The sequence below is a fragment of the Croceibacterium salegens genome (assembly GCF_009827435.1).
In the GTDB taxonomy this organism is placed as follows: Bacteria; Pseudomonadota; Alphaproteobacteria; order Sphingomonadales; family Sphingomonadaceae; genus Croceibacterium_B; species Croceibacterium_B salegens.
On sequence record NZ_WTYM01000036.1, the window covers coordinates 1 to 192,854 of the forward strand.

The following is a 192,854-nucleotide window of genomic DNA, read 5'->3' on the forward strand; positions in this document are numbered from 1 at the left end:
AGAGCCCGACTTCTTAGTTCCCGAAAGTGGACATTCTTCGCGGACAAGTTGGCTGGTCGGGGGTTTGGCGCCTTTCTCCGCTACTATTCCCATGCAGTGAGGCTGTCAGTGGCGTCAGGAGCAGGATCAGGATCGGGGATCTTGTCGCCAGCCAGGAGATACGAAGCCGGTCGACGGTTATCCAGCAGAAGACCGGGCGCCCTGTTCAGTTCGAACTGACAGGCGATGTTCGTGCCAGCCTTTTGGCGTGGCTCGAGCGGCGTGGAGGATCGACCGAAGACTACGCCTTCCCAAGCCGCATCGATCGAACAAAGCACCTGAGCACGAGACAATACGCGCGCCTGGTCGATGAATGGGTGACTGCCATTGGGCTGCGACGTGAGGAATACGGTACGCACTCGATGCGGCGCACCAAGGCTTCGATGATTTACAAGGCGACGGGCAATCTCCGTGCCGTGCAAATCCTGCTTGGCCATTCCAAGATCGAGAACACCGTCAGGTACCTGGGCGTGGACATCGAGGACGCGCTATTGCTCGCCGAGCGCACGGAAATCTGAGGTCGAGGCGGTCCTTTCCCAAAACGGAAGCGGAAGGGCCGCTTCTCAAACTCGGACATCGGACCTTTTGTCTGAAACTGGGCGGGAAGCGGACATTGATTTTCTATGCTCGTCGGTTCGAAACGATAAGGCGACAATTCCACATAGCACCCACTGTCGCGACGACAAATAAGTTCAACCTTGGACAAGTCGCGCTGATTTCGAGTTTTCGGCAATTGTGCTAGGGAAATGCCCAGTTCGACGCCGGACTGGGAAACGGGCGTGCCAACTATCTCGGAAATATCAGTAGGAAACCTTGCTTGGCGCCATCTCGTAGCGAGATAGTCGCGCGCGCTCTGGTCGCAAACCGATTGAGGAGCGTATCATCAAACGATACTCTCTATTGGAGCGATGGCCGCCTTGATGGTGGCAACCGGTGCACAGGCGCAAACCTTCACGATCTCGGGAACCTGGGGCGAGGTCAAATTCACTGGAGGTGTCGGCGAGCAGGGAATGGCGGCGAGGTCCGGCAACGCACCAGGCAAAGTCGATGTGGCCCTTGACGATGGCGCCAAGGTGATCGCTACCGCGCATTGTGTCGGCATGAACCAGCATCCTTCGCAGATATTTTCACTGGTCCCGTCTTGTGACTTCAGCCGACGATTACGCGGAGGGCGGAGTGGTTTCGTTGCTGCTCGGCTGCAATCCGATTGACCCCAATAACACTGGGCCAAATGCCGCGTTCGGGTGCGTCGGACGTATCTAGGGCAAGTCAGGCGAGGTTGCCGACCGAAGTGGTGCAATGGTCATGCACTTTAGCGGCGATGGAAAATCGTCCGGAGCTGGCCAGTGATATAACTGACGCCAGGAATGCTGACTGAGTCAATGTCTCAGCCTGATAACAGGTTGTATTCAATCGAGCTGGCTAAATAGCCTTTCAGGTCGTTGGGACATTTGGGCAGAGCGGACAAAGTTGCAGTAACGGACTTCTTTCGGGCGCTGGCAGGCAGCGACGGGGGGTGACATACCCTGTCGAAGAATAGGGGGAGGGGGAGCGGATGTCGAAGGAGTCCCTTATCGCGCGTTCGGTTCTTGCGATGCTCCTTGCAGCGTCGAGTGCGGCGAGTGCGGGCCAGCTCGGCAAACCGGTGATCGGACCTCAACTGGTCTGTTTCAAATACAACACCTTCAGCCTGAACAACGGAGAGCGCCTGACCGAGGTCCCCGGAAGTTCCGAGGAAATCTCGGTTCTTGTCGCGAGCAGCAAGAGTGAGCTTCGCATCGCGGAAGGCGAAGTCTGGGCCGATACCAAGAAGGATAAACAGCGTATCCTCCAGCGCGGCAAGACCTCGGTCTACCGGATCGTGAGTGAGCCCCGATACGCGATCTATGACCCTCTGGACTATGAAACGAACAAGCTACTCATCTGGTTGAGCGGGTCGGCATTGAAGGGCAACGACGAGGACAACGCCATCGTGTCCCGCTTCAAGATCGAGGACGCCGAGCGGGTAGAGTGCCAGCATCAGTTCACTTATTCATCGTGACCGCCCACAGTTGAGCCGCCGGCCGAATGGCGGCTCAAACCTCCCGCAGCCGTGGCATCAGCTCGACGAAGTTGCAGGGTCGATTCCGGCTGTCGAGCTGTTCCGCCAGGATCCGGTCCCAGCCGTCCTTCACTGCGCCGTTCGAGCCGGGCAGGGCGAAGATGTAGGTTCCGCGCGCCAGCACGGCGAGGGCGCGGCTCTGGACGGTGCTGGTGCCGATGGTCTGGTAGCTGACCCAACGGAACAGTTCGCCGAAGCCTTCGATCACCTTGTCGGCGACGCGGTGCAGCGCCTCGGGGGTCACGTCGCGGCCGGTCAGGCCGGTGCCGCCGGTCGAGACGATCGCATCGATCGCCGGGTCGTCGATCCAGCCGTTGAGGCGGCGGACGATGGCGTCGGCGTCGTCCTTCTCGATCGCCCGCACCGCCAGCCGGTGCCCGGCCCCGGTGATGCGCTGGGCGAGGATGTCGCCCGAGGTGTCCTCGGCCAGACCGCGTGTGTCGCTGACGGTCAGCAGGGCGATGGAGATGGGCTTGAACGGCCGGCTCTCGTCGATCGCCACCCTAGTTCTCCGATGCGGTCATGTAGACCCGCCCGTCGGTCCTGCCGCCTTCGCTCGGGAATGCCGGCCACTGGTTCTCGGCCAGCGCGAGACGGCTGGCCGACTGGGCGCGGGCCTGCCGCTCGTACATCCAGTAGTTGCGCATCACGATGGCGACGTAGCTGCGCGTCTCCCAGTAGGGAATGCTCTCCATGTAGAGCAGCGGATCGCCCTGGTCGTGAATCTCGTAGGCCCAGCGCGTCACCGGGGTCAGGCCGGCGTTGTAGGCGGCCATAACCTGCGGCAGCCGCCCACGCGTGGCGGGTGAATCGCGCAGCATCTGCAGGTTCTGCTGCCCGAAGGCGAGGTTGGTCGCCGGGTCGAAGATGTTGACCGCGCTGGCGCTCATGCCGAGCCGCGGGGCGTGTTCGCGCACGGTGATCGGGGTGATCTGCATCAGCCCCTTGGCCTGCGCCGGGCTCACCGCGTTCGAGCGGAAGGCCGATTCCTGCAGGGCGTGGGCATAGGCCAGCGCCGGGTCGACCTGCCATCCGGTGGTCGGCATCCACTTCGGCGTCGGATAGCGCGAGGCCGGGTCCGGATTGGCGCCGGAGGGCGAGTTGTAGGCGAAGTAAAGCTGGGTCTGCGGAAGGCCGAGATCGCGGGCAAGGCGGGTCAGCGCGCCGAAGTCCTTCGGGTTGCCGATCTTGGCTTCGTGGATCAGCACCTCGCTGGCGAGCACGTCGCGACCGATTTCGGCCAGCGCGACCGCGGTGCGCACGTTCTCGTTGTCCTTGAGGCTGCGCCAGTCGTCCTTGCTGAAGTCGGCCGTCTCGACGCTGACCGGAAGGTCCTTGCCGAGCTGCTGGCTCGCCAGCATTCCGTAGAGCGTCTGGTCGTCGTAGGCCGCGCCGCGCAGAAGCTCGGCGCTCTTTTCCGGCTTGCGGCAGCGCAGGGCCGCGCGGCTCGCCCAGTAGTAGGCGGCGGCGCGAAGCTCGGTGTTCTGCGCCCCGCGGGCGGAGCGTTCGAAGTAGTCTCCGGCGAGAATGCAATCGCCCAGCCGCCACGCCGCAAGCGCAGCGGTCCAGTCGCCCTCGGCCACCCATGGACCGCTGCCCGCGGCAACCGTCTGCGCCAGGGCGAGAGCTTGCGGATCGCGGTTCTCTATGTAATAGCTCCAGGCGATGCGCTGGCGCCATTCGGCGCGGGCATCGGGCGTCAGTGTCGCATCGATCCCGTCGAGCAGCTGGCGGGCGCCGTCGGGGTCGTCCTCGGTGATCCGCTGCAGGATCTGTTCGCGGATCGCCGTCGGCATCGACCCATCTTCGATCGAGCGGGGCCGGACCCGGCGCGGAATGCTGCTGAGCGGATAGAAGCTCGCTTCCTGCGGCACATAGGGCATTTCGGTCGCGCCGCGGGTCATCGCGAGGCGGGCGAGCTGCGCGGCTTCGGGCAGGCGGCTGCCCCGTTCCATCCACGCCTGGATCTGCGGCAGTTCGACCTTGGGCGAACCGGCGGCGAGGTAGAGTTCGGCGCGCGCCACCGGATGCAGAAGGCCGTCGCGCTGGTCGAGCATGGTGCTCGCCGTCGTCCAGTCGCTCCGGTCGATCGCGCTGAAGACGGCGCTGTAGTACTCGCGCGTCTCGCGGTCGAGCTGCTGCGGCGCACCGTTCTGGGTGGCGTGCGCGGTGAAGTACTCGCGCGTCGTCTCCGCCGCGGCGGGGGCGGCCAATTGCATCAGGAGCACGGCCGCCGTGGCGGCTGCGAATTTCCTCACTTATTCCCTCCAGTCGAGCCAGGCACGCCATAGCGCGGCCCGGAAGCGGTGTCCCTGCAGCAGCGTTTCCGGGCCGACTGCGGCAAGTACGGCCGGGTCGACCGCATCAAGCGCGATTTGCCGTGGATTTACACTGCGCTGCGCCGGATCGTGCTGAAAAAGAGTCAAAATATCGCGACCGAGCAGCAGAATGCGCTGAGGGGCGGCGAGTGCGATGTGGTGGCGGACGATATCGCCGAAGCCTCGCGCGGCAAGTCCCGTCCAGTCGGCATGGCTCGCATGGCAGGGCAGGGCGGTGGCGAGGTATATCTCGCTCTCGTCGAGGCCCATGGCTTCATGCATGGCCGTGAGGAGCTGGCCGTGCGGGCCCGAGAGCAGCGTATCGGTGTCGCCGGCCTCGGGCATGGCGACGAGGATCATCAACTTGGCGTCGGCGAATCCGCGCGGGGCCAGGCGCGGCCCGTTGCCGGCGGCCGAGAGCGAGGGTTCGGCCCGCCACCAGTGCGCGAAATCGACGAGCGTCTTCGGCCAGGTATCGCGCTCCCCGCCGAGCGGCGGTTGCTTCGGCTTTACTGGCGCAGCGACGACCGCTGCCATCGCCGGAGCAGGCGTCTCCGAGGGAGCTTCCGGTACCTCCAGCCAGTTGTGCGGCTCGTCGGCGAAATCGCAGTCGACGCCCGCTTCGCGCCACCAGTCCTGCGCGCCGGCAAGCGCTTCGCCGAGGGGAATGTCGCGTCTCGTATCCATGTGCATGTCCGACGCAGGTCTTGACCTGCCGCCGCCCAGCTATCAAGCCCCGTCCATGCTATTCACGCGAATGAAGGTAGTCCGGTGAGCGCAGAAGAATCCCAGCGCGAATCCATGCCGGTCGACGTCGTGATCGTCGGCGCCGGGCCTGCGGGCCTCGCCGCCGCGATCCGCCTCAAGCAGGTCGATGAAGCGCTCGAAGTCGTGGTGCTCGAGAAGGGGTCCGAGGTCGGGGCGCATATCCTCTCGGGCGCGGTTATCGATCCGCGCGCGCTCGACGAACTGCTGCCCGACTGGCGCGAATCCTGCCCGCTGGCCGCGGTGCCGGTGACCGAGAACCATCACTGGGTGCTGACCGAGCGGGGCAAGTGGGAGCTGCCGCACCTCGCCATGCCGCCGCTGATGTCGAACAACGGCAACTACACCGGCTCGCTCGGCAACCTGTGCCGCTGGCTGGCCGAACGGGCCGAGGCGCTGGGCGTTCAGGTTTTCCCCGGATTCCCGGCCTCCGAAGTCCTCTTCGACGAAAGCGGCGCGGTGATGGGCGTCGCCACGCAGGACATGGGTGTCGCCGCCGACGGCAGCCACAAGCCCGACTACCAGCCGGGCATGGAACTGCACGCGAAGTGCACCCTCTTCGCCGAGGGCGCTCGCGGGCACCTGACCAAGCGGATGAAGGCGCACTTCGCGCTCGATGCCGAGAGCGAGCCGCAAGTTTATGGCCTTGGTATCAAGGAATTGTGGGACATTCCTGCCGAAATGCATGAACCGGGCCGGGTGATCCACACGCAGGGCTGGCCGCTGTCGGAGAGCGATACCTGGGGCGGCGGGTTCCTCTACCACCAGGCCGGCGGGCAGGTCGCGCTCGGCTTCGTCACCGCGCTCGATTACGCTAATCCTTACGTGTACCCGTTCGAGGAATTTCAGCGCTGGAAGCAGCACCCGGCGATCCGCGCGGTGCTCGAAGGCGGCAAGCGCGTCTCCTACGGCGCGCGGGCGATCAACGAGGGCGGCTGGCAGAGCGTGCCCAAGCTCGCTTTCCCGGGCGGGGCGCTGGTCGGCTGCTCGGCCGGCTTCGTCAACGTGCCGCGCATCAAGGGCACCCACACCGCGATGAAGAGCGGCATGCTGGCGGCCGAGGCCGTTGCTGCGGCGATTGCCGGGGGACGCGAGAAAGACACGCTTTCCGAATACGATAGCGAGGTTTTTTCAAGCTGGATTGCAACCGAATTGCAGCTTGTGAAGAACGCCCAGCCGCTGGTCGCCAAGTTCGGCGGTGCTCTCGGTTCGGCCTTCGCCGGGATCGACATGTGGCTGCGCACGCTGAAGATCCGTCTGCCGTTCACGATGAAGCACCACACCGACGCCGAGGAAACGCGCCGCGCCGACCTCTACAGGCCGATTGCCTATCCCAAGCCGGACGGGAAGATCAGCTTCGACCGCCTCTCCTCGGTGTTCCTCTCGGGTACCAACCACGTCGAAGACCAGCCCTGCCATCTGGTGCTAAAGGACCCCACGGTGCCGACGCGCATCAACCTGTCGGTCTACGCCGGGCCCGAGGCGCGCTACTGCCCTGCCGGGGTCTACGAGTTCGTCGGCGTCGAGGAGGGCGAGCCCAGGCTGGTGATCAACGCCCAGAACTGCGTGCACTGCAAGACCTGCGACATCAAGGACCCGACCCAGAACATCGAATGGGTCACGCCCGAAGGTGGCGGCGGTCCGAACTATCCGAATATGTGATGCGGGTCCCCTCGACAGAAGCCTTTGAGGCGATATTCGAAGGCGCGGAGGGCCGCTATCGCATCGACTACGCACCGACCGACGAGTGGGATGGCGTCATCAGCGTATCCATTGCCGGTCATGACATGCGATGGAATGTCGACCTGGTTGAGCAGGAAGACGGCACCCTTCAGATGGGCGGAATCACGTCAGGCACCAAGGAAGTATGGGATGACGAATTCTGGTTTCAGATCATCTGTGATGGCGGCCCAAAGTCCATCCAGCATTGGGGCGATCGCGTGATCTGGCGTGAAGACCCAGCAGTTGCGGACTGATCGCCGCTTTGCGCCTCACCGAAACCGCCTACGCCAAGATCAACCTCGCGCTGCACGTGCGGCGGCGGCGGGAGGATGGGTATCACGAGCTCGAGACCCTGTTCGCCTTCGTCGATGCGGGGGATACGCTTTCGGCACGGACGAGCGAAAAGGACGAGTTGAAAGTCGTTGGCGAGTTTGCCACGGAAATAGCTGATCCCTTTGGCAATCTCGTTTCGAAGGCGCTCGGCAAGTTGCCGCGTCCGGACGGCCTGTCGATCACCCTCGAAAAAGTCCTTCCGGTCGCCGCCGGGCTGGGTGGCGGGTCGGCCGATGCGGGCGCGGTGTTTCGGATGGTGCGCGATGCGTATGGCTTGCCCGACGACTGGCGCGAGCGGGCGGCGGCGCTGGGGGCGGACGTCCCGGCCTGCGTCGAGAGCGTGACCTGCATCGGACGCGGCACCGGGACCGAGCTGGAGCCGATGGAGAGCGACTTGGCCGGAACGCCGGTGCTGCTGGTCAATCCGCGCGTGGCGCTGCCGACCGGGCCGGTGTTCAAGGCATGGGACGGCGTCGATCGCGGACCGCTGCCCGAAGGCTCGCCCTCGCTGATCGCCCGCGAGGGACGCAACGACCTCGAAGCGCCGGCCATCTCGCTGTGCCCGGCCATCGCCGAAGTCCTTGCCGCCCTGCGTGAAACGGAGGCCGATCTCGTGCGGATGAGCGGTTCGGGGGCGACGTGCTTCGCACTCTACCGAAGCGCGGACGCCATGCGGGCGGCGGCGGAAAAGCTGGCTTCTGGGCATCCGGACTGGTGGCAGTTGCAGGGCAAGCTCAGGTGATCTGCAAAGAAGCCTTCTGCATCGCCGGAGAGTCTCAGGCGGGGGGTGTGCTGATCGTCTCCGATCACGCCTCCGACCGCGTTCCCGACGACATCGACCTCGGCATCGATCCCGAGCTGCTGAACGAGCACGTCGCGATCGACATCGGCGTCGCCGGGGTGGCCCTGCAATTGGTCGAACATCGGGGCTACGCGGCCTTCCTCGCCAACGTCAGCCGCCTCGTCTGCGATTGCAACCGGGCGGAGGACTCGCCGGGCGTGATCCCGCATGCCAGCGACGGGCACGCGATCCCCGGCAACCTGTTCGACATTGCCGGACGGGAGGAGCGGCTCGAGCGGTTCTATCGTCCCTACCATGAAGCGCTGGCGGCCCTGCTCGATCGCGCACCGCCCCGGTTGATCGTCTCGCTGCACAGCTTCACCCCACGCCTTGCCAGCGCGCCGAACGAGCAGCGCCCATGGCAATGCGGGATCCTCTACAATGAGGACGACCGCGCCGCGCGCCTCGTCATCCCCCTGCTCGAAGCCGAGGGGCTCAAAGTCGGCGACCAGCAGCCCTACTCCGGCAAGTTGCTCAACGAGACGATGAACCGCCACGCCGAAGCCCACCGCCGGCCCTACTTCGGCATCGAAATTAGGCAGGACCAGATCCGCGACGCCGCCGGGCAGGCCGACTGGGCTGAAAGGCTGCTTCGCGTGATACCGCAGGTGGCCGCCGCCTTGACCTAGGGCGTGTCGTTGCCTTCCGGCTCTGTCGGGGTGGCCTCGGGCTTGCGCCGGATGCCCAGCAGGTCGAGCAGCCCGTCGCGCACCGACTTTATCGCGGCGATGAGCGCGGCGAGGGCGACGAATATCGCGGTCACCGCCTTGATCCACGTCGGCGCCCCCTTAACGCCTTCCTCGATCTTCTGCAGCGGCGTGACCTGCACCTGGAACGACAGCGATTCCGATGTCGGGGTGAGGTCGTGATAATTGCCCTCGCGATCAATCGCCTGCGCGACCGTAGTGATGGTCATGGTGTGGTCGCCTCCGCGCAGCGCGGTGACCTCCCATCTCCACATCGTCGAGGGGTAGGGCGAGCCTAGATGGACGCGCTGGACCGGTTCCGACTTCGCCTCGATCTGGAACGCTTCGTCGCCCTGGAGGACGGCCTTGACGCGCTCGCCTACGGTGACGGTGAACTCCTTGGGCCTGCCCGGCATCTTGGCGATGATTTCGCCGGGGCGGGGCGCGACGGCCAGTGCAGGTTCGGGGTCCGCGATAGGTTGCGGATCCCCGCGCGGGGACTCTGCTTCGTCCGTGGCCGCGTCTCTGGGGTCGGGCGTGGGCTCCTTCGTATCCGTCGCTTCTGTTCCGCGTGAAGCCGGGGGCGGATTGGCGGCGACGGCGAGCCACACGGTAAAACTGTCGTTCCGCTTGATCGGGTTGGGCGCGTTGAACGATGCTGTACCTTCGGTCTGGCGGTCGGCCTGCTTCTGGAAATCGGCGCAATCTTCCGCCGTCGCGTAATCCGAAATGGCATCGCAATAATCGCCCTCGACTTCAGCGACGGCGTCTTCCGCCGCTTGTTCGCTGCACGATGCAATCGTTCCGGCAATGCCCGCGCCTATCGAAAGTCGAAGGATTATGCCCCAAGCAATTCGAGACATGGACGATGTCTCCCTGTTAACCCTGATCGAAGGTCTCACACCGGGCAGACCAGGTCAACGACGGCAGGATTACTGAAGGCCGGCGGACTTTTATTTCGTGTCATCGACAGGGAGGCGCGCCTTCTGCGATAGCCCCGCTTTACCGCGGCCTTGCGGTTTTGTTCTCCGCCTGCGACCCCTTCTGGTATAACCAACCCCTGAATTCAGCAGCCTGAAAGCCGATCATGCCCGCATACCGCTCCCGTACCTCGACCCACGGCCGCAACATGGCCGGCGCGCGCGGATTGTGGCGCGCGACGGGCATGAAGGACGAGGATTTCGGCAAGCCGATTATCGCCATCGCCAACAGCTTCACCCAGTTCGTGCCCGGCCACGTCCACCTCAAGGACCTCGGCCAGCTGGTCGCGCGCGAGGTCGAGAAGGCCGGCGGCGTGGCCAAGGAATTCAACACCATCGCGGTCGATGACGGGATCGCCATGGGTCACGATGGCATGCTCTACAGCCTGCCGAGCCGCGATCTTATCGCCGACAGCGTCGAGTACATGGTCAACGCCCATTGCGCCGACGCGCTGGTGTGCATCTCCAACTGCGACAAGATCACCCCCGGCATGCTGATGGCTGCAATGCGGCTCAACGTGCCCGCCGTCTTCGTCTCGGGCGGGCCGATGGAAGCGGGCAAGGTCGTGCTCAAGGGCAAGGAGGTCGCGCTCGACCTCGTCGATGCCATGGTCGCCGCCGCCGACGAGAAGTACACCGACGAGGAAGTGACCGAGATCGAGCGCTCGGCGTGTCCGACCTGCGGTTCGTGCTCGGGGATGTTCACCGCCAACTCGATGAACTGCCTGACCGAGGCGCTCGGACTTTCGTTGCCCGGCAACGGTTCGCAACTCGCCACCCACGCCGACCGCCAGAGCCTGTTCGAGCGCGCCGGGCGCCTCTCGGTGGCGCTGGCCAAGCGCTACTACGAGGAGGGCGACGAGAGCGTCCTGCCACGCGCCATCGCCAGTTTCGAGGCGTTCGAGAACGCGATGAGCCTCGACATCGCCATGGGCGGGTCGACCAACACCGTGCTCCACCTGCTTGCCGCCGCGCACGAGGCGGGCGTCGATTTCACCATGAAGGACATCGACCGGCTGAGCCGGCAGGTGCCGTGCCTGTGCAAGGTCGCCCCGGCCAAGTCCGACGTGCACATGGAAGACGTCCACCGCGCCGGCGGGATCATGGCGATCCTCGGCGAGCTCGACCGCGCCGGGCTGCTGCACACCGCGTTGCCGACGGTGCACAGCCCGACGATGGGCGATGCGCTGGCCGACTGGGACATCCGCCTGACCAACAACCCGATGGTGCAGGAATTCTACAAGGCCGCGCCGGGCGGCGTGCCGACGCAGACCGCGTTCAGCCAGGCGCGCCGCTGGGACGAACTCGACGCCGACCGGGTCAACGGCGTCATCCGCAGCAAGGAAAACGCCTTCAGCCAGGACGGCGGGCTCGCCGTGCTCTACGGAAACATCGCCCGCGACGGCTGCATCGTGAAGACCGCCGGGGTCGACGAGAAGATCCTCAGGTTCTCGGGCCCGGCCAAGGTGTTCGAGAGCCAGGACGCGGCGGTCGCCGGGATCCTCGGCGGCGAAGTGGGCGAGGGCGACGTGGTCGTCATACGCTACGAAGGGCCGCGCGGCGGGCCGGGGATGCAGGAAATGCTCTACCCGACCAGCTATCTCAAATCGAAGGGCCTCGGTGCGGCCTGCGCGCTGATTACCGACGGGCGCTTTTCAGGAGGCACCTCGGGCCTGTCGATCGGCCACGTTTCGCCGGAAGCGGCCGAAGGCGGGGCGATCGCGCTGGTCGAGACCGGCGACACGATCGAGATCGACATCCCGGCGCGGACCATCGAGCTCGCGGTCTCCGACGAGGAACTGGCGGCGCGCCGCGAACGCATGGAAGCGAAGGGCGAGGCCGCCTGGCATCCCGCCCGCCCGCGCGAACGCCGCGTGTCCGATGCGCTCAAGGCCTATGCCGCGATGACCACCAGCGCCGCGCGCGGCGCCGTGCGCGACGTGTCGCAGCTCAAGCGCGGGTAATGCGCCTCAGCGCCCTGCTCACCGCGATTGCGGCGCTGGCTGCGTGCACCGGCGGGACGGGCGAGGCGCCGCAGGCGGCCGAGGCGTCGGACCGCATCGACTGCGCCCCTGCGGGAGCCGAAGTTTTCGGGGCAGACTGCACCTTCGAACTGGCTGAGCGCGACGGCGAAAACCTTATCGTCGTCCATAATCCAGACGGAAGCTTCCACCGCTTCCGCATCGTCGACGACGGGCGCGGGCTGGAGGTGGCCGACGGAGCTCAGCCGATCGCCCTCGCATATGCCGACGGCAAGATGACCGTGGCGATCGGCGGCGACCGATATGTCCTGCCTGCGATAGAGCGCGAGATACATGCCGCCGAGTGACCAGGTTCTCACCGTCGCCCAGATGCAGGCGGCGGAGCAGGCGCTGATCGACGGCGGCGAGAGCGTCGACAGCCTGATGCTGAAAGCCGGACGCGGTGCTGCGGAGTGGATCTTCCGGCTCGCAGTGGACCGACCGGTAACCGTCCTGTGCGGGCCGGGCAACAACGGCGGCGACGGCTACGTCATCGCCGAGACCTTGCGGGCGTGGGACCTGCCGGTGACCGTCGTCGCGCCACTCGAACCGGCGACCGATGCGGCGCGCAACGCCCGCACCGCCTATTGGGGTGGCTTTTCCGCTGTCGGGCATGGCGGCGTGTTCGTCGATTGCCTGTTCGGCAGCGGCTTGAGCCGGCCGCTGGGCGACGAACTTGCCGGGCTGGTCCGGACACTCGCCGGGACGCATGCCTCGTGCGTGGCGGTCGACTTGCCGAGCGGGATTTCGAGCGACGACGGGGTGTTGCTGAATGAAGACCTGCCCCGATACGACCTGACCGTTGCCCTCGGGGCGTGGAAGTTTGCACACCGGCTGCTCCCCGCGCGCAAGGCGATGGGCGAATTGCGGCTGGTCGATATCGGCGTGGCCCGGGTCGATGAAGCTGCCCGGGTGATTTCTCGTCCGGCTCTGGCCGCGCCTACTCAGGATGCGCACAAGTATACGCGCGGGCTTCTGGCCATCGTCGAAGGGCCGATGCCGGGCGCCGCCGCGTTGGCCGCCAGCGGCGCGGTCCATGCCGGCGCGGGCTACATCAAGGTGCTGGGCGAAGCATCCGGGCTGCCGGTCTGGGCAGTGGCCGATCCTCGCCCGCTGGACGAGGCGCTGGAGGATCGGCGGATCGCGGCCCTGCTGGTCGGTCCCGGCCTCGGGCGCGACGGGGCGGCGGAGGCGAAACTGGAAGCCGCCCTGGCGTTCGACCTGCCGACGCTGGTCGATGCCGATGCCCTGCACCTGCTCAATCCCGCGATGGTGGCGGGCCGCTCGGCACCGCTCGTCATCACGCCGCACGCCGGGGAGTTCGCCGCACTGGCCCAGGCCTTCGGCGTCGAGGCGGAAGGACGGATCGACGCAGTGCGTGCATTGGCGTCGGCTGTCGGCGGAGTCGTTGGCGCCAAAGGGCCGGATACCCTTGTCGCCGGGTCCAACGGACGACTTGCCATAGCGCCGCCGGCCTCGAGCTGGCTTTCGACTGCCGGAACCGGCGACGTGCTCGCCGGAATCATCGCCAGCCGCCTCGCCTCCGGTGACGACGCCTTTGCGGCAGCCTGCCACGGCGTCTGGCTCCACGGCGAGGCGGCGCGGCGGGCGGGCCCGGCCTTTTCCGCGAGCGAGCTTGCGGCGCATGTTTCAGGAGCCTACGCGGCCTGCCTGTGAGCCAGGCTGAAGAGATCGTCCGCGTTGCCGCCAAGGGCGACGGTGTCACCGCGTCGGGGCGGCATGTCGCACTGGCTGCGCCGGGCGACACGATCCTGCCCGATGGCAGCGTGCAGGCAGGGCCGCACCACGCCACGCCGCCGTGCCGGCACTTCCCGCGCTGCGGCGGCTGCCAGTTGCAGCACTGTGACGATGTCTCGCTTGCCGACTTCGTCCGCGACCGGGTGACCAATGCCGCCGAGGGGCAGGGCTTGGCACCCGGTGTCGTGGCCGCGGTGCACCTCTCCCCGCCGCGTTCGCGCCGCCGCGCTTCGCTCAAGGCGATCAACGGCGGCGGCCGTCCGCTGATCGGCTTCAACGAGGGCGGGTCGCACAAGGTCGTTGACCTCGCCGAATGCCACGTCCTCGACCCGGCACTGTTCGACACGGTCGGCAAGCTGCGCCGCCTGCTTGCGCCCCGTCGCGGCAAGTACGCGCTCTCGATCGACCTCGCGCTGACCGATTCCGGCGTCGATTGCGCGATCAAGGGGCTGGAAGTCGACGGGCTCGAGGAAACCGAGGCGCTGCTCGAATTCTGCCGCGCCAATGGCCTTGCCCGTCTCTCGCTCGACCAGGGCTACGGCATGGAAAGTTACTGGGCGCCCGAGCCGGTCACCGTCACCCTGTCGGGCGTGGCGGTCGAATATCCCTCGGGCTCCTTCCTGCAGGCTACGCGCGACGGAGAGGAGGCCCTGTCCGGAGCAGCGCGCCAGTGGCTGGCGGGCGGCAAGCGGGTGGCGGACCTCTTTGCCGGGCTTGGCACCTTCGCCTTCGCGCTGTCCGATACGGCGCAAGTCGTCGCGGCCGAAGCGGCGCGCGATGCGCATCTCGCCTGCCGGACGGCCGCCAACCGCGCCCGGCTGCCGGTCGAGGCCGTCCACCGCGACCTGTTCCGCAACCCGCTGCGCTCCGAGGAGCTAGCGGGGTTCGACGGCGTGGTGCTCGATCCTCCCCGCGCCGGTGCGCGCGAGCAGGTGGTGCAGGTTGCGGCGAGCAAGATCGGCAGGATCGTCTACGTCAGTTGCAATCCGTCAAGCTGGGCGCGCGATGCAAAGGTGCTCGCGGATGCCGGATACATCCTCGCCGAAATCCGCCCGGTCGGCCAGTTCCGCTGGTCGACCCACGTCGAACTGGCGAGCCTATTTGTCCGCGAGAACGGCTAGGATCCGCTGGAGCAGCCACTCCTGTCCGGTCGCGCCCGAATAGGCGTGGTCGGCGCCTTCGCAGATCGCCAGCCGCTTGTCGCCGCGATCCCACCCGGACAGGAACGCCTGCCCGGTGCGGTCGGCCCCGGCGATGAGGATCTTTACCGGTCCGCGATAGCCTTCCAGCCCCTGCGCCATCGCCCCGGCAAGGTCGCTTGGCGGCGGCGCGGCGCTGGCGGCCTTGCGCAGCCCGCCGGCCAGCTTGCGCAGGTTCACGCCGCCGGTCAGCAGCCGCCACAGTTCGCGCGGGTCCTTCAGCTTCTGCGCATAGCGGGCGCGGATCGCTTCGGGTGGCGGCGCGGCGTCGGCATCACCGTCCTCGTAGGTCCACGGATTGCTGAGAACGAGGGCGTCGGCTCCAGCACCACCGGCCAGCATCAGGGCGCTGGCGGCATCGCAGTTGCCCAGCGCCACCACGCGCGACAGGCCGGGGCAGGCATCCCTGAAGGCCTTGAGCGCGGCGGCGATGTCTTCCTGCGAGTGGCGGAAGCCCATGTTGTAGCCTTCGCTGTCGCCGACTCCGCGGCGATCGAAGCGGAACACCGGGTGGCCGGCGCGGGCGATCCTATCGGCGAGCGCGGCCTGGCCCGAGAAGGCCCCGGCGCGGGTTTCGTTTCCGCCGGTGACGAGCAGCAGGCCAGTCGTGCCCTCGGCATCGTCGAGCGTCCCGGCAAGCTGCGCGCCGCCGCAATCGAAGGCGATGTGCTTGCGGTTCATGCCAGCAGCTCCATCGACAGGATCGCCGCCAGCGCATCGGCCTGGGCCGCGTCATGGTCCGGCTCGGCCCGCAGCCACAGGGCAGCGCCGCCGATGTCGGCGTGGGCGATCTTGCGTTGCTGCGGAAGGTCGGTCGGCTCGGCGGTTTCGAGCTCGCCGATCATTTCGGCACCCAGCCGGTATCCGGCCAGTTCCAGCCCCTCGCGCCGACCCGTTTCCAGAAGGCCATCGCGCGTTTCCTCGCGGCCCGCCTCGCGCGCGGCTATCGTGCGGGCGCGGAGCATCGCGCGCAGGACCTGGCTGCCGTTCACCGTTGCATAGCGCCAGCCCGGCAGGTCGGGGGCGAGGATCGCGCCGGCCCGGATTGCTAGCACGTGGGTCGCGGAAAATTCGTCTGCGGCGGCCTGCGCAGCCGCGCGCCATGAAGCGATTGTCTGCGTTTCGAGCGGAATTTCGCTTTCGTTGCATCCGGGCAGGTCGGGGAGGATCGTGTCGACCCCTGCGCCGTCCAGCCGCCGCATCACTTCGACCGTCAGCCGACGCACCTTGTTGCTCTCGTCGAACCAGGCCGGAAGCACGAGAACGCGCTTTGTCCGGTCGCGGTCAAACGTGAGCGCGAATTCCTCACCGGAAGGGGACGTCCAGCCGGCGATCACTGCGCCGCGTCAGCCTGCGTCACACTTGGCGCGAACGAACTCGAGCAGGCCGCCGTAGGTTTCGAGCATCTCGCCATCGACCTCGTCATCCTCGATGACGATGGCGAGCCGGTCCTCGATTTCGGTCAGCAGGCCGGCGACGGCCATCGAATCGAGTTCGGGCAGGTGGCCGAACAGGCCGGTGTCGGCGCCGACGGAGGCGGCGCGTTCGGCCGAGATGCCGAGCACGTCCTGCAGGATCTGGCGCAGTGCCGCGTCGGTCGCGTCGGCAGAATCGTCGAGAGCGGTTTCGCGGCTCATCGGGGTCCTCAATTGCATTGCGGGAGCCCGGTTAGCCGCGAGAATCGCGTGAAACAAGCGTGCGCAGCTTCGCCTTGCCTATCGCCGGCCAGTTGCGCGGGTCGTTCGCGCGCCAGCATTGCAGGCGGTAGCGGGGACGCGCGTCCTCCATCCAGTCCTGCTTGTATGGGTCGTCGCCGGTGCCGAAATCGACCCACTGCACGCCGTCGCCGTCGATCACGCGCTCCATCAGTGCGGCCGTAAGGGTGGTTCCGGGGGACAGCGGCTTGGCGCTCTCGCGGTGGGCGAGCTTGTGGATGTAGGCCACGCCGTCCTCGACCGTCCAGAACTGCGCCGCGACGGCCACGCCGTCCTGCTTCGCCACCGCGAGCCGGATCCGCCCCGCGGCGCCCTCGGCCTCTGCGAAGCGGCGGAGCAGGGCGGGGTCGCCTTCCTCCGGCTTCCAGCTTTCGGAATAGATCGCCTCGTAGTCTTCCCAGGCGGCGGTGTCGAAGCGGTCGAGGATCGTCACATCGACCTTCATTGCCTTGCGCTTCAGTGTCGTGCGCACCTGGCCGGGGCGGCCTTCGAGATACTCGGCAAAGCTGCGGCCGCCGACTTCGAGCACGCGGTTGGTGTCGCACGCCTCGCGCACGACCAGCCAGCCGGAGCGTTCGAAGGCGCGCTGCAATTGGCGGGCAGTGCCGTCCTCGTCGGGAATGCGGTCGAGAACGACATGTGAAGTCTGTCGGGCAAGGTCGCCGGCGAGCGCGATCGAAAGGCTGTCGATCGAGGCATAGGCCGTGCCAAGCGGGCGCCAGGTAAAGGCGTACCAGTTGAGCAGCGCTTCGAGCCTGCGTCCGGTGCGGCGCAACGGAAAGACCACGCCGCCCGAGGCGTCCGCGGCCACAGCATAGAACGGCCTTCCGGCGCTGCTTTCGAGCGCGGCGAACCAGTCGCGCCGCCCGAACGGGCCGCGCGAGGCCAAGTCTATGGCTTGCACATCGTTAACCGTGTCGTGATAGCTGATGGCCGTCACTGTTCTTCGCGTCCCCCGTTCGGAGCTTCCATGCCGCGTCCCGATCCTGTGCCCCGGCCGCTCGACCACCTTGCCGAACGAGGGGCAGGCGGCGACCCGGCGCTCGTCCTTCGTGGCGAGACGCTTAGCTTCGATGAGTTAAAGACCCGTGTCGCAAAATTGGCCGGCTGGCTGCGCGACCAGGTGCCAATCGACGGCGCGCGCGTGGCGAGCTGGGCGGCCAAGGGCGAACTGACCTGCCTGCTGCCGCTGGCCGCGGCCCGTGCGGGGCTGGTCCACGTGCCGGTCAACCCGCTGCTCAAGCGGGCGCAGGTGGCGCATATCATTGCCGACAGCGGATCGAAGCTGCTCATCGGGACACCTGCCCGTTTGGCGACGCTCGAAGATGGAGATGTGCCGGATGAATGCCGCGCCATGGCCGAGCAGGACGCGCTCGACGCCTCGCGTGACGCCACGCCGCTTGCGCCGTCGCAGCGCGATCCCGAAGAACTGGCGGCAATCCTCTACACCAGCGGTTCGACCGGGCGGCCCAAGGGCGTCATGCTGAGCCATGCCAACATGTGGCTGGGTGCCGTCAGTGTGGCGAGCTACCTCGGTCTGGCGCGCGACGACGTCACTCTGGCCGTGCTGCCGCTGTCGTTCGACTACGGGCAGAACCAGCTTCTTTCGACCTGGTATGCCGGTGGCAGCGTGGCGCCGCTCGACTACCTGACCCCGCGCGACGTCACCAAGGCCTGCGCCAAGTACGGCGTCACCACGCTGGCGGCGGTTCCGCCGCTGTGGGTGCAGCTGACCGAGCTCGACTGGCCCGAGGAAGCCGTGGCGTCGATGCGGCGGCTGACCAACAGCGGAGGCGCGCTGACCGAGGACCTCGTCCGCAAGCTGAGGGCGCAGTTCCCGCAGGCGCGGTTGTTCCCGATGTACGGGCTGACCGAGGCGTTCCGCTCGACCTATCTCGATCCCTCGCTGGTCGACACGCACCCGACCTCGATGGGCAAGGCGATACCGTTCGCCGAAATCCTCGTCATCGGCGACGATGGCCGCGTGACGTCGGCGGGCGAGGAAGGGGAACTGGTCCACTGCGGCCCGCTCGTGGCGCACGGCTACTGGCAGGACGCGGAGCGGACGGCAGAGCGGTTCAAGCCGGCCCCGGAGCAGTCCGAATATGGCGGCACGGCGGTATGGTCGGGAGACCGGGTCAAGCGCGCCGAGGACGGACTGCTCTATTTCGTCGGGCGGCGTGACGCCATGATCAAGAGCGCGGGAAACCGCATAAGTCCTCAGGAGATCGAGGAGGCGGTGCTCGCCAGCGGCTTCGCCAGCGAGGTGGCGGCGGTCGGCGTGCCCGATCCGCGGCTCGGACAGGCGGTGGTGCTGGTGGTGCGCGGCGCGGGCGACGAGGAAGGGCTGCGCGCCGCGCTGAAGCGCGACTTGCCGAATTTCATGCAGCCGCGTGACGTCGTCTGGGTCGATGCGATGCCGCTCAACCCCAATGGCAAGATCGACCGCAACGCGCTGCAGGCCGAGATGGCACGGAAGGAAGCCGCATGAAGCCGCTCGGCCCGATCCCTGCCGGATACGACAGCATCGGCGGCGAACTCGCTGTCGGTGGCAAGCCCGCGAGCGCGCTGGTCGAGCAGGCCGGCGGCACGCCGTTGTTCGTCTATTCGGCCGATCTCATGCGCCGCCGTATGGCCGCGTTGCGCGAGGCGATGCCGTCGCAGCTTCGCATTCATTATGCAATAAAAGCAAATTCCTACCAGCCTATCCTCGAATTGATGGAAGGTCTGGTGGATGGCTTCGACATCGCCTCGGGCGGCGAACTGGCGATGGTCCTCGCAGCCGGGCAGGATCCCTCGAAGGTCAGCTTCGCCGGACCGGGCAAGCGCGACGAGGAACTGCAGGCGGCGATTGGGCATGGCGTGACTCTCAACCTCGAATCCGAGAACGAGGCGCGGCGCTCGCTGCGAATTGCCGGGGAACTGGGCACGACCCCCAGGCTGGCGATCCGCGTCAATCCGGACTTCGAGCTTCGGGGCTCTGGCATGAAGATGGGCGGCGGGGCCAAGCCGTTCGGCGTCGACGCCGAGCGCTTGCCGGCGCTGGCGAGGGAAATCATCGCCGCAGGGGCCGAGTGGCGCGGGCTGCACATCTACACCGGGAGCCAGGCGCTCGACGCCGGGGCGGTGGCCGAAACGCAGGGCAATGTGCTCGACCTGGCGGCGCGGATTGCCGGGGAGAGCGGCGCACCGCTGCCGCATCTCAACATGGGCGGCGGGTTCGGGATCCCGTATTTCCATGGCGATGAAGCGCTTGATATCGGTGCAGTGGGTTCTGAATTGGCCAAGCGTTTCGCCGAACTTCCCGCCGAACTGGCCGAAACGGAGTTCGCCATCGAGCTCGGCCGCTACCTCGTCGGCGAGGCGGGCGTGTACCTGACGCGTATCCTCGACCGGAAGGTCAGCCACGGCACCACCTACCTCGTGACCGACGGCGGGCTGCACCACCAGCTCGCTGCCTCGGGCAACTTCGGCACCGTGGTTCGCCGCAACTATCCCGTTGCGATCGCCAGCAAGTTCACCGCCGAGCCGGCCGAGGAGGCTAACGTCGTCGGGTGCCTTTGCACTCCGCTCGACCGTCTCGCCGACCAGGCACTGCTGCCGCACGCCGAGGTCGGGGACATCGTCGCGGTGTTCTGCGCCGGGGCCTACGGGGCCAGCGCCAGCCCCTCGGCCTTCCTCGGCCAGGGACCGGCCCGCGAGATGCTGGTTTAGGATTGGCTCCCGGCTTGTCCCGCGATGGGACAGGCGCTCAGAAACCCCCGGAATCGGGCGGTTTTGGGCCTCAAGGCTAACGCAATGTTCACCCTTTTCCGGGACAAGCCGGAGCGGATCCACGGGCCGTGGACCGGGTGCGTTTTGCTGTCCCCGGGTGCGGCCTGCCCAAAACTCGAGGACGGACCATGCGATTTTCCGCCGTTTCCCGCCTGTTGGCCGCCAGCGTTGCGGTGGCTGCCATGGCCGGCTGCGCCAGCTCTCCCGACGCCCAGCTCGCCCCCGCGAGCTTCGTCGCGATGCAGGAAGGGCCGGGCGAGGAATATATCATCGGCCCGCTCGACCAGCTGACGATCCACGTCTGGCGCAACGACGAGCTCGGCGCGCAGGTCCAGGTTCGCCCCGACGGTCGCATCACCACCCCGCTGGTCGCCGACATGCCCGCCGTGGGCAAGACCCCGACCATGCTGGCCGAGGACATTCGCCTGCAGCTTTCGCAGTACATCGCCGAGCCGCTGGTGACGGTGATCGTCAACCAGTTCGCCGGCACCTTCAGCCAGCAGATCCGCGTCGTCGGCGCGACCGAGAAGCCCGCTTCGATCCCCTACCGCGCCAACATGACCGTGCTCGACGCAATGATCGCGGTCGGCGGGCTTTCCGAGTTCGCCGCGGGCAACCGCGCCAAGCTGATCCGCTTCGACAAGCAGGTCGGCCGCCAGCGCGAATACCAGCTCCACCTCGGCGACCTGCTCAAGAAGGGCGACAGCCGGGCCAACGTGATGCTCCAGCCCGGCGATGTGATCATCATCCCCGAGAGCATGTTCTGAGCAGGGGGCCCGGAGCTTGAACGGCATCATCGAGGAAGTGCGCTCGGCACTCTGGACGGTCTGGAACCGCCGCTGGCACGCGCTCGCCGTGGCCTGGGGCCTGTGCATCCTCGGCTTGCTGGTCGTGGCGCTGATCCCCAACGCCTACGATTCCAAGACCCGCATCTTCGTCCAGCTCGACGACGCGCTGGCACAGCAGATCGGCATCGGCTCGGCCACCCGCGAGAAGGACATCCTGCGCGTCCAGCAGACGCTGACCAGCGCGGTGAACCTCGAAAAGGTCATCCGCTCCACGCGCATCGGTGACGACATCACCACGCCGGGCCAGATGGAACGCGCGGTGCAGGCGCTGGCCAAGAAGATCGTCGTCGTGGCGCAGGGCGAAAACCTGTTCGAGATCACTGCCACGAGCGGCCGCAGCGACCTGTCCGACGCCGAGAACGCGCAGCTGGCGCAGGACATCGCCAACCGCATGATAGACATCTTTCGCGAATCCAACCTCGGTGAATCGCGCGGCGAGATGCGCGACACCATTTCCTTCCTCGACCAGCAGCTCGAGGAACGCAGCCACCAGCTCGAGGAAGCCGAGCAGAAGCGGCTCGCGTTCGAAGCCGAGCACCCCGACCTTGCCGGCGGGACCGAGGCGATTTCCGCCAAGATAAACAACAACCGCGACGACTTGCGCGCGGTCCAGGCCGACCTCGCCGCCGCCAGGAGCGCGCTCGCGGCGATCGACGGCCAGATCGCCAGCACGCCGCGCACGCTCGTTACGGCAGACGGCGGCGGCCCGAAGGCCGCGCTGGCGCAGGCGCAGTCCAACCTCGCCAGCTTGCAGGCGCGCGGGCTGACCGACAGCCACCCCGACGTCGTCGCGGTGAAGAAGCAGATTGCCGCGCTGCGCATCCAGGCGCAGGGCGCGGGCGGCGACTACGGCACGCCGAACCCCGCCTACACCTCGCTGCAGGGCCTGCGGATCGAGCGCCAGGCGACCGTCGAGGCCTTGTCCTCGCGCGCCGCGGCGATCCAGTCCGAACTGGCCGATTTCGCCGCCAGCCAGGCCAAGGAACCGGGCGTTGCCGCCGAGGCGCAGCGCATCAGCCGCGATTACGACGTCCTGCGCCAGCAGTACGACAAGCTCCTGCAGGATCGCGAGGAACTGCGCCTGCGCGGCCAGGTCGAGACCGAGCGCAGCGCGATCAAGTTCGAGGTCATCGACCCGCCGAGCACGCCACGCGCGCCGAGCTGGCCGAACCGACCGATCCTGCTGTTCGCGGTGCTGTTCCTCGGCGTCGGCGCGGGTTCGGGCACCGCCTACATGCTCGGCCGCATGCGCTCCTCGTTCGCCACGGCGGGCAAGCTGGAGGAGACTTTCGGGCTGCCCGTGATCGGCACCATTTCGCTCGCCATGACCGACGCCGCGCGCGCGCTGCACAAGCACCGCTTGCGCCGCTTCGCCGCCGCTTCGGCGGGTCTCGGCGCCCTGTTCATCGTCCTGCTCGCCGCTGAGTTCATCCAGCGCGGCATGGTGGCGTGAGGGGGCTGCGATGACCGAGCACAGCAAGATCCCACTGCCGGGTAGTGGCGAAGGCGAGGGCGGGTGCAAGAAGTCGCTGTTCGAGCGCGCCGACGACCTGTTCGGCTTTGGCGGCGCTCCGGTCCCGGCGGACCTCGCCAAGCCGCAGGCAAAACGCGGCAGCAAGGCGTCTTCGGCCAAGCCCATTCCCGAACCGGCTCCGGCACCGGCACCGGCGCCGGTTGTCGAGCGCGCGTTTGTCGAGCCTGCGCCGGAGCCTAAGCCGGAGCCCGCGCCAGTGGCCAGCCAGTCGGCGCCGGTCGAGACCCAGCCGGCCCCGGCCGCTCATGTCGTCACGACCGACGAGCAGGCCGTGTCCTTTCCGACCAAGCGCCACACTCTCGATCGCAAGCATCTTCGCCAGCAGGGCCTGATCCAGCCCGATGGCAAGGTCACCGCGCTCCTCGAGGAGTTCCGCATCGTCAAGCGGCAGGTGCTGCTCGCGGCGCGCAACGCCCAGGCCAACGGCGGCGGGGCCAAGGCGCAGCGCGTGCTAATCTGCTCGCCGCTGCCGGGCGAGGGCAAGACCTTCTGCGCCGCCAACCTCGCGCTGGCGATGGCGGCGGAAAAGGACAGCGAGGTCGTGCTGGTCGACGCCGATTTCGCCAAGCCGTCGATTCTCTCAACGCTCGGCCTGACCGGCGGGCGCGGGCTGATGGACGCGCTGGCCGACCCCTCCCTGCGGGTCGAGGATTGCGTCATGGCGACAGACGTCGCCGGTCTCTACGTCCTGCCGGCCGGCAACCAGACCAATTCGGACAGCGAATTCCTTTCGAGCAAGCGCACCGCCGCGGTGCTCGACCGACTGACGCAGGGTGCGCCCAACCGCCTGATCATCTTCGATTCGCCCCCGGCGCTGGCCGCATCTCCCGCTGCGGAACTGGCCAAGTACGTCGGCCAGGCGCTTGTCGTCGCCCGCGCCGACACCACCGGGCAGAGCGCGCTCGAGGATGCCCTGTCGCTGCTGTCGCACTGCCCGGACATCAAGCTGCTGCTCAACGGCGCGCAGTACAGCCCGAGCGGCCGCCGCTTCGGCACCTACTACGGATACGGGGAGTGATCGAATGACCGGTCATATCCGCATCATCGCTCTCGCGCTCGCCGCGCTCGCCGTTCCGGCGGGCGCGCAGGCGCAGGACCAGGACGGCGCGCAGAAGGCGACGCCATCGGTGCGCGGCCCGCACATCGAGGTCGCGCCCTACATCGAGGCGGCGGAGGTCCTGTCCGCGCAGCTCGACCCGTACAGCGACACCGTGACCTACACGACGCTCGCGGCGGGTGTCGATGTCTCGGCCACCGGGCGCTACTCGTCGGCTTCGGCCTCGTTGCGTTACGAGCGGCACTTCGCCAACGACAGTTCGACCCGCGACAGCGACGCGGTCAGCGGTATCGCCCGCGCCTCGGTCGCGCTCGGCTCGCCGAACATCACCATGGAAGCCGGCGGCCTCGCCTCGCAGTCGTGGGTCAACGGCGACGGAACGGCGTTCGGGAATTCGCTGCCGGGCGACGATTCGAGCACCAGCCGGATCTATTCGGTCTATGCCGGTCCTTCGATCCAGTCGCGCGAGGGCGCGATCGAGGTCGAGGGCCATTACCGTTTCGGTTACACCAAGGTCGAAACGCCTGACGCGCTCGTCGTCGGTGCCAGCGGGCCGCAGGTGGTCGACCTCGCCGACGAGAGCACGACGCATTCGGCACAGGCCCGCGTCGGCTTTGCCCCGGGCCGGGTCCTGCCGGTCGTCGGCGTGGGTGTCGGCGGCGGCTGGAACGAGCAGAACACCTCGAACCTCGACCAGCGCGTGCGCGACCGCCACCTGCGCGCCGACATGACCGTTCCGGTCAGCCCCACGATGGCCCTCGTGGGCGGCGTCGGATACGAAGACGTCGAGATTTCGAGCCGGGACGCCGTGCGCGACCCGGTCACCAACGATCCGGTGATCGGCCCCAACGGCCGCTACGTCACCGACAAGAGCGCACCGCGCGTCATCGCCTACGAATCCGACGGCCTAATCTGGGATGCCGGGGTCATGTGGCGCCCGAGTCGACGGACCTCGCTCGAGGCCTTCGTCGGCAAGCGCTACGATTCGACGACCTATTACGGCAGCTTTGCCTACGCGCCGAACGGCCGCGAGAGCTTCAACGTCTCGGTCTACGACGGCATTCAGACTTTCGGCGGCCTGATCACCGACCGCCTCGCCGGGCTTCCCTCGCAATTCCAGGCCATCCGCAGCCCGTTCTCGGGCGATGTCGGCACCTGCGTGAACAGCACCGAAGGCGGCAACTGCATCGGCGACGCCTTCGGCTCGCTCAATTCGGTCGTCTACCGCAACCGCGGCGTGTCGCTGAGCTACGGCATCAACATGGGCCGCACCCAGGCCGGCCTCGGCATCGGTTACGACCGGCGCAAGTACATCGCCGCAGCCGGCACCGTCCTCGCCGCCTTCAATGGCGTGGAAGACGAACAGTACTGGGCGACGATCTACGCCACCACGCAGATCGACCGCCGTTCGAGCCTGAGCGCCAACGCCTATGGCAGCCGCTTTTCGAACGGCCTGACCGGCGAGACCTCGTTCGCCTACAGCGCTTCGCTCGCATACTATCGCCAGCTGATCGCCGGCCTCAGCGGCACCGCCGCTGTCGGTCTCGACGGCATCACCCGGGATTCCCTGCCCGACCTGCAGGCCGCCTCGGCCCTGCTCGGCCTGCGGTACACCTTCTGACGCTTGGAGCAGTTTCGATGTTCGACAACTTCTATGGCCTGACCGGAAAGCCCTTCCAGCTCACGCCCGACCCTGCGTTCTACTTCCGCAGCGTGACGCACAAGAAGGCGCTGTCCTACCTCGGCTACGGCCTCGCCCAGGGCGAAGGCTTCATCGTCATCACCGGCGAGGTCGGCGCGGGCAAGTCGACCCTCGTCGCGCACCTGATGAGCACGATCGATCCCGAGCGCCTGACGGTCGGCCAAATTGTTACCAGCAAGCTCGACGAGGAGGAGATCATCCACGTCGTCGCGCAGAGCTTCGGGCTCGACATCGAAGAGCACGACAAGGCCAGCGCGCTCGGCTCGATCGAGGGCTTCCTGCACGAGGAAGCGCGTGCCGGTCGGCGCTGCCTGCTGGTGGTCGACGAGTCGCAGAACCTCGAAATTCCCGCGCTCGAAGAGCTGCGGATGCTGTCGAACTTCCAGCTCGGCAACCACCCGCTGCTGCAGACGCTGCTGCTCGGCCAGCCTGAGTTCCGCGCCACGCTGCAGACAAGCCCGGACCTCGAGCAACTGCGCCAGCGCGTCATCGCCGCGCACCATCTTGAGCCGATGGAGAAGGGCGAGATCGAGCCCTACATCGTCCACCGCCTCGAAAAGGTCGGCTACAGCGGCAACCCGTCGTTCGACCAGCGCGTGTTCATGGAACTCTACGAGGCGAGCGGCGGAATCCCGCGGCGCGTCAACCAGACCGCCAACCGCCTGCTCCTGCTCGGCGCGGTCGAAGAGCGCACGCGGATCGATTCCGCCATGCTCAAGGCCGTGCTCGACGAGATGGCCGGCGAGAAGGCCTTCCCCGAGGCTGCGCCCCGGCCGATGCCCAAGGTCGAGCCTGCGCCCATTCCGCCGGCCCCGCTCAACCACGAACCGCGCCTCGACAAGGCGACCGTGGAAGCGATGCTGGCCGAACGCGACCACCAGATTTCCGAGCTTCAGCAGGCGATCGTCGATATGGCCAACGGTAGCGCGGACGAAGCAGCCGCCGCACTGATGCCCGAAATCGCCGCGCTGCAGGAAAAGATGGCCCAGCTCGCCGCCCGCAGCTTCGAGCAGGAACGCTCGATCCGCCACACGCTGACCATGCTCATCGAGTGGGTCGAAAGCGAAATGGACGAGGCCCAAGCCGCCTGAGGGCGGGAGGAGAATCCCCGTGAATGCCATTACGCCCCTTGAAGACGCCGCAGCCGCAGGCGCCACGGGTGCGTCGATCGTCAACGGCCTGTCGGTCGATGTCGAGGACTGGTTCCAGGTCGGCGCCTTCGAGAGCGTGATCGAACGCGACGACTGGCCCTCGCTGGTCGACCGGGTCGAGCGCAACATGCACGCGATCCTCGACATGTTCGACGAAGCCGGGGTCAGCGCGACGTTCTTCGCGCTAGGCTGGGTGGCCGAACGGCACGGCGGGATGATGCGCGAGATCGTCAACCGCGGGCACGAACTGGCGAGCCACGGCTGGGACCATGGCCGAGTTTTCCGCATGGACCGGGCCAGTTTCGGGGCCGACATCGAACGCGCGCGCAAGGTCCTCGAAGATACTTCGGGCAGCCGAGTCCGTGGCTATCGCGCGCCGAGCTTCTCGATCGACGTGCGCACGCCCTGGGCCTTCCAGGAGCTGGCCGAGCAGGGCTACACCTATTCGTCGAGCGTCGCCCCTGTGGCGCACGACCACTACGGCTGGGCCGAAGCCCCGCGCTTCGCTTTCCGCCCGCTGCCTTGGTCCGACCTCATCGAGATCCCTGTCACCACCGCGATGTTCGCTGGCCGGCGCCTCGCTGCGGGCGGTGGCGGTTTCTTCCGCGTCATTCCCTACGCCTTCTCGCGCTGGGCGATCCGGCAGGTGAACAGGCATGAAGGCCGCCCGGCGGTGTTCTACTTCCACCCTTGGGAGATCGACCCGGGCCAGCCGCGTGTGGCCGGTGCGCCGCTCAAGTCGCGCCTCCGCCACTACACCAACCTTGATCGCATGTCGGGCAAGCTACGCCAGCTGGTCGGCGAATTCGCCTGGGGGCGGATGGACTTGCTGGCGCATCGCGAGGCGGCTCGCCTCGATGCCGAGACGGTGGCGTGAATGCGCCGTTTGCCCTGACCAGCGAGGTCGTCCGCCTCGCCGACCTGCGCCAGCCCGACGAGGTGGCGCGGATCGAAGGATTCGTGGCCGAGCAACGCGCCAGCCTGTTCCACCGTCCCGCCTGGCTGCGGGCCGTCGAACGCGGCACCGGGCAAGCGGCTCTCGGGCTGGTCGCCGAGAAGGGCGCCACGCTGACGGGCTGGCTGCCGCTCAACGAAATCCATTCGCCGATCTTTGGCCGCATGCTCGCTTCGAGCGGCTTTGCTGTCGGCGGCGGCGTTCTCGCTACGCGTGAGTCGGCTGCCGTGAGCCTGTGCCGCGCCGCCGAGGAACTGGCGCTACGCCGCTCCTGCCCAACGATCGAACTGCGCGGCGGTCCGTCGCCCGAGGACTGGCAAGTGCGCACCAACAGCCACTTGACGTTCGAAAAGCCTCTCGAAGCCGACGACGAGGCGGAACTGCTCGCCATTCCCCGCAAGCAACGCGCCGAAGTGCGCAAGGGACTGGACTGCGATCTGGAAACCACCGTCGGGCGCGGGCAGCGAGATCGCGATGCCCATTACGCGGTCTATTCCGAATGCGTCCGCAATCTCGGCACGCCGGTATTTCCGCGCAAGCTGTTCGACGAGACGATGGACGCGCTCGATAGCGACGTCCAGGTCGTCTGGCATCACGGCAAGCCGGTCGCCTCGGTGCTGTCGTTCTACCACGACGGCGCTGTCATGCCTTACTGGGGCGGCGGCGTCTGGGAAGCCCGCGCGCTCCGCGCCAACGACCGCAACTACTATGAACTGATGCTCCACGCCCGCCGTCGCGGTTGCGATCGGTTCGATTTCGGCCGCTCCAAGGCGGATAGCGGGCATGCCGCATTCAAGCACAACTGGGGCTTCGAGGGCGTGCCGCTGTCCTATGCCAGCTGGACCGCGCCGGGCCATGAAGCGCGCGATGCCGATCCCAACAGCGGCAAGCACGCCGCCCAGGTCTCCGTCTGGAAGCGCCTGCCGCTCGGCGTAGCCAACCGCCTCGGGCCGCACATCGCTCGGGGTCTCGGGTGAACGGCGAAATCCTCTTCCTGGCGCACCGCCTGCCGTTTCCACCCGATCGCGGCGACAAGATCCGCTCGCACCACCTCCTCAAGGCGCTGGCGGACCTGGCGCCGGTGCATGTCGCCTGCTTTGCCGAGACCACGGCCGATCGCGCCAACGAGCACCTGCTGGCGGAATGTGCCGCAAGCTACTGCATGCCGACCCGCAGCAAGCCCGTGCCGTTCGCCGGTGTCGAGGCGATCGCGCGCGGCCTGCCAGTGCTGTTGACCGCGTTCCACCATCCCGACATCGCCGCCTTCGTCCAGCGCACGCAACGCGAGCGGCCGGTCCGCACGATCTACGTCTTTTCCGGCCAGATGGGGCAGTATGTCCCGCGCGACTGGGACGGGCGTTTGGTCGTCGACATGGTCGATGTCGATTCGGCCAAGTTCGAACAGTATGCGCAATCCGGCGGCCTGATGGCCGGGGTCTACGCCCGCGAGGCGCGGATGCTGCGCGACTTCGAAGCGCGGCTCGCCCGGATTGCCGATCGTACCCTGCTGGTGAGCGAGGCCGAGGCGGAGCTGATGCGCTCGCGCATCCCGGCGGCGAGTTCGGCGCATATCGAGGTTCTTGGCAACGGCATCGATGCCGATGCCTTCGATCCGGCCAATTGGCAGCCGCACGAGGCACTGGCGCCGGGGGCGGGACCGCATTTCGTGTTTACCGGGCAGATGGATTACGTGCCCAACATGACTGCCGTGCAGCGCATGGCGCGCCACATCCTGCCGGAAATCCGCAAGGTCCACACACAGGCGCAGTTTCACGTCGTCGGCCGCAAGCCGGGTTCCGAGGTGACCGCTCTGGATGGAAAGGGCGGAGTGCGCGTCTGGGGCGAAGTGCCTGCGGTGCAGCCGTTCCTCGCCGGTGCAGACGTTGTGGTCGTGCCGCTCGACCTCGCGCGCGGGGTGCAGAACAAGGTCCTCGAAGCGATGGCCATGGCGCGTCCGGTGCTCTTGACGCCCCAGGCCGCTAACGGGATCGCGGCGCGCGATGGCGAGCACTTCGTCACCGCCGGGAGCGACGCCGAACTGGCGGAGCGGGCGCTGGCGCTGCTGGCGGACAAGCCGGGAGCCGAAACCATCGGCGCAGCCGCGCGTCGCATCGTGGTCGACACCATGAGCTGGCCCGCCATGCTGGCCGGGCTTCCCGAAATCGTGGCTCAGACGCGCGGGCAATTGCGCCGCAATGCCGCGTGAGCTCGCCCTTCCGCGCCTGACGGCGCTGCACCCGGCATCGCTGCCGCAGGCCTGGCGCCGCCCATTGACCTGGCTCGCGCTTGCCTGGTTGGCCTTGTTCGCGCTCGCCTCGGCCGACTGGGCGGCGATGGCGCATCAGTGGTGGGACGTATCGACCTACAACCACGTACTGCTGGTCCCGCCCATCATCGGCTGGCTGGTCTACCTGCGCAGGCCGTTGCTGGCTGGGCTTGCGCCTGCGGCATGGTGGCCCGGTCTCCTGCCGGTCTCCGGGGCGCTGTTCCTGTGGCTGCTCGGCTCAGTGTCGGGCCTCAATTCGGCGAGCCAGTTCGGCGCGGTGCTGGCGCTGCAGGCGGCGCTGCTGACACTGCTCGGGCCGCGCGTGGCTGCTGCCCTGCTGTTCCCGCTCGCCTACATGCTTTTCCTCGTCCCGTTTGGTGACGAACTGGTCCCGGCGCTGCAACTCGTCACCGCCAAGCTGACCATCGCCCTCACGCACCTGAGCGGGGTCCCGGCGCGCATCGAAGGGGTGTTCATCGACACGCCCGTGGGCCTGTTCGAGGTCGCCGAGGCGTGTTCGGGGGTGAAGTTCCTCATAGCCATGGTCGCGCTCGGCACACTGGTCGCGCACGCCTGCTTCCGCAGCTGGAAGCGGCGCGCGCTGTTCATGGCGGCGGCGGTGGTGGTGCCGATCCTCGCCAACGGCGTGCGCGCCTGGGGGACGATCTATATCGCCCAATCGCAGGGCCTCGAATTCGCTGCCGGGTTCGACCACATCTTTTACGGCTGGATCTTCTTCGCGCTGGTGATGACCGTTCTGTTCGCCGCAAGCTGGCGCTTCTTCGACCGCGCTCCCGACGACACCGCACCCGATCCAGCCGCAATCGCGAATTCGCCGCTGCTGGCCCGGCTCGACGGTTTCCGTATCGACGGGCGTGCGGCGCTGCTGGCGATTGGTGGGATGGTACTGGCCGTCTCGCTGTGGTCGGCCACGACCCGCTCGCTCGAAGCGCCGCTCCCCGCCGCGATCTCGCTGCCCCAAGTGCCAGGATGGGAGCGCGTCGACTACGCCCCGCACGAATGGTGGGAGCCGCGCGCCGCCGGTGCCGATCACCGCCTGCTCGGCCGCTATCGCGATGCGGCGGGACATGAGGTCGATATCTTCTACGCACTCTACGCCCGGCAGGACGAGGGACGCGAGGCCGGGGCCTACGGCGAAGGCGCGTTGATGCCCGAGACCGCATGGCGCTGGCTCGAACCTGCCGCTGCGATTGCCGGAGGGCAGGGCGAATGGCTTCAGGCGCGTGGCAAGGTTCGCAGGCTCGCCATGACCTGGTACCACAGCGGCGCGCTGACCACCGGCGACCGCTCGCGGCTCAAACTCTCCACGATGGGCGACAAGCTGGCGATGCGCGCGCAGCCGGTCTCGACGCTGATCCTCTCCGCCGAAGCGGGGCCGAAAAGCGACCCGCAGGCTGCCATCCGCGCCTTCCTGTCCGCCGCCGGGCAACCCGGCGCGTGGATGGACGGCATCGCACAAGTCCCCTAAGCGCCGCGCCATGTGCGGGATCGCCGGGATCTTTCATTGCGGCACGATCAAGCCGGTCGATCCTGCGCGGGTCGAGCGGATGACCGATGCGCTGGCCCATCGCGGGCCTGACGGTTCGGGCGTGTGGACCGCGCCGGGCGTCGGCCTCGGCCACCGCCGCCTGTCGATCATCGACATCGCCGGATCGCCGCAGCCGATGCAGAGCGCGCACAGCCCGGCGACCATCGTCTTCAACGGCGAGATCTACAATTACCGCGAGCTGCGCAAGGAACTGGGCGCGGGCGGGGCGACGTTCCGCACCGATGGCGACACCGAGGTCATCCTCGCCGCCTACGCGCGCTGGGGCGTGGACTGCCTGCCGCGCCTGCACGGCATGTTCGCCTTCGCGCTCTACGACAGCGACAAGCGCCAGCTGCTGCTGGCGCGCGACCGCCTCGGCGTGAAGCCGCTGTTCATGGCGCCGCTGTCTGACGGAAGCCTCGCCTTCGCCTCCGAGCTCAAGGGCCTGCTGGCGCATCCGCTGCTGCGCCGCGAGGTCGATCCGCTGGCGGTCGAGGATTACCTCGCCTGGGGCTACGTGCCCGATCACCGCTCGATCCTTAGCGGCGTCGAGAAGCTGCCCGCCGGGCACTACCGCTTGCTTCGGCACGACAGTCCTCCCGCCGCGCCGATCCGCTGGTGGGACATTTCCTTCGCCGAACGGCGCAAGGGCAGCGTCGCAGACCTCGAGGCCGAGCTGCTGCACCACTTGCGCGAGGCGGTGACGAGCCGGCTCGTATCCGACGTTCCGCTCGGAGCCTTCCTGTCGGGCGGTGTCGATTCGTCGAGTGTTGTTGCGCTGATGGCCGAAGCAAGCCGAGAACCGGTGCGAACCTGCTCGATCGGCTTCGACGTCGCCGCACACGACGAAACCGCCTACGCCGACGAAATCGCGCGGCTGTTCGATACCAACCACCGCAAGCGCACCGTCAGCGCCGACCAGTTCGACGCCATCGACGATCTTGCCGCGATGTTCGATGAACCCTTTGCCGATGCCTCGGCATTGCCAACGTGGCGGGTCTGCCAGTTGGCGCGGGAGACGGTGACCGTCGCGTTGTCCGGTGACGGGGCGGACGAGGCTTTCGCCGGTTATCGCCGCCAGGTGTTCCACGCCCATGAGGAACAAGCGCGTCGCTGGATTCCCGGCAGTGTGCGCCGCTCGTTGCTCGGTCCGCTCGGCGCGGCCTATCCCAAGGCCGACTGGGCGCCGCGGCCCTTGCGGCTCAAGACGACGCTGCTCTCGCTCGCGGGCAGTGGGGCGGAAGGATACGCCAGCGCCCTATCGACCACGCCGCAGGACCTGCGCCAGTCGCTCTACTCGGCGGACTTCGCCCGCGGCATTGCGGGCTATCGGGCCGAGGACCGGCTTGTCGAAGTCATGCAGCGCGCGCCCGCGCGCAGCGGGCTCGACCGCGCGCAGTATGCCGACCTGATGTTCTGGCTCCCCGGCGATATCCTGACCAAGGTCGACCGCACGAGCATGGCCGTCAGCCTCGAAGCGCGCGAGCCGCTGCTCGACCACCGGCTGCTCGAATTCGCTGCAACATTGCCGGAATCGGTGCGGATCAGAGGCCGGCAGGGCAAGTGGCTGCTCAAGAAGGCGATGCGTCGCTACCTGCCCGAAGATATCCTCTATCGTCCCAAGCAGGGTTTCGTCACGCCGATCGCCGAGTGGCTGTGCGGACCGCTCGCCGGGGAGGCGCAGGCCATCGCCAGCAGCGCCGCGCTGGCCCGAACCGGGTGGCTCGACAGCCGAAAGGTGGCAGGCATCGCGGAGGCGCATATCGCCGGCAAATCCGACCATTCGCGGCTATTGTGGCAACTGATCATGCTCGACCGGTCCTTGCGAAAGTTAGGTGTCGCCACCTGATTTTTGTCTGTGTGACTGCAAAACCACGACCTTTGTTTCAAAGTGAAACAACGCCGGCTGAGCGGGTGATTAGGGTAAATAATTCATTGCCAAATTGACTCCGCCAAGCCTAGATTCCTGAAAGACCAGCAAACTGGATGCGAATTCAGGGTCGAAACGGGGGCGCAATGGACCGTTTGTCGGGTCATATCGAAGATGACGATACGGTATCCTCTGATACTGAATCCTCGGTAATTTCCTTCGGTAGTGGCGATGAACACCTTGTTACATCGCACACTTATCCATCGGAAATCGATGCGCAGCTATTCCGCCTGAACGAGCTGGAATGTCATTACGAAACTGAGACCGCGAGTCTTTGGACTTATATGCGTCCCAGAGGTCGCCCGAGTTTTACTCCGCCGATGCTTCGCGATTTCGACAACTGGCAAAGACTGATTACGAGCAACTTCGGATCGGACCAGACCGAACTGCGTTACCTGATACTCGGTAGCCGTTCGCCAGGCGTATTCTGCTTCGGCGGTGACCTGGCGCTTTTCCAGGACCTCATCCGGTCGGGAGACCGGCAGGCGCTGGCGCAGTACGGCTTCCGCTGCGTGGAAATCCTTCACCGCAACATGCGTTCGCTCGACCTGCCGATGTTGACAATCGGCCTCGTCGAAGGCGCAGCGCTCGGCGGTGGGTTCGAAGCGCTCTTGTCGTTCGACTTCATTATCGCCGAGCGGGGCGCGACCTTCGGGCTGCCCGAGACCCTGTTCGGCCTTTTCCCCGGCATGGGGGCGCACGCCATCCTGTCGCGCAAGCTCGGCACGGCGATGGCCGACCGGCTGATTCTGTCGAACGAGACTTATACTGCCGAACAGATGCACGATCTCGGCATCGTCCACTACCTCGCCGAGCCGGGCGAAGGAGCGAAAGCCTGCCGCGAATTCATCAAGCGCAGCGAGAGGCGGCATCCCGGCCTCGTCAGCGCGCGCAAAGCGATGAAGTACACCCGGCCTATCGAGCTGCGCGAGCTCAAGGACATCGTCGAGATGTGGGCCGATGCGGCAATCCAGCTCACCGAGCAGGACCTCAAGGTGATGAGCCGCCTGACCCGCGCGCAGGAACGGGTCGCGGCGGCTTGATCGCGGTGCCCTAGCGGGCGTCCACCATCACGAGTTCGCAGTCTTCGATCGCCTCGACGATCAGCGCTTCCTCGCCGGTAATGGCGATGCCGTCTCGCGGGTTGGCCTCGGCGCCGTTGATGCGGATGCGCCCGCCGACCGCGACGAGGTACTGGTGGCGCCACGGCGCTGCCTCGTAGGTCACGGTTTCGCCTGCCTTGACGGTCGCTGCGAGGATCTTCGCGTCGGCGCGAATGGGCAGGGCGCTATCGCCTTCGGGATCGCCGCTGGCGAGCACTTCCCAGCGGCCGGCACGGTCGCCATGCGGGAATTCGCGCATGCCCCAGTCCGGCTCGCCGCCAGCGCTGTCGGGCATGATCCAGATCTGGAATAGCGTCGTGTCTTCGTCCTCGAGATTGTACTCGGCATGGGCGACGCCCCGGCCGGCGCTCATCACCTGCACGTCGCCGGCCGCTGTGCGGCCTTCGTTGCCCATCGAATCCTTGTGGCTGATAGCCCCCTTCCGGACGAACGTGATGATTTCCATGTCCGAGTGCGAGTGCGGCGGGAATCCGGTCTGTGGGGCAATGGTATCGTCGTTCCACACGCGAATGCGGCCCCAGCCCATGCGCTGCGGGTCATGGTAGTCGGAGAAGCTGAAGTGATAACGGGTATCGAGCCAGCCATGGTCGCGATGCGCCAGGCCGGCGAACGGGCGAATGTCGATCATCTGGGTAGTCCACCTCGGCGGGGTGTTTCCGCCGGAATAGCAGTCAGATAGGGGCGAACCCGCACCCTTCAAGCCCCCAGGCCATGGCCGCGCGCCATGTAATCGTCGCTCTGCATTTCCTTGAGGCGGCTGACCGTGCGGGCGAATTCGAAGCTTCCTTCTCCCGATGGGTAGAGGCTCTCGGGCTCGGCGGCGGAAGTGGCGAAGAGCTTGACGTTGTTCTCGTAGAGCGTGTCGATCAGCGTAACGAAACGCGCGGCCTCGTCCTTGTTGTCCGGTCCCAGGACCGGAATGCCAACCACGATGACGGTGTGATACGCTTGGGCGATGGCGAGATAGTCCGCCGCGCCTCGGGGCTGGCCGCAGAGCCGCTTGAAACTGAACACCGCCACGCCCTTGAGGCTCTTGGGCACGTGTAGCGTCCGTCCGCCTCCGAGGTCGAGGTCGGCCGAGGGGACGTGCGCGGCGTCCTCGGGCGGATAATCGGTCAGGCGAAAGAAGGCCTCGCGAACCTGTGCCGTCGAGGCGTCGCCAAGCGGAGTGTGCCAGGTGTCGAGCCCGGCGATCCGGTCGAGGCGGTAGTCGGTCGGCCCGTCGAGTTCGACCACGTCGAGTTCCTTTTCGACCAGCGCGATGAAGGGCAGGAACAGGCTGCGGTTGATGCCGTCCTTGTAGAGGTCGGCGGGCGGGCGGTTCGAGGTCGTGACGACGGTGACCCCACCCTGGATCAACGAGGTGAACAACCTGCCCATTATCGCGGCGTCAGCGGTGTTCTTCACGACCATTTCGTCGAATGCGAGGCAGCGAACCTGTTCCGCAATCTTCAGCGAGGTGGCGATGATCGGGTTCTGGCTCTGTTTTTTCCTTGCCTCGGCCATCATGCGATCGACTTCGAGCATGAAGGCGTGGAAGTGCACCCGCCGCTTGTGCTTGATGTCGAGCGTTTCGAAAAACAGGTCCATCAGCATCGATTTACCGCGACCAACGCCTCCCCAGAGATAGACGCCGCGCGGGTCGGGTCGACCCGCAGGGGTACCGATCCGATAGGTGTACCATCGCCGCTTGGGGGGCGGAGCCTCCAGTTCATCCTGCAATCGCTGCAGCCGCTCGGCCGCAGCGCGCTGGTCGGGGTCAGGCCGCAGTTCACCGGCGGCGACAAGCGCGTCGTAGCGCGCGAGCAGCCCGCTCATGCCGACAGCTTGCGGACGATGCCGGAGAAGCCGGCGACAGGGCTGTCACCCTGCACGATGCGGCCTTGGATAAAGATCATGCGGCCGGTTTCGCGCAAGACGGATACGATCGCCTCAAGCGGCTGGTCCATGCTCCCCGCTCCGACGAACTGGACCGAGAGTTCGATCGTCGTGGCCGCGGCGAAATCCTTGCCGAGCAGGATCCCCGGGCCGGCAAAGAGCGAGACGTCAGCAAAGGCGGAAATTATGCCGCCGTGCACGTAGCCGGCGACGTTGCCCATGTGCGGTAGCGGATCGATGCGGGTCCGCGCGGTGCCGTCACCCGCGTCGCGGACCAGCAACCGGCCGAGGATATCCCGGTTGAATGGCCCGGGAACGTGCCACTCCTGCCAACCGGGCTGGTCCGGGCAGGGGAGCAGAGTTCCGTCGCGCGTGGACAAAGCTCAGAGCTGGCGTTCGACCAGCAGCTTCTTGGTCTCGGCGATCGCCTTGGCGGGCGAGAGGCCCTTGGGGCAGACGTTCGCGCAGTTCATGATCGTGTGGCAGCGATAGAGCCGGAACGGATCCTCGAGGTCATCGAGCCGCTCGCCGGTCATCTCGTCGCGGCTGTCGGCCAGCCAGCGGTAGGCCTGCAGCAGGATTGCCGGGCCGAGGAACTTGTCCGAATTCCACCAGTAGCTCGGGCACGAGGTCGAGCAGCAGGCGCACAGGATGCATTCATAGAGGCCGTCGAGCTTCTCGCGCTCCTCGGGGCTTTGCAGGCGTTCCTTGGTCGGGTTCGGCGTGACCGTCTGCAGCCACGGGCGGATCGAGGCGTACTGGGCGTAGAAATGGGTGAAGTCGGGCACCAGGTCCTTCACCACTTCCATGTGCGGCAGTGGGGTGATGCGAATCTCACCCGACAGGTCCTCCATCGAAGTGGTGCAGGCGAGGCCGTTCTTGCCGTTCATGTTCATCGCGCAGGAGCCGCAGATGCCCTCGCGGCAGGAGCGGCGGAAGGTCAGCGTCGGGTCGACCTCGTTCTTGATCTTGATGAGCGCGTCGAGGACCATCGGGCCGCAGGCTTCGAGGTCGATCTCGAACGTGTCGTAGCGCGGGTTCTCGCCGCTTTCCGGGTCCCAGCGGTAGATCCTGAACTTCTGCACCTTGCTCGCGCCCTCGGCTTTGTGGGTGCGGCCCTTGCCGGTGATCCTGGAGTTCTTGGGAAGCGTGAATTCGGCCATCGGTACCTCGTTTCGCCGCCTATCTAACGATCCCAGCCGCGGGAGCAAGGCCATGCTTGCCCCGGGCAATGGTCTGTACGAAAGTGCCCCTCGGGTCCGATGGGAGGGAATGAATGGGCTTTCGAAACTGGTACGAGGAAACGATCCTCCCGAAGATGATCGGCTGCGCCTGCGCCGATCCCAAGATCGCCGCGCTGCGCGGGCACGTGGTGCCGCTGGCCGAGGGGCGGGTGTTCGAGATAGGCTGCGGCGGCGGGCTCAACCATCCGCTCTACGATCGCGACAAGGTGACGAGCTTCGCCGGTATCGATCCCAACGGCGCGCTGCTCCAACAGGCGCGCAAGGCGGCGCTCGATAAGGGCTGGGAGGCCGACATTCGCGAGGGGAAGGGCGAGGCGATACCGTTCCCCGACGCCAGCTTCGACAGCGCGGTTTGTACCTATACGCTGTGTTCGGTCGACGACCAGCACCAGGTCTTGAGCGAACTGCGGCGCGTGCTCAGGCCCGGCGGTAAGCTGTTGTTCCTCGAACACGGCCGCTCGCCCGACGCCGGCCCGCAGAAATGGCAGCGCCGTATCGAACCTGTATGGAAACGCGCGATGGGCAATTGCCACCTCACCCGCGAGGTCTCCGGTGCGGTGAGCAATGGCGGATTCGACCTGGCGAGCATCGGCAGCATCTACATGGAAAAGATGCCACGCTGGGCAGGGTGGATGGAATGGGGCGTCGGCGTCAGGACGGGGGGCTGAGCCTACCCCAAAGTGCGTATTGCTCGCGCCGCGCCGGGGTGGGAAACCGTTGAAAGCGCGCGTTTCGCCGGAGGTTTCCCGGGAGCCAAGGTCTCCCTCCCTTTTTCCTCCGGGACACTTTTCGGCGGAACGCACGTTTCCGGCTTGACGATCGCATCGGATCGTCGCCAGGCCACGGGTCGCCGCATTTCCCGAAATGGAAGACGGGAACGTGTCGGCGATAGTGAGGGAGTTGAATATGCGAACTGCATCGATTGCTGCGCTGGCGACTGCACTTGCCCTCGTGGCTTGCAACTCCGGTGGAGGCGACGAGGAAACCGCAACGGCCGCGGCGGCAACCGTTGCCATTCCAGATATTATTGCCCCGTTCGGTGACGGCTATCCCAATGTCGGCGACCCGTGCCGCCGCCTCGGCGAGTCGGAAGCGACCGCCAAATACCTCGACGACAGCGCGATCCTCGTCGGTTGCCCGAGCGAAGCGTCCGCCAAGGCCGCAGGCGGCAAGGCCGTCGGCAATGTCGATGGCGTGCAGTTGATCTCGATTCCGCAGGGCGACGCCAACGAAGGCATGCCGGGCACGGCGGAAGCGCCGATTGCCTCGAACGACGCGCTCGTTGCCGGCACCAAGTTCAACGCGACCAGCGTGATCAAATGCGGCTTCGGCGGCGCGGCGCCGACCGGCACCTGCGATGCAGGGGTGATCCGCGACTGGGGCAGCGACGGAATGAACATGGTCGAAGTAACGAAGGTCGATGGTTCGAAGCGGGCGATCTACTTCAACGGTACTACTCCAACCGGTGCGGACAGTGCTCAGGCCGATGGCTCTGCCGGCTGGAAATTCAGCTCGACGCGCAACGGCGACACGGTGACGATCAAGTACGGTCCCGAGACCTACGTCGTGGTCGATGCGCTGGTAGAAGGCGGCTGACCAAGGCTCAACGCTTCCACAACCAGTATAGAATCCCGGCGTTGATCGCCGGGGCAGCGATGGCGGAAATAGGCCCGGCCAGGCCGATGCGGTCGGCGACGAGGTTCCATGGCAGGCCAAGCGGAATGAGGAACACACCCGAAAGCGGGTCCTGCTCCTGCCCGAACCAGCCGAATGTCCCGATAGCGAGCAGGGCAAGGGCGATGCCGTAGAGCAAGACGTATATGAAAAACGCGATCTTCATCGGTGTATTCCCTCCTTGGCCCCGCCTGTTTCTTTCACTGGCTACACTGTGTTGTGCTGCAGGCAGCCTGTCCAGTGCGACGGCGCAGATGGCCCCGCCGAGCCCGCCACCGCCACCCGACTGGGACAGCGTTTCGTTCGAAGTGAAGAGCTGGGGCGCACCGGTGACCTCGTGGAGTTTATCCTCTCATGGGTCCGGAAGTTGGATAGAAGCGGTCCACGAGGATGGTGCGGCTTTGGCCGATTATTCGGTAGACTGACATGAAACCCCAGCTATTCGCGGGCCCCACGGGCCTTGCTTGCATCTCGTGAAACGGTATCTCAATGGCAAGAGGGAGAAACCGATGCACAAGACCGCCAGCCTTATTGTCGCCGCCATGCTCGCCGCGGGGACCGCGACCAGCGGTGGGGCGCAGTCGTCGACCGGAGCGTCGCAGAGCTGTGCCTCGCTGGTCGGACGCGATTTTGGCGGTGGGATAGAGATTACCTCGGCCGCCCAGGTCGCCGCGGCGGCGAAGGGCACTCTCGGGCAGGGGCCGTTCTCCAACCAGTCCGACTTGCCGGCGCATTGCCTGGTAAAGGGGATCATCGACAAGCGCACGGGAGCTGGCGGAAAGACCTACGGCATCCAGTTCGCTCTGGCCCTGCCCACGGACTGGAGCGGACGTTTCCTCGTGATGGGCGGTGGCGGGCTCAACGGGACCGTCGGCCAGCCGTGGGGCCCGGTTGCGGCAGGGATGACCCCGGCGCTGGCGCGCGGTTTCGCGGTGGTGGCGCACGACAGCGGCCACGCCGGCACGGTGTGGGACAGCAGCTTCAACGTTGATCAGCGCGCCGCGCTCGATTTCGCCGAGACCAGCGTGCTGACCGTGACAAAGGCGGCGCGGGCAATCACCGAATCTTTCTACGCCAAGCCGATCGCCCACAGTTACATGACCGGCTGCTCGACCGGCGGGCGCGAGGGGATGCTGGCGATCGAGCGCTATCCGGAGCTGTTCGACGGCGTGGTGATCGGAGCCCCGGCGATGATGACCGGGGATTCGAATGCCGCCATCGACCGCATGCGCGTCGCCTTCAACCAGGCCGCTTCGCTCGATGCGGAAGGCAAGCCGATAATCTCCGAGATATTCACGCCTGCGGTGCGCGCTCTGCTGAGCAAGGGCATCCTCGACCAGTGCGACGCGCTCGACGGGCTCAAGGACGGGGTGGTCGAAAACGTTTCGCAGTGCCGCTTCGACCCCAAGAAACTGGTCTGCAAGCCCGGCCAGACCGAGGGCTGCTTTAGCCCCAAGCTGGCCAGCGCCATCGACCAGGGCTTTCAGCCGGCGATCGATTCTCTCGGGCGGCAGGTTTACCCGCGCTTCCCCTACGATCCGGGTGTCACCAACCTGCAGGGCGGCATCCTGCCAAGCGGCGCGCCCGGTCCGTTCGGCCCGACGACACAAGCTCTGTCCTATGACCTCGATGCAGCGGCATTGGCCGCTCATAACGACCCGATGCAGCGCCTGATCGACACCAATTACTGGACGAACCTCAACACCTTCCTCGACCGCGGCGGCAAGACGATCTTCTTCCACGGCACCGCCGACCTGTTCTTCAGCCCCTGGGCAACGTGGGACTGGTGGGCCCGCGCTTTGCAGACCAACGGCCCCCGTTTCGCCGAGGCAAGCCGCTTCTACATGGTGCCCGGCATGCTCCACTGCGCCGGTGGCGACAGCTTCGACAGGTTCGACCTGCTCGGCGAAGTCGTGAACTGGGTCGAACAGGGCAAGGCGCCGAACAACCCCGTCGCCAGCCGCTCCGACGGCAGCGCAAGCCGCCCGCTGTGCCAATTTCCGGCGCACGCGCAGTACATCGGCGGCGACGCGACGAAGCCCGAGAGCTACCAGTGCAAGATGCCAAGCGAAAGCTAGCAGGTCTGTTCAAGGGGAAAGGTCATGACATCGCGCAAGGGGGTTCTGGTTGCCGCACTGCTTGCCGCATCTGCACCTGCTCATGCCGAGTTCTCGCAGCTCAGTGACGCCGAGATCGCCGCCAGGGTGCAGACGGTGGTCGAGCAGGTCATGGCCCGGCCCGAGGCGGTCGGGCTGTCGATTGCGGTGGCGAAGGACGATCATGTCATAATCGACGAAGGCGTCGGCAAGGCTGATCTCGAGTGGAACGTGCCGGCCGACGAAACTTCGGTGTTCCGCATCGGATCGGTGACCAAGCAGTTCACCGCTGCGGCGATCATGCAGCTTGTCGAGGCGGGCAAGCTCGCGCTTGACGACCCGCTGTCCAAGTACGTGCCAGAGTTCGACAGCGGTGGGCGCACTATCACCATCCGCCAGTTGCTCAACCACGCCTCGGGCATTCCCAACTACACCGTGCAGCCAGGCTTCTTTGCCAAATCGGCGCCGCTCGACCTGACCGACGAGCAGCTTCTCGAATCCGTCAAGGGCGTCGATTTCGACTTCGAGCCGGGCAGTAACTGGAACTATTCCAACACCGGGTACTACCTGCTCGGCATGGTCGTGGCGAAGGCGAGCGGGGAGCCGTACCCGGACTATGTTCGCACCCACCTGTTCCAGCCGCTGGGGCTGACTCACACGTACTACGGAGGGGAACGGCCAATCATCCCGCATCGCGCGCAAGGCTATTCCTACGACCCCTCGACCGAGACATTCAGCAACGATCCGAACATCAGCATGAACGTGCCCGGCGCCGCCGGGGCGCTATCCTCGACCGCAGGAGACCTAGTGCGCTGGCAGATTGCGCTGACCGGCGGGAAAGCCGTCAGTCCGGCCTCCTACCAGCAGATGATTACCTCGACGGTGCCGACCGGGCAGGGGGATTCGAGGTACGGGTTCGGGCTTATTATGGCCGGACAAGGCGACGAGACGCGGATCACGCACACCGGCGGGATCAACGGCTTCAATTCGATTCTGACTTATATCCCGGCCAAGCACATGCGCGTTTCTGTGATTTCCAACAGCGAGGGCCTGCCGTCTGGCGCGGTTGAGAACCTGATCATGGGCGCGTTGACCGGCGACGGCACTATCCCCGATGTACGCACCTCGGCAGCGCTGGCTAGCGAACCTGCCTTGCGCAAGCTCATCGCGGGGACTGCCGCGGGCGAGCCCGATTACGAGGCGCTGACGCCGCCGATGCAGAACCTTACGCGCCAACAACTACCGCAGCTCAAGGGAATCTTCGATGAGCTGGGAGCCGTAAAGGACGTCGCCTTCAAGTCGGTCGATCTCGGCGGGGCAGACACGTTCCGGGTGACATTCGAACGCGGTGCGGCGGATTTCTCCATCATAGTCGATGAAGAGGGCAAGGTCGCCTCGGTCAATTTCCGCCCCGTGGGTCCGCCCCCGGCTCCCTAGGCCAGAAGGAACAGTCGCCTGTGATACGCGCCATTACGGCCAACTTTGCGCTGATGACGCTCGCCGGCGTGGCGCTGGCGTGGCTCCAGCCGTCGCTGTTCACCTGGCTGACCAACGGGTCGATCACCGTCGCGGGGCAGCCGCTGCTGTCGGTTGCGCTCGGGCTGATCATGCTGGCGATGGGGCTGACGCTGACCTTCGCCGACTACAGCGCACTGGCGCATATGCCGAAGGCCCTGGCGATCGGCGTTTGTGCGCAGTTCGTGATCATGCCGCTGACCGGCTTCGCCGTCGCCAAGGCGCTTGGGCTGGAGCAGGGGCTGGCGGTGGGGCTGATCCTCGTCGCCTGTTGCCCCGGCGGCACCGCCTCGAACATCGTCACCTACCTAGCGCGCGGCAACCTCGCGCTGTCGGTGGCGATGACCATGTGCTCGACGCTGATCGCGGTCGTCGCGACGCCGCTGCTGACGGGCGCGCTTGCCGGGGCCTATGTCGAAATCGACCGCTGGGCGCTGTTCCGCGATATGCTGGCGGTGGTACTTGTGCCGGTTGTGCTCGGAACGCTGGTCAGCGAATTCCTGCCCGGCTTCACAAGACGCATTGGCGACTGGCTGCCTCTCCTCGCGGCTGTGCTGGTGGTGCTGATCGTGGGGGGGATCGTGGGCGGGGCCAAGGACCTAATCCTGGCAAACGCCCGGCAACTGCTGCTGGCGACGTTCCTGCTGCACGCCTTTGGCTTTGCGCTCGGCCATGCAGCGGCGCGGGCGTTCGGGCTCGGCCCGATTGAGCAGCGCACGATCTCGATCGAGGTCGGGATGCAGAACTCCGGCCTCGGATCGGGCCTCACCAAAGCGCCCAGCTTCGCGGCGCAGTTCCCCGACGCGATGCAGGCCGCGCTCGCACCGGTTCCTGCGGCACTTTCGGCAGTCTGGCACGTGGTGATCGGCAGCCTCCTCGCCGGCTGGTGGAACAGTCGCGCCGAGCCTTAGGCGGCAACCCGTCCGAAGCGGCGGCGGTATTCGCTCGGCGTGATGCCAGCCTTGCGCTGGAACAGCTGGCGGAAGAAGGCCGGGTCGACATAGCCTACGGTCTGGCCGATCTCCGCGACCGCCGTCGGTGAGGTTTCGAGCAGTTGCTTGGCCACCGCGATGCGCAGCCCGTGAAGGTAAGCGAGGGGCGTGTCGCCGGTCGCGTCCTTGAATCGGCGCGCGAAGTTGCGCGGGCTCATCCCGACGTGTTTCGCTACAGCGTCGAACTTGAGATCCTTCGCGAAGTTGTTGCGGATGAAGTGCTCGGCGGCGAGCACCGGCTCGTCTTCATGCGCCGCGCGCAGTTCGAAATGGGTGAAGCTGTTCTGCCAGGTGCGCGGCATCTCGATGCACAGGCTGCGCGCAGTCTTGAGCGCGATCTCGCGCCCGCAGAACTTCTCTACGAGGTAAAGCGAGACGTCGGCCGCGGCGTTGACCCCGCCGCCGCAGACTACGTCGCCGCAATCAGTGACGAGGTATTCCTCGCGCCAGTCCACATCGGGGAAATGTTCCGAATAGAGCTGCGTCAGGCCCCAGTGCGCGGTCGCGCGTTTCCCGTCGAGCAGGCCGGCGGCTGCCGCCAGCAGCGCGCCCGAGCAGGCCGTGACGATGGTTGCGCCGCCTTCGTGCCACGTCTTCAGCCAGGGAAGAATGCCCTCGTTATGAGCGATCGTTTCAATCGGGTCGTAGGCGTGGCTTACCATAGCGTCGAACTCGAGCCCGCCCGCGGCGACGAAGGCGAGGTCAGGCTGGCCGACCTCGGCGCAGGACATCTCGGGCGTCAGCGTGACGTGGCGGCTGCCGACCACGGGCTTGCCGTCGGCGCTGGCGGTGACGACGTCGAAGTGCGCATTGAGCTCCACGCCGTTGAGCGCGTTCCACAACGTGCCCGCACTCTTGAAGATGTCGAGCGGCAGGATCGCGGTCGACGGAAGTCCTCCATTGACGAACAGGATGACGATTCTCTGCATCGAACCCTCGTTTGGCAGGATTGCCCCGCAACTATTGCATTTTTGCCATCTCGTCCACTGCCCGTGTGCCGGGTATCCCTTGCCTCACCAACAGAGGAAGGAAGCAATCATGTTGAAGCGTTATGTGATCGAGCGTGACCTGCCGGGCGTCGGCGGGATGAGCAACACCGACCTGGGAGGCGCGGCGAAGACGTCGAACGCGGCCCTGGATGAAATTCCTGGCGTGCAGTGGGAGCATTCCTACGTCGCCGGCGACAAGACCTTCTGCATCTACCTCGCCGAAAGCGAGGAGCGGATCCAGGAGCATGCCGCCAAATCGGGTTTCCCGGCGAACGTCGTGACAGAGGTCCTCACGATTATCGACCCGACCACCGAACTATATTGCAGCGCCTGAGCCACCTGCAGGCGAACCGGGCCCCTGCCGCAGTCGCGGTGGGGGCTCTTGGCAGTGCGGCATTGCGACAAACTAACACGCAGCGCTGGTTGCCAGCCCGGCACGATAGGGTATGCCCACAGCGCGATGAGCAACGCCGCCAGCTCCCTGCTCGCCGCATCGCGCGACGGCTTTGCCAACATCGTGCGCAACCTCGGCTGGCTGCTCGGTGGCAAGGGCTTCGCCGCCATCGTCAGCCTCGTCTACATCGTCATCCTGTCACGCTCGCTCGGGGTGAAGGGGTTCGGGCACTTCTCGCTGATCTTCGGCACCGCGCAGGCGCTGGTCGCGGTCGCCAGCTTCCAGACCTGGCAGACGATGGTGCGGTTCGGCGCGCGTTATGCGGTGGAGAAGGACTGGCAGCGGTTCGGCCGTCTCATCTGGCTCTGCGGCACGCTCGATATCGGCGGCGCCATTCTCGGCACGGCTTTGGCCGCGGCGATCTTTTATGGCTTCAGCGGCGTGCTCGACCTCAATCCCGATTTCGTCGACCTCGGCTTTTGGTTCAGCGTCGCGCTGCTGTGGGCCCGGATGACGACGCCGAACGGAATCGTCCGCGTGCTCAATCGCTTCGACATCGGCAGCTATGTCGAGGCGATCGTGCCGGCTGGCCGGCTGATCGCGGCGCTTGTCATTGCCTTCGCCGGGGCCAGCGTGGAGCGGTTCCTGCTCGCCTGGGCCCTGCTCGACCTGCTTGCCGCGGCGGTCTACTGGTTCGCCTGCTGGAGGCTGGCACCGGAAGCGCTCAATCGCAGCAACTGGGGCGACTGGCGCGCGTCCGTGACCGAGAACCCGGGCATAGCGGCCTTCTTCGGCATTACCTATGTCACGGCCACGCTCGATGCCCTGACCAAGCAAGGGCCGCTGCTCGCCGTCGGCTACTTCCTCGGCACCAGTTCAGCGGGAATCTACCGACTCGCCGACCAATTGGCGCAGAGCATCGGCAAGTTCGCCCAGATCGTGGCGCGAGCTATCTTTCCCGAATTCGTGCATTCGCACATCGGTCTCGATGCCACCGAATTCCGCCGCCTGTTCGCCCGGGTTACGCTGATTGCCGCTTCTGCCGGGTTCGCCGTTACCGTCGTCATGATCCTCTTCGGTGCCGACCTGCTCGACCTGGTGGGAGGCGAGGCCTACGCGCGCGGGGCGGCGGTGATGGTGCCTTTAGCGATAGGTGCCTCGTTCCAGCTCGCCAGCGTCGCCTACGAGCCGATGTTCTACGCCACCGCGCACCCGCGTTACCCGCTGATCGTCCGCGCCATCGGAATAGCGGTCACCGTTGCCGCGATCCTGTTGTTCGTGAGCGCCGGACCTGTCGGCGTCGGCTGGGCGGTGTGCCTCGGCATGGCGCTGGCCTGGGCGCTCCTGAGCCTGTTCGCATTAGTCGTGCTGCGCGAGGCGGCACGGCGCGAGGTTGAAGCACCTGGCGCAGCGCAGCGCTAGTTGATTAGTCCCCGCCGCCGCCAGCATTCGGCGAGCAGTGTCTCGAGCAGGTCGGCATGGCTGAACCCTGCCTCCGCCGCGGCCGTGGCCATGACCTTCTCCGACCACAGGTTTCAGTTGAGGTTGATCTCTATGAAATTGATTTCGCCGGTGTCGAGGTCGACGCGGAATTCGATCCGCCCGTAATCGAACGGCACCAGTTCGCGAGCGTAATCTCGTGCCAGCAGCATGATCTTCTGGGCGAATTCGGGGTGATCGAAGCGCTTCAACGCGGCCTTCTCGGTGTTCTGCACGAGGTCGCGCTTCTCGTAGTAGGTCCACAGTTTCTGCGTGTTCTCGCGCTCGTACCACAGTATCGGTAGCGGGATGGGGCGCCCATCGAGGGTGATGAAAGCGCACTGCACGTCGTAACCGTCGAGATAGGGCTCAACGATGGCGTCGTGGCCCTGGCCGTGGATGTCGGCGATGGCGTTAGCGACGCCCTGCCAGTCATAGGCGTCGGACACTTCCCAGCTCGCCGAAGAGGCGTTGGGCTTGATGACCCAGCGACCGGTTGGCGCGGGCGGCAGGTTCCTTTGCTCGACCGGGCCGCCGCGACGATAGCAGAACCACGGTGCGGTGGGGACGCCGGCGTGGAGCGCGACTAGCTTGGCGACCGACTTGTCGTCTCCCAGTCCGCGCAGGAAGGGCATGGCCCCAAGGTATGAAATGCCGTGCTTGTTGCACAGGATCGGGATCAACATTTCGCTGTTTACGAACCCGCCGCGGTTGAGCAGAGGGAAGACGAAGTCGGCGTCAGGCTTCCGGTAAAGCACGTCGCGCTTGTCGGCGAGCTGCAGGTTGAGCCCGAGCCCATCCAGCGTGCAGCGCACTTCGTGGTGGTAGATTGCGTGGTTGCCGTCTTCGGGATGCATGCCGCCGCCGAACAAGGCGTGCTTGGCCATGAAAAGAGTGCGCACCCGCGTTCTATCCGCCTGCGTCAAGCGCAGTGGCTCGATAGCGCTAATCATTCGACTTGGCCCCCTTCGCCCTGTCTGAATCGATTCGCTGCGACCCGCTAGGCCTACGAACATACGCCCGTGACACTGGTTCTCAATATGCAGGATTTTGTGACAGCCTGAAGTGACGGTGTGGTCTGCGCCGGGGGCTACATGCGCGAGTACTGTAAAGCTCTCAAACACAAGCGATCCCTGGGAGATATTCGGGAATATCCTATCGCCCAGCTTTGCCGGGAAGAAGAATCTTTATCCCCCCGGCAACCGCCTCGCGCTGCTTCAGGATCGCCTCGCAGCAGGCGTAGGTCCGCTCGTTGTCGACGTCGATCGCCAGAGATCCATCGGCAAAGGTGACGACCCTGGCCTTGACGCCGAAGCGCGCGCCAATGCGCTGGAAGGCCTCTTCCATGGTCGCGCGACGCAATAGGTAGAGCACGATGTTCCAGGGGCCGATTGCGCGCATGAGACGGCCCGGCTTGGCCTGGAACTGGCCGCCTTTGCGGAATAGCTCAGTAGCGGCGAAGGCGTCGTGTCCACTGAGAGCATAGATGTTGCAGTTGGCGTACTCGCCGTCGCGCAGCTTGTAAGAATTGCGCTGTCCTTCGGGATGGGCGGCGAGCACACTCTTGCGCCTCGCCACACCGATCACGGCATCGGCACCGTCGAGCGCGGCGACCATTTGGGCAAAGCCGTCGGCCGTGAGCAGCACGTTGTCGGCCGTAGTAATGACGAAGGGGCCTGCGCGCGCCTTGGCTGCGGCAAGCACGCTGGCGATGATGTTGCGGTCGTTTGGGACGAGATCGAAGCGTGGGCCGCGCTCGCGATAGGCGTCGAAGATCCGTTCGACCGCCTCATGCGCCTCAGGCTCCAGAGAGACGTGGATCTCGCCGACTTCCGGAATGGTCGACAGCGTGTCGAGGACATGGTCGATCAGCGGTCGGCCACAGATCGGGACAAGGCACTTGTGCGACACCCCGGCGCGTGCCGCGAGCGGATTTACGACGCCGGCGCGTTGGGCCGCGAGGAGTATGACGGTGACGGGTTTTCCGGTCATGCTTCCCCCTGATGAGCAGACCCGGTTGCACTACTGTGACGGGCCCGCACCGAAACGGAGCGGGCCCGTCAAGATTTCATTCGCCGAAAGTTCGCTGCCACCAGCCGCGGCGCGGCGTGCCGTCGTCTTCGAGCCCCTCCTCGGCGCCGCCATTGGCGTCATTGGCGGCTTCGGGCGCCGGTGAATGCTCTTCGTCGACCTGAGCGGTTTCAGCTTCGGCCTTGGGTTCGACCTTTTTCTTGCGCGCGCGCTTGGGCTTCGGTGCTTCCTCAGCCACAGGCTCGGCTTCCGGTTCGACAGCAGCTTCGGCTTCGACTTCCGCCTTCTTCCTGCGCGTACGCTTGGGCTTGGGCGCGTCCGCAGCAACGTCTTCCGGCGGCTCGGCTACGGCTTCCGCCGCGGGCTCAGCTGCATCGGCCTCGCTTTCGGCCGGCTTCTTGCGGCGCGAGCGACGCTTCGGTTTTTCCTCGACAGCAGCCTCTTCGGCCACCGGCTCGGAGGTTTCGACCGGCTCGGAAGCCTCGACCTGTTCGCCTTCGCCGGAGGTGTCGTCGACAACTTCGCCGTTCTCCTCGCCGGTGCCCTCCTCGCGGCGGCGGTTGCGGCCCCGACCGCCACGGCGGCGGCGACGCTTCTTGGGTCGTTCCTCGCCGGAATCGTCGTCGCCAGTGGGACGCTCGTCGGCAGGCTCTTCACCGCCTTCTTCGTCGCCGCGGGCCTCGTCGTCCTGCTGGCGATTGCGGCCACGTCCGCCACGGCGGCGGCGGCGGCGCTTCTGCGGCCGCTCACTGTCGCGTTCTTCCTCGACATCCTCTTCGTCGTCGAACTCTTCGACTTCGGGCTCGTCGCCGTCGTCTTCGTCAATGATCGCTTCGAATTTGGGTGCTGCGGTCGGGCGTGGTCCGGCGCTGGTAACGCGCATCTTGGCGCCTTCGTCCTCGCCCTCGGGCACGACTTCCACGGCCACGCCGTAGCGGTCCTCGATCTCGGCGAGATCGGCGCGCTTGGCATTGAGCATGTATATCGCGGCCTCGGTCGAAGCATAGAGTGTGATCAAAGAGCCGCGGCCCTTGGCTGCTTCGTCTTCGATCAGGCGCAGCGCGCTGAGGCCGGCCGACGAAGCAGTGCGGACGAGGCCCGTACCGTCGCAGTGCGGGCACGAACGGGTGGTTGCCTCGAGCACGCCGGTGCGCAGGCGCTGGCGGCTCATTTCCATCAGCCCGAAGCCGGAAATGCGGCCAACCTGGATGCGCGCGCGGTCGTTCTTGAGCGCGTCCTTCATCGCCTTCTCGACCTTACGGACGTTCGATCCGTATTCCATGTCGATGAAGTCGATCACGACGAGGCCGGCCATGTCGCGCAGGCGCAACTGGCGGGCAATTTCGCGCGCCGCTTCGAGGTTGGTGTTGAGCGCGGTCGCCTCGATGCCGTGCTCCTTGGTCGAACGGCCCGAGTTGATGTCGATCGAGACCAGCGCCTCGGTCGGGTTGATCACCAGATAGCCGCCCGACTTGAGTTGCACGACCGGGTCGTACATCGCCGAGAGCTGGTCTTCCGCGCCGTAGCGCTGGAACAGCGGCACGGGGTCGGAATAGGCCTTCACGCGCCGCGCATGGCTGGGCATCAGCAGCTTCATGAATTCCTTGGCCGAGCGATAGCCTTCCTCGCCCTCGACCACGACTTCCTCGATGTCGCGATTGTAGATGTCGCGGATCGCGCGCTTGATCAGGTCGCTGTCGGAATGGATCAGCGCCGGGGCCGTCGACTTCAGCGTGCTCTCGCGGATTTCGTCCCACAGCCGGGCGAGATAGTCGAAGTCGCGCTTGATCTCGGTCTTGGTGCGCTGGAGGCCCGCGGTGCGGACGATCATGCCCATCGCCTTGGGCAGCCTGAGCTCGCCGACGATCGACTTCAGCCGCTTGCGGTCCGCAGCGCTTGAAATCTTGCGCGAAATGCCGCCGCCGTGGCTCGAATTGGGCATCAGCACGCAATAGCGGCCGGCAAGGCTGAGGTAGGTAGTCAGCGCGGCGCCTTTGTTGCCACGCTCTTCCTTCACGACCTGGACGAGCAGCACCTGGCGGCGCTGGATGACGTCCTGGATCTTGTAGCGGCGGCGCAGCGCGAGGCGCTTGGCGCGCAACTCGTCCATTTCCTTGGCCCGGCTGCGGCCATCGCCGCGGCCCTGCCGGCGACCACGCCCGCGTCCGCGGCCGCGCGAACGGCCGGAGTCGTCCTCATCGCCTTCCGCGCTCTCTGCGTCGTCTTCGTCCTCATCGGACGAATCCTCGTCACCGTCATCGCCGTTTTCGACCTGGCCGTCCTCGATGGTCGAGACGTGATCCTTTTCGTTGGTGTCGATTTCCTCGACGCCATCGTCGTCATGGTCTTCGTCGTCGCGATCGAGCGCTTCATCGTCGTCTTCGTCGTCGAAGTCTTCGGAGGCGCGCAGCGCAGCCTCTTCCTCAGCGTGCGCCTGTTCTTCGGCGATCAGCGCCTCGCGATCCTGCTTGGGGATCTGGTAGTAGTCGGGATGGATTTCGTTGAAGGCGAGGAAGCCATGCCGGTTGCCGCCGAAATCGACGAACGCCGCCTGGAGCGACGGTTCGACCCGCGTGACCTTGGCTAGATAAATATTCCCCTTGATCTGCTTGTGATCGGCAGATTCAAAATCGAATTCCTCAATCCGGTTGCCCTTGAGCACCGCCACCCGGGTTTCTTCCTGGTGGCGCGCATCGATAAGCATGCGCGTTGCCATTGAATTGTCTCCATGCGCGCCACGCCCTTGCCTTGCGCCGGGTTGCTACCCGGGCAATCGCGTGGCCACGCATCTCTGTGAATGTACCGGCGCACCCGCGAGCGCGGCCGGAGGATAAATAGGCGCTGGTGCGATGGATCGCGCCGGCGCGGCTTGACGTGTCTGTCATGGCGATAAGGCGCAGGGTTTCGATCTGCGCGCATGTACCGGCCACTGCGCTGCCAGCCGAGGGCTGCAACGGAGTAGGAGGGCACAATCTTGTCACTATGGCATCAACCTTGGAGTGATTACCGGGAGCCGAAACTGGGCCTGCCGGGCTGCCCGCAAGAACTCTATCGGGCTGGCGCTAGCTAGCACCGGGTCCGGTGCAGGGCAACTATATTGCGCTGCACTCGCGGCGCTTTCGCGATTGGCAATCGGATGATAGCGCCAGTCCAGCTTCGTCTCCGGCAGGCTCACAGGCGGCCGATCTGGCCCATTGATTTGGCAGCTATCCCCAGCGCTTTGCAATTTTTACTTGTTCATTGCGCGATGCGCCCGATATCGAAGCGCTTGGGATGTGGCATCGCCTGCAAATTGCGTTCGTCTTCCTTTTGCCTGTGGCGCTCGTCGGGGGACTGAACCTGCTGGGGCTGGCGATCCCGGTGCCGGTCCTGGGGCGCGACTACGTGATCCGCATCCCGCTGCCAGAGCCGGGCGCGCACGTCGGCCTTCCGAAGATCGAGGGGCCTCAGGACGCCAGCCGCCCGCTGGTCGTTATCGACGCCGGTCACGGCGGGCACGATCCCGGCGCCGTCGGTGAAGGTTTCAAGGAGAAGACCCTTGCACTGGGCCTTGCCAAGGCGCTTCGCGACGAACTCGTCAGGGAAGGCGGCATCCGCGTGGCCCTGACCCGCTCGGACGATACCTTCCTCGTTCTCGACGAACGCGCCGAAATTGCCCGCCAGCTCGGTGCCGACCTGTTCCTCTCGATCCATGCCGATTCCGCCGGCGAGAAGGACCAGGTTACCGGGGCCAGCGTCTATACCCTTTCCGACAAAGCATCGAGTGAAGCGGCGGAGCGTTTTGCCGCGCGGGAGAACAGCGCCGACACGATCAACGGCGTTGCGCTCACGGGGCGCAGCGACGCGGTCAACTCGATCCTCGTCGACCTGGCGCAACGGCGCACATCTGGGGCTTCTGCCATGTTCGCCGGGCTGATCGTGCGAGAGGGGGATGGCGTACTGCAATTCCACCCGCAGCCGCGACGCTCCGCTTCACTCGTCGTGCTGCGCGCGCCCGACGTGCCGTCGGTGCTCTACGAAAGCGGTTTCGTGACCAACAAGAAAGACGCGGAACGCCTGTCCTCTCCTGAAGGTCGCGAACGCTTCGCGAAAGTCATGTCGCAGGCGATCCGCATCTATTTTGCTCGCGAGTCCGGTGCATAGCAGCTCGGCCTGCCGCAAACGAACTTCCCTCATTCAGAATCCGCGTGCTAGGGGCGGCTCGATATGGCCGAGACCGACCAGTCCGCGAGGGAATACTTCCACTACCGCATCCGCCGCGACGCGAGCGGGGTGGTCACGTGGTTCAAGCAGCAGTGGCACGCGAAGTGGTGGTTCAAGTGGATCTCGGGCGCGCTCGGGCTGGGCCTCGCGATATGGATCATCGGCTGGACCGTGCTCGCTGCCGGGCTGCCCGACGCGGGCAAGCTGGTCGACTATGAACCACCGCTACCCAGCGTGGTGCGTGGCGATGACGGCGAGATCGTCCATTCCTATGCCCGCGAACGGCGCGTCCAGCTCGAATTCCAGGATTTCCCGACCCAGCTGATCAACGCTTACACTTCGGCCGAGGACAAGACCTTCTGGACCCACGGCGGCATCGACTTCGGTGGCTTCGTCGGCGCGGTGATCGATTACGTTAGCAAGATCGGTTCGGGCGAACGCGCGGTCGGCGGTTCGACCATCACCCAGCAGGTAGCCAAGAATATCCTGGTCGGTGACGAATACTCGGTCACCCGCAAGCTCAAGGAGATGATCCTCGCGCGGCGCATTGAAGGTGTGCTGACCAAGCAGGAAATCATTACCCTCTATCTCAACGAAATCCCGCTCGGCCGCCGCAGCTTCGGCGTGCAGGCGGCTAGCCGCGCCTATTTCGACAAGGACGTCGACGAACTCACCCTGCCGGAAATGGCTTTCATGGCGATCCTGCCCAAGGCGCCGGAGCGTTATGGCCGCAGCAAGTACCAGGATCTCGCCATCGAGCGCCGCAACTGGGTGATCGACGAGATGGTCGACAACGGCCACATCACCCAGGCCCAGGCAAACGAGGCCAAGGCAGCGCCGCTCGGCCTGAAGACCCAACGACCCGATCCGCGTTCGGTCGATGCCGGCTATTTCCTCGAGGAAGTGCGTCGGCAACTGATCGACAAGTACGGCGAGCAGGCTGAGGACGGGCCGCACAGCGTCTATGCCGGGGGCCTGTGGATCCGCACCTCGCTCGACCCGAAGATGCAGATCGCAGCGCGCGACGCCTTGCGGGACGGCCTGCTGCGCTATTCGGCGGGCAAGGCCTGGCACGGTCCGGTTGCGACGATCGATCCGAAGAATGGCGACCTCAAGAAGCAACTCGCCAGCAGCTATCTCGGCATAAACTACAAGGATTGGCGCATCGGCGTCGTCACCGAGCGCAGTGGCCCGAGCGCGCGCATCGGCTTCGCCAGCGGGGAGGAAGGTCCTCTGACCGGACTGCCCGACGCACTTCGGGTTGGCGACGTAATCGCCGCCGCTCCGAATGGAAATGTATGGGCCGTCAGGACCGTGCCCGAAGTTTCAGGCGGGTTCGTGGCTATGGACCCTCACACCGGCCGTGTGGTCGCCATGCAGGGCGGGTTCGACAGCCGCCTGTCGGACTTCAACCGGGCGACGCAGGCGCTGCGCCAGCCGGGTTCGACCATCAAGCCGTTTGTCTACGCTACCGGGCTCGATCAGGGCATGACTCCGGCGACGATGGTCCCCGACGCGACCTATTGTTATTATCAGGGCGCCAACCTCGGTGAGAAGTGCTTCCGTAACTTCGGCGGCGGCGGCGGCGGCGAGCACACCATGCGCTGGGGCCTCGAACAGTCGCGCAACCTGATGACCGTGCACATCGCGATGGATGCGGGCATGGACAACGTCACCAAGACGTTCAGCCGCGTCGGAATCGGCGACTACCAGAACTACCCGTCATTTGCGCTCGGCGCCGGGGACACCACGGTGATGCGTATGGTCAACGCCTATTCGGCGCTGTTCAACCACGGACTGCAGCACAAGGGCACGCTGATCGACTACGTGCAGGATCGCCGTGGCAAGGTCATTTGGCGCTCCGACAATCGCGCCTGCAATGGCTGCAATATGCCCGAGTGGGACGGCAAGCCGATGCCGCGCCTTGGCGACGCCGGAAAGCAGGTGCTCGATCCGCGCACCGCATTCCAGGTGCTGCACATGATGGAAGGCGTCGTGCAGCGCGGCACCGCTGTACGGCTGCGCGCTCTGGGCATGCCGCTGGCCGGCAAGACCGGTACCACCAGCGGCCCGACCAACGCCTGGTTTGTCGGCGGTGGTCCCGACATGATCGCCGGGATGTACGTCGGTTTCGACCAGCCCCGCAATCTCGGCGGCTGGGTCCAGGGCGGCAACACTGCCGCGCCGATCTTCAAGCAGTTCGTCGAGACGACGCGCGAGCGCTGGAACGGACGCCCGTTCCTTGCACCTCGCGGTATCCGCATGGTCCGAATCGACCGGCGCACCGGCACCCGCGTGTTCGACGGCGAGCCGACCAGCGACCCGCTCTCTTCGGTAATCTGGGAAGCATTCAAACCCGATTCCGAACCGCGCCGCACCCAGCGCCAGGACGAGATCGACGCGATGCGTGACACGATCCTCGCCGAACTGCGCCGCATCGAGGCCGGGCCTTCGCGGAATGCTTCGACGAACGGAGAGGCGCAGGAAAACTTCGCCGCCGAGCAGGGCGGAATCTACTAGCGCCGAAGCCGTCGCTGTTTGCATTGGACAATGTCAATGCGACGAGGCAAAATGCGCAGCATGAACAAGCTCGCCCCGCTCACCGCACTCGCCGCGATCGCGCTTGTCGCATCGCCTTCCTACGCTGCGCTCAAGGAAGGCGCCAAGGCGCCCGAAATCGTCGCCAAGGGCGCGATGGCGGGCAAGCCGATCACCTTTGACCTGAACAAGGAGCTGAAGAAGGGGCCGGTCGTGCTTTACTTCTTCCCCGCCGCCTTCACGCCGGGCTGCAACATCGAGGCGGCCGCCTTTGCCGAGGCGATCCCCGATTTCGAGAAGGCGGGCGCGACCGTGGTCGGCATGACCGCGGGCAACACCGACCAGCTTGCCGATTTCTCGGGCAAGCACTGCGCGGGCAAGTTCCCCGTCGCGGCCACCACCCCGGCGATGGTCAAGGCTTACGACGTGGCGTTGCCCAACAACGCCAACGGCTGGACCAACCGCACGACCTTCGTGATCGCACAGGACGGCAAGATCGTGCTGAGCTATTCGGACCTCAAGCCGAACGATCACATCACCGAAAGCCTCGCGGCAGTTCGCGCCCTCAAGAAGGGCTGATTACGCATAGGCGAGGGGAGGAATTGCCTCCCCTACTTCCCCCGCAGCCCGCCTTCCGCTAGGCGGGCCGCTCTTTTTTTTGACCGAAGGATTTTCTCATGCGTGCCGAAGGGCAGGCCCATATCGACCGTATCGAGGCGGCACTGGCGCTCGTGCGCAAGTCGCTCGACTGGGAGCGTGCGGTGCGTCGCCTCGACGAGCTCAACGCCCGGGTCGAGGATCCGACGCTGTGGAACGATCCCAAGCAGGCCGAGGAAGTCATGCGCGAGCGACGCCGGCTCGAAAGCGCGATCGGCACGGTCAACGAGATTACCGGCGAGATGGCCGACGCTGTCGAGTTCGTCGAACTGGGCGAAGCTGAGAGTGACGACGCTGTGGTCGCCGAGGGGCTTGCTTCGCTAGCCGGTCTCGCCGACCGCGCCGATGCCGACAAGGTCCAGGCGCTGCTCGGCGGCGAGGTCGACGGTAACGACACCTATCTCGAAATCCACGCCGGGGCTGGGGGCACCGAAAGCCAGGACTGGGCCGAGATGCTGTTGCGCATGTACGCCCGCTGGGCCGAACGGCGCGGCTTCAAGGTCGAGACGGTCGAATACCAGGCCGGCGAACAGGCCGGTATCAAAAGCGCCACGCTGCTGCTCAAGGGCGACAACGCTTACGGCTACGCCAAGACCGAGAGTGGTGTGCACCGCCTTGTCCGTATCAGCCCCTACGATTCGAGCGCCCGGCGCCACACCAGCTTCAGTTCGGTCTGGGTTTATCCCGTGATCGACGACGACATCGACATCGAGGTCAATCCGGCAGACCTCAGGGTCGACACCTATCGCGCCAGCGGCGCCGGCGGCCAGCACATCAACACCACCGACTCGGCGGTGCGCATCACCCACATCCCCACCGGTATCGTCGTTGCCAGCCAGCACGACCGCAGCCAGCACAAGAACCGCGCCACGGCAATGAACATGCTCAAGGCCCGGCTCTACGAGCGCGAGATGGCCGAGCGCGAGGCCGTGGCGGCAGGCGAGTACCAGGAAAAGACCGACATCGGCTGGGGCCACCAGATCCGCAGCTACGTCCTGCAGCCCTACCAGATGGTCAAGGATCTGCGCACTGGCGTGACCAGCCCGACGCCCGACGACGTGCTCGATGGAGAGATTGACGAGTTCATCGCCGCAGCGCTGGCGCAGAAGGTAACCGGCGAAACGGTCGAGGTCGAGGACGTCGAGTAGGGTCTACTCGTCGGCAGATTCCGAATCGTCGCCCGGTTCGGCATCCCAGCTCTCCCCGTTGTCACTCGAGCCATCCTCCTTGCGCAGGATGCCAAGCGGCTGGAGATCGACGATGTGTGGCACGGAAATGAACTTTTCCGCCGCCAGAGCAGCCTTTTGCAGAGCTTCTTTGGTCGTGAAAGTACAGCTCGACAGGGAGGCGTCGTTCTTCGGGCCGATCGGGATTCCGAAATCCGGTTTCTCGCGCACCATCCCGTCGATATCCGGTGTACCGGCGCACTGGGGCCAGTACATTTCGATGTCGCCGTCCGTGCCGACGTGGCCGAGAAGGTAGAGCTCGCCGTCGGAATCCTCCTTGGAGCGGTCGACGAGGATGAAGTATTCGCCCGAGCCGCCCTTGATGGGGACGAAACCCATGATCGAGGTCTCGGAGCCGCTCTCACCCTTCTTGATCGCAACGCCCTCGACCAGCCCGTCGGGGCGTACAGTGAGGTCGACATGCCCCTCGACATCGCCGTCCTTGTTTTCGCTATTGTAGCTGCCGGCGATATCGAGATGGGCGTAGTCGCCCGGACCGAACAGCGGCTTCTCCGATATCCAGCAGCCAGTCAGTGCCAGGCCCAGCGCGAGTACAAGCAGCGTCCGTCCCATGATCACCCCCAAATTGCAGCCGCGAGACTAACCCCCATGTTATGTCACGCAAGCTTTGCCTTGCAGAACCGGCGTAGCTAAGGGGGCGCGCTAATGCATCGTTTTCTCATCCGGTGCGGCCTTGCCGCGGCGTGTCTTGCGTTGTCAGCCTGCCAACAGGCGGAGGATACCACGCGCCCGCCGACCGCGCGGGATTTTCCGCGCGCTTATCGCCCGGTTTCGGCGGTCAGCGGCAATGCGTTCTCCAACGAGCAGTCGCGCGACGACCGGCGCGAGGCGCAGACCGTGATGGACTTGGCGGAAATCCGCAGCGGCATGACCGTCGCGGATATCGGCGCGGGCGAAGGCTACTATACGGTCCGGCTCGCCGAACGGGTCGGCAAGAGCGGACGCGTTCTGGCCGAGGACATCGACGGCGACGCGCTGGCCCGGCTCGGCAACCGCGTCGAGGCCGAGCGGCTCGACAACGTGTCGATCAAGCGCGGCACCGAAGACGACCCTAGGCTGCCGCGGGGCAGCTTCGACCGCATATTCATGGTACACATGTACCACGAAGTCAGCGAACCCTACGCGTTCCTGTGGCGACTGCGCCCCGCGCTGCGCGAAGGTGGGCAAGTGATCGTTGTCGACGTCGACCGGCCGACCGACCGACACGGCATTCCGCCCAAGCTGCTGTTCTGCGAATTCGAACGCGTGGGCTTCCGACTCGCCGAATTTGTTCGTAAGCCGGAGATAGCGGGCTATTTCGCACGCTTTGAAGCGGTGGGTGAAAGGCCCGATCCGCATGATATCGAGCCCTGTAGCCAGCCCGGCGGAACATCCGCCGACGGTCTAGAGAGCTAGGGCGAGGACAAGGGACCAAAATGGCATTCAAGGGGCTGCAACCGATTTCCTATGGCGGCCGAGAGGTCTGGCCGCTGATCGAAGGCGGCAAGGGCGTTTCGGCGACCAATCACATGAGTTCGGGCGCATGGGCGGCCGCGGGCGGAATCGGCACGGTCAGCGCGGTCAATGCCGACAGCTACGACGCCGAAGGCAAGATCATCCCGCAGATCTACGACCAGCTGACCCGCAAGGAGCGGCACGAACAGCTCGTCCGCTATGCCATCGACGGCGCCACCGAGCAGGTCCGCCGGGCCTACGAGATCGCCAGCGGCAAGGGCGCGATCAACATCAATGTGCTGTGGGAAATGGGCGGGGCACAGCAGGTCCTGGAGGGGGTGCTGGAGAACTGCAAGGGCCTGATCACCGGCGTCACCTGCGGTGCGGGCATGCCCTACAAGCTGGCCGAGATCGCCGCGCGCTTCAACGTCAACTACCTGCCGATCATCAGCTCGGCCCGCGCCTTCCGCGCGCTGTGGAAGCGCAGCTATCACAAGGTCAGCGAGCTGATGGCAGCGGTGGTCTACGAAGACCCTTGGCTGGCCGGGGGGCACAACGGCCTGTCGAACGCCGAAGATCCGGAAAAGCCCGAGGATCCGTATCCCCGCGTAAAGGCGCTGCGCGAGACGATGCGGAGCGAAGGCGTTGCGGAAAACGTCCCGATCATCATGGCAGGCGGCGTCTGGTTCCTGCGCGAATGGGACCACTGGATCGACAACCCCGAACTCGGGCAGATCGCCTTCCAGTTCGGCACTCGTCCGCTGCTGACCGAGGAAAGCCCGATCCCGACCGGCTGGAAGGAAGCACTCCGTTACCTCGAGGAAGGTGACGTCCTGCTGCACCGCTTCAGCCCGACCGGCTTCTACAGCTCGGCGGTGCGCAACCCGTTCCTCCGCAACCTCGAAGCGCGCAGCCACCGGCAGATTCCCTACTCCAAGGTCGAAGCCGGGGAGCACACCGTGCAGCTCGATGTCGGGGTAAAGGGCAAAAACTTCTGGGTCGCGCCGAAGGACCTCCAGCGCGCTCGCGACTGGGTAGGCGAAGGCCACACCGAGGCGCTCAAGACGCCCGATGACACCGTCGTCTTCGTCAGCCCCGAAGAACGCGCCGTCATCCGCGAAGACCAGGCCGCCTGCATGGGATGCCTGAGCCATTGCGGCTTCTCTTCGTGGAAGGACCACGACGATTTCACCACCGGGCGCCTCGCCGATCCGCGCAGCTTCTGCATTCAGAAGACCCTGCAGGACATCGCCCACGGCGCCCCGGTGGAAGAGAACCTGATGTTCGCCGGCCACGCCGCGTTCCGATTCAAGCAGGACCCGTTCTATTCGAACAACTTCACGCCAACCGTGAAGCAGCTGGTCGATCGCATCCTGACCGGCGACTGAGCTTTCAGGTACCGGACAAGCAAGAGGCCGCGGCGCTGGTGCGCTGCGGCCTCTATTCTTTGCGCGGGGGGTGCGCGGGGGTCAGGCAGGCTCGGGCTGCTTGTTCTTGAGCTGCTGAACATCGCCGGCGCCGAGGCGGTGACCGCCGATGGCCCAGTCGCCCTGTTCGACCTCCATGATCCGCACCCAGGTGACCTGGCGCATGCCTTCGCCTTCGACGGCGAGCATGGCGTCGGTAACGCCCTGGATCAGTTCGGCCTTTTCTTCGGCGGTGAAAACGTCCTTGATGACGTCGATGGTAACGAGCGGCATATTCTTTCTCCTCGGATTTGCATTCGGGCCGGTGTGACCCGATAACCCGGCTTCTAGGTTCGATGCCGCGGGCATGCTTGAAGACCGCCTGAAGATTTCTTGGAGATTTACCGAAAAATGGGGAATCCGGCGGCTGTCACCTACAAATTCGGCGATTTCGCGCTCGACGAAGCGCGCTTCGAGCTTTGTCATAACGGTGAGCCGGTGCCGTGCGAACCGCAGGTTCTTTCGCTTCTGCTGTTGCTGTGCGCCAATTCCGACCGGCTGGTCGACAAGGACGAGATCGTCGAAAAGGTCTGGGACGGGCGAATCGTATCCGAAGCGGCGATTTCCGCGCGGATTAAGTCGGCGCGCAAGGCGATCGGCGACGATGGCGCCGCGCAGCGCCTTATCAAGACCATCCACGGCCGGGGCTTCCGCTTCATTGGCGATCTCGAATTCGTTTCGCGAGCCGAAGCAGAACCTGCTCAGTTCGCATCGGGAGCAGGGCAGGGCGTTGAAGCGGCGGGTTCGCAGCGGCCGTCGATCGCCGTCCTGCCGCTGCGGCGCATCGGCGAGCCCGGGCCCTACGACTTCATTGCCGACGCCATGCCCGACGAGCTGATCATGGACCTATCGCGGCTTCGCTCGCTGTTCGTGATCGCCCGCGGCTCGAGCTTCCGTTTCCGAGATCGCGAGGTCGGCGATGCCCTCGGGGTGCGCTACCTGCTTGGAGGATCGGTCGAGAAAGCCGGAAACGAGATCGTCATCCGGCTCGAGTTGAGCGACACCGTAAGTGGCAGCGTACTCTGGGCCGAGGCCTATCGCAGCGGCGCAGACGAGCTACAGCAATTGCGCAGCGAAATCCTCCGCCAGGTGGTCATGCACGTGGAGATTCGCATCGCCCAGAACGAGGCGCAGCTTGCCCGTGCCCAGCAGGCGAATTCGCTCGGTTCGTGGTCGGCATATCATCTCGGCCTCGACCATATGTTCCGGTTCAACCGCGCCGATACCGACCTTGCGGCGGACTATTTCCGGCGCGCCCTGGAAACCGACCCGCACTTTGCCCGCGCTTATGGCGGGCTGTCGTTTACCAGCTTCCAGCGTGCGTTCATGCGCTTCGACGCCGATCGTGATGCGCTTGTTTCGCAGGCCCGCGACTTCGCCCAGCAGGCGATCGACAACGATCGACTCGATCCGTTCTCCCATTTCAACATGGGGCGCAGCTTCTGGCTCGAGGGCGATCTCGACCGCAGCCGGTCGTCGCTCTCGCACGCGGTCGAACTCTGTCCGAACTTTGCCCAGGGCGTCTACGTGCACGGGCTGGCTTCGACGCTGGCGGGGGATACCGACACTGCCGACGACGATCTCAGGCACGCCATCGCCCTGAGCCCGCTCGATCCGTTGCGCTACGCGATGATCGGCAGCCGCTCCTTCGTCTACACATTGCGCGGCGACTACGAGAAGGCCGCGGAACTGGGAATACAGGCTGCGCTGACCCCCGGAGCGCACAAGCATATCGACGTCATCGCTGCGATCGGTACAGCGCTGGCAGGGCGGCGCTCGGAGGCCGAAGCTTGGGTGGCAAGGGCCCACAGCCGCGACACCGGGGTCAGCGCCGCCGACTTCCTCAAGTCCTTCCCCTTCGCACAAGGCGAGGGGCGCGAACTCATCGAACGGACGCTGGCCGATCTCGGGCTGTAGACGAGAGGTCTAGCGCCACAGCTGCAGTTCGCGAATCTCGGCGGGAATCGTTTCGTCGGCGTCAGGGCGCGAAAGGACACGTTCGATTAGCTTCCAGCCGCGCCGCACCTTGCCGCGTTGCCACAGGTCGGTGACCCAGACCTGGCCCGACAGTTCGTGGCGGCCGATCTTCGCTTCAATCGTCAACTGGCAGGCAAAGACGGCGGTGGCGCCGTGGCGGCGGACATAGACTTCACCGAACCGGTAGGATTCACAGCGGAAGCGGTCGATTCCGTCGAGCCAGCTCGGCCGGTCGAGGATCGCCGCGCGCGTGCCGCCCATCAGGAAGATGAAATCGCGCGAAGCGAGCGCCTTCATCGCCTTGCGGTCGCGCTGGATCCAGGCGCGCATCCACTGGTGTTCGAGCGTTTCGATCTTTGTGGCAAAGCTATCCATGACTACAGCGGCCTAGCGAATGTTTGGCGCGACACAAGCCGAGCGCTTTCGTGCCTTTGCGAATCTTGCCACCGTTGCCGACGGCCGCGCTGGTGGTGCTCGTGACATAGGCTATTCAGCGGTCTATGCTCTCCCTGACCATTCAAGAACGGGGGGCAGGTTGCGCAAACTTGTTCCAGTCTTCTGGGTACTACTGGCTTGCACCGGAGCAATTCCTGGCATTGTTTGGGCGCAGGCATCAGTTCCGCAGTGTTCGCGAGAGGTCGTTTCGATCTCTTGCAATCCTCTGCCGGATTTCAGGGGATGCATGCCGCCGCAAGCGGAAAGGTGGGCGCGGGAATGTGGGCTGACTGTCGATTTTCCTACCGAGGAGGAATACGGCACGCTCCCCGAAGACATGATTACGGCCCAGACCGTGCCTGCCGGAACGCGCGTGACGGGGCCGATGTTCATCGGACTTTGGCGATCGATGGGGCCTCGTCCACAGGTTGTTGTCCCCGTCTCGGTCCCGACTGCCACCGAGACGGGGACAACCGAATTCGAAACACCAGAGGCTGACCTTTCGCCCACACCGACGGCAACACCAACGTCAACTCCGGAAATCCAGTGGCCGCCACCACTACCGCCGCCACCTTCATCTCCACCTCCACCTCCACCGTCCGAGCCACAATGGTGGGAGCAGGTGCCATGGCTGGTCGTCGTGCTAGTCGGCGCGGGGATTGCGGCGGTCGGATATGCGGCGCGCCGCCTTTTCGCTGCTCCAGCCTTACCTGAGGTCATTTGCAGGATCACGCCAGGCCGGCTGCGCGATTCCGGGCACGAAGGTCCCGCCGTTTCGCTGCCGGAGGTTGAGATCATTGTCCTGATAGATTCGGGGAGGCTTGTGGCGACGCCTTGCGACATTCAACTGCGGGAGGATAGGGATGATTGAAGTCGATCGCTTCGACCTCGAAGTCATGCTCAGCGAGGAGGCCGTCGAGGCAGCCGGTGTAAAGGCCGCAGAGGTTCTCGCCGAAGAGAATGGGAGAAAGTGGGCCAAGGTTGCCATTCCCTTGCTCGGCGATCGCATCCGCTGTGCAATCGACGACGAGTTGGCGGCGTTCGATCCTCTGTCGGTGTTCGCACAATGCTGGTCGAAATGGAGCGAACTGGCTGCCATTCCCGCAGGCAAGCGCACACATGTGCGGTTAGGCAAGCACGTGATCGAGCACGACTTCCTTCCGGCCCTCTCCTTCCGCCTTGGTCCGATGGTCAGCGATCCCATTGAGTTCACATTGACCGTGCAGGCAGAAATCGAGTCCGTGGAACTGAAGGTCGTCGATCGCCACATCACGCGGGTCGGCGGTGGCAAGTGCAACATGGGCGCAACGCTGAAGTATGCCGACCAGAAAATATGCGGGAGCGGTGCGCTGTGCAGCTACCGAATACCCGGTGACTATCGATTCAAGAATCCGATCAGGATCGCGGGCCCACGGGGAGGAGCCGACACCTGCTGAAGCTCGTGGCTATTCGGCATCTTCGTAGTGCCGCGAGTAGCTGCAGGCGCGGATGCGGTTGAAGCGGCCGTCGGAATCGAGGTCGTAGATCGCGAAAGTGTTGACTTTCAACACCTTGCCGTGCGGCAGCTCGATCACCGACTGGTTCTTGCCCGGCCGCGGTTTGAAGGTGGCGTTGACCTCGGCGAAGATACAGTCCCCGCCATCGGCGAACTTGACGATGTCGACCCGCTCTTCGACCGCCTGATGGAACGGGATGTAGAGGTCGAGGATCGCCTGCCGCCCGTGAAAGACGAGACCCGCCGCCGGGTTGAGGATGAACTCGACGTCGTCCGCGTAGTACGACCCGAGGCGGTCGTAATCGCGGCCGTTGAACGCGGCGACGTAGTCTTCGTAGGCTGCCCGGTCCATCAATCCAGCTCCCATGTCCGTTCGCCCACCCGCGAACGGTCCCTCCTTGCGGCGACTCCGTGCGCCTGTCTAGGTAAGGCCGATGCGTTCTTACTTGTCCGGCCTGATCCTCTTGACCTTGGCTGCCCCGGCGGCCGCGCAAGACCGTGAGACGCCCTACTGGGCCTCGATCCGTGCCGACGTGGCGAACATGCGCGTCGGGCCGAGCGAAAACTTCCCGATCGACTGGGTCTACAAGCGCAAGGGCCTGCCGGTGAAGGTAGTGCGGGTGATGGAAGGCTGGCGCCTTGTGGTCGACCAGGACGGCGCGCAGGGCTGGTTTTATGCCCCGCTGCTGAGCCCCGACCGTGCTGCTGTGATCGTCGGCAAGGGCCTCGCCGCGATCCGTGCAGAACCTGATTCGAACTCTGCGCTTCGCTGGAACGCCGAACCCGGCGTCATCGGCAAGCTCGGCGACTGCCAGCAGGGCTGGTGTGAGTTCGACGCTGGCGGCCGCAAGGGCTGGGTCGATGCCGAGCGCCTGTGGGGTGACGGCGACCCCTGACAGGTGAGGGCGGCCCACCGGGCCGCCCTTCCAGTTGTCATGCCAAGTCGATCAATCGACGTCGTCGGCAGACGATTCCTCCGGAGCCAGAGCGTCGGGCCTTTTGGTCACTTCGATCGACCTGCCGTCGCCGCCGACTTCGGTGGCGGTGAACTTGCCGCTCTCATCGGGCTTGGTGACACTATAGCAGCGCTTCTGTTGGTCGGCACCATCACCGTCCGGGTCAAAGCAGACGTTTTCGCCGTCCATCGACCACTTGCCGGCTTCGTTCATTTCGGCGCCGTCGCCTTCGGTATAGCTGCCGTCGGCGCTGATCACGGTGGTGACCGTTGCACCGTTGTCTCCGGCCTCGGTGTATGTCCCGACCCATTCGGCGCCCGGCATCGGCGCTTTGGCGGTTTCGGTCGGTTCGGGTGCCGGTTCGGATTGGCTGCACGCAGCCAGCAGGCCGAGCCCGGCGATCATGGCAATCTTCTTCATCGAATTACCCCCGTGTTTGGTCCCTCCGCGCATGGAGGGCCTGTAAAGCGAAAGGGCGACCCCTGGGCCGCCCTTCCTGTTCCCTTGCGGGATTTCCTTATTCCGCTGCCGGAGCCGCTGCCGGCTTGACGGTCACCGGATCACCCTTGTCTGGCGTGGCGGTGAACGTGCCGTCCGCTCCCGCCGGGCTTTCGGTGTAACACATCGCCTCGACGCCCTCAGTGGTGGGCGTGAAGCAGGTCTTTCCGTCGGTCACTGCCCAGGTGCCCTCGGCAGTGACTTTGCCGTCGGCGTCGGTGTCGGTGTAGGTGCCGTCGGCTTTGAGTGTCGAAGTGGTGACAGTGCCTTCCGGTGTGGTCGCGGTGTAGGCGCCGGGTGCCGATCCGTTGGCCGTCAGCATGACAGGTGCCGGAGCCGTCGTTGCGGTTTCGGTCGGCTCAGGTGCGGGTTCGGACTGGTTGCACCCCGCAACAGCAACGAGTCCCGCGAGCAAGATAAGTCTTTTCATGGCCTTCTCTCCCCAAAGAAAACGCGTCCCTTGCGCCGCTTAGCACATAGACGGCGCGATGGGGAGGAATCTAGCCGGCCGGCGCAGCTGCCTTCGGACGCACGACGCCGACCGAGCCGTCGTCAGCGGTCACCCGCATCGTTCCGTCGGGCTCGGGCGGGCCGTCGGTGAAGCAGCGGTGGCCTTCGACGCCTTCGGTCACGAAGCAGGTCTTGCCGTCCTGCATGAAGATCGTACCGCCCGCCGCCGAACCATCGGAGTTGACGCGCGACCAGGTCATCCCGGGGTGGACGGTGAGCTGGTCGACCGTGCCGTCGGAGCGGGTGACTTCGTAATCGCCGGGCGCAACGGCTTCGAAACCCGCCTTGCTCGGGTCGACCACGCCGGACTCTTCCATCGCCGTTGGAGCGACGGTGGCTTCGGTTGCCGGGGCCGCTTCTTCACTGGCTTGATTGCAGGCGGCGAGCGCCAGCGGTGCGGCAAGCAGAATTGCTTTTATCATGGCACGTTCTCCCAGTGCGGACCGCGCGGGCGGTCCGTTCCTCATCACCGCAAGAACGCAATGCGTGGATTCAGGTTCCGCGCAGACGGAAGCTCAGCACATCTCCACGGCAACCGCGGTGGCTTCGCCGCCGCCGATGCACAGCGAGGCAATGCCGCGCTTCTTGCCCTGCTTCTTGAGTGCGTTGAGCAGGGTGACGATGATGCGGGTGCCGCTGGCTCCGATCGGGTGGCCGAGCGCGGTGCCGCCGCCGTTGATGTTGATCTTTTCGTGCGGGATGCCAATGTCGCGCATCGCGAACATGGCGACGCAGGCAAAGGCCTCGTTCACTTCCCAAAGGTCGACGTCGTTGACGCCCCAGCCGGTCTTTTCGAGCAGTTTCATGATCGCGCCTACGGGGGCGGTGGTGAAGTCCTTGGGCTCCTGTGCATGGGCGCTCATGCCCATTATCGTGGCGACGGGTTCGAGGCCCTTTGCTTCGGCGACGCTCTTGCGGGTGATGATGACCGCCGCCGCACCGTCAGAGATCGAGGACGAGGTCGCCGCGGTGATTGTGCCGTCCTTGGCGAAGGCGGGGCGCAAAGTCGGGATCTTGTCGGGACGACCGTTGCCCGGACCTTCGTCGGTATCGACCGTCACATCGCCCTTGCGGGTGGCAAAGGTGACAGGGACGATCTCGCCTTCGAACGCGCCGCTGGCGATCGCCGCGTTGGCGCGCTCGAGCGAGGCGATCGAGTATTCATCCATGTCCTGGCGGGTGAGCTGGTATTCGTCGGCCTTGTCCTGCGCGAAGGTGCCCATCGCGCGGCCCGCTTCGTAGGCATCTTCGAGCCCGTCGAGGAACATGTGATCGTAGGCGGTGTCGTGCCCGATGCGCGCGCCCGAACGGTGCTTCTTGAGCAGGTAAGGGGCGTTGGTCATGCTCTCCATGCCGCCGGCGACGACGATGTCGGCACCGCCCGAGGCGAGCGCTTCGGAGCCCATGATTACCGTTTGCATTCCGCTGCCGCAGACCTTGTTGACGGTGGTCGCCTCGGCGCTCTTGGGCAGGCCGGACTTGATCGCCACCTGGCGGGCAGGGGCCTGGCCGAGCCCGGCGGGAAGCACGCAGCCCATGTAGATCCGATCGATGTCTTCACCCGCAACGCCCGAGCGTTCGACCGCCGCTTTGACCGCAGTGGCGCCGAGATCGGTCGCCGCCACGTCGGACAACGCCCCCTGCATCGCGCCCATCGGCGTGCGCGCGTAGCTGAGGATGACGATCGGATCGGATTCGGAAAACTGGGCCATGGGGGCTAGGACCTCGTACGAATGGAATCTGGATGGGTGGCACCTAGTGATGCGGGGAGGGCAATGCAATCGTGCCCGGATACTGATGGTTTCGCTGGCGGCGGCTTTAGCGTCGCTTGCCGTTGGGAAGGCCAGTGCCGAAGACTGGGCCGGGGCCGATGCCGAAACCGGGCAGATCGCCGACATTGCTGGTCTCGTTCGGCTCGCAGCGAGGTTTCCTGACAGCGGTTCGGTGGCCCTGCGGCTGCTCAACGCCCAGTTGGCGGCAGGAGAGATGACTGCCGCCCTGCAGAAGATCGTCGTTCTCTACTCGCGCGGCTATCGATTGAGCGCAGCAAGCGAGGAGCGTTTGCTCGACATGGCCGATGCCGACCAGGCCGCCTGGCTCGGAAGCCTGTTTGGACGCGAGCGGCAGTCGATCGAGGCCAGTACGGTTTTCGCGACGATCCCGGCGAATGCGCTGCTGGTAGAGAGCCTTGCTCAGGACCCGCAATCCGGGGCACTCTATGCGACGAGCGTGGTCTCGCATGACCTTTTCGTCTCGGTCGGCGGAGGCGAATGGCGCGCACTCGGACTGCGCGATGCGGCTGCTCTAACCGGTATCGTGCGCGACCCCAGGAACGGCATGATCTGGGTTTCCTCAGGCGACCCGGGTCTGGGAAGCGAGCCATTGCCCGGCTTTCGGGGTCTCATCGGTTACAATCCCGCGAAGGGCGCAATTGTCCGTCGGATCGCCGCGCCTGAAGGTTCGAACCCTTCCGATCTCGCCATTGCGCCCGACGGTACGTTATATGTCAGCGACGGTCTGGCAGGCGTGATCTATCGAGCGGCGCCCGGCGCAGAATCGCTTGAGGTTGCGGTACCGGTCGGCACGTTCCGTTCACCGCAAGGGCTGGCGGTGGTGCGCGGCGGAAAGCGACTCTACGTCTGCGATTACCGTTACGGCCTCGCCTGGGTCGACGTGCCGAGCGGCAAGGTGAACCGGCTCAGCGGTCCCGGTCTGCAGTACCTCGACGGAATCGACGGCCTCTGGCTGCATGGCGATGCACTCATTGCGGTGCAGAACGGGAATCGGCCCATGCGGATCGTGCGGCTGGTCTTGTCGTCCGATGGCAAATCGATCGAGTCCGCGCGCGTGCTCGAACAGGCCAACCCCGCGTGGACCGAGCCGCTCGGCGGCACCTTGGTGGGCGACCAGCTCCTCTATATCGGCAACGGCCAGTGGAATCGTTTTGGCGAGGGCGGGGCGCCCGATCCCGACAACCCTCCGGGGCCGACGCAGATCCGCGCCCTTCCGCTCGGGAAATAGGCCCAAAAACCCGCCTTCGCGCCCTTGCGCCGCGCATTGCCACGGACTAGGGCGCGCATCGAACCGCTAGCAATCGAGTCAGGCGCTTGGTCGACCTTTCACAATACCTGCCGATCCTGATCTTCCTCGGCATCGCCGTCGCGCTTTCCGCGCTGTTCGTGTTCCTGCCGATGGGCGTTTCCCGCCTGACGGGCACGCACCAGCCCAACGCGCAGAAGAACAGCGAATACGAGTGCGGCTTCCCCGCATTCGAGGACCCGCGCAGCCAGTTCGACGTGCGCTTCTACCTCGTCGCCATCCTGTTCATCATCTTCGACCTCGAGGCGGCGTTCCTGTTTCCCTGGGCGGTCAGCCTCGACCTGACCGGCTGGCCCGGCTGGATCACCATGATGGGGTTCCTGTTCGAACTGGCGGTCGGCCTGGCCTATGCCTGGAAGAAGGGAGCTCTCGAATGGGAGTGAATGAAACGCTTCATTCGGCGCCGAACAGCGATGTTCGGATGCCGGATGCCGACTTTTACAACGCTTTGTCGACCGAAGTGAACGACAAGGGCTTCCTCGTCACCAGCACCGAGGAATTGTTCCAGTGGGCCCGCACCGGCTCGTTGTGGTGGATGACCTTCGGCCTCGCCTGCTGCGCGGTCGAGATGATCCACGTCAACATGCCGCGCTATGACATGGAGCGCTTCGGCGTCGCCCCGCGCGCCAGCCCGCGCCAGTCGGACGTGATGATCGTCGCCGGCACGCTGTGCAACAAGATGGCCCCGGCGCTGCGCAAGGTTTACGACCAGATGTCGGACCCCAAGTACGTCATCTCGATGGGCTCGTGCGCCAACGGCGGTGGTTACTACCACTACAGCTACAGCGTCGTTCGCGGCTGCGACCGAATCGTGCCGGTCGACATCTATGTCCCCGGCTGCCCGCCGACTGCGGAAGCGCTGCTCTACGGCGTGATGCAGCTCCAGCGGAAGATCCGCCGCGAAGGGACCATTGAGCGCTAATATGGCAACCGTCCTGCATCCCGCCCCGAAGATTTCTTCGAACGAAGGGGTTCGCGAAGCGCTCGTGAAGTCGCTCGGCAAGCTCGTGCTGGCCAGCAAGGAAGAGCATGGCGAGATCGTCATCGGCGTAGAGCGCGAAGGCATCGAGGATGCCCTGCGCAAGCTGCGTGACGAGCACGGTTACCAGCAGCTGATGGAAATGGCCGGGGTCGACTATCCGGAGCGCGAGGAGCGCTTCGAGGTCGTCTACATGCTGCTCAGCCTGACGAAGAACCACCGCATCATGGTCAAGGTCCGCGCCGCCGAGGATACCCCGGTGCCGACCGTCACCACGCTGTGGCCCAACGCCGGCTGGCTCGAGCGCGAAGTCTTCGACATGTACGGCGTGCTGTTCGACGGCAACACCGACCTGCGCCGCATCCTCACCGACTACGGTTTCGAGGGGCACCCGCAGCGCAAGGACTTCCCGCTCACCGGCTACCAGGAACTGCGCTACTCCGAAGAGGAGAAGCGCGTTGTCTATGAACCGGTCGAACTGGCGCAGGATTTCCGCAGCTTCGATTTCATGAGCCCGTGGGAAGGCGCCGATTACGTCCTTCCGGGCGACGAGAAGGCCGAAGGGGACAAGAAGTGATGGCGCGCAAGCTGATCCTCCTTGCGGCCCTCCCGCTCGCGCTGGCCGCCTGCTCCTCGCAGGACGACGGCGAGTCGGCGGACGATTTCGCCGCGCGTGTGGGCAACGGGCAGGCAGCCGGTTCGACCGATGGCAATTCGACCACCCTGGCCGATGCCACCCCGGTCGAAGCCGACCCCCCGGCAGGCGTCGACGTGACCCAGCTCGAAAAGCTCGGCGACATTTCCGGCGCCGACCTTGGTCCGCGCGACGGCGGCTGTTCGTTCCAGTCGGGCGAGACGGAGATGATGCTCGCGGGCGCCAAGTCCGATCCTTCCGCGCCCGGCAAGGCGGTCGTGCGGCTTGGCGGCAAGCTCTACCTGCTCTCGCTCGCCAGCGGCGGACTGTCGGCAGTGCAGAGCGGTGCGACTTACGTTGGTGAGGGCGTGCTGGTGACCGTTACGCCCAGGGCGCAGACCGGTGCGTTCCGCGATGCCGTGCTGACGGCACAGAGCGCCACTGGAGCTTCGAACGCCGTGAACGGCAAGTGGGTGTGCAGCTGATGAGTGGCCTCATGATCGACCAGGCGCCGACAACCGGCGACGAGGTCATCACCAACTACACGATCAACTTCGGCCCGCAGCACCCCGCGGCGCACGGCGTGCTGCGCATGGTGATGGAGCTCGACGGCGAGATCATCGAGCGGATCGACCCGCATGTCGGCCTGCTCCACCGCGGCACCGAGAAGCTGATCGAGTACAAGACCTACCTGCAGGCGCTGCCGTACTTCGACCGGCTCGACTACTGCAGCCCACTGGGGATGGAGTACTCCTACGTCCTCGCGATCGAGAAGCTGCTCAATCTCGAAGTGCCCGAGCGCGCCCAGTACCTGCGCGTGCTGTTCGCCGAGCTGACCCGCATCTGCAACCACATGCTCAATCTCGGCAGCCACGTGATGGACGTCGGCGCGATGACGCCGAACCTGTGGATGTTCGAGATCCGCGAGGACTGCCTCAACTTCTTCGAACGCGCCGCCGGAGCGCGCATGCACATGGCCTGGTACCGCCCGGGCGGCGTGCACCAGGACGTGCCGCTCAAGCTGCTGGCCGACATCGCCGACTGGCTCGACAACCGGCTGTTCCAACTCTTCGACGATGCCATCAGCCTCGTCGCCGACAACCGCATCTTCAAGCAGCGCAACGTCGATATCGCGCAAGTGAGCCGCGACGATGCGGTCCGCTGGGGCTTCTCCGGCCCGATGATCCGCGCCGCCGGCCTGCCGTGGGACCTGCGCAAGTCGCAGCCCTACGACGTCTACGACCGGATGGAGTTCGACGTGCCCGTCGGCACCAACTCGGACTGCTACGACCGCTTCATGGTCCGCGTCGAGGAAGTGAAGCAGTCGGCGCGCATCATGAAGCAGTGCCTCGCCGAAATGCCCGACGGCCCGATCGCTTCCGATGACCGCAAGGTCGTCCCGCCAAAGCGCGGCGAGATGAAGCAGTCGATGGAAGCGCTGATCCACCACTTCAAGCTCTACACCGAGGGCTTCCACGTGCCCGCGGGCGAAGTCTACGTCGCCACCGAGAGCCCCAAGGGCGAGTTCGGCGTCTACCTCGTCAGCGACGGGTCGAACAAACCCTACCGCTGCAAGATCCGCCCGACCGCTTTCAGCCACCTGCAGGCGATGGACTTCATGAGCCGCGGCCACATGCTGCCCGACGCGACCGCGATTTTGGGAGCGATCGATGTGGTCTTCGGGGAGTGTGACCGGTGAGTCGACTTGCCATCGCCGAAGAGATGATCGCGCACTACAACGCGCAAGATGCCGACGCCTACGTTGCGCTGATGACCGACGATTCCTGCGAAGCGGGCTATCGCGGTAGTGTGCTGCGTGAGGGGCGCGAAGGCGTCCGCTCCGGGCTCAACAAGATGTTCGCCGAGTTTCCCGAAAACCGCGCAGAGATCGTCAAGGGATACGAACTGGGCGAATACGCAGTGCTGCACGAGAAGGTCTGGCGCTCGGCCGATGCCGAGCCGTTTGAGGTGATGAGTGTCTATTCGTTCGAAGGCGACAAGTGCTCGCGAGTGGAGTTCATTCGCTAATGGCTGAGCGCGCACCCCATCCCGATACCCCCGAACTGCGCGAGCGCTGGGGCAACTTCGCCTGGACCGCCGAGAACGCGGCCAAGGCGGACGAGATCATCAAGCGCTATCCCGAAGGGCGGCAGAAGTCGGCGGTCATGCCGCTGCTCGACCTCGCCCAGCGGCAGATCGGCGCGGAAACCAACACGCAGGGCTGGCTGCCGCTGCCGGTGATGGAATTCATTGCCAAACAGCTCGACATGCCGGTGATCCGCGTGCTCGAGGTCGCGACGTTCTACACCATGTACAACCTCGCTCCGGTCGGGCGTTTCCACGTGCAGGTCTGCGGCACTACGCCGTGCATGCTGCGCGGTTCGGACGACATCATCGCCACCTGCTTCAAGCGCGGCATGAAGCCCGGCCACACGACCGAAGACGGCCTTTGGACCTTCACCGAGGTCGAATGCATGGGCAACTGCGCCACCGCGCCGATGGTCCAGATCAACGACGCCAACTACGAGGACCTGACGTCCGAGCGGATGGACGCGATCCTCGACGCGCTCGCCCGTGGCGAGACGCCGAAGGAAGGCACGCAGGAACCCGGCCGCCACTCCTGCGAGCCGAGCGGCGGGCCGACCACGCTCAAGGACATGGTCACCGAAAACCACGATTACCGGAGTGAGTGGTGATGGCTGGCAGCGATCACCTCGAAGGGACCGAGCGAGACGCTGAGCAGAATCAGCCACCGGCCATGTTTGTCGCAATATGGATTGCGCTCGCGGCAATCTCAATTGTGTACGCGGTCGTAATGGGGGCGCGTGCCCATTGGCCGTCATCCGTGGTTGGACTACTGATATTCGCCATGATGACTATCCGTATTTGGCAGTGGAGGCAGCGCAATGCTCGCTGACAAGGACCGCATCTTCACCAACCTCTACGGCTTCCAGGAATGGGGCCTGAAGGCGGCGCAGGCGCGTGGCGATTGGGATGCGACGAAGAAGCTGATGGCCGTCGGCCAGGACGCGATCATCGAGGAAATCAAGGCCTCGGGCTTGCGCGGCCGTGGCGGTGCGGGTTTCCCGACCGGCCTGAAGTGGTCGTTCATGCCCAAGGAGAGTAAGGACGGCCGTCCGAGCTTCCTCGTCATCAACGCCGACGAGTCCGAGCCCGGTTCGTGCAAGGACCGCGAGATCATCCGCCACGATCCGCACAAGCTGGTCGAAGGCGCGCTGATCGCCGGGTACGCGATGCGCGCGCGGGCCGCCTACATCTACATCCGCGGCGAGTTCATCCGCGAGGCCGAGACGCTCTTCAAGGCGGTCGCCGAAGCCTATGACGCGGGCCTGCTGGGCAAGAACGCTGCCGGTTCGGGCTACGACTTCGACGTGTTCGTCCACCGCGGGGCAGGGGCCTACATCTGCGGCGAAGAGACCGCGATGATCGAAAGCCTCGAAGGCAAGAAGGGCCAGCCGCGCCTCAAGCCGCCGTTCCCGGCGGGTGCCGGCCTCTACGGCTGCCCGACCACGGTCAACAACGTCGAATCGATCGCCGTCGTCCCGACCATCCTGCGCCGCGGCGCGTCGTGGTTCAGTTCGTTCGGCCGCGAGAACAACAAGGGCACCAAGCTCTTCCAGATCTCCGGCCACGTGAACACGCCCTGCGTCGTCGAAGAGGCGATGAGCATCCCGTTCAGCGAGCTGATCGAGAAGCACTGCGGCGGCATTCGCGGCGGCAAGGACAACCTGCTGGCGGTGATCCCCGGCGGTTCGTCGGTCCCGCTGGTCCCGGCCGAGCAGATCTGGGACGCGCCGATGGACTTCGACGGGCTCAAAGAACTTGGCTCCGGCCTCGGCACCGCGGGCGTCATCGTCATGGACAAGTCGACCGACGTGGTCCGCGCGATCAGCCGCATCAGCGCCTTCTACAAGCACGAGTCCTGCGGCCAGTGCACCCCGTGCCGCGAGGGCACCGGGTGGATGTGGCGCGTGATGGAACGCCTGCGCACCGGCGACAGCTCGCCCGAAGAGATCGACATGCTCTTCCAGGTGACCAAGCAGGTCGAAGGCCACACCATATGCGCCCTTGGCGACGCAGCGGCCTGGCCGATCCAGGGCCTGATCCGGCACTACAGGCCCGAACTCGAGCGGCGTATTGCAGAACGCCAGGGCGAACTGGCGCAGGCGGCGGAATAGGCGGTTGCCGCCACCGGACCGGCGGCGACGCCTCCTTGAAAGCCCCACCTGCTTCAAAGGCTTGACCGCCCACGGCAGTCGGGTTCAATCTGGCGCCATCAATCATCGGCGCAGGCCCTGCAGGCCCTTTTGTGGGCCGCAATGCCCCATCGCATGGGGACCCGACGCCGCTCGCAAGGAGGGGGCAACCCTATGAACATCAGTTACAGGTCGCTGGTCAGCGGTTTGTGTGCAATCGCGCCGGCAATCCTGCTCGCCTTTTCGAGCGGGGCTTCCGCGCAGAGTTCTTCAGGCCCGACCAACTCGCCGAATCCGCAGCGTGGCGGAAATTCGGCGAACGACGCCGGAGGCTTTGCGCAGGTCTACAATTCGCAGCGCGACTACACGGCGCGCGCGGCGTTCCTCGAAGACAGCCAGCGGCAAAAGGAATCCTGGGACGGCGCGCAGCACTTTGCGGATTGCGCCGTGGGCTTCAATGAACAGCGGGTGCGCGACCTGCTCGACCAGGCTGTTCCGAGCCGCAAGGCGCCCAAGCTGGAACTCGACCAGTTCATCAAGCGAAACCAGGGCTGTGTGCAGGTGGCATCCGGTCTCGATCGCGACTTCCTGCGCGGCGCAATGGCGGAAGCCATCATCGTCGCTTCGAGCAACCGCGTTACGATTCCCGCTTCGGGCAATGTCGAATCGGTGAAGGCTTTCCTTGCCGCTGTGAAGGCCGGCAGCGCCAAGACCGACGATCCCTTCGTAATGGGGCAGCTTGAAGCGGAATGCCGCACAGGTTTCGCTCCGATTCCCGTTCGCAGCGTGCTGGCCATGGAGGCAGGATCCCCTGCCGAGAAGGATGCGCTCGATGCGCTGAAGTCGGTCACGCCGCAGTGCGATTCCTTCAAGGTGGCGGACAAGCCGCTCAGCCAGTGGTTCGAGCGGGCCTTTTACGCTCAGGCGCTGTACCACTGGGTCAATTTCGCGCCGACACTGGCCAAGAACTGATGTCAACTTTCGCTTACTGCCGCCGTGTCAGCCGAAAGGCCGGCGCGGCGGCGGTTGGGCTCTTGCTCGTATTGGCGGCGCCATTCGGCATCGCGCAGGCGCAGGTTGCCGGCCAGACGCCTCCACCCGACCAGCCCTCCAGGCCTGAACCACCGCCCCTGATTTTTGTCCCCGACTATACCCGGGCGGAAACGCTGCGGCGCCAGGAGTTCGATTTTCACAACAAGTTGATGCAGCAGGAAACGCGACTGTCCAACTACCGGATGGCGCGAGAATTCGCCGATTGTGCGGAGCGAATTTCACCGGGCAGGGTGGCCGCACTGCTCAACAAGCCGCTCGCGAGTTCGGCGGAGCGCCGCGCGGCCTATTCCCTGATGCGATTTGCACCCGGGTGCCTCGGCCAGTCGGTGTACGTCAGCATCCCGCTCCTTCGCGGCGCGGTCGCGGAAGCGGCTTTGCACGATGTCCAGATCGCCGACCCCAAGGTGGCCACGCAGATCGATTCCGAGCGGGTTCGGCAATTTTCCGGCGCGACGCCCGGCAATGAAGAGGGGCAAGAGGAAATCGCGGCCTTTTCCCGCTTTACGCAATGCCAGGTCCTGCTCGCGCCCGGTCTCGTCCGGGATCTCCTTGGGGAGGATCCGGCGTCGACGGGGGAAAAGTCGCTTCGTGGCAAGCTGGCCGATGCTACCAAGGCTTGCGGCAACCCGATCGGCAGCGACGAGGAAGCTGCCGTAGTGCATCGCAGCTACCTCGCGGAAGCGCTCTACCACTGGACCCGCAGCGGTGAGAACAAGGGCGCATCCTGAAGCCCAATTCCCCGGTAATCTGCCGTCTTCGGCTACGGTTTGGACCAGCCAACCGGATGGGCCGGGCAAATTTGCCAAAATTATCCAATTTTGGTGGCCTGCAGGCATGGACGCATAAGCTTCTGCGTTCTAAGGGCACCCCCGCAGCCCCGCGGAATCAATCGGATCGAGCATGCCCAAAGTCACGGTCGACGGCCAGGAAATCGAGGTACCAAACGGCGCCACGGTGCTCCAGGCTTGCGAGCTCGCCGGTAAGGAAATTCCCCGCTTCTGCTACCACGAACGCCTGAGCATTGCCGGCAACTGCCGCATGTGCCTGGTCGAGGTGAGGCCGGGGCCGCCCAAGCCGCAGGCGAGCTGTGCGCTGCCTGCCGCCGAAGGCCAGGAAATCCGTACCGACACGCCGATGGTCAAGACCGCGCGCGAGGGGGTGATGGAGTTCCTGCTCATCAACCACCCGCTCGATTGCCCGATCTGCGACCAGGGCGGCGAATGCGACCTGCAGGACCAGTCGATCGCCTACGGGCGCGGCGCGACGCGCTATCACGAGAACAAGCGCGCGGTGACCGAGAAGTACATGGGTCCGCTGATCAAGACGGTGATGACCCGTTGCATCCACTGCACCCGCTGCGTGCGCTTCTCGGAAGAGATCGCCGGCATGGACGAGATCGGCGCGCTCTATCGCGGCGAGAACATGCAGATCACGACCTACCTCGAGCAGGCGGCCGAGCACGAGCTTTCGGCCAACGTGATCGACCTGTGCCCGGTCGGCGCGCTGACCAGCCGGCCCTACGCCTTCGAGGCGCGGCCGTGGGAGCTCAAGAAGACGCTCGGCATCGACGTTTCGGACGCGATGGGCTCGAATATCCGCATCGACAGCCGCGGCCGCGAGGTCATGCGCGTGCTTCCGCGCATCAACGACGACGTGAACGAGGAGTGGATCAGCGACAAGGCGCGCTACCAGGTCGACGGGCTCACCCGCCGCCGCCTCGACACGGTGTGGATCCGCAACAAGAAGGGCAAGCTCGACAAGGCGAGCTGGAACGAGGCGTTCGCCAAGATCGCCGCCGCCAAACCGGGCAAGGCGATCGCCGCCATTGCCGGCGACATGCAAGACTGCGAGACGATGTTCGCCGCCAAGGCGCTGCTCAAGGCCTGCGGTTCGACGCTGGTCGAGAGTCGCCAAACCGGGATGGACTACCCGACCGACAACCTTGCGGCGATGAACTTCAACTCGACCTTCGCGGGTATCGAGGAAGCCGATGCCGTACTGATCGTCGGAAGCCACGTCCGCTGGGAAGCGCCGCTGGTCAACGTGCGGCTGCGCAAGGCGGTCAAGCGCGGGGCCAAGGTCTTCGTGGTCGGCCCGCATTGGGAAACGACCTACCCGGCTGAGTTCCTCGGTGACGATGTTTCGGTGCTCGGCAAGCTGCCGGGGCATGTCGCCGACGGCATGTCGAAGGCGGAAAAGCCGGCGATCATTCTCGGCGGTGGTGGCGTGGTCGCGGGCGGTCTCGACCCGGCGCTGGCGCTTGCGGCCGAGTGGAAACTCGTTCGTGACGGCTGGAACGGCTTCAACGTCATGCACTTCTCCGCCGCGCGGATGGGCGCGCTGATGCTCGGCTTCGTGCAGAAGGGCGGATTCAAGGACCTAGTGGCGGCCAAGCCCAAGGTCCTGCTCGCGCTCGGCGCGGACGAGGCCGATTACAGCCAGTTCGGCGATGCGCTGAAGGTCTACATCGGCCACCACGGCGATAAGGGCGCGCATGCGGCAGACATCATCCTCCCGGCCTCGGCCTACACCGAGAAGGCCGGAACCTACGTTTCGACCGAGGGCAGGGTGCAGTTCGCCGACAAGGCGGTCTTCGCCCCCGGGGATGCCCGTGAAGACTGGACGATCCTGCGCGCGCTGGCCGATGCGCTCGGCGTCTCGGTCGGCTTCGACAGCTTCGCCGAACTGCGTGCTGCCATGGTCGGCGAAGTACCGGCGCTCGGCGTCGAGGGGCTGGCCGACTACGGCTCGAAGCTGCCCAAGGGCGGCAAGGCGAAGTCCGGCAAGATCGGCTATCCGATCAAGGACTTCTACCTGACCAACCCGATCGCCCGCGCCAGCGAGACGATGCAGCGCTGCTCGGCCGAACTCCTCCACGGCGAGACCTTCGCGGAGGCGGCGGAATGACCGAGTTCTTCGCTCAGTGGCTGCCCTACGAATGGGCTTGGACCGTCGCTACGATCTGCGGCGTGCTGCTGATCGCGTTGCCGCTTATGCTGGCCGTCGCGATGATCATCTACATGGACCGCAAGGTCTGGGCGGCGATCAACCTGCGGCGCGGGCCCAACGTGGTCGGGCCGTTCGGGCTGCTGCAATCGTTCGCCGACGGGCTCAAGGTCTTCCTGCAGGAAACCATCGTCCCGAGCGCGGCGAACAAGGGCATCTTCATCCTCGCGCCGATCGTCACCTTCACCGTGGCGCTGGCCGCCTGGGCGGTGATCCCGTTCGATGCCGGAGTGGTGCTGGCGGACATCAACGTCGGCCTGCTCTACATCCTCGCGATCAGCTCGCTGTCGGTCTACGGGATCGTGATGAGCGGGTGGGCGTCGAACTCGAAATACCCGTTTTTCAGCGCCATGCGCGCCGCTGCGCAGATGATTTCCTATGAAGTCTCGATCGGCTTCATCCTCATCTGCGTGGTGCTGTGGGCTGGCACGTTCAACCTCAGCGACATCGTCGAGGCGCAGCGTGGTCACGGCTTCGGGATCGTCAACGGATACTTCTTCAACCTGCTGCTGTTCCCGATGTGGGTGGTGTTCTTCATCTCCTGCCTCGCCGAAACGCAGCGCGTGCCGTTCGACCTGACCGAGGCGGAGAGCGAGCTCGTCGCCGGGTACCAGACCGAATACTCCTCGATGAGCTTCGCGCTGTTCTGGCTCGGCGAGTACGCCAACATCCTGCTGATGTGCACGCTCAACGCGATCCTGTTCTTCGGCGGCTGGCTTCCCCCGATCGACTGGGCGCCACTGTACTACGTGCCGGGCATCGTGTGGCTGTTCGGCAAGATCCTGTTCTTTTTCTTCATGTTCAGCTGGGTGATGGCGACCGTGCCGCGCTACCGCTACGACCAGCTCATGCGCCTCGGTTGGAAGATATTCCTGCCGATGAGCCTGATCTTCGTGGTGCTCGTATCCGGCTATCTGATGTTCACGAGGTACGGCGCATGAGTATCGCCCAGACCATCAAGGCGTTCACGCTGTGGGAATTCGTGAAGGCGCACGCTCTCACGCTGAAGTACTTCTTCAAGCCCAAGGCGACGATCAACTACCCGTTCGAGAAGAACCCGCTGAGCCCGCGCTTCCGCGGCGAGCATGCGCTGCGCCGCTATCCCAACGGCGAGGAGCGCTGCATCGCCTGCAAGCTGTGCGAGGCCGTGTGCCCGGCGCAAGCGATCACCATCGAAGCCGAACCGCGCGACGACGGCAGCCGTCGCACCACGCGCTACGACATCGACATGACCAAGTGCATCTACTGCGGCTTCTGCCAGGAAGCCTGCCCGGTGGATGCGATCGTCGAGGGGCCGAACTTCGAATACGCGACCGAAACGCGCGAGGAACTGCTCTACGACAAGACGAAACTTCTGGCCAACGGGGACAAGTGGGAGCGGGCGATCGCCGCGAACCTTGAAGCCGATGCGCCCTATCGCTAGGCGGCGCGCGTGACAGGGTTCCCTTCGATTTCAACCACCGTCGCCCCTGCGAAGGCAGGGGCCCAGATAACGCACTGGGCTTGCATGACGACAGCTCATCTGGACCCCCGCCTGCGCGGGGGTGACGATCTGGGGGGATTGGCATGATCCACGCCATCGCCTTCTACCTGTTCGCCTTCATGGTCATCGCCAGCGCGGTGCTGGTCATTACCTCGCGCAACCCGGTGCACTCGGTGCTCTGGCTGATCCTCGCGTTCTTCAACGCGGCCGGCCTGATGGTGCTGGTCGGGGCCGAGTTCATCGCCATGCTGCTGGTCATCGTCTACGTCGGCGCGGTCGCGGTGCTGTTCCTGTTCGTCGTCATGATGCTCGACATCGATTTCGCCGAACTGCGATCCGGCTTCGTGAAGAACTTCCCGCTCGGCATCGCCATCGCCATCGTCCTGCTGGCCGAGCTCGTGCTCGGCGCTGGCGCGTACAAGGCGGGGGCGCTCAAGCTCGGCACGCCCGACGGCACCGCCACGCCGCTGCCGGGTGAAAGCAACATCGAGAGCATCGGTGCGCTCCTATACGGGCAGTACCTGTTCCTGTTCGAAACCGCGGGCATCATCCTGCTGGTCGCGATGGTGGGCGCGATCGCGCTGACCTATCGCGGACGCAAGATGCAGCGGCCGCAGAACGTGACGAAGCAGGTCCGCCGCCGGCCGGAAGAGGCCGTGGTCAACACCAATCCCGGGGTCGGACAGGGGATCGAACTGTGATCGGCATCGAACACTATGTCGTCGTGAGCTCGATCCTGTTCGTGCTCGGCGTGCTCGGTATCTTCATCAACCGCAAGAACGTGATCGTCGTGCTGATGGCGATCGAGCTGATCCTGCTGGCGGTGAACATCAACCTCGTGGCCTTCAGCGCCTTCCTGCAGGACCTGACTGGGCAGATCTTCGCGATGTTCGTGCTGACCGTGGCCGCCGGCGAGGCTGCCATCGGGCTGGCGATCCTCGTCATCTACTTCCGTGACCGCGGCACCATCGCCGTCGACGACGTCAACCGGATGAAGGGATAACCCGGTGTCATCCTCCATCCTGATCATCGTTTTCGCGCCGCTGCTGGCTGCCATCGTGGCCGGCTTGGGCAACCGCGCGCTCGGCAACTTCCCGTCCAAGCTCATCACCACCGGCGGCCTGTTCCTGTCGGCGGCGCTGTCGTGGCCGATCTTCATCGAGCACCTCGGCGGCGACGTCCCGGCGACGGTCACCCCCGTCCTGCAGTGGGTCCATTCGGGCACGCTCACCTTCGACTGGGCGCTGCGCGTCGACACGCTGACTGCGGTCATGCTGGTGGTCATCACCACCGTCTCTGCGCTCGTCCACCTCTATAGCTGGGGCTACATGGAGGAGGACCCGGACCAGCCGCGGTTCTTCGCCTATCTCAGCCTGTTCACCTTCGCGATGCTGATGCTCGTGACGGCGGACAACCTGGTACAGATGTTCTTCGGCTGGGAAGGCGTCGGTCTCGCCAGCTACCTGCTGATCGGCTTCTGGTTCCGCAAGCCGAGCGCCAACGCAGCAGCGATCAAGGCCTTCGTGGTCAACCGCGTCGGCGACCTCGGCTTCATGCTCGGCATCTTCGGCACCTACCTCGTCTTCCAGACGACCTCAATCCCCGAGATTCTCGCCGCTGCCCCGGCGATGAAGGGCGCGAGCACGATCGGCTTCCTCGGCCACCGCTTCGACACGATGACGATCCTGTGCCTGCTGCTGTTCATCGGCGCGATGGGCAAGTCGGCGCAGCTCGGGCTCCACACCTGGCTTCCCGACGCGATGGAAGGTCCGACCCCGGTTTCCGCTCTGATCCACGCCGCGACGATGGTCACCGCGGGCGTGTTCATGGTCTGCCGCCTGTCGCCGATGTTCGAGGCCGCGCCGGTGGCGCTGACCTTCGTCACCTTCATCGGCGCCGCGACCTGTTTCTTCGCCGCGACGATCGGCACGACGCAGTGGGACATCAAGCGGGTCATCGCCTATTCGACCTGTTCGCAGCTCGGCTACATGTTCTTCGCTGCGGGCGTCGGCGCTTATGGCGCGGCGATGTTCCACCTGTTCACGCACGCCTTCTTCAAGGCGCTGCTGTTCCTCGGGGCCGGCTCGGTCATCCATGCCATGCACCACGAGCAAGACATGCGGTATTACGGCGGTCTTCGCAGGGAGATCCCGCTCACCTTCTACGCCATGCTGGCAGGCACGCTGGCGATCACCGGCGTCGGCATCTACTGGCTTCACGCGGGCTTTGCCGGCTTCCACTCGAAGGACGCGATACTGGAAGCAGCCTTCGCCAGCGGCTCCGAGATGGGGCGGTCGGCCTTCTTCATTGGCGCGTTCGCCGCGTTGCTGACCAGCTTCTATTCCTGGCGCCTGATGTTCCTCACGTTCTGGGGCAAGGCGCGTTGGGCCGACAGCGAGCACATCCAGCATGCCGTCCACGGCCATCACGAAAGTCCTGACGAGGAACATGGCGACACCGCCCATGCCGAGGTGCGTCCGCACGAAGGCACTGCCGGATATCATCCGCATGAGAGCCCGTTGACCATGACGGTTCCGCTGGTGGCGCTCTCGATCGGAGCGATCTTTGCCGGCTGGGTCTTCAGCCCCTATTTCCTTGAGAGCGAGGCCTTCTGGAACGGCGCGATCGCCTACAACGAACACCTTATGCACGCGATGCACGAGGTGCCGCTGTGGGTGAAGCTGTCGGCGACCATCGTCATGCTGCTCGGCCTGTTCGGTGCGTGGCTGGCCTACATCAAGGACACCTCGATCCCGCACAAGGTCGCGACCCAGCTCGGCCCGGTCTACAGGTTCCTCTACAACAAGTGGTACTTCGACGAGATCTACGACTTCATCTTCGTGAAGCCGGCGTTCTGGCTCGGTCGCCTGTTCTGGCAGAAGGGTGACGTCGGCATCATCGACCGCTTCGGCCCCAACGGCGCGGCCTGGGTGGTCGAGAAGGGCTCGGTCGTCGCCAGGCGCTTCCAGTCCGGATATCTCACCAGCTACGCGCTGATCATGCTTGTCGGCCTTGTCGCCGCAGTAACCTGGGTGATGGCGCAGTGAGCGGCTTTCCGATCCTTTCCGTAATGCTCCTCGTGCCGCTCGTCGGCGCGCTGGCCTGCCTGTTTTCCGAGGCGAAGGCCGCGCGCATGATCGCGCTCGTCGCGACGCTGGCCGACCTCGCTCTCGGCATCGTGCTGTGGGCGAACTACGACATCGGCGGGGCGCAGTGGCAGTTCACCGAACGGGCCCCGATCTTCGCCAGTTTCCAGTACGCGCTGGGCATCGACGGCATCGCGCTGATGCTGATTATCCTGTCGGTCTTCCTCATGCCGATCTGCATCGGCGCGAGCTGGGATTCGATCACCAAGCGCGTGGGCGAATACATGGCGGCGTTCCTGTTCATGGAAACGCTGATGATCGGCGTGTTCTGCGCGCAGGACCTGTACCTGTTCTACATCTTCTTCGAAGCCGGCCTGATCCCGATGTACCTGATCATCGGCATCTGGGGCGGGGACAACCGGATATACGCCAGCTACAAGTTCTTCCTCTACACGCTGCTCGGCTCGGTCCTGATGCTGATCGCCATGCTATGGATGGTGAACGAGGCCAGCACGACCGACATCCCGACGCTGATGGCCTACGACTTCCCGCCGGAAGCGCAGACCTGGCTGTTCCTCGCCTTCTTCGCCAGCTTTGCGGTGAAGATGCCGATGTGGCCGGTGCACACCTGGCTGCCCGACGCGCACGTCCAGGCGCCGACCGCAGGCTCGGTCATCCTGGCCGGCGTGTTGCTGAAGATGGGCGGGTACGGCTTCATCCGCTTCAGCCTGCCGATGTTCCCCGAGGCTTCGCTGCAGTTCGTGTGGCTGATCTGGGGCCTCTCGATGGTCGCGGTGGTGCTCACAAGCCTGATCGCGCTGGTCCAGCACGACATGAAGAAGCTGATCGCCTATTCCTCGGTCGCGCACATGGCGATCGTCACCGTGGGCCTGTTCGCCTTCAACGTGCAGGGCCTCGAAGGCGCAATGATGGTCATGCTGAGCCACGGCCTCGTCTCGGGCGCGCTGTTCCTCTGCGTCGGCGTGATCTACGACCGCCTGCATACCCGCGAGATTTCGCGCTACGGCGGCCTGTCGATCAACATGCCCAAGTACGCGCTGTTCTTCATGCTGTTCACGATGGCCAGCGTCGGCCTGCCGGGGACCAGCGGCTTCGTCGCCGAGTTTCTCAGCCTCGCGGGCATCTACCAGGCCAACACCGTGGTGACCGCGGTCTGCGCGACCGGCATCATTCTCGGCGCGGCCTACATGCTCTACCTCTACCGCCGCGTGGCCTTTGGCGAACAGAAGAACGCCGATGCCGCCGCCATGCCCGACCTCAACCTGCGCGAATGGCTGATGCTCGGCCCGATCGCCGCCGGCGTCCTGTGGATGGGCGTCTATCCGGAAAGTTTCCTCGCCCCGATGCGCCAGGACATCGCCGCGCTCGACGCGCGCCTCGCCCGTGTGAAGCCGGCGGGGGATTCGCTGCTCAAGATCGGTAAACCGGCCCCGGCTGCAGAAGCCGCCGCGCACGAGGGAGCCCACTGATGGACTTCCAGGCATCGCTCGCGTTGATCGCGCCCGAAATCCTGCTCTCGCTGAGCGGGCTGGCGTTGCTGCTGGTCGCCGCATGGGTTGGCGACAAGGCCAGCCGGCTGATCTCGATCCTGTCGTGCGTCGCGCTCGGCGGGGCGTTCTTCCTTGTCGCGCCTGCCGTGTGCGGCGGCGCGCTCGGCCCGGACACGATGGCGTTCGGTGGACAGTTCACCGCCGACGCCTTTGCCGGTCTCGCCAAGCTGATGATCTACGCCGCCGCGGGCGCCGCACTGGTGATCGCCCCGGCGTTCTTCGAGCGCTTCAACATGATGCGCGCCGAATATCCGATCCTCGTGCTCTTCGCCGCGCTCGGCATGGGCATCATGGTCTCGGCGACGAACCTGCTGACGCTCTACGTCGGCCTCGAGCTCAACAGCCTCGCCGCCTATGTGCTGGCGTCGTTCCTGCGGACCGACGGACGATCGGCGGAAGCGGGCCTCAAGTACTTCGTGCTCGGCGCGCTCGCCTCGGGCATCCTGCTGTTCGGCATGAGCCTGACATACGGCTTCACCGGCACCACCAGCTTCGACGGCATCCGCGCCGCGTTGTCGGGAGGCATGACCACCGGCGCGCTGTTCGGCGTGACGTTCATGCTCGCCGGCCTCGCTTTCAAGATCAGCGCCGTGCCGTTCCACATGTGGACCCCCGACGTCTACGAAGGCGCGCCGACGCCGGTCACCGCGTTCTTCGCAAGCGCGCCCAAGGTTGCGGCGATCGCGCTTTCGGCACGCGTCGCGCTCGACGCTTTCGGGCCGCAGTGGCTGGCCTGGCAGCAGATCGTCGTCTTCGCCGCGATTGCATCGATCGTGGTCGGCGCATTGGGCGCGATCGGACAGGCCAACATCAAGCGGCTGCTCGCCTATTCCTCGATCAACAACGTCGGCTTCATCCTCATCGGCCTTGCCGCCGCGACGCAGGCGGGTGCCAGCGCGATGCTGGTCTACCTCGCGATCTACGTCGCCATGACCGTCGGCAGCTTTGTCGCCGTGCTGATGCTCAAGGACGCCGAGGGCAACTACGTCGAAGGCATCGCCGACCTCGCGGGCCTTTCACGCACCCAGCCGTTGCTGGCGCTGTGCCTTGCCATGATGATGTTCAGCCTCGCCGGCATCCCGCCCTTGTTCGGCTTCTGGGGCAAATTCGTGGTCTTTCAGGCAGCGGTGCAGGCCGACCTCGTGCCGCTCGCCGCGCTCGGTATCGCGGCCAGCGTGATCGGCGCGTTCTACTACATCAAGATCGTCAAGGTAATGTACTTCGACGAACCCGCAGGGACGGTCACCGGCAAGAGCGACTGGGCGCACTGGGCGCTTTTGGCGATCAGCGCCGTCGCGGTCTCGCCGCTCGGCTACCTGCTGACCAAGTGGTTGGGCGCTCTTGCGGATGGCGCGGCCGCCGCGCTGTTCCACGCCGCTTGATCCGCACGGTCCCCGAAACAGGCTCCACCAACGCCGACCTGCTTGCCCGGATCGCGGCAGGCGAGCGCATTCCCGAGGGCGATTGGCTGGTCGCCGACCGCCAGACCAGTGGACGCGGGCGGCAGGGACACGTGTGGTTCGACGGGGCGGGCAACTTCATGGGTTCGACCGTGGTCCATCTCGGCGCGCACGATCCCGCGGCGCCGGGGCTCTCGTTCGTAGCGGCCCTGGCGGTCTACGAGACAGTCCTGCCGCATATCGCCCAGCCGCACGACCTGATGCTCAAGTGGCCCAACGACGTGCTTGCGCGAGGCGCGAAGCTGTGTGGGCTGCTGCTCGAACGGGAGGGTGACAGCGCGGTGGTCGGTATCGGCGTAAACCTCGTTTCGGCCCCGCAAATCGAGGGCGTGAGGACATGCTCGCTGGCGGACTTCGGGCCCGCTCCCTCGCGCGATGCCTTTGCGGCAGATCTCGCCGTGAGTTTCGACCGAGAACTTGGCCGCTGGCGGCAGTTCGGGCTCGAGCCGCTGCTGAACCGCTGGCGTGCCGCCGCTCACCCGCCGGGTACGTCGCTGAGGGTGCGCGGGGCAGACGGAACAGCCGTTTCTGGCACCTTCGACGGCCTCGAACCCGATGGCGCGCTGCGGCTACGCTTGGAAGACGGCACCATCCGGCCTATCCACGCCGGCGACGTCTTGCTGGAAGGATAGGCAATGCTGCTCGCGGTCGATGTCGGCAACACCAACGTGGTCTTCGCCCTGATGGAGGGGCGCCGCATCCGCACGCGCTGGCGCATCGCCACCGACCCGCGCCGCACGGGCGACGAATACGCCGTCTGGCTGGCGCAGCTGATGGCCATGGAGGGGATCGAACGGGCCGAGGTCAAGGCGATGATCGTCTCGACCGTCGTCCCGCGCGCACGCCACAACCTTGAGGTGCTGGGCGAGAAGTATTTCGGTGTCACACCGAGCTTCGCGGGCGAGGGCGGTTGGTCCATCGCCATCGACGTCGACGAGCCGCACACCTTGGGCGCCGACCGCGCCGTCAACGCCATCGCCGCGCACGCCAGGCATCCGGGCGACCTCATCGTCATCGACTTCGGCACCGCGACAACCTTCGACGTGGTCGACTTCAACGGCACGTACAAGGGCGGGATCATCGCACCGGGCATCAACCTCTCGCTCGATGCGCTGGTCAACAACACCGCCAAGCTGCCGCGCATTGCGATCGAGGACCCGCATTCCGACAGCGTGATCGGCCGCAACACCGAGGAGCAGATGCTGATCGGGGTGTTCTGGGGCTATGTGGCGATGATGGAGGGCTTGATTGCCCGCCTGCGTGTGGAGATCGGCCGCCCGGCAATGGTCGTCGCCACCGGCGGCCTCTCGATCCTCTTCGACAAGCACACCGAGATCTTCGACTACGTCGATGCCGACCTGACACTGGAAGGCCTCGCCATCATCGCGGAGCAGGCAGGCACCGCGTGAAGAAGGATTTCACTCCCGAAGACGAATTGCTGTTCCTGGCGCTCGGCGGATCGGGCGAGATCGGCATGAACGTCAACCTCTACGGCTGTCGAGGCAAGTGGCTGATGGTCGACCTCGGCATGACCTTCAGCGGTGAGGAATATCCGGGCATCGACCTCGTCTTTGCCGACCTGGAATTCATCGAAGACCGCCGTGAAGACCTGCTCGGCGTAGTCCTGACCCACGCCCATGAGGACCACATCGGCGCGGTCCCCTACTTCGCCGAGGAACTGGGCGTACCGCTCTACGCCACCCCGTTCACCGCCGACCTCGTGCGCCGCAAGCTCGAGGAAGCGGGCATCGCCGGCAAGGTCGAACTCAACGTGATCGAGGAAGACCACGGCTCGTTCGAGATCGGCCCGTTCGCAGTCACCTACATCCCGCTCGCCCACTCGATCGCCGAGGGCAACGCGCTGCTGATCGACACCCCGCTGGGCCGGGTGTTCCACACCGGCGACTGGAAGCTCGACGACGAACCGCTGATCGGCGAACCGGCGACCGACGAGGAACTGGCCGAGATCGGCGATGAGGGCGTCCTCGCGCTGGTCTGCGATTCGACTAACGTCTTCAACCCGGTCCCTTCGGGCAGCGAGGGTGCGGTCTATCGCGGCCTGCTTGAGGAAGTGCAGAAGCATTCCGGCAAACGCGTGCTGGTCACAACCTTCGCCTCCAACGTGGCGCGGCTGCAGACGCTTGGCCACGTGGCGGAGGAGACAGGGCGCAGGCTTTGCGTTGCCGGGCGATCGCTCGACCGGATAATCGAGGTGGCCCAGGACAACGGCTACCTGCAGCACTTCCCGCCGCTGGTCGATTTCGACACCGCGATGGGGCTGCCGCGCGGGCAGGTCCTGATCCTCGCCACCGGCGGGCAGGGCGAACCGCGTGCGGCGCTGGCCCGCATTGCCGAGGACAGCCACCCCATCAGCCTCACCGAAGGCGACGTGGTGCTTTTTTCCAGCCGCCAGATCCCCGGCAATGAACTCTCCATCGGGCGGGTGCAGAATCGGCTCGCCGAGCGCGGCATCGTGATGGTCACCGACCGGCAGAGCGAGATCCACGTTTCCGGCCACCCCGGTCGGCCCGAACTCGAAGCGCTCTATGGCTGGCTGCGGCCCGATATCCTGGTGCCGGTTCATGGCGAAATCCGGCATATGCAGGAGCAGGTCCGGCTCGGCGAGGGCAACGGGATCGAGCACTGCGTGTTCCAGCAGAACGGCGACATCGTGCGACTAGCGCCGGGCGTGCCATCGCGGCTCGCGCAGGTCAGGGCAGGGCGGCTCGTGCTCGATGGCGAGATCATCGTCCCGGCCGACGGCGAGGCGGTTGTAATGCGGCGGCGTCTGGCGCGCGACGGGATGTTGCTCGTGGTGCTCGATGCGGCGGGACGTCCACAGGTCGAGGGCTACGGCCTTCCGCTCGACGAGGACTACGACGCCTTCATCGAGGAAGCGCGGGACGATATCGTCGACGCCCTCAAGCGGCTCAAGGGCGCGCAGGTGCGCGACCGCGAGCTGGTGATGGAAACGGCCCGGCTCGCTGCCCGCCGCGCGGCGCAGCGCTGGTCGGGCAAGAAGCCGCAGACGCGGGTCATACTTGTAGGCGACGACTGATGCAGTGGACCTCGATTCTCGCGATCTACTGTCTCGTCTGGGTGATGAGCGCGTTCATCATGCTGCCGCTCGGCATACGGACGCATGATGAACTGGGCGAGGAGAAGACCGCGGGGCAGGCCGACAGTGCGCCGGCCAACTTCCGCCCGGGCAGGGTGGCCGTACGCGCGACGATTCTTGCCGCGCTGCTGACGTCCCTGTTCGTCGCCAACTACATCTACGGCTGGGTGGTGGTCGACGATCTCAACTTCGTCACGCCGGTCCTTACGGTCGAAAGCTCGGGAAACTAGTCTCGCAGCCGCTCGATCGCCTGGGCGAGTGCAACATAGAGCTTGCCCGGGTCGGAAGAAAGCAACGTCACGCCGAGCGCATGGCCGTCGCGGGTCGACAGCACGCTGCGCAGCATCGCCTCGAAATCGTGGATGTAGCGGTTGACCGTTTCGCGGAAATCGCCATCCTCGCCGTAGATTTCGCTGATCTCGCGCGTCTGCTGGCTTTCGAGCAGCCGAACGGCACGCCGCGTGAAGATGCCGCGGTCACCGCGCAAGTAGCTTGCCCAGGCGGAATCGGTCACCTCGGTATCGAAGGCCTTGGAAATATCGATGGCGCTCGAATTGAGGCTCTCGGTGATCAGCGCCATGCGCCGGGCGAAGTCGTTGTCGACCTGCTCCTCGGCCCGCTGGCGGGCATAGGCGACGCGGTGTTCGAGGTTGCCGGCAAGCTCGTTGACTGCCGCGAACTGGTCGCGCAACTGGATGGCCGCCTCACGGCTCACTTCGCTCGCCTTGCGGGCGCTTTCCTGAAGCTCTTCGATTGCGCTGTCGGCGTGTTCGCGCAACGCGCGCTCGATCGACACCGCACTGACTTCGGCAAAGCGTTCCGTCATGCCTTCGAGCGCTTCGCCAAGGGTGGCGCGCGCCGTCTGGGCTATCGCGTCGGACTTCTCGGCGATTGCGTTGAGCGAAGCTTCGAGCTCGGCGAGCCGCTCGGCATGGGCCCTGGTTGCGTCAACGATCTGCGAATCAAGCGCTGCAAACTGCTCGATCGCGCCTGTTCCAGCTTGTTGAGCAGCAGCGGCATGTTCGGCGAGCACCGCGCCCTTGTTGACCGCTTCCGAGATGGTCTGGCGCGTGTCGCGGATCCGGCTCTCGAAGCCATCGAGCACGGTCGAGGCGTCGGCCAGCGCGCGCGGCAGGTCGCGCTGGGTATGTTCGGAACCGGCGCGAACGAGTTCGAGCAGGCGCACGCTCTCGTCGGTCAGGCGGGCGATCAGCGCACTGTTCCTTTCAAGCTCCTGACGCGATTCGGCGAGGCTCGCTGCGAGGTTGGCTGTTGCCTCCTGCAGTGCGTTGCCGGCTTCGCTGCCCTGCGCCGAGATGCTGGTCATCTTGTGCGCGAGTTCGCCGAGGCGCGCAGCCATGGCATCGCCGCGCTCCGCCAGGCCGGAAACGTGCGCGAGGTGCTCTTCCTGCCGCTCACGGACGTGCTGGTCGAGCTTTGCGAGGCGGTTTTCGAGCGCGATAACGGCTTCGCTTTCGCGCGCCTCCGCCGACTCGCGGTGGCGAGCTATGGCTTCCTCGAACGCCTCGGTTCGCTCGGTCATGGTCGCATCGACTCGCGAAGCCTCTTCGCTCAGCGCGCTCAGGCGGCGGCGGGCCTGGTCGAGCGCGGCGGCGTCGATGCGCGAGATGTCGTTGATCGCCTGTCCCAACCGGGTCTTGAAATCCTCGATGGCCGTGGCCCAGCTCTCGGCGGCCTCTTCCCGACCGCTGCGCATCTGGTCGAGCAGCGCGCGGCCTTCTTCGCCGACCATCGCGACCCGTTCGCGCAGCGCGACGATTTCCCGTTCGGTGCGGCCCTGGATTTCGGTTCCGCGCGCGGTCAGCTCTTCGTCGAGTGCGGATGCCTGGCGGCGTAGCGAGGCGAGCGCTTCGACTTCGCGGCCGTCGAGCCGGGCGCGGAATTCCTTACTCTGTTGTTCGAGCACCGAGAAGCGTTCGCCTGCGGCTTGCTCGAGTTCCTCGAGCTGGGTCTCGAACTGTGACAGTGCCTGGTCGATCCTTTCTTGCAGCGAAACGACCTGCCGTTCGCTGGCTTCGCCGAACTGGTTGAGGCGGTTGAAGCCCTCGACCAGCGACTGAAGGTGGCCCTGGGCAACGTCACCGGCATGGCCGATCTGGTTGCTGACATCGCGCGCTGAGTTGGAGATGACCGGCAGGTCGCTGCGCAGCCGCTCCATGTTGTCGCGCGCGGTTTCGCTGACCCGGCCAATCGTTTCGACCTGCTGCCCATTGTCGGCAATCAGTTCCTGCAAGCGCCCGGCGTGTTCCGAAATGCGTTCGCTGGCGATGCGGCCGAGCGCCTCGAGATCGCGGGATTGCGCTGCGAGGAATTCGCGCGCGAGGCTGAGTTCGCGGTTGACCACCGACAGGCGTTCCTCGAGCCGTGCGCTTTCCCGCGACAGCGACAGTGCCGTTTCGGAGAACCGCGACGCCTCGCGCCGGGAATTGCGCAGGGCGAGCAGCCACAGGGATACAACCAGAAGGACCGGCACGGCCCAGGCGACGATCCAGTTGCTCCACTGCTCGGGCGTGGCGCGGGCAAGGATTTCGCCCTGGTGGACCCAGCCGAAGAAGCCGGTCCAGCCGAGTATCGCCAGGATGGCGAGCGTGGGCACGACCCAGCCCCAGCGCCGCGAACGCCGCTCTTCATGCCAGGATTCCTCGGTGACATCGAGTTCTTCCAATGGGAAATCAACCGGTTCGGGCGATTCCACGCTTTGTGCATCCTCCGGCATGGAGCCGACTGCGATCAGTTTTTCCCGTCGAGACATTTGGGCAGGATATCACAGCGACAGCGGCAAAAAACCCTTCATTAACCTTGATGCATGCATGGAGTTGTGGATGGCAGTGCTGAGCAACGGCTTCGATGCGACGATTTCGGCGGCGGCGGGTGAAGACGCGGCGCTGTTGGCAGAGTTGCGTGCCGTATTCATCGAAAGTCTTGAGCGGCAGGTCGACCTGCTCAGCCGGGCCCGTTGCGACGGCAATTGGGCGGTCGCGGCGCAGCGCCTGAAGAGCCTCGGCGCCTCGTTCAACGCCCCCACGCTGGTCGCACTGGCGGACCTGGCGCTAGACAGCGCGCCGGGCGATCCGACGGTAATTCGCAAGCTATCGCAATTTGCCGGGGAGATTCCCGCCAGCTGAGGCGGCGCAACTTGGCAGCGTGCCGGGCGCAGCCTAGAAATCCCTTTGTGCGCATTGCCCTGATCGCGACCGATGACGCGGGCTACGATCCGGCCCGCGAACCCGCCGTCCTCGGCGGGCGCTCGCTGTCGCTCCATCAACTCGATTTTGCGCTCGGCCAGGGTTGTGAGAAGATCCTGTGCCTCGGGCACGGCGCTTCTCCCGAGGCCATCGCCCTGCGCCACGCAGCCGAGCGGGCCGGGGCGCAGTTCCAGGTCCTGCGCGGCGCGCGCGACCTTCCGGCGGCGGTGCGCGGCGACGACCAGTTGCTGGTCTTCGCGCGCGGCCTGCTGCCGGATTCGCCTCGCGCCTTCGAGGAATTGCACAAGGGGCCGGTTATCCTTGCCCTGCCGGTCCAGCCGGGCGCGGGCGCAGGCTTCGAACTGCTCGACCTGACGACGGCCTGGGGCGGGGCGATGGTCATTCCCGGGCGCCTTGCCGACCGTCTCGACATGCTACCCGACGATGCGGAGCCGATTTCCGGCCTGCTGCGCATTGCCCGGCAGGCCAGCGTGCCCGAGCGCTCACTGCCCGAGAGCGAACTTGCAGAGGGGCGCTGGGGCCTCCTGCGCAATGCCGACCAGGCGCTCGCGGCGGAACCGAGCTGGATGCGTCGGCGCTTGCCACCCGTCTCGCTGCTCCAGCCGACGCGCTGGTTCGCGCGCATGCTGTTGCGCCGCTTCGGCGCCGGAATGACCGCTTCGCGCCGGGCGAGGCCGTTTGCACAGGCAATTGCGGTGTTTGCTTTGGCCGGTGCGGTCGCGGCTGCGTGGTTCGCCTATCCGCTCGCCGGCTTCGCCCTGCTCGTGCTGTCCGCGCTGGCGATTGAACTGGGTGACGGGATTTCCCGCCTGATGCGCCCGAGTTTTGCCGGTGAGGGCAGACCTTCTCGCATTTCCGACGGTTTGCGGATCGCCTTCGATATCGCGCTGTTCGCTGTCGCGGCTCTGGCGCTGCCCGGAACGCTGCACCGCAGGCTGTTTCTCGCATTGCTCACCGTCGGTCTCCTGCATGTCAGGCCGGTGCCTGTCCCGCCAGACTGGCGGACGCTGTTTTCGGACCGGGCGGTGTTGGCGCTGGCGCTTGGGCTTTCGGTCGGAGTCGACGCGGCCGAAAAGGGGTTCATGGCCGTCGCGCTCGTCCTGCTGGCGGTGCGGACTTGGCCATTTATGGGCAAACGAGGATAACGCGCGTTTAACCCACTGGGACTATGGGTGAGCGATGGACAAAGGCCCCGTGACCGAGAGCAGTCTCGAATCGGTTGAGACGACCATGCGTGACGAGCTCGCGCAGGGCGATTCCGTGCTGTCCACTGTCGCTCCGATCATGCGCCATCTCCTCGCCAACGAGGACCAGGCGCTGTTCAGCGACGAGATCGTCGCGCGGGTCCACGGCATGCTGGCGGACGTCGCCCGGCAGATGCTGTTTGCGCAGGCCGAGGTCGCCAAGGCGGCCGACCGTGCGGCCTTTGCCGAACCTCGCAGCGAGGCGCTGGTGGCCGAACTGGCCAACGATCCCGCCTTCCTCGGGCACCTGCACACCCTGACGATCGAAGGGCAGCTCACGCGCAAGCTGCAGAACCGCACCGGGCTCGATCCGGTGCTCTCGCCGCTGTTGCAGGAACTGGTCGCGGCGAAGGACGATGCGATGGCCGCGGCAGCCATGTCTGCCATCGCCGCGCAGGCGCGCTTCATGCAGCAGTTGCAGCGCATGGCCATGCCGCTCGGCGAACTGCCCGGCGACCTGTTCCACCATGCCCTCATCGCGTTTCGCCGGATCTCGGAAGGCGACGAGCACGCAAAGGCCGCAGAGCGCAAGCTGCGCGACGGGTTCGACGAGAGCCTTGGCCGGATCGGCCTGCTGGCGAAACTGGTCATGCGGCTCGGCAAGAACGCCCGACGCTCGCTCGACGTCGATACGGCCGGACTGGCGGTCTTCGCGACCGGGCTGGCGATGGCGGCGGGGCAGGACCGTGACGTGACGGTTCTGGCCTTTTCCGACCGGCAATACGCCCGCTTTGCGCTGGCCTTGCGCGCCGCCGGGCTGAAGAGCGATGCCCTTGAGGAACAGTTCCTCTACCTCCATCCCGAGGTCTCGCTGCCCGAGAACTTCGACCACCTGACATCCGAGCGCGCAGCAGCGCTGCTCGCCGCATCCGACCTGCGGTCCGGGGAATAGGCGATGGCGGGGGCGGCCCACTTCATCGCCACGGCCCGGACCGACGGGCGCGACTGGCTGGTCGAGGCGGCAGAACCGCTCTCGGCGCTGCAGCTGCGCAGCGGCGGCGAACTGCCGGGCATCGTCGCCACACCGGCGCTGCTCGAACTGGTCCGAAAGTCGCGCAAGTACGGGCTGCGGCTGGCTCGGGCGATCCAGGCGCAGGACGACAGCGAGAGCGTCACTGCTTGGGTCGAGATCGAGCCCGATGAGGGCGGCGAGGGTTGCCGCATCGGCCTGACCAATTGGCAGTCAGCCCCGCTGAACGCCGAGGACCAGGCCGCTGTCGAGCAGCGCCGCGAGGCGATTGAGCGGCACGTGGCGGAACTCACCGCGCGGCTCGGTCCGAAGCAGGAGGTCATCTCCGTCGACTGCGACAGCGAGGAACTGGCCGATGTGGCGAAGCGCCTGCGCGAAGGGCAGGGCACGCGCTGGACGGACCTGGTTGAGATCGCCGGCGACACTCGCCACCACGACCTTCACTGGCGACTGCTGGACGGGGCGAAGCTGGTCATTCCAGGCTCGCCTCGGAAGTGGAAGGCCGTGCTGCTCCCGCTCGGCCGCGCCGAGCCGGGCAAGGCCGGTTTCGACCTGCTGTTCGTCGCCGAAGAGCCGCCCGCAGCGGAAGTGAAGAAGAAGGAGCCTCCGAAGTCGGTCTTCAGCACCGCCATTGGCCGCGACATCGCGCCGGTGTTGCGCCAGCCGATCAGCCGCATCATCGCCAACGCCGAGACCATCCGCACCCAGCTCGCCGGGCCGCTGTCGGAGGAATACAGCAAGTACGCCGCCGACATCGCCACCGCGGGCGAACACCTGCTGGCGCTGATCGACGACCTCGCCGATCTCGAAGTGGTCGAAGCGGACGAATTCGACACCGCCCCCGACAAGATCGACCTCGCCGACGTCGCCCGCCGCGCCGCGGGCATCCTCGGCGTGCGGGCGCGCGAGCGCGACATTTCGATCGACGCGCCCAAGGCGGGCGAATCCGTGCTGGCGGTGGGCGAATTCCGCCGCGTGCTGCAGATCCTGCTCAACCTGCTCGGCAATGCCCTGCGCTACGCCCCCGAAGGCTCGCAGGTCTGGCTGCGTGCCGAACGCGACGGCGCTCGCGCCCGCATTACCGTCGCCGACCAGGGCGAGGGGTTGAGCGAAGAGCAGCAGGCCAAGGTGTTCGAGAAGTTCGAACGCCTCGGTCGTAGCGGCGACGGTGGCTCGGGCCTCGGCCTCTACATCTCGCGCCGCCTGGCGCGGGCGATGGAAGGTGATCTCTCGGTGGAGAGCGCGCCGGGGCAGGGGGCGCGCTTTACGCTCGACCTCCCCGCCTTCGACGACCGGCGCCGGATGCGCCGCTGACGCTTACCGCTTGTCGACCGGAACGTAATCACGCTCGGTCGGCCCGGTGTAGAGCTGGCGCGGACGACCGATGACCTGCGCGGGATCCGAAATCATCTCGTTCCACTGCGCCACCCAGCCGACCGTGCGGGCCAGCGCGAACAGGGCGGTGAACATCGTCGTCGGGAAGCCGATCGCCGAAAGGATGATGCCCGAGTAGAAGTCGACGTTGGGGAACAGCTTCTTTTCGATGAAGTAATCGTCGTGAAGGGCCATTTCCTCGAGCCGCAGCGCGGTTTCGAACACCGGATCGGTGACCTTGAGCGCCTCGAGCACTTCGCGCACGGTCTTCTGCATGACCGTCGCCCGGGGGTCGTAGTTCTTGTACACTCGGTGACCGAAGCCCATCAGGCGGAACGGGTCGTTCTTGTCCTTGGCGCGCTCGATGTAGTGCGGGATGCGGTCCGGAGTGCCGATTTCGCGCAGCATGTTGAGCGCCGCCTCGTTGGCGCCGCCGTGCGCCGGGCCCCACAGGCAGGCGATGCCGGCCGCGATGCAGGCGAAAGGATTGGCGCCCGAGGAGCCGGCGAGCCGCACCGTCGAGGTCGAGGCGTTCTGTTCGTGGTCGGCGTGGAGGATGAAGATCCGGTCCATGGCCTTTTCGACCGCCGGGTGGATCTCATACTCTTCCGCCGGCACGCCGAAGGTCATGCGCAGGAAGTTGCCGGTGTAGCTCAGCGAGTTGTCCGGATAGAGGAACGGCTGCCCGATCGAGTACTTGTAGGCGATCGCCGCGATGGTCGGCATCTTGGCGATCAGGCGGTGGCTTGAAATGCGCCGGTGCTCTGGATCGGAGATGTCGGTGCTGTCGTGGTAGAACGCCGACAGTGCGCCGACCACTCCGCACATCACCGCCATCGGGTGCGCGTCGCGGCGGAAACCGCGGTAGAGCTGGATCAGCTGCTCGTGCAGCATGGTGTGGCGGGTGATCGTCCACGTGAACTGGTCGAGTTCGTCGGCGCTCGGCAGCTCGCCGTTGAGCAGCAGGTAGGAGACTTCCATGAAGCTCGAGTGTTCGGCCAGCTGCCCGATCGGGTAGCCGCGATGGAGCAGGACGCCGGCCTCGCCGTCGATATAGGTCAGCGAGCTTTCGCAGCTCGCCGTCGACTTGTAGCCCGGGTCGTAGGTGAACATCCCCGTCTGGCCGTAAAGCTTGCGGATATCGACCACATCGGGTCCGGTGGTTCCTTCAAGGACGGGAAGCTCGTAGTCGCTCCCGCCGACCGTCAGTTTCGCCTTGTCCGCCAATTTGCGTCTCCTGTCTCTCGCATTCACTTACCCGGTTCGAGCGCCTGAGCGTCGATCCGGGCCAGGCTCTCTTCCCTGCCGAGAAGGGCCAGCACATCGAAAATTCCGGGGGAGGTGGTCTGCCCCGTGAGCGCCGCGCGAAGCGGCTGCGCGAGTTTGCCGAGGCCGAGCCCCTGCTCCTCCGCATAGGCCTTGAGATTGGCCTCCAGCGCCTCTGTTGTCCAGTGTTGTTCCGCTTTCAGCCGGGCCGAAACCTCGCCCAGCAGCGCCTTCGCATCGTCGGTCAGCAGCGCCGCGGCGGCCTCGTTCATGGCCAGCGGGCGGGTCTTGAAGAGGAAGGCCGCGCCGTCGGCCAACTCGTGCAGGTCGCGGGCGCGGGTCTTCAGGACCGGCATTGCCTCGGTCAACAGCGCGACGTCGGCCTGCGGGCCGATTTCCGCCGCCGCCAGCTCCGCCAGCCGGGCATTGTCGGCCGTGCGGATGTAGTTGCCGTTCATGCTCAGCAGCTTCTTCATGTCGAAACGGCTCGGGCTCTTGCCGACGCCTTCGAGCGTGAAGGCGGCAATCGCTTCCTCGCGGGTGAATTCTTCCTGGTCGCCGTAGCCCCAGCCGAGGCGAAGCAGGTAGTTGAACAGCGCCTCTGGCAGGATGCCGAGCTCGTCGCGGTAAGCATCGACGCCCATTGCCCCGTGGCGCTTCGACAGCTTGGCGCCGTCGTTGCCGTGGATCAGCGGGATGTGCGCGTAGACCGGCTCCTTCCAGCCCATCGCGTGGTAAATCGGCAATTGGCGGAAGGCGTTGTTGAGATGATCGTCGCCGCGCACGATATGGGTCACGCCCATGTCGTGATCATCGACCACCACGGCGAGCATGTAGGTCGGCGTACCGTCGCCCCGCAGCAGGATGTAGTCGTCGATCTCGGCGTTCTTCACCGCCACGCGGCCCTGCACGCGGTCCTCGATGACCAACTCACCCTCGGTCGGGGTCTTCAGCCGGATTACGTAGGGCGCATCGTCGGGTGCATCGGCTGGGTCGCGGTCGCGCCAGCGTCCGTCGTAGCGCAGCGGCAGCTTCTTCGCCCTCTGCTCCTCGCGCATCGCTTCGAGTTCCTCGGGCGTGGCATAGCACTTGTAGGCATTGCCGCTGGCGAGCAATTCGGCGGCGACCTCCGCATGGCGCACAGCGCGTTCGCTCTGGAACACGGGAGGTTCGTCATAATCGAGACAGAGCCAGTCGAGCCCGTCGAGAATCGCGTCGATCGCTTCCTGGTTCGAGCGCTTGCGATCGGTATCCTCGATCCGCAGCAGCGCCTTGCCGCCGTGGTGGCGGGCATAGAGCCAGTTGAACAGCGCCGTGCGGGCGCCGCCGATGTGCAGGAATCCCGTGGGCGAGGGCGCGAAACGGGTCACCACCTGTCCCTCGCTGCCGCTTGCCATGTACTTGACTTTCCTTTCCAATACGACCGATGACTACGCGCGACGCGCCACTGGTCCCGCTAGGGGAGGAACGGGGCGATGCTGCGTTGCAGCAGACGCCTTGGCGAAAGCGCGTGCGCTTGTCCAGTTTCCTCGATGGAGCGGACGAATTTCTCGCTCGTGCGGCGTTCGACCGGGGGCCCTGGCTGGCGGTGGCGTTGGGCGCCGGGATTGCCGCGTGGCTTGCCCTTCCGTCTCCTGCCTGGTGGGTCGGACCATCGCTGCCGGGCTTCTTGCGGCGGTAGGTTCGGTGGCGCTGTGGCGTGGCGAGGACGGGCGCGGACACCTTCTGATTGGCGTCGCAAGCGTGGGCGCATTGCTCGCAGTGGGAACGGTGCTGATCTGGACGCGCTCGGTGGCCGTCGGGGCAGAGCCTTTCGCTCGCCCGGCGTCGATGACCGTCGAGGGCCGGATCCTCGAGCGGATCGAACAGCCTGCCGAAGAGCGCACCCGGCTGGTGCTGGCGGCGCGCGATGCGACGGGCGAGGCGGTGAGGGTGCGGGTCAACGTGCCGCTCGAAGCCGACCGCAAGGACTTCCGCGAGGACGCCGTCGTCCGCTTCAAGGCGCGGCTGATGCCGCCGGCCTCGCCGATGTTGCCGGGGGGGGGGGTACGATTTCGCCCGCGCCGCGTGGTTTGCGGGCTATGCCGCCACGGGCAGCGTGCAGGGCGAGGTCGAACTTGTTGCGCCGTCCGAGAGCGAGGCTTGGCTGGCGCCGCTGCAACGACGGCTGGCCGAGCACGTCCGCGCCAATCTCGGCGGATCGGCGGGGGCGATTGCAGCGGCCTTTGCGAGCGGCGACCGGGGCGCCATTTCGCGGGACGACGAGGACGCCATGCGCGACGCTGGGCTGACACACCTGCTGTCGATCAGCGGGCTGCACGTCAGCGCGGTCATCGCCGCAGGGTACATGCTGGCGATGCTCGTGCTGGCGGCGTGGCCGTGGCTGGCGCTGCGCGTGCGGCTGCCGGTCGTGGCGGCGGCGGTGGGGGCGTTGGCCGGGATCGGCTACACTCTGCTGACAGGGGCGGAGGTGCCGACAGTGCGCAGCTGCGTCGGCGCGTTGCTGGTGCTTGGGGCGCTGGCGCTGGGCCGGGAGCCGCTGAGCCTGCGGATGGTCGCGGTCGCCGGAGCGTTCGTCCTGCTGCTGTGGCCCGAATCGCTCGCCGGGCCGAGCTTCCAGATGAGCTTTGCCGCGGTCATCGCCATCGTCGCGCTGCACAACGCGCGGCCGGTGCAGGACCTGCTGGGGCGGCGTGAGGAGGGGCTAGGCAAGCGGCTGCTGCGCGGGGCGCTCGGGTTGCTGCTGACCGGGTTCGTGATCGAGTTCGCGCTGATGCCCATCGTGCTGTTCCACTTCCACCGCGCCGGGATCTACGGGGCCTTCGCCAACGTGCTGGCGATCCCGCTGGTGACCTTCGTTTCGATGCCGCTGATCGCGCTGGCGTTGCTGCTCGACCTGTTCGGGATGGGCGCGCCGCTGTGGTGGCTGGCCGGCCAGTCGCTCGACCTGCTGCTGTGGCTTGCCCACCTTGCCGCCAATCAGCCGGGCGCGGTCAAGCTGATGCCGCAGTTGGATTGGGGCACCTTCGCGCTGTTCGTCGCCGGGGGTCTGTGGCTGGCGCTGTGGCGGGGCAGGGCGCGGCTGTGGGGTCTCGGTGCCGCCGGGGTAGCGACAGTCATGCTGATGCTCACACCGACTCCCGACATGCTGGTCTCGGGCGATGGGCAGCAGGTTGGTATCGTCAGCGAAGATGGCCGCCTGTTGTCGTTGCGCGACACCCGCAGCGAGTTCACCCGCGACAACCTGATAGAACTCGCCGGAGTGACGGCAGAACCTGTCCCGCTTGGGAAGTGGCGGGGCGCGGAGTGTTCGCGCGATTTCTGCTCCCTCGCCATCGCGCGGGGCGGGCGGCAATGGCACTTGCTGCTGGCGCGCAGCCGCAACCTGATCGAGGAACGCGCGCTGGCTGCCGCCTGCGAGAAGGCCGACATCGTGGTCGCCGACCGTTACCTCCCGCGCTCCTGCCGGCCGCGCGAATTGCTCGCCGACCGCCGGATGCTCGACCGGACCGGCGGGCTGTCGCTGGTCTTTCGTGACGGCGGGCTGGAAGTCGAAACGGTGGCCGCGACGCAGGGGCAGCATGGCTGGTGGCGCGGGCGGACCGATTGACGCAACGATGCGCGGCAACCGGGTTGCCGCGCATCTCGCCGGCCTGACGGGTACAGGCCGCGGGGGGTATCGAACCTAGTGGTAGCGGCGCAGCAGGCCGGCGAGCTTGCCCTGAACCTGGACCTCGTGCTCGGCGTAGATCTGCGGGTCGTAGGCGCCGTTGGCCGGATCGAGGCGGATCATGCCGTTCTCGTGCCGCAGGTACTTGAGGGTCGCTTCCTCGTTGCGGACGAGGGCGACGACGATCTCGCCGTCGCGCGCGGTGTCGGTCTTGCGAACCAGCGCAAAGTCGCCGTCGAGGATACCGGCCTCGATCATCGAATCGCCTGAGACTTCGAGCGCGTAGTGATCGCCCGCGCCGAGCAAGGCGGCGGGGACGGGCAGCGTGCGGTCGGTTTCGAGCGCTTCGAGCGGCATGCCGGCGGCAATCTTGCCGTGCAGCGGGATCTCGATCACGTCGTTGGCCGGGGAGGCGGCGCGCGGCGGCATGGTCACTCTCGACACGGGGTCGTTCGAGTTGGCCGCGGCGGGCGCCTGGCCCTTCACGTTCTCGGGCTGCTTGAGCACTTCGAGCGCGCGGGCGCGGTTGGGCAGGCGGCGGAGGAAGCCGCGTTCCTCCAGCGCCGAAATCAGGCGGTGGACGCCGGACTTGCTCTTGAGGTCGAGTGCTTCCTTCATCTCCTCGAAGGACGGTGAAATACCGGTCTCCTCCAGCTTGCGCTGGATGTAGAGGAGCAATTCGTGCTGCTTGGCGGTCAACATCCCTGGGCTCTCCGCAAAAAGTGTTCCAATTTGGGAACGAATGCGGAACAGGTAGGCAACTTTTTTCAGGCCGTCAAGCGATACCGCCGTTTTCGAGCCGATAGGCCAGGGCAGGCTCTCCCAGTCCAGCCTCCGCAGCTCCGGCAGGGCGCATGATCAGCATTTCGGCGGCGGAAAGCGCGCGCAGGGCGCTCGAATCCTGCTCGTGGACGGCAACGAGTGCTCCATCCTCGACCCGAGCGCGGAGGAATTCGGTGCGATCGCCAACAGGCGGCAGCGTCATCCCGAGCGGCAGGGTCAGCGGGCGCGGCAAAAGCTCGGCCGCCCCACCGAGGCGGCGCAGCAGCGGCAGCAGGAACAGAAAGGCGGTAACGTAGCTCGACACCGGGTTGCCCGGCAGGCCAAGGATCCACTGCGGCCCCTTGCGGGCGACGAGCAGCGGCTTGCCCGGCTTGACCGCCACGCGCCAGAAGTCGATCTCCGCGCCCCACTGTTCGAGCGCCGGGCGGACGAGGTCGTGGTCGCCGACCGAGGCCCCGCCGCTGGTGACGATTACCTCCGCATCGGAGGCTTTCCCGAGCGCCGCGAGCATCGCCTCCATCGTGTCCGGCACCGGGCCGAGCCGGAGGACCGAAGCGGAATGCGGCGCGCACATCGCCGCGAGCATCGCGCCGTTGCTGGCCGGGACCTGGTGCGGGGCGCAGATGGCGGGATCGGCGGCCAGTTCGTCACCCGAATCGAGGATCGCCAGCGTCGGGAGTCGGCGAACCGACAGTGCGCCGTGCCCGGCTGCGAGCGCCAGCGCCAGCTGGGCAGGGCCGATGCGCTTTCCCGCCGCCATCAGGGCGTCGCCGGCACGGAAATCGAACCCCGCGCGGCGGATGTGGCGGTAGCGTGGCGGGCCCTCGCCGTTGAGGCTCAGCGTGTCGCCGTCGCGCGCGGCATTCTCCTGCAGCAGCACCGCCCCGCCGCCGTCGGGCATCATCGCCCCGGTCGAGATGCGGATCGCCTGTCCAGGGGCGAGTGTGCCGAGGAAGGGATGCCCCGCTGCGCTCTCGCCGATCACGGTCCACGGGCCGTCGAGGTCGTCGCCGCGCATGGCGTAGCCGTCCATTGCCGAAAGGTCGTGCGCTGGCTGGGTGCGGGAGGCGAGGAGCGGTCCGGCGAGGTAACGCCCCACCGCCTGTTCCGCTGCCACGGCTTCTTCCGCCAGCGGCTCCACGGCACCCAGCAGGCGCGCCTGCGCCGCTTCGAGCGGCAGCGGCGGGGTCACTGGGCCCGCCAGTCGCCGCTCTTGCCGCCGGTCTTTTCGAGAAGGCGCACGCCTTCGATGACCATGCCCTTCTCGAGCGCCTTGGCCATGTCGTAGATCGTCAGCAGCGCGACCGAGGCGGCGGTCAGCGCCTCCATCTCGACCCCGGTCTTGCCGGTGAGCGAGGCACGCGCGGTAACGCGCACCCCATCCGCCTCGAATTCGAAGTCGACCGCCACCGCATCGAGCGCCAGCGGGTGGCACAGGGGAATGAGCTCGCCGGTCTTCTTGGCCGCCATGATCCCGGCGATGCGCGCCGCGGCGAGAACGTCGCCCTTGGGGCCGCTGCCTTCGCGAATGGCCTCAAGAGTCGCGTGCGCCATGCGAATGCGGCCCTCGGCGGTGGCAGAGCGAGCGGTCTCGGGCTTGCCACCGACGTCGACCATGCGCGCCGCGCCGTCCGAGTCGAGGTGGGTGAGCTTGTTCATTCTGGCACGCCCATCAGTGAACGAAAGTTGACAGGTTGACAGTGTCCTGGGGCAAAACTCGCCGGCCCCGCAAGCGCGGCGGGGAAGGCGGAAACGCGCAAAGTGCCAGGGCAGGTCATGCCCGCCTCATGGCAGATCGCACCCGTGTAGGACAGGGCCGATCTGGCGGCCCCGGCCGCGTCAGCGGCGGGTGTTGCTCCACACCACTTGCCCGAGGCCGAACAGCGCCAGCACCGCGCCCCACAGCACCCATTGCTTGTCGTTGGCCATGAAGCTGTCGAGGAAGGCGATGTTGAGACCCTGCAGGATCCAGATACCCCCCACGCAGATCATCAGGATGCCGACGAGGCTGCTGACTATACGGAACACGACGTTGAACAGAGAACCCACGGCACCTCTCCCCTAGTTGCCAAGCAGGGCCCTCGTAGCAGCTTCGACGTCATCGTGTCGCATAAGACTTTCGCCGACGAGGAAGCATCGCACGCCTGACGTGGCGAGGCGCTGGCAGTCGGCGTGACTGTTGATGCCGCTCTCGCCGACCAGCAGCGTCCCTTCGGGGGCGAGCGGGGCGAGGCGTTCGGTGGTGGCGAGGTCGGTCCTGAAGGTGCGCAGGTCGCGGTTGTTGACGCCAATCAGGCGCGATTGGAGCCGGGTGGCGGCACGTTCCATCTCGGCCTCGTCGTGGACCTCGACCAGCACGTCCATCCCGCGTTCGAGCGCGGCGGCCTCGATCTCCGCCATCGTGACGTCGTCGAGCGCGGCAACGATGATGAGGATTGCATCGGCCCCGATGGCGCGACTCTCGGCAACCTGCCACGGATCGACCATGAATTCCTTGCGCAGCACCGGCAGCGAGCAGGCGGTGCGGGCGTCCATAAGGTAGTCCTCGTGCCCCTGGAAATAGGGCGCGTCGGTCAGGACCGAGAGGCAGGCGGCCCCGCCGTGTTTGTAGGCGAGGGCGTGTTCAGCGGGACGAAAATCGCTTCGTATCAATCCCTTGGAAGGTGAAGCTTTCTTGATTTCTGCGATCAGGCCGAAGCCCGAGGCGGCCTTGGCTTCGAGAGCGCTGCGAAATCCGCGCGGAGCCGAGGCACCGTGCGCCGCGAGGTCAAGGTCGTTCAGGGTGAACAACGTCTTGCGGGCGGCCACTTCCTCGCGCTTGGTGGCGCAGATCTCGGTCAGCTTGTCCATCTTATCCTTCGAGACAGGTCTTCGACACGCCCGCCTTGCGGGCTGCTCAGCCCCTCCTCAGGATGAGCGGAATGTCTCATAACCGCTCATCCTGAGGAGCGGAAGGACTGAGCTTGTCGAAGGCCTTGCGCGTCTCAAAGGATCACTTCGCCGCCGCGATCCAGCAGTCGAGTAAGGCGTTGGCCAGCCCCTTGTCGATCGCCTCGGCCGCTTCCTCGACGCCGTCGGCCCATGTCTTCACCTCGCCGGCCACGATCAGCGCCCCGGCGGCGTTGAACAGCACCGCGTCGCGATAGGGTCCGGGCGCGCCCATCAGCAGCGCCCGCAGGGCGGCGGCGTTGTGCGCCGGGTCGCCGCCGCGGATCGCCTCGACGGGGCTGTGCGGCAGCCCGGCCATCGAGGCATCGACGCGGCGCATCTCGTAATCGTGGCCCACGACGTCGGCGACTTCGTTGCCGGCATCGAGGCTGAGCTCGTCGAGCCCCTCGTCGCCAGCGACGATCATCGAATGTTCGGTGCCCAGCCGCGCCATCGCGTCGGCGTAGATCGGCACATAGGCGGGACGGGCGATGCCGAGCAGCTGGCCCTTGACGTGCGCTGGGTTCGACAGCGGGCCCATCAGGTTGAAGATCGTGCGGCGGCCGAGTTTCTGGCGGATCGGCTGGATGCGCCGCATGGCCGGGTGGTGGTTGGCGGCGAAGAGGAAGCAGATGCCGACCTCGCGCAGGGTCATCTCCGCGGTGCGTCCGGCGGCTTCCATGTCGAGACCGAGCGCCTCCAGCGTATCGGCCGCGCCCGCCTTGGAGCTGGCCGCGCGGTTGCCGTGCTTGGCCACCGGCACCCCGCAGGCCGCGACGACCAGCGATACGGCGGTCGAGACGTTGAGCGTGTACTTACCGTCGCCTCCGGTTCCGCAGACGTCTATGGCGTTGGCGGGCGCCTCGATCGGGATCAGACGCTTGCGCATAGCCCGCGCCGCGCCGGCGATCTCGCTCGCGGTCTCGCCGCGGTCGGACAGTTCGACCAGGAAGCGGGCGATTTCCTCGTCGCTGGTCTCGCCGTCGAGCATCGCAGCGAACGCGGCCTCGGCCTCCTCTTCGGAGAGGTGCGGCTCGACCGGCGGGAGCGTCTTCATGCCGGTACTTTGACCGGCAGGCCGCAGATTTCGAGGAAATTGCCGAGCAGGGCGTGGCCGTGCTCGGTGGCGATCGATTCCGGGTGGAACTGGACGCCGTGGATCGGCAGCTCGCGGTGGCGGAAGCCCATGACCGCGGTGCCGTCGAGTCCCGGGGTCTCGCTGGTGGCGTTGACCACCAGGCAATCGGGAATGTCCTCTACGATCAGCGAGTGATAGCGGGTGGCGATGAACGGGCTCGGCAGGCCGGCGAACACGCCCGTGCCGTCATGGTCCACAGGCGAGGTCTTGCCGTGCATCAATCCGCCGCGCACGACCTTGCCACCGAAGTGCTGGCCGATCGACTGGTGGCCGAGACACACCCCGAGCAGCGGCATCCGCGCTTCCGCGCAGGCGGCGACAAGCGCCAGGCTGATGCCCGCCTCGTTGGGCGTGCACGGCCCGGGCGAGATGAGGATGCCGCTGGCGCCGCTGGCCATACAGTCCGCGACCAAAATCTGGTCGTTGCGCACGACATGCACCTCCGCGCCCAGCTCCATCACGTAATGGACCAGGTTGAAGGTGAAGCTGTCGTAGTTGTCGACGACGAGGATCATGTTCGTGCTCTTGCCGTTTGGCAGCTGACAATCAAGTGGAGTGCTGAGCCAAAGGCAATTTTCCGCTTTCGGGCATGCATTCGAGCCCGATCTGTTCGAATTTTTCGATTAAATCAGAGACCAAGTCCGGTCCTATGTCGCTGCGAGGCAGGGCCCAGTAGCCACCCCTTCTCGAATGGGCGACGATCAACAGATCGTCGGTCAATCGGTAGCGGTCAACGGATTCCCAGTCCTCATTGTCGTGATGTTCTTGCCACCACCATTCCAGTCTGTTGAGGTCAACACGATATCGCATCGGCCCGAGCTTTTTTTGATCAAGTTCCTGCGTGAACAATTTGGCTTTTGCCGCACCCGTCTTGTCGAAGAACCACCAAATCTCGCTTCCGGCAAAGATGGCCATCGCCATGAAGATGTCCGCCAAGTGGAATCGTGGAGGGAAATCGAAATCCGACCTCCAGGCGAGAAGCACAAGGTAGAAGGCCGCTGTCCAAACCAACTTACGCAATACGCGCTGGCGTCGGTGACGACTAATTAGACCGATCGCCGCCGAGTGATGGGCTTCCGTAGGCTCGTATTTTTTCGCCCCCATCATCGACTATTCGGTCGGGCCAAGCTTTCCGGCAAACCTGTCGGTCGCGCGCACCAGTCCATCGACGATGCCCGGTTCGCTGGCCATGTGGCTGGCGTCGGGGATCATCCACAGCTCGGCTTCGGGCCAGGCCTTCTTGAGGTCCCATGCCGAGACCGGCGGGGTGCAGGTGTCGTGGCGGCCCTGCACGATGATGGCCGGGATGTGCCGGATGCGCTCGATATTGGCGAGAAGCTGTCCGTCCTCGAGATAGAACTCGTCGAGGAAGAACTGCGCGCAGATGCGGGCGAAGGGCACGGCCTTGGCCGCGTCGGTGAAGTCGACGAACAGGTCGGGGTCGGGCACCAGCGTGATCACGCTGCCTTCCCACGACGCCCACTCCTTCGCGGCAGTAAGGCGCACCGCCTCGTCGTCGCTGGTCAGGCGGCGGAAATAGGCGCTCACTATGTCGCCGCGCTCGTCTTCCGGGATGTGTCCGGTGAACGAGTCCCATTGCTCGGGGTACATCTCGCTGGCGCCGAACCTGTAGAGCCACTCGGCCTCCTTCCGGCGGGCGAGGAAGATGCCGCGCAGGACCAGTTCGGTCACCCTCTCAGGGTGTGTTTCGGCATAGGCGAGCGCGAGGGTGGAGCCCCAGCTTCCGCCGAACACCTGCCAGGCCTCGTGGCCGCACATTTCGCGCAAGCGTTCGATGTCGGCGACGATGCGCCAGGTGTCGTTGTGCACGATCTCGGCGAAGGGGAGCGACTTGCCGCAGCCGCGCTGGTCGAACAGCACGACGTCGTAAAGTTCGGGGTTCCATTGCCGGCGGTGGTTCGGGCTCATCGCTCCGCCGGGTCCGCCGTGGAGGAATACCGCCGGTTTCGCGCCTGGTGTGCCGACGCGCTCATAGTAGAGCGAATGGCCTTCGCCCACGTCGAGCATGCCGCTCTCGTAGGGCTCGATCTCGGGGTACAGGGGCCGATATCCGGTCATGGGCGTGCTGCGTAAGGTCGGACTGCGACAAAGGCAATCACTGGGCATGGTTTGCAATGCCTTCACCTTGTTGCCAGGGTCGACTCATGGAGGTGCTGATAAGCGGAGCGGGCATCGCCGGGCCCAACCTCGCCTGGTGGCTGTCGCAGGGCGGGCACCGCGTGACCATGCTCGAAAAGGCGCCGGAGCCGCGCCGCAGCGGCTACATCATCGACTTCTGGGGCAAGGGCTACGACCTCGCCGAGCGCATGGGCCTGATGCCGCGGCTGCAGCAGGTCGGGTACCACGTCGAGCAGGTGCGCTTCCTCGGCAAGGGCGGGAAGGAGACCGGCGGGTTCGCCGCGCAGGTGTTCACTCGCGCCACCGGCGGGCGCTACATCAGCCTGCCGCGCGGCGAACTCTCGCTGGCCCTCTACGAAAGCGTCGCGGACCGTGCCGAAGTGTTGCTCGGCACCGAGATCGAGAAATTCGAGCAGGACGCAGGCGGTGTCGACGTGCGGCTGACGAATGGATCGGAGCGGCGCTTCGACCTCGTGGTCGGAGCCGAGGGCATCCATTCGCGCACCCGCGACCTCGCTTTCGGGCCGAAGGAGCGGTTCGAGCGCTTCCTCGGCTACACCTTCGCCGCCTTCACCGCCGAGACCTACGGCAGGCGCGCGGTCGACACCTACGTCATGTACGGCGAGCCGGGACGGCAGGCAGCGCGGTTCGCGCTGCGCGACGGCGCCTCGCTGGTGCTGCTGATCTGGCGCGACGACGAGCGCGAGCCGATCCCCCACGGCGACGAGGTGGCGAAGCGCGCCTTACTGCGTGAGCGCTATTCCGGGGCGGGGTGGGAAGTGCCCGATTTCCTCGCCGCGCTGGATACCGCGGACGACCTCTACATCGACCGGGTCAGCCAGATCCGGATGGACTCGTGGCACAAGGGACCCGTCGCGCTGGTCGGCGATGCCGCTTATGCGCCCTCGTTCCTCGCCGGGCAGGGCGCTGCGCTGGCGATGATCGGCGGCTACGTGCTGGCGGGCGAGCTGAAACGCTCCGGCGGTGCACTGGAGCCTGCGCTGGCCGCCTACGAGCAGCGCCTCGCGCCCTTCATGCGCTCGAAGCAGGATGCCGCGCTGGGCCTCGCCAGCTCGTTCGTGCCGCGCACCGAGTTTGGGCTGAAGGCCCGCGATATCGCCACGCGCCTGCTCGGGATCGGCTGGATTGCGGACCTGCTCGTCGGCCGCAGCCTGCGCGACCAGGTCGAGCTGCCCGATTACTTCTGAACGCGGCGCGGATCGCGCTCGACCACGACCAGCGGGCCCAGCGGAACGCGACTGTCCATTCGCTCGTGCACCGGGTCCCACAGCGAGGAGACGCTGCCGTCGAGGAACAGCGCGTTGGGCGTCCTGGCGACATCGCGGAAGTATCGCGCGAACCTGCCGAAGCTGACCGGCGCCTCGCTGATCACGAAGTGCGCCCGCCCGGTCTCGTCCACGCCGACCCCGTTGCGCATCTTGAGCGAAGTGCCGTCGGGATCGAACCCGGGATGTGACTCGCCGTCGATGACCAGCATCGGGCCCGACTGGGTGGCGAAATCGGGGCGGTCGGTGACCTCCTTGGCGAAGGTATCGGTGTCGAGGACCTGCCAACTATCGCCGCTGCCGAAGAACACCCCGTTCGGCTTGAGGTGGAAGTTGCCGGGGCCGTTGTTGCGATTGAGGACCGTCAGGCGCTTTCCGTCGGCGACGTAGTATCCGATCGGCTCGCCCTCGTCGTTGAACATGCCCGCGTTCATCGCGAAGGCGACCGGCGCGGCATCGCCCGGGCGGTCGTCGGCGAAGGCCCTGAAGCTGCGATAGGGCTTGCCGTCCTCGCCGGAGAGGACAAGCCGGATATGGTCGCGCCCGGGAACGGCGATGCATTCGGTGAGCGGTACGTCCTCGAAAACTACCGGGCCGCAGGCAGGTGGGCCGGGATCGAAGGCGGTCGAGTCTGCGTCGGGTTCGGTTGCCTGATGGCAGGCGGCGAGTGCCGTGAAGGAAAGGACAGCGAGGAGTGACCTTCTGCTGATCCGTGGCCTCACTGACCGAAGCCCGGTTCCGTTGCCACTCGCGCCGCCTCGCGCGCCGCGGCGATGAGGGCACCGGCCTTGGCCTCGCACTCGCGCTGTTCGTAGGCCGGGTCGCTGTCGGCGACGATGCCGGCGCCGGCCTGCACGTGCATGACACCGTCCTTCACCACCGCGGTGCGCAGCACGATGCACGAATCGACCGATCCGTCGGGCGCGAAGTAGCCGACGCCGCCAGCGTAGGGCCCGCGCGTCTCGGGCTCGAGTTCGGCGATGACCTGGCAGGCGCGGACCTTTGGCGCGCCGCTGACAGTGCCCGCGGGGAACCCGGCGAACAGCGCATCGAGCGCGTCCTTCTTCGGATCGAGCCGCCCGACCACGTTGCTGACGATGTGCATCACGTGGCTGTATCGCTCGACGGTAAAGCTCGCCGTAACGTGGACGCTGTCCGCCGCCGCCACGCGGCCGACGTCGTTGCGGCCGAGGTCGAGCAGCATGAGGTGCTCGGCGCATTCCTTGGGATCGGCCAGAAGGCTCGCCTCGGCGGCTTCGTCCAGTTCGCGCGTCGCGCCGCGCGGGCGGGTCCCGGCGATCGGGCGGATAGTGACTTCGCCGTCGCGCACGCGGACGAGGATTTCCGGGCTTGAACCGACCACTGCGAAACCGGGCAGGTCGAGGAAATAGAGGAACGGCGAGGGATTCACCCGGCGCAGCGCGCGGTACAGCGCGAACGGCGGCAGGGGGAAGGGGCAGGTGAAGCGCTGCGCCAGCACCACCTGGAAGATGTCGCCGGCGGTGATGTAGTCCTTCGCCGCGAGCACGATACGCTCGTACTCGGCGGGGTCCATGACCGGCTCGAGCGCCATCGCCGGCAGGTCGGGAGCACGCAGCGGCTCGGGGGCGGCGACGGAGAGCTTGCGCATCGCTTCGTCGATCCGCTCGCCGGCGGCTTCGATGGCCGCGTCGGGATCGATGCTGCCGACCCACAGGGGGGCAATGCAGAACAGGTCGTCGCTCAGCCGGTCGAACACGCAGATCAGCGTCGGGCGGGCGAACAGCATGTCGGGCAGGGAAAGCTCGCTCTGCGGGGCGCGCGGCAGCTTTTCGACGAGGCCGATGGTCTCGTAGCCGAAGTAGCCGACGAGGCAGGCGATCGGCGGCAGGTCCTCCGGCACGTCGATGCGGCAGGCGGCAGCGAGCGCGCGCAGTTCCTCGAGGCTGCCGCCGGGCAGCGGCTCGAACGCCTCACGGTCGTGCCGCCAGCTGCGATTGACCTCACACGCATTGCCCGTAGCGCGGAACATCAGGTCGGCGTCGATGCCGAGCAGCGAATAGCGTCCGCGCACCTCGCCGCCTTCGACCGATTCGAGCAGGAAGTCGCCGCGGCCCGGCTCGATCAGCTTGAGCGCCGCGCTGACCGGGGTCTCGGTATCGGCGACAAGCTTGCGCCAGACGAGCGCCGGCCGGCCTGCCGCGAGTTGCTCGCGGGCCGCTGTCGCATTCTCAGGCAGGCCACCGGGCAGGGCGCGTGTCCTACTCGGCCTGGCCGGTGAGCTGGCGGAGGGTTGCGTCGATTGCCGCCTGGTTTTTCTCGGTGCCGACGTCGGCCATCGCCGCTCTGACGAACTGCTCGGCATATTCGTCCCCGAACACCGAGGCGAGTTGCTGCCGGGTCTGGCCGATGAGCGGATCGTCGCCCTGCACTTCGGGCAGGGTAATCGAATCGAGGTGGGCGACGAACCAGCCCTGGTCGCGCGGGCCCTCGAGCCGCTTGGTCGTGCCCTGCGCCATCGAGAAGAAGAGCGCGAGAACAGGGGGCACCTGGCCGGCGCGAGCAAGCTCCTCGCGGCCCATCGAGATCGCTTCCGGACGCGGCAGCGCAACCTTTTCGGCGGCGACCGCCTCGGCCAGCGTCTTGCCGCCGTCGACCGCCTTCATGATGCGGTCGGCCGCGGCCTTGGCCGCCTTGGCGCCCTCGGACCGGCGCCAGTCGCCCGTCACGTCGTCGCGGATTTCGGCCAGCGGGGCGACCGCCGAGGCGGTGATGTCGCTCACGCCGAAGACGAGGAAGGTCTGGCCGGGCACGATTTCGGCGATTTGCGGTTCGCCTTCCTGCATTTCGAACGCGGTCTTGAGCGCGCTGGCCAGTTCCGGGGGAGCGGCTTCAGGCTTGCCGTAGACGCGGCCGTCGGCGGTCAGCGGGGCAGTGTCCTTGAGCGTGATCTTGAGTTCCCTGGCGACATCTTCGATCGAATTGCCATCGTCGAACTCGTCCTCGATCCTGCTCGCCATGTCGACGAAGGCCTGGCGGCGCTGTTCATCCGCGAGGGACTTGGTCAGCTCGGGAGTCGCGTCGGCGAGCGTGCGGCCGGCCTGACGGGTGATTTTTTCGACCTTCAAGACGTACCAGCCGAGATTGCCGCGAGCCGGCTTGACCAGGCCGCCTTCGGCGGCGGCAAAGCCCGCATCTGCCACGGCCTGCGAGGCCTGGGTGGCGAATACAGTCTTGCTGACCGGGCCGACCGTGGTGGTCGAAAGACCCTTTTCTCGAGCCGAGACTGCCATGGTCTTGCCGCTTGCCAGTTCGTTGACGATCGCATTGGCGGCAGCTTCGGTCGGGACGACCATCTGGGTGAAGGTGCGCTCTTCCTTGGCGGCGTATTGCGCCTTGTTCTGTTCGTAGCGCGCCTTGACCTGCGCTGCGGTCGGGGCAGGGAGAGTGCCGAGCACCTCCTCGCCGAAGGTGGCGTAGCGGACCACCCGGCGTTCGGGCCGGATGTAGTCGTCGCCATGATCCTTGAAGTAGGCACTTAGCTGCGCGTCGGTCGGGCCGTCCTTGGGGGCGTAGAGCTCGCTCGGCAGCTGGGCGATGGCGCCCGTGCGCCGTTCGCGCAGCAGCAAGGCATACTGCCTCGCCAGCGATACCGGCACAACAGCGCCGTGGCTCGCCGGGACGAGAATCTGCTGACCGATGAGCCCGCTGGCGATGTCCTGCCGGACCTGCGCCTCGGTGAGGCCCTCGCGGGCGACGATTGCTTTGAATGTATCCTGGTCGAATTGGCCGTTGGCACCGAAGAAGGCCGGGATCTTGACCAGTTCGCTGTCGACCAGCCGCTTGCCGGCGCGAATTCCGTACTTGCGGCCCCATTCGACCAGCGCGGCACGCTGCAGCAGCTGGTCGGCAACGCGCTCGGAAGCGCCGCTGGCGATCAGGGCCTGCATCGTCAGGGTCGGCTGCTGCTGGCGGCGGCTCTCCAGTTCATTGGTCATGGCCTGGCGAAACTCGGCGGCGGAAATCTTGCGATCGCCCGCCACTGCCACCTGGTCGCCGCCGGCAACGCCGCCGAAGGTCGGGTTATTGCTCACGATGTCCGAGCTGGCGAAGGCCAGCGCGATCAGGGCGAGGAAGCCGAGCGTCAGCACGATGCCGAACTTGGACTGGAAGATCTTGCGGAACAGGTGCAGCATATGGCCAATTCTCTGGGGGGAACGGGCTCGCGCCATATCGTTGCTGCGGCGCGCTCGCAACAGTTGCCCTCAACCTTGCCCACTTTGTCGAAATGGGACTTTGACAACACTGGCCCTGCGGACTAGCGCCCCTCCACCACGCCTGCCAGGCAGGCTTTCCACGAGGCGAGATTACTTTTCCAAGCAATGGCGGAACGTCCCTACATCGTCGGTAACTGGAAGATGCATGGCACCCGCGCCATGCTGTCCGAAGCACGCGCCATCGATCGCGCGGCCGAGCGCCTGATGAAGGTGGAGGTCGCGATCGCGCCGCCCTTCACTCTGATCCATGCCACCCGCAAGGAAGCCGCGCTGATCGGCGTCGGCGCGCAGGATTGCCACGCCGCCGAGGGCGGTGCGCACACCGGCGACATTTCCGCTGCGATGCTCAAGGATGCCGGTGCCGGATTCGTCATCATCGGACACAGCGAACGCCGTGCCGATCATGACGAGAAGGATTCCGACGTCCGCGCCAAGGCCGAGGCGGCGCTGGCGGTCGGTTTGTCGGTCATCGTGTGCGTCGGTGAGACCGAGGCCGAACGTGACGCGGGCAAGGCCGTCAGGGTCGTTGCCAAGCAGCTCGACGGCTCGTTGCCTCAGGCCGACAGCGCCGCGGAAAAGGTCACCGTGGCCTATGAACCGGTCTGGGCCATCGGCACCGGCCGCACGCCGACGCTGGACGACATCGAAGCGATGCACAGGGCAATCCGCGAGCGGCTGCACGAAATCTATGGCGATGCGGCCGAAAGCGTTCGCATTCTTTATGGCGGCTCGGTCAAGCCGGACAACGCCGCGGAAATCCTCAACATCGCCGAAGTCGGCGGCGCGCTGGTCGGCGGGGCGAGCCTGACCGCTGAAAGCTTTGTCGGCATCATGACCGCGGCGGCCGAGCGCGGCGAGGCCTGAGGCTCCGGCGCAATTGTAATTCGAGCGCGGCGCGCCTATCTGGCGGCCAAGCAGACCCACCGGGATATTCGAAGTCATGAGCCTTTTCCTGTTCCTCACCGTCGTCCAGGCGATCATCGCCGCCGCGCTCGTCGCCGTGGTGCTGATGCAGCGTTCGGAAGGCGGCGGTCTCGGCATCGGCGGTGGCGGCAGTCCCGGCGGGATCATGAGCGCGCGCGGCGCGGCCGATTTCCTGACCCGCACGACCAAGTGGCTGGCGGTGCTGTTCGTCGTCCTCGCCATCGCCATGGCGGCGGTCGCGGTCGGCACGACGCAGAGCAATGCCATCGACGATTCGCTCGATCGTACGGTGACCCCGACCGAGCAGGCTCCTGTGACCGGTCCAGTGACGGGACCGGCAACCACGGATGAGGCGCCGGCTCCGGCCAACGACGATCCGCTGCGCGACGTCGCGCAGTAAAGGCGTTTTCCACCCATTGTGTGAAATCGGGGTGAGCTAAGGCTTGCCTCGAATCCACTTGGCGGCTTAAGGCCCGACTCCCATGGCGCGGTTCATATTTATTACCGGCGGCGTGGTCTCATCGCTTGGCAAGGGATTGATGGCGGCAAGCCTTGCTGCCCTTCTCCAGGCGCGTGGCTACAAAGTCCGAATTCGCAAGTTCGATCCCTACCTCAACGTCGATCCGGGGACGATGAGTCCCTATCAGCACGGCGAGGTCTACGTGACCGACGACGGGGCCGAGACCGATCTCGACCTCGGGCACTACGAACGCTTCACCGGCGTTTCGGCGCGGCAGAGCGACAACATCACCTCCGGCAGGATCTACCAGCAGATCATCCAGAAGGAGCGGCGGGGGGACTATCTCGGCGCGACTGTGCAGGTGATTCCGCACGTGACCGACGCGATCAAGGAATTCGCGCTGGCCGATACCGACGACCTCGATTTCGTCCTGTGCGAAATCGGCGGCACGGTCGGCGACATCGAATCGCTGCCCTTCATGGAAGCGATTCGCCAGCTCAGGAACGAGCTCGAGCCGCTGCAGACCCTGTCGGTCCACGTCACCCTGGTGCCCTACATCGCCGCGGCCGGCGAGCTCAAGACCAAGCCGACGCAGCACTCGGTGCGCGAGCTGGCCAGCCTCGGCATCAAGCCCGACATCCTGTTGTGCCGCGCCGAACACCCGATCCCCGACAACGAGCGGCGCAAGATTGCGCAGTTCTGCAACGTCCGGGCCGAAGCGGTCATTCCGGCGCTCGATGCGCCGTCGATCTACTCGGTGCCGCTGCAGTACCATGCCGAGGGGCTCGACGCCGAAGTCCTCCGCGGGTTCGGCATCACCGACGCCCCGGCGCCCGACCTGTCGCGCTGGGACGACGTCACCGAACGCTACTTCAATCCCGAGGGCGAGGTGACGATCGCCGTGGTCGGCAAGTACGTCGGCCTGCCCGATGCCTACAAGTCGCTCAACGAAGCGCTCGTCCACGGCGGCCTGGCCAACAGGGTCAAGGTCAACATCCGCTGGATCGACGCCGAGATCTTCGAACAGGACGATTCCGAAATCGCCGCACGGCTCGAGCCGATGCACGCGATCCTCGTGCCCGGCGGGTTCGGCGAGCGCGGTTCCGAAGGCAAGATTTCGGCGGTGCGCTTCGCCCGCGAGCGCAATGTGCCGTTCCTCGGCATTTGCCTCGGCATGCAGATGGCCTGCATCGAAGCGGCGCGCGCTGCCGGGTACGAGAAAGCCAGCTCGACCGAGTTCGGCCCGACCGAGGACCCGGTGGTCGGCATCATCACCGAATGGATGGGCAAGGAAGGCCTTGAGAAGCGTAGCGCCGAGGGCGACCTCGGCGGCACCATGCGGCTCGGCGCCTACGACGCGGTCCTGGCTGGCAACAGCCATGTTTCGCAGATCTACGGCGGCGCGAAGCAGATTTCGGAACGCCACCGCCATCGTTACGAGGTCAACTCGTCATACAAGGATGCGCTGGAGGGCGAGGGACTGATCTTCTCCGGCATGTCGCCCGACGGCTTGCTGCCCGAAATCGTCGAGCGTCCCGAGCACCCGTGGTTCGTCGGCGTTCAGTTCCACCCGGAGCTCAAAAGCAAGCCGTTCAACCCGCACCCGCTGTTCGCCGGGTTCATCGAAGCAGCTTTGGCACAGTCGCGCCTCGTCTAAATTCGGGACGGACGCACTAAGATTACGCCTTGCGTCAATTAGCGGGCTTGAGCAAAGGCCTCGCGTTCATTATCGTTTACTTACATTGCGCACCTAACGGGGGGTGCGCGGAGCGTGAAGCCCTTGATTTCAATGGTTTCCCTCTTCGGTTCGCCTATCGAAATTGGCCGTCTTCTGCGACCCGGACGGCCAGTATCGATGGTGAGTCGGCGCTCAGGCGTCGAGGGGGCGGAACCTATCCCGGTTCCGCCCCCACATTTTTCCACGATTTCTTCTGGATTTACACCGGATCAGGCGGCGTCGGCCTGCCCCGCGTCATCCTCGCTGTCGTCCTTCACGAGGTCGAGCTTGCGCTGGCCCGGAAGGCCGATCTTCTTCGGCTTCATCGCCTCGGGCACTTCGCGCACGAGGTCGATCACCAGCAGGCCGTCGGCGAGGTCGGCATTGGCGACACGCACATAGTCGGCCAGCTCGAAACGGCGCTCGAACCCGCGGTTGGCGATGCCGAGGTGGAGGATTTCGCCGGCAGGCTCTTCCTCGCGCTTGCGGCCCTGCACGACGAGCAGGTTCTGCTGTGCAGTGATGTCGAGGTCGTCGGGGCGGAAGCCGGCCACCGCCAGGGTGATGCGGTAGCTGTCCTCACTGCGGCGCTCGATGTTGAAGGGGGGGTAATTGTCGCCGCCACCGGTATTGCGCGCGGTGTTTTCGAGCAGGTCGAAGAGGCGGTCGAAGCCGACGGTGGAACGGCGATAGGGGGTAAAATCGAAGCGGTTCATTTGAAACAAATCCTCTATTGAGCAATTTGAGTGCGAATGAGGCCCGGTATGGCGCCTCACCATGTTACATATGGTCGCGGCGCGCCGATTCAAGAGGCGGCAAGGCGCTGGAATGAAGGGATAAACGATGGCCGCCAAGGTCGAGATCTATACCAAGATGTTCTGCGGTTACTGCTTCCGGGCCAAGCGTTTGCTCGATTCCAAGGGTGTCGAATACAGCGAGTACGACATCACGCTGGGCGGAGAGAAGGCGGCGGAAATGCGCGAGCGCAAGCCCGACGCGCGCACCGTGCCGCAGGTCTTCATCGACGATGTCGCGATCGGCGGCAGCGATGACCTCGCCGCGCTTGAACGCGAGGGCAAGCTCGACGAACTGCTGGGCCTGTAAATGACGCGCATCGCCCTCCTGCAGATGACCAGCGGCATCGATCCTGCCGCCAACGCCGCGACGCTGTCCGATGCCGTGCGCCGGGCGGGCGAGGGCGGGGCGGCGATGCTGTTCACCCCCGAAATGTCCGGACTGCTCGACCGCGACCGCACGCGTGCAGCAGGTTCGATTGTTGCCGAAAGCGAAGATCCTTCACTCGCCGCGGCGCGCGAGGCGGCAGTGGCGGCGGGTATCTGGGTGGCGCTCGGTTCGCTTGCGATCGCACGCGAGGACGGGCGCTGGGCCAACCGTTCGTTCGTTATCGACTCCGCCGGCGCCATCGTGGCGCGCTACGACAAGATGCACATGTTCGACGTTACCCTTGCGACGGGCGAAAGCTGGCGTGAATCCGCGGCCTATGTGCCTGGGGAAGAGGTCGTCGCGGTCGACGACACGCCGGTCGGCCGGCTCGGTCTCTCGGTCTGTTACGACATTCGGTTTCCCGCGTTGTTCGAAGAGCTTGGACATCGTTCCTGCGATGTCATCGCAATTCCGGCTGCATTCACCGTACCGACCGGCAAGGCCCATTGGCACTTGCTGCAGAAGGCCCGCGCGGTCGAGGCGAGCGCCTGGGTCGTTTCTGCCGCGCAGGTCGGCGAACACGCCGACGGCCGCAGGACCTATGGCCATTCGCTCGTGGTCGATCCGTGGGGTGAGGTCGTGCTCGACATGGGCGGCGAAACAGCGGGGCTTGGCTTTGCCCAGATCGACCAGGCGCGCACCGCAGAGATACGCGCCCAACTGCCGAGCCTTGCCAACCGCCGGCCGATCCCTAGATTCCAGGCATCATGATCGTCTTCGATCTCACTTGCGGCGAGGGCCACAATTTCGAGGGCTGGTTCGGCTCGTCCGACGATTTCGCTGCCCAGCAGGCGCGCGGCCTCGTCTCCTGTCCCCAGTGCGGTTCTGTCGAGGTAGCCAAGGCGCCGATGGCGCCGGCGGTGCCGAAGAAGGGCAACCAGCAGGCGGCTTCGCAGCCGAGCGCGCACGTTGCCGGGGGCAAGCTACCGCCCGAGGCAATTTCCATGCTCGAGCAGATCGCTCGGATGCAGGCGGAATCGCTCAAGACCTCGATCTGGGTGGGTGACGGCTTCGCCGAGCAGTCGCGCGAGATGCACTACGGCGAGCGCGAGGCCGAAGCCATCCACGGCAAGGCGACACCGGAAGAGGCGAGGGCGCTGGCCGAGGAAGGCGTTCCGGTCATGCCAATCCTTATTCCCTTCGCACCGCCCGACGAACTCAACTGATTGCAAGCGGCTGAAGCGCTGACTATTGCCGCACCGGCGCGCCCGTAGCTCAGCAGGATAGAGCATCGGATTCCTAATCCGGGGGCCACAGGTTCGAATCCTGTCGGGCGCACCAATAGGGGCCGTCCCAAAGGGGCGGCCCCTATTGGTTTGTCCCAGGCTGTTCGATCCTCGTTCGGAGTCGGAGCGAAGCGGAGACGGCGCCGCAGGCGCCTATCCTGTCGGGCGCACCATTTTTCGTCCTATCGCTTCGCTACTTGAGGTCGAAGACTTTCATCCTTGAGGAAGGAAAAGGGGCCACCCCTCGCGGGATGGCCCCTCATGAGCTGCCATGGCGACGACCCAAAGGAGTCAGTTCGGCAGCAATGGAGGCATTGCGCGGCGCGGGAGCGGTCGCCCATGCCTCCTTACCTCAGAACTTCACGCGCACGCCCACGCGCCAAAGCCGCCCGTACGTATCGAAGTACACCGGGTTGGTCGGGTAACCGTTGCCGCCCGGCGCAACCGGCGGGTCATGGTCGAACAGGTTGTTGATCGAGCCGAAAAGCTGGAGTTCCTCCATGATGTCATAGGAAGCCGACAGGTTGACGTAGGTCGCCGAAGCGACGTGGTTGTTGTTGATCGAATTGGGATTAGTGTTGTCGTAGCCCGGATCGGTCGGGTCGATCGGCGAACCGCCGCTCGGGGTGAGGGTGTAGAACCGGCCGCTGCCGACGTAGCGGACCTGCACCGTGCCGGTGAACGGCCCCTGCACCGTCGTCACGAGCAGGTTGCCTTGCCAGTGCGGTGAGGTGTTGAAGCTGCCGAACGCCCCGGTCGGTCCCGTCTGTCCGGCATAGTTCACGATATCCCGGCCGGGCAGCCCGGTGGCGAACAACTGGTCATAGAGATACGAGGCAAGCGCCCGGATGGAGAGCGAACCATCGCCGAGCGGGGTGGTGTAGCCCGCCTCGAAATCGATGCCGCGCGTGGTGAACCCCTGGAGGTTGCCGGCGACACTGACGATATCCTGGATGTCGTTGGTGCCCTCACCGACCATCAGGTCGCAGTATTCCTGCACGCCGGCGTAACACAGCGTGACGATATTCTGCGCCCCGACGCCGCCGGGAGGACCGGCGATCGCGTCCTTGATCTTGATCTGGTACCAGTCGGCCGAGAAGCGGAAGCCGGACATGAAGCCCGACTTGGGCGAGAATACCGCGCCGATGGTCCAGGTGTCGGCCTTTTCCGGCTTGAGGTCGATGTTGCCGCCGGTGGTCACGATCGCCGCATCGGTGATGCCGCCGTTCCACGGGTTGTTCACGCTGCCGAACGGCCCGCCGATACGCGGAGCGTATGTCTGGTATAGCTCGCGGAACTGCGGCGCCCGCACGTCGCGCGAGCGGGTCACGCGCAGGCGCGCCCAGTCGGTGACGTCCCAGACCCCGTTGATCTTCCAGGTCCAGAAATTGCGCGCACTGCTCGACCCAGCATACTGGCCCAGCGTGCCTTTGTTCTTGGTGTCTGTGTAACGTGCGGCGAGGTCGAGTTCGAAATACTTGCCCATCGGCGCGTCGGCAAAGACCGGTACGTTCACCTCACCGTAGCCTTCGAGCACGCGGATGTTGCCACCGAAGTCGAGGCCGTAACTGAGCGTGAAGCTGTTGTACCACGGCGAATTGGCCAGGTCGTGGGTCGAGACGACCGATTCCTTGCGCCATTCCGCACCAACGGCGAGCTTGACCGGCCCGGCACCCCATCCGTCGGTCAGGTCGCCGCGGACGTTGGCGGCGAAGACGTCCTGCTTGGTGGTGTTGAATTCCTCGAGCGTACGGAAGGCGTAGTCGATCGCTGCGGGGTCCGCATTGCCGATTCCGAACAGGTTGAGCGGCACGCAGTTGTTAGCCGCCGCCACATCGGCTGCGGAATAGGGCAGCCCATTCGCCGGGTTGGTTCGGCCCGGGATGGTGACGCCGCAAACGATGTTGCCGGTACCGTCATCGACTGCGTCGAGCGCGTAGTTGAGGTATTGCCCGACGACGTTGTGATAGAGGTGCTGGTCGTTCTTGTTCTCGCCGTGGGAGTAATAGAAATCCCACGCCCAGCGCGGCCCGATTTCGCCATTCAGCCCACCGAGTGCGCGCCAGGTTTCGTTGTTGGTCTCGTTGCTGGCGTTCTGCACGTTGACCATGTTGCGGCCGAACTCGGCGCCATTCGGACCAATCGCTGCTGCCACCGCCGGAGACAGGAAGGCGTTGTCGGGAGCGATGTGCGAGCCGACGTAGACGAAGTTGCCGACCTCGAGCGCGTAGGGGCCAATCGATCCGTTGGCGACTGGGTTCACCCCCTTGGTGTTGGCATAGGAGACTTCGACGAAACCCGTCAGCGTGTCGGTGAAATCGTAGGTGCCGTGGCCCAGCGCGGTCCAGCGTTCGACCGAGGGGCGCAGCGTCGTGGTGTCGTATGCCCCCACAGCTAGGTCATCGCCGCCCTGGCGGAAGCCGAAGAAGCCCGCGCCGGGCGAATAGCTGCCACGGTCGAATGGCTGGGTGCCCTGGCCGTTGCTCGTCAATTGGAAGGGCGCCCCGCTGACCGGAGCGACGTTGACGCAGACACCCGCGCCGGGGACGAACACCGTGCACGGGAACAGCGCGCCGGTCAGGCTGGTGTTGGCGGAATAGGCCCGGTCGCCGATGATGTAGTGCGGCTGTCCGTTGGTCAGGTAGTCGGTGTTGGTGAACAGGGCGTTCCGTTCGCCGCACCAGTCGCGCTCTGTCGAACAGATGCCGATGGCGTCCTGGTTGTCGTATTCGACGCCGATCACGAAATGGCCGCGGTTGTCGTCGAAGCCCGTGCCATAGGCGCCGGACAGGTGAATGTCGTTTCCGTCACCGCGCCATGTCCGACTGAAGTCGGCCTGGCCCTTGAACCCTTCGAGCTGGGTATCGAGGATGATGTTGACGACGCCGGCGATGGCGTCCGACCCGTAGATCGCCGAAGCGCCGCCGGTTACGGTTTCTGTTCGCTGCACCAGCATCGAGGGCATCAACGTGATGTCGACGCCACCACCGGTTGTCGTCGGAACGACGCGCCGCGTGTCGACGAGGGTCAGCGTGCGAGTGCCGAAGAAGGGGTTGAGGCCGCGCAGGTTCACCAACTGGGCGCCGACGTTGAAGTTGCCGAGACCGACGTTGTTGGGCGCGAAGAAGTTCGAATTCGACGGCAACTGCGCCACCACTTCACCGACGTTGTTGAGATTGAGGTTGTCGATCACCTCGCGGTCGAGGACGGTGACAGGGCTGGTGGTGTCGAAGGTGGTCTTGCCGACGCGCGAACCAGTGACGATGATTTCCTTGCCGACGTCGGTGCTCGCCTGTTCGTCCTGGCCGCTGCCGTCATCCTGCGCCCAGGCCGTTCCCGGCAGCGCGGCGAGGCCGGCTGCGAGTGCGATGGTGCTCAAGGTGGAAATGCGCTGCACACGCTGCGAAACACGCTTCGTCATATGCTCTCTCCCTGTGTGCCGCTTTCGGCGGCCTCTTATGCGGCTCGTCGAGACACAGGGAGCAGGCGAACGATCGTCGGCTCCGTGCGACGCGCGAACCAATTCGTTGACCGGGAAGCTACTACGGCGGTTGACACTGTCAACTGCATTAATTGACAGTGTCAACATGGCGCCACGGGGAAGATTGTTGCTTCGCGTAATGCTTCGCTACTTGAGACCCTTTTTGATCCAGCTATCGCTTCGCTACTTGAGCCGGGCGTGCGGGTATCCTAACGCGGTGGCGTCTCATGAGAGACGACCAACTCGATGCACGCATTCGCCAATCCCGCCCGCTTCCTGCGCATTGCCCGCCCGCTGACCCCTGTCCTGCTGTTGGCCGGACTGGGGATCATTGCCGCGTCGCTGGTCTATGGGCTGGCTTTCGCCCCGGCAGAGCAGCTGCAGGGGGAGACGGTGCGGATCCTGTTCCTCCATGTGCCGACCGCATGGCTCGGCATGGCCGGGTGGAGCGCAATCGCGATTTCGAGCTTGATGGAGCTGGTCTGGCGCCATCCGCTGGCGGCGCTGGCGGCACGCGCGAGCGCGCTGCCCGGCGCGGTTTTCACATTCCTGTGCCTCGTCACCGGCTCGATCTGGGGCCGGCCGGCCTGGGGCACCTGGTGGGTGTGGGACGGGCGGCTGACCTCGATGCTCGTCCTGCTGTTTCTCTATTTCGGCTACATGGCGCTGGCCGGCGCGGTCGATCGCGAAGGCGGATCGAGCCGCATCCCGGCGATCTTCGGCCTCATCGGCGCGATCAACATTCCGATCATCCATTACTCGGTGATCTGGTGGAACAGCTTGCACCAGCCGCCGAGCATCACCACCGGCGGTTCGGCCATGGCCGGGCCCTTCCTTTGGGGCCTGCTCGCCGCGACGCTTGGCTTTACCCTGCTGTTCTCCGGGGTCGTGCTGGCGCGAATGCGCGCGCTGCTGGCGGACATCCAGACCGAAGCAAGATTGCGGCGAAAGGCGCTCGAGGCATGAGGGAAGCGCTCGACCAGTGGGACTTCGTGATCGCCGCCTATGCGATCTGCATCGTCGCGACCCTGCTGCTCGCCGGCTGGAGCTGGCAGGCGATGGTGCGCGCCGAAAAGCGCCGCGAGGAGGCACGCGGGAAATGACTGCTAGACTGAAGCCCAAGCACCAAAGGCTGGTGCTGGTGATCGTTGCGTTGGTGGCGATTATCGGAGCAGGCGTGCTCGCGGCGTGGGGCCTGCGCAACCAGGCGAGCTTTTACCTCCTGCCGAACGAACTGGTCGCCGATCCCCCCGCAGCCGGTCAGGCAGTTCGCCTTGGCGGGATGGTCGAGGCCGGGTCGCTTAGAACCGATGCCGACGGCATTACGGTGCATTTCATCGTCGGTGACGGCGAGGCGAAGGTACCGGTGACTTACTCCGGGATCCTTCCCGACTTGTTTCAGGAAGGCTCGGGCGTCACCGCCGACGGCAGCATGGGCGCGGACGGCGTGTTCCATGCTGACGGCCTGCTCGCCAAGCACGACGAGAAATACGTCCCGCGCGAGCTCAAGGATATGACCGAGGCGCAGAAACACCAGGTCGTGGCCGAGGCAACAGAGTGATTGCCGAGTTCGGACTTGCCGCGTTGTGGCTGGCCGCTGCGCTGGCGCTACTCCAGCTGTTCGGAGCATTTGCCGGTGTGCGTGGCGGCTCGGCCGATCTGGTCGCTGTGGTGCGACCGGCGGCGGTGGTGCAGGCAGCGCTGACCGGACTTGCCTTCCTGATGTTGATCTGGGTCTTCGCCCGGACCGACCTTTCGGTCCTGCTGGTGGCCAGCAATTCCCATTCGGAAAAGCCCTTGATCTTCAAGATTTCCGGCGCGTGGAGCAATCACGAAGGCTCGATGCTGATGTGGGTCGTGATCATGGCCGTGTCGGGCGGGCTGATCGCGCTGATCGAGCGGCGCCTGCCGGAAAAGACCATGCTCGCCACGCTCGGCGCGCAGGCTTTCGTGAGCCTCGGTTTCTATGCCTTCCTGCTGTTTTCCTCCAACCCGTTCGAGCGCCTTTCGCCTGTCCCGGTTGAGGGAGCAGGGCTGAACCCGCTGCTCCAGGACACCGCCGCCGCGGTTCATCCCCCCGGGCTCTATCTGGGCTATGTCGGCCTGTCGGTCGCCTTCAGCTTCGTCGTCGGGGCACTGCTGACGCGCAACGTGACACCCGATTTCGCCCGGGTCATGCGCCCGTGGGTGCTCGGCGCGTGGATCTTCCTGACGCTCGGCATCACCGCCGGCTCCTACTGGGCCTATTACGAGCTGGGCTGGGGCGGCTGGTGGTTCTGGGACCCGGTCGAGAATGCCAGCCTGATGCCGTGGCTCGCCGCGACCGCGCTGCTCCATTCGGCCAGCGTACTGGCCGCGCGCGATGCGTTGCGGACCTGGACCGTGATGCTCGGCGTGGTCGCCTTTTCAATGAGCATGATCGGGACCTTCCTCGTGCGCTCGGGCATCCTGACCAGCGTGCACGCATTTGCCGTCGATCCCGAGCGAGGCAATTTCATCCTCGCCTTGCTGGCGATCTACATTGGCGGCGCATTGGCGCTGTTCGCCGCCCGCGCGAGCACCATCGCCGAGGGTGAACGGTTCGCCCTGATGAGCCGCGAAGGCGCGCTGGTGGTCAACAACGTCGCGCTCTCGGCGATCCTCGGTATCGTGCTGCTCGGCACGCTCTACCCGTTGCTCACCGAAGCCTTCGGCGTACGAGTTTCGGTGGGGCCGCCATATTTCAACCCGGTCAGCGCCTCGTTCTTCCTGCCGATGTTGCTCGTCCTGATCGCCGGCCCGCTACTGCGCTGGCGCCGTGACAGCTTTGCGAGGGTGCAGCGTAGCGTGGTGCTCGCCGTGTCGGTCGGTTTGGTGGTGCTGTTCGGCGTGGGAGTGCTGGCCGGGCTCGGCATCCTGCCGCTGCTCGGGATGGCGCTGGCGGCCGCAGTTGCCGTGGCCGCCTTCGCACCGCTGCGTGGCCGCTCGCTGCGCCGCCTGCCGCTACCCGTCTGGGGCATGGTGATCGCCCATTTCGGCATCGCCGTGTCGCTGTTCGGAGTGGCTTGCGACAGCGCCCTGACGGTCGAAAAGCTCGCCGCGGCAAAGGCTGGCGATACCATCGCGGTCGGCCCCTGGCAGGTGACGCTCGACAGCATCGAGCCGGTCGCCGGGCCCAACTGGACCGCGATCGAAGGCCGCATGACCGCGCGTTACGACGGCGGGGAAGGGCGCGAGTTGGCTCCGCAGGCGCGCAGCTTCTGGGCCCCGCCCCAGGAGACCACCGAGTCTGCATTGCTGACACGGTGGAACGGCCAGCTCTATGCCGTGCTCGGCAAAGAGGCCGCGGATGGCCGCTGGCAGGTCCGTCTGTGGTGGAAGCCGTTTGTCACCTGGATCTGGTTCGGCGGCATCCTGATCGCCCTTGGCGGGCTGCTCTCCCTGCTGGGCCGCGTCACCGGGGACCTGCGACTGCGGGAGCGCCGCCGCCTGATTGCGCAGCGTCACGGGGAGGCGGTGTCGTGAAGACGATGCGCTGGACCTTGTGGGGCGTGGTCGTCCTGTTCGCGGCGCTGATGACCCTGTTCGCCTGGCAGCTTTCGCGCCCGAAAGACGATTTCGTCGAGAGCACGATGATCGGCAAGCCGGTCCCCGAGTTCACCCTTGAAGCAGCGGCCGCGGATCGGCCCGGCCTTTCGAGCGTGGACCTCGCCGACGGCACGCCCAAGCTGATGAACATATTCGCGAGCTGGTGCGTCCCGTGCATCGCCGAGGCGCCGCAGCTCGCCGAACTCGAACGCGCCGGCGCGCCGATTGTCGGCGTCGCGATCCGCGATACGCCGGAAGATCTCGTTGCATTTCTGCAGCGCAACGGTAACCCGTTTACCCGTATCGGCGCCGACAACCTGTCCGAAATCCAGTTCGCTATCGGGAGCTCGGGCGTACCCGAGACCTTCGTCATCGATGGCAAGGGTATAATCCGCTACCAGCACATCGGTGATATTCGCGAGGAGGACATTCCCGTCCTGCTCGCCAAACTCAAGGAGGCGGGGGCTTGATCCTTTCCTTCCTCCGTTCGTGTCGAGCGAAGTCGAGACACGCCAGCGCCAACGCATCTCGACTTCGCTCGATGCGAACGGGGTTCCTGTTTGTCCTGATCGCCGCGATGTTCGCCGCGCCGGTTGCCGCGCAGGACCGCATGCCGCCCGCGCCTTACGCCTATCGCCAGCTCGACGACCCGGCGCTGGAGGCCAAGGCGCAGGCGCTGATGGAAACGATCCGCTGCCTCAAGTGCCAGAGCCAGTCGATCGCTGACAGCGATGCGCAAATGGCAGGCGACATGCGCCATGAAATCCGCACCCGCATCGCCGCGGGTGAATCCCCCGGGCACATCCGCAAATGGCTGATCGACCGCTACGGCAATTACGTCAGCTACAAGCCCGAGGTGAACAGTGTGACCTGGCCGCTTTTCGTCATTCCGCTGGTGCTGCTCGTCGTCGGCTTGCTGCTGATGCGCCATCGTTTTCGGAAGAGTGCATGACCTGGGTTCTTGCCATTGGACTGGCGCTTGTTGCCTTCGCTGTCATCGCCTTCGCGTTCCGCCTGCCCAAGGCGACATGGGCGACGGTCGGAGCGGCACTGGCGTTTGGGCTGGTCGGGTATGCTCTGCAAGGCAAGCCGGAACTGCCGGGTGCGCCGAAGGAAGCCAGCGTTGCCACCGCGGGAACCGGCGAAACGCTTGTCGAATTGCGCCACGTCGTCGTGCCCGAGCAGTTCCGCAGCACCAGCGGCCGGATGATCACGGCCGACGCTCTCGCTCGCCGCGACCGTCCGGCCGATGCGGCGACAATCCTTCGCGGCGCAATCCGAGAGAACCCCAAGGACTCCGAAGCGTGGCTTGCTCTCGGCAACGCACTGGTCGAGGATGCCGACGGGCAAATGACTGCGGCCGCGCGGTTTGCCTACCTCAAGTCTGAGCAGCTCAGCCCCGAAAGCCCCGGGGTCCCGTTCTTTCTCGGCATTGCCCAGGCAAACGCCGGGCAGCTGATGGATGTCCGCGCTCTCTGGGGCGAGGCGGCGCGCCGTGCCCCCGAAGGCAGCGAGGCGGGCAAGGAAATCGACGACCATATCGCCCGGCTTGAAACGGTCATGCGGCAGATCCTCAAGCAGCAGGGCCTTGAGCCGCCGCCAGCGAAGTAGCCGTCAGAAGGTCACTACGACCTTTCCGATCTGCTGGTTCGATTCGAGGAACTCGTTCGCGGCGACGAGCGCTTCAAGGCCCGAGAACTGCCTGGCGATGACTGGCTTGAGCTGCCCGCCCTTGAGCCCTGCAACAATCCGCTCCTTTGCTTTCTGGAAACGGTGCGGGTGGTTCCAGATTTCGCTCGCCACCCAGCCGCGCATCGAGCAGCCCTTGAATGCCATCGGCCAGTGCGGGTAGGGCGTCGCGCTCTCCGACAGGCCGCCGTAGATGAACAGGATGCCGCGCTGGCGCAGTGCCTGGGCCAAGGTGTCGACATAGGGGCCGCCGACCGGGTCGAACGCGACATAGGCACCTTCGCCTGCGGTAATGTCCATCACGCGTGCGACCAGGTCTTCTTCCTCCGTGGCGATAACATGGGCTGCGCCTTCGCGGAGGAGCGTTTCGGACTTGGCGTGTGTGCGGGTCGCGGCGATCGAAACGGCTCCCGCCCAGTTGGCGAGCTGGATCGCGGCGAGGCCGACGCTCGAGGAGGCGGCGCGGATAATCACCCCGTCGTTGATGCCGACACCGGCAACCTCGATGATTGCGAACGCGGTCATGTACTGCATCCAGATCGAGGCCGCCTCGGCATCGGAGAGGAAATCGGGCGCGGGCAGGAGGATGCGCGCCGGGACGATCGCCTGCTCCGCCCAGATGCCGTACTGGCCCTGGTGGATCATCGGCAGAACGCAGACGCGGTCGCCTTCCTTGTAGTCGCTGACACCGGGCCCGATCGCCTCGATCACGCCGACGCCTTCGTAGCCGATCAGTGTCGGCATCTGCGGTTTGATCGGGTAACGACCCGCGCGGTACATAGCCTCGGAACGATTGAGGCCGACTGCAAGCACCTTGATGCGCACTTCGCCTTCGCCGGGGTCGCCGACGTCCATCTCTTCGATCTGCAGGGCTTCGGGACCCCCGGTTTCATGGACCCTGATTACGCGCGCCATAATTGCCTCTCCCAAGTTCTTATCGTTTGTCGAATGATTGCTAGCCGACGCCAGCAATGTCCAGCGCGGTGAGGGGAGGGCAAAGAAAAAGGGCCCCTCCCGAAGGAGGAGCCCCAGTTTCTTGCCGTCCAGGCGGGATCAGAACTTGACGTTCGCACCCAGGTAGAAGCGACGGCCGTTGGTGTCGTAGAACTGCGAGTTGTACGCACCGCCACGCAGCGTCGCGGCGCCCGGCGTTGCGCCGGTATTGTCGTAGATCGAGTTGTAGTTCGTCAGCGGCGGACGACGGTTGAACAGGTTGTCCACACCGAAGCGGATCGTCATGTTCTCCGTCAGACCGTAGCTGCCGTTCAGGTTGAACAGGTCGTACGACTTGTCGTTACCGACGGTCTGGGTCGGCTGCACCGCTTCACCACTATCCTCCACCGACGGCAGGTGCTGCCACTGGAGACCGAGACGGAACTTGTCGATGCTGTACCCGATATTGCCGAGCAGGCGGTACTCGAAGGCACCGGTCTGAAGGCCGAGGGCCGAAGTACCGAAGGTGCCTGTGTAATCGACCAGCGGGTTGTTCGCGAGTTCCTTCACACGATAGTGGAAGTAGTAATTGCCGACCAGGTTGGCCGTCAGCGTACCCGGGCCGATATCGACGGCGTAGTCGACCTGGAAGTCGATACCCGAGATATTGGCCACACCTTCGTTCGTGTAGCTGGCAGTGATACGGCCAAGGCCCAGACCCGGAGCCGGGTCGTAGGTGATGGTCGTACGCGGACCGGCGCAGGCATCGGACGTCGCCGCTGCGAATGCCTGGGCCGCGTTGCCGGCGGCTCCGGCAACCAGCGGGTTGTAGAACGGATCGAGGCAGCGCTGGACAGTTGCCGCAGGCGACACGCCGATGGCGTCCTTGATCTTGATGCTGAACCAGTCAACCGTGAAGCGCAGCCGCGACAGCGCTTCCGACGTGAACGGCGAGTTCACGACGATACCAGCCGTCCAGGTGTCCGCGACTTCCGGATGGAGGTTCGGATTACCTGAGATGGTCGGGAACGAGAAACCGCCGCCAGCACCCGGCTGAGCGCGAGCGGGGTTGTAGTACGCTGCGGCAGTGCCCGGACCACCCGTGTTGTCCATGACTGCCTGGCAGACGGCCTGAACGTCGGCTGCCTGGGCCGCGTTGTTGCCGGGAGCGTTTGGATTGGTCGACACGAAGTAGTTCGAGTTGTTCGAGCAGATATCGCCGATCGCGTTGAAGGCGAAGGTCTGCTGCGGGGTCAGGTAAAGTTCCGCGATGTTCGGAGCGCGTTCCGCACGGTTGTAGCCGCCACGCAACCGGAGCCAGTCATTGATCTCAACATCCGCAAGGAGCTTGTAGGTATAGCTGGCGCCTGTCGTGTTATAGTTCGAAATACGGCCACCGACTTCAAGGGTGAAGTCGTTGATGAAGCTGTCACGGAGAACCGGGATCAGCAACTCGCCGTAAAGTTCGCTAACGTTGATCTCGGCTCCGAAGTCGATGCTCGGATAAATGCCGATCGACTGGTCGAGGAACGAAGCGTTCTGCGTGGTGATCGTATCGTTGATAAACTCGTAGTTCACTTCACGATAGCTCGCACCGAGCGCCGCCTGGAGCGGGCCCGCAGGCATTTCGAACAGCGTACCGGTCGCGTTGGCTTCCCAGATGTTCTGCTGGATCTTCGACCGGTTCTTCAGTTCGGCCTTCAGTGCATCCTTACAGTCCTGGGAAATGTTGTCCCAGCCGGCAAAGATGTTGAAGCCGCTCTCGCAGGTCGCGACGTTGGCGCCGAAGCCGTACGGAATGCCGTTGACGACGTTCTGGCGGATCGAGGCCGTGTTCGAATTGTTGACGTAGTCGAGACCGAAGCCCGGTGCCTGGATCAGCGAACGCGCGCGGGTCAGCGAGTACGTACCCGTCTGGCGGGCGAAGGTAATCGATTCACCGAAGTTGGCGAAAGCTTCCCAGGTCCAGTCCGTATCGGGAATCGAGCCCTCGAGACCGGCGGTCAGGTTGTAGGTATCGACGTCCGTGAACACCGTGCGCGGCTCGGGGATACCGTAGTTGAGCTGCACCGGAGCATTCGGGTTCGGGCGGGCATTCAGGGCGTTCTGAATGACCTGTGGGAAGAACTGGCCGATGACCTGGTTGTTGGTGCAACCGCCGACTGCGCTGTTGGCGCAGGCGAAGTTCTGACCATAGAGCGTGGTGAAAGCCGGGTTGGTCGGGTTGTCGGACAGGACGCCCGGGGTCGGATCGACGTAACCGTTGAAGCCGTTGAGTAGCACCGAGCTCGGGTTGCCGTAGCCGTTGATGTTGATGTTACCGACCATGTTCGGCAGGGCGCTACCGGTGTAGACCCCCGTTCCGTAAGGCACGAACACGTCCCAGCCGCCCACGATCGCGCCGCCCTGGTTGCGGGTTGCGGTCGTAACGTGGCTGTACATCGCCTGGCCGAACACGCCGACCCAGTCGTTGATCTCGTAATTGCCGCGGGCAAACATGTTGTAACGCTTGAGCGGCAGGATCAGGTAGAAGTCGGTGTAGTTCGCAGCCGCACCACCGTCAGCCGTACGCTTGTAGCGCAGCGGTTCGTCGGTGAAGCCCTGGAAGTCGGCGAGGCCGCCCTGCTGGAAGCGGTTGAAGAAGCCCCAGGTGAACGGCTGGTTCGGATAGTTCGGCTGGTTGTAGATTGTCGCGCCGAACAGAGTGGTGATGTCGTTCGGTCCCGTCGAAATGAACGTCGGGTTCGCGTTCGGGAACGCCGCATCGATGACGGGAGACGTGACAAAGTTGTAACCGAGTTCACCTGACGACAAGGCAACGCCCGGGTACTCGATGAAGAACTGGTTACCGCCGATCTGCGGGTCGGCGTACAGGTCGCGATACCACTTGCGGCCGGTCTGCAGGTTCGATTCGCGCTTGTTCATCGACATCGCGAAGCTGACGTTGCCGCGGCCATCGTCGAAGTCGGCGCCCATGATACCGGACACCTGGAATTCGAAGCCGTCGCCATGCTGCGTCAGGCCCATGGAGCCGTCGAGTTCGAGGCCCTGCAGGTTCTTCTTGAGGATGAAGTTGGTAACGCCGGCGAGAGCGTCGGCACCGTAGGTCGCCGAGGCGCCGCCGGTGATGACCTCGACACGCTCGATGGCGGCCGACGGGATGGTGTTGATGTCGACCACGCCCGAAGCGTTGCCCGGAGTGGCGCGGCGGCCGTCGATCAGCACGAGGTTACGGTTGGTACCGAGACCACGCAGCGAGACCGTCGCAGCGCCCGGGGTGTTGGTCGCCGTCGGTTGGATGTCGCCACCGGCCGTCGGGGTCTGCGCCGGCACGAACTGCGGCAGCTTGTTGAGGTTCTGTTCGAGAGCGGCGGTCGAGGACTGGTCGAGCAGACCTTCGTCGACGGTGACGATCGGGCTGTTCGAATCGTAGTCCTTGCGCACGATGCGCGAACCGGTGACGACGATGCCAGTGCCTTCGCTGGCAACCGGGCAATCCCCGTCGACGGCAGGATCGCAATCGTCCTGCGCAAGCGCAGGCTGCGACATCGCAATGAGACCGGCACCGCCGGCCAGCAGCACGGCCTTGAACGCCGTGACGCGGTTGATCTGCAAACTCCTCACTTCGAGCTCCCTTCACACAGATTGCCAGCGGCCTCCCAGCCGCTGTCGGTTTCTTGCAATTTTGATATGATTTTTCGGGCGGCAGGACGCCGACCGTGCAACCGTTGGGGGAGGGGCGTGCAGGGAGGAACGCGCCGCAGCGCCGTCCCGATTGCGCATTTGTGCGCTTCCCCCATCAGATCTCCCTCCCGTACGGCCAGCCCCTGACTCGGGACAGGTCCGTCACATCCGTTATTATTCCGCCTTGTTGATAGTGTCTAGCCTCGGAGCATGCCTTCAGGCCCGGAAAATGCCGTCTGCGCGCAACTTTTTTCCATCCAGAACCGGCATCGACCGCATTAAGTTGCAGGATGAGATGAGGTCAGGAAAGGGGAAAATATAGCAATTATATATAGTTGAGGTACTCACGAGGTACTTGGGGTGAGCGAGTGTTGCCAACCTGCATCGCTTACCCTTTTTGTCGCCCTCACATTCCGTTGATAATGTCCGGGGCGGGGGAGAGCGGGCTCCCTGTTCAACGCAGCAAAAGGTGCTAGAGCGTTTCCGTCTGGGGAGGCGGGAGAAGTTGTCCAAATGACCAAATCGCGTCGTGCAGGAACGCGTAGTGGCGATGCCGCTGTCCGGGGCGGGCAGGGTGCGAACGCAGCTTGGCGCGAAATTCTGCGAAATCATGCCCTTGCGACGTGGAAATCCGATGGTGGACAATCCTCGAGCCAAGCCATCGATCGACTGCCCGAGCTTGGCCAGATGGCCGAAGAGGCCGTATCGCTGATCGAGACGTTCACTCTCGGTGCCCTGGCCCGGGCGCGGCGCCACGGCAATGCCGCGGTCCAACCCGGCGCTGAATTCTTCGACCAGCTGAGCCTGATCCTCAACAGTCTCGAACCAAGCGTACAAGGCCACGCATCCCCGGCCAGCGACGGTTCGCCGCTGATTTTCCAGAGCGAGCTTTGGCAAGTCCTGCACAAGATGCGCGAGAGCGCGGAACTGTCTTATGCCCGCGAGGTCGACCTCGTCGAACTCGACCGGCGCATCCTGTTCCTTCTGCGCACCAAGGGCTCGCTGGTGCCGGCCGACCTTTCATCAGCCGTCGGCGTCGACAAGGCGCAGGTCAGCCGATCGGTGAAGCGGTTGCTCGAACTGCGGATTGTGGAGCGCGAGCAGATCCGTTCGCCCGTCGTTCTGACGCGCAAGGGCGAGCAGTTGGCGGACCGCCTGCTGCGCCTCGCTGACCTGCGCAACCGCGAACTTATATTCGATGTCGGCGATGACGAGCTGGAACAGTTCTTTGCTACGATCGAGGTGCTGCTCAAGCGCTCTGCCGCGCTTTACGAGCAGGAGCGGGCGCGCGCAAACGCGCGCGACAGCGGTGAGGCAATCGATCTGACCCAGACCCAGCGCCGGGGCGACGAGGCAATCCTTGTCGATCGCGCTCGCATCATGTCTCCGTTGCTGACGCTCAGCGCTTATTTCAGCCGCAGCGGCGCCCTTGCGTTCAAGCGAAGCACGGGTCTTTCCAATTTCGAGGCATGGGTGCTCAACGAGATCGGCAGGGCCTCACCGATCGACTGGCCGACGCTGACCTCCGCCTTGCAGCGCGATCACAGCCAGGCCGGACGCACGGTCAAGGCTTTGATGGATCGCGGCCTGATCGCGCGCGACGGCCGCCCTGGGCGCCGCCACGGCAAGTTTTATCCCACCCCCGAAGGGCAGCGGCTATACAATCTAATCCAGGAAACCAGTGTCGAGCGCAGCAGCTTCCTGATGGCTCCGCTGGGCGAGGAGGAGCGTAACAGGTTCCTGGCGACGTTCGACAAGCTCAGGCGCAATGCCGTCGCGCAGTTGGAGCGTGAGCGGGCGCTCGAAGAACTCGACCGCGATTGATTGCCGGCTGGCGGGTGGGTCTTACTTGACCCGCTCGACCCGTACAGCCTGTTGCGAACCGACTACCATCAGGTAGCCGCCGAGCGCGCCCCGCTGGATTTCGATGGAATCGCCCTTGCGCGGCGGACGGAACGAGGTGCCGCCACTCTCGGTCATCAGCCACTGCGCGCCATCGTTGAGTTCAACGAGGTAGGTGTGCGGCTGGCGCTCGCGCACGCCGGAAACCGTCGGGGTGATCTGGCGCGCGCCGTAACGGTTAGGATCGAAGCGCACGTCGGAACGGGCGCGCAGGTCGTCCGAACCGAAGCCGCCGGCGGTGGCCTGCGGTTGCAGGACGGCCCCGCCGCCGCTGGGGGACGGCATCTGCCCCGGCACGGAGCTCGGGTTGCCGCCGGCCGCGCGAATGTTGTTGTCATAGCAGGCAAGGCGCGCCGTGGGGTCGTCGATCTTGGCGCACTCGCGCATGATGTTGAGGACGATATCGTTGCTCACCTGCGCAGTTACAGGTGTCGCGGCAACGGCCATAGCCGATCCCGCCAGCAGTAGTGTCGCGCGGAGCGCCAAAGTCATGCGAGTGAACTCCCTCTCGTTGTCGCGCTTCTGGCGGCTCGCCCATCTTCGCGCAAGAGGCTTGCGGCGCGCTGAACACGGGGAAGCGCGCTCAGCTGGCGGTTTCGATGTCTTCGACCTGCAGCTTGCCGCGACGCACCTGGTCGGCTTCCATCGACTTGAACAGCGCGGTGAAGTTGCCTTCGCCGAAGCCCTCGTCCTTCTTGCGCTGAATGAACTCGAAGAACACCGGGCCGATCATCGTCTGGCTGAAGATCTGCAGCAGCAGGCGCGGATCGCCGTCCTCGGTCGAACCGTCGAGCAGGATGCCGCGTGTCTGCAGTTCCGCCACCGGCTCGCCGTGGCCCGGTAGCCGGTCTTCGAGCATCTCGTAATAGGTCGCAGGCGGGGCAGGGGCGAACGGAGTGCCGCAGGCCTTGAGCCGGTCCCACACCTCGTAAAGGTTGTCGCAGCTCATGGCTATGTGCTGGATTCCTTCGCCGTTGAACTCGCGCAGGTACTCCTCGATCTGCCCGCCGCCCTTCTGGCCTTCCTCGTTCAGCGGGACGCGGATCTTGCCGTCGGGCGCGGTCATCGCCTTGCTGGTCAACCCAGTGTATTCGCCCTTGATGTCGAAGTAGCGGATCTCCTGGAAGTTGAAGATCCGCTCGTAGAACGCGGCCCAGTGCGCCATGCGCCCGCCGTAGACGTTGTGCGTCAGGTGATCGATGATCTTCAGTCCCGCGCCTTCGGGGTGCTTGTCGACGCCTTCCTCCCAAACGAAATCGATGTCGTAGATCGACAACGCGCCGTTGCCGTCCACCTCGTAGCGGTCGATTAGGTAGATCAGCGAATGGCCGATGCCGCGGATCGCCGGGATATTGAGTTCCATCGGGCCGGTGTTGACGTTGGCCGGCTCGGCTCCGCGCGCCAGGGCTTCGGCATAGGCTTTTCCGGCGTCACGGACTCGGAATCCCATGCCGCAAGCCGACGGACCGTGTTCGGCGGCGAAGAAAGCGGCCGGGCTCTTCGGCTCGTAATTGGCGATAAAGTTGATCGCCCCCTGCCGCCAGAGTTGGACGTCCTTGCTGCGGTGGCGCGCGACGAGGGTAAAGCCCATGCCCTTGAAGCATTCTTCCAGCACACCCTTCTCGGGCGCTGAAAATTCGAGGAATTCGAAGCCGTCGAGGCCGAGCGGATTGTCGAAGAGGTCGGTCATAGTTTCAAATGTAACAAGTTTGCCGGAAATCGACAAGTGGCGATATCCGGAGCCATGTTCAAAGCTGTGGACGGGTTTCACCGCAAATCGCTTGAATCGGGGGATTAACTGTGATTCTAGTGGTTCATGAATCGACCCCGCTGCATTTCCGTCATGCCGCGCGAAAAGCTGATCCAGTTCGGCGCGCTCGGCTGGCTGTTGCTGCTTGGGGGGATGGCGCTGGCCGGTCCGTACGGCGTGCTGGCATGGGGCGAGAACCTCTCGTTGCTCGAAAAGCGCCAGGAACAGATCAAGGAACTCAAGCAGGAACGGGTTCGTCTACAGAACCTCGTCACGCTGCTCGATCCGCACCACGTCGATCCAGACCTTTCGACCGAACTCCTGCGGCGCGATCTCAACGTCGCTCATCCCGACGAATATATCCTCGACCTGCCCGAGCGCTGAGGCGAGGTTTCCGCCGCAAATGATACCATTTGCAGGCGTTGCAACGCGCCCGTTTCTGCGCTTATAGGCCTGCCCACGATACGGTGCTTGGCACCACAAACGGACAGGACGAACCACCTTGGCTAAAGCCGCCAGCCCACGTTCCAGCAAGCCCGCCGCCAAGAAGCCGGTGGTCATCAAATCTCCAGCAAAAGCAGCCCCGGCAGACGACAATTTCGCCCTGCGCAGCCTGCAGGAGGAATTCGAGGCCAATCGCCGCTACAAGCCCACCAAGGAAGAGCTGCTCTCGCTCTACGAGACGATGCTGCTCATCCGCCGGTTCGAGGAAAAGGCCGGCCAGCTCTACGGCCTCGGCCTGATCGGTGGCTTCTGCCACCTCTACATCGGGCAGGAAGCTGTTGCGACGGGCCTGCAGTCGGCGCTGACCGAGGGCAAGGACAGCGTCATCACCGGTTACCGCGACCATGGTCACATGCTCGCCTACGGCATCGATCCGAACGTGATCATGGCCGAACTGACCGGGCGCGAGGCGGGCATTTCGCGCGGCAAGGGCGGTTCGATGCACATGTTCAGCACCGATCATGCGTTCTACGGCGGCCACGGCATCGTCGGCGCGCAGGTTTCGCTCGGCGGCGGCCTCGCATTCGCCCACAAGTACAACGACGACGGCGGCATCACGCTGGCCTATTTCGGCGACGGCGCGGCAAACCAGGGCCAGGTCTACGAGACCATGAACATGGCCAGCCTGTGGCAGCTGCCGATGGTCTTCGTGGTCGAGAACAACCAGTACGCCATGGGCACATCGGTCCAGCGGTCGAGCGCCGAGACGCATTTCTACCGCCGCGGCACGGCGTTCCGCATCCCGGGCATCGCGGTCAACGGGATGGACGTGCTCGAGGTTCGGCAGGCGGCCGAGGTCGCCTTCAAGCACGTGCGCGCCGGTGGCGGCCCGGTGCTGCTGGAGCTCAACACCTATCGCTATCGCGGTCACTCGATGTCGGACCCGGCCAAGTACCGGACCCGCGAGGAAGTGCAGGACCAGCGTGAACACAACGATCCGATCGAGCGCGCCAAGGCCGACCTTGCCAAGCTCAAGGTGACCGAGGAAGAATTGAAGGACATCGACAAGGCAATCCGCGCGCGGGTCAACGAAGCCGCCGAATTTGCCGAGAACTCGCCCGAGCCGGAGCCGTCAGAGCTCCACACCGACGTGCTGGTGGAGAACTACTGATGTCGATCGAGCTGAAGATGCCCGCGCTCTCCCCGACAATGGAGGAGGGGACCCTGGCCAAGTGGCTGGTCAAGGAAGGCGACACCGTCTCCGCCGGTGACGTGCTGGCCGAAATCGAGACCGACAAGGCGACGATGGAATTCGAATCCATCGACGAGGGCACAGTCGGCAAGATCCTCGTTCCTGAAGGAACCGAGGGCGTAAAGGTCGGCGAGGTCATCGCCGTACTGGCAGGCGAGGGCGAGGACGTGTCCGCGGCCGCTCCAGCAGCTGCTCCCGCACCCGCCGCTGCACCGGCACCGGCTCCCGCCCCCGCGGCAGAACGTCCGGCTCCAGCAGCGCGTGCCAAGGATCCGGAAATCCCGACCGGGACCAACATGATCACCGTCACCCTGCGCGAAGCGCTGCGCGACGCGATGGCCGAGGAAATGCGCCTCGACGACCGCGTCTTCGTGATGGGTGAGGAAGTGGCCGAGTACCAGGGCGCCTACAAGGTCACCCAGGGCCTGCTCGAGGAATTCGGCCCGCGCCGTGTCATCGACACGCCGATCACCGAATACGGCTTTGCCGGCATCGGCACCGGTGCGGCGATGGGCGGCCTTCGTCCGATCGTCGAGTTCATGACCTTCAACTTCGCGATGCAGGCGATCGACCACATCGTGAACTCGGCGGCCAAGACAAACTACATGTCGGGCGGCCAGATGCGCTGCCCGGTGGTGTTCCGCGGTCCCAACGGCGCGGCCAGCCGCGTCGCCGCGCAGCACAGCCAGAACTACGGCCCCTGGTACGCTAGCGTCCCTGGGCTGATCGTCATCGCGCCGTACGATGCGTCGGACGCGAAGGGACTGCTCAAAGCTGCCATCAGGTGTGAAGACCCGGTCGTATTCCTCGAAAATGAATTGCTTTATGGTCGTTCGTTCGAGCTCGCCCAGCTCGACGACCATGTCCTGCCGATCGGCAAGGCGCGGGTCATGCGCGAGGGTTCGGACGTGACCATCGTCAGCTATTCGATCGGCGTCGGTCTTGCGCTCGAAGCGGCCGAAGGTCTGGCCGACGAAGGAATCGACGCCGAAGTCATCGATTTGCGCACCCTGCGCCCACTCGACACGCAGACGATTCTCGAAAGCCTCGCCAAGACCAACCGGCTGGTGGTCGCAGAAGAGGGCTGGCCGACCTGTTCGATCGCCTCGGAAGTCATCGCCGTGTGCATGGAGCAGGGCTTCGACCACCTCGACGCGCCGGTCATGCGGGTGTGCAACGAGGACGTACCGCTACCCTATGCGGCGAATCTCGAGAAGCTGGCGCTGATCGATGCGGCGAAGATCGCCGAGGCTGTACGCAAGGTCTGCTACAAGGATTAGACTCGCGCGCGTTGGTATCTAAGGTCAAATTATTGTGGTTCGCCGAAGAATCGGTAACGCATATTTCCGACGAGATTTTCGCCCGTTCGCAACTATAAAACTCCAGCATTATGTTCCGTTAGCTCGTCAAGGACGAGAATCTGAGAACATTGCTGGTTTGAAGATGCTCAACTTCTCATTGAAGAACAAAGAGCGGGCGCGAATAATTCAATGTGATGTTATCGATTGAAGTTCCGCCGATGATGTCCGGCAAGGCGTATGTTATGTCCAAATCAAATTCGAGAGCGCCATTGACTCGACTTGGTGTCACGGGGCTGACGGAAATCGTCAAGAGGTTGGGATTGAGGTTGTAGGGCGTAGTAACGCCCATTGCTTCGATATTGGCGGCCAGCGTGCTGGAATTCATCGCGTTGTTCTTCTGATATTCGACCGTCGCGAACCGTGCAGCATCGCTCGCAAGTGATCGGATCGCGTTGTAATTCTGCATATAGACGCCGACAGAAATGACGCCGAACATCAAGGCAAAGAATACAGGGGCGAGCAATGCGAACTCGACCGCAGAGGCGGCGCGCTGGTCGCTTAGGATGCGATGGAGAATTGATTTCCTAGCCATCACGACACCTGGACCGTTCGTACAACGTTAAAGTTTACTGGCTGTCCGACACCGAAACGGGTCCAGACCGGTGTATAAGTGTCAGTAAGGGTCATTTCGACATAAGAGTATATCTGCTGTCCTGTACAGGTTGGCACTGTCGACGACAGCGTCGAACTTGTGCCGCAGCGATATTTATCGATAATTGTCAGCTGATTACTGTTCAGATTGAGGGAGGTTTCTATGATGGTTTCGAGTTCGCTCGATGTGATTCCAGACCCCCCTGCAGCGGCAAGAATAATTCCTCCGGCCTCACTCGCTGCGCTCTGCAGTTGTTGTTCGCGGGAAACAAGGTTGCTGACCTCGAATACTCCAAGTGACATAGTGGCCAGGAGCGGCGCGATGAGCGCCGTTTCGATCGCCATCGTGCCACGGTTGTCGTCGTCCAGGCGAAAGAGTCTACGCAGCGCGATCATGCCACCAGCCTTACGCCGCCGGCCGAGGAACCGGCCGAGTTGGTCTGCGTCGACGTGCAGGTCGTGGTGATCGAGGTGTTACCAGAAATTGAGAGGGTTGAAGCCCACAACTGGAAACACAGCGGAGCCGCGGAAGATCCGCCATTCACAGTCAAGTCGCCATTCGGCATATAGAATGTACCACGGACCGTAATGTTGGCGTTACCGTTGAAAGCGTGACTCACGGCGCTCGTCTGCGACCCCTTCTCTTCGTAAATCAGCATTCCGCCGTAGAGGTTCTTGTAGGGCTCGTTCGGCGTGCCGACAAAGTCAGCCGCTTCCATAGGAGTCAGGTTTACTGACCCAGCGTTACCGGAGCCGCCAAGCTTGAGCTGAGCTCCGTTCTTGAGGACGAACATCACGCCATTTCCTGTAATGTTCGATTTTTGGTCGGTCATGTCGAGCACGCCACCATTCACGACATAGATGCCAGGATTCATCACGATTTTGCAATTCATGTTCATGCCGCTGTAAACGCCCGGCGAAAGGTAGGTAGTCGTACTGGTGGCTGATCCGCCATTAGGGCAATTCACTGAGCGGTTCGTGTTATCGGTGGATGTTGGCGTTGGGAGATTTTCAAACGGGTTGCTCAAGCCAGTTGCGCCTTCAGTAACCTTGCTTTCAAGGTAGGTGGGCACATCGACCGTCCCGCACGCAACAATGCTATCGGTGGTTACCCCTTTCTTAGTGGGGTCATTTGGATCCACCGTGATTTTGATTGCGTCGTCTTCGCAGGAAAGGGCACCGAGACCACACGATGCGTTGACCGTCGCACTGCCACCTACGACGAATGTCTGGTCCACATTTTTCTTGAGCGCCATCAAGCAGGCTTGGTAGGTACCACCCTCGGCATACGTCGCCTGTGCTGTAGCAAAGACCGTCATAGCCTTACCAACGATAAAGCCGGTGAAGGGAAGTTCCTTAGTTGCGCGAGCAGAGACGATGACACTGTTGTTGGTTCCGCCGCCATAGCTTCCCAACTGGATCGTGGAATCGGAATCTGCGAACGTCTTGGTGATAGCCAGATTTGAATCGTATTCCTGCTCGGCGCGTGTGCTGTAGTCTTGCGAAGTCTTGTCATACGCGAGAGTCCACGCGCCCGCGAGGGCGCCCTGGTCAACCGCTTGCTGCAGTTCGCGCTTCCAAGCGTACATCTGCGCCATATCCATAGCGTAGCCCGCCGCGCCAATCAGGACGGGCATGCCGAGCGCTGTAAGCAATACGGCATTTCCGGATTTTTCACCGAGCAGCCGTTTGAAAATCTGGAGCTTCTTGCTAGCCATGTGCCCCCGCTACAAATAGGTTTCTCGGTCCCAGCAGCGCGCTTCTAAGCATTCATGTTCACCACTCCGTGAAAAGGTAGAGTTAACGGTGATTTCACTATGGCAGCCGGCAACTGCCGCCGGATTGATTGGAGACAGCTCTGATACGCGGGAAAAACTCTTTGGATCAGAGCTCTGTTGACGACTTACCGGAGCCGCAACGGCTCGCGCTGGCCCATGCGCGGACCGGTGCGCGGGGGCCGATTCTAGCGGTTCTCGCGCTCGATTTGCGGCTTGCCACATTCGTGCGCAATGCCCACGAACCGCTGCTCGCGCAGGTCCGCATTGCCTGGTGGCGGGACCGGCTTGGCGAGCCTCCCGGGAACTGGCCGCAGGGCGATCCGGTGCTTGACCAATTGCGTGGCTGGCGCTCGCCCGAAGCGCTGGTTTCCCTCGTCGATGGGTGGGAAGGACTTGTCGATGAAGCGCTTGATGCGGGTGTGATCGAGCGCTTTGCCGCAGGCCGAACAGCGGCCTTCGCAGCGCTCGCAGACGAACTGGGAGTGCGCGATGCGGCGGCGGCGCAGGCCGGCCGCAACTGGGCGCTTGCCGATCTCGCCGCCAACCTTTCGGATCCCGCCGAGCGCGAACGGGTGATTGCTATGGCATCGCGGGAGGACGCTGACTTGCCACGCCAGCCCGAACTGCGCCCGCTCGCCATCCTCGGCGCTCTGGGCCGCCGGTCCATAGTCCGGGGGGGACGGCCTCTGCTCGAAGGGCGCGGCGCGGCGCTGGTGGCAATGCGGGTTGGCATGTTCGGCCGTTAGGCTATTGTCGCGCCCGAGAAAGGGTCGCGAAATGAACAGGATGGTCATCGGCGCGCTGGGCGTGCTGGTGCTCTTTGCGATTGCCCTGGTCTAGTCGCAGGGTCGCGCGGAGGTCGAGCGCGGCGCACCGCCGCCGTCGCCTGAATCGCTTGCCACGCCGACCGGGCTGCCCAGCGCCGACATCGCCGGGCTCGAAGGTCCCGCGCCGCCCGAGGCGAGCGAACTGACCCGCGAGGAACAGCGCTTCTATCGCTACGACAGCAACCGCGACCACGTCATCACCCGCAACGAGATGATGGCGACCCGTACCGACGGCTTCCGCGCGCTAGACGTTGACGGGAACAACCTGCCGACCTTCGAGGAATGGGCCGTCACCACCTCGGATCGCTTTGCGGAGATGGACGGCAATGGCGACAGCAAGCTGACCCCGGCCGAGTTCGCCACGAGCGCGCCCAAGCCCAAGCCGCGCTCGGCGAATACCTGCGCGTGCACGTCGTGAGGTCCGCCTAGGCGGGTACGCGGTCCAGTGCCGCCAGCCAGGCGCCGAAGTCGGCCTTGGCGCGTCCGGTGTAGGCTTCCTTGCGCTGCTTCTTGCCGATGTCATGAAGCGGCGGGAACAGGCCGAAGTTGACGTTCATCGGCTGGTAGCTCTCCGCCTCGGCATCGCCGGTGATATGCGCCAGAAGCGCGCCCATCGCCGAGGTAGCGGGCGGGGCGGTCCACTCCGCGCCGGTCACCTCGTGCGCCGCCATCATGCCGGCGAGCAGGCCCACCGCCGCGCTTTCCACATAGCCTTCGCAGCCGGTGATCTGCCCGGCGAAGCGGATGTGCGGGGCCTCGCGCAGCCGCAGCTGCCGGTCGAGCAGGGTCGGCGAATTGAGGAAGGTGTTGCGATGCAGCCCGCCGAGCCGGGCGAACTCGGCGTTCTCCAGGCCCGGGATGGTGCGGAACAGGCGGACTTGCTCGGCGTGCTTCAGCTTGGTCTGGAAGCCGACCATGTTCCACAGAGTGCCGAGCTTGTTGTCCTGCCGCAGCTGCACCACGGCATAGGGCCAGCGGCCCTGCGGGAATTCGGGGGTCGTGTCGTGCGGGTTGTCGAGCCCCACCGGCTTCATCGGCCCGAAGCGCAAGGTATCGACCCCGCGCTCCGCCATGACCTCGATCGGCATGCAACCGTCGAAATAGGGGGTGTTCGCCTCCCATTCCTTGAAGCTGCCCTTTTCGCCGTCGAGCAGGCCCTGGTGGAAAGCGAGGTACTGCTCCCTGGTCATCGGGCAGTTGATGTAGTCCCTGCCGTCGCCGCCTGACGGATCGACCTTGTTCCACCGCGACTGCATCCAGCAAACCTCCATGTCGATGCTGTCGAAATGGACGATCGGAGCGATGGCGTCGAAGAAGGCGAGGCGGTCCTGCCCGGTGGCGGCGACGATGCTTTCCGCCAGCGCCGCCGCTGTCAGCGGGCCGGTGGCGACGATGGTCGGTCCGGAAGCGGGCAGGGCATCGATCCTCTCGCGCACCACCTCGACGTTCGGGTGCTGGTCGAGCGCCTTCTCGACCTCGGCCGAAAACGCCTCGCGATCGACAGCCATGGCCGATCCGGCAGGCACTCGCGCGATCTCTCCGGCCCGCATGATCAGCGAATCGAGCTGCCGCATCTCATGGTGCAGCAAGCCGACGGCGTTCTTTTCGTCGTCATCGGAACGGAACGAGTTGGAGCAGACCAGTTCGGCCAGCCCGCTGCCCTGGTGCGCCGGTGTCATGTCGCCGCCCCCGCGCATTTCCGAAAGGCGCACGCGCACGCCGCGCCGGGCGAGTTGCCAGGCCGCTTCGCTGCCGGCTAGGCCACCGCCGATGATGTGGACATCGTAAGACATTGCTAAGGCGCCTAGTGCTTGTAGGCGTCCTGCATCAAGCCCAAGCAAACCCGGAGGGTGGATTCGTGTCGAACATGGCGCTGAGCGAGAAACGGCCGATCCTGCTGGCCAGCATGGCCGCCGCGCTGGCGTTCTTCGTCCTGCGCCAATCGCCGCTGCCCGAGCTGTTCCTCGTCCCGCTCAAGGGCGCTGCCTGCGGCCTGCTGGCGCTCTACGCCTTCATGCGCCACCGCGGGCGCGACGCCTACCACCTCGGAGCGATCATGATCGTCGCCGCGTTCGGCGATATCGCGATGGAGGTCGACCGGGTCGCCGGGGCGCTGCTCTTCGCCGGGTACCAGCTTGGCGCCATCGCGCTCTACCTCAGGCACCCGCGCGAACATACCGCCACGACGCAGAAGATCGCCGCGGCGGCAATGCTCCTGCTCACCCCGGCGATCTGCTGGCTGTTTCCGTTCGACCGCAGCGAGGCCCTGCCGGCCGCGCTGTACGGCCTCACGGTGGGCGGCATGGCCGCCTGCGCCTGGCTCAGCGCGTTTTCACGCTACCGGGTCGGTGTCGGCGCGGTGATGTTCCTCGCTTCGGACTTGTTGATCATCGCCGGGATGGGGCCGCTGATGGGTCAGCAGTGGCAGACGTGGCTGATCTGGCCGCTCTACTATCTTGGCCAGTTCCTGATCTGCATCGGCGTCCTCGACCGGCTGCAGCGGCGGCTCTAGGCCGCTTCCAGCCGGGCTGCGTAGGCTTTCATCGCGGCCGACAGCCATTCGGCGAAACCTTCCCGCTCCCTTTCGAATGTCGCGCGAAAGTCCGCGTTTTCGAGATAGAGGACGGATAGTCCGACATAGGCTTGGGGTGAGCACTCCCTGTTCCACATTGCCGCAATCCACGCGTGATGACGTTGGAGCAGGGGATCAATTGCGGGGTCTTCTGCTTCCGTCCCGGCCTTGAAGGCGTCTGCCAGGGCATGCGAAGCCGCCTTGCCCTCGGCCAGGCGGGCAGCAAGGACGTCCTTGTCGAGCGATGCGAGTCCGGCCTTGCTGGCCTCGATCCGCTTTCGCGTATCGCCGCCGAAGCGGTCTACCAGCCAGTTCTCGTATTCCGCCTGCTTGGCTTCGTCGAAGCCCGTGAACATGTCCTTGTCGGTCATCGTCTCTTCTCCCTTGATGTCCGCGATGGTGCGGTCAATCGTGCGGAGGAGTTGGCGGGAGCGCTTCACTCGGTCGGCGAGCATCGTGCGATGCTCGGCGAGGATGGCCAGTCGGTCGCGGCCGTCGGTCTCGATCAGGCGAGGGATATCCGCAAGCGGGACACCCAGTTCGCGGTAGAACAGGATGTCCTGCAGGCGGAGGAGTTCCTCGCGGCCGTAGTAGCGATAGCGGTTCTCGCCAACGAAGGACGGCTTGAGCAGGCCGATCTCGTCATAGTGATGCAGCGTGCGCACCGACACGCCGGACAGGCGCGCAAGCTGCTTGACGGTGTAATTGGCCATTTCTTCGTCGTCCTTCCTTCGCAAGGACGACTCAATAGTCTCTCACGCCGCGTGAGGGTCAAGCGCGGTTTTCAGGCCCAGCCGAGCTGCGCCAGCGAATAGCCGTCGTTCCATATCTTGGTCATGCGGGCGATCTTTCCGCCTTCGAAGTGCATGACGTAGCAATAATCGGCGACGAGCGACTTGCCCGTCGGTGGGACGGGGCCGCCTTCGCCCGAATGGGTCGCATGGAACACTGCCGCACCGCAGACCGTTCCGCGATCCTCGTCGGCCGCGAAGCAGGTGAGTTCGTAGCGCGCATCGGGCATCGGGCCGAGCAGGCCCTTCATCCATTCGGCATAGCCTTCTAGCGTCGTCACGTCGGCAAGCGCGCCGGTCTGTGCGGCGAAACCGGCGCCTTCGTGGCACCATTGCTTGCACACGTCCCAACCCTTGCCGGTTTCGCAAGCGTCGAAGAATTCGAAAGCGGTTTCCTTGATTCCCATCTGATCCCCCCTTGATCGATAGAAGGGGAGGTTAACCGGCGAATCGGGAATTGCGAACCCTTTTCAGCGAGCTAGCTATCGGGCTGGTCTCCGTCGATGTCTTCATCCCGGGCCGCCGGAGTCTCGGGTTGGGTTGTCGCACCGCTCTCTCCCGCGAGGATTTCCTCGACCACCATTTCCTCCGCCTCGTTCTCGGGAGCTTCCTCCTCGTCGATGCGGACGGCGCTGACGACATGCTCGTCCTTGCCGACATCGAACAGGCGCACGCCGGCCGAGCCGCGGCCGATGACGCGCAGCGAGGCGAGCGAGATGCGGATCAGCTTGGCCTTGTCGGTCACCAGCATGAGCTGGTGGTCCTTGGTCGCGGTGAAGCTGGCGACGACCGGTCCGTTGCGGGCGATGTTATCGATGTTGGTCACGCCCTGGCCGCCGCGGCCGGTCTGGCGATACTCGTACGCCGAGCTCATCTTGCCGTAGCCGTTGGCGCAAACAGTGAGGATGAATTCCTCTGCCTCGGCCATGGCAGCGTGCTGGTCGGACAGCGGCGGCGCATCCTCGTCGGCCTTCCACGGGGCGACGCGCAGGTAGGCGTCGCGCTCGTCGGGCGATGCGGACCCTCCGGCGAGCACGCCAAGTGAAACGACCTCGTCGTCGCCCTTCAGCTTCATGCCGCGCACACCGGTGCTGGTGCGGCTCTGGAACTCGCGCACATCCTCGCCGTCGAAGCGGATCGCCTTGCCCTGGCGGCTGGCGAGCAGGACGTCGTCGCCGCTCTCGAGCAGGCGCACGCCGATCAGCCGGTCCTCGCTGCCCTCCTCGAAGCGCATGGCGAACTTGCCGTTGCTGGGGACGTTGGTGAACAGGTCCATGGAGTTGCGGCGGACGTTGCCCTTTGCCGTGGCGAAGACCACGTGGAGCGTGCCCCAGGTGGCCTCGTCCTCCGGCAGCGGCAGGACGGTAGCGATGGTCTCGCCGTCATCGAGAGGGAGCAGGTTGACGATCGGCCGCCCGCGTGTCTGCGGGCCGCCTTCGGGCAACTTCCACACCTTGAGGCGGTAGACCTTCCCGGCGGTCGAGAAGAACAGCACGGGATTGTGCGTCGAGGTGACGAACATCTCCATTACCGCGTCTTCTTCCTTGGTCGCCATGCCGGCGCGGCCCTTGCCGCCGCGATGCTGGGCGCGGAAGGTCGAGAGCGGGGTGCGCTTGATGTAACCATCGAGCGTGACGGTCACGACCATCTCGTCGCGCTCGATCAGGTCCTCGTCGTCGAGACCGTCCCATGCCGGCGCGATTTCACTGAGGCGCGGGGTGGCGTAGGCATCCTTGATCTCGGCCAGCTCCTGCCGCATCACCTCGTAGAGGCGGCGGCGGTCGGCGAGGATCGCGAGATATTCCGCGATCGCAACGGCAAGCTCCTTGAGCTCGTCGCCGATCTCGTCGCGGCCGAGCGCGGTCAGGCGATGCAGCCTGAGATCGAGGATGGCCTTCACCTGCCGCTCGGACAGGCGATAGGTACCACCGGTTTCGCTTGAATCGGGCTCGATCGCCTCGACCAGCCGGATGTATTGGGCGATGTCGCCGATCGGCCATTCCTTGGCCAGCAGCCGGGCGCGCGCCTCTGCCGGGTTCGGTGCGCCGCGGATTATCGCCACGACCTCGTCGAGGTTCGAGACGGCCACGACCAGGCCAAGCAAGACGTGCGCCCGGTCGCGCGCCTTGTTCAGTTCGTACTTCGTGCGGCGGGTGATGACCTGCTCGCGGAAGGCGATGAACGACTGGATGAAGTCGCGCAGGTTGAGAGTTTCGGGCCGGCCGCCGCGGATGGCCAGCATGTTGGCCGGGAAGTTCGACTGGGCCGGCGAATGCCGCCACAGCTGGTTGAGTACGACCTCGGCCGTCGCGTCGCGCTTGAGGTCGATGACCACGCGCACGCCCTGGCGGTTGGATTCGTCGCGGATGTCGGAAATGCCTTCGATCCGCTTTTCCTTCGCCGCCTCGGCGATCTTCTCGACGAGGTTGGCCTTGCCGACCTGGTAGGGGATCGAGGTGAAGACGATCGACTGGCGATCGTTGCGGCCGGTCTCGATCACGTGGCGCGCGCGCATGATGATCGATCCGCGCCCGGTGGTGTAGGCGGACCGCGCCCCGGCGCTGCCGAGGATCAGCGGCGCGGTCGGGAAATCGGGGCCGGGGATGTACTCGATCAGCTCTTCCGAGCTGATCGCCGGGTTGTCCATGTAGGCAAAGCAGCCGTCGATCACTTCGCCGAGGTTGTGCGGCGGGATGTTGGTCGCCATGCCGACCGCGATGCCGCCGGCGCCGTTGACCAGCAGGTTGGGGAAGCGCGCCGGGAGGACCGAGGGTTCCTGGCGGCTGCCGTCGTAGTTGTCGACGAAATCGACGGTGTCCTTGTCGATATCGTCGAGCAGCGCGTTGGCAACCCTGGCCAATCGCGCTTCGGTGTAACGCTCGGCGGCCGGGGGATCGGGGTCCATCGAGCCGAAGTTGCCCTGGCCGTCGATGAGCGGCACGCGCATCGACCACGGCTGCACCATGCGGGCGAGCGCGTCGTAGATCGCCTGGTTGCCGTGGGGGTGGTAGTTGCCCATCGTGTCGCCGGTGATCTTGGCGCTCTTGCGATAAGGCCGGCCCGCGACGAAGCCGCCTTCGTGGCACGCCCAGAGGATTCGCCGGTGCACCGGCTTGAGGCCGTCGCGCACATCGGGCAGCGCGCGGCTGACGATCACGCTCATCGCGTAATCGAGGTAACTCGTCTTCATTTCATCGACGATGTCGATGCGATCGTACCCGCCGCCTTCGATCGGGGGATCGATAATGTCAGTGTCGTCGCTCACCTGCGAAAAATGCCTGTTCTGTTGTCGGATTTGGCTCGGCGCGGACCCTACGGGAAGGGGCAGGTCTTAGCCAGCTTAGGGTCCCTCAGATGGGCATCGAACGACGCTTTTTCCACACTTGCCGCTCAATTCCCACGGACCGCCGGATTGCGCCGCAAAAACGGCCCATTCAATCGCTATTCACCCCGGGAAAACGATAACCGGTTTGCAAAACGCCGCGTCCCCCGGCAGAGGCAGGCGCGCGTATAGTTATGGCCGCAAGGCAACAGTTTCCGACAGGAGAGAATACCGATGCTTCGCAAGTCCACTCATGCCCCCAGCCGACGGTTCGGCTCGCCGCTGGCGCTGGCGCTCGCGCTCGCCGCGGGCGGCGTGCTCGGCAGCGCTGCAATGACGGCGCCGGCCTTCGCCAAGGAGAAGGTGGCCAAGGAGAACCAGAACTCCAAGGCCTTCGCCGATGCCTACGAACCCTATGCCGCTATCGTCAACGCGGAAGCGGGCGATTTCGCTGCCGCCAAGGCGATGGTCCCATCGGTCACCGCGACGATCGAGAACGACCAGGACCGTTACGTGATGGGCCAGTCGCTCATTTCGCTGGGTGGCAAGTTGCAGGACACGGGCGTTCAGAAGCAGGGCCTGGAACTGTCCCTCGCCAGCGGCAAGACGCCGCCCGAGCAGGTGGGCGTCTTCAACTACTACCTCGCCCGCTTCGCCGCCGGCGAAAAGAACTGGCCCGCGGCGCGCCAGTATTACCAGGCCTCCGCCGATGCCGGTTACACCGAAGGCCTGCCCGACGTCCTGATTGCCGACACCTACTTCAACAACAACGAGACGGCGCAGGGGCTGACCTATCTTTCCGGCCTGCTCGACAAGCGCGCCGCCGCCGGACTGCCGGTCGACGACCAGTGGATCATGCGCGGGCTGAAGGTCGCGCTCGACGCCAAGCAGACCGATGCGGTTCTCGAATATTCCAAGCGTCTGGTCTCCAACAACGGTACAGAGAAGAACTGGCAGATTGCGTTGCAGACGGTCCAACGGGTCGGCGGTCTCGACACGCAGGCGTCGCTCGACCTGCTGCGCCTGATGCGCGCAACCAGCTCGATGAAGGAATCCTACGAGTACAAGGAATACGTCAGGACGGCGGCAGAAAGCGGCCTGCCGGCGGAAGTCGTGTCGGTTCTCCATGAAGGACAGCAGGCGGGCGTGTTCCAGGCCAACGAACCGTTCTACACGGACAACCTGGCCGACGCCGAGCCGCGCGCCGCCGGGGACCGCAAGGACGTTCCCGCGTCCGTAGACGAGGCCCGCTCGTCGGCGACCGGCAAGATCGCCCTCGGCAACGCCAACGCGTTCCTGTCGTTCGGCGATTACGCTCAGGCCGAAGACATGTTCAAGACTGCGCTCGACAAGGGCGTCAACGACCGCCAGCAGGCCTTGCTGCGCCTCGGCATGTCACAGGTCATGCAGGGCAAGTACGACGAAGGCACTGCCACGCTCGGCCAGGTGGCCGGCGGCAACCAGGCCGTCGCGCAGATGTGGATCGCCTATGCCGGGTCCAAGAAGTCGACCGGCGCCTGATTCAGGCGTTCGGTGAATTGTTTACGGCGCGGGGACTTCGGTTCCCGCGCCGTTTTCGTGTCAGACGTTGAACTTGAACAGCATCACGTCGCCGTCCTGGACGAGGTATTCCTTGCCCTCCTGGCGCAATTTGCCGGCCTCGCGTGCGGCGGTTTCACCGCCCAGCGAGACGTAGTCGTCGAAGGCGATGGTCTCGGCGCGGATGAAGCCGCGTTCGAAGTCGGTGTGGATCTCGCCCGCCGCCTGCGGCGCCTTGGCGCCCGAGGGGAAGGTCCAGGCGCGCGCTTCCTTTGGGCCGGCGGTGAAGAAGGTCTTGAGGCCGAGCAGCTTGTAGCCCGCCTTGATGACCCGGCTCAGGCCGCTCTCGGTCAGGCCGAGCGATTCGAGGTATTCGGCCCGCTCTTCCATCGGCATGGCGACCAGTTCGCTCTCGATCGCGGCGGAAACGACGACCGCTTCGGCACCTTCCGCCCTGGCTTTCTCGAACACCTTCGCGGATAGCTCGTTGCCATTCGCCGCGTCTTCCTCGGCGACGTTGCAGACGTAGAGCACCGGCTTGGCGGTGAGCAACTGGGCCTGCTGGAATACCCGCTCTTCCTCGATGTCCTTCGGCTCGGTCAGCCGCGCCGGCTTGCCCTCGCGCAGCAGCTCGAGCGCCTGGCCGAGCACGCTGACCATCAGCTTGGCTTCCTTGTCGTTGCCCGAAGTGGCGCGCTTCTGCGCCGCCGGGACACGCTTTTCGAGGCTCTCGAGGTCGGACAGCATCAGCTCGGTTTCGACCACTTCGGCGTCGGCGATCGGGTCGACCTTGTTGGCGACGTGCTGGATGTCGTCGTCCTCGAAGCAGCGAAGCACGTGGACGATCGCATCGACCTCGCGGATGTTGCCGAGGAACTGGTTGCCGAGCCCTTCGCCCTTGCTCGCGCCCTTCACCAGTCCGGCGATGTCGACGAAGGCGAGTTGCGTCGGTACGATCTTGGCGCTCTTGGCGATGGCGGCGATCTTGTCGAGCCGCTCGTCGGGCACCGAGACCTGGCCGACGTTCGGCTCGATCGTGCAGAACGGATAGTTCGCCGCCTGCGCCGCCTGCGTCTCGGTCAGTGCATTGAACAGCGTGGACTTGCCGACATTGGGCAGGCCGACGATTCCGCAACGGAAACCCATGAATGACTCCGGATGTGAGGTGTGGCGCGGCCCTTAGCGGGCGAAGGCGCCAATTGCCAGCGATCAGGCAGGTAGAATCCTCGCCAGCCACTCCTTCGCTTCGCGTGGGCTTTTCAGTCGCACGACCTTGTCGGCAAAGGGAGCGATCCGTTCCTCGATCCTGGGACGGGAGTGCGCGTTCCAGCGCATGACGTACCACAGGAACAAGGGATCGAGCCGCTCGGGGCAACCCTCGGTCATTTCGGGCCGGGTGCGGCCAAGGTACTGCCGGAAGCGCTTGAGAATGCGCGCCAGGCAAAGCCGGATCGGAAAGTCGAGGTAGACCACGGTGTCGGCATAGGGCAGCCGGTCGACCATCGTGCTGCCGTAGTTGCCTTCGATGAGCCAGCGATCCTGCCTGACGATAGGGCGGAGGATTTCGCGCAGTTCATCGTTGCCGCGATCGACCCATCCGGGCTTCCACGCCAGCTTGTCCATGTGGAACAGCGGCAGCCTGGTCCGCTCGGCCAGCGCAAATGCGAGAGTCGACTTGCCGGCGCCGCAGGGGCCGATGATCATCACGCGTTCCATGCCGCCTCATTGCCACTGGTGGGGCGCCACGTCGCTCACCTGGTTGGCTGCGCCCCGTGGCAGGCTGCTGTTACCAACCTAAGCGTCCCTTTTTGCGATGCACCGGGCGAAGACGCGCACCGGCTGCGCTTCCCAGCCGAGTTTCTCGTAGACCGCTGCATCGGGATTGCCGTCGCGCACCATCAGCTCGACCTTCGGGCAGCCGAGCGCCGCGAGCCATACCTCGCAAGCCGTGAGCAACTGCCGGGCAAGACCCTGCTGCCGGTGCTCAGGTGCGACGGCCAGATAGTACACCCAGCCACGGTGCCCGTCGTACCCGGTCATCGCGCTGGCGACGATCAGGCCGTCCACTTCGACCACGAACACGGTGCTGCCGTCGAATCCGAGCGCACGGGTGAAGTCGGCGACGGGGTCGTTCCACGGCCGCGTCAGTCCGCACACTTCCCACAACGCGGTCACTGCCGACTGGTCGGCAGCAGTAGCTTCCCGGATCATCGGATCGGACTCAGGCAGCCTGCGGGCACTTGTCGAGCATGACCGAGGGTAGCTTGCGCCCGCTCGTCCCGGTCAGGTCGAAGCGGATCTCGATGCCCTTTGCGGTCACCATCTTGTACGTCGCATCGCGGCAGGCAAATCGCCGCACGGAATCGGCCGTCACCTTGTCGGCATCGGGGCTTTCGATTTCGAGCATGTTGACCACATTGAGGATCAGCAGGTTCCCGTCCGATGATGCAGTGGTGATGATCGCGCCGGCGCCGAGGTCGTCGGGCAGCATCGCGTTGATTGCCGTCGCCGAGGATTCCGCCGATTCCCCCGGCACGTTCGGGCCGCAAGCGGCAAGCGCCAACGGTGCGAGAAGGATCATCCTGGTTATCGCCACGTGCAGTCTCCCCTGAATTGCCCCATCGAAATACCCGGCGGAGCTAGGCCTGCTGCCGCAGCGCCACGTCGCTCATGAAACGCACGTCACCGCCTTTGGCAAGTCCTTCCACCTCGGAACTTGCCGCTGCATGTGGTAGATTTGACTGGCATCAAGGTCGTGCGCTGGCCGGCAATTATGATGACTTCGGACAAGTGCCGATTTCCGTCGTGGAGGTGCACATGAGCATCTACAAAACCGCCATCCTTTTCATTCCTTCGCTTCTGCTCGGCATGATCGCCTGTTCGCAGCCGACGCACTCGCAGCAGCCTGACGAGGTCGCCCAGGCGGGGCAAGGGCACATGAGATGGGGCCGCTGGGGAGAGGGCCACATGTGGCAGATGGGCCCCGGATGGAGCGGGTCGGGCCCGATGCCGCGCCACCACGTGGCCATGATGTGGGGAATTCCGCAACCCTATGCCTCGATGACCAATCCCTTGCCGCTTACGCAGGAGACGGTGGATCGCGGAGCATCGATCTATGCCGCGAACTGCCAGTCCTGCCACGGCGAGAAGGGCTATGGTGATGGCGAAGCCGGCCGCGGACTCTCGCCGCCTCCGGGGAACCTTGCCTGGCTGTCCGACATGCCGATGGCCCGGTGGGATCCGTTCATCTACTGGACCGTAGCCGAAGGCGGCGCCCAGTTCGGGACCGCGATGCCTGCGTTCAAGGACAGCCTTTCGGCCGACGAAATCTGGGCCGTCAGCGCTTACATCCAGGCGCACCTTCCAGCGCCGCGCGGGGATGGGAAACAGTAGCCGCGCCGCTCACGACTGCTGCCGAAGCGCCACGTCGCTCATGAACCGCGCGTCGTCGCCCTTGGCCAGCCATGCTGCCTCCGAACTCACCGCGGCGAGCATGTCGGTGAGGTCGTCCATCTCGGCCTTGGCGTAGTTGCCCAGGACGTAGCCGTGGACCCGGTCCTTGTGGCCGGGATGCCCAATGCCGAGGCGGACGCGGCGGAAGTCGGGGCCAAGGTGCTGGTCGATCGAGCGCAACCCGTTGTGGCCCGCCAGCCCGCCGCCGGTGCGGACCTTGACCTTGAACGGGGCGAGGTCGAGCTCGTCGTGGAACACCGTCAGCGCTTCGATGCCGAGCTTGTAGAAGCGCAGCGCCTCGCCGACCGAGCGGCCGCTCTCGTTCATGTAGGTCGCCGGCTTGAGCAGGAGGATCTTCTCGCCGCCGATGCGGCCTTCCTGCAGCCAGCCCTGGAACTTCTTCTGCACCGGTCCGAAGCCGTGCATGTCGGCGATGACGTCGAGCGCCATGAAGCCGACGTTGTGCCGCTGCATCGCGTGCTGCGGACCGGGATTTCCAAGGCCTGCCCAGAGTAGCATGCGCGCTGCTTAGCCGTCGCTGGTATCGGCACAACCCCCGTTCGTATCGAGCGGAGGACGAAGTCCGTAGTCGAGATGCGCGAGTGCGGTGCTGGCGTGTCTCGACTTCGCTCGACACGAACGGGGAAGGAATAGTCCCGGAAAGGAAAACGCCGGCCCTCTTGCGAGAGCCGGCGCTTCGTTTGTCCGGTAGTGAAAGCGGGAGGATTACTCCTCGGTCGCTTCCTCTTCGCCAGCCTCTTCGGCGGTTTCGGCTTCGGCTGCGGGAGCCTCGGCGGCCTCACCGGCTTCGGCAGCTTCGCCTTCGGCGCGCTTGAGCGCCGACGGGGCGACGAGCGTGGCGATGGTGAAGTCGCGGTCGGTGATGGCGCTCTCCGCGCCAGCGGGCAGCGTCACGTTCGAGATGTGGATCGAATCGCCGACCTCAAGGCCGGTGACGTCGAGCGAGATCTCGTCGGGGATCTTGTCGGATTCGCAGACCAGTTCGAGCTCGTGACGAACGACGTTGAGCACGCCGCCCTTCTTGAGGCCGGGGCTGGCTTCCTCGTTGACGAACACCACAGGCACGGCGACCTGGATCTTGGCGTCCTTCGAAAGGCGCAGGAAATCGACGTGAACCGGGCGGTCGGTGACCGGGTGCAGCGAAACGTCCTTGGGCAGGGTGCGCACCGACTTGCCGCCGATGTCGATCATCACGATCGAGTTCATGAAGTGGCCGGTGCCAAGCTGGCGGACCAATTCCTTCGCCTCGACGTGAATCGGGGTGGGTTCTTCCTTGCCGCCATAGATCACGGCGGGGACACGGCCATTTCGGCGCAGTTCACGGGAGGCTCCCTTGCCAGCCCGTTCGCGCGCTTCGGCCGGCAGGGTCAGAGCATCGCTCATCGCATTTACCTTTCGAATTGCATTGGGTTTGCCGCCACGCCTCCAGGGATGACCATGACGGAAGGCGCGCCCCTAGTGGAAAGGGCGCGGCGTTGCAAGGATTATGGGCAAGGCTAGCGGGCCCGGGGCCGATCCTACTGGATACGCGTGACCTTGTAGCCCGCCGCTTCGAGCAGCGACGGCACCGAATCCTCGCCGAACAGGTGCGCGGTGCCGACCGCGACGAAGGGCTTCTTGCCGTCGGCGATCATCGACGCGATGGTCGGCGTCCAGCGCTTGTTGCGATAGACCTGCAGGGCGAGGCGCAATTCCGGATCGCCGAGGATGGCCGCGCTGTCGCGCTCGAGGCCAGCAAGATCGCCGGTGAGCCATTCCTCGATGCGCTTGTCCTGGCCGGTGACGTCTTGCGACAGGGCGATCAGCAGGTCCGCCTGTTCGGCAGGCGGAAGGGTATCGAACGCGCCGAATTGCAGTTCGTAGGTCTCGAGCCCGACGACACTCGGGGCGGCGGCGATCAGCTGCTTGTCGACGCTCTGTTCCTCACGCGTGGGCCGCGCCCGGTTGGAGATGACCAGTGCTGCCCCCCAGGTTTCCATGTCGGAAAAATCATCGTCGTCGACATTGGCCCGGTCGAGGAACCGCGCGAGGGCGGGCCGGTCCTTTGGTTCGACACGCTCGGACAGGACCGGTAGCCCTTCGGATCGTGACAGCCGTGCAAAGACCCCCGCCGCGCGCGCCGTGTCGTCGAGGTCGGCGACTTCGACCAGCAGTGTGCCCGACGCGCCGAGCGCCTTGTCGAGCGCGGGAGTGCGCCACCGGGCGTCGGCGGGCAGCGTATGGATCGTTCCGAACAGCCAACCCTGCTGACCCTCGGGACCTGTCACTTCCCACAAGGCGGGCTTGGGATCGGGCCAGTCGCGCGCCGGTTCGCCGCAGCCGGCCAGCAGCGCCGCCCCGGCCAGCGCCAGAAGTAGCCGGCGGATCATTTCCTGACTCGGGTGACTTTGACACCACGCTTCTGCAATACGTCCTGCACGCTGCCCTTGCCGGCAAGGTGCCCGGCGCCGACGGCGACGAAGACCGTGCCGGGCTGCTCCATGCGCTGCTTGATCCAGTCCGCCCAGCGTGCGTTCCGCTGGGTCAGCAGGCGGCTGTAGAGGACCGGATCGTCGAGCTCTTCGTTCATCACCGCGGCAAGGCCCTTGGCATCGCCCTGCAGCCACTTGCCGACCATGACGTTGAGCTCATCGGCCGCCTGGCCGACCGACCCGACGGTCTCGGCGAGGAAAGTGAGTTGCGCGTCCATCGGCAGCCCGTCGAAGATGTCGATCTGGTCGTTGACATTCTCCAGCGCCGCGAGCTGCTTGCCCTCGGCCTTGCCCGCCAGTTCGGTGTCCGCACCGCTTTGCGGGTCGAACCCCTTCTGCATGACCGGCAGCAGTGACAGCGTCATCGCCGCGTACCACGGCTCGAACTTGTCCATAGCATCGACCGGAAGCCCGAGCGAGACCAGCGTCTCTTCGTACTTGGCGCGATTTTCCACCGTCATCAGGTCGCGCAGGTTCTCGCCGGCCGGCAGGGCGGCGCGCTCGACGATCGCCGTTGCGTCGCCGACCGGATCGCCGAGCTTGATCTCGGTCACCAGCTCGTCGGACGATTCATAAGCCTGTTCGATCGGTCCGCCGTACCACGCGGTTTCCTTGCTCAGCGCGTGGACCGTGCCGAACAGGTAGATGGTCGTGTCCTTGTCGGCGACTTTCCACATCGCCGGCGCGACATATTGCGGATCGGGCGCATAGAGGTTCGTCGCGCAGCCGGGCAGCACGAGCGCGAGCCCGGAGGCGAAGACTGTCGCGGCAAGCTTGCGAAGCGAAAACATCGGTGCGGAGTGCGGTCCCTGTGGCTTTCATCCTATCTAAGGCACCGGTCGCCGCTAGGGTAGGGGGAGAGGTGTATCAATTCTGTCGCAATTACTCCTCGTCGGCGAAGAAAATGTCTTCCGCATGCGTTTCGAACAGTCGGGCGATGCGGAAGGCGAGCGCCAGCGAGGGATCGTGCTTGCCCGTCTCGATGGCGTTGACCGCCTGGCGAGAAACCCTGATCCGTTCGGCAAGGTCGGCCTGCGACCAGTCGCGTTCGGCGCGCAGGACCTTGAGGCGGTTCTTCACGCCCGCGTGCCCTTCCAGCGGGTGAGGAGGTAGGCGAGGCTCCAGCTGCCCATCGCGATCATCATGCTGATCGGAGTGGAGATGGCGCCGATCGAATGCGAGAAGAGGACTTCCCAGAGAGTCGAGGCAAGGATGTAGCCCATGAAGCCCTGGAACGCCGACTTCGTCAGCGTCGAAAACACGAAGTCGTCGGCGCACTTCTGGTCGACGCGGGTGGTGACCAGCGACATTGCGCCGCCGGCGATGACCACGGCGAGGACGATCACTCCCTTCAGGAGCGGGCTGTCCGGCGCTTCTATGGCCGGGAAAGGCTTGCCCGCCAGGGAGACCAGTCCAAAGACCGCGAGAAGTCCCGCTCCGGCAAAGACAAGGTCGAAAGTCCGGGGCGAGTAGAAGATCTTTCCGATTGCAGGCACGGTATCCTCCGAGCAATTCCACCCGACTCTATGTCAGGTCCACCTGACGATTTGTCGTCATAAGCTGACGAAGTCAAGAGAACCTGACAAAAAGAAAGCCCTACTTGCTTTGAGCAGGTGGCATTGACGGGTAACGGGGCATCCTGCAAAGCGCCGCGCCATGAGCCGTTCCGACGCCCTGAGTTTCCAGGACATGATCCTTGCGCTCCATGCTTTCTGGAGCGAGCAGGGGTGCCTGATCCTGCAGCCCTACGACATGCGCATGGGGGCGGGGACGTTCCACACCGCGACCACGTTGCGTGCGCTCGGGCCGGAGCCATGGAACGCCGCCTTCGTGCAGCCGAGCCGCCGCCCAACCGACGGGCGCTATGGCGAAAACCCCAACCGGCTGCAGCACTATTACCAGTACCAGGTGATCCTGAAGCCAAGCCCGCCGGACCTGCAAGAGCTTTACCTGCGCAGCCTCGAAGTCATCGGCATCGACCCACTCAAGCACGACATCCGGTTCGTCGAGGACGACTGGGAAAGCCCGACGCTCGGTGCCTGGGGGCTGGGCTGGGAGGTCTGGTGCGACGGGATGGAGGTGACCCAGTTCACCTACTTCCAGCAGATGGGCGGGTTCGACTGCCGCCCGGTCGCCGGCGAGCTGACCTACGGGCTCGAACGCCTCGCGATGTACATTCAGGGCGTCGACAACGTCTACGATCTCGACTTCGACGGGCGTGGCTACACTTACGGGCAGGTGTTCCTCGAGAACGAGAAGCAGATGTCGAAGTGGAACTTCGAAGTCGCCAACACCGACGCCCTGTTCGACCTGTTCAACAAGGCCGAGGCCGAGTGCCGCAACGCGCTGGCCCACGACGTGCCGATCGCCGCCTACGAGCAGGCGGTCGAGGCGAGCCACGTGTTCAACCTCTTGCAGGCGCGCGGCGTGATCAGCGTGCAGGAACGGGCCAGCTACATGGGCCGCGTGCGTGATTTGGCGCGCGGATCGTGCGAGGCCTACATGGCCAAGGAGAAGGATCGCTGGGCCGCCGAGTATCCGGAGTGGGCGGCGTGAGTGGGCGGGGCAAGAACCTCCCCCTTTGGGGGAGGGTGACCACCGAAGGTGGTGGAGGGGGCTGGTGCTTCGCTAGGCGCGCCCCCTCCGTCAGCGCTGCGCGCTGCCACCTCCCCAACGGGGGGAGTTTCTGGCAATGACTGACTTCCTCCTCGAACTGCGCTGCGAGGAAATCCCCGCGCGGATGCAGGCCGGTGCGCGTGCCGATCTTGAAAAGCTGTTCCGCGGGGAGCTTGAGGCCGCCGGCGTAACTCCGGGCGAGGTGACCGTCTGGTCCACCCCGCGCCGCCTTGCCCTCATCGCCAGGGACCTGCCCGAAGCAACCGAGGCCGTCAGCGAGGAAGCCAAGGGACCGCCCGAAGGCGCGCCCGATGACGCGATCGAAGGCTTCTGCCGCAAGGCCGGCGTCTCCCGCGACCAGCTCGAACTGCGCGATGTCAAAGGTCGCATGACCTGGTTCGCGGTGATTGAAAAGCCGGGCCGGGCAGTGAAGGACCTGCTCGCCGAGGCGATCCCGGCCATCGTCCGCGCCTTCCCCTGGCCCAAGTCGATGCGCTGGGGTGCGGATTCGATCTCGACCGAGAGCCTGCGCTGGGTCCGCCCGCTGTCGGGCATCGTCGCAATCCTCGGCGATGACCTCGTCCCGTGCGAAGTCGGCGGCATCGCCAGCGGCTACGTCACCAAGGGCCACCGCTTCCACCACAGCGGCGAAGTCACCATCGGATCGGCCGCCGACTACGCCGAAAAGCTGCGCGCCTGCCACGTGATCGTCGATCACGAGGAGCGGCAGGACATGATCCGCAAGGGTGCCGCGAAAGTCGCTGCCGAGGCGGGCCTGTCGCTGGTCGCCGACGAGGGACTGGTGATCGAGAACGCCGGGCTGACAGAATGGCCGGTTCCGCTGCTCGGCCGCTTCGACGAGGCGTTCCTCGACGTCCCGCCCGAGGTCATCCAGCTCACCGCGCGGGTGAACCAGAAGTATTTCGTGCTGACCGACTCTCCCCCCCTGGGGGAGGTGGCAGCGCAAAGCGCTGACGGTGGGGGAAGTGGGCGTGCAGCCCCCTCCGACCCGGCCGCTGGCGCGTCCGGCCCACCTCCCCCAGAGGGGGAGAATCTGCGCCTCGCCAACGCCTTCGTCTGCACCGCCAACATCTCGGCCGAAGACGGCGGCGCGGCGATCGTCGACGGCAACCGCAAGGTCCTCGCCGCGCGCCTCAGCGATGCGCGCTTCTTCTGGGAGCAGGACCGCAAGGTGCCGCTGCGCAAACAGGCCCAGAAGCTCGACAGGATTACGTTCCACGAGAAGCTCGGAACCGTCGGAGAAAAGGTCGACCGGGTCGCAAAGCTTGCGGACTGGCTGGTCTTCGATGCCAAGGAACCGAACGGCGATCACAAGCTCGCCCGTGAGGCTGCCGAACTGTGCAAGGCCGACCTCGTTACCGAAATGGTCGGCGAGTTTCCCGAACTGCAGGGCCTGATGGGCGGCTATTACGCGCGCGCCGAGGGGATTTCCGAGGAAGTCGCCGACGCCATCCGCGATCACTACAAGCCCGCCGGGGCGGACGACGAAGTTCCGATTGCACCCACGACTGTTGCCGTGAGCCTTGCCGACAAACTCGACAACCTGTTGAGCTTCTTCAAGATCGACATCCTGCCGACCGGGTCTAAGGACCCCTTCGCGCTGCGGCGGGCTGCATTGGGGTACCTGCGGCTCGTCCAGGCGAATGGCCTTAAGCTATCGCTCGATACGGTGGTGCACGCGTGGGATGGGCGTCCCAATGTCGCCCTCGCGGAAAAGGTCTCCGCCTTCCTGCTGGATCGCCTTGCCGTGCAATTGCGCGACGAGGGTGTGCGCCACGATTACATCGCGGCGTCGCGTGATTGGCAGGGCCGCATGGACTTGCGTGTCGACCGGGTCGAAGCCCGCGCACGGGCGCTGACAGACTTCCTCGGTTCGGACGACGGCGCCAACCTGCTCGCCGGGTACAAACGCGCGGCCAACATCCTCAAGAAAGAGGACTGGCGCGGCATCGAGGGTGAAATCTCCCGCACTGGCGAGGAAGACCCGCTGGCGATGGTCGACGATCCCGATCTAAGGGCCGTGGTCGAGGCCAAGATGGCCGAGCGGCACGGGAAAGAACTTTCCTACACGCCCGAACCTGCGGAAAAGGCGCTGATCGAGGCGCTCGATTCGGCCGAACCCAAGGCGGGGTCAGCGATCGAGGCGGAGGACTTTGCTGCCGCGATGACCGCGCTGGCCAGCTTGCGTGCCCCGATCGACCGGTTTTTCGATGAAGTGACGGTAAATGCCGAGGACAAGACCAAGCGCAGCGCCCGCCTCGACTTACTTGCACGCTTTCGTGCTGCAGTGCACAATGTGGCCGATTTCAGTCGGATCGAGGGCTAGATTTTTTCAGAGGGCGGCATGTGTGACCCGGCGTTGGCCAGTAATTCATTCAGGTATTCAAGTACCTACCGTTTTTCGCCTGGGTCACAGGTGAGAACTCCGTGACCCGGGATCTTGCAGCCGTGAGAACGGTCTACAGCTTCGGCGGCGGCGTAATGCACGACGATCCGCGCCAGAAAGACAAGACCGTCACCGGAGGCAAGGGCGCGAACCTGGCCGAGATGGCCAGCATCGGCCTGCCGGTCCCGCCCGGCTTTACCATCACCACCGAGGAATGCGTCCGCTACCTGCAGGAAGGCGGCGACTTCTCCGCCGAACTTCGCGCCGAGGTGGGCAAGGCACTGACCCACGTTGAGCAAGCGGTGGGCAAGCGCTTCGGCGATGCCTCCGACCCGCTGCTCGTCTCGGTCCGCTCCGGCGCGCGGGTTTCGATGCCCGGAATGATGGACACCGTCCTCAACCTCGGCCTCAACGACGACACCGTGGCCGGTCTCGCCGCCGCCAGCGGTGACGAGCGCTTCGCCTGGGACAGCTACCGCCGCTTCATCCAAATGTACTCCGACGTCGTCCTCGGCCTCGACCACGGGCTGTTCGAGGAAGCGCTGGAGATCGCCAAGGAAGACCACGGCTACTTCAACGATACCGAGCTGACCGCCGAGGACCTTCAGGGCCTGGTCGACACCTACAAGCGCACCGTCTCCGAAGAACTCGGCCATGCCTTCCCGCAGGACGTGAGCGAGCAGTTGTGGGGCGCGATCCGCGCGGTGTTCGACAGCTGGGATTCGGACCGCGCCAAGGTCTATCGCCGGCTCAACGACATTCCCGCCGACTGGGGCACCGCGGTCAACGTGCAGGCGATGGTCTTCGGCAACATGGGCGAGACGAGCGCCACCGGCGTCGCCTTCACCCGCGACCCCGCAACCGGCGAGAAGGCCTATTACGGCGAGTGGCTGGTCAACGCCCAGGGCGAGGACGTCGTCGCCGGCATCCGCACCCCGCAGTACCTGACGAAAGCGGCCCGGGTCAGGGCCGGTGCCAGCGCACCGAGCATGGAAGAGGCCATGCCCGCCGCCTTCGACGAACTGGCCGCGGTGTTCGAGCTGCTCGAAAAGCACTACCGCGACATGCAGGACATCGAATTCACCGTGCAGCAGGGCAAGCTGTGGATGCTGCAGACCCGCAGCGGCAAGCGCACCGCCAAGGCGGCGCTCAAGCTGGCGGTCGACATGGCGGGCGAGGGGCTGATCGACGAGAAGACCGCGATCTGCCGCGTCGACCCGATGGCGCTCGACCAGTTGCTCCACCCCACGCTCGACCCCAAGGCGCCGCGCGACGTGCTCGGCAAGGGCCTGCCGGCCAGCCCCGGCGCGGCGAGCGGCAAGATCGTACTCGATGCCGACACAGCCGAAAGCTGGGCCGGGCGCGGCGAAAAGGTCGTGCTGGTGCGCGTGGAGACCAGCCCCGAGGACATTCACGGCATGCACGCCGCGCAGGGAATCCTGACTGCCCGCGGCGGGATGACCAGCCATGCGGCGGTCGTCGCCCGCGGCATGGGGCGGCCCTGCGTCTCGGGTGCTTCGGGCGTGTCGATCGACACCAAGGCTCGCACCGTCAAGATCGGCGGCCGCGATCTGGCCGAGGGCGATGTGATCACCCTCGACGGTTCGACGGGCGAGATCATGGCCGGCGAGGTCCCGACCATCGAACCCGAGCTGGCCGGCGACTTCGGCACGCTGATGGAATGGGCCGACCGCCACCGCCGCATGAAAGTGCGGACCAACGCCGAAACCCCCACCGATTGCCGCATGGGCCGCCAGTTCGGGGCGGAGGGCATCGGCCTTGCCCGCACCGAGCACATGTTCTTCGACGCCGAACGGATCGGCGCGGTGCGGCAGATGATCCTTGCCGACGACGAGTCCGGGCGGCGCAAGGCGCTTGCTCGCCTGCTGCCTGAGCAGCGCAGTGATTTCGTCGAGATCTTCACCACCATGGCCGGGCTGCCGTGCACCATCCGCCTGCTCGACCCGCCGCTGCACGAATTCCTGCCGCATTCGGACGAGGAATTCGGTGAAGTGGCCGATGCGGCCGGGGTCGGTGTCGACCACCTCAAGCGCCGCGCCGCCGAGCTGCACGAGTTCAACCCGATGCTCGGCCATCGCGGCTGCCGCCTCGGCGTGACCTACCCGGAAATCTACGAGATGCAGGCGCGCGCCATCTTCGAGGCGGCGTGCGAGGTTTCGGCCAAAGGCGGCGAGCCGGTCGTGCCCGAGGTAATGATCCCGCTGGTCGGCACCAGGAAGGAGCTGGCGCTGCTCAAGAATGTCGTCGACGACACCGCGAAGACCGTGTTCGCCGAGACGGGCCTGACGCTCGACTACATGGTCGGCACGATGATCGAGCTGCCGCGCGCCGCGCTGATGGCCGGCGAGATCGCCGAGGAGGCGATGTTCTTCTCGTTCGGCACCAACGACCTGACGCAGACAACGCTCGGCGTGAGCCGCGACGATTCGGCGAACTTCCTCGCCGTCTACGTCGACAAGGGCATCTACGCCCGCGACCCGTTCGTCAGCCTCGACGTCGAAGGCGTCGGGCAACTGGTCGAACTTGCGGCGGAGCGAGGCCGGGCGACGCGGCCCGACATCAAGCTCGGCATCTGCGGCGAACACGGCGGCGACCCGGCGAGCATCGCCTTTTGCGAGAGCGTCGGCCTCGATTACGTCAGCGCCAGCCCCTACCGCGTGCCGATCGCGCGATTGGCCGCAGCGCAGGCGGCGCTACGTTCCGGCGAGTGATCTTCGCCCGCTGAGCGTGAGGATTTCGAAGTCCTCGACCACCCGCCCGTTGGGACCGGCATTGGCGAGAAAGGCTTCACGGGCGCGCTCCAGCCCCGCCTTGGTGAGCGGAGGCGCAAAGGAGGCGAGGACCGAGCCAAGGCCCTGGTCGCGCAGGTCCGAGATGAGCCGGTCGAGCGAGGCGTAGCTGGCGCGCAGGGTGCGGCTATCGACCACCGGGTCGCTCCACCCGGCGCGCTGGAGAAGCTGGGCGGCAGCGCGGACATCAACCATCGGGTGCATCCGCGCCGCCGGCCGCTCGCCATCCGCCGCCAGCATGGCGGTCCGCAAGTTGGGTAGCGAGCCAGCCCCCAGGAACTGGACTATCACACGCCCACCCGTCGCAAGCGCGTTGCGCATGTGGATCAGCGCGCCCGGCAGGTCGTTGACCGTATCGAGCGTGCCGAGGCCCGCAATGAGGTCGAACCCGCCGCTGGGATAGGGCAGTTCCTCATCGATCTCGTCGATCCCGCGCCACATCACCTCGTGGCCCTGCGCCACCAGTTCGGGCGTGAGCGCACCGGTCCAGTCGCCGATCACCAGCGCCTCGCCCGGTTGCTGCCGGACGAAGGCGATGCGCTCGATCAGGTCGACGATCATGTCGTCGATGACAAATCGCGCCGCGCCTTCGGTTCGTTGCCGCGACTCGAGCCTGCGCTGCACGGCGAGGCGGCGCTTGCGGTCGAAGATACGCGGCGGGGTGGAGGACATGGCGCGGCCCTGCCGCGTGTGAGGCGCCGGCGCAAGCCTGCTTGCCGTGCGCCCGCTTAAAGGGCAGCATGGTCAGTATGTTACGTGAGGCTCTCCGCCCGGTCGTCGACCTCGTCTACCCACCGCGCTGCCCGCTGTGCGGTGCCGGACTGGCGGCGCAGGACGGGCTATGCGCCTATTGCTGGGCCGAACTGGCGATCCCCGGCGAGCCGAGCTGTGCAAAATACCAGCGACCGTTCGGCGACGGGGTGCCTGTCGGTGCGATATGCCTGCCGTGCCTCGGCGACCCGCCGAAGCACGACGGGATCGCTGCGGGGACGCTCTACAACGAGGCTTCGCGCAAGCTGGTGCTGGCCTTCAAGCACGGCCGCCGCATTGCACTCGCCAGGCTGCTTGCCGGGTTGATGGCGGCGCGCCTGCCTCCGATTGAGGGCCAATGGATGGTGGTGCCGGTGTCGCTCCATCGCTGGCGGCTATGGCGGCGAGGGTTCAACTAATCGTCGCTGCTCGCCAGCGAGCTGTCGAAGCGAACCGGTGCGACGCTGGTGGTCGATGGCCTCGTTCGCCGCAAGCCGACTCCGACGCTTGGCGGACTCGGCCGCAGGGCACGGGCGAGGGCGCTATCGGGCGCGATCGGCATCGATCCCAAGCATGCGACCGCTCTGAAGGGCGCGCAGGTCCTGCTGGTCTACGATGTCATGACCAGCGGCGCGACCAGCACGGCTTGTGTCACGGCGCTCAAGCGCGCCGGGGCAGAGAAGGTCGTCATCGCCTGCTTTGCACGAGTGCTCGACGAGGCGCTCGATCATACCGGATAGCAAAACGCCCGGGGGGTTACCCCGGGCGTTCGCGTGACGAAAATCGCTGGACTGTCGGCATCGCCCCCATTTTGGATGCCTAGGTCCAAACCCTCATAAAACCGGTCCGATTGCGGTACCGGTCCCTCCCATACCTTGGCGCGTTTCCGGCGCGGCCGGTGTGGTTTGCGGCTCGTCCGAACCGCTGTCTCATTCATTCCACCGAAAGGTTCGTAACGAAAGCGGCTAGCTTTCTGGGCGTGGATTTTGCCCGTTATCTGTGGTTATCGTGCAACAAGCCGACACCTCCGTCGGCGCAACGCGCAACCTTGTGAAAGGATAGCTCATTTCGGAGCGAGAGACCGGTACGGCATTCATGCCGAAATACGATGCTGCGGGGCTCGTGTCCGCGGTGGTGCAGCATGCCGAGTCGGGCGAAGTGCTGATGGTTGCCTTCATGGATGCCGAGGCGCTTGTCGCGACCCGCAAGACGGGACTCGCGCACTTCCATTCGCGCAGTCGCGGCAGGCTGTGGATGAAGGGCGAGAGTTCGGGTCATGTGTTGCGCGTGCAGCAGGTCCTCGTCGACTGCGACCAGGACGCGCTGGTGCTGAAAGCCTTGCCCGAGGGACCGACTTGCCACACTGGCGCCCGGAGCTGCTTCTATCGAGCGCTCGATGGAGACGGACTGGCCCCGCTTGGAGACGATTGAATGACCCTGTGGATGCCGCCGGTGCGCGACACGATGTTCGTGCTCGACGACCTGCTCGACTTGCCCGGCAACGAGCAATTGCCGCAGCTCGCCGCGCTCGACCGCGAGACCATCGAGGCCATCGTCACCGAGGCGGGCAAATTCTGCGCCGATGTCGTCGCCCCGCTGAACCCGGTCGCCGACCGCGAGGGCTGCACGCGGCACGATGACGGAACCGTCACCACGCCGAGCGGCTTTCGCGCCGCCTATGACCAGCTTGTCGCTGCCGGTTGGGTCACGCTAGCCCAGCCCGAGGAGTACGGCGGGCAGGGCATGCCGCACGTTCTGCTGGCGGTGATCGAGGAGTACCTCAACTCGGCCTGCGCGGGGTTCATGATGTACCCCGGTATCCTGCCCGGCGCGGTCAGCACGGTGCAGTCGACGGCGACCGACCACCTCAAGGATGTCTACCTGCCGAAGATGGTCAGCGGCGAATGGCTGGCGACGATGGCTTTGACCGAGGCGCATGCAGGTACCGACCTCGGCCTGATGCGGACCAAGGCCGTGCCGCGCGGTAATGGCACTTATGCGATCAGCGGCCAGAAGATTTTCATCTCGGGCGGCGAGCACGACCTGACCGAGAACATCGTCCACCTCGTGCTCGCGCGTGTGCCGGATGCGCCCGAGGGCTCACGCGGCATTTCGCTGTTCCTCGTGCCGAAGATTCTGCCGGACGGAGAGCGCAATACGCTCTCGTGCGGTTCGATCGAGCACAAGATGGGGCTCAACGGCAGCGCCACCTGCGTGATGAACTTCGACGAAGCGACCGGGTGGTTGCTCGGCGAAGAGAACCTCGGGCTCGCCGGCATGTTCATCATGATGAACGCCGCGCGGCTCGGGGTCGGCATCCAAGGCCTGGCCCACGCCGAGAACGCCTACCAGAAGGCCGCAGCCTATGCGCTCGATCGCAAGCAGGGACGGGCAATGGGCGAGCGGCCCGATCCGGCGGCTGCCGCCGATCCGCTGATCGTCCATCCCGACGTGCGGCGAATGCTGATGGATGCGCGCGCCTTCACCGAAGGGTTCCGCGCCCTTGCCGCCTTCACCGCGCTGCAGATCGACCTGTCGCACGGGCTGGAGGATAAGGCGGCGCGCCAGCAGGCCGATGCGCTCGCCTCGTTCCTGACCCCGGTGATCAAGGCGTTCGGCAGCGATTGCGGGTTCGAAACCGCGGTTGCCATGCAGCAGGTCTTCGGCGGGCACGGCTACGTCAAGGAGTGGGGCATGGAGCAGATCGTGCGCGATGCTCGCATCTGCATGATCTATGAGGGCGCGAACGGCGTGCAGGCGCTCGACCTCGCGGGGCGCAAGCTGGCCCGCGACGGCGGGCTTGTCTGCGAGGCATTTCTGGGCCTGGTCGAAGGCGCCTGCGCGGGGGCAAGCGAGGACCTGCGGTGGCTTTCGGGACCGCTGCGCGAAGGCGTCCATGAAGCGCGCGATGCTGCACGCTTCCTTCTGCACAAGGTGAAGGAAGATCCGGACGTGCTGGGCGCCGGTTCCTATCCGTTCCTGCAGATCATCGGGACTATCGCAGTAGGGTGGATGTGGCTGCGGATGGCAGCGGTTGCCGCGAAATCGTCGGACGATCCGTTTATGGCCGCGAAATTGGTGACCGCGTGGCACTACGCCGGTCACGCTCTGCCCAATTGCGGGGCATTGCGGCGCAAGGTCGAAGCCGGGTCGGAATCGCTGATGGCCCTTGCACCCGAGCAGTTCGTGCGCGCCTAGCCTAGTACCTCTTCGAACAGTTCGTGCATGGCTGCCCAGCTCTGCCGGTCGGCGCTGGCGTCGTAGTCGACTGCCGGGTTCCCCGCGGGCGAGTTCGGGTTGGTGAAGCCGTGCTTGACCCCGCTGTACGAATGGAAGTGCCAGTTGGCTCCGGCGGCATCCATTTCCTCCCAGAACGCCACGACCAGGCTGCGCGGCACCATCGGGTCGGCATCGCCGTGGCACACGAGGATCCGCGCGGCGACCTTGCCCGGCTCGGCCGGGAGTTCGGTGTCGAGCAGCCCGTGAAAGCTCACCACTGCTTCGAGCGGCGCGCCCTCGCGCGCAAGTTCGAGGACCGCGCGCCCGCCGAGGCAGAATCCGATTGCCAGCAGCGGTAAGCCTTCGGAACCGGGCACTTCGACCAGAGCCTTGAGGCCCATGCGGATGCGGCGCCGCAGGTCTTCGGGGGTTGCGCGTATCTCGCCGACGAACTCGCGCGATTGGTCGAAGTTCTCAGGCTGCTTGCCGTAGAAGTCGGCGACCATCGCAAGGTAACCCGCGTCGGCCAACGCCTGCGCCTTGTCGAGAACGACGCCGACCTGGTTCATGATTGTCGGATAGACGGCGACTGCCGCGCGCGGCGTTCCCGACGGGCGGTAAACGATGCCGTTGAGAGCGGTCTCGCCGTCGGAATAGGCGATCGTTTCACTCACTCCGACTTACCCTTGGGTACGAACACCTGCACACCGTCTTCGCCGATGATCTCGCGGTTATCCTCGCAGACATATTCCTGCATCTTGTAGTCGGACATCCGCTTGTAGACCCATGACCATTTCCACGGCCTGGTGAAATGCTCGTCCTCCACGGTGACCTCGTCGGTCAGGTAGTCCGGCGCCAGCAGGCGAATGCGCTCGGTGATCTTCATCGATTCCGAATGCGGGGCCCAGCGAAAGGTCACGTAGTCCTTCACCCCAGTGGTCTCGACGACCAGTGTATCGCCCTCCCAATGCCCCACCGACGCGCCGTAGAACGTGGGGTTCACTTCGTCCCACTTGGGCAGTTCCTCGTTCATGTAGATGCGGCGAATCTGCGTGAAGGCTTCCTGCAGGATGGTGATCTTCTCGGGCCGCTGCATGATCTCCATCGGGAACATGCCCATCATCATCGCCGGCATTCCGTCGGGGATGCAGTGCACGTAATTGTCGCCCGCTGGCTGACCCTCTTCCTGGCGTTGCGCGAGGATCTTCTGCTTCTCCAGCCAGTCCGGCATATATTCCGGTTTCAGCGGCGGATCGGGGATTGGCGTGGGGGCGTAGCGCGGATCGATTTCATCCCCTTGGTAGGTGGGATAACGCTCCCACTCGCCGGAGAAGTCCGGGTGATCGGCGGCGGAGGCGGCGACCGAGGTCGCGGCCAGGAGCAAGGCAAGCGCGCGCATGCTCAATCCGAGGTCCGTGCGTAACGGCTGGCGTTGGGTACGCCGGGCAGCATGTGCTTTCCGCTCGGCAGGATGACCTCGAGCACAAGTCCGCCCGGCGAACCGTTGCGCAGCGGCGAGACGTAGACCGTCACCACGTCGCCCGTCTTGATCGTGCGAGCGTTCCAGCCGCCGCGGCTCATCATGTTCGGGCTGGTCATCTCCAGCGTGTAGTGCTTGGTCCCGCCGCCCGGCTGGTCGGCCTCGACCTCGAGGAAGGCGTGCGGATTGGTCCACTGGAACTTGGTCACCGACCCGTGCAACGTGATCGAGCGGGTGTTGTCGAACATCGCGAACGAGTGATGCGCGGCGAGCGGCGCCAGTGGCAGGGCCGCGGCAGCAGCCCACGGCAGAATTCTACGCATTACCTCTCCCCTTTTGTCTTTGGCAAAAGGTACCACTCCGCCTGACGCGCGCAAGCGGAGATCGTGGAGTCTTACTCGACCGGAAGGAAGTCCGGGACCGAAAGGTAGCGTTCGCCGGTGTCGTAATTGAATCCGAGCACGCGGGTGCCCGCCGGAAGGTCGGCGAGCTTCTGCTTGATCGCCGCGAGCGTTGCACCGCTCGAAATCCCGACCAGCAGGCCTTCCTCACGGGCGCAGCGGCGGGCCATTTCCTTGGCGTCCTCCGGATCGACCTGGATCGCCCCGTCGATGGCGCGGGTGTGGAGGTTTTCCGGGATGAAGCCGGCGCCGATGCCCTGGATCGGGTGCGGGCCGGGCTGGCCGCCTGAAATGACCGGCGAAAGCGTCGGTTCGACCGCGTAGGCCTTGAGCCCGGGCCACGACTGCTTGAGCGTTTCGGCGCAGCCGGTCAGGTGGCCGCCGGTACCGACGCCGGTGATCAGCACCGCGGGCGGCGCGTCGGCGAAGTCGTTGAGGATCTCCTGCGCGGTCGTGCGGGCGTGGATAGCGATGTTGGCCGGGTTTTCGAACTGCTGCGGCATCCAGGAATTGGGCGTCGAGGCAATGAGTTCGGCCGCGCGTTCGAGCGCGCCCTTCATGCCCTTTTCCTTCGGCGTCAGGTCGAAGCTGGCGCCATAGGCAAGCATCAACCGGCGGCGTTCGATGCTCATCGATTCCGGCATGACGAGGATGAGCTTGTAGCCCTTGACCGCGGCGACCATGGCGAGGCCGATGCCGGTGTTTCCGCTGGTCGGCTCGATGATCGTCCCGCCCTGCTTGAGGCTACCGTCGGCTTCTGCCGCCTCGACCATGGCAAGGCCGATGCGGTCCTTGATCGATCCGCCGGGGTTGGCCCGCTCGCTCTTCACCCAGACCTCGTGGTCGGGGAACAGCCGCGCGAGGCGGATGTGCGGGGTGTTGCCGATGGTGGCGAGAACGTTGTCGGCCTTCATGTCGTGCTCTCCCTGTGCGGAGTTTCCTCGTCGTACTTAGCAGCAAAAGTGCGCGCGTGGCGAAGTTCCGGGAATATCCAGGCCCACGCCGCGGTGATGACTATCGCGCCTATCCCGCCGAACATTACCGCACCGACAGTACCAAGCAACGCGGCAGCGATGCCCGACTGCAATTCTCCCAGCTCGTTGGAGGCGGAAATGGCCAGGCCCGATATCGACGAGACCCGGCCGCGCATGGTGTCGGGGGTGTAGAGCTGGACCAGGCTGGAGCGAATGAAGACCGAGATCATGTCGGCCGATCCGAGCAGCGCCAGCAGCGCGAGCGAGAGGATGTAGTTGGTCGAAACGGCGAAGGCGCAGGTGATGGCCCCGAAGGCGGCGACCGCCCACAGCATCTTCACGCCCACATTGTGCTCGAGTGGCCGGAAGGAAAGGAACAGCGCCATGATCGCCGCGCCGAAGGCGACCGCTCCGCGCATCAGGCCGAGCCCATCTGCCCCGACCTGCAGGATGTCGCGGGCATAGACGGGCAACAATGCCGTGGCACCGGCGAGCAGGACAGCGAACAGGTCGAGCGTGATGCAGCCGACGAGGAAGCGCTCGTGCTTCACGAAGCGGAAGCCCTCGATCATTTGCTGCACCGGATGCAGCGGCGGCCCTTCGTGCTTGGCGCGGACAGGCCTCACGAGCGAAATCAGCAGGCCAGACGCGAGCAGCAACACAGCGCTGAGGAAGTGGGGCAGGGCCGGCATCTGCTCGAAAAGCAGACCGCCGACGAAGGGCCCGCTGACGGACCCGGCCTGCCAGGCGATCGAACCCATGGCGATGGCACGGGGGAGCAGCCTTGCCGGCACGATGTTCGGCGCGATGGCGCTCAGCGCCGGTCCGTTGAACACCCGTGCGCTGCCGTGCATCGCGGCGAGCGTGAACAGGACCGGCAGGTTGAGCGCGTCCTGCCAGGTCAGCACCGCCAGCGTGGTGGCGATCAGGCAGTCGGTCACATTGGCGGCCAGCACGACGCGACGGCGGTCGAAGCGGTCGGCAGCGATCCCGGCGAGCGGAGTCAGCAGCAGCAGCGGAACGAACTGCGCAAGACCGAGCAGACCGAGCTGGAAGGCGGCTTCGGGCCGCGCCATGCCGTAGTCGCTGCGCGCCACGTCGTAGACCTGGTAGCCGAGCAGCACGACCATCGAGATGGTGGCGAAGACGGCGAACAGCCGGGCCAGCCAATAGAGCCGGTAGTCGCCGATCTGGAGAGGTGACGTTGGCTCGCTCACGCACAGGCCAATGGCAGGCGCGGGGGCACCTGCCAAGCGGCTGAAACTATTCCAACGTGGAGTGGTGCTTTAGTTCCGGCGGCGCAGGCGCGGGTTCGGCTGCAGCGATTCGATCATCGCCACGAAATCGTCGAGCCGGATGATTCTCTCGAACTGGAAGCCGGCGCGGTCGTCGGACATCCAGATGCAATAGGCCTCGATGCGGCCGATGTGCGGCAGGCGGATGATGACGCGGTCGCCGCGACCGAGATCGGGCGCCCCGTCGACCATGAAGCCATGGGCAGAAATGTTGCACACATGCAGCGGCAGGTCACCGCGGCTGCGGTGTTCGCCGATGACAGGGAAGTCGACCGGGTGCCGCGTAGCGCGACGCTGATCGGTAACCGAAAGCTGTGCCCCGCTCATACTGTCAGGACCCCTCCGTTCTGCTGCGTGGAAAGGTCCTTGTGGCAGTAAATGCTGGATAAACGGTAAAGGACCGGGCGGTCAGTTTCTGCGCAGAATCCCGTGGCGCTTCTTGCCCAGCGACAGTTTGCGCTCTTCTCCGGGGGCCAGTTCGATAAGAAAGCCGGGATCCTTGACCGGTTCGTCGTCGATGCGCACCGCGCCTTCGGCGATCTTGCGCTTGGCCTCGCCGCCCGAGGCGGTGAAGCCGATTTCCGTGCAGGCCGCACCCAGACGGATACCTTCCGCGGGAACTTCGAGGACCGGAAGGTCTTCACCCAGGCCGCCGCCGGCAAACGTTGCTGCGGCGGTGTCCTGGGCCGCATGTGCAGCGTCGGCGCCGCGGACCATCTTGGTGACTTCGTTAGCCAGCACGACCTTGGCGGCGTTGATCTCGCTACCTTCGAGCGCTTCGAGACGTGCTATTTCGTCGAGCGGCACGTCGGTGAACAGGCGCAGGAAGCGGCCGACGTCGCGGTCGTCGGTGTTGCGCCAGTACTGCCAGAAATCGTAGCTCGGCAGCATGTCCTCGTTGAGCCAGACCGCGCCCAAGACCGACTTGCCCATCTTCTTGCCGTCGGCAGTGGTAACCAGCGGACCAGTCACACCGTACAGATCCGCTCCGTCGATGCGGCGACCGAGCTCGATGCCGTTGACGATGTTGCCCCACTGGTCGCTGCCGCCGAGCTGCAGCTTGCAACCGTAGTCGCGCGACAGCTTGAGGAAATCGTAGGCCTGCAGGATCATGTAGTTGAATTCGAGGAAGGTCAGCGGCTGTTCGCGATCAAGCCGGAGCTTGACCGAATCGAAGGTCAGCATCCGGTTGATGGTGAAGTGCTTGCCGACGTCGCGCAGCAATTCGATGTAACCGAGCTGGCTCAGCCAGTCGTCGTTGTTGATCAGCAGCGCGCCGGTTTCGCTATCGTCGAAGCGCAGGACCTTGCCGAAGCTGTCACGTATCGAGGCGATGTTGGAGCGAAGAACTTCGTCCGACAGCATCTTGCGCATGTCGTCCTTGCCCGAAGGGTCGCCTACCTTCACCGTGCCGCCGCCCATGATGACGATCGGGCGGTGCCCGGCCTGCTGCACGCGCTTGAGCAGCATGATCGAGGCGAGGTTACCGATGTGCAGCGAAGACGCGGTAGGGTCGAAGCCCACATAGGCCGTCACGATCTCCTTGCCCGCGAGCGCGTCGAGCGCCACGGGGTCGGTCACCTGGTGAAGATGGCCCCGCTCTTCGAGCAGGCGCAGGAGGTCTGATTTGTACTGGCTCATGACGCTGCGCGCTTAGCACCATTCGCCTTGCGGGCAAGCATCGAGGCGCTTGCGCAGTTACCTGCGATGTCGCAGATTTGCTTAATGGTGGGGACCTTCCAGCTCGTATGCCATCCACGGACTCCTACCACGGCGGTCGAGGGAGTGCAGGTCCGGGTAAAGCGATTGCCGAGCAACCGGCTGCAGCTCGACTTCACGCTTATCGGCAACCGGGGAGCGATCAAGCGGGCGCTGCGATCGGTGAATCCGCAACGCACCGACGGGCTGTGGAAGGACACGTGCTTCGAAGCCTTCGTGATGCCCGATGGTGGTCCCGGCTATTTCGAGTTCAACTTCGCATTCTCCCATGACTGGGCGGCCTACGAGTTCAGCGACCGGCGCGAAGGCATGCGGAACCTGGATATCCCGCCGCCACAATTCGATTTCGAAGGTGCGCAAGGCGACCTTTCGGTCGAGATCGATCTCGGCGGCGTAGAGCCAACCGCACTTGCCAGCGAATGGCGCGTCGGACTGTCTGCGGTGCTGGCAGATCGCCTCCAGACGACATCGTACTGGGCACTTTCGCACCCAGATCGTGCGCCTGATTTCCACGACCCCGCTTGCTTCACGGCCACGCTTCCGGCACCGCCCAGGGCATGAAATTCGGCATCGACCGGCTCGTCAGCGAGTCCGACCTACTCAAAGAGCTTTCCGGCCGTCGCGTCAGCCTCGTCGCGCATCCCGCGTCGGTCACCGCGGACCTGACCCATTCGCTCGATGCGCTGTTTGCGGCCGGCGTAAACGTGACCAGCGCCTTCGGCCCGCAGCACGGGCTCATGGGCGACAAGCAGGACAACATGGTCGAGACGGCGGACGAGACCGATCCGACCTACGGCATCCCGGTCTTCAGCCTCTACGGCGAGGTGCGCCGGCCGACCGGGCAGATGATGTCGAGCGCCGATGTCTTCCTGTTTGACCTTCAGGACCTCGGTTGCCGTATCTACACCTTCGTCACCACGCTGCTCTACCTGCTCGAGGAAGCGGCGAAGCATGGCAAGAGCGTCTGGGTACTTGATCGGCCCAATCCGGCAGGCCGCCCGGTCGAAGGAACATTGCTGCTACGCGGCCAGGAAAGTTTCGTCGGCGCCGCGCCGATGCCGATGCGCCACGGGCTTACGATGGGCGAGATGGGACTCTGGTTCGTCCGCCACTTCGGCCTCGATGTCGATTACCGGGTGATCGAGATGCATTACTGGCTGCCGGAAGCAGCGCCCGGCTATGGCTGGCCCGAGGATCGCATCTGGATCAACCCGAGCCCCAATGCCGCGAACCACAACATGGCGCGCGCTTATGCCGGGACAGTCATGCTCGAAGGGACCACGTTGAGCGAGGGCAGGGGCACGACTCGTCCGCTCGAAGTCCTGTTCGGCGCTCCGGATATCGATGCCTCGCGGGTCAGGGCCGAGATGGAGCGCATCGCCCCGCACTGGCTGGAAGGCTGCGCGCTGCGCGAATGCTGGTTCACCCCGACATTTCACAAGCACGCCGGTGAACTGTGCAACGCGCTGATGATCCACGCCGAGGGTGGCTTCTACACGCATGAAGCGTTCCGCCCGTGGCGGCTGCAGGCACTCGCCTTCAAGGCCATCCGCTCGCTCTATCCCGACTATCCGATCTGGCGCGATTTTCCCTACGAGTACGAATTCGACCGGCTGGCTATCGATGTGATCAACGGCGGGCCGGACTTGCGCGAATGGGTTGACGACCCCGCCGGTCAGTCGAGCGACCTCGACGCCCTTGCATCACCCGGTGAGGCGAAGTGGCGCGAGGAAGTGGCTGACCTGCTGCTTTACTGAGCCGGCTGGACCAGCGGCGCCTTCGGATCGAATTTCGGCAACGGTCGGATGTCGATGGTGTTGTTGCGCATCACCATGACCGAACAGCCGTCGACCCGCTTGTCGACCGCGGCGATGAAATAGGGCTCTTCAGGCTGGGCGGTCTCGCGCTGCAGCTTCGGCAGCCCGCGTTCTGTGCGGACCTGCTCGATCCGGTCCCGGCACACGGTATCGGCTTTCTCAGGCAAGGTCAGGACCGTTGTGGAAGTTGCGTTGCCCGGAGGGGACGGCGAGGCGGCAGTGCAGGCGAGCAGGACGGCGATAGCGGCGACACGGCGCATGGCATCTCTCCTTCAGGCTAGCAAAATACCACTCCGCGCGATCAAGCCCAAATTGACTCCGTCCGGCTTGAGGCACACAAGCTGCGGCAAAATCCGGAGAGGCCCCATGCTCACGCTCTACAGTTTCGGACCCGGCGCCAATTCGCTCAAGCCCATGCTCGCACTTTACGAGAAGGGCCTCGCGTTCAATCACCGCCTGCTCGACCCCACCAGGTTCGAACACCACGCTGAATGGTACAAGAAGATCAATCCGCGCGGCCAGGTTCCGGCGCTGGAAGACAACGGAAAGATCATCACCGAAAGCACGGTAATCTGCGAATACCTCGAGGATGAACACCCGACCAAGGTCAGGTTGCGCCCGGACAATTCCTACGACCGCGCGATGATGCGAATCTGGACCAAGTGGGTCGACGAGTACTTCTGCTGGTGCGTCTCGACCGTCGGCTGGCACCGCTATGTCGGCAACATGGTCAGGCACCTGGACGATGTGGCCTTCGAGGAAATGGTCTCCAAAGTCCCGGTGCCAGAACAGCAGGTCAAGTGGCGCACCGCGCGCAAGGGCTTCCCCAAGGAAGTACTCGACGAGGAGATGCGCAAGATCGGCGTCTCGGTGCGCAAACTCGACGATCACCTCGCCGATAACGAGTGGCTGGCGGGCGGAATGTACTCGCTCGCCGACATCTGCAACTTCGCCATCGCCAACGGGATGGAGCAGGGCTTTGCCGAGCTGGTCAACGCTAGCGACACGCCGCATCTGGTGCGTTGGCTGCACCAGATTCACGAACGGCCGGCGGTAAAAGATATGTTCGAAAGAGTTCCACGTGAGTTCTAGTTTTTGCAACATTCGAAAACAGGCGAGAAATATTTTCTCACCTTAAGGCGACGGTAACCACGCCCACCTAGGTCCTTTCCGAACGGAGAATTGGTTGGGACCTCTGATGGAACACGTCGCAGTCGCACTCGCGAGAACTAACAAAAGTATCGATGGAATTTCGCGGCACTGCGGGGAAGTAACCGTCGGCTGTTCCGACGTCGCCGGCGTAGTCAATAAGGTCCTCGAATCCTTCGCCTCGCTGCGTGCCGAGCATGACGCACTCAAGGGCACGGTCAAGGCGCTCGACGACGACCAGAAGAAGGTCACCGACGCTTGCGACGAAGCGCGGCTGCTGTCGCAGCGGGCGATCGAGCGACTCGGTGAAGGCCGCAGGCACATCCGCTCCTCGCTGACGCAGATCACCGACCTGCTCGATGCCGTGCAGACGCTGACCCGCCACGTGACCGGCTTTGCCGCCGCGATGGAGCAGGTGAAGACCTCCTCGCAGGAAATCGAACAGATCGCCGACAAGACCAACATCCTCGCGCTAAACGCCGCCATCGAGGCGCGGCGCGCGGGCGAGGCCGGGCGGACCTTTACTGTCGTCGCCAACGAGGTGAAGAGCCTTGCCGGCGATGCGCACCGCGCCAGCAACGAGATCACGCGCACCATCGAGGCCCTGGCCGGTGAAGGTGAGCAGGTTATCGCGCGCATCAAGAGCGGCGCCGAAGCGAGCGAGCAGGCAAAGTCCTCGGTCGCCGGCATCGAACGGGCGATCGAGATGGTCAGCGACCTGATCGTCGAGGTCGACAACCAGAACGACCAAATCTCGCGGAACACCGGCACGATCAGTACGCACGTCCACCAGGTCCAGGAAGTGATCGAAGGCTACGACAGGGCCGCGGGCAAGAACGAGGAAAGGTTGCGCCATGCGCACCATCGCATCGAGGCGCTCGAACTGACCGCCAGCGGCATGTTCGACGCGTTGGTCAAGGCGGGCCTGTCACCCGAGGACAGCCTAATGGTCGAGCGCGCGCAGGGCTACGCCCGCGAGGTTGCCGAACGCACCGAGCGCGCGATCGCCGAGGGCGAACTGAGCGCCGAGGCGCTGTTTGACCGCGAATACCGGGAGATCGCCGGGAGCAATCCCAAGCGCTACCGCACACGCCTGACCGACTGGGCCGACCGCGTCTGGCAGCCGATGCTCGATCGCTACAGCGAAGCAGACCCGCGCATCATGGCGAGCGCCTGCACCGACATGAACGGCTTCCTGCCAACCCACCTGTCGAAGCACTCGCGCCCGCCTACCGGCGATGTCGTCCACGACACCCAGTTCTGTCGCAATGGCCGCAAGATCCTCGACACGATCGACCAGAAGGCCAAGGCAAGCGGCGAGCCTTACATGATGGCGGTCTATCGCCACGAGGGCGACGGACGGACCTATCGCGTGGTGCGCAACGTCTACGTCCCGCTAGTCGTCGCCGGACGCCGCTGGGGCGACGTCGAACTGGCATACAGCTTCGACTGAGCCGCATCGCGGGCACGGGGGCCGTGGACCGCGGCGACCAGCACGAAGCTGATGTACATCAGCAGGTACCATGCGCCGAGCTTGGCCGGTGATACCGGGCTCCAGGCCTCGGTTTGGTCGGGATAGGTCCAGGCGCGGGCGAAGGTGCCGAGATTCTCGGCGAACCAGATGAACAGCGCGACGAGGAACCAGCCGAGCAGCAGCGGCATCCAGCGCGGCTTGCGCCAGACCGTGAAGTAGATGCGGGTGCGCCAGAACAGCAGGCCGAGCAGCGCAAACAATGCCAGCCGAACATCGGGCAGCCAGTGGTGGGCAAAGAAGTTCACATAGATCGCCACCGCGAGGAGCTGCGGCCACGGCGCTTTCGGATAGGGCTCGAATCGGAAATCGCAGATCCGCCAGACGCGGGCGATGTAGCTACCGACGGCAGCATACATGAAGCCGGAAAACAGCGGCACGTCGCCGATCCTGAGCAGGCTCGGTTCGGGATAGAGCCACGATCCGGCGCTGGTCTTGAACAGTTCCATCACCGTACCGACGACGTGGAACGCGCAAATCACCTTGGCCTCGTTCAACGTCTCCAGCCGGAAACCGAGCATGGCGAGCTGGATGGCCAGCGCCGCCAGCGTCAGGAAGTCGTAGCGGGCGAGGGCAGCGTTGGCCGGATAGAACAGGTGCGTCGTCAGCAGCAGAGCGAGCATCAGAACCCCGAACAGGCAGGCCCAACCCTGCTTGAAGCCGATCAAGGCGAATTCGTAGAGCCATGCCGGCCAGCCGGGCGCGGGCGTGTACTCCTCCAGCCGCTGGCGTACCCTGGCAAAGCGGGTGTGGTCCCTGATCGTCTCGCTCGCGCTCATCGCTCCGACATTGCCGCGAGGCAAGCGGTGGGCAAATGAGCAAAATCTGAGCAACCCGGAGCGGGGCGAAATGGTTGCCATCTTCTTGTTGTGCACCGCAAAATCCGTTGCACTTTATGCTGCACTGCGGCAAACATTGCCGGTCATGGGGGATCTCGGCAAACCGTCCGACATGAAGTTGTCCGCCCTGCTCGCCGACCTTGGCGAGCAGGCGGGCGACATGTCGGTCCGCTGTAGCGAGACCGGCGGCATCGTCGGGCGGCTCAACCGGCAGATTTCGGCGGAATCCGAACGACTTGGTGAAGTGGTGGAAGCCATGGCCCAGCTCAACGCCGCCCGCGCGGAAAGCAGCCAGGCGACCTCGGAACTGCTCCAGACCGCCAAGCTGGCCGAAGAGCTCGTCCGGCGCGGCAACGCGGTTACCGGCCAGTCGCTCGACGCGCTTTCCGGGCTCATCGCCGACGTCACCGGCGTCGACGGCAAGCTGCACTTCTTTCTCGATACGCTCGGAACCATCGGCGACATCTCACGCACGCTGCGCGGCATTGCCGAACAATCCGAACTGCTAAGCTTCAATGCCAGCATCGAGGCGGCACGGGGCGGGGAGGCGACGCGGCCGTTCACCGTGCTGGCCAGCGAGATCCGCAACCTCGCCAGCAGCACCTCGCAATCGGCGCGGGAAGTCGGCGACCGGATCGTCCGCCTCGAAGCCAGCGCCGCCGACCTGATCGAAACTTTGCAGTCGAACATCGCCAGCGGGCGCAAGACCGCCGGGCACATCGATGCCTTGCGCGGCTCGCTGGTCGAGATGGCCGCGCTCGTCGAGCAGTTCCGCGACCGCTCCAACGCGCTCGCCGGGTGCCACGAACGCGCGGGCGTCGAGGTCGCCAAGCTCGACCATGGCATCACCGAGTTCGGCGAGGTGGCTGTCGAGAGCGCCCGTCGCGCGGCCGAGGCGGTAAGCCAGCTCGACGAGTTGGAAAGCCGGGCCAACGACATGCTCAACCGCGTCAGCCAGGAAGGCGTTGCCACCCGCAACACGCCGTTCGTGGAGATGGCGCTCCAGGGCGCAGCTGAGGTGGCGATGCTGGTCGAGATCGCCCTGGCCGAGGGCAAGCTCTCGCACGCGGCGCTGTTCGACACCGACTATCGACCGCGCAAGGGCACCGACCCGGTGCAGTACGACAGCGAGTTCGCCGATTTCGCCGACGCGCATATCCGCCCGGTGCTCGATCGCTGGACCCGGCAGTCGAAGCCAGTGGCAGGATGCTGCCTCGTCGACCTCAACGGCTACCTGCCGACCCACATCAGCGAACGCAGCCAGCCGCAGGTTGCGGGCCAACGCCGGCGCAATCTCGAAGTCAGCCGCAACCGGCAGATCTTCATGGACTCCCAGACCCGCCGCGCGCTCGACGGCGACGATCCGCTGTTCGTCTTCGCCTATCGCCAGGACCTCGGCGAAGGCCGCTACCGCGCGCTGCGCAGCGTCTTCGTCCCGCTGCATTTCGCCGGTCGGAAGTGGGGGCTTTACGAGGTCGGTTACCTGATCTGATTGCTGCGTCGCCGCATGTTACCCCCAGGATCACGTAACGCGCGTTTTCGCGGGAAAAGGTGCAACCTTCAGGGCCACACCTGGCGCTGCTGCCGCGCGATCCGGTTGAGCATGCGGGAGAGCCCGGCGGTATCGGATTTCCGCCGGAAACCGATGTAGCGGCCGCGCCGGAAGCGCGGTTCGAACAGGGTGCCGTGAACCAGCACGTCCCACTCGTCGACCGTTACCTTTCGCACCGGCCAGCCGAGCGCCGCATCCCAAGCAGCCGCAAAGCTTTCCGAATGCGGCTTCTTGCGCAGCTGGTAGGCGCCCTTGTGGCTCATCCCGACCCGTTCGCAGGCAGCGCTGACCGAGCCGGTCTCGGCCAGCCAGCCGATGAAATGCGCCTGCCGCTCCGGCGACCAGCCATTGTGGATCGCGCGCAGCGGCACGGTGTGGAAGGCAGGCACGCACGGCGAGAGGCGGCGCGGGCGGGCGATGGGGGGATTTGAATGGGTCATCCCGATGATAGACCCGATTCAGGTGCTTGTAGGAAAGTGTTTTTTATTTGCGCTAATCCGGGAGCGGTTCGGGTGTGGCCGACCACGCTGGCGAGAACACAACAAAGGTCGAAGTGTCCGCAAACGACCCAATTGCAGACATTGGAAGGCCTCAAATCGTGATAGGCCTCAGGAGCCACACCTCGTGAAGAGAATCGTTACCTTCCGCAATTTTCTCGTCGTTGTCGGGCTCTGCTTGTCTTGCTCATTCGTCATGGCTGTTGTTTCGCTCCTTTCTCCGCTGACGCCCCTCTATCCTTTCATTGGTGCGAATTGGGTTCTCTGGATAACGCTTGGATTGGTTTTTCGTCGCGTTAACGTAGACCGGGTAACGATTTCGGAAAGCAGATGGTGGGATAGGTTGACGACACTCGCGCTGATATCTTTCACCGTTGCTGGCCTATTTGCAATCTTGCACGGTGAGACGATGATATACACGGGTGACCTGGTGCACCGTCGGTAACGCACATAGCGTCGGCTTCCCGCCCAATCCGACCATCCGCGCCGCGCACGCTAGCTGCGCAGGATCTTCTCCATCTTCTTCCCCTTGGCCAACTCGTCGACCAGCTTGTCGAGCTGGCGCACTTTCTGCGCGATGGGGTCCTCGATCTCCTCGACCCGATAGCCGCAGATCAGGCCGGTGATCTTGTCTCGGTTGGGGTTGAGGGCAGGGGCCTGGTCGAAGAAGGCCTGGAAGTCGTTGTCCGACACGATCTGCTTTTCCAGCCCGGCCTGGTCATACCCAGTGAGCCAGCGCGTCACTTCGTCCACCTCGGCGCGGGTCCGGCCCTTCCGCTCGGCCTTCTTGACGTACATCGGATAGACTTTGGCGACCTCTATTTCACCGATGGTCTTGCGCGGCATGACTGATCCCCTTCGCCGGATTCCTTAGCCCTTTTCGTGGGCGATTTCCTGTTCGACCTCTTCTTCGATCTTCTCCTCGATCGGGGCAACCCGTTCCATCACCTTACGGTTCTTGCGGCTGAGCAGGTACTGCCACACGCCCCATGCGTTGATCAGCAGCAGGATCGCATTCATGGCTGCGATGGGCATGGCGTTGTCGGTCAGGCCGGAGACTATCCAGGTGACCGAGACCGCGCAGAACAGGATGAAGCCGTAGCCCGTTACCTTGCGCCCGAGGTCGGCCGCGATCAGCCCGGCGGCGAGCATCGTGCCGATTGCGGCGATCCATTCGAGGGGCCCGTTCATGGAAAACCCAGCGCATCACACCCGGTCGGGTTCCCGCCATTCGCTGCCGATACCGGTAGCCGATCAGACGCCCGCGAAGGTGTTCCGCGGAACAATGAAGCGGTTGATTCACACATTTTCCGACGCTCATCGGGCCACGAATTCGAACTGAAATCCAACGCGATCACAGCGCGATGTGAAGCGATGTGTCGCAAAGTTGGAATTCCCGAAGGCTCAGATCGTCCGAACGAGCCGGTATCCTGCGTCGATTTCGTCGAGTTCGCGCAGGTGGCCGTAGCGATCCTCCCACGCCCCGCTTTCAAGATCGGCGGCAAGCCGCGCCAACCCCGTGCCGAGGTCGTCGAGCAGGTGGAACGAGGAGCTCCCGGCCCGTATGCGCGGGTCGAGATAGGCTTCGGGCCGCCGCCAGTAGGAATAGAGGAACCCGTCGCTGCAGTCGTGCGGGATGGGCAGGGGGATGAACACCACCTCGCCCAAGTGCTCCCCGTAGAACCCGAGCGGCGGCATCACCTCGGCATCGAGCGCGCGCAGTTGCGGCAGGTAGTCGGTCAGCCAGGTGCCCGGGTGGTCGGGATCGAAGGTTGCGATCATAACCGGGCCCCGGGCAACGCGCCGCAACTCGCGCAATCCCGCCGCCTGATCGCTCCAGTGATGAACCGTCAGCACCGCCATCGCAGCACCGAAACTGTCGTCGGGGAACGGCAGGGCTTCGGCGCTCGCCTGCACTGCCTTGCCCGCGTCGGGCCGTCGCTGTGCGATCATTTCCGTCGAGGGCTCGACGGCGGTGACCTCGCAATCGGCGGGCTCGTAGTTACCCGTGCCCGCGCCGACGTTCACCACCGTGCTGACGTCACCGAGCGCCGCGCGGATCGCGTCAGCCAAGCGCGGGTCGGGCCGCCGCGCCGCTGAATAGCCGGTGCCGATGCGGTCGTAGAGCGCGCTCACTTCAGGGCGGCGGTGAGGCGCTCCACCTGTTCGTCGCTGAGGTCGAGCCGGGTGAACTCGAGGTTGGACTCGAGCTGCTCTACCGTCCGCGCGCTGGCGATCGGGGCGGGGATGCCGGGCTGGCGGACCAGCCAGGCCAGCGCGATGGCCGGCAGGCTGGCACCGGTTTCCCCGGCGATCTTGTCCATTTCGGCGAGGATCGGTTCGCCGGCGTCGCGATAGTCCTTCACGCGGTAGGCGCGGTTGCCCTGCTCGAAGTCCGCGTCCTTGCGGTACTTGCCTGTCAGGTAGCCCGCGGCGAGCCCGAAGAACGGCAGCATGGCTATGCCGCGGCTGGTGCACACGTCCTGCAGGTCCGGTCCGTAGGCACCGCGCGCGACGAGGTTGTATTCATTCTGCAGGGCGGTGAAGGGCGTCGCGCCTTCGGCGTCTGCCGTGTCGAGCGCCGCTGTCAGGCGGTCGGCCTTGAAGTTCGAGGCGCCAATGGCGCGGACCTTGCCGCTCTTCGCAGCACCGTCGAACGCGCCGACGATCTGGCCGATCGGCAGCTGCTCGTAGTCGCGATGCGCGTAGTAGAGGTCAAGGTAATCGGTCTGCAGCCGTTCGAGCGAGGCATCGAGCGAGCGCAGGACCTCGTCGGGCTCGTAGAGAGTGGGGTCGCCGTCGGAGCCGATCTGGATCGGCACCTTGCGGCTCAGCATCCCCGTCTTGGTGTGGATCTTCATATCGCCGCGCACGCCGCGGCAGGCCAGCCATTGGCCGATGAAGCTCTCGGATTCGCCGCCCTTGTGCTCGGGAATCCACGCCGAATAGACGTCGGCGGTATCGATCATCCGGCCACCAGCCTCGTAGAAGGCATCGAGGACCGCGAAACCCTCGTCACCCTTGGCGGTCCATCCGAAGACGTTGCCGCCGAGGACGAGCGGGATACCGGCGATGAAGCTGGGCTGGGTCAACGGTACTTCCCCTGCAATGCGAGCAGCGCCATGGCCGCTTCGGCGGCGCCTGCGCCCTTGTTGGCCTGCTTTGGATCGGCGCGGACGATGGCCTGGGCCTCGTTCTCGACGGTAAGGATGCCGTTGCCGACCGCGAGGCCGTCCATGGTCAGGGCCATGACTCCGCGTGAACTTTCCCCCGCAACTATCTCGAAATGATAGGTTTCCCCACGAATGACCACGCCGATGGCGACGAAGCCGTCGTACTGGTCGCTTTCCGAGGCGAGGGCGATGGCTCCAGGTATCTCCAGCGCGCCGGGCACGGAGATGACCTCGACCTTGTGCCCATTCGCCTTCAGCGCCTCACGCGCACCGGCGATCAGCATGTCGTTGAGATGGTCGTAGAAGCGGGCTTCGACGATGAGGAATTTGGCCATCAGTTGTCCTTCACGGGAATCGGCTCTTCGCCGACGATCGACAGGTCATACCCGTCGAGACCGACGAGGGAATGGGTGGTGTTGGTCAGGAGGATCATGTCGTGCACGCCGAGCTCGGCAAGGATCTGTGCGCCGACGCCGTAGTCGCGCTGTTCGGACGGCATGGCCTCGGGATCGCGCGGGCCAGTGTTGTGCAGGTTCTCGATGGTGCGCGTCAGGAAGCCGGGGGTGGGGCGGTTGATCAGCACGACCACACCGCGTCCTTCCTCGCCAATGCGGCGCATGGCGCCCTCGAGCAGGCCCGCGCGTTCGGTGTCCTGGGCGAAGATGTCGTCGAAGAACGACAGCGCATGCATGCGGACAAGCGTCGGCTTGGCCGGGTCGATGTGGCCTTTTATCAGCGCGATAGTCTCAGCATTTGTCGCCTTGTTGTAGAAGGCGACTGTCCGCCATTCGCCGCCCCAGTGGCTGGTGAAGCGAGCCTCGGCGCGTTTTTCGACGAGGTGGTCGTGCTTACGGCGATAGGCGATGAGGTCGCGGATCGTGCCCATCTTGAGGCCGTGCTTGCGGCCGAATCGCACAAGGTCGTCGAGCCGGGCCATCGACCCGTCCTCGTTCATGATCTCGCAAATGACGCCAGACGGGTTGAGCCCGGCGAGGCGACTGATGTCGACCGAGGCCTCGGTGTGGCCGGCGCGGATCAGGACCCCGCCTTCGCGGGCGACGAGCGGAAAGACGTGGCCTGGCGTCACGATGTCGTCGGCACCCTTGCTGGCGTCGATGGCGACCGAGATGGTGCGCGCGCGGTCGGCGGCACTGATGCCTGTGGTGACGCCCTCGCGGGCCTCGATGGAGATGGTGAAGGCGGTCTCGTGGCGGGTGCCGTTCTTGCGGCTCATCGGCGGGATGCCAAGCGACTCGACGCGCTCGCCCGTCAGCGCGAGGCAGATGAGGCCGCGGCCGTGGGTGGCCATGAAGTTGATCGCATCGGGCGTCGCCATCTGCGCGGGGATGATCAGGTCGCCCTCGTTCTCGCGGTCCTCGTCGTCGACAAGGATGAACATGCGGCCGTTGCGCGCCTCGTCGATGATTTCCTCGATGCCAACCAGCACGGGGGTTTCGTCGTTGTCGGCGAGGAATCGCTCGATCTTGCTGAGCGTCTCGGCGGTCGGGTTCCACCCCTCTTCGGTGCAATCGCGCAAGGTATTGGCATGGAGCCCTGCCGCCCGAGCAAGCCCGGCCCGCGACATCCGTCCCTCGGAAACGAGTTCTCGAACACGTTCAACAATCTGTGTATTCATGCCGACGCCAATATCACATTACAATGTGACGTGTTAGGAAAAAGATCACATTGCCTATCCGAAGAATTCCCAAACCCTGCCTTGCAACTCACCCCCCGGAAGCTCCATGGTGCGCCCGTGACCAACGCCGCGCAGACCGACGAACACCTGCTCGAATCGTTCCGCACGGCCATGCGGCACGTCGCGGCAACGGTTCATGCGGTCACGACCGGACCGGTCGGCGGCCGTCATGGTATTCTTGCAACGGCAGTAAGTTCGCTGAGCTTCGAGCCACCTTCGCTGCTGGTGTGCATCAATCGCGCCGCGTCGCTGCACGAACCACTGGCCTGTGCGGAAACGTTTTGCGTCAACGTCCTCGGGATGGGTAACCGCGACGTCGCCGATGCATTCTTCAGAAACAGGGGCGAGGAACGGTTTGCGGTAGGCGAGTGGGCCGAACTATACGGTGTCCCCATCTTGCAAAGTGCCCAATCGAGCTTTGTCTGCCGAACCGCCCACCGGCACGAATTCGGCACCCACACGGTTTTCATTGGCGAATTGCTCGCCTGCCACCATCGCGCCGATGCGCGGCCGCTGACCTATTACGACCGGCACTACATCGATATCGAGGCGGCGCCTGCCGGAGGTGGCAGCAAAGCCTGATCCGCCTAGCGCCTGGCGAGCAGGTGTCCCGGCCAGCTCGGCGCGCCGCCGCCGAGATAGTCAGCGATTTCCCGCGCCAGGATCGCAGCCCGTTCGGCCGGCGAAGAGTATACCCGACTGCGGAGCAGGCCTCCGCCGATGCTGCGCCCCAGGTCCGAGCGCCAGAACTCGGTCGCGGTGTAGGGATCGTATCCGGCATTGGCCAGCAAATGCGCGCTCAGCCGGTCTGCCTCGATTTCGGCTTCGGCGTTGAGCCTGCGATCGCGCCCGAACTCGCCGCCAAGGCCCTTGCTGACATCCTGCGCTTCGAGGCGATCGCGATGATGCATGACAGCATGCGCCAGTTCGTGGGCAAAGACGACGGCCAGTTGGGTGTCGCTCATTCGTTGTACGAGGCCGAGGCTAACCTGGATGACCCGTCCGTCGGAACGGGCGGTCGTCGCACCTTCCACCAGGACCTCGACCAGCGCACGGCATTGCTCCGTCGTGTCGAGGAGCACCTCGCGCGTCTCGTCCCCGTGCTTGATTGTGAGCCGCAGGGCCTGCCCTTTCGGGTGGTCCGCAAGCATGGCGAACGCTGAATCGCGCAGCGGCATTTCCGCAAGGTCCGGACGTTTGGCGATTGCTGCGCCGTCGACCGCGAGCAGTCCGTCCCCTTTGACAATACCTGCCCCGGCGGCCGAGCCGCCAGGAAGGAGCACAGCGAATGTCACGTCGGCTTGGAAAACCGGGCCCGAACCGGTCGGGTACTGGTCACGACTTTGCAGTGCGGCACCAAGTGACGGGGCCTGACGATCGCAAAGCGGTGCGTTCGAATTTTGCAGCCGCTCGGCGACTTGGAGCAGCCGCAGATCGGCCTCCTCAAGGCTGGTTTGAGCAACCGCCGGCGCATTCAATAGCAACGCGATCATACTTGCAAAGTAGATCGTCGCACGTGCGGGGCGCTTCATCGACAATGGGGGCACTCCGGGAACCGATTGCTTAAGCAAATTTTCATTCATCTCAGTCAATTGGCGTCGGCAAGCAGGAAAAGTCGCCTCGATAAGGCAATATGATCCGTAGAGCCAAACTTGATGTGCGTTGCAAAGTAATCACACGATTTTCACACCATGGTTTGAACGGCTTGACCGGGTTGACTGGGCCAGCAAACGGAAATATCGGAACCTTGAAGCAAAGGAAGGGCATCTAGATGATTATTCGCAAAACGATCGCTGGAGTCGCCGCCGCCGGTCTGATCTTCGGATCGACTGCTGCTGCAGCTGCTCCCGCTCCGGCTGAGCGGGGCGGTTCGAACGTTTCGTCTTCGGAAGAGTTCGCCGGTACGGGTACGTTTACGCTGCTCCTCGGCCTGCTCATTCTTGCTGGCATCATTGGCGTCATCGCATCGAACGACAACGACGACCTGCCGACGAGCCCGTAGTCGCTAAGCGATAGAATTACGAAAGGCGGCGGGCATTGCCCGCCGTTTTTTTGACCGAAACCGCTTTCAGTCGAGGGCCTGGCGTAATTCCGCGATCGAGCGGGCACCCATCATGGCCATCGTACGAACGAACTCGTCACGCAGGATTTGAAGCGCTCGTTCGACACCGGGCCGTCCGAAAGCGGAAAGGCCGTACAGCGCCGCGCGTCCGGCCATGATGCAATCGGCTCCTAGCGCCACCGCCTTGGCGATATCGCTGCCCCGACGCACTCCGCTGTCGAGGATCACGCTAGCTTTGCCGTCGATCGCTTCGACAATGCCGGGTAGGGCGTTGATCGAGGCCATCGAGGCATCGAGCGAACGCCCGCCGTGGTTCGACACGACGACCCCATCGGCGCCGATATCGACGGCCTGGCGGGCATCGTCAGGATGCAGGATTCCCTTGAGGATGAATTTGCCCGGCCAGCGCCGCCGCAACTCCCGCGCGCCGTCCCAATCGAGATCGTCCTGCTTGAAGAAGGCGCCGGGCATCGCCGATTCCGTAACTTTCGAACGAAGCCTGTCGGGCAAGTTCGCCTGCGAGGGGATCCCGCCAGACAAGGCGTAGCGGCCCATGACCCCGGCAAGCCAGCGCGGGTGCATCATGACATCGGCGAAGTTGCGAGGATTGAGGCGGAACGGCGTCGCAAAGCCGTTGCGCAGGATGTACTCGCGGTTGGGCGGCACCGGTAGATCGAGCGTCACGAACAGCGTGTCGCAGCCCAGCTCTGCCGCGCGATCCACGACAGCGTGCGACAGGGCGCGGTTCTCCCACAGGTAGAGTTGGAACCACAGGCGGCCACCAGCGACGGCGATCTGGTCGATATCCATCGTGCTGGCGCTGGAAATGGTAAAGGGCACGCCCGCCGCAGCCGCCGCACGGGCCAGCGCCAGGTCGCCTTCGTGCCACATCATCCCCGCCGCCCCTGTCGGAGCGACAGCGAGGGGCAGGGGCGCCGGCTTGCCGAGAATTTCGCAGGATGTGTCGATCGTCTCGACTCCGCGCAGCACCCGTGGCCGGACGGTCAGCGCATCGAAAGAGGCACGGTTGCGCGCAAGGCCCGCCTCATCCTCGACCCCGCGCTCGAGGTACTCCCAGATACCTAGCGGCAGTCGCCGACGCGCCTTCTCGCGCAGGTCGGCGATATTGTAGCAGCCAAGGTCCGCCCCCACGTTCTTGCCCTCAGCCCCGCCCGAGGAATGGGAGCTTGTTCTGCACCATCAGCGCTTCGTAAAAATTGAGGTGGTCGGGCATGTCGCACATGTGGACGATGATGCCTGCTGCTTCCTCGGGAGTTGCGGCAAAGTCTTCCGGCAGCTTGACCGAACCCGGCATGATCTCGGTCGCGACGATGCCCGGGTGGAAGATCGACACGGCGATGTTGTGATCTCGCCCGTCGAGCGCTAGTGCATGGGTCAGACCGGACAGACCGAACTTGCTCGCAGTATAGGACGGGCATTCGTTGCGCGGCACCTTTGCCGAAATCGATCCGACGTTGACGATGCGGCCGTGCCCGCCCTTCTTGAAGATTGGCCAGGCGCGCTTGGAACACAGGAAGGCGCTGGTCAGGTTGGTGGTTAGCACCCTGTTCCAGTGATCGAGCGAGGTTTCGTCGACGGGAGTATTCTCGGCGATGCCGGCATTGTTTACCAGCACTTCGACGGTACCGAAGCGCGAAACCGCTTCGGCGAAGAGTTTCTCGACCGCGGCCTCGTCGGTCACGTCGGTGGTGACGGCCAGCGCCTCCCCGCCCATGCCCTCGATCTTGGCGACAAGGCCCGAAAGCCGCTCGGCCCGGCGAGCCGCCAGCACGACCTTCGCGCCCTTTTCCACGAATCCCAACGCACAGGCCTCGCCAATGCCCGAACTCGCCCCAGTCACCACGGCGACACGGCCAACCAGAATACTCAAGACAACTCCCCTTCGAATGCTTTCACTGCCTGCTTAGCCAAGCCGGGGGCGGCTTGGAACAGGCAATCAAAGCAAGGCGTCGGGAGGGGAAAGTGGTGGACGCACTAGAGCTCGAACCTAGGATCTGCTGATTAGGAGAAGATTTTCGGTGGCGGACTTGCATGACTGAATGCAGCCAAGGCCGTTCGGTCCGAAACTAGACCAGTCCTACGTCCAGTCCGCGATCAGGCAATCGAGCTTTGTCATAGCAACTGCACCTGCTGGCAACGCGCTTAGGTAAGGACGTTGCTACGTTTCGTCCAAAGCGGTGAGCCGCATCAAATGGAGGCGAGTGGTGTTAGACTGCCATCACCGGCGCGCCCGCCACCGCTTTCAAGTCATTCGGCCGGGACATTGCGGCATTTTCCGATCAGGTGATGGAAATTGCTGTGTTGCATCCGGTGCATTATGTGGGGCGAAATGTGGTAACGCGGGTATCGATTACCAATTATCCGAGTAAGAATTGAACGCGGGCTAGAGTCTAACTGAAATTTTGCAAATATATGAAAGAATTATCTATTATTCAATATGTGCTTTGTGCAATTTCAAGGATTTCCCACTTCATCCCCAACGAATTCCTGATTGGTCTTGCTGAGGTGACGTAGTGGGCTGACTAGGCAGTAGAATCATAAACGCGAAGCCACAGCCGCATTGAGGCGAGTTGTACCATGGCTAGGAAGTTCTCGGCCAGTTTGTCATAGCGGGTGGCGACGCGGCGGAAGTGCTTCAACTTGGAGAAGAAGCGCTCGATCAGGTTCCGCTCGCGGTAGGGCCACGTGCTGAAGTAGGGTTTCGAACGCCTGTTGGCCTTGGGCGGGATATTGGCGAACGCTCCGTTCTCGCGGAGGGATGACCGGATGCGATCTGCATCATAGGCCTTGTCCGCGAGCACGATGGTTCCAGCACCCACATGGTCAAGCAGACCGTCAGCGGCTTGCCCATCGTGGCTTTGCCCAGCGGTCAGGTTCAGCCGGATCGGGAAGCCTTGCCCATCGACGACCGCATGGATTTTGGTCGTGAGCCCGCCTCGGGAGCGACCGAGACAATGATCTCGATCCCCCTTTTTGCCGTCGCGGCCTCCTGGTGGGCACGAACGGATGTGCTGTCGATCATCTGGATGTCGCCATTATGCGCGACGGTCATGGCGTCCATCAACCGATCCCACACGCCAGCTTTTCGCCAACGAACGAAGCGATTGTAGCAGGTGGTGCGCGGACCATAGCGTTCAGGCAGGTCGCATCACGGCGCACCAGAACGCAGCACCCAGAAGATGCCGTTCAGCACGCGCCGGTCATCTACGCGCGGCACGCCTCGCGGCTTGTTGGGCAGGAGGGGCTCGATAACGCGCCACTCGGAAGTCGGTCAGATCATATCGGCTCATGGCGAGCTTGAATCACCAACCCAGCCTGATTGGAAGAGCGGACTTGATCTTCGATCGCGCTACCCACATCCATAGCGGATGACAGTCACGTTGCTTCCTCTATCAAACGGACATTACTCCTTGGAGTTTGAACCGTCGGACATGCCTTCGGTCGCAGTCGCCATCCGTGATCGCTAAGGTGAGCCTGGCAAATGCCAATATCCTGCCTCAGCCGATTACAACTTTGGCGGCTGCCACTTCACCTTTCAGAATGAATGGGACGATCCTTGTTTGATCGCCGGATCGGTCGAAGGCGATGAGATACTAAAGGCGCTCCACGAAGCCCTCTGCGGAACATAACGCACTCGCGGATTTATGGGTTCACGGACTAGTATCGCGCTCTCTTTCAGTTTCTGGCAGAATGGCGGCTGTCAAACGCAACGGAATAAGAGCGGACCGTCCGCTAACGACCCATTTGCGGACCTTCAATGGCAAGTGATTAGTGACATCGGGCCTTTACCCGATACAGACCAGC

The 192,854-nt window shown here is 65.1% G+C and carries 187 protein-coding genes, 1 tRNA gene and 4 pseudogenes; 108 read left to right on the forward strand and 84 right to left on the reverse strand.

The window, feature by feature from the left end:
* Positions 1-122: 122 nt before the first annotated feature.
* From GRI89_RS08105 to GRI89_RS08115, 3 genes and pseudogenes are all read left to right on the forward strand, one after another.
* Positions 123-557, forward strand: a pseudogene (locus GRI89_RS08105) (tyrosine-type recombinase/integrase); the annotation flags it as partial.
* Positions 558-947: 390 nt separating this feature from the next.
* Positions 948-1,250, forward strand: coding sequence for a hypothetical protein (locus GRI89_RS08110; RefSeq protein ID WP_159794007.1), 303 nt, complete (start codon positions 948-950; stop codon positions 1,248-1,250).
* A gap of 344 nt (positions 1,251-1,594) precedes the next feature.
* Positions 1,595-2,080, forward strand: coding sequence for a hypothetical protein (locus GRI89_RS08115; protein ID WP_159794009.1), 486 nt, complete (start codon positions 1,595-1,597; stop codon positions 2,078-2,080).
* A 34-nt stretch (positions 2,081-2,114) separates the two neighbouring features.
* Here the strand turns inward: GRI89_RS08115 and moaB are convergent, their stop codons facing one another.
* From moaB to GRI89_RS08130, 3 genes are read right to left on the reverse strand one after another with little or no spacing between them, the layout of a single operon-like run.
* Entirely contained in the window at positions 2,115-2,642 is a 528-nt protein-coding gene (moaB, locus tag GRI89_RS08120) for a molybdenum cofactor biosynthesis protein B (protein WP_328598152.1), read from the reverse strand.
* Position 2,643: 1 nt separating this feature from the next.
* The gene (locus GRI89_RS08125; RefSeq protein ID WP_328598153.1) at positions 2,644-4,398 is read right to left on the reverse strand and encodes a lytic transglycosylase domain-containing protein; all 1,755 of its coding nucleotides are present in this window, start codon (positions 4,396-4,398) and stop codon (positions 2,644-2,646) included.
* On the reverse strand, positions 4,399-5,145 hold the full coding sequence (locus tag GRI89_RS08130) for a uracil-DNA glycosylase family protein (RefSeq protein ID WP_159794011.1): 747 nt from the start codon (positions 5,143-5,145) through the stop codon (positions 4,399-4,401).
* Between the two features lie 114 nt (positions 5,146-5,259).
* Between GRI89_RS08130 and GRI89_RS08135 the strand changes: the two genes are divergently transcribed.
* Genes GRI89_RS08135 through GRI89_RS08150 form a run of 4 tightly spaced genes read left to right on the forward strand, consistent with a single transcriptional unit; the run spans position 5,260 to position 8,748 of the window.
* Positions 5,260-6,885, forward strand: a complete 1,626-nt coding sequence (locus GRI89_RS08135) for an electron transfer flavoprotein-ubiquinone oxidoreductase (RefSeq protein WP_159794303.1) — start codon at positions 5,260-5,262, stop codon at positions 6,883-6,885.
* On the forward strand, positions 6,885-7,199 hold the full coding sequence (locus tag GRI89_RS08140; RefSeq protein ID WP_159794013.1) for a hypothetical protein: 315 nt from the start codon (positions 6,885-6,887) through the stop codon (positions 7,197-7,199). Before GRI89_RS08135 ends, GRI89_RS08140 begins: the two co-directional genes overlap by 1 nt.
* A gap of 8 nt (positions 7,200-7,207) precedes the next feature.
* Entirely contained in the window at positions 7,208-8,020 is an 813-nt protein-coding gene (locus GRI89_RS08145) for a 4-(cytidine 5'-diphospho)-2-C-methyl-D-erythritol kinase (RefSeq protein ID WP_159794015.1), read from the forward strand.
* Positions 8,020-8,748, forward strand: a complete 729-nt coding sequence (locus GRI89_RS08150; protein WP_328598179.1) for an N-formylglutamate amidohydrolase — start codon at positions 8,020-8,022, stop codon at positions 8,746-8,748. Before GRI89_RS08145 ends, GRI89_RS08150 begins: the two co-directional genes overlap by 1 nt.
* Here the strand turns inward: GRI89_RS08150 and GRI89_RS08155 are convergent.
* Positions 8,745-9,668: a hypothetical protein gene (locus GRI89_RS08155; RefSeq protein WP_159794017.1), complete on the reverse strand. Its 924-nt coding sequence runs from the start codon at positions 9,666-9,668 to the stop codon at positions 8,745-8,747. The two genes, GRI89_RS08150 and GRI89_RS08155, sit on opposite strands and share 4 nt — an antisense overlap.
* A gap of 224 nt (positions 9,669-9,892) precedes the next feature.
* Between GRI89_RS08155 and ilvD the strand changes: the two genes are divergently transcribed.
* From ilvD to GRI89_RS08175, 4 genes are read left to right on the forward strand one after another with little or no spacing between them, the layout of a single operon-like run.
* Entirely contained in the window at positions 9,893-11,749 is a 1,857-nt protein-coding gene (gene ilvD / locus GRI89_RS08160; RefSeq protein WP_159794019.1) for a dihydroxy-acid dehydratase, read from the forward strand.
* Entirely contained in the window at positions 11,749-12,114 is a 366-nt protein-coding gene (locus GRI89_RS08165; RefSeq protein ID WP_159794021.1) for a hypothetical protein, read from the forward strand. The genes ilvD and GRI89_RS08165 overlap by 1 nt, the downstream gene beginning before the upstream one ends.
* Positions 12,101-13,483, forward strand: a complete 1,383-nt coding sequence (locus GRI89_RS08170) for an NAD(P)H-hydrate epimerase (protein ID WP_159794023.1) — start codon at positions 12,101-12,103, stop codon at positions 13,481-13,483. The genes GRI89_RS08165 and GRI89_RS08170 overlap by 14 nt, the downstream gene beginning before the upstream one ends.
* Complete coding sequence (locus tag GRI89_RS08175) at positions 13,480-14,685, forward strand: class I SAM-dependent RNA methyltransferase (protein ID WP_328598154.1); 1,206 nt, start codon at positions 13,480-13,482, stop codon at positions 14,683-14,685. The genes GRI89_RS08170 and GRI89_RS08175 overlap by 4 nt, the downstream gene beginning before the upstream one ends.
* Here GRI89_RS08175 and GRI89_RS08180 read toward each other — a convergent pair.
* The 4 genes from GRI89_RS08180 to GRI89_RS08195 are packed head-to-tail and all read right to left on the reverse strand — an operon-like array spanning position 14,662 to position 17,418.
* Positions 14,662-15,444 (reverse strand): hydrolase 1, exosortase A system-associated, encoded by a 783-nt coding sequence (locus GRI89_RS08180; protein ID WP_159794025.1) that lies wholly within the window; start codon positions 15,442-15,444, stop codon positions 14,662-14,664. The genes GRI89_RS08175 and GRI89_RS08180 overlap by 24 nt on opposite strands.
* Positions 15,441-16,100, reverse strand: coding sequence for an alpha/beta hydrolase family protein (locus GRI89_RS08185; protein ID WP_328598155.1), 660 nt, complete (start codon positions 16,098-16,100; stop codon positions 15,441-15,443). Before GRI89_RS08185 ends, GRI89_RS08180 begins: the two co-directional genes overlap by 4 nt.
* 9 nt (positions 16,101-16,109) lie before the next feature.
* Positions 16,110-16,400, reverse strand: a complete 291-nt coding sequence (locus GRI89_RS08190) for an acyl carrier protein (RefSeq protein ID WP_159794027.1) — start codon at positions 16,398-16,400, stop codon at positions 16,110-16,112.
* 31 nt (positions 16,401-16,431) lie between these two features.
* Positions 16,432-17,418 (reverse strand): GNAT family N-acetyltransferase, encoded by a 987-nt coding sequence (locus GRI89_RS08195; RefSeq protein ID WP_328598156.1) that lies wholly within the window; start codon positions 17,416-17,418, stop codon positions 16,432-16,434.
* A 30-nt stretch (positions 17,419-17,448) separates the two neighbouring features.
* Here GRI89_RS08195 and GRI89_RS08200 point away from each other — a divergent pair, with 30 nt between their 5' ends.
* From GRI89_RS08200 to GRI89_RS08260, 13 genes are all read left to right on the forward strand, one after another.
* Positions 17,449-18,969, forward strand: a complete 1,521-nt coding sequence (locus GRI89_RS08200; RefSeq protein ID WP_159794029.1) for an acyl-CoA ligase (AMP-forming), exosortase A system-associated — start codon at positions 17,449-17,451, stop codon at positions 18,967-18,969.
* Complete coding sequence (locus GRI89_RS08205) at positions 18,966-20,192, forward strand: pyridoxal-dependent decarboxylase, exosortase A system-associated (protein ID WP_159794031.1); 1,227 nt, start codon at positions 18,966-18,968, stop codon at positions 20,190-20,192. The genes GRI89_RS08200 and GRI89_RS08205 overlap by 4 nt, the downstream gene beginning before the upstream one ends.
* A 188-nt stretch (positions 20,193-20,380) precedes the next feature.
* Entirely contained in the window at positions 20,381-21,019 is a 639-nt protein-coding gene (locus GRI89_RS08210) for an XrtA/PEP-CTERM system exopolysaccharide export protein (protein WP_159794033.1), read from the forward strand.
* Between the two features lie 16 nt (positions 21,020-21,035).
* Entirely contained in the window at positions 21,036-22,553 is a 1,518-nt protein-coding gene (locus tag GRI89_RS08215; protein WP_159794035.1) for an XrtA system polysaccharide chain length determinant, read from the forward strand.
* A gap of 10 nt (positions 22,554-22,563) precedes the next feature.
* Positions 22,564-23,652, forward strand: coding sequence for a P-loop NTPase family protein (locus GRI89_RS08220; protein ID WP_159794037.1), 1,089 nt, complete (start codon positions 22,564-22,566; stop codon positions 23,650-23,652).
* 4 nt (positions 23,653-23,656) lie between these two features.
* Complete coding sequence (locus tag GRI89_RS08225; protein WP_159794039.1) at positions 23,657-25,312, forward strand: preprotein translocase subunit YajC; 1,656 nt, start codon at positions 23,657-23,659, stop codon at positions 25,310-25,312.
* 17 nt (positions 25,313-25,329) lie between these two features.
* Positions 25,330-26,484 (forward strand): XrtA/PEP-CTERM system-associated ATPase, encoded by a 1,155-nt coding sequence (locus GRI89_RS08230; RefSeq protein WP_159794041.1) that lies wholly within the window; start codon positions 25,330-25,332, stop codon positions 26,482-26,484.
* Between the two features lie 19 nt (positions 26,485-26,503).
* Positions 26,504-27,421 carry an XrtA system polysaccharide deacetylase gene (locus GRI89_RS08235; protein ID WP_328598157.1) on the forward strand — a complete coding sequence of 306 codons (918 nt, stop codon included), beginning with the start codon at positions 26,504-26,506 and terminating at the stop codon, positions 27,419-27,421.
* Positions 27,418-28,476, forward strand: a complete 1,059-nt coding sequence (locus GRI89_RS08240; RefSeq protein WP_328598158.1) for a FemAB family XrtA/PEP-CTERM system-associated protein — start codon at positions 27,418-27,420, stop codon at positions 28,474-28,476. Before GRI89_RS08235 ends, GRI89_RS08240 begins: the two co-directional genes overlap by 4 nt.
* Positions 28,473-29,705: a TIGR03087 family PEP-CTERM/XrtA system glycosyltransferase gene (locus tag GRI89_RS08245; protein ID WP_328598159.1), complete on the forward strand. Its 1,233-nt coding sequence runs from the start codon at positions 28,473-28,475 to the stop codon at positions 29,703-29,705. The genes GRI89_RS08240 and GRI89_RS08245 overlap by 4 nt, the downstream gene beginning before the upstream one ends.
* Positions 29,695-31,254 carry an exosortase A gene (gene xrtA / locus GRI89_RS08250; protein WP_159794043.1) on the forward strand — a complete coding sequence of 520 codons (1,560 nt, stop codon included), beginning with the start codon at positions 29,695-29,697 and terminating at the stop codon, positions 31,252-31,254. The genes GRI89_RS08245 and xrtA overlap by 11 nt, the downstream gene beginning before the upstream one ends.
* 10 nt (positions 31,255-31,264) lie before the next feature.
* Positions 31,265-33,163, forward strand: a complete 1,899-nt coding sequence (locus GRI89_RS08255; RefSeq protein WP_159794045.1) for an XrtA/PEP-CTERM system amidotransferase — start codon at positions 31,265-31,267, stop codon at positions 33,161-33,163.
* A 290-nt stretch (positions 33,164-33,453) separates the two neighbouring features.
* Entirely contained in the window at positions 33,454-34,287 is an 834-nt protein-coding gene (locus GRI89_RS08260) for a crotonase/enoyl-CoA hydratase family protein (RefSeq protein ID WP_328598180.1), read from the forward strand.
* A gap of 10 nt (positions 34,288-34,297) precedes the next feature.
* On the opposite strand, the gene GRI89_RS08265 is transcribed toward GRI89_RS08260, so the two are convergent.
* From GRI89_RS08265 to GRI89_RS08280, 4 genes are all read right to left on the reverse strand, one after another.
* The gene (locus tag GRI89_RS08265) at positions 34,298-34,996 is read right to left on the reverse strand and encodes a pirin family protein (protein ID WP_159794049.1); all 699 of its coding nucleotides are present in this window, start codon (positions 34,994-34,996) and stop codon (positions 34,298-34,300) included.
* A gap of 68 nt (positions 34,997-35,064) precedes the next feature.
* Positions 35,065-36,186, reverse strand: coding sequence for a cell division protein ZapE (gene zapE, locus GRI89_RS08270; protein ID WP_159794051.1), 1,122 nt, complete (start codon positions 36,184-36,186; stop codon positions 35,065-35,067).
* Positions 36,183-36,626: a PaaI family thioesterase gene (locus GRI89_RS08275; protein WP_159794053.1), complete on the reverse strand. Its 444-nt coding sequence runs from the start codon at positions 36,624-36,626 to the stop codon at positions 36,183-36,185. The genes zapE and GRI89_RS08275 overlap by 4 nt, the downstream gene beginning before the upstream one ends.
* A gap of 3 nt (positions 36,627-36,629) precedes the next feature.
* The gene (locus tag GRI89_RS08280) at positions 36,630-37,409 is read right to left on the reverse strand and encodes a succinate dehydrogenase iron-sulfur subunit (protein WP_159794055.1); all 780 of its coding nucleotides are present in this window, start codon (positions 37,407-37,409) and stop codon (positions 36,630-36,632) included.
* Positions 37,410-37,522: 113 nt separating this feature from the next.
* Between GRI89_RS08280 and GRI89_RS08285 the strand changes: the two genes are divergently transcribed.
* Together GRI89_RS08285 and GRI89_RS08290 are read left to right on the forward strand one after the other, a co-directional pair.
* On the forward strand, positions 37,523-38,158 hold the full coding sequence (locus GRI89_RS08285; RefSeq protein WP_159794057.1) for a class I SAM-dependent methyltransferase: 636 nt from the start codon (positions 37,523-37,525) through the stop codon (positions 38,156-38,158).
* Between the two features lie 238 nt (positions 38,159-38,396).
* Complete coding sequence (locus GRI89_RS08290; RefSeq protein WP_201290893.1) at positions 38,397-39,086, forward strand: hypothetical protein; 690 nt, start codon at positions 38,397-38,399, stop codon at positions 39,084-39,086.
* A gap of 7 nt (positions 39,087-39,093) precedes the next feature.
* On the opposite strand, the gene GRI89_RS08295 is transcribed toward GRI89_RS08290, so the two are convergent.
* On the reverse strand, positions 39,094-39,330 hold the full coding sequence (locus tag GRI89_RS08295; RefSeq protein WP_159794059.1) for a hypothetical protein: 237 nt from the start codon (positions 39,328-39,330) through the stop codon (positions 39,094-39,096).
* A 343-nt stretch (positions 39,331-39,673) separates the two neighbouring features.
* Here GRI89_RS08295 and GRI89_RS08300 point away from each other — a divergent pair, with 343 nt between their 5' ends.
* From GRI89_RS08300 to GRI89_RS08310, 3 genes are read left to right on the forward strand one after another with little or no spacing between them, the layout of a single operon-like run.
* A complete protein-coding gene (locus GRI89_RS08300) occupies positions 39,674-41,242 on the forward strand; it encodes a tannase/feruloyl esterase family alpha/beta hydrolase (protein ID WP_159794061.1) in 1,569 nt (522 codons plus the stop codon).
* 24 nt (positions 41,243-41,266) lie between these two features.
* Positions 41,267-42,697: a serine hydrolase gene (locus GRI89_RS08305; RefSeq protein WP_159794063.1), complete on the forward strand. Its 1,431-nt coding sequence runs from the start codon at positions 41,267-41,269 to the stop codon at positions 42,695-42,697.
* Between the two features lie 20 nt (positions 42,698-42,717).
* Positions 42,718-43,686, forward strand: a complete 969-nt coding sequence (locus GRI89_RS08310; RefSeq protein WP_328598160.1) for a bile acid:sodium symporter family protein — start codon at positions 42,718-42,720, stop codon at positions 43,684-43,686.
* On the opposite strand, the gene GRI89_RS08315 is transcribed toward GRI89_RS08310, so the two are convergent.
* Positions 43,683-44,696: a GlxA family transcriptional regulator gene (locus GRI89_RS08315; RefSeq protein ID WP_159794065.1), complete on the reverse strand. Its 1,014-nt coding sequence runs from the start codon at positions 44,694-44,696 to the stop codon at positions 43,683-43,685. The two genes, GRI89_RS08310 and GRI89_RS08315, sit on opposite strands and share 4 nt — an antisense overlap.
* A gap of 109 nt (positions 44,697-44,805) precedes the next feature.
* Here GRI89_RS08315 and GRI89_RS08320 point away from each other — a divergent pair, with 109 nt between their 5' ends.
* Positions 44,806-45,090: a DUF4242 domain-containing protein gene (locus GRI89_RS08320; protein WP_235913008.1), complete on the forward strand. Its 285-nt coding sequence runs from the start codon at positions 44,806-44,808 to the stop codon at positions 45,088-45,090.
* Between the two features lie 126 nt (positions 45,091-45,216).
* On the forward strand, positions 45,217-46,572 hold the full coding sequence (locus tag GRI89_RS08325; RefSeq protein ID WP_159794067.1) for a lipopolysaccharide biosynthesis protein: 1,356 nt from the start codon (positions 45,217-45,219) through the stop codon (positions 46,570-46,572).
* A 113-nt stretch (positions 46,573-46,685) separates the two neighbouring features.
* Here GRI89_RS08325 and GRI89_RS08330 read toward each other — a convergent pair whose 3' ends face one another.
* The 3 genes from GRI89_RS08330 to GRI89_RS08340 form a co-directional block, all read right to left on the reverse strand.
* Positions 46,686-47,516: a D-alanine--D-alanine ligase family protein gene (locus tag GRI89_RS08330; RefSeq protein WP_235913010.1), complete on the reverse strand. Its 831-nt coding sequence runs from the start codon at positions 47,514-47,516 to the stop codon at positions 46,686-46,688.
* A 268-nt stretch (positions 47,517-47,784) separates the two neighbouring features.
* Positions 47,785-48,621: a nucleotidyltransferase family protein gene (gene mobA / locus GRI89_RS08335; protein ID WP_159794069.1), complete on the reverse strand. Its 837-nt coding sequence runs from the start codon at positions 48,619-48,621 to the stop codon at positions 47,785-47,787.
* Between the two features lie 76 nt (positions 48,622-48,697).
* On the reverse strand, positions 48,698-51,376 hold the full coding sequence (locus tag GRI89_RS08340; protein WP_159794071.1) for an Rne/Rng family ribonuclease: 2,679 nt from the start codon (positions 51,374-51,376) through the stop codon (positions 48,698-48,700).
* A 524-nt stretch (positions 51,377-51,900) separates the two neighbouring features.
* On the opposite strand from GRI89_RS08340, the gene GRI89_RS08345 reads away from it, so the two are divergent.
* The 4 genes from GRI89_RS08345 to prfB all read left to right on the forward strand — a co-directional run bounded on the left by GRI89_RS08345 (position 51,901) and on the right by prfB (position 57,206).
* The gene (locus GRI89_RS08345; RefSeq protein WP_328598161.1) at positions 51,901-52,803 is read left to right on the forward strand and encodes an N-acetylmuramoyl-L-alanine amidase family protein; all 903 of its coding nucleotides are present in this window, start codon (positions 51,901-51,903) and stop codon (positions 52,801-52,803) included.
* Between the two features lie 63 nt (positions 52,804-52,866).
* Positions 52,867-55,383, forward strand: coding sequence for a penicillin-binding protein 1A (locus GRI89_RS08350; protein ID WP_159794073.1), 2,517 nt, complete (start codon positions 52,867-52,869; stop codon positions 55,381-55,383).
* A gap of 60 nt (positions 55,384-55,443) precedes the next feature.
* Positions 55,444-55,980, forward strand: coding sequence for a peroxiredoxin (locus GRI89_RS08355; RefSeq protein WP_159794075.1), 537 nt, complete (start codon positions 55,444-55,446; stop codon positions 55,978-55,980).
* Positions 55,981-56,078: 98 nt separating this feature from the next.
* Entirely contained in the window at positions 56,079-57,206 is a 1,128-nt protein-coding gene (gene prfB / locus GRI89_RS08360) for a peptide chain release factor 2 (RefSeq protein WP_159794077.1), read from the forward strand.
* 3 nt (positions 57,207-57,209) lie between these two features.
* Here the strand turns inward: prfB and GRI89_RS08365 are convergent, their stop codons facing one another.
* On the reverse strand, positions 57,210-57,857 hold the full coding sequence (locus tag GRI89_RS08365; protein ID WP_159794079.1) for a hypothetical protein: 648 nt from the start codon (positions 57,855-57,857) through the stop codon (positions 57,210-57,212).
* Positions 57,858-57,950: 93 nt separating this feature from the next.
* Between GRI89_RS08365 and GRI89_RS08370 the strand changes: the two genes are divergently transcribed.
* The gene (locus tag GRI89_RS08370) at positions 57,951-58,700 is read left to right on the forward strand and encodes a class I SAM-dependent methyltransferase (protein ID WP_159794081.1); all 750 of its coding nucleotides are present in this window, start codon (positions 57,951-57,953) and stop codon (positions 58,698-58,700) included.
* 20 nt (positions 58,701-58,720) lie between these two features.
* Positions 58,721-60,127 carry an NAD(P)H-dependent flavin oxidoreductase gene (locus GRI89_RS08375; protein ID WP_159794083.1) on the forward strand — a complete coding sequence of 469 codons (1,407 nt, stop codon included), beginning with the start codon at positions 58,721-58,723 and terminating at the stop codon, positions 60,125-60,127.
* 81 nt (positions 60,128-60,208) lie between these two features.
* On the opposite strand, the gene GRI89_RS08380 is transcribed toward GRI89_RS08375, so the two are convergent.
* Complete coding sequence (locus GRI89_RS08380; RefSeq protein WP_159794085.1) at positions 60,209-60,439, reverse strand: tautomerase family protein; 231 nt, start codon at positions 60,437-60,439, stop codon at positions 60,209-60,211.
* Between the two features lie 117 nt (positions 60,440-60,556).
* On the opposite strand from GRI89_RS08380, the gene GRI89_RS08385 reads away from it, so the two are divergent.
* Complete coding sequence (locus GRI89_RS08385; protein WP_159794087.1) at positions 60,557-62,122, forward strand: winged helix-turn-helix domain-containing tetratricopeptide repeat protein; 1,566 nt, start codon at positions 60,557-60,559, stop codon at positions 62,120-62,122.
* A 9-nt stretch (positions 62,123-62,131) separates the two neighbouring features.
* Here the strand turns inward: GRI89_RS08385 and GRI89_RS08390 are convergent, their stop codons facing one another.
* A complete protein-coding gene (locus tag GRI89_RS08390) occupies positions 62,132-62,557 on the reverse strand; it encodes a nuclear transport factor 2 family protein (protein WP_159794089.1) in 426 nt (141 codons plus the stop codon).
* Positions 62,558-63,480: 923 nt separating this feature from the next.
* Between GRI89_RS08390 and GRI89_RS08395 the strand changes: the two genes are divergently transcribed.
* On the forward strand, positions 63,481-64,053 hold the full coding sequence (locus tag GRI89_RS08395) for a hypothetical protein (RefSeq protein WP_159794091.1): 573 nt from the start codon (positions 63,481-63,483) through the stop codon (positions 64,051-64,053).
* A gap of 9 nt (positions 64,054-64,062) precedes the next feature.
* Here the strand turns inward: GRI89_RS08395 and GRI89_RS08400 are convergent, their stop codons facing one another.
* Positions 64,063-64,464 carry a nuclear transport factor 2 family protein gene (locus GRI89_RS08400; RefSeq protein WP_159794093.1) on the reverse strand — a complete coding sequence of 134 codons (402 nt, stop codon included), beginning with the start codon at positions 64,462-64,464 and terminating at the stop codon, positions 64,063-64,065.
* A gap of 82 nt (positions 64,465-64,546) precedes the next feature.
* On the opposite strand from GRI89_RS08400, the gene GRI89_RS08405 reads away from it, so the two are divergent.
* A complete protein-coding gene (locus GRI89_RS08405; protein ID WP_159794095.1) occupies positions 64,547-65,008 on the forward strand; it encodes an SH3 domain-containing protein in 462 nt (153 codons plus the stop codon).
* A 51-nt stretch (positions 65,009-65,059) separates the two neighbouring features.
* On the opposite strand, the gene GRI89_RS08410 is transcribed toward GRI89_RS08405, so the two are convergent.
* The 4 genes from GRI89_RS08410 to GRI89_RS08425 all read right to left on the reverse strand — a co-directional run bounded on the left by GRI89_RS08410 (position 65,060) and on the right by GRI89_RS08425 (position 67,788).
* A complete protein-coding gene (locus GRI89_RS08410; RefSeq protein WP_159794097.1) occupies positions 65,060-65,488 on the reverse strand; it encodes a hypothetical protein in 429 nt (142 codons plus the stop codon).
* A 97-nt stretch (positions 65,489-65,585) separates the two neighbouring features.
* The gene (locus GRI89_RS08415; protein ID WP_159794099.1) at positions 65,586-65,996 is read right to left on the reverse strand and encodes a hypothetical protein; all 411 of its coding nucleotides are present in this window, start codon (positions 65,994-65,996) and stop codon (positions 65,586-65,588) included.
* Positions 65,997-66,066: 70 nt separating this feature from the next.
* Entirely contained in the window at positions 66,067-66,498 is a 432-nt protein-coding gene (locus tag GRI89_RS08420) for a hypothetical protein (protein WP_159794101.1), read from the reverse strand.
* A 93-nt stretch (positions 66,499-66,591) separates the two neighbouring features.
* Entirely contained in the window at positions 66,592-67,788 is a 1,197-nt protein-coding gene (locus tag GRI89_RS08425) for a thiolase family protein (RefSeq protein ID WP_159794103.1), read from the reverse strand.
* Between the two features lie 85 nt (positions 67,789-67,873).
* Between GRI89_RS08425 and GRI89_RS08430 the strand changes: the two genes are divergently transcribed.
* The 23 genes and pseudogenes from GRI89_RS08430 to GRI89_RS08540 all read left to right on the forward strand — a co-directional run bounded on the left by GRI89_RS08430 (position 67,874) and on the right by GRI89_RS08540 (position 90,012).
* Positions 67,874-69,097 carry an SMP-30/gluconolactonase/LRE family protein gene (locus tag GRI89_RS08430; protein WP_159794105.1) on the forward strand — a complete coding sequence of 408 codons (1,224 nt, stop codon included), beginning with the start codon at positions 67,874-67,876 and terminating at the stop codon, positions 69,095-69,097.
* 86 nt (positions 69,098-69,183) lie between these two features.
* Complete coding sequence (locus tag GRI89_RS08435) at positions 69,184-69,558, forward strand: NADH-quinone oxidoreductase subunit A (RefSeq protein WP_159794107.1); 375 nt, start codon at positions 69,184-69,186, stop codon at positions 69,556-69,558.
* A gap of 38 nt (positions 69,559-69,596) precedes the next feature.
* The gene (locus GRI89_RS08440; protein WP_407924972.1) at positions 69,597-70,097 is read left to right on the forward strand and encodes a NuoB/complex I 20 kDa subunit family protein; all 501 of its coding nucleotides are present in this window, start codon (positions 69,597-69,599) and stop codon (positions 70,095-70,097) included.
* A 1-nt stretch (position 70,098) separates the two neighbouring features.
* Positions 70,099-70,713 (forward strand): annotated as a pseudogene (locus GRI89_RS08445) (NADH-quinone oxidoreductase subunit C); the annotation flags it as partial.
* A 17-nt stretch (positions 70,714-70,730) separates the two neighbouring features.
* Positions 70,731-71,273, forward strand: coding sequence for a hypothetical protein (locus GRI89_RS08450; protein WP_159794113.1), 543 nt, complete (start codon positions 70,731-70,733; stop codon positions 71,271-71,273).
* Positions 71,273-72,487 (forward strand): NADH-quinone oxidoreductase subunit D, encoded by a 1,215-nt coding sequence (locus GRI89_RS08455; protein WP_201290894.1) that lies wholly within the window; start codon positions 71,273-71,275, stop codon positions 72,485-72,487. Before GRI89_RS08450 ends, GRI89_RS08455 begins: the two co-directional genes overlap by 1 nt.
* A 23-nt stretch (positions 72,488-72,510) precedes the next feature.
* Positions 72,511-72,816 (forward strand): nuclear transport factor 2 family protein, encoded by a 306-nt coding sequence (locus GRI89_RS08460; RefSeq protein WP_159794325.1) that lies wholly within the window; start codon positions 72,511-72,513, stop codon positions 72,814-72,816.
* A complete protein-coding gene (locus tag GRI89_RS08465; RefSeq protein ID WP_159794115.1) occupies positions 72,816-73,484 on the forward strand; it encodes a complex I 24 kDa subunit family protein in 669 nt (222 codons plus the stop codon). The genes GRI89_RS08460 and GRI89_RS08465 overlap by 1 nt, the downstream gene beginning before the upstream one ends.
* Positions 73,485-73,694: 210 nt before the next feature.
* Positions 73,695-74,987 carry an NADH-quinone oxidoreductase subunit NuoF gene (nuoF, locus tag GRI89_RS08470; protein WP_159794117.1) on the forward strand — a complete coding sequence of 431 codons (1,293 nt, stop codon included), beginning with the start codon at positions 73,695-73,697 and terminating at the stop codon, positions 74,985-74,987.
* A gap of 192 nt (positions 74,988-75,179) precedes the next feature.
* Positions 75,180-75,977: a hypothetical protein gene (locus GRI89_RS08475; protein ID WP_159794119.1), complete on the forward strand. Its 798-nt coding sequence runs from the start codon at positions 75,180-75,182 to the stop codon at positions 75,975-75,977.
* A 71-nt stretch (positions 75,978-76,048) separates the two neighbouring features.
* Positions 76,049-76,786, forward strand: coding sequence for a hypothetical protein (locus GRI89_RS08480; protein ID WP_159794121.1), 738 nt, complete (start codon positions 76,049-76,051; stop codon positions 76,784-76,786).
* 172 nt (positions 76,787-76,958) lie between these two features.
* The gene (gene nuoG, locus GRI89_RS08485; protein ID WP_159794123.1) at positions 76,959-78,965 is read left to right on the forward strand and encodes an NADH-quinone oxidoreductase subunit NuoG; all 2,007 of its coding nucleotides are present in this window, start codon (positions 76,959-76,961) and stop codon (positions 78,963-78,965) included.
* Positions 78,962-80,005 (forward strand): NADH-quinone oxidoreductase subunit NuoH, encoded by a 1,044-nt coding sequence (gene nuoH, locus GRI89_RS08490; protein WP_159794125.1) that lies wholly within the window; start codon positions 78,962-78,964, stop codon positions 80,003-80,005. Before nuoG ends, nuoH begins: the two co-directional genes overlap by 4 nt.
* Complete coding sequence (nuoI, locus tag GRI89_RS08495; protein WP_159794127.1) at positions 80,002-80,487, forward strand: NADH-quinone oxidoreductase subunit NuoI; 486 nt, start codon at positions 80,002-80,004, stop codon at positions 80,485-80,487. Before nuoH ends, nuoI begins: the two co-directional genes overlap by 4 nt.
* 143 nt (positions 80,488-80,630) lie before the next feature.
* Entirely contained in the window at positions 80,631-81,248 is a 618-nt protein-coding gene (locus GRI89_RS08500) for an NADH-quinone oxidoreductase subunit J (RefSeq protein ID WP_159794129.1), read from the forward strand.
* Positions 81,245-81,550 carry an NADH-quinone oxidoreductase subunit NuoK gene (gene nuoK, locus GRI89_RS08505; RefSeq protein WP_328598162.1) on the forward strand — a complete coding sequence of 102 codons (306 nt, stop codon included), beginning with the start codon at positions 81,245-81,247 and terminating at the stop codon, positions 81,548-81,550. The genes GRI89_RS08500 and nuoK overlap by 4 nt, the downstream gene beginning before the upstream one ends.
* Positions 81,551-81,554: 4 nt before the next feature.
* Positions 81,555-83,594, forward strand: coding sequence for an NADH-quinone oxidoreductase subunit L (nuoL, locus tag GRI89_RS08510; protein ID WP_328598163.1), 2,040 nt, complete (start codon positions 81,555-81,557; stop codon positions 83,592-83,594).
* The gene (locus GRI89_RS08515) at positions 83,591-85,123 is read left to right on the forward strand and encodes an NADH-quinone oxidoreductase subunit M (RefSeq protein WP_328598164.1); all 1,533 of its coding nucleotides are present in this window, start codon (positions 83,591-83,593) and stop codon (positions 85,121-85,123) included. The genes nuoL and GRI89_RS08515 overlap by 4 nt, the downstream gene beginning before the upstream one ends.
* Positions 85,123-86,586, forward strand: coding sequence for an NADH-quinone oxidoreductase subunit NuoN (nuoN, locus tag GRI89_RS08520; RefSeq protein WP_159794131.1), 1,464 nt, complete (start codon positions 85,123-85,125; stop codon positions 86,584-86,586). Before GRI89_RS08515 ends, nuoN begins: the two co-directional genes overlap by 1 nt.
* The gene (locus GRI89_RS08525) at positions 86,583-87,296 is read left to right on the forward strand and encodes a biotin--[acetyl-CoA-carboxylase] ligase (RefSeq protein ID WP_159794133.1); all 714 of its coding nucleotides are present in this window, start codon (positions 86,583-86,585) and stop codon (positions 87,294-87,296) included. Before nuoN ends, GRI89_RS08525 begins: the two co-directional genes overlap by 4 nt.
* 3 nt (positions 87,297-87,299) lie before the next feature.
* Positions 87,300-88,073: a type III pantothenate kinase gene (locus tag GRI89_RS08530; protein ID WP_159794135.1), complete on the forward strand. Its 774-nt coding sequence runs from the start codon at positions 87,300-87,302 to the stop codon at positions 88,071-88,073.
* Positions 88,070-89,722, forward strand: coding sequence for a ribonuclease J (locus tag GRI89_RS08535; protein ID WP_328598165.1), 1,653 nt, complete (start codon positions 88,070-88,072; stop codon positions 89,720-89,722). Before GRI89_RS08530 ends, GRI89_RS08535 begins: the two co-directional genes overlap by 4 nt.
* On the forward strand, positions 89,722-90,012 hold the full coding sequence (locus GRI89_RS08540; protein ID WP_159794137.1) for a DUF1467 family protein: 291 nt from the start codon (positions 89,722-89,724) through the stop codon (positions 90,010-90,012). The genes GRI89_RS08535 and GRI89_RS08540 overlap by 1 nt, the downstream gene beginning before the upstream one ends.
* On the opposite strand, the gene GRI89_RS08545 is transcribed toward GRI89_RS08540, so the two are convergent.
* Positions 90,009-92,498 (reverse strand): coiled-coil domain-containing protein, encoded by a 2,490-nt coding sequence (locus tag GRI89_RS08545; protein ID WP_159794139.1) that lies wholly within the window; start codon positions 92,496-92,498, stop codon positions 90,009-90,011. The genes GRI89_RS08540 and GRI89_RS08545 overlap by 4 nt on opposite strands.
* A 19-nt stretch (positions 92,499-92,517) precedes the next feature.
* On the opposite strand from GRI89_RS08545, the gene GRI89_RS08550 reads away from it, so the two are divergent.
* From GRI89_RS08550 to GRI89_RS08565, 4 genes are read left to right on the forward strand one after another with little or no spacing between them, the layout of a single operon-like run.
* Positions 92,518-92,928, forward strand: a complete 411-nt coding sequence (locus GRI89_RS08550; protein WP_407924971.1) for an Hpt domain-containing protein — start codon at positions 92,518-92,520, stop codon at positions 92,926-92,928.
* 47 nt (positions 92,929-92,975) lie between these two features.
* On the forward strand, positions 92,976-94,154 hold the full coding sequence (locus tag GRI89_RS08555) for a hypothetical protein (RefSeq protein WP_159794141.1): 1,179 nt from the start codon (positions 92,976-92,978) through the stop codon (positions 94,152-94,154).
* Between the two features lie 34 nt (positions 94,155-94,188).
* Positions 94,189-95,145, forward strand: coding sequence for a hypothetical protein (locus GRI89_RS08560; protein WP_159794143.1), 957 nt, complete (start codon positions 94,189-94,191; stop codon positions 95,143-95,145).
* Positions 95,146-95,148: 3 nt separating this feature from the next.
* A complete protein-coding gene (locus tag GRI89_RS08565) occupies positions 95,149-96,537 on the forward strand; it encodes a sensor histidine kinase (RefSeq protein WP_159794145.1) in 1,389 nt (462 codons plus the stop codon).
* Positions 96,538-96,540: 3 nt separating this feature from the next.
* Here the strand turns inward: GRI89_RS08565 and GRI89_RS08570 are convergent, their stop codons facing one another.
* Both GRI89_RS08570 and gltX read right to left on the reverse strand, forming a co-directional pair.
* A complete protein-coding gene (locus tag GRI89_RS08570; protein ID WP_159794147.1) occupies positions 96,541-97,824 on the reverse strand; it encodes a citrate synthase in 1,284 nt (427 codons plus the stop codon).
* Between the two features lie 23 nt (positions 97,825-97,847).
* The gene (gene gltX, locus GRI89_RS08575) at positions 97,848-99,260 is read right to left on the reverse strand and encodes a glutamate--tRNA ligase (RefSeq protein ID WP_159794149.1); all 1,413 of its coding nucleotides are present in this window, start codon (positions 99,258-99,260) and stop codon (positions 97,848-97,850) included.
* A gap of 29 nt (positions 99,261-99,289) precedes the next feature.
* Between gltX and GRI89_RS17990 the strand changes: the two genes are divergently transcribed.
* The 3 genes and pseudogenes from GRI89_RS17990 (at position 99,290) to GRI89_RS18000 (ending at position 101,473) form a co-directional block, all read left to right on the forward strand.
* The gene (locus tag GRI89_RS17990) at positions 99,290-99,544 is read left to right on the forward strand and encodes a hypothetical protein (RefSeq protein WP_235913014.1); all 255 of its coding nucleotides are present in this window, start codon (positions 99,290-99,292) and stop codon (positions 99,542-99,544) included.
* Positions 99,545-99,549: 5 nt separating this feature from the next.
* Positions 99,550-99,846, forward strand: a pseudogene (locus tag GRI89_RS17995) (ComEC/Rec2 family competence protein); the annotation flags it as partial.
* Between the two features lie 115 nt (positions 99,847-99,961).
* On the forward strand, positions 99,962-101,473 hold the full coding sequence (locus tag GRI89_RS18000; RefSeq protein WP_328598166.1) for a ComEC/Rec2 family competence protein: 1,512 nt from the start codon (positions 99,962-99,964) through the stop codon (positions 101,471-101,473).
* A 75-nt stretch (positions 101,474-101,548) separates the two neighbouring features.
* Here the strand turns inward: GRI89_RS18000 and lexA are convergent, their stop codons facing one another.
* The 9 genes from lexA to pip all read right to left on the reverse strand — a co-directional run bounded on the left by lexA (position 101,549) and on the right by pip (position 108,461).
* Complete coding sequence (lexA, locus tag GRI89_RS08585) at positions 101,549-102,235, reverse strand: transcriptional repressor LexA (RefSeq protein WP_159794151.1); 687 nt, start codon at positions 102,233-102,235, stop codon at positions 101,549-101,551.
* 73 nt (positions 102,236-102,308) lie between these two features.
* Positions 102,309-103,508 (reverse strand): molybdopterin molybdotransferase MoeA, encoded by a 1,200-nt coding sequence (locus GRI89_RS08590; RefSeq protein ID WP_328598167.1) that lies wholly within the window; start codon positions 103,506-103,508, stop codon positions 102,309-102,311.
* Positions 103,505-103,975 carry a cyclic pyranopterin monophosphate synthase MoaC gene (gene moaC, locus GRI89_RS08595; protein ID WP_159794153.1) on the reverse strand — a complete coding sequence of 157 codons (471 nt, stop codon included), beginning with the start codon at positions 103,973-103,975 and terminating at the stop codon, positions 103,505-103,507. The genes GRI89_RS08590 and moaC overlap by 4 nt, the downstream gene beginning before the upstream one ends.
* Positions 103,976-104,155: 180 nt before the next feature.
* Positions 104,156-104,365 (reverse strand): hypothetical protein, encoded by a 210-nt coding sequence (locus GRI89_RS08600; protein ID WP_159794155.1) that lies wholly within the window; start codon positions 104,363-104,365, stop codon positions 104,156-104,158.
* A 12-nt stretch (positions 104,366-104,377) separates the two neighbouring features.
* The gene (trpC, locus tag GRI89_RS08605) at positions 104,378-105,166 is read right to left on the reverse strand and encodes an indole-3-glycerol phosphate synthase TrpC (RefSeq protein WP_159794157.1); all 789 of its coding nucleotides are present in this window, start codon (positions 105,164-105,166) and stop codon (positions 104,378-104,380) included.
* Between the two features lie 142 nt (positions 105,167-105,308).
* The gene (gene trpD, locus GRI89_RS08610; protein ID WP_159794159.1) at positions 105,309-106,301 is read right to left on the reverse strand and encodes an anthranilate phosphoribosyltransferase; all 993 of its coding nucleotides are present in this window, start codon (positions 106,299-106,301) and stop codon (positions 105,309-105,311) included.
* On the reverse strand, positions 106,298-106,897 hold the full coding sequence (locus GRI89_RS08615; RefSeq protein WP_159794161.1) for an anthranilate synthase component II: 600 nt from the start codon (positions 106,895-106,897) through the stop codon (positions 106,298-106,300). The genes trpD and GRI89_RS08615 overlap by 4 nt, the downstream gene beginning before the upstream one ends.
* 31 nt (positions 106,898-106,928) lie before the next feature.
* Positions 106,929-107,486 carry a hypothetical protein gene (locus GRI89_RS08620; protein WP_159794163.1) on the reverse strand — a complete coding sequence of 186 codons (558 nt, stop codon included), beginning with the start codon at positions 107,484-107,486 and terminating at the stop codon, positions 106,929-106,931.
* A gap of 6 nt (positions 107,487-107,492) precedes the next feature.
* Positions 107,493-108,461 (reverse strand): prolyl aminopeptidase, encoded by a 969-nt coding sequence (pip, locus tag GRI89_RS08625; RefSeq protein ID WP_159794165.1) that lies wholly within the window; start codon positions 108,459-108,461, stop codon positions 107,493-107,495.
* 86 nt (positions 108,462-108,547) lie between these two features.
* Between pip and GRI89_RS08630 the strand changes: the two genes are divergently transcribed.
* A complete protein-coding gene (locus tag GRI89_RS08630) occupies positions 108,548-109,729 on the forward strand; it encodes an FAD-binding domain (protein WP_159794167.1) in 1,182 nt (393 codons plus the stop codon).
* Here the strand turns inward: GRI89_RS08630 and GRI89_RS08635 are convergent.
* From GRI89_RS08635 to GRI89_RS08645, 3 genes are read right to left on the reverse strand one after another with little or no spacing between them, the layout of a single operon-like run.
* Complete coding sequence (locus GRI89_RS08635; protein ID WP_328598168.1) at positions 109,720-110,529, reverse strand: phosphodiester glycosidase family protein; 810 nt, start codon at positions 110,527-110,529, stop codon at positions 109,720-109,722. The genes GRI89_RS08630 and GRI89_RS08635 overlap by 10 nt on opposite strands.
* The gene (gene trpE / locus GRI89_RS08640) at positions 110,526-112,151 is read right to left on the reverse strand and encodes an anthranilate synthase component I (RefSeq protein ID WP_159794169.1); all 1,626 of its coding nucleotides are present in this window, start codon (positions 112,149-112,151) and stop codon (positions 110,526-110,528) included. The genes GRI89_RS08635 and trpE overlap by 4 nt, the downstream gene beginning before the upstream one ends.
* Positions 112,048-113,982: a peptidylprolyl isomerase gene (locus tag GRI89_RS08645; protein ID WP_159794171.1), complete on the reverse strand. Its 1,935-nt coding sequence runs from the start codon at positions 113,980-113,982 to the stop codon at positions 112,048-112,050. Before GRI89_RS08645 ends, trpE begins: the two co-directional genes overlap by 104 nt.
* Before the next feature lie 186 nt (positions 113,983-114,168).
* On the opposite strand from GRI89_RS08645, the gene tpiA reads away from it, so the two are divergent.
* From tpiA to GRI89_RS08660, 3 genes are all read left to right on the forward strand, one after another.
* The gene (tpiA, locus tag GRI89_RS08650; protein ID WP_159794173.1) at positions 114,169-114,927 is read left to right on the forward strand and encodes a triose-phosphate isomerase; all 759 of its coding nucleotides are present in this window, start codon (positions 114,169-114,171) and stop codon (positions 114,925-114,927) included.
* A 76-nt stretch (positions 114,928-115,003) separates the two neighbouring features.
* A complete protein-coding gene (gene secG / locus GRI89_RS08655) occupies positions 115,004-115,387 on the forward strand; it encodes a preprotein translocase subunit SecG (RefSeq protein WP_159794175.1) in 384 nt (127 codons plus the stop codon).
* Positions 115,388-115,469: 82 nt separating this feature from the next.
* Entirely contained in the window at positions 115,470-117,104 is a 1,635-nt protein-coding gene (locus GRI89_RS08660; RefSeq protein WP_159794177.1) for a CTP synthase, read from the forward strand.
* A 290-nt stretch (positions 117,105-117,394) separates the two neighbouring features.
* Here GRI89_RS08660 and GRI89_RS08665 read toward each other — a convergent pair whose 3' ends face one another.
* Complete coding sequence (locus tag GRI89_RS08665) at positions 117,395-117,880, reverse strand: Hsp20 family protein (RefSeq protein WP_201290895.1); 486 nt, start codon at positions 117,878-117,880, stop codon at positions 117,395-117,397.
* A gap of 127 nt (positions 117,881-118,007) precedes the next feature.
* Between GRI89_RS08665 and grxC the strand changes: the two genes are divergently transcribed.
* The 4 genes from grxC to GRI89_RS08685 all read left to right on the forward strand — a co-directional run bounded on the left by grxC (position 118,008) and on the right by GRI89_RS08685 (position 119,669).
* Positions 118,008-118,268, forward strand: a complete 261-nt coding sequence (grxC, locus tag GRI89_RS08670) for a glutaredoxin 3 (RefSeq protein ID WP_159794181.1) — start codon at positions 118,008-118,010, stop codon at positions 118,266-118,268.
* A complete protein-coding gene (locus tag GRI89_RS08675; protein WP_159794183.1) occupies positions 118,269-119,099 on the forward strand; it encodes a carbon-nitrogen hydrolase family protein in 831 nt (276 codons plus the stop codon).
* Positions 119,096-119,554, forward strand: a complete 459-nt coding sequence (locus tag GRI89_RS08680) for a DUF1178 family protein (protein ID WP_159794185.1) — start codon at positions 119,096-119,098, stop codon at positions 119,552-119,554. The genes GRI89_RS08675 and GRI89_RS08680 overlap by 4 nt, the downstream gene beginning before the upstream one ends.
* Positions 119,555-119,592: 38 nt before the next feature.
* A tRNA-Arg gene (locus tag GRI89_RS08685) sits at positions 119,593-119,669 on the forward strand.
* Between the two features lie 297 nt (positions 119,670-119,966).
* On the opposite strand, the gene GRI89_RS08690 is transcribed toward GRI89_RS08685, so the two are convergent.
* Positions 119,967-123,035: a TonB-dependent receptor domain-containing protein gene (locus GRI89_RS08690; RefSeq protein WP_159794187.1), complete on the reverse strand. Its 3,069-nt coding sequence runs from the start codon at positions 123,033-123,035 to the stop codon at positions 119,967-119,969.
* Positions 123,036-123,341: 306 nt separating this feature from the next.
* On the opposite strand from GRI89_RS08690, the gene ccmC reads away from it, so the two are divergent.
* From ccmC to GRI89_RS08720, 7 genes are all read left to right on the forward strand, one after another.
* Positions 123,342-124,061: a heme ABC transporter permease CcmC gene (ccmC, locus tag GRI89_RS08695; RefSeq protein ID WP_159794189.1), complete on the forward strand. Its 720-nt coding sequence runs from the start codon at positions 123,342-123,344 to the stop codon at positions 124,059-124,061.
* Positions 124,058-124,198, forward strand: a complete 141-nt coding sequence (locus GRI89_RS17790; RefSeq protein ID WP_201290896.1) for a hypothetical protein — start codon at positions 124,058-124,060, stop codon at positions 124,196-124,198. Before ccmC ends, GRI89_RS17790 begins: the two co-directional genes overlap by 4 nt.
* Positions 124,195-124,656, forward strand: a complete 462-nt coding sequence (ccmE, locus tag GRI89_RS08700) for a cytochrome c maturation protein CcmE (RefSeq protein WP_159794191.1) — start codon at positions 124,195-124,197, stop codon at positions 124,654-124,656. The genes GRI89_RS17790 and ccmE overlap by 4 nt, the downstream gene beginning before the upstream one ends.
* On the forward strand, positions 124,653-126,599 hold the full coding sequence (locus GRI89_RS08705; protein WP_328598169.1) for a heme lyase CcmF/NrfE family subunit: 1,947 nt from the start codon (positions 124,653-124,655) through the stop codon (positions 126,597-126,599). Before ccmE ends, GRI89_RS08705 begins: the two co-directional genes overlap by 4 nt.
* 5 nt (positions 126,600-126,604) lie before the next feature.
* Positions 126,605-127,132, forward strand: a complete 528-nt coding sequence (locus GRI89_RS08710; RefSeq protein ID WP_159794339.1) for a DsbE family thiol:disulfide interchange protein — start codon at positions 126,605-126,607, stop codon at positions 127,130-127,132.
* A 71-nt stretch (positions 127,133-127,203) separates the two neighbouring features.
* On the forward strand, positions 127,204-127,614 hold the full coding sequence (locus tag GRI89_RS08715) for a cytochrome c-type biogenesis protein (RefSeq protein ID WP_159794193.1): 411 nt from the start codon (positions 127,204-127,206) through the stop codon (positions 127,612-127,614).
* Positions 127,611-128,273, forward strand: coding sequence for a tetratricopeptide repeat protein (locus GRI89_RS08720; RefSeq protein ID WP_159794195.1), 663 nt, complete (start codon positions 127,611-127,613; stop codon positions 128,271-128,273). The genes GRI89_RS08715 and GRI89_RS08720 overlap by 4 nt, the downstream gene beginning before the upstream one ends.
* A gap of 3 nt (positions 128,274-128,276) precedes the next feature.
* Here GRI89_RS08720 and GRI89_RS08725 read toward each other — a convergent pair whose 3' ends face one another.
* Both GRI89_RS08725 and GRI89_RS08730 read right to left on the reverse strand, forming a co-directional pair.
* Entirely contained in the window at positions 128,277-129,266 is a 990-nt protein-coding gene (locus GRI89_RS08725) for a zinc-dependent alcohol dehydrogenase family protein (protein ID WP_159794197.1), read from the reverse strand.
* 138 nt (positions 129,267-129,404) lie between these two features.
* Complete coding sequence (locus tag GRI89_RS08730; protein ID WP_159794199.1) at positions 129,405-132,908, reverse strand: TonB-dependent receptor domain-containing protein; 3,504 nt, start codon at positions 132,906-132,908, stop codon at positions 129,405-129,407.
* A 747-nt stretch (positions 132,909-133,655) separates the two neighbouring features.
* On the opposite strand from GRI89_RS08730, the gene GRI89_RS08735 reads away from it, so the two are divergent.
* Complete coding sequence (locus GRI89_RS08735) at positions 133,656-134,792, forward strand: MarR family transcriptional regulator (protein WP_159794201.1); 1,137 nt, start codon at positions 133,656-133,658, stop codon at positions 134,790-134,792.
* A gap of 21 nt (positions 134,793-134,813) precedes the next feature.
* Here GRI89_RS08735 and GRI89_RS08740 read toward each other — a convergent pair whose 3' ends face one another.
* Both GRI89_RS08740 and hppD read right to left on the reverse strand, forming a co-directional pair.
* Entirely contained in the window at positions 134,814-135,362 is a 549-nt protein-coding gene (locus tag GRI89_RS08740; RefSeq protein WP_159794203.1) for a hypothetical protein, read from the reverse strand.
* A 91-nt stretch (positions 135,363-135,453) separates the two neighbouring features.
* A complete protein-coding gene (hppD, locus tag GRI89_RS08745) occupies positions 135,454-136,560 on the reverse strand; it encodes a 4-hydroxyphenylpyruvate dioxygenase (RefSeq protein ID WP_159794205.1) in 1,107 nt (368 codons plus the stop codon).
* Between the two features lie 126 nt (positions 136,561-136,686).
* Between hppD and GRI89_RS08750 the strand changes: the two genes are divergently transcribed.
* The 3 genes from GRI89_RS08750 (at position 136,687) to GRI89_RS08760 (ending at position 139,596) form a co-directional block, all read left to right on the forward strand.
* Complete coding sequence (locus GRI89_RS08750) at positions 136,687-137,004, forward strand: FtsB family cell division protein (protein ID WP_159794207.1); 318 nt, start codon at positions 136,687-136,689, stop codon at positions 137,002-137,004.
* A 118-nt stretch (positions 137,005-137,122) separates the two neighbouring features.
* Positions 137,123-138,235: a pyruvate dehydrogenase (acetyl-transferring) E1 component subunit alpha gene (pdhA, locus tag GRI89_RS08755; protein ID WP_159794209.1), complete on the forward strand. Its 1,113-nt coding sequence runs from the start codon at positions 137,123-137,125 to the stop codon at positions 138,233-138,235.
* Positions 138,235-139,596 carry a pyruvate dehydrogenase complex E1 component subunit beta gene (locus GRI89_RS08760; RefSeq protein WP_159794211.1) on the forward strand — a complete coding sequence of 454 codons (1,362 nt, stop codon included), beginning with the start codon at positions 138,235-138,237 and terminating at the stop codon, positions 139,594-139,596. Before pdhA ends, GRI89_RS08760 begins: the two co-directional genes overlap by 1 nt.
* A 175-nt stretch (positions 139,597-139,771) precedes the next feature.
* On the opposite strand, the gene GRI89_RS08765 is transcribed toward GRI89_RS08760, so the two are convergent.
* The 3 genes from GRI89_RS08765 to GRI89_RS08775 are packed head-to-tail and all read right to left on the reverse strand — an operon-like array spanning position 139,772 to position 141,986.
* Entirely contained in the window at positions 139,772-140,209 is a 438-nt protein-coding gene (locus GRI89_RS08765) for a TadE/TadG family type IV pilus assembly protein (RefSeq protein WP_159794213.1), read from the reverse strand.
* Complete coding sequence (locus tag GRI89_RS08770; protein WP_159794215.1) at positions 140,209-140,664, reverse strand: TadE/TadG family type IV pilus assembly protein; 456 nt, start codon at positions 140,662-140,664, stop codon at positions 140,209-140,211. The genes GRI89_RS08765 and GRI89_RS08770 overlap by 1 nt, the downstream gene beginning before the upstream one ends.
* Positions 140,661-141,986, reverse strand: coding sequence for a TadE/TadG family type IV pilus assembly protein (locus tag GRI89_RS08775; RefSeq protein ID WP_159794217.1), 1,326 nt, complete (start codon positions 141,984-141,986; stop codon positions 140,661-140,663). Before GRI89_RS08775 ends, GRI89_RS08770 begins: the two co-directional genes overlap by 4 nt.
* Before the next feature lie 284 nt (positions 141,987-142,270).
* On the opposite strand from GRI89_RS08775, the gene GRI89_RS08780 reads away from it, so the two are divergent.
* On the forward strand, positions 142,271-142,792 hold the full coding sequence (locus tag GRI89_RS08780) for a hypothetical protein (protein WP_159794219.1): 522 nt from the start codon (positions 142,271-142,273) through the stop codon (positions 142,790-142,792).
* Positions 142,793-143,087: 295 nt separating this feature from the next.
* Entirely contained in the window at positions 143,088-143,291 is a 204-nt protein-coding gene (locus GRI89_RS18265) for an EF-hand domain-containing protein (RefSeq protein ID WP_328598170.1), read from the forward strand.
* Positions 143,292-143,298: 7 nt separating this feature from the next.
* Here the strand turns inward: GRI89_RS18265 and trmFO are convergent, their stop codons facing one another.
* On the reverse strand, positions 143,299-144,666 hold the full coding sequence (gene trmFO / locus GRI89_RS08790) for a methylenetetrahydrofolate--tRNA-(uracil(54)-C(5))-methyltransferase (FADH(2)-oxidizing) TrmFO (RefSeq protein ID WP_159794221.1): 1,368 nt from the start codon (positions 144,664-144,666) through the stop codon (positions 143,299-143,301).
* A gap of 74 nt (positions 144,667-144,740) precedes the next feature.
* On the opposite strand from trmFO, the gene GRI89_RS08795 reads away from it, so the two are divergent.
* Positions 144,741-145,385, forward strand: coding sequence for a lysoplasmalogenase family protein (locus GRI89_RS08795; protein ID WP_159794343.1), 645 nt, complete (start codon positions 144,741-144,743; stop codon positions 145,383-145,385).
* Here the strand turns inward: GRI89_RS08795 and GRI89_RS08800 are convergent.
* From GRI89_RS08800 to gyrA, 3 genes are all read right to left on the reverse strand, one after another.
* Positions 145,382-146,158, reverse strand: coding sequence for a MerR family transcriptional regulator (locus tag GRI89_RS08800; protein ID WP_159794223.1), 777 nt, complete (start codon positions 146,156-146,158; stop codon positions 145,382-145,384). The genes GRI89_RS08795 and GRI89_RS08800 overlap by 4 nt on opposite strands.
* Before the next feature lie 71 nt (positions 146,159-146,229).
* Complete coding sequence (locus GRI89_RS08805; RefSeq protein WP_159794225.1) at positions 146,230-146,643, reverse strand: ester cyclase; 414 nt, start codon at positions 146,641-146,643, stop codon at positions 146,230-146,232.
* A 71-nt stretch (positions 146,644-146,714) separates the two neighbouring features.
* Positions 146,715-149,501, reverse strand: a complete 2,787-nt coding sequence (gene gyrA, locus GRI89_RS08810; protein ID WP_328598171.1) for a DNA gyrase subunit A — start codon at positions 149,499-149,501, stop codon at positions 146,715-146,717.
* 291 nt (positions 149,502-149,792) lie between these two features.
* Between gyrA and GRI89_RS08815 the strand changes: the two genes are divergently transcribed.
* Positions 149,793-151,079, forward strand: coding sequence for a tetratricopeptide repeat protein (locus tag GRI89_RS08815; protein ID WP_159794227.1), 1,287 nt, complete (start codon positions 149,793-149,795; stop codon positions 151,077-151,079).
* 60 nt (positions 151,080-151,139) lie between these two features.
* Here the strand turns inward: GRI89_RS08815 and ychF are convergent, their stop codons facing one another.
* The 4 genes from ychF to GRI89_RS08835 all read right to left on the reverse strand — a co-directional run bounded on the left by ychF (position 151,140) and on the right by GRI89_RS08835 (position 153,693).
* Complete coding sequence (ychF, locus tag GRI89_RS08820) at positions 151,140-152,243, reverse strand: redox-regulated ATPase YchF (RefSeq protein WP_159794229.1); 1,104 nt, start codon at positions 152,241-152,243, stop codon at positions 151,140-151,142.
* 63 nt (positions 152,244-152,306) lie between these two features.
* Positions 152,307-152,813, reverse strand: a complete 507-nt coding sequence (locus GRI89_RS08825; RefSeq protein ID WP_235913017.1) for an AAA family ATPase — start codon at positions 152,811-152,813, stop codon at positions 152,307-152,309.
* A 78-nt stretch (positions 152,814-152,891) separates the two neighbouring features.
* A complete protein-coding gene (locus GRI89_RS08830; RefSeq protein WP_159794231.1) occupies positions 152,892-153,308 on the reverse strand; it encodes a GNAT family acetyltransferase in 417 nt (138 codons plus the stop codon).
* Positions 153,309-153,318: 10 nt separating this feature from the next.
* Positions 153,319-153,693 (reverse strand): hypothetical protein, encoded by a 375-nt coding sequence (locus GRI89_RS08835; protein ID WP_159794233.1) that lies wholly within the window; start codon positions 153,691-153,693, stop codon positions 153,319-153,321.
* Between the two features lie 221 nt (positions 153,694-153,914).
* Here GRI89_RS08835 and GRI89_RS08840 point away from each other — a divergent pair, with 221 nt between their 5' ends.
* On the forward strand, positions 153,915-154,490 hold the full coding sequence (locus tag GRI89_RS08840; RefSeq protein ID WP_159794235.1) for a c-type cytochrome: 576 nt from the start codon (positions 153,915-153,917) through the stop codon (positions 154,488-154,490).
* A gap of 9 nt (positions 154,491-154,499) precedes the next feature.
* On the opposite strand, the gene pth is transcribed toward GRI89_RS08840, so the two are convergent.
* The 6 genes from pth to GRI89_RS17795 all read right to left on the reverse strand — a co-directional run bounded on the left by pth (position 154,500) and on the right by GRI89_RS17795 (position 158,538).
* Entirely contained in the window at positions 154,500-155,069 is a 570-nt protein-coding gene (gene pth / locus GRI89_RS08845; protein WP_159794237.1) for an aminoacyl-tRNA hydrolase, read from the reverse strand.
* A gap of 207 nt (positions 155,070-155,276) precedes the next feature.
* Positions 155,277-155,954, reverse strand: coding sequence for a 50S ribosomal protein L25/general stress protein Ctc (locus tag GRI89_RS08850; RefSeq protein WP_159794239.1), 678 nt, complete (start codon positions 155,952-155,954; stop codon positions 155,277-155,279).
* 134 nt (positions 155,955-156,088) lie between these two features.
* On the reverse strand, positions 156,089-156,940 hold the full coding sequence (locus tag GRI89_RS08855; RefSeq protein ID WP_159794241.1) for a TraB/GumN family protein: 852 nt from the start codon (positions 156,938-156,940) through the stop codon (positions 156,089-156,091).
* Positions 156,937-157,833, reverse strand: a complete 897-nt coding sequence (locus tag GRI89_RS08860; protein WP_159794243.1) for a TraB/GumN family protein — start codon at positions 157,831-157,833, stop codon at positions 156,937-156,939. Before GRI89_RS08860 ends, GRI89_RS08855 begins: the two co-directional genes overlap by 4 nt.
* Positions 157,834-157,924: 91 nt before the next feature.
* On the reverse strand, positions 157,925-158,122 hold the full coding sequence (locus tag GRI89_RS08865; RefSeq protein WP_328598172.1) for a helix-turn-helix transcriptional regulator: 198 nt from the start codon (positions 158,120-158,122) through the stop codon (positions 157,925-157,927).
* Positions 158,119-158,538, reverse strand: a complete 420-nt coding sequence (locus tag GRI89_RS17795) for a hypothetical protein (RefSeq protein WP_201290899.1) — start codon at positions 158,536-158,538, stop codon at positions 158,119-158,121. The genes GRI89_RS08865 and GRI89_RS17795 overlap by 4 nt, the downstream gene beginning before the upstream one ends.
* A 160-nt stretch (positions 158,539-158,698) precedes the next feature.
* Here GRI89_RS17795 and GRI89_RS08870 point away from each other — a divergent pair, with 160 nt between their 5' ends.
* From GRI89_RS08870 to ppdK, 3 genes are all read left to right on the forward strand, one after another.
* Positions 158,699-159,598 carry a glycine--tRNA ligase subunit alpha gene (locus GRI89_RS08870; protein ID WP_159794245.1) on the forward strand — a complete coding sequence of 300 codons (900 nt, stop codon included), beginning with the start codon at positions 158,699-158,701 and terminating at the stop codon, positions 159,596-159,598.
* A gap of 136 nt (positions 159,599-159,734) precedes the next feature.
* Positions 159,735-162,005, forward strand: coding sequence for a glycine--tRNA ligase subunit beta (gene glyS, locus GRI89_RS08875; protein WP_159794247.1), 2,271 nt, complete (start codon positions 159,735-159,737; stop codon positions 162,003-162,005).
* Between the two features lie 155 nt (positions 162,006-162,160).
* Entirely contained in the window at positions 162,161-164,797 is a 2,637-nt protein-coding gene (ppdK, locus tag GRI89_RS08880; protein ID WP_159794351.1) for a pyruvate, phosphate dikinase, read from the forward strand.
* On the opposite strand, the gene GRI89_RS08885 is transcribed toward ppdK, so the two are convergent.
* Positions 164,780-165,547: a methyltransferase domain-containing protein gene (locus GRI89_RS08885; RefSeq protein WP_159794249.1), complete on the reverse strand. Its 768-nt coding sequence runs from the start codon at positions 165,545-165,547 to the stop codon at positions 164,780-164,782. The two genes, ppdK and GRI89_RS08885, sit on opposite strands and share 18 nt — an antisense overlap.
* A gap of 77 nt (positions 165,548-165,624) precedes the next feature.
* Here GRI89_RS08885 and GRI89_RS18270 point away from each other — a divergent pair, with 77 nt between their 5' ends.
* The 4 genes from GRI89_RS18270 to GRI89_RS08900 all read left to right on the forward strand — a co-directional run bounded on the left by GRI89_RS18270 (position 165,625) and on the right by GRI89_RS08900 (position 168,823).
* On the forward strand, positions 165,625-166,044 hold the full coding sequence (locus GRI89_RS18270; protein ID WP_328598174.1) for a ComF family protein: 420 nt from the start codon (positions 165,625-165,627) through the stop codon (positions 166,042-166,044).
* A gap of 48 nt (positions 166,045-166,092) precedes the next feature.
* Entirely contained in the window at positions 166,093-166,365 is a 273-nt protein-coding gene (locus tag GRI89_RS18275; protein WP_328598175.1) for a ComF family protein, read from the forward strand.
* 325 nt (positions 166,366-166,690) lie between these two features.
* Positions 166,691-167,056, forward strand: a complete 366-nt coding sequence (gene hisI / locus GRI89_RS08895) for a phosphoribosyl-AMP cyclohydrolase (RefSeq protein ID WP_407924973.1) — start codon at positions 166,691-166,693, stop codon at positions 167,054-167,056.
* Positions 167,057-168,823 carry an acyl-CoA dehydrogenase gene (locus tag GRI89_RS08900; protein ID WP_159794253.1) on the forward strand — a complete coding sequence of 589 codons (1,767 nt, stop codon included), beginning with the start codon at positions 167,057-167,059 and terminating at the stop codon, positions 168,821-168,823.
* On the opposite strand, the gene GRI89_RS08905 is transcribed toward GRI89_RS08900, so the two are convergent.
* From GRI89_RS08905 to tyrS, 7 genes are all read right to left on the reverse strand, one after another.
* Positions 168,820-169,518: a dienelactone hydrolase family protein gene (locus tag GRI89_RS08905; RefSeq protein WP_328598176.1), complete on the reverse strand. Its 699-nt coding sequence runs from the start codon at positions 169,516-169,518 to the stop codon at positions 168,820-168,822. The genes GRI89_RS08900 and GRI89_RS08905 overlap by 4 nt on opposite strands.
* Entirely contained in the window at positions 169,515-170,243 is a 729-nt protein-coding gene (locus GRI89_RS08910; protein WP_159794255.1) for a hypothetical protein, read from the reverse strand. Before GRI89_RS08910 ends, GRI89_RS08905 begins: the two co-directional genes overlap by 4 nt.
* Before the next feature lie 2 nt (positions 170,244-170,245).
* The gene (locus GRI89_RS08915) at positions 170,246-170,647 is read right to left on the reverse strand and encodes a DUF6152 family protein (protein WP_159794257.1); all 402 of its coding nucleotides are present in this window, start codon (positions 170,645-170,647) and stop codon (positions 170,246-170,248) included.
* A gap of 71 nt (positions 170,648-170,718) precedes the next feature.
* On the reverse strand, positions 170,719-171,639 hold the full coding sequence (gene cysK, locus GRI89_RS08920) for a cysteine synthase A (RefSeq protein WP_159794259.1): 921 nt from the start codon (positions 171,637-171,639) through the stop codon (positions 170,719-170,721).
* On the reverse strand, positions 171,636-172,916 hold the full coding sequence (locus GRI89_RS08925; RefSeq protein WP_328598177.1) for an MFS transporter: 1,281 nt from the start codon (positions 172,914-172,916) through the stop codon (positions 171,636-171,638). Before GRI89_RS08925 ends, cysK begins: the two co-directional genes overlap by 4 nt.
* 69 nt (positions 172,917-172,985) lie before the next feature.
* A complete protein-coding gene (locus GRI89_RS08930; protein WP_159794261.1) occupies positions 172,986-173,321 on the reverse strand; it encodes a PilZ domain-containing protein in 336 nt (111 codons plus the stop codon).
* An 81-nt stretch (positions 173,322-173,402) separates the two neighbouring features.
* The gene (tyrS, locus tag GRI89_RS08935) at positions 173,403-174,635 is read right to left on the reverse strand and encodes a tyrosine--tRNA ligase (RefSeq protein ID WP_159794263.1); all 1,233 of its coding nucleotides are present in this window, start codon (positions 174,633-174,635) and stop codon (positions 173,403-173,405) included.
* A gap of 27 nt (positions 174,636-174,662) precedes the next feature.
* On the opposite strand from tyrS, the gene GRI89_RS08940 reads away from it, so the two are divergent.
* Complete coding sequence (locus GRI89_RS08940) at positions 174,663-175,274, forward strand: DOMON-like domain-containing protein (protein WP_159794265.1); 612 nt, start codon at positions 174,663-174,665, stop codon at positions 175,272-175,274.
* Positions 175,271-176,470: an exo-beta-N-acetylmuramidase NamZ family protein gene (locus tag GRI89_RS08945; RefSeq protein ID WP_159794267.1), complete on the forward strand. Its 1,200-nt coding sequence runs from the start codon at positions 175,271-175,273 to the stop codon at positions 176,468-176,470. The genes GRI89_RS08940 and GRI89_RS08945 overlap by 4 nt, the downstream gene beginning before the upstream one ends.
* Here the strand turns inward: GRI89_RS08945 and GRI89_RS08950 are convergent.
* Complete coding sequence (locus tag GRI89_RS08950) at positions 176,464-176,790, reverse strand: hypothetical protein (protein ID WP_159794269.1); 327 nt, start codon at positions 176,788-176,790, stop codon at positions 176,464-176,466. The genes GRI89_RS08945 and GRI89_RS08950 overlap by 7 nt on opposite strands.
* Positions 176,791-176,896: 106 nt before the next feature.
* Here GRI89_RS08950 and GRI89_RS08955 point away from each other — a divergent pair, with 106 nt between their 5' ends.
* A complete protein-coding gene (locus GRI89_RS08955; protein ID WP_159794271.1) occupies positions 176,897-177,622 on the forward strand; it encodes a glutathione S-transferase family protein in 726 nt (241 codons plus the stop codon).
* 106 nt (positions 177,623-177,728) lie between these two features.
* Positions 177,729-179,132 (forward strand): methyl-accepting chemotaxis protein, encoded by a 1,404-nt coding sequence (locus GRI89_RS08960; RefSeq protein ID WP_159794273.1) that lies wholly within the window; start codon positions 177,729-177,731, stop codon positions 179,130-179,132.
* Here the strand turns inward: GRI89_RS08960 and GRI89_RS08965 are convergent.
* The gene (locus GRI89_RS08965) at positions 179,066-179,989 is read right to left on the reverse strand and encodes a DUF817 domain-containing protein (RefSeq protein ID WP_159794275.1); all 924 of its coding nucleotides are present in this window, start codon (positions 179,987-179,989) and stop codon (positions 179,066-179,068) included. The two genes, GRI89_RS08960 and GRI89_RS08965, sit on opposite strands and share 67 nt — an antisense overlap.
* A gap of 172 nt (positions 179,990-180,161) precedes the next feature.
* Between GRI89_RS08965 and GRI89_RS08970 the strand changes: the two genes are divergently transcribed.
* A complete protein-coding gene (locus GRI89_RS08970) occupies positions 180,162-181,541 on the forward strand; it encodes a methyl-accepting chemotaxis protein (protein WP_159794277.1) in 1,380 nt (459 codons plus the stop codon).
* A 68-nt stretch (positions 181,542-181,609) separates the two neighbouring features.
* On the opposite strand, the gene GRI89_RS08975 is transcribed toward GRI89_RS08970, so the two are convergent.
* The 7 genes from GRI89_RS08975 to ribB all read right to left on the reverse strand — a co-directional run bounded on the left by GRI89_RS08975 (position 181,610) and on the right by ribB (position 186,907).
* Positions 181,610-182,041, reverse strand: a complete 432-nt coding sequence (locus tag GRI89_RS08975) for a hypothetical protein (protein ID WP_159794279.1) — start codon at positions 182,039-182,041, stop codon at positions 181,610-181,612.
* Positions 182,042-182,593: 552 nt separating this feature from the next.
* On the reverse strand, positions 182,594-182,944 hold the full coding sequence (locus GRI89_RS08980) for a DUF2200 domain-containing protein (RefSeq protein ID WP_159794281.1): 351 nt from the start codon (positions 182,942-182,944) through the stop codon (positions 182,594-182,596).
* 24 nt (positions 182,945-182,968) lie between these two features.
* Entirely contained in the window at positions 182,969-183,289 is a 321-nt protein-coding gene (locus GRI89_RS08985) for a hypothetical protein (protein WP_159794283.1), read from the reverse strand.
* Between the two features lie 213 nt (positions 183,290-183,502).
* Positions 183,503-184,234 (reverse strand): class I SAM-dependent methyltransferase, encoded by a 732-nt coding sequence (locus GRI89_RS08990; protein ID WP_328598178.1) that lies wholly within the window; start codon positions 184,232-184,234, stop codon positions 183,503-183,505.
* Positions 184,231-185,190, reverse strand: coding sequence for an aldo/keto reductase (locus GRI89_RS08995; RefSeq protein WP_159794285.1), 960 nt, complete (start codon positions 185,188-185,190; stop codon positions 184,231-184,233). Before GRI89_RS08995 ends, GRI89_RS08990 begins: the two co-directional genes overlap by 4 nt.
* Complete coding sequence (gene ribH / locus GRI89_RS09000; protein WP_159794287.1) at positions 185,187-185,606, reverse strand: 6,7-dimethyl-8-ribityllumazine synthase; 420 nt, start codon at positions 185,604-185,606, stop codon at positions 185,187-185,189. Before ribH ends, GRI89_RS08995 begins: the two co-directional genes overlap by 4 nt.
* On the reverse strand, positions 185,606-186,907 hold the full coding sequence (ribB, locus tag GRI89_RS09005) for a 3,4-dihydroxy-2-butanone-4-phosphate synthase (RefSeq protein ID WP_159794289.1): 1,302 nt from the start codon (positions 186,905-186,907) through the stop codon (positions 185,606-185,608). The genes ribH and ribB overlap by 1 nt, the downstream gene beginning before the upstream one ends.
* A gap of 117 nt (positions 186,908-187,024) precedes the next feature.
* Here ribB and GRI89_RS09010 point away from each other — a divergent pair, with 117 nt between their 5' ends.
* A complete protein-coding gene (locus tag GRI89_RS09010; protein WP_159794291.1) occupies positions 187,025-187,549 on the forward strand; it encodes a flavin reductase family protein in 525 nt (174 codons plus the stop codon).
* Between the two features lie 5 nt (positions 187,550-187,554).
* Here the strand turns inward: GRI89_RS09010 and GRI89_RS09015 are convergent, their stop codons facing one another.
* Positions 187,555-188,550: a M48 family metalloprotease gene (locus GRI89_RS09015; protein WP_235913070.1), complete on the reverse strand. Its 996-nt coding sequence runs from the start codon at positions 188,548-188,550 to the stop codon at positions 187,555-187,557.
* Between the two features lie 188 nt (positions 188,551-188,738).
* Here GRI89_RS09015 and GRI89_RS09020 point away from each other — a divergent pair, with 188 nt between their 5' ends.
* On the forward strand, positions 188,739-188,969 hold the full coding sequence (locus tag GRI89_RS09020; protein ID WP_159794295.1) for a hypothetical protein: 231 nt from the start codon (positions 188,739-188,741) through the stop codon (positions 188,967-188,969).
* A gap of 66 nt (positions 188,970-189,035) precedes the next feature.
* Here the strand turns inward: GRI89_RS09020 and GRI89_RS09025 are convergent, their stop codons facing one another.
* From GRI89_RS09025 to GRI89_RS09035, 3 genes and pseudogenes are all read right to left on the reverse strand, one after another.
* Positions 189,036-190,181: an alpha-hydroxy acid oxidase gene (locus GRI89_RS09025; protein WP_201290897.1), complete on the reverse strand. Its 1,146-nt coding sequence runs from the start codon at positions 190,179-190,181 to the stop codon at positions 189,036-189,038.
* Positions 190,182-190,191: 10 nt separating this feature from the next.
* On the reverse strand, positions 190,192-190,920 hold the full coding sequence (locus tag GRI89_RS09030) for an SDR family oxidoreductase (protein ID WP_159794297.1): 729 nt from the start codon (positions 190,918-190,920) through the stop codon (positions 190,192-190,194).
* A 652-nt stretch (positions 190,921-191,572) separates the two neighbouring features.
* Positions 191,573-192,340, reverse strand: a pseudogene (locus tag GRI89_RS09035) (IS5 family transposase).
* Positions 192,341-192,854: the final 514 nt, after the last annotated feature.

Bases quoted from the DNA above. Each gene is read 5' to 3' on its own strand.
- GRI89_RS08915 (WP_159794257.1), bottom strand. From the start codon at position 170,647: ATGCGTAGAATTCTGCCGTGGGCTGCTGCCGCGGCCCTGCCACTGGCG.
- xrtA (WP_159794043.1), top strand. From the start codon at position 29,695: ATGCCGCGTGAGCTCGCCCTTCCGCGCCTGACGGCGCTGCACCCGGCA.
- GRI89_RS08225 (WP_159794039.1), top strand. From the start codon at position 23,657: ATGACCGGTCATATCCGCATCATCGCTCTCGCGCTCGCCGCGCTCGCC.
- GRI89_RS08410 (WP_159794097.1), bottom strand. From the start codon at position 65,488: ATGAAGAAGATTGCCATGATCGCCGGGCTCGGCCTGCTGGCTGCGTGC.
- GRI89_RS08980 (WP_159794281.1), bottom strand. From the start codon at position 182,944: ATGCCGCGCAAGACCATCGGTGAAATAGAGGTCGCCAAAGTCTATCCG.
- tpiA (WP_159794173.1), top strand. From the start codon at position 114,169: ATGGCGGAACGTCCCTACATCGTCGGTAACTGGAAGATGCATGGCACC.
- GRI89_RS08295 (WP_159794059.1), bottom strand. From the start codon at position 39,330: ATGAAGATCGCGTTTTTCATATACGTCTTGCTCTACGGCATCGCCCTT.
- GRI89_RS08740 (WP_159794203.1), bottom strand. From the start codon at position 135,362: ATGACTTTGGCGCTCCGCGCGACACTACTGCTGGCGGGATCGGCTATG.
- GRI89_RS08230 (WP_159794041.1), top strand. From the start codon at position 25,330: ATGTTCGACAACTTCTATGGCCTGACCGGAAAGCCCTTCCAGCTCACG.
- GRI89_RS08675 (WP_159794183.1), top strand. From the start codon at position 118,269: ATGACGCGCATCGCCCTCCTGCAGATGACCAGCGGCATCGATCCTGCC.
- GRI89_RS08305 (WP_159794063.1), top strand. From the start codon at position 41,267: ATGACATCGCGCAAGGGGGTTCTGGTTGCCGCACTGCTTGCCGCATCT.
- tyrS (WP_159794263.1), bottom strand. From the start codon at position 174,635: ATGAGCCAGTACAAATCAGACCTCCTGCGCCTGCTCGAAGAGCGGGGC.
- GRI89_RS08645 (WP_159794171.1), bottom strand. From the start codon at position 113,982: ATGCTGCACCTGTTCCGCAAGATCTTCCAGTCCAAGTTCGGCATCGTG.
- GRI89_RS08475 (WP_159794119.1), top strand. From the start codon at position 75,180: ATGAACATCAGTTACAGGTCGCTGGTCAGCGGTTTGTGTGCAATCGCG.
- GRI89_RS08400 (WP_159794093.1), bottom strand. From the start codon at position 64,464: ATGGACCGGGCAGCCTACGAAGACTACGTCGCCGCGTTCAACGGCCGC.
- ychF (WP_159794229.1), bottom strand. From the start codon at position 152,243: ATGGGTTTCCGTTGCGGAATCGTCGGCCTGCCCAATGTCGGCAAGTCC.
- GRI89_RS08465 (WP_159794115.1), top strand. From the start codon at position 72,816: ATGGCTGAGCGCGCACCCCATCCCGATACCCCCGAACTGCGCGAGCGC.
- GRI89_RS08725 (WP_159794197.1), bottom strand. From the start codon at position 129,266: ATGGCGCGCGTAATCAGGGTCCATGAAACCGGGGGTCCCGAAGCCCTG.
- GRI89_RS08975 (WP_159794279.1), bottom strand. From the start codon at position 182,041: ATGACCCATTCAAATCCCCCCATCGCCCGCCCGCGCCGCCTCTCGCCG.
- GRI89_RS08770 (WP_159794215.1), bottom strand. From the start codon at position 140,664: ATGATCGCGCTGCGTAGACTCTTTCGCCTGGACGACGACAACCGTGGC.
- GRI89_RS08565 (WP_159794145.1), top strand. From the start codon at position 95,149: ATGGCGGGGGCGGCCCACTTCATCGCCACGGCCCGGACCGACGGGCGC.
- GRI89_RS08140 (WP_159794013.1), top strand. From the start codon at position 6,885: ATGCGGGTCCCCTCGACAGAAGCCTTTGAGGCGATATTCGAAGGCGCG.
- GRI89_RS08440 (WP_407924972.1), top strand. From the start codon at position 69,597: ATGCCGGATGCCGACTTTTACAACGCTTTGTCGACCGAAGTGAACGAC.
- GRI89_RS08455 (WP_201290894.1), top strand. From the start codon at position 71,273: ATGAGTGGCCTCATGATCGACCAGGCGCCGACAACCGGCGACGAGGTC.
- GRI89_RS08375 (WP_159794083.1), top strand. From the start codon at position 58,721: ATGGCATTCAAGGGGCTGCAACCGATTTCCTATGGCGGCCGAGAGGTC.
- GRI89_RS08390 (WP_159794089.1), bottom strand. From the start codon at position 62,557: ATGGATAGCTTTGCCACAAAGATCGAAACGCTCGAACACCAGTGGATG.
- GRI89_RS08950 (WP_159794269.1), bottom strand. From the start codon at position 176,790: ATGCGCCGTGTCGCCGCTATCGCCGTCCTGCTCGCCTGCACTGCCGCC.
- GRI89_RS08630 (WP_159794167.1), top strand. From the start codon at position 108,548: ATGGAGGTGCTGATAAGCGGAGCGGGCATCGCCGGGCCCAACCTCGCC.
- GRI89_RS08180 (WP_159794025.1), bottom strand. From the start codon at position 15,444: ATGAACCGCAAGCACATCGCCTTCGATTGCGGCGGCGCGCAGCTTGCC.
- GRI89_RS08355 (WP_159794075.1), top strand. From the start codon at position 55,444: ATGAACAAGCTCGCCCCGCTCACCGCACTCGCCGCGATCGCGCTTGTC.
- GRI89_RS08550 (WP_407924971.1), top strand. From the start codon at position 92,518: ATGGAGCCGACTGCGATCAGTTTTTCCCGTCGAGACATTTGGGCAGGA.
- GRI89_RS08265 (WP_159794049.1), bottom strand. From the start codon at position 34,996: ATGATCGACATTCGCCCGTTCGCCGGCCTGGCGCATCGCGACCATGGC.
- ribH (WP_159794287.1), bottom strand. From the start codon at position 185,606: ATGGCCAAATTCCTCATCGTCGAAGCCCGCTTCTACGACCATCTCAAC.
- gltX (WP_159794149.1), bottom strand. From the start codon at position 99,260: ATGGCAAGCGGCAGCGAGGGACAGGTGGTGACCCGTTTCGCGCCCTCG.
- GRI89_RS17990 (WP_235913014.1), top strand. From the start codon at position 99,290: ATGACTACGCGCGACGCGCCACTGGTCCCGCTAGGGGAGGAACGGGGC.
- GRI89_RS08965 (WP_159794275.1), bottom strand. From the start codon at position 179,989: ATGAGCGCGAGCGAGACGATCAGGGACCACACCCGCTTTGCCAGGGTA.
- GRI89_RS08660 (WP_159794177.1), top strand. From the start codon at position 115,470: ATGGCGCGGTTCATATTTATTACCGGCGGCGTGGTCTCATCGCTTGGC.
- GRI89_RS08170 (WP_159794023.1), top strand. From the start codon at position 12,101: ATGCCGCCGAGTGACCAGGTTCTCACCGTCGCCCAGATGCAGGCGGCG.
- GRI89_RS08765 (WP_159794213.1), bottom strand. From the start codon at position 140,209: ATGGCTAGGAAATCAATTCTCCATCGCATCCTAAGCGACCAGCGCGCC.
- GRI89_RS08190 (WP_159794027.1), bottom strand. From the start codon at position 16,400: ATGAGCCGCGAAACCGCTCTCGACGATTCTGCCGACGCGACCGACGCG.
- GRI89_RS08285 (WP_159794057.1), top strand. From the start codon at position 37,523: ATGGGCTTTCGAAACTGGTACGAGGAAACGATCCTCCCGAAGATGATC.
- GRI89_RS08615 (WP_159794161.1), bottom strand. From the start codon at position 106,897: ATGATCCTCGTCGTCGACAACTACGACAGCTTCACCTTCAACCTGGTC.
- lexA (WP_159794151.1), bottom strand. From the start codon at position 102,235: ATGTTGACCGCCAAGCAGCACGAATTGCTCCTCTACATCCAGCGCAAG.
- nuoN (WP_159794131.1), top strand. From the start codon at position 85,123: ATGGACTTCCAGGCATCGCTCGCGTTGATCGCGCCCGAAATCCTGCTC.
- GRI89_RS08320 (WP_235913008.1), top strand. From the start codon at position 44,806: ATGTTGAAGCGTTATGTGATCGAGCGTGACCTGCCGGGCGTCGGCGGG.
- ilvD (WP_159794019.1), top strand. From the start codon at position 9,893: ATGCCCGCATACCGCTCCCGTACCTCGACCCACGGCCGCAACATGGCC.
- GRI89_RS08665 (WP_201290895.1), bottom strand. From the start codon at position 117,880: ATGAACCGCTTCGATTTTACCCCCTATCGCCGTTCCACCGTCGGCTTC.
- moaC (WP_159794153.1), bottom strand. From the start codon at position 103,975: ATGAACAAGCTCACCCACCTCGACTCGGACGGCGCGGCGCGCATGGTC.
- GRI89_RS08945 (WP_159794267.1), top strand. From the start codon at position 175,271: ATGAAATTCGGCATCGACCGGCTCGTCAGCGAGTCCGACCTACTCAAA.
- GRI89_RS09015 (WP_235913070.1), bottom strand. From the start codon at position 188,550: ATGAATGAAAATTTGCTTAAGCAATCGGTTCCCGGAGTGCCCCCATTG.
- GRI89_RS08430 (WP_159794105.1), top strand. From the start codon at position 67,874: ATGGTTTCGCTGGCGGCGGCTTTAGCGTCGCTTGCCGTTGGGAAGGCC.
- nuoH (WP_159794125.1), top strand. From the start codon at position 78,962: ATGACCGAGTTCTTCGCTCAGTGGCTGCCCTACGAATGGGCTTGGACC.
- GRI89_RS08155 (WP_159794017.1), bottom strand. From the start codon at position 9,668: ATGTCTCGAATTGCTTGGGGCATAATCCTTCGACTTTCGATAGGCGCG.
- GRI89_RS18270 (WP_328598174.1), top strand. From the start codon at position 165,625: ATGTTACGTGAGGCTCTCCGCCCGGTCGTCGACCTCGTCTACCCACCG.
- GRI89_RS08325 (WP_159794067.1), top strand. From the start codon at position 45,217: ATGAGCAACGCCGCCAGCTCCCTGCTCGCCGCATCGCGCGACGGCTTT.
- GRI89_RS08340 (WP_159794071.1), bottom strand. From the start codon at position 51,376: ATGGCAACGCGCATGCTTATCGATGCGCGCCACCAGGAAGAAACCCGG.
- GRI89_RS08330 (WP_235913010.1), bottom strand. From the start codon at position 47,516: ATGGCCAAGCACGCCTTGTTCGGCGGCGGCATGCATCCCGAAGACGGC.
- cysK (WP_159794259.1), bottom strand. From the start codon at position 171,639: ATGAAGGCCGACAACGTTCTCGCCACCATCGGCAACACCCCGCACATC.
- trmFO (WP_159794221.1), bottom strand. From the start codon at position 144,666: ATGTCTTACGATGTCCACATCATCGGCGGTGGCCTAGCCGGCAGCGAA.
- GRI89_RS08165 (WP_159794021.1), top strand. From the start codon at position 11,749: ATGCGCCTCAGCGCCCTGCTCACCGCGATTGCGGCGCTGGCTGCGTGC.
- GRI89_RS08850 (WP_159794239.1), bottom strand. From the start codon at position 155,954: ATGAGCGATGCTCTGACCCTGCCGGCCGAAGCGCGCGAACGGGCTGGC.
- GRI89_RS08900 (WP_159794253.1), top strand. From the start codon at position 167,057: ATGACCCTGTGGATGCCGCCGGTGCGCGACACGATGTTCGTGCTCGAC.
- GRI89_RS08885 (WP_159794249.1), bottom strand. From the start codon at position 165,547: ATGTCCTCCACCCCGCCGCGTATCTTCGACCGCAAGCGCCGCCTCGCC.
- GRI89_RS08805 (WP_159794225.1), bottom strand. From the start codon at position 146,643: ATGGGAATCAAGGAAACCGCTTTCGAATTCTTCGACGCTTGCGAAACC.
- GRI89_RS08860 (WP_159794243.1), bottom strand. From the start codon at position 157,833: ATGTTTTCGCTTCGCAAGCTTGCCGCGACAGTCTTCGCCTCCGGGCTC.
- GRI89_RS08460 (WP_159794325.1), top strand. From the start codon at position 72,511: ATGATCGCGCACTACAACGCGCAAGATGCCGACGCCTACGTTGCGCTG.
- GRI89_RS08870 (WP_159794245.1), top strand. From the start codon at position 158,699: ATGAGCCGTTCCGACGCCCTGAGTTTCCAGGACATGATCCTTGCGCTC.
- GRI89_RS08350 (WP_159794073.1), top strand. From the start codon at position 52,867: ATGGCCGAGACCGACCAGTCCGCGAGGGAATACTTCCACTACCGCATC.
- pip (WP_159794165.1), bottom strand. From the start codon at position 108,461: ATGACCGGATATCGGCCCCTGTACCCCGAGATCGAGCCCTACGAGAGC.
- GRI89_RS08750 (WP_159794207.1), top strand. From the start codon at position 136,687: ATGAATCGACCCCGCTGCATTTCCGTCATGCCGCGCGAAAAGCTGATC.
- GRI89_RS08775 (WP_159794217.1), bottom strand. From the start codon at position 141,986: ATGGCTAGCAAGAAGCTCCAGATTTTCAAACGGCTGCTCGGTGAAAAA.
- GRI89_RS08680 (WP_159794185.1), top strand. From the start codon at position 119,096: ATGATCGTCTTCGATCTCACTTGCGGCGAGGGCCACAATTTCGAGGGC.
- nuoI (WP_159794127.1), top strand. From the start codon at position 80,002: ATGAGTATCGCCCAGACCATCAAGGCGTTCACGCTGTGGGAATTCGTG.
- GRI89_RS08385 (WP_159794087.1), top strand. From the start codon at position 60,557: ATGGGGAATCCGGCGGCTGTCACCTACAAATTCGGCGATTTCGCGCTC.
- GRI89_RS08255 (WP_159794045.1), top strand. From the start codon at position 31,265: ATGTGCGGGATCGCCGGGATCTTTCATTGCGGCACGATCAAGCCGGTC.
- zapE (WP_159794051.1), bottom strand. From the start codon at position 36,186: ATGAGCGGGCTGCTCGCGCGCTACGACGCGCTTGTCGCCGCCGGTGAA.
- GRI89_RS08200 (WP_159794029.1), top strand. From the start codon at position 17,449: ATGCCGCGTCCCGATCCTGTGCCCCGGCCGCTCGACCACCTTGCCGAA.
- GRI89_RS08220 (WP_159794037.1), top strand. From the start codon at position 22,564: ATGACCGAGCACAGCAAGATCCCACTGCCGGGTAGTGGCGAAGGCGAG.
- GRI89_RS08620 (WP_159794163.1), bottom strand. From the start codon at position 107,486: ATGGGGGCGAAAAAATACGAGCCTACGGAAGCCCATCACTCGGCGGCG.
- GRI89_RS08425 (WP_159794103.1), bottom strand. From the start codon at position 67,788: ATGGCCCAGTTTTCCGAATCCGATCCGATCGTCATCCTCAGCTACGCG.
- GRI89_RS08690 (WP_159794187.1), bottom strand. From the start codon at position 123,035: ATGACGAAGCGTGTTTCGCAGCGTGTGCAGCGCATTTCCACCTTGAGC.
- grxC (WP_159794181.1), top strand. From the start codon at position 118,008: ATGGCCGCCAAGGTCGAGATCTATACCAAGATGTTCTGCGGTTACTGC.
- GRI89_RS08960 (WP_159794273.1), top strand. From the start codon at position 177,729: ATGGAACACGTCGCAGTCGCACTCGCGAGAACTAACAAAAGTATCGAT.
- GRI89_RS08205 (WP_159794031.1), top strand. From the start codon at position 18,966: ATGAAGCCGCTCGGCCCGATCCCTGCCGGATACGACAGCATCGGCGGC.
- GRI89_RS08280 (WP_159794055.1), bottom strand. From the start codon at position 37,409: ATGGCCGAATTCACGCTTCCCAAGAACTCCAGGATCACCGGCAAGGGC.
- hppD (WP_159794205.1), bottom strand. From the start codon at position 136,560: ATGACCGACCTCTTCGACAATCCGCTCGGCCTCGACGGCTTCGAATTC.
- nuoG (WP_159794123.1), top strand. From the start codon at position 76,959: ATGCCCAAAGTCACGGTCGACGGCCAGGAAATCGAGGTACCAAACGGC.
- ppdK (WP_159794351.1), top strand. From the start codon at position 162,161: ATGCACGACGATCCGCGCCAGAAAGACAAGACCGTCACCGGAGGCAAG.
- GRI89_RS08210 (WP_159794033.1), top strand. From the start codon at position 20,381: ATGCGATTTTCCGCCGTTTCCCGCCTGTTGGCCGCCAGCGTTGCGGTG.
- GRI89_RS08540 (WP_159794137.1), top strand. From the start codon at position 89,722: ATGCAGTGGACCTCGATTCTCGCGATCTACTGTCTCGTCTGGGTGATG.
- GRI89_RS08970 (WP_159794277.1), top strand. From the start codon at position 180,162: ATGAAGTTGTCCGCCCTGCTCGCCGACCTTGGCGAGCAGGCGGGCGAC.
- GRI89_RS08530 (WP_159794135.1), top strand. From the start codon at position 87,300: ATGCTGCTCGCGGTCGATGTCGGCAACACCAACGTGGTCTTCGCCCTG.
- trpE (WP_159794169.1), bottom strand. From the start codon at position 112,151: ATGCCGAGCAGTTCGTCAGAGCGGCGATGGCCGACGTCGGCACCGAGA.
- GRI89_RS08405 (WP_159794095.1), top strand. From the start codon at position 64,547: ATGCGTTCTTACTTGTCCGGCCTGATCCTCTTGACCTTGGCTGCCCCG.
- GRI89_RS08315 (WP_159794065.1), bottom strand. From the start codon at position 44,696: ATGCAGAGAATCGTCATCCTGTTCGTCAATGGAGGACTTCCGTCGACC.
- GRI89_RS08290 (WP_201290893.1), top strand. From the start codon at position 38,397: ATGCGAACTGCATCGATTGCTGCGCTGGCGACTGCACTTGCCCTCGTG.
- GRI89_RS08930 (WP_159794261.1), bottom strand. From the start codon at position 173,321: ATGAGCGGGGCACAGCTTTCGGTTACCGATCAGCGTCGCGCTACGCGG.
- GRI89_RS08450 (WP_159794113.1), top strand. From the start codon at position 70,731: ATGGCGCGCAAGCTGATCCTCCTTGCGGCCCTCCCGCTCGCGCTGGCC.
- GRI89_RS08135 (WP_159794303.1), top strand. From the start codon at position 5,260: ATGCCGGTCGACGTCGTGATCGTCGGCGCCGGGCCTGCGGGCCTCGCC.
- GRI89_RS08710 (WP_159794339.1), top strand. From the start codon at position 126,605: ATGCGCTGGACCTTGTGGGGCGTGGTCGTCCTGTTCGCGGCGCTGATG.
- ribB (WP_159794289.1), bottom strand. From the start codon at position 186,907: ATGAATACACAGATTGTTGAACGTGTTCGAGAACTCGTTTCCGAGGGA.
- GRI89_RS08365 (WP_159794079.1), bottom strand. From the start codon at position 57,857: ATGGGACGGACGCTGCTTGTACTCGCGCTGGGCCTGGCACTGACTGGC.
- GRI89_RS08830 (WP_159794231.1), bottom strand. From the start codon at position 153,308: ATGATCCGGGAAGCTACTGCTGCCGACCAGTCGGCAGTGACCGCGTTG.
- GRI89_RS08760 (WP_159794211.1), top strand. From the start codon at position 138,235: ATGTCGATCGAGCTGAAGATGCCCGCGCTCTCCCCGACAATGGAGGAG.
- secG (WP_159794175.1), top strand. From the start codon at position 115,004: ATGAGCCTTTTCCTGTTCCTCACCGTCGTCCAGGCGATCATCGCCGCC.
- GRI89_RS08800 (WP_159794223.1), bottom strand. From the start codon at position 146,158: ATGGCCAATTACACCGTCAAGCAGCTTGCGCGCCTGTCCGGCGTGTCG.
- ccmC (WP_159794189.1), top strand. From the start codon at position 123,342: ATGCACGCATTCGCCAATCCCGCCCGCTTCCTGCGCATTGCCCGCCCG.
- GRI89_RS08985 (WP_159794283.1), bottom strand. From the start codon at position 183,289: ATGAACGGGCCCCTCGAATGGATCGCCGCAATCGGCACGATGCTCGCC.
- GRI89_RS08910 (WP_159794255.1), bottom strand. From the start codon at position 170,243: ATGCGCGCGCTTGCCTTGCTCCTGGCCGCGACCTCGGTCGCCGCCTCC.
- GRI89_RS08795 (WP_159794343.1), top strand. From the start codon at position 144,741: ATGGCGCTGAGCGAGAAACGGCCGATCCTGCTGGCCAGCATGGCCGCC.
- GRI89_RS08825 (WP_235913017.1), bottom strand. From the start codon at position 152,813: ATGGAACGCGTGATGATCATCGGCCCCTGCGGCGCCGGCAAGTCGACT.
- ccmE (WP_159794191.1), top strand. From the start codon at position 124,195: ATGACTGCTAGACTGAAGCCCAAGCACCAAAGGCTGGTGCTGGTGATC.
- GRI89_RS08300 (WP_159794061.1), top strand. From the start codon at position 39,674: ATGCACAAGACCGCCAGCCTTATTGTCGCCGCCATGCTCGCCGCGGGG.
- GRI89_RS08715 (WP_159794193.1), top strand. From the start codon at position 127,204: ATGCGAACGGGGTTCCTGTTTGTCCTGATCGCCGCGATGTTCGCCGCG.
- GRI89_RS08560 (WP_159794143.1), top strand. From the start codon at position 94,189: ATGGACAAAGGCCCCGTGACCGAGAGCAGTCTCGAATCGGTTGAGACG.
- GRI89_RS08130 (WP_159794011.1), bottom strand. From the start codon at position 5,145: ATGGATACGAGACGCGACATTCCCCTCGGCGAAGCGCTTGCCGGCGCG.
- GRI89_RS08855 (WP_159794241.1), bottom strand. From the start codon at position 156,940: ATGATCCGCCGGCTACTTCTGGCGCTGGCCGGGGCGGCGCTGCTGGCC.
- GRI89_RS08815 (WP_159794227.1), top strand. From the start codon at position 149,793: ATGCTTCGCAAGTCCACTCATGCCCCCAGCCGACGGTTCGGCTCGCCG.
- nuoF (WP_159794117.1), top strand. From the start codon at position 73,695: ATGCTCGCTGACAAGGACCGCATCTTCACCAACCTCTACGGCTTCCAG.
- GRI89_RS08840 (WP_159794235.1), top strand. From the start codon at position 153,915: ATGAGCATCTACAAAACCGCCATCCTTTTCATTCCTTCGCTTCTGCTC.
- GRI89_RS08415 (WP_159794099.1), bottom strand. From the start codon at position 65,996: ATGAAAAGACTTATCTTGCTCGCGGGACTCGTTGCTGTTGCGGGGTGC.
- glyS (WP_159794247.1), top strand. From the start codon at position 159,735: ATGACTGACTTCCTCCTCGAACTGCGCTGCGAGGAAATCCCCGCGCGG.
- GRI89_RS08500 (WP_159794129.1), top strand. From the start codon at position 80,631: ATGATCCACGCCATCGCCTTCTACCTGTTCGCCTTCATGGTCATCGCC.
- pth (WP_159794237.1), bottom strand. From the start codon at position 155,069: ATGCTACTCTGGGCAGGCCTTGGAAATCCCGGTCCGCAGCACGCGATG.
- GRI89_RS08955 (WP_159794271.1), top strand. From the start codon at position 176,897: ATGCTCACGCTCTACAGTTTCGGACCCGGCGCCAATTCGCTCAAGCCC.
- GRI89_RS08395 (WP_159794091.1), top strand. From the start codon at position 63,481: ATGATTGAAGTCGATCGCTTCGACCTCGAAGTCATGCTCAGCGAGGAG.
- GRI89_RS08720 (WP_159794195.1), top strand. From the start codon at position 127,611: ATGACCTGGGTTCTTGCCATTGGACTGGCGCTTGTTGCCTTCGCTGTC.
- GRI89_RS08380 (WP_159794085.1), bottom strand. From the start codon at position 60,439: ATGCCGCTCGTTACCATCGACGTCATCAAGGACGTTTTCACCGCCGAA.
- prfB (WP_159794077.1), top strand. From the start codon at position 56,079: ATGCGTGCCGAAGGGCAGGCCCATATCGACCGTATCGAGGCGGCACTG.
- trpD (WP_159794159.1), bottom strand. From the start codon at position 106,301: ATGAAGACGCTCCCGCCGGTCGAGCCGCACCTCTCCGAAGAGGAGGCC.
- GRI89_RS08110 (WP_159794007.1), top strand. From the start codon at position 948: ATGGCCGCCTTGATGGTGGCAACCGGTGCACAGGCGCAAACCTTCACG.
- GRI89_RS09020 (WP_159794295.1), top strand. From the start codon at position 188,739: ATGATTATTCGCAAAACGATCGCTGGAGTCGCCGCCGCCGGTCTGATC.
- GRI89_RS08735 (WP_159794201.1), top strand. From the start codon at position 133,656: ATGGCCGAAGAGGCCGTATCGCTGATCGAGACGTTCACTCTCGGTGCC.
- mobA (WP_159794069.1), bottom strand. From the start codon at position 48,621: ATGACCGGAAAACCCGTCACCGTCATACTCCTCGCGGCCCAACGCGCC.
- trpC (WP_159794157.1), bottom strand. From the start codon at position 105,166: ATGGACAAGCTGACCGAGATCTGCGCCACCAAGCGCGAGGAAGTGGCC.
- GRI89_RS08370 (WP_159794081.1), top strand. From the start codon at position 57,951: ATGCATCGTTTTCTCATCCGGTGCGGCCTTGCCGCGGCGTGTCTTGCG.
- GRI89_RS17790 (WP_201290896.1), top strand. From the start codon at position 124,058: ATGAGGGAAGCGCTCGACCAGTGGGACTTCGTGATCGCCGCCTATGCG.
- GRI89_RS18265 (WP_328598170.1), top strand. From the start codon at position 143,088: ATGGCGACCCGTACCGACGGCTTCCGCGCGCTAGACGTTGACGGGAAC.
- GRI89_RS08115 (WP_159794009.1), top strand. From the start codon at position 1,595: ATGTCGAAGGAGTCCCTTATCGCGCGTTCGGTTCTTGCGATGCTCCTT.
- GRI89_RS08420 (WP_159794101.1), bottom strand. From the start codon at position 66,498: ATGATAAAAGCAATTCTGCTTGCCGCACCGCTGGCGCTCGCCGCCTGC.